The 223,632-nt window shown below is 61.5% G+C and carries 197 protein-coding genes, 4 pseudogenes and 1 riboswitch (1 of these 202 cut by a window edge); of the genes and pseudogenes, 81 read left to right on the top strand and 120 right to left on the bottom strand.

Annotated elements, in window-relative coordinates; translation table 11 throughout:
• Positions 1-293: 293 nt before the first annotated feature.
• Entirely contained in the window at positions 294-470 is a 177-nt protein-coding gene (locus tag CUJ84_RS38575) for a hypothetical protein (protein ID WP_199788903.1), read from the bottom strand.
• 855 nt (positions 471-1,325) lie between these two features.
• Entirely contained in the window at positions 1,326-2,411 is a 1,086-nt protein-coding gene (locus CUJ84_RS37800; RefSeq protein WP_105010501.1) for an ROK family protein, read from the bottom strand.
• 125 nt (positions 2,412-2,536) lie between these two features.
• Here CUJ84_RS37800 and otsB point away from each other — a divergent pair, with 125 nt between their 5' ends.
• A complete protein-coding gene (gene otsB, locus CUJ84_RS37795; protein WP_199788902.1) occupies positions 2,537-3,316 on the top strand; it encodes a trehalose-phosphatase in 780 nt (259 codons plus the stop codon).
• Positions 3,317-3,593: 277 nt separating this feature from the next.
• Positions 3,594-4,358, top strand: a complete 765-nt coding sequence (locus CUJ84_RS37790; protein ID WP_105010499.1) for an SDR family NAD(P)-dependent oxidoreductase — start codon at positions 3,594-3,596, stop codon at positions 4,356-4,358.
• 249 nt (positions 4,359-4,607) lie between these two features.
• Here the strand turns inward: CUJ84_RS37790 and CUJ84_RS37785 are convergent, their stop codons facing one another.
• Positions 4,608-5,048: a VOC family protein gene (locus CUJ84_RS37785; protein WP_105010498.1), complete on the bottom strand. Its 441-nt coding sequence runs from the start codon at positions 5,046-5,048 to the stop codon at positions 4,608-4,610.
• 95 nt (positions 5,049-5,143) lie between these two features.
• On the bottom strand, positions 5,144-5,572 hold the full coding sequence (locus CUJ84_RS37780; RefSeq protein ID WP_105010497.1) for a tautomerase family protein: 429 nt from the start codon (positions 5,570-5,572) through the stop codon (positions 5,144-5,146).
• A 120-nt stretch (positions 5,573-5,692) separates the two neighbouring features.
• On the opposite strand from CUJ84_RS37780, the gene CUJ84_RS37775 reads away from it, so the two are divergent.
• On the top strand, positions 5,693-6,292 hold the full coding sequence (locus CUJ84_RS37775) for a TetR/AcrR family transcriptional regulator (RefSeq protein ID WP_105010496.1): 600 nt from the start codon (positions 5,693-5,695) through the stop codon (positions 6,290-6,292).
• Between the two features lie 87 nt (positions 6,293-6,379).
• Here the strand turns inward: CUJ84_RS37775 and CUJ84_RS37770 are convergent, their stop codons facing one another.
• The 6 genes from CUJ84_RS37770 to rapA2 form a co-directional block, all read right to left on the bottom strand.
• Positions 6,380-7,393: a sensor histidine kinase gene (locus CUJ84_RS37770; protein WP_105010495.1), complete on the bottom strand. Its 1,014-nt coding sequence runs from the start codon at positions 7,391-7,393 to the stop codon at positions 6,380-6,382.
• On the bottom strand, positions 7,393-8,097 hold the full coding sequence (locus CUJ84_RS37765; RefSeq protein WP_018070626.1) for a response regulator: 705 nt from the start codon (positions 8,095-8,097) through the stop codon (positions 7,393-7,395). Before CUJ84_RS37765 ends, CUJ84_RS37770 begins: the two co-directional genes overlap by 1 nt.
• A 47-nt stretch (positions 8,098-8,144) precedes the next feature.
• Positions 8,145-9,635: a DUF4153 domain-containing protein gene (locus CUJ84_RS37760; RefSeq protein ID WP_105010494.1), complete on the bottom strand. Its 1,491-nt coding sequence runs from the start codon at positions 9,633-9,635 to the stop codon at positions 8,145-8,147.
• A gap of 301 nt (positions 9,636-9,936) precedes the next feature.
• Complete coding sequence (locus tag CUJ84_RS37750) at positions 9,937-11,124, bottom strand: helix-turn-helix transcriptional regulator (protein ID WP_432444944.1); 1,188 nt, start codon at positions 11,122-11,124, stop codon at positions 9,937-9,939.
• Positions 11,125-11,357: 233 nt separating this feature from the next.
• Positions 11,358-11,546 carry a hypothetical protein gene (locus CUJ84_RS37745; RefSeq protein ID WP_105010491.1) on the bottom strand — a complete coding sequence of 63 codons (189 nt, stop codon included), beginning with the start codon at positions 11,544-11,546 and terminating at the stop codon, positions 11,358-11,360.
• 165 nt (positions 11,547-11,711) lie between these two features.
• A complete protein-coding gene (gene rapA2, locus CUJ84_RS37740) occupies positions 11,712-12,425 on the bottom strand; it encodes a calcium-binding lectin RapA2 (protein ID WP_105010490.1) in 714 nt (237 codons plus the stop codon).
• A 453-nt stretch (positions 12,426-12,878) separates the two neighbouring features.
• Here rapA2 and CUJ84_RS38570 point away from each other — a divergent pair, with 453 nt between their 5' ends.
• The 4 genes and pseudogenes from CUJ84_RS38570 to CUJ84_RS39145 all read left to right on the top strand — a co-directional run.
• Entirely contained in the window at positions 12,879-13,031 is a 153-nt protein-coding gene (locus CUJ84_RS38570; protein WP_199788901.1) for a hypothetical protein, read from the top strand.
• 39 nt (positions 13,032-13,070) lie between these two features.
• A complete protein-coding gene (gene rpsU / locus CUJ84_RS37735) occupies positions 13,071-13,307 on the top strand; it encodes a 30S ribosomal protein S21 (protein ID WP_027682989.1) in 237 nt (78 codons plus the stop codon).
• Positions 13,308-13,364: 57 nt separating this feature from the next.
• Positions 13,365-13,559 (top strand): hypothetical protein, encoded by a 195-nt coding sequence (locus CUJ84_RS37730; RefSeq protein WP_003538349.1) that lies wholly within the window; start codon positions 13,365-13,367, stop codon positions 13,557-13,559.
• Positions 13,560-13,572: 13 nt separating this feature from the next.
• Positions 13,573-13,670, top strand: a pseudogene (locus CUJ84_RS39145) (pyridoxamine 5'-phosphate oxidase family protein); the annotation flags it as partial.
• 52 nt (positions 13,671-13,722) lie between these two features.
• On the opposite strand, the gene CUJ84_RS37720 reads toward CUJ84_RS39145, so the two are convergent.
• Positions 13,723-14,634, bottom strand: coding sequence for a LysR family transcriptional regulator (locus CUJ84_RS37720; RefSeq protein ID WP_105010489.1), 912 nt, complete (start codon positions 14,632-14,634; stop codon positions 13,723-13,725).
• A gap of 107 nt (positions 14,635-14,741) precedes the next feature.
• Between CUJ84_RS37720 and CUJ84_RS37715 the strand changes: the two genes are divergently transcribed.
• On the top strand, positions 14,742-15,617 hold the full coding sequence (locus tag CUJ84_RS37715; protein WP_105010488.1) for an aldo/keto reductase family oxidoreductase: 876 nt from the start codon (positions 14,742-14,744) through the stop codon (positions 15,615-15,617).
• A 126-nt stretch (positions 15,618-15,743) separates the two neighbouring features.
• Here CUJ84_RS37715 and ppk2 read toward each other — a convergent pair whose 3' ends face one another.
• The 7 genes from ppk2 to CUJ84_RS37680 all read right to left on the bottom strand — a co-directional run bounded on the left by ppk2 (position 15,744) and on the right by CUJ84_RS37680 (position 23,754).
• On the bottom strand, positions 15,744-16,658 hold the full coding sequence (gene ppk2 / locus CUJ84_RS37710; RefSeq protein WP_105010487.1) for a polyphosphate kinase 2: 915 nt from the start codon (positions 16,656-16,658) through the stop codon (positions 15,744-15,746).
• Between the two features lie 148 nt (positions 16,659-16,806).
• Positions 16,807-18,459 (bottom strand): GMC oxidoreductase, encoded by a 1,653-nt coding sequence (locus CUJ84_RS37705; RefSeq protein ID WP_105010486.1) that lies wholly within the window; start codon positions 18,457-18,459, stop codon positions 16,807-16,809.
• A gap of 83 nt (positions 18,460-18,542) precedes the next feature.
• Positions 18,543-19,628: an ABC transporter ATP-binding protein gene (locus CUJ84_RS37700; RefSeq protein WP_105010485.1), complete on the bottom strand. Its 1,086-nt coding sequence runs from the start codon at positions 19,626-19,628 to the stop codon at positions 18,543-18,545.
• Between the two features lie 7 nt (positions 19,629-19,635).
• Positions 19,636-20,520 (bottom strand): carbohydrate ABC transporter permease, encoded by an 885-nt coding sequence (locus tag CUJ84_RS37695; RefSeq protein ID WP_105010484.1) that lies wholly within the window; start codon positions 20,518-20,520, stop codon positions 19,636-19,638.
• Positions 20,520-21,407 (bottom strand): carbohydrate ABC transporter permease, encoded by an 888-nt coding sequence (locus CUJ84_RS37690; protein WP_062940451.1) that lies wholly within the window; start codon positions 21,405-21,407, stop codon positions 20,520-20,522. Before CUJ84_RS37690 ends, CUJ84_RS37695 begins: the two co-directional genes overlap by 1 nt.
• A gap of 102 nt (positions 21,408-21,509) precedes the next feature.
• Complete coding sequence (locus CUJ84_RS37685) at positions 21,510-22,742, bottom strand: ABC transporter substrate-binding protein (RefSeq protein ID WP_105010483.1); 1,233 nt, start codon at positions 22,740-22,742, stop codon at positions 21,510-21,512.
• A gap of 58 nt (positions 22,743-22,800) precedes the next feature.
• A complete protein-coding gene (locus tag CUJ84_RS37680; RefSeq protein ID WP_105010482.1) occupies positions 22,801-23,754 on the bottom strand; it encodes a sugar phosphate isomerase/epimerase family protein in 954 nt (317 codons plus the stop codon).
• A gap of 221 nt (positions 23,755-23,975) precedes the next feature.
• On the opposite strand from CUJ84_RS37680, the gene CUJ84_RS37675 reads away from it, so the two are divergent.
• The 12 genes from CUJ84_RS37675 (at position 23,976) to CUJ84_RS37620 (ending at position 35,881) form a co-directional block, all read left to right on the top strand.
• Entirely contained in the window at positions 23,976-25,046 is a 1,071-nt protein-coding gene (locus tag CUJ84_RS37675) for a LacI family DNA-binding transcriptional regulator (protein ID WP_105010481.1), read from the top strand.
• Positions 25,047-25,242: 196 nt separating this feature from the next.
• Positions 25,243-27,117: an adenylate/guanylate cyclase domain-containing protein gene (locus CUJ84_RS37670; RefSeq protein WP_105010480.1), complete on the top strand. Its 1,875-nt coding sequence runs from the start codon at positions 25,243-25,245 to the stop codon at positions 27,115-27,117.
• 117 nt (positions 27,118-27,234) lie between these two features.
• Entirely contained in the window at positions 27,235-28,566 is a 1,332-nt protein-coding gene (locus CUJ84_RS37665) for a hypothetical protein (RefSeq protein ID WP_062940446.1), read from the top strand.
• An 8-nt stretch (positions 28,567-28,574) separates the two neighbouring features.
• Positions 28,575-29,165 (top strand): hypothetical protein, encoded by a 591-nt coding sequence (locus CUJ84_RS37660; protein WP_024320328.1) that lies wholly within the window; start codon positions 28,575-28,577, stop codon positions 29,163-29,165.
• A gap of 32 nt (positions 29,166-29,197) precedes the next feature.
• A complete protein-coding gene (locus tag CUJ84_RS37655) occupies positions 29,198-29,530 on the top strand; it encodes a hypothetical protein (RefSeq protein ID WP_024320327.1) in 333 nt (110 codons plus the stop codon).
• A 341-nt stretch (positions 29,531-29,871) separates the two neighbouring features.
• Positions 29,872-30,312 (top strand): acetyl-CoA carboxylase biotin carboxyl carrier protein, encoded by a 441-nt coding sequence (locus CUJ84_RS37650; RefSeq protein WP_105010479.1) that lies wholly within the window; start codon positions 29,872-29,874, stop codon positions 30,310-30,312.
• Positions 30,312-31,697 (top strand): acetyl-CoA carboxylase biotin carboxylase subunit, encoded by a 1,386-nt coding sequence (gene accC, locus CUJ84_RS37645; protein ID WP_105010515.1) that lies wholly within the window; start codon positions 30,312-30,314, stop codon positions 31,695-31,697. The genes CUJ84_RS37650 and accC overlap by 1 nt, the downstream gene beginning before the upstream one ends.
• The gene (locus tag CUJ84_RS37640) at positions 31,694-32,116 is read left to right on the top strand and encodes an acetyl-CoA carboxylase biotin carboxyl carrier protein (protein WP_105010478.1); all 423 of its coding nucleotides are present in this window, start codon (positions 31,694-31,696) and stop codon (positions 32,114-32,116) included. The genes accC and CUJ84_RS37640 overlap by 4 nt, the downstream gene beginning before the upstream one ends.
• A complete protein-coding gene (gene pxpB, locus CUJ84_RS37635; protein ID WP_105010477.1) occupies positions 32,113-32,820 on the top strand; it encodes a 5-oxoprolinase subunit PxpB in 708 nt (235 codons plus the stop codon). Before CUJ84_RS37640 ends, pxpB begins: the two co-directional genes overlap by 4 nt.
• Complete coding sequence (locus tag CUJ84_RS37630) at positions 32,817-33,812, top strand: biotin-dependent carboxyltransferase family protein (protein ID WP_105010476.1); 996 nt, start codon at positions 32,817-32,819, stop codon at positions 33,810-33,812. The genes pxpB and CUJ84_RS37630 overlap by 4 nt, the downstream gene beginning before the upstream one ends.
• Positions 33,813-33,849: 37 nt before the next feature.
• Complete coding sequence (locus CUJ84_RS37625; RefSeq protein ID WP_105010475.1) at positions 33,850-34,617, top strand: 5-oxoprolinase subunit PxpA; 768 nt, start codon at positions 33,850-33,852, stop codon at positions 34,615-34,617.
• Between the two features lie 61 nt (positions 34,618-34,678).
• On the top strand, positions 34,679-35,881 hold the full coding sequence (locus CUJ84_RS37620) for a pyridoxal phosphate-dependent aminotransferase (RefSeq protein WP_105010514.1): 1,203 nt from the start codon (positions 34,679-34,681) through the stop codon (positions 35,879-35,881).
• Positions 35,882-35,975: 94 nt separating this feature from the next.
• Here the strand turns inward: CUJ84_RS37620 and nac are convergent, their stop codons facing one another.
• Positions 35,976-36,881, bottom strand: coding sequence for a nitrogen assimilation transcriptional regulator NAC (gene nac / locus CUJ84_RS37615; protein WP_017958243.1), 906 nt, complete (start codon positions 36,879-36,881; stop codon positions 35,976-35,978).
• Positions 36,882-37,127: 246 nt separating this feature from the next.
• Here nac and CUJ84_RS37610 point away from each other — a divergent pair, with 246 nt between their 5' ends.
• The 6 genes from CUJ84_RS37610 (at position 37,128) to CUJ84_RS37580 (ending at position 41,873) form a co-directional block, all read left to right on the top strand.
• Positions 37,128-37,907, top strand: a complete 780-nt coding sequence (locus CUJ84_RS37610) for an SDR family oxidoreductase (RefSeq protein WP_105010474.1) — start codon at positions 37,128-37,130, stop codon at positions 37,905-37,907.
• The gene (locus tag CUJ84_RS37605) at positions 37,904-38,611 is read left to right on the top strand and encodes an amino acid ABC transporter permease (RefSeq protein ID WP_105010473.1); all 708 of its coding nucleotides are present in this window, start codon (positions 37,904-37,906) and stop codon (positions 38,609-38,611) included. The genes CUJ84_RS37610 and CUJ84_RS37605 overlap by 4 nt, the downstream gene beginning before the upstream one ends.
• Complete coding sequence (locus tag CUJ84_RS37600) at positions 38,608-39,366, top strand: amino acid ABC transporter permease (protein WP_105010472.1); 759 nt, start codon at positions 38,608-38,610, stop codon at positions 39,364-39,366. The genes CUJ84_RS37605 and CUJ84_RS37600 overlap by 4 nt, the downstream gene beginning before the upstream one ends.
• A complete protein-coding gene (locus tag CUJ84_RS37595; RefSeq protein ID WP_105010471.1) occupies positions 39,363-40,127 on the top strand; it encodes an amino acid ABC transporter ATP-binding protein in 765 nt (254 codons plus the stop codon). The genes CUJ84_RS37600 and CUJ84_RS37595 overlap by 4 nt, the downstream gene beginning before the upstream one ends.
• A gap of 31 nt (positions 40,128-40,158) precedes the next feature.
• On the top strand, positions 40,159-40,995 hold the full coding sequence (locus tag CUJ84_RS37590; RefSeq protein WP_105010470.1) for an ABC transporter substrate-binding protein: 837 nt from the start codon (positions 40,159-40,161) through the stop codon (positions 40,993-40,995).
• A gap of 203 nt (positions 40,996-41,198) precedes the next feature.
• Positions 41,199-41,873 (top strand): 4-carboxy-4-hydroxy-2-oxoadipate aldolase/oxaloacetate decarboxylase, encoded by a 675-nt coding sequence (locus tag CUJ84_RS37580; protein WP_028755774.1) that lies wholly within the window; start codon positions 41,199-41,201, stop codon positions 41,871-41,873.
• Positions 41,874-41,957: 84 nt separating this feature from the next.
• Here the strand turns inward: CUJ84_RS37580 and CUJ84_RS37575 are convergent, their stop codons facing one another.
• On the bottom strand, positions 41,958-42,995 hold the full coding sequence (locus CUJ84_RS37575) for a LacI family DNA-binding transcriptional regulator (protein WP_105010513.1): 1,038 nt from the start codon (positions 42,993-42,995) through the stop codon (positions 41,958-41,960).
• Between the two features lie 163 nt (positions 42,996-43,158).
• Here CUJ84_RS37575 and CUJ84_RS37570 point away from each other — a divergent pair, with 163 nt between their 5' ends.
• From CUJ84_RS37570 to CUJ84_RS37530, 9 genes are all read left to right on the top strand, one after another.
• Complete coding sequence (locus CUJ84_RS37570) at positions 43,159-44,133, top strand: substrate-binding domain-containing protein (protein WP_105010468.1); 975 nt, start codon at positions 43,159-43,161, stop codon at positions 44,131-44,133.
• 111 nt (positions 44,134-44,244) lie between these two features.
• On the top strand, positions 44,245-45,243 hold the full coding sequence (locus CUJ84_RS37565) for an ABC transporter permease (RefSeq protein WP_024320315.1): 999 nt from the start codon (positions 44,245-44,247) through the stop codon (positions 45,241-45,243).
• 10 nt (positions 45,244-45,253) lie between these two features.
• A complete protein-coding gene (locus CUJ84_RS37560; protein ID WP_018449063.1) occupies positions 45,254-46,066 on the top strand; it encodes an ATP-binding cassette domain-containing protein in 813 nt (270 codons plus the stop codon).
• Between the two features lie 92 nt (positions 46,067-46,158).
• Positions 46,159-47,064, top strand: coding sequence for a sugar phosphate isomerase/epimerase family protein (locus CUJ84_RS37555; protein ID WP_027688643.1), 906 nt, complete (start codon positions 46,159-46,161; stop codon positions 47,062-47,064).
• 118 nt (positions 47,065-47,182) lie between these two features.
• Complete coding sequence (locus tag CUJ84_RS37550; RefSeq protein WP_105010467.1) at positions 47,183-48,355, top strand: Gfo/Idh/MocA family protein; 1,173 nt, start codon at positions 47,183-47,185, stop codon at positions 48,353-48,355.
• A 97-nt stretch (positions 48,356-48,452) separates the two neighbouring features.
• Positions 48,453-49,394, top strand: a complete 942-nt coding sequence (locus tag CUJ84_RS37545) for a sugar phosphate isomerase/epimerase family protein (protein WP_105010466.1) — start codon at positions 48,453-48,455, stop codon at positions 49,392-49,394.
• 111 nt (positions 49,395-49,505) lie between these two features.
• The gene (locus tag CUJ84_RS37540) at positions 49,506-51,419 is read left to right on the top strand and encodes a bifunctional 5-dehydro-2-deoxygluconokinase/5-dehydro-2-deoxyphosphogluconate aldolase (RefSeq protein WP_105010465.1); all 1,914 of its coding nucleotides are present in this window, start codon (positions 49,506-49,508) and stop codon (positions 51,417-51,419) included.
• Positions 51,416-53,251: a 3D-(3,5/4)-trihydroxycyclohexane-1,2-dione acylhydrolase (decyclizing) gene (gene iolD / locus CUJ84_RS37535; protein ID WP_105010464.1), complete on the top strand. Its 1,836-nt coding sequence runs from the start codon at positions 51,416-51,418 to the stop codon at positions 53,249-53,251. Before CUJ84_RS37540 ends, iolD begins: the two co-directional genes overlap by 4 nt.
• A 126-nt stretch (positions 53,252-53,377) precedes the next feature.
• Positions 53,378-54,562, top strand: coding sequence for a hypothetical protein (locus tag CUJ84_RS37530; protein ID WP_105010463.1), 1,185 nt, complete (start codon positions 53,378-53,380; stop codon positions 54,560-54,562).
• A 14-nt stretch (positions 54,563-54,576) separates the two neighbouring features.
• Here the strand turns inward: CUJ84_RS37530 and CUJ84_RS37525 are convergent, their stop codons facing one another.
• The 8 genes and pseudogenes from CUJ84_RS37525 to CUJ84_RS37490 all read right to left on the bottom strand — a co-directional run bounded on the left by CUJ84_RS37525 (position 54,577) and on the right by CUJ84_RS37490 (position 62,845).
• Complete coding sequence (locus CUJ84_RS37525) at positions 54,577-55,590, bottom strand: succinylglutamate desuccinylase/aspartoacylase family protein (protein WP_105010462.1); 1,014 nt, start codon at positions 55,588-55,590, stop codon at positions 54,577-54,579.
• A 110-nt stretch (positions 55,591-55,700) separates the two neighbouring features.
• A complete protein-coding gene (locus CUJ84_RS37520; RefSeq protein WP_105010461.1) occupies positions 55,701-56,045 on the bottom strand; it encodes a RidA family protein in 345 nt (114 codons plus the stop codon).
• Positions 56,046-56,081: 36 nt separating this feature from the next.
• Positions 56,082-57,391, bottom strand: a pseudogene (locus CUJ84_RS37515) (alanine racemase).
• Positions 57,384-58,340, bottom strand: a complete 957-nt coding sequence (locus tag CUJ84_RS37510; RefSeq protein ID WP_105010460.1) for an amidohydrolase family protein — start codon at positions 58,338-58,340, stop codon at positions 57,384-57,386. Before CUJ84_RS37510 ends, CUJ84_RS37515 begins: the two are co-directional and overlap by 8 nt.
• Positions 58,337-59,278: an ABC transporter permease gene (locus CUJ84_RS37505; RefSeq protein ID WP_105010512.1), complete on the bottom strand. Its 942-nt coding sequence runs from the start codon at positions 59,276-59,278 to the stop codon at positions 58,337-58,339. Before CUJ84_RS37505 ends, CUJ84_RS37510 begins: the two co-directional genes overlap by 4 nt.
• Positions 59,275-60,237, bottom strand: coding sequence for an ABC transporter permease (locus CUJ84_RS37500; RefSeq protein ID WP_105010459.1), 963 nt, complete (start codon positions 60,235-60,237; stop codon positions 59,275-59,277). The genes CUJ84_RS37505 and CUJ84_RS37500 overlap by 4 nt, the downstream gene beginning before the upstream one ends.
• The gene (locus CUJ84_RS37495) at positions 60,234-61,748 is read right to left on the bottom strand and encodes a sugar ABC transporter ATP-binding protein (protein WP_105010458.1); all 1,515 of its coding nucleotides are present in this window, start codon (positions 61,746-61,748) and stop codon (positions 60,234-60,236) included. Before CUJ84_RS37495 ends, CUJ84_RS37500 begins: the two co-directional genes overlap by 4 nt.
• Before the next feature lie 23 nt (positions 61,749-61,771).
• Positions 61,772-62,845, bottom strand: coding sequence for an ABC transporter substrate-binding protein (locus tag CUJ84_RS37490; RefSeq protein WP_105010511.1), 1,074 nt, complete (start codon positions 62,843-62,845; stop codon positions 61,772-61,774).
• A 219-nt stretch (positions 62,846-63,064) separates the two neighbouring features.
• Here CUJ84_RS37490 and CUJ84_RS37485 point away from each other — a divergent pair, with 219 nt between their 5' ends.
• From CUJ84_RS37485 to CUJ84_RS37465, 5 genes are all read left to right on the top strand, one after another.
• Positions 63,065-63,844 (top strand): IclR family transcriptional regulator, encoded by a 780-nt coding sequence (locus CUJ84_RS37485; RefSeq protein WP_105010457.1) that lies wholly within the window; start codon positions 63,065-63,067, stop codon positions 63,842-63,844.
• Between the two features lie 411 nt (positions 63,845-64,255).
• Positions 64,256-65,608 carry an LLM class flavin-dependent oxidoreductase gene (locus CUJ84_RS37480; RefSeq protein ID WP_105010456.1) on the top strand — a complete coding sequence of 451 codons (1,353 nt, stop codon included), beginning with the start codon at positions 64,256-64,258 and terminating at the stop codon, positions 65,606-65,608.
• Positions 65,609-65,618: 10 nt separating this feature from the next.
• A complete protein-coding gene (locus CUJ84_RS37475; RefSeq protein ID WP_105010455.1) occupies positions 65,619-66,470 on the top strand; it encodes an ABC transporter permease in 852 nt (283 codons plus the stop codon).
• A 40-nt stretch (positions 66,471-66,510) separates the two neighbouring features.
• On the top strand, positions 66,511-67,494 hold the full coding sequence (locus tag CUJ84_RS37470) for an ABC transporter substrate-binding protein (protein WP_105010454.1): 984 nt from the start codon (positions 66,511-66,513) through the stop codon (positions 67,492-67,494).
• Positions 67,495-67,503: 9 nt separating this feature from the next.
• Positions 67,504-68,274, top strand: coding sequence for an ABC transporter ATP-binding protein (locus CUJ84_RS37465; RefSeq protein WP_105010510.1), 771 nt, complete (start codon positions 67,504-67,506; stop codon positions 68,272-68,274).
• Between the two features lie 90 nt (positions 68,275-68,364).
• Here the strand turns inward: CUJ84_RS37465 and CUJ84_RS37460 are convergent, their stop codons facing one another.
• Entirely contained in the window at positions 68,365-70,179 is a 1,815-nt protein-coding gene (locus CUJ84_RS37460; protein ID WP_105010453.1) for a chloride channel protein, read from the bottom strand.
• A gap of 201 nt (positions 70,180-70,380) precedes the next feature.
• On the opposite strand from CUJ84_RS37460, the gene CUJ84_RS37450 reads away from it, so the two are divergent.
• Positions 70,381-70,815: a MarR family winged helix-turn-helix transcriptional regulator gene (locus CUJ84_RS37450; protein ID WP_105010451.1), complete on the top strand. Its 435-nt coding sequence runs from the start codon at positions 70,381-70,383 to the stop codon at positions 70,813-70,815.
• A gap of 29 nt (positions 70,816-70,844) precedes the next feature.
• Here the strand turns inward: CUJ84_RS37450 and CUJ84_RS37445 are convergent, their stop codons facing one another.
• From CUJ84_RS37445 to CUJ84_RS37425, 5 genes are all read right to left on the bottom strand, one after another.
• Positions 70,845-71,753 carry a homocysteine S-methyltransferase family protein gene (locus CUJ84_RS37445; protein WP_105010450.1) on the bottom strand — a complete coding sequence of 303 codons (909 nt, stop codon included), beginning with the start codon at positions 71,751-71,753 and terminating at the stop codon, positions 70,845-70,847.
• A 121-nt stretch (positions 71,754-71,874) separates the two neighbouring features.
• Complete coding sequence (locus tag CUJ84_RS37440; protein WP_105010449.1) at positions 71,875-72,564, bottom strand: ABC transporter permease; 690 nt, start codon at positions 72,562-72,564, stop codon at positions 71,875-71,877.
• Between the two features lie 12 nt (positions 72,565-72,576).
• Complete coding sequence (locus CUJ84_RS37435; protein ID WP_017992548.1) at positions 72,577-73,302, bottom strand: ABC transporter permease; 726 nt, start codon at positions 73,300-73,302, stop codon at positions 72,577-72,579.
• A gap of 12 nt (positions 73,303-73,314) precedes the next feature.
• Positions 73,315-74,088 carry a transporter substrate-binding domain-containing protein gene (locus CUJ84_RS37430; protein WP_105010448.1) on the bottom strand — a complete coding sequence of 258 codons (774 nt, stop codon included), beginning with the start codon at positions 74,086-74,088 and terminating at the stop codon, positions 73,315-73,317.
• Positions 74,089-74,135: 47 nt separating this feature from the next.
• On the bottom strand, positions 74,136-74,915 hold the full coding sequence (locus CUJ84_RS37425) for an ABC transporter ATP-binding protein (RefSeq protein ID WP_105010447.1): 780 nt from the start codon (positions 74,913-74,915) through the stop codon (positions 74,136-74,138).
• 163 nt (positions 74,916-75,078) lie between these two features.
• Here CUJ84_RS37425 and CUJ84_RS37420 point away from each other — a divergent pair, with 163 nt between their 5' ends.
• The 5 genes from CUJ84_RS37420 (at position 75,079) to mctP (ending at position 79,615) form a co-directional block, all read left to right on the top strand.
• On the top strand, positions 75,079-75,543 hold the full coding sequence (locus CUJ84_RS37420) for an Lrp/AsnC family transcriptional regulator (protein WP_003555489.1): 465 nt from the start codon (positions 75,079-75,081) through the stop codon (positions 75,541-75,543).
• 123 nt (positions 75,544-75,666) lie between these two features.
• Complete coding sequence (mctS, locus tag CUJ84_RS37415; protein WP_105010446.1) at positions 75,667-77,040, top strand: sensor histidine kinase MctS; 1,374 nt, start codon at positions 75,667-75,669, stop codon at positions 77,038-77,040.
• A complete protein-coding gene (gene mctR, locus CUJ84_RS37410) occupies positions 77,037-77,681 on the top strand; it encodes a two-component system response regulator MctR (protein WP_105010445.1) in 645 nt (214 codons plus the stop codon). The genes mctS and mctR overlap by 4 nt, the downstream gene beginning before the upstream one ends.
• 271 nt (positions 77,682-77,952) lie before the next feature.
• Positions 77,953-78,150, top strand: a complete 198-nt coding sequence (locus CUJ84_RS37405; RefSeq protein ID WP_105010444.1) for a DUF3311 domain-containing protein — start codon at positions 77,953-77,955, stop codon at positions 78,148-78,150.
• Entirely contained in the window at positions 78,140-79,615 is a 1,476-nt protein-coding gene (mctP, locus tag CUJ84_RS37400; RefSeq protein ID WP_105010443.1) for a sodium:solute symporter family monocarboxylate transporter, read from the top strand. The genes CUJ84_RS37405 and mctP overlap by 11 nt, the downstream gene beginning before the upstream one ends.
• Before the next feature lie 147 nt (positions 79,616-79,762).
• Here mctP and CUJ84_RS37395 read toward each other — a convergent pair whose 3' ends face one another.
• The 13 genes from CUJ84_RS37395 to CUJ84_RS37335 all read right to left on the bottom strand — a co-directional run bounded on the left by CUJ84_RS37395 (position 79,763) and on the right by CUJ84_RS37335 (position 94,293).
• The gene (locus CUJ84_RS37395) at positions 79,763-81,724 is read right to left on the bottom strand and encodes a HAMP domain-containing methyl-accepting chemotaxis protein (RefSeq protein ID WP_105010442.1); all 1,962 of its coding nucleotides are present in this window, start codon (positions 81,722-81,724) and stop codon (positions 79,763-79,765) included.
• 526 nt (positions 81,725-82,250) lie between these two features.
• The gene (locus CUJ84_RS37390; RefSeq protein WP_105010441.1) at positions 82,251-83,321 is read right to left on the bottom strand and encodes an LLM class flavin-dependent oxidoreductase; all 1,071 of its coding nucleotides are present in this window, start codon (positions 83,319-83,321) and stop codon (positions 82,251-82,253) included.
• Between the two features lie 61 nt (positions 83,322-83,382).
• The gene (locus CUJ84_RS37385) at positions 83,383-84,759 is read right to left on the bottom strand and encodes an LLM class flavin-dependent oxidoreductase (RefSeq protein WP_105010440.1); all 1,377 of its coding nucleotides are present in this window, start codon (positions 84,757-84,759) and stop codon (positions 83,383-83,385) included.
• Between the two features lie 37 nt (positions 84,760-84,796).
• The gene (locus tag CUJ84_RS37380) at positions 84,797-85,546 is read right to left on the bottom strand and encodes an ABC transporter ATP-binding protein (protein ID WP_105010439.1); all 750 of its coding nucleotides are present in this window, start codon (positions 85,544-85,546) and stop codon (positions 84,797-84,799) included.
• Positions 85,522-86,439: an ABC transporter permease gene (locus CUJ84_RS37375; protein WP_105010438.1), complete on the bottom strand. Its 918-nt coding sequence runs from the start codon at positions 86,437-86,439 to the stop codon at positions 85,522-85,524. Before CUJ84_RS37375 ends, CUJ84_RS37380 begins: the two co-directional genes overlap by 25 nt.
• 34 nt (positions 86,440-86,473) lie before the next feature.
• Positions 86,474-87,499 carry an ABC transporter substrate-binding protein gene (locus tag CUJ84_RS37370; protein WP_105010437.1) on the bottom strand — a complete coding sequence of 342 codons (1,026 nt, stop codon included), beginning with the start codon at positions 87,497-87,499 and terminating at the stop codon, positions 86,474-86,476.
• 328 nt (positions 87,500-87,827) lie between these two features.
• Complete coding sequence (locus tag CUJ84_RS37365; protein ID WP_105010436.1) at positions 87,828-88,166, bottom strand: hypothetical protein; 339 nt, start codon at positions 88,164-88,166, stop codon at positions 87,828-87,830.
• A 95-nt stretch (positions 88,167-88,261) separates the two neighbouring features.
• Positions 88,262-89,359 carry an ABC transporter substrate-binding protein gene (locus CUJ84_RS37360; protein ID WP_029873594.1) on the bottom strand — a complete coding sequence of 366 codons (1,098 nt, stop codon included), beginning with the start codon at positions 89,357-89,359 and terminating at the stop codon, positions 88,262-88,264.
• 52 nt (positions 89,360-89,411) lie between these two features.
• Positions 89,412-90,452, bottom strand: a complete 1,041-nt coding sequence (locus tag CUJ84_RS37355) for an ABC transporter permease (protein WP_029873595.1) — start codon at positions 90,450-90,452, stop codon at positions 89,412-89,414.
• Between the two features lie 18 nt (positions 90,453-90,470).
• Positions 90,471-91,967: a sugar ABC transporter ATP-binding protein gene (locus tag CUJ84_RS37350; RefSeq protein WP_105010435.1), complete on the bottom strand. Its 1,497-nt coding sequence runs from the start codon at positions 91,965-91,967 to the stop codon at positions 90,471-90,473.
• A gap of 107 nt (positions 91,968-92,074) precedes the next feature.
• Positions 92,075-92,968, bottom strand: coding sequence for an NAD(P)-dependent oxidoreductase (locus tag CUJ84_RS37345; RefSeq protein WP_105010434.1), 894 nt, complete (start codon positions 92,966-92,968; stop codon positions 92,075-92,077).
• On the bottom strand, positions 92,958-93,515 hold the full coding sequence (locus CUJ84_RS37340; protein WP_105010433.1) for a gluconokinase: 558 nt from the start codon (positions 93,513-93,515) through the stop codon (positions 92,958-92,960). The genes CUJ84_RS37345 and CUJ84_RS37340 overlap by 11 nt, the downstream gene beginning before the upstream one ends.
• Positions 93,516-93,528: 13 nt before the next feature.
• Entirely contained in the window at positions 93,529-94,293 is a 765-nt protein-coding gene (locus CUJ84_RS37335; protein WP_012760673.1) for an SDR family oxidoreductase, read from the bottom strand.
• Positions 94,294-94,428: 135 nt separating this feature from the next.
• Here CUJ84_RS37335 and CUJ84_RS37330 point away from each other — a divergent pair, with 135 nt between their 5' ends.
• The gene (locus CUJ84_RS37330; RefSeq protein ID WP_105010432.1) at positions 94,429-95,370 is read left to right on the top strand and encodes a 2-hydroxyacid dehydrogenase; all 942 of its coding nucleotides are present in this window, start codon (positions 94,429-94,431) and stop codon (positions 95,368-95,370) included.
• A 10-nt stretch (positions 95,371-95,380) separates the two neighbouring features.
• On the top strand, positions 95,381-96,412 hold the full coding sequence (locus CUJ84_RS37325) for an L-idonate 5-dehydrogenase (RefSeq protein ID WP_105010431.1): 1,032 nt from the start codon (positions 95,381-95,383) through the stop codon (positions 96,410-96,412).
• 107 nt (positions 96,413-96,519) lie between these two features.
• On the opposite strand, the gene CUJ84_RS37320 is transcribed toward CUJ84_RS37325, so the two are convergent.
• Positions 96,520-97,596, bottom strand: coding sequence for a LacI family DNA-binding transcriptional regulator (locus tag CUJ84_RS37320; protein ID WP_105010430.1), 1,077 nt, complete (start codon positions 97,594-97,596; stop codon positions 96,520-96,522).
• Positions 97,597-97,799: 203 nt separating this feature from the next.
• Here CUJ84_RS37320 and CUJ84_RS37315 point away from each other — a divergent pair, with 203 nt between their 5' ends.
• The gene (locus CUJ84_RS37315; RefSeq protein ID WP_105010429.1) at positions 97,800-98,726 is read left to right on the top strand and encodes an SMP-30/gluconolactonase/LRE family protein; all 927 of its coding nucleotides are present in this window, start codon (positions 97,800-97,802) and stop codon (positions 98,724-98,726) included.
• 64 nt (positions 98,727-98,790) lie between these two features.
• Here the strand turns inward: CUJ84_RS37315 and CUJ84_RS37310 are convergent, their stop codons facing one another.
• Both CUJ84_RS37310 and CUJ84_RS37305 read right to left on the bottom strand, forming a co-directional pair.
• Positions 98,791-100,911 carry a vWA domain-containing protein gene (locus tag CUJ84_RS37310; RefSeq protein ID WP_105010428.1) on the bottom strand — a complete coding sequence of 707 codons (2,121 nt, stop codon included), beginning with the start codon at positions 100,909-100,911 and terminating at the stop codon, positions 98,791-98,793.
• Complete coding sequence (locus tag CUJ84_RS37305; protein WP_105010427.1) at positions 100,908-101,432, bottom strand: RNA polymerase sigma factor; 525 nt, start codon at positions 101,430-101,432, stop codon at positions 100,908-100,910. The genes CUJ84_RS37310 and CUJ84_RS37305 overlap by 4 nt, the downstream gene beginning before the upstream one ends.
• A gap of 225 nt (positions 101,433-101,657) precedes the next feature.
• Here CUJ84_RS37305 and CUJ84_RS37300 point away from each other — a divergent pair, with 225 nt between their 5' ends.
• Positions 101,658-102,569, top strand: a complete 912-nt coding sequence (locus CUJ84_RS37300; RefSeq protein ID WP_105010426.1) for an alpha/beta hydrolase — start codon at positions 101,658-101,660, stop codon at positions 102,567-102,569.
• Positions 102,570-102,572: 3 nt separating this feature from the next.
• Here CUJ84_RS37300 and CUJ84_RS37295 read toward each other — a convergent pair whose 3' ends face one another.
• The 10 genes from CUJ84_RS37295 to CUJ84_RS37250 all read right to left on the bottom strand — a co-directional run bounded on the left by CUJ84_RS37295 (position 102,573) and on the right by CUJ84_RS37250 (position 116,304).
• On the bottom strand, positions 102,573-104,576 hold the full coding sequence (locus tag CUJ84_RS37295) for a CocE/NonD family hydrolase (protein WP_105010509.1): 2,004 nt from the start codon (positions 104,574-104,576) through the stop codon (positions 102,573-102,575).
• 51 nt (positions 104,577-104,627) lie between these two features.
• A complete protein-coding gene (locus CUJ84_RS37290) occupies positions 104,628-106,259 on the bottom strand; it encodes an ABC transporter ATP-binding protein (protein WP_105010425.1) in 1,632 nt (543 codons plus the stop codon).
• Positions 106,252-107,079, bottom strand: coding sequence for an ABC transporter permease (locus CUJ84_RS37285; RefSeq protein WP_018070709.1), 828 nt, complete (start codon positions 107,077-107,079; stop codon positions 106,252-106,254). The genes CUJ84_RS37290 and CUJ84_RS37285 overlap by 8 nt, the downstream gene beginning before the upstream one ends.
• Complete coding sequence (locus CUJ84_RS37280) at positions 107,076-108,080, bottom strand: ABC transporter permease (RefSeq protein WP_105010424.1); 1,005 nt, start codon at positions 108,078-108,080, stop codon at positions 107,076-107,078. Before CUJ84_RS37280 ends, CUJ84_RS37285 begins: the two co-directional genes overlap by 4 nt.
• Before the next feature lie 96 nt (positions 108,081-108,176).
• Positions 108,177-109,766 carry an ABC transporter substrate-binding protein gene (locus CUJ84_RS37275; protein ID WP_018070711.1) on the bottom strand — a complete coding sequence of 530 codons (1,590 nt, stop codon included), beginning with the start codon at positions 109,764-109,766 and terminating at the stop codon, positions 108,177-108,179.
• A gap of 118 nt (positions 109,767-109,884) precedes the next feature.
• A complete protein-coding gene (locus tag CUJ84_RS37270; RefSeq protein ID WP_105010423.1) occupies positions 109,885-110,667 on the bottom strand; it encodes a carnitinyl-CoA dehydratase in 783 nt (260 codons plus the stop codon).
• Between the two features lie 6 nt (positions 110,668-110,673).
• The gene (locus CUJ84_RS37265) at positions 110,674-112,728 is read right to left on the bottom strand and encodes an acetate--CoA ligase family protein (RefSeq protein WP_105010422.1); all 2,055 of its coding nucleotides are present in this window, start codon (positions 112,726-112,728) and stop codon (positions 110,674-110,676) included.
• A gap of 4 nt (positions 112,729-112,732) precedes the next feature.
• On the bottom strand, positions 112,733-113,893 hold the full coding sequence (locus CUJ84_RS37260) for an acyl-CoA dehydrogenase family protein (RefSeq protein WP_105010421.1): 1,161 nt from the start codon (positions 113,891-113,893) through the stop codon (positions 112,733-112,735).
• A 10-nt stretch (positions 113,894-113,903) separates the two neighbouring features.
• Positions 113,904-115,394, bottom strand: a complete 1,491-nt coding sequence (locus CUJ84_RS37255; protein WP_105010420.1) for a carnitine 3-dehydrogenase — start codon at positions 115,392-115,394, stop codon at positions 113,904-113,906.
• Between the two features lie 7 nt (positions 115,395-115,401).
• Entirely contained in the window at positions 115,402-116,304 is a 903-nt protein-coding gene (locus CUJ84_RS37250) for a 3-keto-5-aminohexanoate cleavage protein (protein WP_105010419.1), read from the bottom strand.
• Positions 116,305-116,344: 40 nt separating this feature from the next.
• Between CUJ84_RS37250 and CUJ84_RS37245 the strand changes: the two genes are divergently transcribed.
• A complete protein-coding gene (locus CUJ84_RS37245; RefSeq protein WP_105010508.1) occupies positions 116,345-117,403 on the top strand; it encodes a GlxA family transcriptional regulator in 1,059 nt (352 codons plus the stop codon).
• Here CUJ84_RS37245 and CUJ84_RS37240 read toward each other — a convergent pair.
• Positions 117,378-118,253, bottom strand: a complete 876-nt coding sequence (locus CUJ84_RS37240) for a LysR substrate-binding domain-containing protein (RefSeq protein WP_105010418.1) — start codon at positions 118,251-118,253, stop codon at positions 117,378-117,380. The genes CUJ84_RS37245 and CUJ84_RS37240 overlap by 26 nt on opposite strands.
• A 112-nt stretch (positions 118,254-118,365) precedes the next feature.
• Between CUJ84_RS37240 and CUJ84_RS37235 the strand changes: the two genes are divergently transcribed.
• Positions 118,366-119,271, top strand: coding sequence for a DMT family transporter (locus tag CUJ84_RS37235; RefSeq protein WP_105010417.1), 906 nt, complete (start codon positions 118,366-118,368; stop codon positions 119,269-119,271).
• Positions 119,272-119,547: 276 nt separating this feature from the next.
• Positions 119,548-119,747: riboswitch (cobalamin riboswitch) on the top strand.
• Between the two features lie 220 nt (positions 119,748-119,967).
• Positions 119,968-121,158: a formaldehyde dehydrogenase, glutathione-independent gene (fdhA, locus tag CUJ84_RS37225; protein WP_105010415.1), complete on the top strand. Its 1,191-nt coding sequence runs from the start codon at positions 119,968-119,970 to the stop codon at positions 121,156-121,158.
• An 88-nt stretch (positions 121,159-121,246) separates the two neighbouring features.
• Here the strand turns inward: fdhA and CUJ84_RS37220 are convergent, their stop codons facing one another.
• On the bottom strand, positions 121,247-122,053 hold the full coding sequence (locus CUJ84_RS37220) for a transporter substrate-binding domain-containing protein (protein WP_105010414.1): 807 nt from the start codon (positions 122,051-122,053) through the stop codon (positions 121,247-121,249).
• Positions 122,054-122,158: 105 nt separating this feature from the next.
• On the opposite strand from CUJ84_RS37220, the gene CUJ84_RS37215 reads away from it, so the two are divergent.
• The gene (locus CUJ84_RS37215) at positions 122,159-124,525 is read left to right on the top strand and encodes a putative bifunctional diguanylate cyclase/phosphodiesterase (protein ID WP_105010413.1); all 2,367 of its coding nucleotides are present in this window, start codon (positions 122,159-122,161) and stop codon (positions 124,523-124,525) included.
• A gap of 187 nt (positions 124,526-124,712) precedes the next feature.
• Positions 124,713-125,297 carry a cysteine hydrolase family protein gene (locus tag CUJ84_RS37210; RefSeq protein ID WP_105010412.1) on the top strand — a complete coding sequence of 195 codons (585 nt, stop codon included), beginning with the start codon at positions 124,713-124,715 and terminating at the stop codon, positions 125,295-125,297.
• A 190-nt stretch (positions 125,298-125,487) separates the two neighbouring features.
• On the opposite strand, the gene speB is transcribed toward CUJ84_RS37210, so the two are convergent.
• The gene (gene speB, locus CUJ84_RS37205) at positions 125,488-126,543 is read right to left on the bottom strand and encodes an agmatinase (protein WP_105010507.1); all 1,056 of its coding nucleotides are present in this window, start codon (positions 126,541-126,543) and stop codon (positions 125,488-125,490) included.
• A gap of 96 nt (positions 126,544-126,639) precedes the next feature.
• On the opposite strand from speB, the gene CUJ84_RS37200 reads away from it, so the two are divergent.
• The gene (locus CUJ84_RS37200) at positions 126,640-127,803 is read left to right on the top strand and encodes an aminotransferase (protein WP_105010411.1); all 1,164 of its coding nucleotides are present in this window, start codon (positions 126,640-126,642) and stop codon (positions 127,801-127,803) included.
• On the opposite strand, the gene CUJ84_RS37195 is transcribed toward CUJ84_RS37200, so the two are convergent.
• From CUJ84_RS37195 to hutC, 4 genes are all read right to left on the bottom strand, one after another.
• Positions 127,780-128,319: a flavin reductase family protein gene (locus CUJ84_RS37195; protein ID WP_105010410.1), complete on the bottom strand. Its 540-nt coding sequence runs from the start codon at positions 128,317-128,319 to the stop codon at positions 127,780-127,782. The genes CUJ84_RS37200 and CUJ84_RS37195 overlap by 24 nt on opposite strands.
• On the bottom strand, positions 128,316-129,671 hold the full coding sequence (locus CUJ84_RS37190) for an LLM class flavin-dependent oxidoreductase (protein ID WP_105010409.1): 1,356 nt from the start codon (positions 129,669-129,671) through the stop codon (positions 128,316-128,318). Before CUJ84_RS37190 ends, CUJ84_RS37195 begins: the two co-directional genes overlap by 4 nt.
• A gap of 218 nt (positions 129,672-129,889) precedes the next feature.
• Positions 129,890-130,822 carry a LysR family transcriptional regulator gene (locus tag CUJ84_RS37180; RefSeq protein WP_105010407.1) on the bottom strand — a complete coding sequence of 311 codons (933 nt, stop codon included), beginning with the start codon at positions 130,820-130,822 and terminating at the stop codon, positions 129,890-129,892.
• A 30-nt stretch (positions 130,823-130,852) separates the two neighbouring features.
• Positions 130,853-131,560, bottom strand: a complete 708-nt coding sequence (hutC, locus tag CUJ84_RS37175; protein WP_105010406.1) for a histidine utilization repressor — start codon at positions 131,558-131,560, stop codon at positions 130,853-130,855.
• Positions 131,561-131,786: 226 nt separating this feature from the next.
• Here hutC and CUJ84_RS37170 point away from each other — a divergent pair, with 226 nt between their 5' ends.
• The 4 genes from CUJ84_RS37170 (at position 131,787) to CUJ84_RS37155 (ending at position 134,807) form a co-directional block, all read left to right on the top strand.
• On the top strand, positions 131,787-132,614 hold the full coding sequence (locus tag CUJ84_RS37170) for a transporter substrate-binding domain-containing protein (protein WP_105010506.1): 828 nt from the start codon (positions 131,787-131,789) through the stop codon (positions 132,612-132,614).
• Positions 132,615-132,712: 98 nt separating this feature from the next.
• The gene (locus CUJ84_RS37165) at positions 132,713-133,354 is read left to right on the top strand and encodes an amino acid ABC transporter permease (protein WP_105010405.1); all 642 of its coding nucleotides are present in this window, start codon (positions 132,713-132,715) and stop codon (positions 133,352-133,354) included.
• A complete protein-coding gene (locus tag CUJ84_RS37160) occupies positions 133,351-134,019 on the top strand; it encodes an amino acid ABC transporter permease (RefSeq protein ID WP_027688696.1) in 669 nt (222 codons plus the stop codon). The genes CUJ84_RS37165 and CUJ84_RS37160 overlap by 4 nt, the downstream gene beginning before the upstream one ends.
• Positions 134,016-134,807 carry an amino acid ABC transporter ATP-binding protein gene (locus tag CUJ84_RS37155; RefSeq protein WP_105010404.1) on the top strand — a complete coding sequence of 264 codons (792 nt, stop codon included), beginning with the start codon at positions 134,016-134,018 and terminating at the stop codon, positions 134,805-134,807. Before CUJ84_RS37160 ends, CUJ84_RS37155 begins: the two co-directional genes overlap by 4 nt.
• 51 nt (positions 134,808-134,858) lie before the next feature.
• Here the strand turns inward: CUJ84_RS37155 and CUJ84_RS37150 are convergent, their stop codons facing one another.
• Genes CUJ84_RS37150 through CUJ84_RS37110 form a run of 9 tightly spaced genes read right to left on the bottom strand, consistent with a single transcriptional unit; the run spans position 134,859 to position 143,422 of the window.
• Entirely contained in the window at positions 134,859-135,212 is a 354-nt protein-coding gene (locus CUJ84_RS37150) for a cupin domain-containing protein (RefSeq protein WP_105010403.1), read from the bottom strand.
• Positions 135,205-135,873, bottom strand: a complete 669-nt coding sequence (locus CUJ84_RS37145) for a cysteine hydrolase family protein (RefSeq protein WP_105010402.1) — start codon at positions 135,871-135,873, stop codon at positions 135,205-135,207. The genes CUJ84_RS37150 and CUJ84_RS37145 overlap by 8 nt, the downstream gene beginning before the upstream one ends.
• Complete coding sequence (locus tag CUJ84_RS37140; RefSeq protein WP_105010401.1) at positions 135,873-137,423, bottom strand: ABC transporter ATP-binding protein; 1,551 nt, start codon at positions 137,421-137,423, stop codon at positions 135,873-135,875. The genes CUJ84_RS37145 and CUJ84_RS37140 overlap by 1 nt, the downstream gene beginning before the upstream one ends.
• A gap of 1 nt (position 137,424) precedes the next feature.
• On the bottom strand, positions 137,425-138,480 hold the full coding sequence (gene atzD / locus CUJ84_RS37135) for a cyanuric acid amidohydrolase (RefSeq protein ID WP_105010400.1): 1,056 nt from the start codon (positions 138,478-138,480) through the stop codon (positions 137,425-137,427).
• Positions 138,480-139,181, bottom strand: a complete 702-nt coding sequence (gene biuH / locus CUJ84_RS37130) for a biuret amidohydrolase (RefSeq protein ID WP_041935977.1) — start codon at positions 139,179-139,181, stop codon at positions 138,480-138,482. The genes atzD and biuH overlap by 1 nt, the downstream gene beginning before the upstream one ends.
• Positions 139,182-139,192: 11 nt before the next feature.
• Positions 139,193-140,209, bottom strand: coding sequence for a formamidase (locus CUJ84_RS37125; protein WP_105010399.1), 1,017 nt, complete (start codon positions 140,207-140,209; stop codon positions 139,193-139,195).
• Between the two features lie 12 nt (positions 140,210-140,221).
• Positions 140,222-141,148, bottom strand: coding sequence for an ABC transporter permease (locus tag CUJ84_RS37120; protein WP_017997633.1), 927 nt, complete (start codon positions 141,146-141,148; stop codon positions 140,222-140,224).
• Positions 141,148-142,275, bottom strand: a complete 1,128-nt coding sequence (locus tag CUJ84_RS37115) for an ABC transporter permease (protein ID WP_105010398.1) — start codon at positions 142,273-142,275, stop codon at positions 141,148-141,150. Before CUJ84_RS37115 ends, CUJ84_RS37120 begins: the two co-directional genes overlap by 1 nt.
• A 19-nt stretch (positions 142,276-142,294) precedes the next feature.
• Positions 142,295-143,422 carry a BMP family ABC transporter substrate-binding protein gene (locus CUJ84_RS37110; RefSeq protein WP_105010397.1) on the bottom strand — a complete coding sequence of 376 codons (1,128 nt, stop codon included), beginning with the start codon at positions 143,420-143,422 and terminating at the stop codon, positions 142,295-142,297.
• 338 nt (positions 143,423-143,760) lie between these two features.
• On the opposite strand from CUJ84_RS37110, the gene CUJ84_RS37100 reads away from it, so the two are divergent.
• Entirely contained in the window at positions 143,761-144,435 is a 675-nt protein-coding gene (locus CUJ84_RS37100) for a GntR family transcriptional regulator (RefSeq protein WP_027683086.1), read from the top strand.
• Positions 144,436-144,526: 91 nt separating this feature from the next.
• On the opposite strand, the gene CUJ84_RS37095 is transcribed toward CUJ84_RS37100, so the two are convergent.
• From CUJ84_RS37095 to CUJ84_RS37075, 5 genes are all read right to left on the bottom strand, one after another.
• Complete coding sequence (locus tag CUJ84_RS37095) at positions 144,527-145,324, bottom strand: ABC transporter ATP-binding protein (protein ID WP_105010396.1); 798 nt, start codon at positions 145,322-145,324, stop codon at positions 144,527-144,529.
• 11 nt (positions 145,325-145,335) lie between these two features.
• Positions 145,336-146,229, bottom strand: coding sequence for a nitrate ABC transporter permease (ntrB, locus tag CUJ84_RS37090; RefSeq protein ID WP_105010395.1), 894 nt, complete (start codon positions 146,227-146,229; stop codon positions 145,336-145,338).
• Between the two features lie 58 nt (positions 146,230-146,287).
• Positions 146,288-147,601 carry a CmpA/NrtA family ABC transporter substrate-binding protein gene (locus CUJ84_RS37085; RefSeq protein ID WP_105010394.1) on the bottom strand — a complete coding sequence of 438 codons (1,314 nt, stop codon included), beginning with the start codon at positions 147,599-147,601 and terminating at the stop codon, positions 146,288-146,290.
• 468 nt (positions 147,602-148,069) lie between these two features.
• Positions 148,070-149,074 (bottom strand): inorganic phosphate transporter, encoded by a 1,005-nt coding sequence (locus CUJ84_RS37080; protein WP_027683090.1) that lies wholly within the window; start codon positions 149,072-149,074, stop codon positions 148,070-148,072.
• A complete protein-coding gene (locus tag CUJ84_RS37075) occupies positions 149,074-149,718 on the bottom strand; it encodes a DUF47 domain-containing protein (protein WP_027683091.1) in 645 nt (214 codons plus the stop codon). The genes CUJ84_RS37080 and CUJ84_RS37075 overlap by 1 nt, the downstream gene beginning before the upstream one ends.
• Positions 149,719-149,814: 96 nt before the next feature.
• Here CUJ84_RS37075 and CUJ84_RS37070 point away from each other — a divergent pair, with 96 nt between their 5' ends.
• Positions 149,815-150,348: an NUDIX hydrolase gene (locus tag CUJ84_RS37070; RefSeq protein ID WP_105010393.1), complete on the top strand. Its 534-nt coding sequence runs from the start codon at positions 149,815-149,817 to the stop codon at positions 150,346-150,348.
• 67 nt (positions 150,349-150,415) lie between these two features.
• Here the strand turns inward: CUJ84_RS37070 and CUJ84_RS37065 are convergent, their stop codons facing one another.
• Genes CUJ84_RS37065 through CUJ84_RS37030 form a run of 8 tightly spaced genes read right to left on the bottom strand, consistent with a single transcriptional unit; the run spans position 150,416 to position 158,602 of the window.
• The gene (locus CUJ84_RS37065) at positions 150,416-151,327 is read right to left on the bottom strand and encodes an ABC transporter permease (RefSeq protein WP_003555568.1); all 912 of its coding nucleotides are present in this window, start codon (positions 151,325-151,327) and stop codon (positions 150,416-150,418) included.
• Positions 151,324-152,424: an ABC transporter permease gene (locus tag CUJ84_RS37060; RefSeq protein ID WP_105010392.1), complete on the bottom strand. Its 1,101-nt coding sequence runs from the start codon at positions 152,422-152,424 to the stop codon at positions 151,324-151,326. The genes CUJ84_RS37065 and CUJ84_RS37060 overlap by 4 nt, the downstream gene beginning before the upstream one ends.
• A complete protein-coding gene (locus CUJ84_RS37055) occupies positions 152,424-153,944 on the bottom strand; it encodes an ABC transporter ATP-binding protein (RefSeq protein WP_105010391.1) in 1,521 nt (506 codons plus the stop codon). Before CUJ84_RS37055 ends, CUJ84_RS37060 begins: the two co-directional genes overlap by 1 nt.
• A 3-nt stretch (positions 153,945-153,947) precedes the next feature.
• Positions 153,948-155,045, bottom strand: coding sequence for a BMP family ABC transporter substrate-binding protein (locus CUJ84_RS37050; protein ID WP_105010390.1), 1,098 nt, complete (start codon positions 155,043-155,045; stop codon positions 153,948-153,950).
• A 27-nt stretch (positions 155,046-155,072) separates the two neighbouring features.
• Positions 155,073-156,452 (bottom strand): amidohydrolase, encoded by a 1,380-nt coding sequence (locus CUJ84_RS37045; RefSeq protein ID WP_105010389.1) that lies wholly within the window; start codon positions 156,450-156,452, stop codon positions 155,073-155,075.
• Position 156,453: 1 nt separating this feature from the next.
• Positions 156,454-157,113 (bottom strand): glutathione S-transferase family protein, encoded by a 660-nt coding sequence (locus CUJ84_RS37040; RefSeq protein ID WP_105010388.1) that lies wholly within the window; start codon positions 157,111-157,113, stop codon positions 156,454-156,456.
• Positions 157,110-157,955 (bottom strand): aromatic ring-hydroxylating oxygenase subunit alpha, encoded by an 846-nt coding sequence (locus tag CUJ84_RS37035; RefSeq protein WP_105010387.1) that lies wholly within the window; start codon positions 157,953-157,955, stop codon positions 157,110-157,112. Before CUJ84_RS37035 ends, CUJ84_RS37040 begins: the two co-directional genes overlap by 4 nt.
• A complete protein-coding gene (locus CUJ84_RS37030) occupies positions 157,952-158,602 on the bottom strand; it encodes a Rieske 2Fe-2S domain-containing protein (protein WP_105010386.1) in 651 nt (216 codons plus the stop codon). The genes CUJ84_RS37035 and CUJ84_RS37030 overlap by 4 nt, the downstream gene beginning before the upstream one ends.
• A 769-nt stretch (positions 158,603-159,371) precedes the next feature.
• Here CUJ84_RS37030 and CUJ84_RS37020 point away from each other — a divergent pair.
• Entirely contained in the window at positions 159,372-159,611 is a 240-nt protein-coding gene (locus CUJ84_RS37020) for a hypothetical protein (protein ID WP_105010385.1), read from the top strand.
• Between the two features lie 28 nt (positions 159,612-159,639).
• On the opposite strand, the gene CUJ84_RS37015 is transcribed toward CUJ84_RS37020, so the two are convergent.
• Entirely contained in the window at positions 159,640-160,533 is an 894-nt protein-coding gene (locus tag CUJ84_RS37015; RefSeq protein WP_105010384.1) for a LysR family transcriptional regulator, read from the bottom strand.
• Between the two features lie 114 nt (positions 160,534-160,647).
• On the opposite strand from CUJ84_RS37015, the gene CUJ84_RS37010 reads away from it, so the two are divergent.
• Together CUJ84_RS37010 and CUJ84_RS37005 are read left to right on the top strand one after the other, a co-directional pair.
• On the top strand, positions 160,648-161,280 hold the full coding sequence (locus tag CUJ84_RS37010) for a DsbA family protein (RefSeq protein WP_105010383.1): 633 nt from the start codon (positions 160,648-160,650) through the stop codon (positions 161,278-161,280).
• A gap of 103 nt (positions 161,281-161,383) precedes the next feature.
• Positions 161,384-162,286, top strand: a complete 903-nt coding sequence (locus CUJ84_RS37005) for an MBL fold metallo-hydrolase (protein WP_199788907.1) — start codon at positions 161,384-161,386, stop codon at positions 162,284-162,286.
• Positions 162,287-162,392: 106 nt separating this feature from the next.
• Here the strand turns inward: CUJ84_RS37005 and CUJ84_RS37000 are convergent, their stop codons facing one another.
• Positions 162,393-166,919 carry an autotransporter outer membrane beta-barrel domain-containing protein gene (locus CUJ84_RS37000; RefSeq protein WP_105010381.1) on the bottom strand — a complete coding sequence of 1,509 codons (4,527 nt, stop codon included), beginning with the start codon at positions 166,917-166,919 and terminating at the stop codon, positions 162,393-162,395.
• Positions 166,920-167,229: 310 nt separating this feature from the next.
• Between CUJ84_RS37000 and CUJ84_RS38180 the strand changes: the two genes are divergently transcribed.
• Together CUJ84_RS38180 and CUJ84_RS36995 are read left to right on the top strand one after the other, a co-directional pair.
• Positions 167,230-167,637, top strand: a complete 408-nt coding sequence (locus tag CUJ84_RS38180) for a hypothetical protein (protein WP_210208134.1) — start codon at positions 167,230-167,232, stop codon at positions 167,635-167,637.
• A 456-nt stretch (positions 167,638-168,093) separates the two neighbouring features.
• Positions 168,094-168,239: pseudogene (locus CUJ84_RS36995) on the top strand (DUF1127 domain-containing protein).
• A gap of 415 nt (positions 168,240-168,654) precedes the next feature.
• On the opposite strand, the gene lpdA reads toward CUJ84_RS36995, so the two are convergent.
• From lpdA to CUJ84_RS36960, 7 genes are all read right to left on the bottom strand, one after another.
• Complete coding sequence (lpdA, locus tag CUJ84_RS36990) at positions 168,655-170,052, bottom strand: dihydrolipoyl dehydrogenase (protein ID WP_105010380.1); 1,398 nt, start codon at positions 170,050-170,052, stop codon at positions 168,655-168,657.
• 5 nt (positions 170,053-170,057) lie between these two features.
• Positions 170,058-171,287 carry a dihydrolipoamide acetyltransferase family protein gene (locus CUJ84_RS36985; protein ID WP_029873440.1) on the bottom strand — a complete coding sequence of 410 codons (1,230 nt, stop codon included), beginning with the start codon at positions 171,285-171,287 and terminating at the stop codon, positions 170,058-170,060.
• A 3-nt stretch (positions 171,288-171,290) separates the two neighbouring features.
• Positions 171,291-172,304, bottom strand: coding sequence for an alpha-ketoacid dehydrogenase subunit beta (locus tag CUJ84_RS36980; protein WP_029873441.1), 1,014 nt, complete (start codon positions 172,302-172,304; stop codon positions 171,291-171,293).
• Between the two features lies 1 nt (position 172,305).
• Positions 172,306-173,538 carry a 3-methyl-2-oxobutanoate dehydrogenase (2-methylpropanoyl-transferring) subunit alpha gene (locus CUJ84_RS36975; protein WP_027688871.1) on the bottom strand — a complete coding sequence of 411 codons (1,233 nt, stop codon included), beginning with the start codon at positions 173,536-173,538 and terminating at the stop codon, positions 172,306-172,308.
• Positions 173,539-173,604: 66 nt separating this feature from the next.
• The gene (locus CUJ84_RS36970; protein ID WP_105010379.1) at positions 173,605-174,732 is read right to left on the bottom strand and encodes an acyl-CoA dehydrogenase family protein; all 1,128 of its coding nucleotides are present in this window, start codon (positions 174,730-174,732) and stop codon (positions 173,605-173,607) included.
• A gap of 16 nt (positions 174,733-174,748) precedes the next feature.
• Positions 174,749-175,936 (bottom strand): acetyl-CoA C-acyltransferase, encoded by a 1,188-nt coding sequence (locus tag CUJ84_RS36965; protein ID WP_105010378.1) that lies wholly within the window; start codon positions 175,934-175,936, stop codon positions 174,749-174,751.
• 23 nt (positions 175,937-175,959) lie between these two features.
• Entirely contained in the window at positions 175,960-176,727 is a 768-nt protein-coding gene (locus tag CUJ84_RS36960; RefSeq protein ID WP_105010377.1) for a 3-hydroxyacyl-CoA dehydrogenase, read from the bottom strand.
• 81 nt (positions 176,728-176,808) lie between these two features.
• On the opposite strand from CUJ84_RS36960, the gene CUJ84_RS36955 reads away from it, so the two are divergent.
• The 6 genes from CUJ84_RS36955 to CUJ84_RS36930 are packed head-to-tail and all read left to right on the top strand — an operon-like array spanning position 176,809 to position 183,848.
• Entirely contained in the window at positions 176,809-177,894 is a 1,086-nt protein-coding gene (locus tag CUJ84_RS36955; RefSeq protein ID WP_105010376.1) for an AraC family transcriptional regulator, read from the top strand.
• 43 nt (positions 177,895-177,937) lie between these two features.
• Positions 177,938-179,083: an isovaleryl-CoA dehydrogenase gene (locus CUJ84_RS36950; protein WP_105010375.1), complete on the top strand. Its 1,146-nt coding sequence runs from the start codon at positions 177,938-177,940 to the stop codon at positions 179,081-179,083.
• A complete protein-coding gene (locus CUJ84_RS36945) occupies positions 179,080-180,690 on the top strand; it encodes a carboxyl transferase domain-containing protein (protein ID WP_105010374.1) in 1,611 nt (536 codons plus the stop codon). Before CUJ84_RS36950 ends, CUJ84_RS36945 begins: the two co-directional genes overlap by 4 nt.
• Positions 180,691-180,697: 7 nt before the next feature.
• Positions 180,698-182,563: an acetyl/propionyl/methylcrotonyl-CoA carboxylase subunit alpha gene (locus CUJ84_RS36940; RefSeq protein WP_105010373.1), complete on the top strand. Its 1,866-nt coding sequence runs from the start codon at positions 180,698-180,700 to the stop codon at positions 182,561-182,563.
• On the top strand, positions 182,563-183,015 hold the full coding sequence (locus CUJ84_RS36935) for a MaoC family dehydratase (RefSeq protein WP_105010372.1): 453 nt from the start codon (positions 182,563-182,565) through the stop codon (positions 183,013-183,015). Before CUJ84_RS36940 ends, CUJ84_RS36935 begins: the two co-directional genes overlap by 1 nt.
• Complete coding sequence (locus tag CUJ84_RS36930) at positions 183,012-183,848, top strand: HpcH/HpaI aldolase/citrate lyase family protein (protein WP_105010371.1); 837 nt, start codon at positions 183,012-183,014, stop codon at positions 183,846-183,848. Before CUJ84_RS36935 ends, CUJ84_RS36930 begins: the two co-directional genes overlap by 4 nt.
• A 34-nt stretch (positions 183,849-183,882) precedes the next feature.
• On the opposite strand, the gene CUJ84_RS36925 is transcribed toward CUJ84_RS36930, so the two are convergent.
• The 3 genes from CUJ84_RS36925 to CUJ84_RS36915 form a co-directional block, all read right to left on the bottom strand.
• On the bottom strand, positions 183,883-185,337 hold the full coding sequence (locus CUJ84_RS36925) for an efflux transporter outer membrane subunit (RefSeq protein WP_105010370.1): 1,455 nt from the start codon (positions 185,335-185,337) through the stop codon (positions 183,883-183,885).
• Positions 185,338-185,439: 102 nt separating this feature from the next.
• Positions 185,440-186,729, bottom strand: a complete 1,290-nt coding sequence (locus CUJ84_RS36920) for a HAMP domain-containing sensor histidine kinase (RefSeq protein WP_105010369.1) — start codon at positions 186,727-186,729, stop codon at positions 185,440-185,442.
• Positions 186,730-186,731: 2 nt separating this feature from the next.
• Positions 186,732-187,418, bottom strand: coding sequence for a response regulator (locus CUJ84_RS36915; RefSeq protein WP_105010368.1), 687 nt, complete (start codon positions 187,416-187,418; stop codon positions 186,732-186,734).
• 232 nt (positions 187,419-187,650) lie between these two features.
• Between CUJ84_RS36915 and CUJ84_RS36910 the strand changes: the two genes are divergently transcribed.
• Together CUJ84_RS36910 and CUJ84_RS36905 are read left to right on the top strand one after the other, a co-directional pair.
• A complete protein-coding gene (locus CUJ84_RS36910; protein ID WP_105010367.1) occupies positions 187,651-188,724 on the top strand; it encodes an efflux RND transporter periplasmic adaptor subunit in 1,074 nt (357 codons plus the stop codon).
• Positions 188,724-191,869: pseudogene (locus CUJ84_RS36905) on the top strand (efflux RND transporter permease subunit). The gene CUJ84_RS36910 and the pseudogene CUJ84_RS36905 overlap by 1 nt, the downstream one beginning before the upstream one ends.
• Positions 191,870-192,459: 590 nt before the next feature.
• On the opposite strand, the gene CUJ84_RS36895 reads toward CUJ84_RS36905, so the two are convergent.
• The 10 genes from CUJ84_RS36895 to CUJ84_RS36850 form a co-directional block, all read right to left on the bottom strand.
• Positions 192,460-193,881, bottom strand: a complete 1,422-nt coding sequence (locus CUJ84_RS36895; protein WP_105010366.1) for a mandelate racemase — start codon at positions 193,879-193,881, stop codon at positions 192,460-192,462.
• On the bottom strand, positions 193,878-194,894 hold the full coding sequence (locus tag CUJ84_RS36890) for a hydroxyacid dehydrogenase (RefSeq protein ID WP_105010365.1): 1,017 nt from the start codon (positions 194,892-194,894) through the stop codon (positions 193,878-193,880). Before CUJ84_RS36890 ends, CUJ84_RS36895 begins: the two co-directional genes overlap by 4 nt.
• 4 nt (positions 194,895-194,898) lie before the next feature.
• Positions 194,899-195,717: a sugar phosphate isomerase/epimerase family protein gene (locus CUJ84_RS36885; RefSeq protein ID WP_105010364.1), complete on the bottom strand. Its 819-nt coding sequence runs from the start codon at positions 195,715-195,717 to the stop codon at positions 194,899-194,901.
• Positions 195,718-195,746: 29 nt separating this feature from the next.
• Positions 195,747-197,612 carry a GH39 family glycosyl hydrolase gene (locus tag CUJ84_RS36880; RefSeq protein WP_105010363.1) on the bottom strand — a complete coding sequence of 622 codons (1,866 nt, stop codon included), beginning with the start codon at positions 197,610-197,612 and terminating at the stop codon, positions 195,747-195,749.
• 69 nt (positions 197,613-197,681) lie between these two features.
• Positions 197,682-198,515, bottom strand: a complete 834-nt coding sequence (locus CUJ84_RS36875) for a 5-deoxy-glucuronate isomerase (protein WP_105010362.1) — start codon at positions 198,513-198,515, stop codon at positions 197,682-197,684.
• Complete coding sequence (locus CUJ84_RS36870) at positions 198,515-199,573, bottom strand: ABC transporter ATP-binding protein (RefSeq protein ID WP_199788906.1); 1,059 nt, start codon at positions 199,571-199,573, stop codon at positions 198,515-198,517. The genes CUJ84_RS36875 and CUJ84_RS36870 overlap by 1 nt, the downstream gene beginning before the upstream one ends.
• Complete coding sequence (locus tag CUJ84_RS36865) at positions 199,573-200,622, bottom strand: ABC transporter ATP-binding protein (protein ID WP_105010360.1); 1,050 nt, start codon at positions 200,620-200,622, stop codon at positions 199,573-199,575. Before CUJ84_RS36865 ends, CUJ84_RS36870 begins: the two co-directional genes overlap by 1 nt.
• Complete coding sequence (locus CUJ84_RS36860; RefSeq protein ID WP_105010359.1) at positions 200,612-201,745, bottom strand: ABC transporter permease; 1,134 nt, start codon at positions 201,743-201,745, stop codon at positions 200,612-200,614. Before CUJ84_RS36860 ends, CUJ84_RS36865 begins: the two co-directional genes overlap by 11 nt.
• Before the next feature lie 12 nt (positions 201,746-201,757).
• Positions 201,758-202,744, bottom strand: coding sequence for an ABC transporter permease (locus CUJ84_RS36855; RefSeq protein WP_105010358.1), 987 nt, complete (start codon positions 202,742-202,744; stop codon positions 201,758-201,760).
• Positions 202,745-202,851: 107 nt separating this feature from the next.
• Positions 202,852-204,777, bottom strand: coding sequence for an ABC transporter substrate-binding protein (locus tag CUJ84_RS36850; RefSeq protein WP_105010357.1), 1,926 nt, complete (start codon positions 204,775-204,777; stop codon positions 202,852-202,854).
• A gap of 193 nt (positions 204,778-204,970) precedes the next feature.
• On the opposite strand from CUJ84_RS36850, the gene CUJ84_RS36845 reads away from it, so the two are divergent.
• A complete protein-coding gene (locus CUJ84_RS36845; RefSeq protein WP_105010356.1) occupies positions 204,971-205,978 on the top strand; it encodes a LacI family DNA-binding transcriptional regulator in 1,008 nt (335 codons plus the stop codon).
• Between the two features lie 89 nt (positions 205,979-206,067).
• Complete coding sequence (locus CUJ84_RS36840) at positions 206,068-207,405, top strand: alpha-L-fucosidase (RefSeq protein WP_105010355.1); 1,338 nt, start codon at positions 206,068-206,070, stop codon at positions 207,403-207,405.
• A gap of 93 nt (positions 207,406-207,498) precedes the next feature.
• Here CUJ84_RS36840 and CUJ84_RS36835 read toward each other — a convergent pair whose 3' ends face one another.
• Together CUJ84_RS36835 and CUJ84_RS36830 are read right to left on the bottom strand one after the other, a co-directional pair.
• Positions 207,499-208,239, bottom strand: a complete 741-nt coding sequence (locus tag CUJ84_RS36835; RefSeq protein WP_105010354.1) for a DUF4231 domain-containing protein — start codon at positions 208,237-208,239, stop codon at positions 207,499-207,501.
• A gap of 298 nt (positions 208,240-208,537) precedes the next feature.
• On the bottom strand, positions 208,538-209,680 hold the full coding sequence (locus tag CUJ84_RS36830; RefSeq protein ID WP_105010353.1) for a M24 family metallopeptidase: 1,143 nt from the start codon (positions 209,678-209,680) through the stop codon (positions 208,538-208,540).
• Between the two features lie 128 nt (positions 209,681-209,808).
• On the opposite strand from CUJ84_RS36830, the gene CUJ84_RS36825 reads away from it, so the two are divergent.
• Positions 209,809-211,107, top strand: a complete 1,299-nt coding sequence (locus CUJ84_RS36825; protein ID WP_105010504.1) for an alpha/beta fold hydrolase — start codon at positions 209,809-209,811, stop codon at positions 211,105-211,107.
• Between the two features lie 29 nt (positions 211,108-211,136).
• Here CUJ84_RS36825 and CUJ84_RS36820 read toward each other — a convergent pair whose 3' ends face one another.
• Positions 211,137-211,841 carry a GntR family transcriptional regulator gene (locus CUJ84_RS36820; protein WP_105010352.1) on the bottom strand — a complete coding sequence of 235 codons (705 nt, stop codon included), beginning with the start codon at positions 211,839-211,841 and terminating at the stop codon, positions 211,137-211,139.
• Between the two features lie 150 nt (positions 211,842-211,991).
• Between CUJ84_RS36820 and CUJ84_RS36815 the strand changes: the two genes are divergently transcribed.
• The gene (locus CUJ84_RS36815; RefSeq protein ID WP_105010351.1) at positions 211,992-212,903 is read left to right on the top strand and encodes a dihydrodipicolinate synthase family protein; all 912 of its coding nucleotides are present in this window, start codon (positions 211,992-211,994) and stop codon (positions 212,901-212,903) included.
• 48 nt (positions 212,904-212,951) lie between these two features.
• Here the strand turns inward: CUJ84_RS36815 and CUJ84_RS36810 are convergent, their stop codons facing one another.
• From CUJ84_RS36810 to CUJ84_RS36790, 5 genes are all read right to left on the bottom strand, one after another.
• Positions 212,952-214,052 carry an ABC transporter ATP-binding protein gene (locus CUJ84_RS36810; protein ID WP_105010350.1) on the bottom strand — a complete coding sequence of 367 codons (1,101 nt, stop codon included), beginning with the start codon at positions 214,050-214,052 and terminating at the stop codon, positions 212,952-212,954.
• Positions 214,053-214,061: 9 nt separating this feature from the next.
• Entirely contained in the window at positions 214,062-216,005 is a 1,944-nt protein-coding gene (locus tag CUJ84_RS36805; RefSeq protein ID WP_105010349.1) for a glycoside hydrolase family 127 protein, read from the bottom strand.
• A 27-nt stretch (positions 216,006-216,032) separates the two neighbouring features.
• A complete protein-coding gene (locus tag CUJ84_RS36800; RefSeq protein ID WP_105010348.1) occupies positions 216,033-216,902 on the bottom strand; it encodes a carbohydrate ABC transporter permease in 870 nt (289 codons plus the stop codon).
• Positions 216,902-217,825: a carbohydrate ABC transporter permease gene (locus tag CUJ84_RS36795; protein ID WP_105010347.1), complete on the bottom strand. Its 924-nt coding sequence runs from the start codon at positions 217,823-217,825 to the stop codon at positions 216,902-216,904. The genes CUJ84_RS36800 and CUJ84_RS36795 overlap by 1 nt, the downstream gene beginning before the upstream one ends.
• 82 nt (positions 217,826-217,907) lie before the next feature.
• Positions 217,908-219,155, bottom strand: a complete 1,248-nt coding sequence (locus tag CUJ84_RS36790; protein ID WP_105010346.1) for an ABC transporter substrate-binding protein — start codon at positions 219,153-219,155, stop codon at positions 217,908-217,910.
• A gap of 179 nt (positions 219,156-219,334) precedes the next feature.
• Between CUJ84_RS36790 and CUJ84_RS36785 the strand changes: the two genes are divergently transcribed.
• Complete coding sequence (locus tag CUJ84_RS36785; RefSeq protein WP_105010345.1) at positions 219,335-220,351, top strand: LacI family DNA-binding transcriptional regulator; 1,017 nt, start codon at positions 219,335-219,337, stop codon at positions 220,349-220,351.
• 37 nt (positions 220,352-220,388) lie between these two features.
• Here CUJ84_RS36785 and CUJ84_RS36780 read toward each other — a convergent pair whose 3' ends face one another.
• Positions 220,389-221,450, bottom strand: a complete 1,062-nt coding sequence (locus CUJ84_RS36780) for a LacI family DNA-binding transcriptional regulator (protein ID WP_105010344.1) — start codon at positions 221,448-221,450, stop codon at positions 220,389-220,391.
• Between the two features lie 140 nt (positions 221,451-221,590).
• On the opposite strand from CUJ84_RS36780, the gene CUJ84_RS36775 reads away from it, so the two are divergent.
• Positions 221,591-223,632, top strand: partial view of an alpha-L-rhamnosidase gene (locus tag CUJ84_RS36775; protein WP_105010343.1) — the 5' portion only. It continues 280 nt past the right edge of the window; 2,042 of the gene's 2,322 nt are visible here — the first part of the coding sequence; it begins with the start codon at positions 221,591-221,593; its stop codon lies off the right edge, out of view.

The following is a 223,632-nucleotide window of genomic DNA, read 5'->3' as shown; positions in this document are numbered from 1 at the left end:
TCACGCAAATCCTGATAAATCGGGTCATTTTGCGCAAATGATCGTGAGTCTGCCGATTCCGTCAAGCGATTTCTTGGTTAGCAAATGGATAACAAACCGGATTCGACGAAAAAATCATGTGGAATTCCGGAATCTTAGCTCAATTGTCAGCTGACAATGGTCGCCGTGTCCGCATCCATCAAAGCCAGCCTTAAAGTATCGCAGCACATTTCCGATGCGACTCAGCGTCGTTGCCAGCTCATCGAAGAGCACCTACCGCTGCTTCGCACCGACCGATCAGGCAATCCCGTTTCTCATTTGTAGGCGGACGAACGGTATAGATTTTCGGTTTCCAGCCCACGGACGGATTCATTGCCGGAAGGCTTATCACTTGCGTCCTGGGTTTCAGGATCGCGGCGTGACGGAGCAAGGCCGAGCATTTGTTCGAGACGACCAGCATTGAGCGGAGCGCTTATTCCCTTGAAGTTCATGATCCATCTTTCGTCTGCGCATGGCTTGCGTGAAGCCGTAGAGATAAGCGCAATTTGAAGCCGCAGAGAACGGCCCGGCGGCGTTATCACCATCTTTTCCAACGTGAGGCAGGATAGGGGAGGGGAGGCCTCCATCTTCCAAGCGCTGCCTCCAAACGCGGCAGCGACGCCAGACATCCCGGTTCGCTTCTGCGCGCAGAGATCAAAGAGGGCCTCGCAGAGACCAGCCCGACACGCGAAAGGCCGCATCTCCGCCGACACCGGCGACCGGCGCTGTCTCGGATCATGCGGCATCGCCAGAATTGCGAAATGCCGGCTGCGGGTCCTACGACAGGCGAGGATGCTGCGCGTTATCGGGGGAGGGGACGTCTAACCTGAATTCTCGCGCCGATCTAAGTCGGCTGAATGCGGGGGCAGCTGACGTTAAGGGGGTTGGAGGTTCGTTTGTCCGGAGATCCGATTAATGGCTAGGCCAGGCCGATGACACCAGTCCAATCACATCCCGGCAGTTGAGCGCGAATAGGATTGCCGACATCCCGGGGCGTCATCAACCGTGAAGATCACAACAGCGCGTGCTAGGCGAATCAGGTCTCCGCGGGTATGATCGATGTGCTGGCCAGGACCGTGCGTTGGTATCGCGGACATTTGCCGCTAACCCGATCGGCCAGTTATCATTCCATGTTCCGCAGAGCGGCAATCCCCCTAGCGGAACTTATTGGCGAGTTCGCTTCCGTCTACGGAATTCCTTCTTGTTTACCTGCTATTTACCATAATGCTCCCCGGCGCCGGCCGAACCCGCATCGCGGTCAATCCCGCTTTTCTTGGTCAGCGGGTGCCGCACGAGGCAGGATTCCACTATCGCGCCTTCGCTCCCTCGCGATTGGTAAAATGCGCGTTGCCCAACCCGGTGCCGATGGTCAGCACCGCCCATCTCGACACGTCGTTCATAAAGGGGATCTGCGACAATCCCTGCACGACGGCATCGTTGTGCATCATTACGAAAGTGCTGTCCTCGCCGATCTCAGGAACGGCCTTCATCAGCGCGGCGGGAAGGTTGAAGCTGTCGCTCTCCCAGTTTCCGCCGGGCAGGTTCTGTCCGCCGCGTTCGATGGAGCCATCGGCTTTAATGATGCCGGGGCATGCGATCCCGATGATGGGTGCCGGCCTGAGATTGGCCTTTTCGGCCTTGCCGATCAGATCTCGCAACATCGCGGCCAACTTCTCGACGGTCGCAGTGCGGCTCGGCTCGTCGTCGGCATGACGCCAGATGGCTGAATCCCAGACGCTTGCATCCGCAAAATTCGGCACGTCGTCCTTTCCGAATTTAACGACGCCGGCACGAACATTCGTGCCGCCGATATCGACGGCCAGGATCGCCTCATGGCCTTTGAACATCCAGCGCGGCATCAGGTGGACCGCACCGATCAGTCCGGCCTCATCGGGGTGGTGAACGATCGGCACGACTTCGACGTCGACGCCGGCCGCCTTGAGAATAACCATGGTTCTGGCGATCGCCAGCTCGCCAAAGCGGCTCTGCCGGAAGCCGCCGCCGACGACGATGCGTTCCGTCTTGACCCAGCGCCTGTCCTTCAGGAATTTTCCGATCACATCGGCAAAGTCCTTAGCGAAGTCCTCCACCGCCCCCATGACCAATGCCGCCGCTTCCATATCGTCGCCTTTCAGAAAGGCATCGATTTTCTTCTTGGAAAGCTTCGCCGTCGCGGTCTTGCCGATCGGGTCGTCGCCGACCTTGCGGATGCGTTTTCTCCAGTCGTCGAGCTTCTGTTGGAAAGTCTTCTTGTTGGCGTTGTCGCCAACGAAACCATCCTTGTCACGCAGTTCGTTGTTGTAGTCGTCGATCGTCACCAGTGGCAGGTTTAAAGCGCCATGTGCCAGCGGGGCATTGACCTCATCACGGGGATCGGAACTGCTTTTGGCCATCAAGGTACCTTCTACGGCGCGAGTGCTCGAACGGGGCGGCGAGATACAACGCGGACTAGCCTCAGGATGTTCCGGAGTCTGAAAAGCCACCTTGTCCTTGTCGGCCGGCGACCTAGCTTCAATGGTTGCAGAGTTTGGAGAATGCCGTGCACGACGACGACGCTACTCAGGAAATGCTTTCACTGGTCTTGGAAGAGCCCGACCACTGGGCGATGTTTCTCGATATCGACGGGACGCTGCTCAATCTTGCGCCCACACCGGATGCGATCGAGGTCCCAGAAGCGCTTCCCGGACAACTTCATCGCCTGTCGAACAAGCTCGGAGGCGCCCTGGCGCTGGTCACCGGACGATCACTTGCTTATGCAGACGAGCTGTTCAAACCCTTTGAATTTCCGACGGCAGGCCTTCACGGCGCCGAAATCAGGAACGCTGCGGGCATGCAGACGGTCGAGGCGACAGCTGAGTTTCAGGCGCTGAAGCATGCGCTGACCGCGGAAGCCGAGCACTATCCTGGAGTCTTGATCGAGGATAAGGGTGCGGCCGTTGCCGCCCATTACCGGCTCGCGCCCGAATATGAAAAGGTGCTCGAAGACCGCATGCACTACTATGCGGAGCTCGCCGGGCCGAACTGGGCATTGCAGCTCGGCAAGATGGTATTCGAACTGCGTCCGGCACGGTCGAGCAAGGGCGATGCGCTGGAACGGTTCTTCCAGTCCGACCCCTTCAAGAGCCGCTGCCCGATTACTATCGGCGATGATCTGACCGACGAGTCGATGTTTGCGATCGCCAATGCGCGTGGTGGCGTTTCCGTGCGCGTCGGCGCGATCGGCGCTCCGAGCTGCGCCACGAGCCGGCTGTCCTCTTCCGCGCTGGTCAGAAACGTGATTGCCGCCTTGGCGGCCTGAGACACGCCGTTGGACGATGTGCATGCGGATTGTTGTCGTCTTTACGCCGGCTGCGCAGCGTCAATTGTCAAAAAAGTATCGGTTTTAGCCGGGAATCGTGGTGGCGGGCGTGACACGAGCCCACTACACTCCCCTTCAACAATAAAGCCAAAAAGGGAATTTGGCTGGCGGGCCTGGAACCGTCCTCGGAGGAGGAGACAATGGAACCTGACTTGGAAGTCATTCAGATCCGGCCGGGCGAATCTTTCGCAACGAAGGCGCATGGCTATCCCCGGCCATGATCTTCGACAGATTTCGCCTGAACGGACAGGTGGCATTGGTGACCGGCGGCACGCGCGGCATCGGGCTTGCCATCGCCGAGGCGCTCGGCGAGGCGGGCGCCAAAGTGATCATCACGGGCCGAACCCGCAATGCAGCGGCGGAAGACCGGCTTTCCAAGGCCGGCGTCGATTGCGATTTCGTTGCCGCCGACCTGATGAAGGAAAGTGCTGCCGACGAACTCGTCACTGAGACCCTCTCACGGGCGGGGCGGCTCGACATCCTCGTCAACAATGCCGGTATCGCCATTCATGGCGACAGCGGCGAGTTCTCCGATGCCATCTGGCGCGAGATCATGACCGTCAATGTCGACTCCGTCTTCCGCGCCTGCCGCGCCGCACTCACACCTATGCGGCGCCAGGGCGGCGGCGTCATCCTCAATATCGGCTCGATGTCGGGGATCGTGTCCAACATTCCGCAGAACCAGGTCGCCTATAACACTTCCAAGGCGGCGGTCCACATGATGACGAAGAGCCTCGCCAGCGAGGTTGCCGCTGAAAACATCCGCGTCAACGCCATCGCCCCGGGCTATATCGAGACCGATTTGTCGCGCGGCGGTATCGACAATCCCGACTGGTTCCCGACTTGGCGCAGCATGACCCCGATGGGACGCGTCGGGCAGCCGGAGGAGGTGGCGGGTGCCGCATTGTTCCTCTGTTCGGCAGCGGCAAGTTATGTCACCGGCGAAGTGCTGGTTATCGACGGCGGTTATACGACGCGCTGAAACGCGAAGACGGGATTGGGGGGAGGGTGGCTCGCAGCCGCTTAGTTGGGGGCGAGTTTCCCCTTTGCCATCCTGCCGATTGTCCTCTGCTCACGATGTTCTGAATGATTGCGACCAGGCGCCGACTTTCGCATGTATCGGTGCGATTATCGTCTCGCACTCGTGTGTAGACAGCACATGGTTACGGTAGAACAGGATGATTTTAGGCCGGGTCGGCCTAAAATCTGAATCCTGTTCTAAATTAAAGAGTTAGAGCATGATGCCGTCCGAAAACCGCTCACACTTTTCGGCATTATGCTCTAGGCAATCGAGCATCCACTGGACACCAAAGCGATCCGTGAGCTTGCCATAATAGCTTCCCCATGGCTGGACGGCGAGTGGTGTCGTGATCTTGCCGCCCTCGGCCAGCCGTGCGAAGAGGCTGTCGGTACTGTCGCGGTCGTCCATGATCAGCATGTGGGCGGAGCCTCGCATCGGCTCGGCATCATGATTGTCCGAAGCGAAGAAAAGAACATCGGGTCCTTCGAAGCGGGCATGCAGCACCTTGCCCCGCATGACGTCGGTGGCAACGGGCATCCCGTCTGCGCCGTGGCGCTTCAATTGCGTGATCTGGCCAAGCCCGCATTCGGTGTAGAAAGCAAGCGCCTCTTCGCAACCGGTGGAAAAGAACAGATAGTTGGCAAGCTGCATGGCTTGGCTCCGTCAAGGCGCCGGACCGCGACGTCTTGGTGTCGCCGGCCCGGCGTTGCATCAAGTTTGAGATTTCCGAGCGTACGCCGCGATCGTTACGAGGCGGCAACCGCACCCCGGATGGCGCCGACGAGATCGGCATTGTTATAGCTGCGGCCGGCGATACCCCAGGCCCCTTCAGGCGCGTAGACGATGTTCGACCATATATGTTCGCGCTTGAGCCGGCCTTCGGCGGCCTGTTCGATGACATCGGCCGCTTTTTCGAAGAAGGCCTGTTTGGCCTCGGCACTCGCCAGCGCCATCTCGGGCAGCTTGAGTTCGATGAAGGCCGCGGCGATCGGCTTTCCCGCAGCAAGCACATGATCGCGCGGCAGCACGTTGATGGTGCCGATGACGTTGGCCGTCATGAAAGCGTTACCGGTCAAGCCCGCGGCATCGAGCAACGCGTCTGTCAATCCGGCAAAGGCTTGCGCCTGGGCCTCCTGTGAGAGCAGGCCTTCAGGTAGGGTGAGGGTGATGGGCATCGTATATCTCCTTGTTTGAACCGTGACCGCTTTTGATATATACCGATCGCTCTTTATGCATACACATCGACCACTCTCTTAGCAAGGCATAAAGAGTGATCACTCTCAAAAGGGACATACATGCGATACAGTGCCGAACATAAGCAGGAGACCCGAACGCGCGTCATTGCGGCGGCCGGACGGGTTTTCAGACAGGAAGGCTATGGCGGCGCAGGCATCGATGCATTGACCAAGGCGGCAGGCGTGACCAACGGTGCCTTCTACGGACATTTCAAGTCGAAGGGCGAAGCCTTTCGCACCGCCGTGCTGGCGGGCCTCGAAGAGCTGCGGCAAGGAATTGCGGCGCTAAAGGCCAGTGAACCGAAAGACTGGCTGACGACATTCGTCGGTTACTATCTCGGCTATAAAAGAACCTGCGATCTGGGCGAGAGCTGCGCTCTGCCGAGCCTTTCCCCCGACGTGATGCGCGCAGACGATGAAACACGAAGCGCCTATACGGCAGAACTCAAACGTCTCATCGAGGAAGTTGCGGTCGGCTTGCCGGAGGGTGAGATACCGGGTCAATCCGAAAGGCGCCGGGAAGATCAGGCGATCTTGCTGCTCGCCATGCTCAGTGGCGGTGTGACCCTCGCCCGCGCTGCTTCCGACCCGGCGCTGTCCAAACGCATTGCAGATGTCATCGCGCAGGCTGCATTGACGGCGATAGAGCCTGGAAACTGATCCACTCGCTTGACGACATGCCTTGCTCAGGACGGGGTAGCGCCGGGATCGCCTTACCGAGCAGTGCTCCCATCAGTCTCTGGAACGTCAGCTCGGTCCCGGGATGGTGATTTCGAACTCGGCACCGGCGCCGGTCGTCGGCAGCAGGCGGATCGTACCGCCATGGGAGCTCAGCATCGCGCGGACGATACCGAGGCCCATGCCGGTACCGCCGTGCTCGCGGCGGGTTGAGAAGAACGGCTGAAAGATGCGTTGGCGATTTGCCTCGGAAATACCGGTGCCGTCGTCACGGACAAGAATGATGGCTGTTCGGGCGCCGGCCGATACTCCAAGTTCCAACAGCGTGGCGCCGTGCTGAAGGGCGTTTTCAGCAAGGTTGGCAAAGACGATGCCGGCTGCCTCGGGAGGAAGAGCAATTGGTATTTCCGCATCTCCCCAGCCGGAAATATCCAGGGCGGGAAATCGCTCGCGCAGTGAGGATATGATGTCTGCGACGCTGCTTCTGCCTTCGGCCACCGACGATTCCGCTTGTGCAAGCTCTCTCAGCCGCTGCAGCAATGCATCGAGCCGGACGGCGTCGGCGACGATGTTGTCGAGAAAGTGCAGACGCTGCGCCTTCGTCATCGGTCTCTCGGCGTCATCGTCGCGCAAAAGTTCTGCCGCACCCCGGATGGCCGTCAGCGGCGATTTCAGTTCGTGGGAGACATGGGCGGCAAAGGAGCTGATATATTCGGTGCGATCGACCAGTTTTCCGGCAAGATCGAGGAAGCTTTGCGACAGCACCGCGATCTCGCGCGTTCCGTAGCTTTCAAGCGGCCGGATCGCCGCCTTGCCGCCGCGGGCGATCTCGTCCGTGCGGGCGATCAAGGCGTCGATCGGTCCGGTGATGGTGCGCGTCAGCACATAGGCAACGCCAAGCGTCAGCAAGAAGGCGAAAGCCAGGGCAATGATTTCCGCCGGCGCCATCCGGTGCGAGCTCGCCTCGACAGTGCGAAACCAGATGACGATCAGGACCGGCAGCGCCATGACGGCGAGAAGCACGGCATAGACGACCAGCGCCAGCGCCGGCCGCCATTTCGTCCTGACCTTCGGCGCCGGCATCAGGCCTGCCTCCCGATCTCGCTGCCGAGTTTGAAGCCGATCCCGTGAACGGTTGCGATGACCCCCTGGCCGCCGGCCGCCAGGAATTTGGCCCGGATGTTCCGGATATGACTATCGATCGTCCGGTCGGCGACATAGGTACCGGCGCCATAGGCCGCCTCCATCAGTTGTTCGCGGCTGAAGACCATATCGGGGCGCGACAATAGTGCATCCAGGATTGCGAATTCGAGCGCCGTCATGGCGATCTCGCTATCACGAAACGTCACTGTCCTGGCGCCGCGATCGAGGCTGAGCGCGCCGGCGACAAGCGTGGCGTGGCGTCTCTCAGGCTCTGCCCCATTGCCGCTACGCTTCAAAATCGCCTTGACCCGCGCGATGAGTTCGCGCGGGCTGAAAGGTTTGGTGACATAGTCGTCCCCGCCGATTTCGAGACCCAGCACCCTGTCGATCTCTTCGTCGCGCGCCGAAAGAAACAGGATCGGCAATCCCGATGTCTTGCGGATCTGGCGGCAGACGTCCAGGCCATCCATGTCGGGCATGCCAATATCGAGGATGATGAGATCGATGCTGCCGCGGCGGAAGGCGGTCATCGCCTCGGTGCCGTTGCGAACTGCCAACCATGCCAGGCCGGCGCGCTCGAGGGCGAAGCAGATCACGTCGCGGATGTGAGGTTCGTCATCGACGACGAGAATGCGTGGCGCCATCACCAGTCCTGCATTGTTTTGTCGTGCCTGTTGTTGTCGTTCTCGTTCTATCTTGCAATGGGAGCCAGAAGATAACTCTCCAGCCGCGCCGCCCGGAAGGTCCAGCTCCGCCAGTCCCGCCGGCGCATCTCAAAATTCCTGGCGAGGTAGTACCGAACTGTCACCGCTTGGCTCCTCTGGTCAATCAGGTGATCCGGCAGCTTGAGGAGGTAGAGGTCGAGCGCCGGAATGACGGAAGGACCGAGCGAGGAGAGATAATCGAGGTCGAGCGGCGGACCTTCCTGGCTGATTTCCTGGCTGTGGGCGACATTGAAGCGGGCGATCACAGCCGAAAAATCGATGAAGGCGCTGATATAGAGCGCGGCGATGAGGGAGGCGAGGTTGGCGGCGATCAGCCACTCATTGGATCGGTTGAGCAGAATGCGCAGCAGGATCAAGACAAGCCCGATGGCAACGATACCCATCCAGAGACCGGCGGCGACACGCAGTTCCGTCAGCGAATAGACCTCGACGTAAAGCCCGAGCCTCAGCATCGACGACAGGCAGAGAAGGATGTTCTGGCCGATCCAGGCGTGAACGAGGCCGCGGATCAGCGCACTATGATCACCGGGGCCGCCGCGCCGTATGGCGAGGAGGACGAAACCGGCGGCAAGAAGTGCCGTCGCAATCAGCGGATAGGCGCCGCGATGAGCATATTCGGCATGGCTCATGTGATCGGGCAAATCCGCGCCGCCCCAGAGATAGACGAGATCGAGAAGTGTCTGCACGGCAAAGACTGCGTTGAACAGGATCAGCGAGCGCAACAGCGAGGCATGGCCGAGCGGTGCGTTTCTGATGGGCACGATCATGAAGGCCCTGTCGGCTCGCGACCTTGCGGTGCGACGCTTTAGGCGCGGCAGCAACAGCGCCCAGACCACAGCGGCGATCATCATCCAGAAGCCGATCCGCCAAAGATCAAGAAACTGCAACAGAACGGCAAAACGGATACTGCGCAACGTGATCTCGATAAGCGGGTTCGCAGCCGCAAAGAGGAACACGAAGACTGCGGCGAGAACCAGCGGCATGATCCAGAGGCCGACGCCCTGCCGAACGACGGTGAAGGAGAACCGTTTGGCCGGCGTCCTAAGATATTTCCTAATATCGTCGGCAAGCCGCAAGGGGATAACAAGAGCGAAACGGAGAAACACTAGTGGCAGACCGGTGAGACTGCGAGGCATAAGTCTGGCGCCGGCGAGAGCAACCGCTATCAGCGCGCTGAAGCAAAGGCTGATGCCGGTTAATGAGGGCGCTTCCAGCAGAGGTGCCGACGCCATAACCGAAAAACCAAACAGGAGAGCAGCCATTGACGACGCCCGGATCTTCCCGGCCGAAAGGAGAATGCCGGCACAGACGGCAAGCGCAAACAGGAAAAGGTTTATCCCAGGCATCTCACCAAAGATCAGAAAATCAGCCAGCGCCACCAGCGCAAACAGTGTGGCAATCCGACCACTGCCACGCCTGATCGGCATCGGTTCTGTCAGAGTGTCGGTTGTGTCCATTGGCGCTCCTCTCGTAAATGCCACTTTTCGATCACGATGAGCATGCTTACGGAGATTTCCTCGGCACGGATTCCTCGGGGCCAGCCCGCCTCCGTCAGCCACCATCCGTCATTGCGGAGTCGATCCGGCAAAGCGGACGGTGTGGCGCGAGGGGGGATGTCGTTCTCGCTCATGGCGGAAGAATGCCGCGCCGGATTGCAGATTTTGTGCAGGGAGTGAGCAGCAATTCAGGAAAATCGACTTGGTCTGTGAGGTCGCGCAGCGGACTTTCAGATCATATCGCGTATGAACCGGCATATAATTACGATTGCCGCGAAGGGCTCTTCCCCTGCGCCCGGGACGGCGCCGCCGCCCTGTTTCCGGCGATCGGGATAGAGGCGATGAGCCTGGCGAGAGCCGCCTGGGATCGTACCCCCGTTTTGCCAAAGCATCGGCCCGTATGTGTTTTTGCCGTGTTGGACGAAATTCCAAGAACCCGGGCAATCTCGGGCAAATTCATTCCGCTGCCGATCAGCGCGGCGACCCTGGTTTCGGCTTCGGTCAGGCCAAAGATGTGTTGCAGTTGTTGCGCTTGCCGGCGCGTCTTTGCTTCCGGATCGACGATATGAATGAGGACACGCGCTCCGCTGTCAACCGCATCCCATATGGAAACCGCTGTCGGTGCAAGCGGCGTGATCATCACCAGATAAGGTGGCAAACCCGATGGCCGAGAGATCGACAACGCCCCTTCGAAAGGCGTGTCTTCACCATCGGCTATCAGCAACGCCTGGCGAATGGCGTTCACTAGACGGGTGGATGTCTCTGGAATATGGGCTGCAAGCGAGGGCCTCTCGGATCGGCTGAGGAAAATGCCGTCGGCCTGCTTGAGCAGTGCTTCGGCCGCCGCATTCAAGAGAAGGACTGCACCCCGACTATCGATCAGCACGGCCGCATCACCGATTGCATCGATCAGCCGTTGCGGCAATTCGGGTGCACGGGCGATCCGGTTTACCTGAAAGGAAAGATCGATTGCCCGCGCCATATGCGGACTTAGCAGCTTCAGCCTTTCAGCCGCTTCGACGGCGCGTTCGTCTTGCTGACGAGACAGGAAAAGAGCGACACCGCCGATACCTCCCCGCTCGTGCAGGCTGGCATGCGGCAGGAAGAGCTGATTGAAGATATGCTGAGGCGCGCAGATATCGGCATAAAACGCCGAATGCCGGACGGCCTCTGCATCGATCAATGTATTGCCGACTGCAATCTCACCCGGCTTTACCTTCTCGAATGCGCGGGCATAGGGGTTTCCCGTGTAATGCTGAAGGTAGAGCGCATTCAAATCTTCACGCATGCGGCCGGGGATCAAAAAGCTGCCGCGACCATCGGGCGCCTGATAGACAATATTTCCGGCGACAGCGCCCACGTAATCAACGATCATGCATAGGGTATCCGGCCATAATTCTGAACGGACCGCAGCCTGATAGACAGCATCAATGATGTCGACATGATCCATATCAGCGCCGCTCGTTTTCACGATGATGGTTCCGCCAATTGCAACGATCGCACCATTTCGATTGCTGCATAAATGTCTAAGTAGAGGCAAGGCAGCGAGCGTCGCCCGATCGGGTGATATCTTGCGCAGTCTCGTTCACCCAGGGACTTGCCGGCATTTATGGCAAGATCGTTGAAGAACGAGGGAAGGGGCCTCATCGGCACATCCGTCCAGGCAATGAGGTGAAGGACCTCTTATCTGAACCTTGGCGCGCGCTTGGCATTGTGGATCAGCTCGGAGGCAGTCGCGAACGGCCCGAAAAGTTTGAGCAGCAGCGCTTGTTCCTCGGTATCTATGCGGTGACGCGCGCAAAACTCGGTCACGGACCAGACTTTCGTCAGATCGTCTGTTTCCATTTGCCTGGGTTCGATGTGTTCGGTCAACGGCGTGTCCTCCGAACAACGAGACTACGCCGCCCCGGCATTTATAAGAACTAGCTAAAAAGTATTATGCCGCTTTGCAGACCGGCTGAAATTGACAAGCGGATATATGAAAACGCCCGCCGATTGCGCGGCGGGCGGTGTCTCTCACTGATTTCTCGCAAGTGATCAAGCGAGATGAGCGTCGGTGCCCGTGATGTTGAGCGTCAGAACGCCAACATCCGTGTGGCCTTCGCCATCGGAGATCTTGTAGTACTGGACGGTTTCCGTGACGTTCTGACCGGCAGTCAGGTCTTCCGTCAGCGTGTAGGTGAATTCGCCATTCGGCTTGACGTGGAAGATGCCATGGTCGCCGACGATGTCGGTAACAGCGTCGAGGCCGCTCTTGGCGCTGACGTTCGTGCCGTCGAACTGACGGAGGAAGAGCTTGCCGTTGTCGCCGGCAATGTCGTTGTCCAGAACGTTGCCGCCGATGGCGCTACCTTCGTTGAAGCTGTAGTGGTCGTCGACAGCAATCGGCTTTACCTGGGTTACGCCCTGGATGTTCAGGGTGAACAGGCCGACATCGGTATGACCGCTGCCGTCGGAAATCTTGTAAGAAACCTTCTCCTGGTAGGATTCGCCGTTGGCGAAGCCGATCTTGGCAGCGTCGCTCAGGACATAGGTGTAGCTGCCATCGGGCTTGACGAAGAAGGTGCCGTAGTCGCCCTGAATCTCGGTGACCTGGCTGTTGCCGGCCTTGGCGCCAACGCTTGCGCCATCGAAGGCGCGCAGGAACAGGTGGCCGTTGTCGGATGAATCGTTGGAAAGAAGATTTCCGGAAATAACGTCGGTTTCTTTAAATGTTGCACTATCATCAGTTGCATGAATTGGCGAAGCCATTGCACTCTCCTCAAATTGTTTATTGGCGGGTCAATTTCGACCTCAGCGAGCGGCTCCTTTAACAACCTATTAATACTACAAGTCAATGGTCTATTTAACAGAAGGTTAATTTCGATGCCGATCTCCCCGTTGCTTCCATTTCGGCGGAATAATGTCACTTTCAAGCCAAATCGAAGAAAATTCGGCAGAAACTATACCCGGCTAACTTGAATAAAATGGCGCTGAGTATATCTGAAGGCGACTAGCGATGCCGGCGCCATGCCATCCGGGCCGTCCGTTGCAATTGTGCCCGCCAATACCTATGTTGCGGAAATACCCGACCAAGCGGAAATCTAAGCCGTTGCCGGCTCATGATTGAAGCGCTTGTACATCCGTGCGCGCCGTTATGGCTGCGTGACGGGCAATCCCACAAACAATCGATGACGCCGGCCGAGATCGGCAAAGGATTTCTGTTTGAACCACATAAATACAGCCACCGCGGTTGCGGCGGCGAAACCGCGTGAGGATGACGAAGCTGTCCGCCGCGTTGCTGGGAGCTGGAAGCCGTTTCCCTGCCTTCTCACCCGCCGCGAATTGCGGGCTCTGATCGCCGAGCAGCTCGGCTGAGCGGCGATCGTCGCCCCACCCAAACAAGGAGAACTTGAAATGCAAGTACTCGTCAGAGACAATAATGTCGATCAAGCGCTCAGGGTCTTGAAAAAGAAAATGCAGCGCGAAGGACTGTTCCGTGAAATGAAGGAACGACGCGCCTATGAAAAGCCGTCCGAACGCCGCGTCAGAGAAAAGGCGCAGGCGATCAGCCGTCACCGCAAGGCCGCACGCAAGAAGATGCAGCGTGAAGGCCTGCTCGCCGGGCCGAAGCGGGTGACGACCACCCGTTAGCAGCCATTCCCAACCAGCCCCGAGCTTCGGCTGCTACATTCCGTGAAAGGACAGACAATGGACGAACTCAATAGCCTCACCGTTTCCGAAGAACGCCTCGAGGATTGCCGTGATGTCGTGGAGCCGGATCTGCAGGATCTGATCCAACGCGCTCTGACATCGGGTTTTTCCCGGGAAGAAGTTCTCATTGCCGTCAGTGAACTGGTTGCCGAAGACTTCGCAATGGTCATGAAAACCCCAAGCGTCCATTGATCGACTGCGTGGTTGGGACAGCCCAGGCACGATCATCAGCTATATCAAGATGGCCGCCGCGGTCTCGAACAGAAACCTGATATGGGCGACAATGCCGAGGTCAGGCTCTAACGCATAGAAGCACTCAACGAAGATCGGGAGGCATGTCTCTGGCCGACAAACATCAAGCCTGATTGGCTGATGCCTTGACGAAATCGATGAATGCCCGGAGCGGCGCAAGCACCAGACGCCGTCCGGGATAATAGAGGAATGGCCCGGAGAAGCGCTGCCACCACGGTTCGAGGATGGGCTCGAGCGCACCGCTGTCGAAATGCGGGCGCAGCCAGTCCTCGAAGAGGCAGACGATCCCTGTTCCTGATATCGCTGCATCGACGGCCAGGTCGGTCGCTCCGCCGACCCGCACGATCAGCGGCCCCGTTGGATCGACCCGCACGATCTCGCCATCACGCTCGAATTCCCACGGCGCCGTCATCGCACCGCTATCGAAGCGACCCAATATGCAGGCATGGCCGAGCAGTTCGCTCGGGTGTTGCAGACGCCCGCGGCGATCCAGGTAGTCGGGGGAGGCTGCGATGGCAAAGCGCTGGACGCGTGGGCCGATCGGTATTGCGATCATATCCTGCTCCAACCGCTCGTCATAGCGGATGCCGGCGTCGCAGCCGGCCGCGATCACGTCGACAAAACTCTCATCGGTTACCACCTCCAGCCGAATATCGGGATAGGCGGCGAGGAACGGTGGGACTATGGCGGGCAGTACCAGCCGCGCCGCGCTGACCGGCACATTGAGGCGCAATGCACCCGCCGGCCTGTCGCGAAAACTGTTGACGACATCGAGGGCAGACTCCACTTCGCTCAAAGCAGGGCCGAGCCGCTCCAGCAAGCCCTTGCCCGCTTCAGTCGGCACGACACTGCGTGTCGTCCGGTTGAGCAGCCTGACGCCGAGTTGGGCCTCCAGGCGACGCACTGCTTCGCTGAGAAAAGAGGCGCTGCTGCCGCTTACGCGCGCCCCTTCACGAAAACCCCCGGCGCGCGCCACGGCAACAAAGGCATTGAGGTCACCCAGATCTGCTTTCACTGTTCGCCACTCCGCACAGCCCGTGCGGATTATAGCCAATTCTCACACGTGCCAACAGTGCTTATCTTGGGCCTATCTTGGCGTCATCTCTTGAAAGGAGTTACATCATGTCCACTATCGATCAGTCCGGCAGGTTCAATCTCGGCGACCGCAGCGTGAAGCGGCTCGGCTATGGCGCCATGCAGCTCGCTGGTCCTGGTGTGTTTGGCCCGCCCAAGGATCATGGCGCGGCCCTGGCGGTGCTGCGCGAGGCGGTCGCGAGCGGCGTAAACCACATTGACACCAGCGACTTCTATGGCCCGCACGTCACCAACCAGATCATTCGTGAAGCGCTGCATCCCTATCGTGACGATCTCACTATCGTCACCAAGATCGGCGCCCGGCGCGGCACGGACGGATCATGGATGCCGGCCTTCTCGCGTGAAGAGCTGACCGCGGCAGTGCACGACAATCTCCGCAATCTCGGCCTCGATATGCTTGATGTCGTCAATCTCAGGGTCATGTTCGACGTACACGGCCCGGCCGAAGGGTCGATCGAAGCGCCGCTGACTGTGCTCGCCGATCTCCAGCGGCAAGGCCTGGTCCGGCACATCGGGCTGAGCAACGTCACATCGAAACAGATCACTGAGGCGCGCGGGATCACCGAGATCGTCTGTGTGCAGAACCAGTACAATCTGGCGCATCGGGCCGACGACAGGCTGATCGAGGACCTCGCGCGCGAAGGCACCGCCTATGTGCCGTTCTTTCCGCTCGGCGGGTTCACCCCGCTGCAGTCGTCCACCCTGTCCGGTGTCGCCGCACGCCTTGATGCCACGCCTATGCAGGTGGCGCTCGCCTGGCTGCTGCGTCGAGCGGAAAACATCCTGCTGATCCCCGGCACTTCATCCGTCGGCCATCTCAGAGAGAACCTCGCCGCAGCCGCGCTCGTGCTGCCGGACGACGTCGTCTCGGAATTGAACCGCATGGCTGATGTCGCCGCCTGACGGCATCCGATGGCTGCAAACGATCCGATCGCTACGCCACGCTCTCGCACGGCGTAGCGATCCCGAATGAGGCGCATGCAGCTCCCGCTATTTCCCCAAGTCCCGGCGTCCGTCGCGGCTATGCTTTCAATAGCGCTCCGGCACAAGCATTTCAGGCGGAACCGGCGCCCTGTTGTAATCGGCGTGACGGATGCGGTCCGGCAACTGGATCTCCGGTTTCGGAACATCCTCGTAAGGGATCTGCTCGAGAAGATGGGCGATGCAGTTCAACCGCGCCCGTTTCTTGTCTACTGCCTGCACCACCCACCAGGGTGCATCGGGGCTGTGCGTACGCTCCAGCATTTCTTCCTTGGCTTTGGTGTATTCCTCCCAATGGACACGGCTTTCCATATCCATCGGTGAGAGCTTCCATTGCTTCAGTGGATCGTGGATACGCATCTTGAAGCGGAACTCCTGCTCCTCGTCGGTGATCGAGAACCAGTATTTGATCAGCACGATACCGGAACGGACCAGCATCCGCTCGAATTCAGGCACCGAGCGGAAGAACTCCTCGAGTTCTTCCTCGGTGCAGAACCCCATGACGCGCTCGACACCGGCGCGATTGTACCAGCTTCGGTCAAAGAGCACCATTTCGCCGGCGGTCGGAAGATGCGGGACATAGCGCTGGAAATACCATTGATGACGTTCCCGCTCGGTAGGGGCGGGCAGCGCGACCGTCCGGCAGACACGCGGATTGAGCCGCTGGGTTACGCGCTTGATCGCGCCTCCCTTGCCGGCCGAATCCCGGCCTTCGAACAGCACCACCACCTTCAGCTTCTTATGCTGAACCCAATCCTGCAGCCGCACCAGTTCGTGCTGCAGCCGGAAGAGCTCGCGGAAATAGGTCTTTCGCTCGAGCGTCTGCTCCGCCGGCTCCGACATTCCTTCGGCGACCAGATCGTCCAGCCGGTCTTCCTCCATCTGCATTTCCAGCTCTTCATCGAAGCTGTCGGCGATCTCGGCCTTTATGCGGCTGAGCTGGTCCTGCGGTGTTTGAGACATGGGCTTTTCCTTCCTGCTTTTTTTGACAGGAGCATGTCACTGCGAAGTTTGTGTGACAGTTCGGCTAACCGAAAGCTGGAACAGCAACGTCCCGATCTCTTAAGCCGATGATTGCGGCGTCGAATGCGCTTCAGCCGCCGAGGCGCGCCTATAGCCGTCCCGTCCGGTACTGGTCGACAAGGTTCCGGCAGGCGCGGATCGTCAAGGCCATGACGGTGAGCGTCGTGCCGGCGATGCCGCTGCCGGGGAAGGCGCTGGCGTCGGTGACGATGAGGTTCGGGGCATCCCAAACCTGATTGTAGGGATTGAGCACAGAAGCTTGCCGGTTTTCGCCCATGCGCGCGCCGCCCGTCTCATGAATTGCCGCGCCCATGCACATGGTCTTGCGAAACCATTTGCGGAACATGAAGCGGCTGAAGGTATCGGCTTCGGGAAAGGCGCCCTTGCCCATCTCCTTGAGGCCGGTGGGCGAGCCGATGAATTCGAGGTCGCCGCCGACCTCCTTGATCATCGCAATCAGCGTTTCCTCCTGCCTTCTGAGCAGCGCCTGCTCCTCTTGTTGCATGACGCAGCGGATATGCGGCACGGGAATGTTCCAGGCATCCCTGCGCCTGACGTCGAGCGTGATGCGATTGTCGGCATAGGGCAGCATGCGGCCGAAACCGAAGAAGGCCAGACGTGCATCCCTATCCCCGGAGACTGGCGCGCGGCCGACGCTTCCCTGGTAGTCGAAATCGCCGCGGGCGGCATCGTCCTCGCCGAAGCGGGGAATGAAGATCCCGCCCGACGGATTGTAGAACGGGTCGGTCGGCGCGGACTCGTCGACCGACCAACCTTTCGCCTTGGAAAAGGAGCCGAAAGCGAGGCATGGAAGCTGATCCATGAAATAGCGGCCGAGAGCGCCCGAGCTGTTGCCAAGCCCATCAGGATGTTTCGCCGACGCCGAATTCAGCAGCAGTCGCACGCTCTCTATCGGCGAGGCCGAAAGCACCACCGTCGCGGCGCGCGCGGTCGATACTTCGCCCGTATTGCGATCGATGAACTCCGCTCCGGTGGCGTGGCCGGTCTTTTCGTCCGTGGTGATGCGGCGAACGACGGCATCGTAGCGGACGGTCAACTGACCGGTGGCCTGAGCGTCTCGCAGCGGTCGCGGCATGCGGTCGGCGTCCGGCGCGATGTAGCGCCAGGAGACCACGTGCCTTTCCGGCCAGCGGCTTTCGACCGCCTGCTTGAAGATCTGTTCGGCCGGCGTCAGGCTTGCCGGCTTCGCATAGATGCCGTCGGGCAGGGTGGCCACGTTGTCCTTGTTGCCGTAGAGCTCGAGATAGGCCTCGACCTCGTCGTAGAAAGGCGCCAGCTCGTCATAGGAGACCGGCCAGTCCACACCCTTTCCCACGCGCGATCGGATCTTGAAATCGTCATCGGTCCAGCGCAGCAGCACCCGGCCGAAACTGTGGAGGCGCCCGCCGCCCTGGCGGCCGCGGATCCAGAGGAAGGGCTCGCCCTTCGGCGTCGTATAAGGATTCTTGCGGTCGTTGACGAAGAAGTGGCTGAATCGCTCGGTAAAAAAGGCCGCGCGCGCCTGGATCGGCTGGCCCTTGAGGGTGGCCCGCGCACGCTCCCAGATATTGATGCTGCTTGCCGGCGCCTTCTTGCGCGCGGGATCGAAATCCTTCGGCCCGACGGCGGGACCGGCCTCGAGCAGCAGCACCGACAGCCCCTGTGCCGTCAGTTCTTTTACCGCGAAGGAACCCGCAGCGCCGGAGCCGATCACCAGCGCATCATAGACGATCTCAGACATGTCTTTTCAAATCCTGTCCTGGAGCAATCCTCAAAACGGCGCGAAACGCACCCGGAATTGCGGAAAAACAAAGGGATGGTGCGTCACAGCCGCGATCCGTCAGCGCCGAAGAGGGACGCCTTGGCGATATCGAGCCCGGGAGCCAGAGCATCGCCGGGCTCAAGGGTCACGTCGCCCATCAGCCGGAGCGAGAGGCTTTGGTCCGCCCAGTCGAACCAAACAACGGCGTCCGAACCCATCGGCTCGACGACGGCAACACGGCCCGGAATGGTGGGCAGGCCGCTCGTTGGCCCATCGAGCACAAGGTGTTCCGGGCGAAAGCCGAGTGTAGCAGGTCCTTCCGCCGCGACGGCACGGAAGGAATAGCTGGAGAGGTCGATGGTCAGCCCGTTACCCAGGAAGACGGGCGCCGCCCCGTCGCTGCGCTCGATCCGGCCCTCGATGAAATTCATGGCCGGAGCGCCAATGAAGCCGGCAACGAAGAGATTGGCCGGGCGGCGGTAGATTTCGGCCGGCGAGGCAAGCTGCTGGATCACGCCGTCGCGGATGATGGCGATGCGGTCGGCAAGCGTCAGGGCCTCGACCTGGTCGTGGGTGACGTAGATCATCGTATTGCCGAGGCGCTGGTGCAGCTTCTTGATCTCGACGCGCAATTCGTTGCGCAGTTTGGCGTCGAGGTTCGACAGCGGCTCGTCGAAGAGGAAGACATCCACTTCGCGCACCAGCGCCCGGCCGATGGCGACGCGCTGGCGCTGGCCGCCCGATAGTTCGGCAGGGCGCCGCTCGAGCAGCTTGTCGAGTTGGAGAAGGGCGGCGGTGCGGGCGACACGAGCCTCGATCTCGGCCTTCGGCAGGCCGGCGACGCGAAGTCCGAAGGAGAGGTTCTTGCGGACCGACATACGCGGATAGAGCGCGTAGGACTGGAAGACCATGCCGATGCCGCGGTCCTTCGGCTCCTCCCAGCTGACATTCTTGCCCGAGATCCAGACCTCGCCTGATGTAATGTCCTGTAGACCGGCAATGGCGTTCAGAAGCGTGGACTTACCGCAGCCGGAAGGGCCGAGCAGCACCAGGAACTCTCGCGGCGCGATATCGATCGACATCTTCTCGATCACCGTATGGTCGCCATAGGCGATCTTCAGGTCCTTGACGGAGACGGCAGATTGCATGGAAGCGTTACCCCTTGACTGCGCCGGCCGCGATGCCGCGCACGAACCAGCGGCCGGACAGGAAATAGATGGCAAGCGGAACGATGGCGGTGAGGATCGTCGCCGCCATGTTCACGTTGTAGGTTCGCTCGCCCATCGTGGTGTTGACGATATTGTTGAGCTGCACGGTCATTGGCAGGTTGTCGCGCCCGGCAAAGACGAGACCGAGCAGAAAGTCGTTCCAGATGCCGGTGAATTGCAGCATGGAGACCACGACGACCATCGGCACGGCAATCGGCAGCATGATCTCGAAAAAGATGCGCCAGAAACCCGCACCATCGACGCGTGCCGCCTTACAGAGCTCCTCCGGTACACTGACGAAATAGTTGCGGAAGAGCAGCGTCACCAGCGGCAGACCGAAGATGACATGCACGAGAATGATGCCGGCCAGCGAATTGTAGAGATCGATATTCGCCATCGCCCGGACCATCGGATAGAGGAAGATCTGGTAGGGGATGAGGCCACCGGCCATCAGCAGGCCGAAGAGCAGGTTTGCGCCGCGCGGCCGCCAGAGCGACAGCGCATAGCCGTTGACGGCGCCGATGAAGACCGAGAGCGCGACCGAGGGAAGGGTGATCGCCACCGAATTCCAGAAGCCGCTGCGAATGCCGACGCAGACGGTTCCCATGCAGGCGCCCGACCAGGCGGTGGCCCAGGCAGAGAAATCGAGCGTGGCCGGCAGGGCAAAGATCTGCCCGAGCCGGATTTCGTCCATGGACTTCAGCGAGGTGACGACCATGGTGTAGAGCGGCAATAGGAAGAAAAGCGCGGCGATGACAAGGAAGGCATAGAGGCCGATGCGCCCGGCGGTGATCTGTACCGGCTTCGGGCCGTTCGGATGAAGAGGGGCCATCACGCGGCCCCCTTTGCTTTGTCACGCATGTGCATGATGTAGCGGAACGGGGCGACTGCGATGATCACGCCGAGGACAAGCACCGTCGCGCCGGCTGTGGCGAGGCCGAGGTTCTGGCGCCCGAACAGATTGTCCATGATGAATTTCGCCGGCACCTCCGTCGCATTGCCGGGGCCGCCATTGGTCATGGCGACGACGATGTCATAGGTCTTGATCACGCCCATGGCGAGCAGCATGCCGGCCGCGGCCAGCGCCGGCCCGAGCTGCGGCAGGATGATCGAGACATAGATGCGCCAGACGGGAATGCCGTCGATCCGCGCCGCCTTCCATTGCTCGGCTTCGATGCCACGCATGCCGGCGAGCGCAATGACCATGACGAGCCCCGCGCCCTGCCATACGCCGGCAAGCACCAGCGCATAGATCGCCATGTCGCGATTGACCACCCAATCGAGGACGAAGCTTTCCCAGCCGAGCGAACGCACGCTCGCCTGGATGCCGAGCGTCGGATTGAGCATCCATTGCCAGATCAGTCCGGTCACCACGAAGGACATGGCGTAGGGATAGAGGAATATGGTCCTGAAGGCGCTTTCGAAACGGATCTTGCGGTCCAGCGCCGCCGCCAGCAGGAAGCCCAGCAGCAGACAGCCTGCGACGTATAGGACGCCGAAGATCAACACGTTTTGCAGCGAGGCCAGCCACTTGGCGGAAGAGAAGAGCTTCGAATATTGCGCCATACCGACATAGGTCGAGGACGGAAAAAGCGTCGAATTGGTGAAGGACAGGCGGATCGACCAAGCCATGGTGCCGATAAAGACCACGACCGCGACGAACCATGTCGGCAGCAAGGCGATGGTCGCGGAAAGGTTGGGCTTGCGTTTGATGGACATCGGCCAGCTCGTTGACGGAGTGGAAAGCAGGGCTCGGGCCGCTGCATGAGGCGGCAGCTGGCAGCCGTGGCGTCGGATCAGGCCGACGCCACGGGTACTATCCTACTCGAAGAGGGCGAAGAAGTTTTCGGCTGCGGCACCTGCATCGTTCGAGCCGCCGCTCCAGTATTCGTCGACGAAGTCATCAAGCGCGCCGACCTGCTGGGGCGTCAGCACGATCGCCTGGTCCGGTACGATCGCGCCGGCGCTCATCAGCTCGACACCCTTCTGCGCGCAGGCGTCCAGCTTCGACTTGTCGACGTCGGAGCGCATCGGAACCGAACCCTTCTTCAGGGCGAATTCGACCTGAACGGCCGGGTCCATGACGACTTCGGCGAGAAGTTTCTGCGCCTTGTCGGTCTCGGCCTTGCCGGTCTTGGGGAACCAGAGGGCGTCGGCGATGTAGACCATGCCCTTCGACTCCGGCACGATCATGCAGCCATAATCCTTGCCCGGTTCCTTGCCGGCGACGGTGAATTCGCCCTTGGCCCAGTCGCCCATGAACTGCACGCCGGCCTTGGCGGTGATCAGCATGGCGGTCGCGTCGTTCCAGTTGCGGCCGGCAGCACCGGCATCGACATAGCCACGCAGCTTCCCGAGGATTTCAAGGGTCTTCTTCACGCCTTCGACGGATGCCGGGCTCTTGTCCTTATCGACATAGATCTTCAGGAAGCCGTCGATCCCGACCTGCGAGAGCAGGATCATGTTGAACACCTTGGTTTGCTGCCAGGGCTGGCCACCCCAGGCGACCGGAACCATGCCGGCAGCCTTCAGCTTGTCGAGATCGGCAAAGAGCTCGTCCCAGGTCTTGGGCTCTTGCGCGATGCCGGCCTTCTCGAAGGCTTCCTTGGAATAGAAGAGCCAGCTTTCACCATGGGCGCCGGTCGGCGCGAGGTAGACCTTGCCGTCATAGGAGATGAGATCGTGGATCGATTTCGGCAGGGCGCCGGCCCATTTGCCCGCAGCGGCCACGTCGTCGATCGGATTGAACAGGCCCTGGTTGATGAAATCGGCGGCAGCGAGACCGATGACGCCCTGCTTGGCGCCGGGCGCGTCACCGGCGACGATACGGTTCTGGAAGGCGGCATCGGCCGCACCGAAGCCGGCGATCGAGGAATCCTTCCAGACGCCGCCGCGCTTTTCGAACTCGGTCTTGATGACGTTGAGGGCGGCTGCTTCGCCGCCCGATGTCCAGGACGACATGATCTCGATCGTCGGCTTGTCCTCGGCATGTGCCGAGGCGAAGAGACCGGCGAATGCCACGCCGGCAAGAAAAAGCTTCATCATGGTCTTCATTGTTCCACCTCTTGAAAATGCCCTCTTTGCGGGGCGTTTGTTGTCTTAGGGATGACTGTCAGCGATAGATCGGCAGGAGCGCCTGCCGGACGAGCGTGAGCCCGTTGGCGATGTCGCGGACGGGATCCGGCGCGGCATCGAGTTCGAGGATCGCCCAGCCTTCATAGGCCCGGTCGCGCAGCAGCCGGATCCAGGCCGGCCAGTCGACCCGTCCGAGGCCGAAGCTGCAGAAATAGGGCTGGTGGCGTTCATGGATGTGCTTGTCGATCGGCGTGTCGGCGGGCATCGGGCCGATTGCATCCTTCCAGTGGGCGATGATCATGCGCTCGTGATGGCGATCGACGATCTGGACGGGATCGGAGCCGGCAACGATGATATGGGCCGTGTCGGGGCACATGTGCACATAGGCCGGGTCGGTCAAAAACATCATCAGATCGACATCGCGCGCGGCGGCAAAGATCGAGTGCGCCTCAGTGTGGAGCGCAAGCCGCACGCCCCTGGCATAGAGGGTCGCGCCGAGCCGGTTCAGAAAATCGGCGATCACCTTGGCGCGGTCGAAATCATGGAACTGCACCGGCTGGGCGCCGAGCGTCTGGCGTAAGGGCGCGCCGATCACCATGATGTCGCTGCCGCAGGCTTTCAGGAAGTCGGCATATCGTTCCGCCTTGTCGATCAGCGCGCGCTGGGCCTCGGGCTCAGCGAAATCGCCGGCTGCCTCCAGTTCCGCGAAGAAGCCGCTGCACAGCGTCAGACCGCGTCTTGTCAGCTCGGCTGCGAAGGCATCGACGGAACCATAGGTCTTGATCGCGTCCTGCCAGTTGAAGGGAGAGAAGGTCAGCTCGACGCCGGTAACGCCTGAGGCCTGGACGCTGTCGAGGATCTTGTCCCAGAAGGCGCGCGGCGCGGCGCGGGCATAGCCGATGATCGCATCATGGCTGTCGACGCCCCAGAAGCCGGGATGGAAGAATGTCACAAGATCGACGCCGAAACGCAGCCTGTCGCCAGTAGCCATAGCCTATCCATTTCTCGAGGCATGACCTACCCGCGTGCAGAAGGTAATTCCGCATCCAATAAGCCATGGATTTTCAACGCATTAAGAAATGGCAATCGTTTGCCATGGCTAGATAATAGCCAAGCCGGTTTTTTAAGCAAGCAATTTTTGGCAAACGTTTGCAATAAATCGCTCCCTGCCTTAAAGTTGCAATTCGAAACATCCGGGAGAATGAAACAAACATGAACAAAAACAAGGATGTGGCTGGAGAGGAGCAAACGGGCGCGTTGATGGCCGATGTCGCGCGGCTCGCCGGCGTTGCGATCTCAACAGTCAGCCGGGCGCTCGCCAATCCCGGACGTGTCAACGAGAAGACGCGCGCCAAGATCAATGCCGCGGCCAGGCAACTGGGCTACACCCCGAACGCGATGGCGCGTGGCCTCAGGGTCGGAAAATCCAACATCATCATGATCATTCTGCCGGGATCGCTCTACTACGGCGCCTCCCAGGTCATTCCGCAGGTGCTGCAGAGTATCAATAAATCGCTGATCCAGGGCGGCTACAACCTGATGATTGCCAACCTTGATCGCGACGAGATTTCCGAACGGCATATTCTCGACCTCGCTTTCGGCGGCAGCGTGCGCGGCGCCATCATCCTGTCGTCGAAGCTTCCGGAGGTGGACGGGCGCTCGCTGGCGAGTTCCGGCCTGCCGATCGTGTCGATGCTGCTCGACATGAGCGATGCCGGCCTGCAGAGCGTCGTTACCAACGACCGCGAAGCCGTGCGCGACGTCACGGCCGAACTGATCCGATTGGGTCATCGACGGTTCTTCTATCTTGCAGGGCCTGAAGGCAACTATCACGATGTCGAGCGTTACGGCGGCGTGCTCGAGGCGCTCAAGGCGGCAGGATTGTCCGAAGACTCGGTGCATCGCTCGGGTGGTCATCTCGATTATCAGCACGGCTTCGACATTGGTGTCCAGGCGGCGGATGATTTCGCCGAGTTGACCCAGAAACCGACGGCCGTCATCGCAACCAGCGATGACATGGCCATTTCTTTTGTCAGCCGTGTCCAGCGGACGGGCTTAAGCATTCCCGGTGATCTGTCCGTCGTCTCCTTCGACGGCTCCCCGGTCTGCGAATTCTGCTCTCCGCCGCTCTCGACGATCAAGCAGCCGGTGGAAGAGATGGGGCGCGCGGCGGTGGATCTCCTGCTCGACGCCATTGACCAGAGGCAGACTACGGCGGCGGTTCGCACCGTCATCCGCAGCAGCCTTATCCCGAGGGAGAGCATCGCCGCTCCGAAGAGCTGACGGAGCCGGCTGCGGCGAATGCCGGCGGTCCCAGTAGTCAAAGGCGCCGATGCCAGATGGCCAAATCTGGAAGATATAACTGTCGGTTCGGCGACAGGTATATATTTTAGTTGTCAGTAATACAATCGTCCGGCAACATGATCGGCTAGCTTCTAGAATTGAGTAATATTGCCACCAGCACGTTGGGGAGACGGGCATGTGTGCAGAGCTTGTCGAGCGCCGATTGGCGGCTATCCTGGCTGCCGATGTGGTGGGCTACAGCCGTCTCCTGGAGGCAAACGAAGAGGAGACGCTTAGTGCCCTTCGTCAGCACCGCCGCGAGCTCTTCGATCCCGCTGTCGCGAGCCACGGCGGGCGTATAATCAAGGTGATGGGCGACGGTTTCCTGGTCGAGTTCGGCAGCGTGCTCAGTGCTGCACGATGCGCAGTCGAAATCCAGCGCGGCATGCTGGAGCGCAACATGGGGATTCCAGCGGACCGGCACTTTGCGTTTCGAATAGGCTTGAACCTGGGCGATATCATCTTCGATGCGGATGATTTTCATGGGGACGGCATTAATGTGGCAGTCCGGCTACAAGCCCTTGCAGATCCTGGCGGCATTGCCTGTTCGGCGGCTGTGCGCCACGAAGTCGGAAACAAGCTCGATCTCAATTTCGCAGACCAGGGCGCCAAGACCGTCAAGAACATTTCCCGTCCGGTCCATGTCTATTTTGCTGATTGGGGCAATGTCGCCTCCGGCGAGGAGGTGCCGCTTACCGCAAGTGGCCACACGCAGGCACCCATCAACAAGCCATCGGTTGCCATCCTGCCATTTGCCAACATCAGCAACGATCCCGCCCAGGAGTTTTTCAGCGACGGCATCACCGAGGACATTATCACTGACCTATCGAATGTTTCAGGCCTCTTTGTACTAAGCCGCAACACTGTCTTCACATGGAAAGGCCGGAGCGAGAACCTGCAGCGCATCGCCAGGGAACTTGGGGTTGCCTATGTCGTAGAGGGCAGCGTCCGCAAGGCCGGCAACCATGTGAGGATCAATGCTGAATTGATCGACGCAGCGAGCGACGGCCACATGTGGGCCGCGCGTTACGACCGCGACCTCACCGACATCTTCGAAGTGCAGGACGAGATCACCAAGGCGATCGTCGAGCAACTAAAGGTCAAGCTGCTCCCGGAGGAAAAGAAGGCAATCGAGCAGGCGCCGACAGAGAGCGTGGAAGCTTATACGCACTACCTCAGGGGGCGCGAGTACTATCATATTGCCTCGCGCTCGAACCATCTAATGGCCAGACAGAGTTTTGCCAGAGCCATCGAACTGGACCCGGGATATGCCCGCGCCTATGCCGGCGTCGCGGTTTGTGATGCGCGTCTGTTGTCCCAGTTTGGCGTTCAAATTCCGGTGGATGACGTTCTCGCGAATACAGCGAAGGCCCTCGCTATTGATCCCAATCTGGCGGAGGCACACGCGGCCAAAGGGCTTGCTTTGGCGGTCGCCGGCAATCGCGCCGAGGCGGTTTCTGCATTTCAGCAGGCGTTGTTGCTCGGCCCCAATTGCCACGAAGCCAATCGGTACTATGCCGAATTTTGCGTCACCGAAGGTCAGTTCGAGCTGGCGGCCACCTACTTTCAGCGTGCGATGGAAATCAAGCCTGGAGATTATGGCGCGCCGATCATGCTCGTACACGTCTTTCGTTCCCTAGGGCAGGCAGACAAAGCCGAGAGCTTTGCTCGAATCGGGATAAAAAAGGCTGACCAAGAAATGCGGCTACACCCGGAGAACGCCAATGTTGCCTGTCTTGGAGCGACCGTACTGGCATTTCTCGGTGAGCGCGATCAGGCACTGGAATGGTTGGCTCGCTCCCTGGCAACCGATCCCAACGACATAAACATTCAATACAATGCCGCCTGCACTTATGCGCTGCTTGGCGAGATCGACCGCGCGATTGACGTGCTTGAGGTATGGATGCCTCAGGTCGGCGGAGAAATGAGGCTCTGGTTCAAGAACGATTCCGATCTCGACTCCATTCGCAGTCACCCGCGCTATTCGAGATTGGTTGCGCTGTCCGAATAACGCCAAGTACATCTGGCAGGCTGTTTCTAATTCTATTTTATTACTTGCTAAAATTCTTGCGAGCGCCGAATGTCAACTTAAAATGGCAATCATAAAAGTCTTTTGAGGGGAGAGCGAATGGGCACCCGGTTTAGACTTTTTGTACAGCCTCCATTTGAAGATGCACGGTCTAGTCCTGAGATTGTTGAAGTATCGTCTCCGCTGGGTAGCCTGACAGCTGGTCCGGCCGACAATCGCATGTTCGTTGTGGAGCCGGTCGGCAAGACCGGTCCTTACGGTGTGAACCGCGGGCCGCTTGGAACGCCGTACATGTATCTGCCGCCCTGGACCGGCAAAATCCTGGAGCCGGCCACCCCCGACGAGTGCGGCAATTTCGACTATCTCCGACCTTCGATGGCTGGCTTCGAAGCCGCGCATATTTTTGGTTGCGTGCGATTCACCCTGGATGTGTGGGAGCGCTATCTCGGCCAGCCGCTCACCTGGCATTTTCGCGATCATTATGACCGTCTGGAAATCTCGATCCTGCCGCGATGGGACAACGCTCAGTACGGCTATGGTTTCCTCGAAGTTGGGAGCCAGTTCGAGAATGACGGGCACGTCCTTCCCTTCAGCCTGGATTTCGACGTCATCGCTCATGAGGTGGGGCACGCGATCATCTTCAGCGTACTGGGCGTGCCGCGCCCGGGAACCGAGTACCCCGAATATCTTGGCTTCCAGGAGGCCTTCTCTGACTGCGTGTCGCTGATCGCGGCCATGCATTTTCCGTCCGTGATCGACAATGTTCTCGCGGAGACGCGCGGTAACCTCTACCGCGCAAATCGCCTTGCGCGCTTTTCGGAATTTTCGCCGCATCGGCAGATACGGTCGGCAAACAACAAAAGGACGATGGCCGAGTTCGCTCGTGGGTGGAAGGACGAGCATGCGCTCTCGCAACCACTCACCGGCGCGATATTCGACATCCTCGTCGACATCTTTCATGAGAGCCTGGTAGCGCGCGGCTTGATCTCGCCTGCCGTTGAGGATCTCGCAGATATCGCCGAGTTCGATCCGGCTGCCGAGGCTCCCGTGCAGCATGCTTTCGACCGCGCTTTCGCACGCAACCCAGATGGTTTTGTCGAAGCACTGCTCGACGCACGCGATATCGTCGGGACGTATCTGGCGGAAACCCTGTGGGCTCTTGCTCCCGACTTTCTGGATTACGGCGATGTCGCGAGGACGATGCTTACGATTGATCGGAATGAAAGTGGCGGCCAATTCGCAAGAATCATCAGCAGAAACTTCGGGCAACGGGCGATCGGCGAATTGCACGCCGGCGCGCACGTTAAAGGCGGCGAGCATCGGAGCCATGTCCTCTCTGCGCGGACGTTACTGCCGATAGATTATCTAGAGCTTCCGAAGATGACCTTTCGCGAGAAAGTTCTGCTGTCGGGATTAGGCATCGGTCAATAATCAGCTAGATGGAGGGAGACGTGGCAGACGAAGAAACTTTACTCGGAGTATCAGCGGTATATCTGTTTGGGCGTGAACTCAGTGATCTGATCATTAGAGGCAGCGTTTACGGGTCTCTCAAGATACCTAAAACAGGAAAAAACAATTTTCTGAGGCGCCAGCTTGGTTCGGACGAGGCCACTCTCGCGCGAATCTATGCGTTCTCTTTCGAGGGAGTTTTCGTTGAACTGGGGCGGCCGGCAATCTTCATTGTACACGGCTCCGGCGCGGATCCCGATGGTCCCCCTCCGAGCTCCCTCAGGTATGACAGCTTGTCTCGGTCCCCTGGTTCAAGCGCCCGAACGGGTCTCGGTTCCCAAATTGGAGCTCTCGCTAGGGAGATGAGGGTCTGGATCTATGACAAGGCCGATCTCTCGATGAGACTCGATGCCGAAACGGGAACCCTTGAGCAAATCCTGCTCTCGGCCGAGGTTTCGGCCGATCCCAGAGGAACGGCGAGCGGCGGAATGTCCCGATCGGGCGGCGCCCTGTCCCGCTCCGGCGGCGTGATGTCAAGATCAGGCGGGTTCATACCTCGCAGATCGGGCGATAATGATTGATCTACTGATAGGGACGGACCAGGGAGGCCAACATGTCCGAGGATAAGGCTGAAGTAGAGGTTAAAATTGATAATTTAGACCCGGACCCTGTGGAGGCTCCGTTATTTGCAAACAAGAATTTCAAAATCGTGGGCCATGGCTTTAGCAACAAAGATCTCGATGTATATATATCAACCGACAAAGGAGGCAGTAATAAAATTTCAGAAATAAAAGTGTCGATTGATGGTCATACTACAATTACAGACGATTTTTTGATGGTAGTTGCCAAGCCAGAGCTTGGCGCTCCGATGAAGACAGTCTTGTGGGTTGCTGTAGAATTGAACGGTAAGTTTCAAGACGCCAAAAAAGGATTCAAAGTCGTCTGACTTTCGAGCGGTCACCTCGATAGAAGTTGGCGGTCTGCGACTTCGCCAGCTACCGCCTTAATGCGGAATCCGTCTGTCGGTCGCATCCGATGCGACTGGTTCCAATCCCATCGAGAGCGAGAATTGCCGAACGATCTGTTCTCGTTGGAAGATTCCGGCGGCCGCGACTGCCGACGAGGGAAATTCGTAAGCGTCCGGCGATAGTTCCCGCAGGCCCATTGCCCTCCATCAAAACTTCGTCTGACCCCATCAGTCGGCGCGTCGTGCTACGAAAAATCACAACACCGAGCGACTTGAAATGTCAGGTCCGCGCGGTGGAATTTGAAATTCCGAGCACGCATATGGACCTCTCGAAGATCAAGACGCTGATCGACTTTGTCGGACGATCGAACATTACCGAGCTGACGGTGACGGAGAAGGACGTGACGGTTCGGATCTTCCGCACGTCGCAGGGTCAGGAGGCTGCTGCCGAGCCCCAGCAAAAGGCAGGATCGACGACAAGCCTTGGCAACGATGCTGGCACCGATACGCCTTCGAGGCATGAGAAAACCTATGCGGTGAAGGCGCCGGTCTTCGGCGTTCTGCATCGGACTCCGGCGCCCGGGGAGCTACCATTCGTCACGATCGGTGACGAGGTGGAAGAGGGGCAGACGCTTTTCATCATCGAGGCGATGAAGGTCTTCAACACGATCGCTGCGCCGCGGTCGGGGCGCATCACGCATCTCACCGAAATCGACGACGGCGAGGTCGAGACCGGCGATCTGCTCGCGGAGATTGCATGATGCTGGAAACGCCTGAACAGTCTGCGGCAGGCCGCTTCGATACCGTCCTGATCGCCAATCGCGGCGAGATCGCAGTCCGGATCCAGCGCGCCTGCCGCGAGCTCGGTCTGAAGACGGTCGCCATCTGCTCCGAGGCTGACAGGGAAGCGCCCTACGGCAGCACCGCAGACAGCCTTCTCTGCATCGGCCCGTCGAGTGCCGCCAAGAGCTATCTCAATCAGGATGCCATCCTTCTGGCGGCGCGTCTGGCCGGTGCCGGCGCCATCCATCCGGGTTACGGCTTTCTATCGGAAAACGCCGCCTTCGCCGACGCCGCCGAAAAGGCGGGATTGACCTTCATCGGTCCGACCTCGTCCTCGATTGCGACCATGGGCGACAAGATCTCTGCAAAGCGGGCGATGATGGCAGCCGGCGTCCCCTGCGTTCCCGGTCCGGATACCGCGCTGCCCGATGACCCCGCCACGATCGAGCGCATAGCGCTCGAAATCGGATATCCCGTCATCATCAAGGCAGCCGGCGGCGGCGGCGGACGCGGCATGCGCGTCGTGCCAAAGGCCGACGTGCTGCATGAAGCAATTGCGCTGACGCGGGAAGAGGCCCGCAAGGCCTTCGGCTCACCTTCGCTCTACATGGAGAAATTCTTAGAGCATCCGCGCCACATCGAGATACAGGTCATTTGCGACGATCACGGCAATGCCGTGTGGCTAGGGCACCGGGATTGCTCGATGCAGCGCCGCCATCAGAAAGTGATTGAGGAGGCGCCGGCGGCGGGAATTGTGCCCGATATCATCCAGCCGGTCGGCATGGCCTGCGTGCAGGCCTGCCTTCAAATCGGCTACCGGGGTGTCGGAACCTTCGAATTCCTCTACGAGGACGGTGCTTTCTATTTCATCGAGATGAACACGCGACTTCAGGTCGAACATCCCGTCACCGAGATGACGAGCGGTGTCGATATCGTCCAGGCGCAGATAAAGGCAGCTCAGGGCCACGTTCTTGGTCTCAACCAAGGCGACGTGACATGCGAAGGCCATTCCTTCGAATGCCGCATCAACGCCGAGGACCCGGAAACCTTCCTGCCCTCGGCGGGTGTCGTCACCCACCTGGCTTTGCCGGCGGGACCAGGCATCCGCGTCGATACGCATATTCACGCCGGCTACAAGGTCTCGCCCTATTACGATTCGCTGATCGCCAAGCTGATCGTCCATGCGCCGACGCGGGCGGAAGCGATGACAAGAATGCGCGAGGCGCTTGCCAGCACTGAGGTCGAGGGGATTTCCACCAATATCCCCTTCCTGCGCGCTCTGTTCGAGGACGGCGCATTCGCGCAGGGCGAGACGGACATTCACTATCTCGAAGAATGGCTGAAGCTGCGGAGGGCGGCATGAGCGCGATCGATTTCAGCGATCCGGCGACCATCGCATTCCTCGCCGAGGCGCTGACGGTCGCCGGTGTGAACGGTCTCGAAATCTCCCGGCCGGGCGGACAGCTTCGCATCGTCGTCGCCGAAAAAGGCGGCGCCCGGATCAGCTCGACCAACGCGACGCCCCGTGCTCCCGGTTTGACATCGGCTGTCGTGAAGGCGCCAATGGCGGGCCGCCTCTGCCTCGATCATCCGGCGTCCGCCGTACCGCAAAAACTGCCGCGCTCCGTATCCGATGCAGATATCGTCGGGTTCGTCGGGGTAGGGCATATCCTGCTTCCCCTTCGCGCCGGCCGTTCCGGTGTTTTGACCAGGCTGCTCGCCGAGCCCGGAGCGCTGGTCGGCTTTGGCGATCCTCTGTTCGAAATCGAGCTCCCATCATGATCGCCACGACGAACAGACATGCATCGCAACGCGAGATCGTTCCGGCCACCAAAAGCCGGGCGCGGGTTTCCTCGATCGGCGCCAGATCCTTCCTGCTCGAGGCGCCCGGCGACTTCGATCTCGTCGCGCAGCGGCGGATCTGGGCTCTGTCCCAGAGCGTGAAAGGCTGGCCGGACCTTGCCGAAAACATTCCGGGCATGACCAACCTGCTGGTGATCTTCAAGGAGACGCCCGAAGATCCGGATGCGGTGGTCGCCCGGCTGCTGGAGGCATGGGAGAATGCGCGCAGCATCGATCTCAACGGCAAGACCATCGAGATCCCCGTCGATTATGGCGGCGAATATGCGACGGATCTGCCGGCCCTTTGCGATCTGTCGGGCTTGAGCGATCGCGAAGTCGTCCGCATCCATCATGAAGCGACCTACCGTGTCTTCGCCTTGGGCAGCGCGCCCGGCTTCGGTTATCTGCATGGTCTCGATCCGCGCATCTACATGCCCCGAAAGACCGTGCCCTCGCTGAAGATGCCGAAGGGCTGCGTGACCATCGGCGGCATGCAGACTGGTGTTGCCATGCTCACAGGTCCGAATGGCTGGAATTCCATCGGCTTCGCGGCACTTGAGATGTTCGACCCCGCCTCATCGAGACCCGCCATGATGGCGCCTGGAGATACGGTGCGGTTCCTGCCGGCGAGGATCGAGCTATGATCGAGATCTTGGAAAGCGGTCCGTTCAACACGGTGCAGGATCTTGGCCGCCCCGGCTATCGCAATATCGGCGTATCGGCCAGCGGCGCGATGGATCCGCTTGCGGTCCGCATCGGCAACATTCTCGTCGGCAATGATGAAAATGCCGCCGCGATAGAGGTGCAGACCTTCCCGTTCAGCCTGCGTTTCGAGCGACGCGTGGCCTTTGCCGTGACCGGCGCCGACGGCAATCCTCATCTCAACGGAATGGAACTGCTTGCCTGGTGCGCTTACATCGCGGAGCCCGGACAGGTTCTCGAACTGAACCAGCCTCCACGGCTGGCGCGCTCCTATATTTCGGTCGGAGGCGGGCTGGATATTCCCGTTGTCATGGGTTCGCGAAGCACGTCGCTGCGCGGCGGTTTCGGGGGCAATGCCGGCCGGCCTCTCGCGAAGGCCGATCGGATCGCGGTCGGCGAGGACGCCGAAATCGCCATGCTGCCAGCCTCGGGTCTTGCCGTCGTCGAACCGGCCGTGGCACTGCGCGATGTCTTCCCGGCTGCTGTCGACGGCACGCTGCCGATCCGCGCCCTGCCGGCCGGCGAGCACGATCTTTTCGCAGGCGATGGCGAAGCTTTCTGGAGCCGGATCTGGAGGATTTCCTCCCGAAGCGACCGGACGGGCTACCGCTTATCAGGCGAACCGATCAAGCCGACGACGTCCATCGAGATGCGCTCCCACGGCGTCGTGCCCGGCGTGATCCAGGTTCCGCCCGGCGGCGAACCGATCGTGCAGATGAGCGATGCCAACACTGCCGGCGGCTATCCGAAGATCGCCGGCGTGATCGAATGCGATCTCTGGCGGCTCGGGCAAGCCCGCATCGGCGCCCGCCTGAACTTCGTTCGCTCGACGCATGCGGAGGCACGCAAGGTGGAGCAGGCTATCGCCCGCTATGTCGAGGACGTCAGGCAGACATCCCGAATGGTCAAGCGCGCCCTGAAGGCGATGGCCTAATGCATGTCGCCCAAGAGACCGTCAAAAGGAGGAACTGATGAAGATCGATCTGAATTCCGACATGGGCGAAGGATTTGGTCCCTACCGGCTGTGCGACGACGAGGCGATGATGAAACTCGTCTCGTCGGCCAACATCGCCTGCGGTTTCCACGGCGGCGACCCGGATACGATGGGACGCATGGTCCGGCTTGCGAAGCTGAACGGCGTCGGCATCGGCGCGCATCCCGGTTTGCCTGATCGGCCGGGTTTCGGCCGGCGCGAAATAGCGTTTCCGGCAGATGAGCTTCGCCAGCAGATGCTCTATCAGCTCGGCGCACTGATGGCGATCGCCAAAGCCGAGGGTGTCACTGTCTCCCATATCAGCTTCCACGCGGCCATGGGCAATATGGTCAACCGCGATCCTGTGCTGGCCGATCTGATGATGGATGCGATCGCCACGGTCGATGCTGGTCTCGTCGTCTTCGTGACCCATGGCAGCGAGATTCAGCAGGCGGCCAGACGCGCCCGTTTGAAGACGCTGGCGCTTTTCCTTGCGGACCGGGCCTATGACGCCGGCGGAAAACTCGTCGCGCGCGGGCTCGCTGGCGCCGTCATCAAGGACGAAGCTGCGGTGCGTGCGCGTGTGCGACAATTCCTCCTTAAGGGAAGCGTCGAGACGATCGACGGAGCCGTGATCGCGATGCCGGCCCGCTCCATTCTCGTCCACAGCGACACGCCCGGCGCCCTCGAGCTTGCCGGCATCGTACGCGGCGAAATCGAAGCCACGGGTGCTGCGCTCGCGCCTGCCGCCGAACTCGCCGACTGACGCAATCCCGATCGCCCCCGGGCGGTTTCCCGTTCCCATCTCTCATCGAAGGACCATGTCGATGTCCGTCATTGCTGACCGCCTGAAAAACGTCTCCATCTCCGCATCCGCCGCCATGACCCAGCGCGCCAGGGAACTGGCCGCCAACGGCATCAAAGTTGTCAGCCTCTCGTCCGGCGAGCCGGATTTCCCCACTCCGGCGCACGCGATCGAGGCGGCCCATGCGGCCGCTCTTGCGGGCGATACGAAATATCCTCCGATGGACGGCACACCGGCGCTGAAGTCCGCCATTATCAGGAAGTTCAAACGGGACAACAATCTCGACTATGATGCCAGCCAGATCGTCGTCTCGGGCGGCGGCAAGCAGGTGATCTTCAATGCCATGCTGGCAACCTGCAATCCGGGCGACGAGGTCGTCATTCCGACACCCTCCTGGGTCAGCTACGCCGATATCGTCAAATTCGCCGGTGGCGTCCCGGTCGCCGTCCCCTGCCACGAGCAGGCCGGCTTCAAGCTGCGTCCGGAAGATCTGGAGGCAGCGATCACGCCGCGCACCAAATGGCTCTTCCTGAATTTCCCGAACAATCCCACCGGAGCCGCCTGCTCCCGGGCGGAGATGGCTGCCATCGCCGAGGTCATGCTGCGTCATCCCAATGTCTGGATCATGACCGACGATATCTATGAACACCTGGTCTATGACGACTTCCAGTTCTGCACGATCGCCGAAGTCGAGCCCCGGCTCTATGATCGCGTCCTGACGATGAACGGCGTTTCCAAGGCTTACGCGATGACAGGCTGGCGGCTCGGCTTTTGTGCCGGGCCGAAAGACTTGATCTCCGCCGTCAGCAACGTCAACGGACAGAATGGCGGCGGCATCGCGACGCTGACGCAGGCTGCGGCGACTGCGGCGCTCGACGGGCCTCAGGATCTCTTGAAGGAGCGTGCCGCGATCTACAAGGAAAGACGCGACTTCGTTCTCGACAGATTGTCTGAGGTGGAAGGGCTGCGCTGCCATAGGCCCGAAGGCGCCTTCTACATCTACCCCAATATCTCGGGGCTGATCGGCAAGACCAGCAAGGGCGGTCGAAAGATCGAGACCGACGTCGATTTCGTCATGGCGCTCGTCGACGAGCATCATGTCGCGACCGTGCAAGGGGCGGCTTACGGAATGAGCCCCTTTTTCCGGATTTCCTACGCGACGAGCATGGAAAAACTCGGCGAAGGATGCGCGCGCATAGCTCAATTTTGCAAGGATATGCGCTGATCGGCGTCGCACTTTAGATCTGAATTCAGATCTAAAGCAAAGGAAGGGAGCATGATGTCGTCCGAAAACCGCTCACACTTTTCGGCATCATGCTCTAGCTTTTCAGCCGCGCCGTCAGCTCGAGAAGGATGTCTCTGACGGCGAGGGCCGGTTCCGACAGGGGATTCTGGTCGGAAACGCACAGCGACAGGGTTTCTTCGATCCGTGGAGAGACGAGCCGGCAGATCAGCGGCTCACTCGATTCCGATACGATGCGATCGGCGATGGCTTTCGGCATGATCGTCGCGCCGAGGCCGCTGCCCACCGCGCGGGCCAGCGTCCGGACAATTTCGACTTCCGCCACGACTTTCAAATTGGTGCGCGTGCGGGTGAAGGCGGTATCGACCGCGCGGCGGACGAAATTATAGGCCGGCGGCAACAGCAGCGGTATTCCGTCGAGAGTATTGACCGGAACCGGTTTCGCATCCGCTTCGATTGCAAAGTCCCGATGCGCCACAAGGAAAAACTCTTCGCTGAGGATCGGCTCGAACCGGACACCCTTGATCGGTCCGGTTCCATGGAGAAGCGCCATCTCCAGCCGGCCGTTCATGATCATCTGGCTATAGGTCTGGCCGACGCTTTCGGTCAGGTGCAGCAGGATACCGGGATGCCGTTTGCGGGTCTCCGCCAGGAGGTCGACCGACAGCGTGGCGGCACTGCTGAACGGCACGAGACCGACGGACACACGCCCGGCAAGCGAATTACCGGCTGCGGATGCATCCGCTTGCGCCTGCTCCATTTGCCGAAGGATAATCTGCGCATGGCGGTACACCGCATGTCCCGCATCGGTCATGCTGACGCCCTGCTGGCTGCGGATCAGCAGCTTGTGGCCGAAATGCTCCTCCAGTGCTGCAAGCTGCTGACTGAGCGCCGGCTGGGCGATATGCAGAAGGTCCGCCGCTCGCGTGATGCTGCCGCTGTCGACGATCACGATGAAAGATTTGAGGCGTCTGATGTCCATGAGGATCGGGGTACCGTTCTGATCTGCGCGGCTTACATTTGCAGACACGCATTGCTTTTGCAACGCGACGCCGTCGCTACTTTCCTCAGGCCCGGACGCAGCAAGCTGATGCCCGGCATCAGCTCTTTCTCTTCTTCAGCAGCCTGCGCCGGCTCCATAACCGTTGCTTATTGCTCCAGAGATAATCGGTCTTAGGCAAGGGGTTTAAGCTTCGCTACTGTCTCAATCAACAACAAGGGAACGACAATGCCATTCTCCGACTACAAGACCGCACTGGTGACCGGCGCATCCTCCGGTATCGGCGCAGCCGTGGTTGAGCGGCTCCGCCGGGAGAACATCGAGGTCCATGCGGTTGCCCGCAGTGCCCAAGCGCTGCAGCAGCTGGCCGCACGGACGGGCTGCATCGCCCACGTCATCGACGTGACCGACCGTCAGGCCATGGCCGAGCTCACCCGTCGGGTGGAGTTCGATATTCTCGTCAACAATGCCGGTGTCGACCGGCCGAAGAAGTTCCTGGAAGCCGAGGACGGCGATATCGATCTCATCGTCGACGTCAATCTCCGGGCGGTCCTGCACATCTGCCGCATGGTCGTGCCCGGCATGGTGGCGCGCGACCGCGGGCACGTCATCAACATCTCGTCGATCGCCGGTGCCTACAATTTCGGCGGCAACTCATCCTACCACGCCACCAAGGCCGGGGTGAGCATGCTGTCCAACCAGCTGCGCATCGACGCTTTCGGCAAGCGGGTACGGGTCACGGAAATCTGCCCCGGCCGGGTCGCCACTGACATTTTCAATCACGTCCACGGCGATGACCCCAGCATCCGCGAACGGTTCATCGACGGCTTCGAACTGCCACAGGCCGCCGATATCGCCGACGCGATTGCCTTCGCCATAGCAGTCCCCGTCGCCGTCAACATCGGGCACATGGAGATCACGCCGACGCTGCAGGTCATGGGCGGCCTGCAGACGGCAAAGCCCCAGCCTGCGGCGAAGCTGGATCAATCCGAGGAGCCAAGCCCGTGAGCGGTTTCGACCTTTCGGCAATCCTGGGAAATCCGGAATATACCGCCATGCTGCTGCATGGCATCGAGATGACCTTCATCATCTATGCCGGCTCCTGGTCGATGGCGATGGCGCTGGCACTGCTGCTGCTGGCGTTGCGTTTGTCGCCCTTTCGCTTCGGCGATCCGTTAGTTGCCGCTTACGTCTCCTACCACCGGAACGTCCCCACCCTGGTTCAGCTGATGCTGTGGTACTTCGGGATTTTCACCCTGATGCCGAGCGGGGTAGCCGAATGGCTGGCCGTCCATAATGCCGAGGCCATTTTCGCGGTGATCGGGCTCGGGCTTTGCCAGGCGGCCTATTTCAGCGAAGATCTTCGGTCGGGCGTGCGCTCGGTCAGCCCCGGCCAAATGCAGGCAGCCCGCGCCCTTGGCCACGGCTATGTCTCGGCGATGCGTTTCGTCATCATGCCGCAGGGCGTGCGCAACGCGCTGCCGCCGCTCATCAATCACAGCGTTTCCCTGTTCAAGAACAGCAGTCTCGCCGTCGTCATCGGAGCCTCGGAACTGACCCATGCCGTCAAGGAAATCGACAACCTCAGCTTCCGGACCTTCGAGATCTACCTGGTCGGCACGATTCTCTACCTTTTCTTCTCGCTCGTGATCATGAGCATCGGCGCCTATCTGTCGATGCGCACCGATCCTGCCAGGAGTGCGCGCGCATGATCCACGACATGATCGCCATCGTCCAAGACTACTGGCTGCTGCTGCTGATCGGCCAATATCCCAATGGGCCGCTTGGCGGGCTCGCCAACACGCTGATCCTCTCGGCGCTCAGCATCGCTCTCGCCTTTCCGGTCAGCATCCTGTTCGCACTGGCGCGGCTCTCCAGGTCGCCGCTGCTGCGCTGGCCGGTCACGGCACTCGTCTATTTCACCAGAGGCGTGCCGCTGCTGATGCTCATCCTGTGGAGCTATTTCCTCGTTCCGCTGCTGACCGGCGCCGATGTACCGAGCTTCGTGACGATGCTGACGACACTCGTGGTCTATCAGAGCGCGTTCCTGAGCGAAGTCGTCCGTGCCGGCATCGTCGCGCTCGGACCGGGCCAGATGGATGCGGGGCGTGCGCTTGGCCACAGCTATATCGGTGCGATGCGCTTCATCATCCTGCCGCAGGCGCTCTACAACATGATCCCCAGCATCATCTCCACCTTCGTCTCGACGATCAAGGACACGACGCTCGGCTACGTGATCAACGTGCCGGACCTGACCTTTGCCGCAAGCCAGGTCAACAACCAGCTCCTGACGCAGCCTTTCCAGGTCTTCCTCATTCTGGCGATCGTATACTTCGCCATCTGCTGGACGCTCACCTACTTCGCAAATCGCCTCGAGCGGAGCATCACGCGGCGGCGTGCGGGACTTTCCAACCTTCCCTCTGCCGCCTTGGTCGCGCCATCGAAAATCATATCGGAGCAGCTATGACCATGTCAGTTTCAGCACAGGAATTGCAGACGATCCGGCTTTCGCAGGTCTGCAAGAGCTACGGCGACTACCCGGTCCTGAAGGACATCGATGCGCAGGTCTCGCGCGGAGAGGTCGTGGTCATCTGCGGGCCGTCCGGTTCGGGAAAATCGACGCTGATCCGCACGATCAATCGCCTCGAGGAGATCAACAGCGGATCGATTACGCTCGACGGGCAAAACATTCACGCCGCCATGCGGGCAAAGGAACTCAATGCACTGCGCAGCCGGATCGGCTTCGTATTTCAGAACTTCAACCTGTTTCCGCACCTTTCGGCGGTCGAAAACGTGTCGATGTCGCCGATCCGAGTGAAAGGCGTGGCGCCGGATGTTGCTGAGGACAAGGCCCTCAAGCTTCTCGATCGGGTCGGCCTTGCCGATAAGGCCCGGGCCTATCCCGGTCAACTCTCGGGCGGCCAGCAGCAGCGGGTGGCAATCGCCCGCGCCCTTGCCATGGAACCGCCGGTGATGCTGTTCGACGAGCCGACCAGCGCGCTCGATCCTGAAATGGTCGGCGAAGTGCTGGCCGTCATGAAGAGCCTGGCGTCGGAAGGCATGACCATGCTTTGCGTCACCCACGAAATGGGTTTCGCGCGCGACGTCGCGGATCGGGTCTGGTTCATCGATGCCGGCCAGATCCTCGAAATGGCGACCCCCGAGGAATTCTTCAACAATCCACGCCATCCCCGGGCGCAGCGTTTCCTCGCTGATCTCAGGCATTGATATCAACCACCAAAAACAAAGGAGAACAGCAATGAACTGGAAATACCTAACCCTCACCGTCGCATTTGCCGGCATGGCGGCCGCCGTGCCCGCAAAAGCCGATCAGCTCGACAACATCATCTCGGCGAAAACCCTGCGCTGCGCGACGTTCGCCGACGTTCCTCCCTTCGCGTCACCCGATCCGAAGACCCGCGAAATGGCCGGTTTCGACGTCGATCTCTGCGGCGCCATCGCCAAGGAATTGGGCGTCAAGGCTGAGATCAAGCCGGTTTCAGTCGAGGCGCGCGTGCCCGAGGTCAAGCTCGGCCGGGTCGACATCACCGTTGCCAACCTTGCCTATACTCTGAGCCGTGCTGAGCAGATCCAGTTCAGCGATCCCTATTATCTCGCCAAGGAAATGCTGATCGTGCCGGCGGACGATGCCGGCAAGAAGAAGGCCGATTATGCGGGCCAACGCATCGCTTCGACCAAGGGTTCGACGTCGGAAATGTCGATCAAGCTCAACAAATCCGACCCGCTGACCTTCCAGGATACAGCCTCAGCCTATCTCGCCGTCCAGCAGGGCAAGGCGCGCGGCATGGTGGCCAACACCATGACGACGACCAAGTTCGTCAATGAATCGAAGAGCAAGGGCAAGCCAATGCGGATGATCGAGGAGCCGATGCTGTATCAGCCGATCGGCATCGGCATGGCCAAGGATCAGCCGGCGCTGACCGCCAAGATCAACGAGATCCTTCGCAAGCTCGACACATCGGGCGAGATCAACAAGATCTGGGACAAGTGGCTCGGCCCGGATACCGAATACAAGATGACGCGCACCGACAAGGTCGTATCCCTCTCCGAGCTAAAGTTCGACCCGATCCCCTAAAGCATGATGCCGAAAAGTGTGAGCGGTTTTCGGACGACATCATGCTCACCTTCTTCGATTTAGACCCGGAATCCGATTTTGGCCGACCCGGCCCAAAATCATCCGGATCTGGGCCGACCGGCCTCGGCGTCATCCGATGACAATGTCCAAACGAAATCAGACGGCGGGACATGCCCGCCGTCGGCCAACGAAGGGAGGCATCCATGATCCATATTAAAGATATTGCCGAACGGCCAAGCAAAGCCGATATCGACGCCGTTTCCAAGTTTTCGCCCGCGACGATCCACGAGGCCCAAGGGCGCCGCGGAGCCCTTTCCTCCCGCCTGAAGCCCGTCGACTACCGCATGAAACTCTGCGGTCCGGCCTTTACGGTGAAATGCGCGCCGCGTGACAACATCATGCTGCAACTCGCCATCAACTACGCAAAGCCGGGCGATATCATCGTCGTATCGGCGGGCGAATACGAAGAGGCCGGATCCTTCGGCGACGTTCTCGCCAATGCCTGCCTGGCAAAGGGCATCGGCGGTCTCGTGACCGACACCGGCGTGCGCGACACGCTTCAGCTTAGGGAGCTTGGCTTTCCGGTCTTCTCGCTCAGCGTCTGCATCAAGGGAACGGTAAAGGAGACCATCGCGGCGGTGAACGACACGATCATCGTCGGCGGCGAAATCATTCATCCCGGCGACATCATCGCCGGCGATGCCGACGGCCTGGTGATCGTGCGCCGCCAGGAAGCGCAGGAAGTCGCCAGGCTGTCACAGGCCCGCGAAGATGCCGAGGCCGGCTATATCGCGGCATATAAGCAGGGCAAATCGGTCATCGAGGTCAGCAATCTCGAACCGGTGCTGAAAGCCAAGGGCCTCGTCGTCGACATCTGACGCGACAGCGCAATAGCTATCAGTCCTGCCACTTTATAGGGCGGCTGGTCTTTTCGGCCAGCCGCCTTATGCAAACCGGGCGGTTCAAACGCTTTCGGGCGTAATCGTTTCGAAGGGAACCACCCGCTGAAGGATGGTTGTGCTGTCGCGGTGTTCCAGCGCTGCGATCATCGTCGCGATCAATTCGTCCGATATCTGATCCAGCGGATGGCACAATGCCGCCATGATTAGGCCTTCCGTCAAGCCCTTGCGCGTTTCCGGGCCGATGTCGCGGCAGACGACCCTGACCTTATCTCGCTTTTCGACCGGCGCTTCGCGAAGAGCGCGCAGCACACCGGAAATTCCCCCTCCAACGATGAAGATACCTCTGAGGTCATCGAGTTCGGAAAGCAGCTGGCTGACGATCCGGTAGGCTTCCTGCGGCTCCTCATGTGTCGGCCTGCTGTCATCCACCTGAAGATGGGGCGCGTGCTCGCGCATATAGGATCGAAAGCTCGCATCGGAGACATCCTGGCACTGATAACGATGATTGCCGATGAACACGGCGATCCGGCCGGGCATCGGCGTGGTCTGAGCCAGAAACCATGCGGCGGTCCGCCCGAGTTTCCAATTGTCGGTGCCGACGAAGCCGGCACGATCCCGGGCAGACTGATCGGTTATGTATGCAACGACTGGCTTTCCCCTCTCCTTGAGGGATTGGATGGTCTGCCCGATTAACGGGTGGTCGCCCGCAATGACAGCAACTGCATCACAGCGTTTACCAAGCGCTTCGAGACGATCTGCAATATTTTGTGGCTCGAGGACATCGACGAAATCGACCACAGCCACGACCTTCTCATGCTGGCGTCTCGCGGCCGCCTCCGTGATCTTGGAGCCGAACAGCCGGTAGAGCTCACGGCTCGACTGCTGGAGAAGAAAGCCGAAACGATAGTTCGGCAGGAGCCGCTGCCTGCGGTCCTCGATCACGCCGCGGCCATAAAATCCAATCTCTTCCGCGGCATTTTGCACCCTCTCGATCGTTTCCGCACGCACTGCGCCGGTACCTCCGAGGATGCGGTTGACCGTGGCGATGCTGACGCCGGACGCCAGGGCAAGATCAGCAATGGTCGGTCTCTTCATGATATATTTCATTCCATTTTTGGATGAAATGAAATGATACATTAATTTCATTAAAACGCAATAGGCATTCCATTTTCGGCATTCGGTTGATACAAATATTCCAGCGAGTTGGGAGCCTTGCTTTGAGGAATTGTTACTCTCGACCGCCTTTTTGGGAGGAAATCACATGAGTTTTTCAATGCGCGCTGTACGCGGGCTGCTGGCTGGCGCTGTTTTCGTTCTTGGCGCTTCTTCTGTCATGGCCGCGAATATTGCTGTCGTCGGCGGCAAGACCGATGACGAATTCTGGAGCCGTATCAAGAAAGGCGTCGATGACGCCCGGCTCGTCGTCGAGAAGAATGGCGGCTCCGTCAGCTATCTGCAGCTGCAGACCTACGACAATCTCGGGCCTGACGCCGCCCAGCTCGTCCGCACGGCCATCAGCCAGGGCGTGACCGGCATCGTGGTGCCCGACTGGGTGCCCGAGGCGGAAGACGAGGCCATCAAGGCTGCCGTCGCTGCGGGCATCAAAGTCATCCTCATGAATGCCGGCAACATCGACAAAGCTCGCGAGCTTGGCGCGATCAACTATGTCGGCTCGGATGAATACACGGCCGGCAAGGCAGGCGGCGAATATTTCGCGTCCAAGGGTGCGAAAAATGTCATTTGCGTCAATACGCTCCCGGGTGCGGCAAACCAGGAGGCCCGTTGCAAGGGTGTCATCGACGGCATCACCGGAAAGGGCGGCACTGGCAAGCAGCTGCCATTGCCGGCGACCAGCTTCGGCGATCAGACGGCAATCGCCGAGGCCGTCAAGGCGACACTGCTCCAGGACGACACCATCGACGGCGTCCTCAATGTTGGGGCTTCCGACGCTGATGCGGCTGCAAGCGGGATCGCTCAGGCGAACAAAGTCGGCAAGGTCGCGCATGGCACCTTCGACCTGAATGCCTCGGGGCTTGCCCGCATCAAGGACGGTTCGCAGACCTTTGCGATCGACCAGCAGCCTTACCTGCAGTCGCTGCTGGGGGTTTCGCTTCTCGCCGCGCATATCGACTACGGCACCAACCTGCCGACCGCACCGGTGCTGACCGGCCCGGGCATCGTCGATGCGGCGAACATCGACGCCACCCTGGCCGGCGTCAAGGAAGGCGCTCGCTGATCGTTCGAAACGGACTCCGGCCCGCGGGATATCCGCGGGTCGAAGTTTATCGAGCGTGCGGACCACCGCGTCCACGCTCCTGGAGATTCACGCCCAAACTGGGGTAGGCATATGAACAATCTTTCATTCGGCAACCTATTGCGCCGTCCCGAGGCGGGTGCATTCCTCGGACTTGTCGGCGTCCTCGTGTTCTTCGTCGTATTCGGCAGCACCAAGTTCCTGGAGCCCGCCGGCGCCGCAAGCTGGCTCAACGTCGCCGCCAATCTCGGCATTATCGCTCTTCCCATCGGACTTTTGATGATCGCAGGCGATCTCGACATTTCGATTGGCGCAATGATCCCGGCCGGCTCCATGACGGTCGCGGTCCTCTCGGGCTACTACGATCTTCCCATATGGGTCGGAATGCTCGGCGCGCTTGCCTTCGGCCTCATCGTCGGGCTGGTCAACGGCTACCTCGTCGTGCACACGGCCGTGCCTTCGCTGATCGTAACGCTCGGCACCCTCTTTGCTGTACAGGGCCTGATGCTTGGCACCTCGGTTCTCGTCACCGGCACCACGAGCGTGGCGCTGACTGCCGACCCCTGGGCAAAGTTTCTTTTCGGGCAATTCCTGGCCGGGTCGTTTCAGGTGATCATCCTGTGGTGGGTGGCCATCACCGCGATCTTCATCTTCTTCATTCACTTCTCGCCTTACGGGAACTGGATTTTCGCGATGGGCGGAGACAAGGTCAGTGCCCGCAACGCCGGCATTCCGACGACCCGTCTGACGATGGTCCTCTTCGTCCTCTCGGCGATGAGCGCCTCCTTCGTCGGCATGTGTCAGGCCATCCTGTTCAATTCCGCGCAGGTTTCGGGCGGAATGACATTCATCTTCAACTCGATCATCTCGGTCGTCGTCGGAGGTGTGCTGCTGACCGGAGGGTTCGGGTCGGTGATCGGGATCTTCTTCGGCACGATCACCTTCGCCGTCGTCAACCAAGGCATCTATTTCACGACCTTCGACCGCAATTGGTCGAGCCTGATCATCGGCGTGATGCTGCTCGTGGCCGTCCTCATGAACAATACGTTCCGCCAGATGGCGCTGACCTATTCACCCAAGAAGAAGAAGTGAGAGCTGAGACATGGCTGGCCCAATTCTTGAACTTGAAAACGTCAACAAGTCCTTCGGCCCGATCGATGTGCTCTATGACATCACATTGAGCGTCCATCCCGGTGAAGTACTTTGCCTGCTGGGTGACAATGGCGCGGGAAAGTCCACCCTGATCAAGACCTTTGCCGGTGTCTACAAGCCGACAAGCGGTGCGGTGAAGTTCGAAGGCCGACCGATCGTCTTCCAGAATCCGCGCGAAGCTGCAGACCTCGGCATCGCGACCGTCCATCAGTTCGGCGGCACCTTTCCGCTGATGAGCATCGGCCGTTCGTTCTTCGTCGGGCGGGAACTGACCAAGGGCTTCGGCCCGTTTAAAATCTACGACCGCAAGGCGGCCAATGAAATCGCGGTCAAGGCCGTGCGCGAGTTCGGCATCACCCGCATCGACGATGGCGATCGCCTGATCGGCGGTCTGTCGGGCGGAGAGCGGCAATCCCTGGCAATCGCCCGAGCCGTCCACTTCGGCGCCCGGGTGCTGATCCTCGACGAGCCGACCGCCGCTCTCGGCGTCAAGGAGGCGGCGCATGTGCTGCGTATCGTCCTGGAAGCGCGCCGTCGCGGCCTGGCCGTCATTTTCATCACTCACAACGTCATTCACGCCATGACGGTGGGAGACCACTTCGCGGTGCTCATCAAGGGTGCGAAGGCGGCCGACTTCCGCAAGGGCGAAAAGACGCGCGAAGAGATTACCGACCTGATGGCAGGAGGCGAGGCCATGGCCGAACTCGAAGCCGAGATCGAGGCGTACTCGACAGCGCATAGCGGACATCCCCCGCCGGTCTGACCGACCGCCGCCGCGGATGAACTCCAGAAACTCTAAAGAGCTCGCCTACCCCGGCGGGATGGCCCAGCACAATCATCGGACGGGTAACAGCCATGAAGATTGCAATCGATCCCTTTATGCATCGCCACCTCTCACTCGAAGAATTGCCCTCGAAGGTGGCTGAACTCGGATACGAGTGGATAGAGCTCAGCCCGCGGGCCGATTTTCTCGAGTGGTTCAAGGCGCCCCGCGTGTTTCCGGCCCGCGCCAAGGCATTCAAGAAAGCGCTTGCCGATGCCAATGTCGGCATTGCCTCGATCCTGCCAATGTATCGGTGGGCCTCGAACGATGAAAATGAGCGGCAAGCTGCCGTCAAGCACTGGAAGCGCGCCATCGAGATCAGTGTCGAACTCGGCGTCGACACGATGAACTCGGAATTCGGCCGCGGGCCCCATCCGGACAAGGGTTCGTGCTACTGCTGCCATACCGGTTCCATGATCGAGGCCTGCGAAGACGCCTGGTGGCGCTCGATGGAAGAGTTGGTGCCGATCTTTGAAAAGGAAGGCATAAACCTGCACGTCGAACCGCATCCCGAGGATTGGTGCGAAACCCTGCAGCCGGCGCTCGATATCATCAGGACGGTCAACTCGAAGAACGTCAAGTTCCTCTATTGCGCGCCGCATACCTTCTATTTTGGCGATGACACCAAGGCGATGCTCCGGGAAGCAAAGGACGTGCTCGCCCATGTTCATGTCGGCGACACTTTCAATCATAAGGCCTCCTCGGGGCTCCGCTACATCCTCAATCCTCCGGGCACGCAGGCCAGGGTGCATCAGCACCTGAACATCGGTCAGGGCGAGGTTCCCTGGGAAGACTTCTTCAGCACGCTGGCGGAGATCGGGTTCGACGGCATCATGACCGCATGCGTCTTCGCCTGGGAGGACAAGGCCGACCACTCCGGCAAGTTCATGCGCGCCGAAATGCAGCGCTTCGTCGACAAATACTGGACCGCGAAATAACGCGCGATGCCCCTCTAGCGGTTCGCGATGCAGCCAGGCGATTGGCGCGAGCGACCGCGACCGGGGTTCTGCCCAGAACGCTTAAACATCACAGACATCATTCCTGGAAGGACAGAAGATGATCAACGGAGAAAGATCCATCGAGCGCCCCCTGCTTTGGGGCATGGTCGGCGGCGGCCGCACCGGGCAGGTGGGCTACAAGCATAGAACCGGCGCCCAGCGGGACGGCACCTACCGGCTTATCTGCGGAGCTTTCGATCTCGACGCCGAGCGTGGACGCGACTTCGGCACGCAGATCGGCGTTACTGCGGACAGGTGCTATGGCGACTATAAGGAACTGATCGCCAAGGAGGCCGGGCGTGAGGACGGCGTCGAGGTCGTCTCGATCGCCACGCCGAACTTCACCCACTACGAGATCACCAAGGCGTGCCTCGAAGCCGGTCTTCACGTGATTTGCGAAAAGCCGCTGTTCTTCACCGTCGCCGAATGCGACGAGGTCGCCAAGCTGGCCAAAGAGAAGGGCCTGATCGTCGGTGTCACCTACGGCTTCACCGGCCATCCGCTGGTTCACCAGATGGCGGCGATGGTCAAGAAGGGCATGCTCGGCGATATCCGCATCGTCGACATGCAATATACCCACGGCTTCAACTCGGGCGACGATGTCGGCGCCGGCGAAGCCTTGAAATGGCGCACCAATCCCAAGACGGCCGGCCCGACCTTCGTTCTCGGCGATATCGGCACGCACCTCTACCATCTCTCCGAAGTAGTGCTGCCGCATATGAAGATCGAAAAGCTGCTCTGCGACCGCAAGGCCTTCATTCCGACCCGTGCGCCACTCGAAGACCATGCGACCGTTCTCATGCATTACGACAACGGCGCCCGCGGCCGTCTCTGGGTATCCTCGGTGAATGCCGGGAATATGGGTTCGCAGCGCTACCGTTTCGTCGGCTCCAAGGCCTCCGTCGAATGGTCTGATTCCCACCCGGACCAGCTGATTTACGAAGTACAGGGTGAACCGAACCGCACTTTGCATCACGGCATGCCCTACCTCGAAGAGGAAAGCCTCGCCTACGATCGCATGGGCGCGCTGCACACCGAAGGCTTGGGCGACAGCTGGGCGAACATCTACCTCTGGATCGCCCAGGCGATCGACGCAAAACGTCGCGGCGACGAGGCATTCCTCAAAGGCCATCATTATCCCGGCATCGAAGCCGGCACCGAAGGTGTGCGCTGGCTGGAAAACTGCGTTCGCTCGGCGGACGCAGGTTCGGCCTGGGTCGAGTTCAAGTGATCGATCAGGGGGCGCGTCGGATCTCCTCCATCCTCCTCCCAGGCGCGTCCCCGACACCCCCTTTTAGCCCGGCACCCTCTTTTAGAAAGACAATGACATGAAACTATCGATCTGCACCGATGTGATGGGCGACCTTTCCTTCACTGACATGCTCGACAAATGCATCAAACTTGGTGTCGAAGGTATCGAGATGACCGGCGGCGGCTGGTCGCGCGGACCGCACTTCCGTGCCGACGAGCTGCTGGCCGACCGGGGCCTGCTCAAGACCAAGTTGAAGGAAATCGAAGCCCGCGGCCTGGAAATCGCCGCGCTGAATTGCTCGGCAAACCCGCTCGATCCGGGTGACATGGGCAAGCGCCACCGCAAGGAAATGGAAGACACCATCCGGCTCGCCGGCGAAATCGGCGTGAAGAAGATCGTCACCATGTCCGGCCTGCCGGAAGCCGCCCCCGGCGACACGGTGCCGAACTGGCTGGTCTACACCAAGAGCTGGCCGAACGAGATGCCTGAGCGCGACCGATATCAGTGGGAAGATCGGGCCTTCCCGCTCTGGCACGGCCTGGTCAAGCTCGCCGATGAAGTCGGCGTCGAAAAATACGCGCTGGAAAACTTCTCGGCCATGCTCGTATGGAACCCCGAGACCCTCTTCCGCCTGCGCAACGAAGTCGGTGCGAAGGTCGGCATGAACCTCGATCCGTCGCATCTGATGTGGATGGGCGCCGACCCGATCGCCTCCGCCCGTGCGCTGGGCAATGCCATCCATCATTGCCATGGCAAGGATACCCGCATCGAGCGGGGCCTCGCCGACGTCAACGGCTTGCTCGAGCTCAAGGACGTAACCGACGTCGCCAATCGCAGCTGGAACTATGTCGCCGTCGGCGCCGGCCATGACCTGCAATGGTGGAAGGAGTTCTTCTCCGTGGTGCGCATGGTCGGCTACAACGATTGGGTCAGCCTCGAGATGGAAGACTTCACCATGTCGACCGAGGCCGGCATCCAATCCTCCATCGATGCACTGCAGGCAACAATCAGCCGCTGATGGACAGGCGCGGGCGGTCGTTCGCCCGCGCTCCCTTTGCATTGGTCGTTTCCTGCGAAGAGGCCGGCGGATCACCATGACAGAATTCAATAGTACTGCGAGGAAACCGACATGACCAAGACATTGGACGTGATCACGATCGGGCGCGCCGGCGTCGACCTCTATGGGGCGCAGGTCGGAGGACGGCTGGAGGATATGGGATCCTTCGAAAAGTATATCGGCGGCAGTCCGACCAACATTGCCTGCGGCACGGCGCGGCTGGGCCTCAAGTCGGCACTGATCTCCCGGGTGGGCGATGAGCATATGGGCCGGTTCATCCGCGAGGAGCTTGCCCGGCATGGCGTCGACGGCAGGGGCGTCGTGACGGATCCCGAGCGGCTGACGGCACTCGTCATTCTCGGGATCCGCGACGAGGAACGTTTCCCGTTGATATTCTACCGGGAAAATTGCGCCGACATGGCGCTTTGCGAGGAGGATATCGACGAGGCTTTCGTTTCCAGCGCCCGTTCGGTGCTGGTGACGGGAACACACCTCTCCCATCCGCGCACGGAAGCGGCCGTGCTCAAGGCACTCGGCTTTGCCCGCAAGCATGACGCCAAAACGGCTCTCGACATCGACTATCGCCCAAACCTTTGGGGGGTGGCCGGCCATGGCGAGGGGGAAAGCCGCTATGTGGCAAGCGGGCAGGTGACCGAAAGACTCCAGACGACGCTTCATCTGTTCGATCTGATCGTCGGGACAGAGGAAGAATTCCACATCGCCGGCGGGACGACCGATACCGTGGCGGCCCTGCGGACCGTGCGGGCCGTGACTGCGGCGACGCTCGTCTGCAAGCGCGGCGCCAAAGGGGCGGTCGCATTCGAAGATGCGATACCGGATAATCTGGACGAGGGCATTTCGGGCGAGGGTTTCCCGGTCGAAGTCTTCAACGTTCTCGGTGCCGGAGACGGCTTTTTCGCCGGGCTGCTGAAAGGCTGGCTTGATGGCGAGGACTGGCCGACCGCGCTCAGATACGCCAATGCCTGCGGCGCTTTTGCAGTCTCCCGTCACGGCTGCACGCCGGCATATCCGTCACTTCAGGAGCTGAATTTCTTCCTCGAGCGCGGCATGACGCGCCCCGATCTGCGCAATGATCCCGAGCTGGAGCAGATACACTGGTCGACCAACCGGCATGGCGACTGGTCTGAGATGCGAGTCTTCGCCTTCGATCACCGGATGCAGCTCGAAAGCATGGCGGGCTACACGGCGTCGAAGGGCGGCGCTTTCAAGGAGCTTTGCCTTGAAGCGGCACTCAAGGTGCAGAACGGGCGTTCCGGCTACGGAATCCTCTGCGACGACCGAATTGGCCGGCGCGCACTACACGCCGCCTCCGGGACCGGCCTTTGGATCGGCAGACCCTGCGAGTGGCCGGGGTCGCGGCCGCTTAGCCTGGAGCCGTCACTCGGTCCCGATTGCGGGGGGCTTTCGGAATGGGCACGCGAGAACGTCGTCAAGGTGCTCTGCTTCTGCCACCCCGATGATGACGATGCGACCTGGGGCCGGCAACTGGCGGAAGTGCGGCGGCTTTACGTGGCCTCGCGCCGCAACAGACTGGAATTCCTGCTCGAGGTCATCCCTTCCAAGGTCGCAAGCATCACCACGGACACAACCGCGACACTGATCCTCCGCTTCTATGCCGAAGGCATTTTTCCTGACTGGTGGAAGCTCGAACCGATGGACGAGCCCGAAGCCTGGGCGAGGGTCTGTGCCGCCATCGAGGAAAACGATCGTCATACAAGAGGGATCGTGGTCCTCGGCCTGGATGCGCCGGAGGACGTGTTGAAGGCGAGCTTTGAAGTTGCCGCGAGCTTCCCACTCGTCAAGGGATTTGCCGTCGGCCGGACGATCTTCGGCTCCGTCGCCCGCGGCTGGTTCGAGGGCTCGATCAGTGATGAAGAGGCTGTCGAAGAGATGGCGAAACGATATTCCCGGCTTTGCACGGTCTGGGACCGTGCGCGGGCGCACGTGCAGGAGGCAGCAGAATGACAACGATACGACTGACCGCCGCGCAGGCCATGATGAAATGGCTCTCGGTCCAGATGACCGAGGATGGCGAACGCTTCATCGAAGGCGTCTGGGCGATCTTCGGTCACGGCAATGTCGCCGGCATCGGAGAGGCGCTGCATGGGATTGGCGACGCCCTTCCCACATGGCGCGGCCAGAATGAACAGACCATGGCGCATGCGGCGATTGCTTATGCGAAGACGCTGAAGCGCCGGCGCGCCCAGGCCGTGACATCCTCGATCGGCCCGGGTGCCACCAATATGGTCACGGCTTGTGCGCTTGCCCATGTCAACAGATTGCCCGTGCTTTTCATACCCGGAGATGTGTTCGCCAATCGCCGCCCCGAGCCGGTGTTGCAGCAGATCGAGGATATGAACGACGGAACCGTCAGCGCCAATGACTGCTTCCGGCCGGTCTCGGCTTATTTCGACCGGATCGCCCGTCCCGAGCATCTCCTGACTTGCCTGTCGCGCGCCTTGTCCGTCATGACCGATCCCGGTCATTGCGGCCCTGTCACGCTGGCATTCTACCAAGATGTGCAAGCAGAGCTCTACGACTACCCCCAAGCCTTTTTCGAACCGAAGGTGTGGCGCATCCGTCGTCCCGAACCGGATCCGCGGGAGGTCGCAGATCTCGCCGATGCCATCCGGGCTGCGCGCAGGCCGGTGATCATTTCCGGCGGCGGCGTCATCTATTCGCAGGCCGAGGCCGAACTCGCCGCATTCGCGGAGAAGCATCATATCCCGTTTGTCGAAACACAAGCCGGGAAGGGCGCCAACAGCTGGGAGCACCCGCTGAATTTCGGATCGCCTGGTGTGACCGGCTCGGCGTCGGCCAATGCGCTTTGCGCCGAGGCGGACCTCGTGATCGGCATCGGCACGCGCTTCCAGGATTTCACCACAGGCAGCTGGGCGCTTTTCCGCAATCCCTCGCGCCGACTCGCTTCGATCAACCTTGCCGGATATGACGCGACCAAGCATTCGGCATTGCCCTGTGTCGGCGATGCCAAGGTCACGCTGGCGCGCCTGTCCGCCGCGCTCGAAGCGTATCGCGGGCCTGGCGTCGATGCCGGGAGCAGGACCGATTGGCACAAAACGGTCGAACGCGTGACGGCGGCGCCGGAGGCGGACGGACCTGGACCCCTGCCCACCGATGCGCAAGTCATCGGCGCCGTGCAGCGGGTGGCGACGGAAAACTCCGTGGTCATGTGCGCAGCCGGCACCATGCCGGGCGCACTGCAGGTGCTGTGGCAATCTGCCAAGGGCGGATACCACATGGAATATGGTTTCTCTTGCATGGGATACGAAGTGGCGGGCGCCATGGGCATCAAGCTCGCCCGCCCCGACAAGGACGTCATCTGCTTCGTCGGCGACGGCTCCTACATGATGGCCAATTCGGAACTCGCAACCGCCGTCATGCGGCGGGTGCCGTTCACCGTCGTGTTGACCGACAACCGCGGTTACGGCTGCATCAACCGCCTCCAGATCGAGTGCGGCGGCGCCGAATTCAACAACATGTACAAGGACTGCAATGTCGACATACAGCCCGAGATCGATTTTGTCGCGCATGCCGCCTCGATGGGCGCCCATGCCGAAAAGATAGGGTCCATCGCCGAGCTTGAGACACGCATCGTGGCGGCGCGGGAACGGAACATTCCGAGCGTTCTGGTGATCGACACCGATGCGGTCCCCGGGACCGACGCAGGCGGCCACTGGTGGGACGTTGCCGTTCCGCAGGTCGGTGGCCCCGAGCGGCTCGAGCAGGCCCGCGCGCGTTACAACGAGAATGCCGCCAATCAACGTGCGTTTGATTGAAGGACAGGAACTTGGCTCTCAGGCTGGCGCTCCCGCCACATGGCGGACGCCCGTGCTCAAAGATCGGTCTGGACACTATTATGGACACATGTTCTATAAAATGGACAGATTCGACGGGAGCACGCCATGCATCTTTCCATGTGGACTTATCCCTGGGACATCCAGGACCAGGGGCTTGCAGCACTCGCCGCCGACCTTCGCGGCCGCGCGGGCCTGAACACGGTCAGCCTGGCGACCTCCTATCATGCCGGCCGGTTCCTGCAGCCGCGCAGCCCGCGGCAGAAGGCCTACTTCCCCGAGGACGGGACCGTCTACTTCCGGCCGGATGAAAGTCTGTGGCTGGACAAGGTGATCCGGCCGCTGATGGCTGGGAATGTCACTAAGCGCGGCGACATGCTGGAAGCGCTCGTCAAGGGACGCGACACGACGGGGCTTAAGGTCTCCTGCTGGACGGTCTGCCTGCACAATACCCGTCTCGGCATGCTGCATCCCGATCATGTGACGCGGAACGCCTTCGGCAATCCCAACTATTACAATCTCTGCCCCTCCAGCCCGGCGGCGCGGGACTATGCCATCACCCTTGTTCGCGACATCACGACCAACTACCGGCCCGATATGGTGGAACTCGAGAGCCCGAACTTCATGGGATTCGCGCATGAATACCATCACGAGAAGGACGGCGTGGGCCTGAATGCCGAAGACGATTTCCTGCTGTCGCTCTGCTTCTGCGACCATTGCACGGCGCGCGCCATAAAGTCCGGCGTGCCGGTCGAAGGCGCGCGCGGAACGGTCGCGCGCTTCATCGCGGAACTCTGCGAACGAGCTGTCCCGAAACAACAATTCCCGGACTTTCCGGCGGCCAGTATCGATGCCTTTTGCGACCATCCTGATCTGCATGCCTATCTCGCTTGGCGGAGCGAACCGGTGACCAGCCTGATCGGAGAGATCAAGGCGGCCGCCGATCCGGCGACACGCATCGTGCTCATCGACCTGAAGGACGGATGGCTCGGCGGCGTCGATCTCGCCGCCACCGGCAAGCTCTGCGACGGGGCAATCCTCTGCTGCTACGACATGGAACCGGATGCGGTCACTGATGTCATCCGAACCGGCCGGGCGGCAATCGGACCGGGCAAGTTCCTCGGGGTGGGCCTGCGCGTCTTCTATCCCGAGGTCAGCGGGCCGGCGGTGCTCGCCGCACGCGCCAAGGCCGCCGTCGATGCCGGCGCCGACGGCGTGAACTTCTACAATTACGGCCTCATACCAGCAAAGCGTCTCGATTGGGTCCAAGCAGCGGTCGGCGCAATCACTTAAGCAGATCAGCGCCCTCAGGATGCGATAGGTTCGGCGACCTGGATCAGGCAGTCGCCGGCCTGGCTGTCGCAGTGCAACCGGTGGGAAATGACTATGCCGCTCTCGGCAAAGCGCAGCTCTTCCTCGGGCTGCTCCAGACGCTCCAGATCATGATACCATCCGGCAAGCTCACCGGCGGCAACGGTGGCGCCGAGGGCTGCGGCCGGCTCGAACCAGCCTCTGCGGTTCGCATAGATGCCCTGGCTGTGCCGGGATAGCGAAAGCAGTTGCAACGGTCCGGGCTCGGCGAACGGCATGCGTGACAGGACCGGACGCTTCACGATGCTGAGTGTGACGAGCAGCCGGTCGATCGCGGCCGCCGCGAAACCCATTGTCTCAGGCGTCACGGTACCGCCGCCGCCGAACTCACCGGAAAGACCGATGGTTCCGGCCCTTGCCGCAGCCCCCATCGATGTCGGCGCTGTCGGCCCGTTATCGGCGATGAAGGCATGCGACGCACCCATGGCGCGCATCAGCGAAACGGACCGCTCGAAGCGGGCGGCATCGGCCTGCCGCTCGATCAGCGTACAGGGCAGGTGGGCCATGGAGGTGCCGCCCGAATGCAGATCGAGCACGACGTCATGGCGCGGAAAAAGTTCATGTTCAAGGAAATGCGCCATCCGCACCGTCGGTGATCCGGTGGGATCGCCGGGAAACGCCCGATTGAGATTGCCGCCGTCGAAGGGCGAGCAGCGCTTGGCCGCCATCACCGCCGGCAGGTTCGCCATCGGCAGGATGGTGACGGCGCCGCGGATTTCGGCGACATCCAGCAGCCGCATCAGCCGGCCGAGCTGGAGTTCGCCCTCATATTCGTCGCCATGGTTGCCGGCCATCAGCAGCAAAGACGGCCCCTCGCCATTCCTCAGGCGAAGGACCGGAATGCGGATCTGATAATAGGGCGAACGGTCGATCGAATAGGGAATGGCGAGGTGGCCTGCCTGTCGGCCCTCGCGCAAAAAGTCGATCGGATTGACGAGACCGCTATGCATGATGTCTCCAGTGCGGGCGGTTGCGATGCCGTTACAGCGCCGCGCGTCTTTTTGAGACGCGCAAAGGACGCTGTAACACTTTCAACTTAGGCATCGTGCTGTCCGATGCGCTAGAGCGCGGCGATCGCGGTCATTTCGACGCGCAGATCGGGATCGGCGAGACGAGCCTCGGTACAGGCGCGGGCCGGCGGATTTTCGATGTCGATCCAGTCATCATAGACGCTGTTCATCGCCTCGAAATCGACGATCGCCGGCAGGAAGACATTGACGGCGATGAGGCGCGAGCGATCGATACCGGCTTCTTGCAAAAGGGCGTCGATCTTGCCGAGCACGTCGCGGGTCTGATCCTCGATGCCAGCCTTGCGATTTTCCGCGACCTGGCCGGCAATATAGACGAGACCGCCGTAGCTGACGGCTTGGCTCATACGCGAACCTTTCTGATAACGCTGGATCATGGCGGGTTTTCCTTTTCTTGCTTTTGGAGGGAAAGTTCAGCCGAAGCTGGTCAGATAGGCCGCCGTCACCGAATGGTCCGGGTCGAGGCCGTAGAGGATGGCATGCCGGTCAAGGCAGGTGCAGGGATGCGAGATGCCGCACTCGATAACGTCGCCGACCGCAACGTCGCTGCCCTCGGCAAGGGCCACGAAGGCGTGTTGATCGTTGAGGCGGAAAACGTCGGCGCCCACGAGATCGGCGAGATACGCGCCATTGCGATAGAGCGCCAACGGCCGTGGCAGGCCTTGGTCCATGGCCACGTCGCGCATGCCCATGCCTGAGATCGCCAGCCGCGGCTCCGGCCGGGAGAGGACCTCGGCCCAGACCCGCAGCGCCGGACGGAAACCCGCGGCCGCCGAGACCGTCTCGCCGCCGATGCGGAAGCCGCCGCGTGCATCGAGGCCGGCAAGGCCGCGCTCGTAGATGCCGTGATCGTGGAAGAAGATCGCGCCGCTGCGCAGCACCAGCCGGCAGGCGGGATCGGCCGCAACGGCGGCTGAAAGCCTGGCAATCACGAGGTCGAAAAACACCGAGCCGCCGGCCGTGACGAGGAGCGACCGCTCGTCGCCGATGCGGGCGCGCAGCTTCGGCAGGAAATCGGATGTCACCGCCATCAGCGCGTCGATGCGACGCATCGTCTCTTCCGCATCGGCGGTCGCGGCCGCACCTTCATAGGCGGCGATGCCGGTCAGCCGGAAGGCCGGCGTCTCCGCGGCAAGGATCGCCTCCAGGTTGCCTCGGCGGCGGCGACGCCGCGGGCACCGGCGCGACCGGCACCGAACTCCACCAGCAGACCGAGGGGCGGCAGATCGACACGCTCCTGCCAGGCGGAGCGAAGAGCCTCGGCGAGCGCCGTCGAATCCACGAAGATATGAAGTTCCGCATCGGGATAATGGGCAAGCAGGGCCGCGAGCCGGCGGGCAGCGGCGGCCCCGCCGATCTCGTTGGCGAGGATCAGCCGGCGCTGTCCCGCCTTGAGCAGGACGGCGGCCTGGCGGATATCGGCGACCGTCGTGCCCCAGGCGCCTGCCGCCAGAAGTGCCTCCGCCAGCGCCATCGACATCGGTGTCTTGGCGTGCGGAGCGATATCGGCGCCGTGGCTCTTCACATAGGCCATCATCAGTTCGACATTTCCGGTGAAGGCCTGCCGGTCGAGCGAGATCAGCGGCAGGGCCATCCTGCCGTCATAGGGCTTCCATCCCTGCTTGCCGATTGCATCCAGCGGAAGCGGCGGATTGCCCGGCGGAAAGCCGCGCACCTGCTCGTCGATCAGCACGTTTTCCGTCGCGGTATGGAGGTCAGACATGGCAGCCACTCCTGATCTCGGCCGGGTCGGCGATGCCGAGGCGATAGGTGTCATTGGCGGTGGCAAAGAACAGGGCGCGCTGCTCGTCGTAAGAGAGCTGCGAGGCGACCGTGCGGAAAACCTGGTAGACCTCATCGAAAGAGGCATGCAGGCCCGCAACCGGAAAGTCGCTCGCGAACATGGCGCGCGCCGGACCGAAACAATCAAGGCAATGCTCGATCACCGGCCGCAGGCTTTCGAGCGTCCACTTATTGTCATAGGCGACGAGGTCGGAAATCTTCAGGCGCAGATTCGGCTCGTTGCCAAGCGCCCGCAGACCACGGCGCCAGAGCGCCATGCCGTCCTCCGTCCGGTCAGCCGGGCTGCCGCCGTGGTTGAGCACGAAAAGCGTTTGCGGAAAAGCACGCACCAGTTCGAGCGCCTCATTCATCTGCCAGGGATAAAGCATAAGGTCGAAGACCAGTCCGAGCCGCGTGGCATGGGCAAGTCCCGCCCGCCAGGCGGGATCGTCCATGCGGTTCGGGCGCGAAGCAAAACTCTTCGCCGCGTCCGGATGCCAGCTCAAAATATCACGGATGCCGACGACATTCGGGTTTGCCGCTTCCGCCTCGAGCAGGCGCATAGCGTCCGGCCCGTCGAGGGGCACGCGCGCGATATAACGGCGTGCCACGCCGGAGCTGCGGTCGAGACCATCCAGCCAGCGGCTCTCTTCGAGCGGGTAGGCAACGGACCAGCCGGCCTCCACATGCACGGTTGCAACGACGTTCTGGCGAGCAGCATCGGCGCGATAATCGTCGATAGCATAGTCGCGTAGGATCGGTGCGAGGCTTCCGAAAACCATCTCCTCGCCGGATGTGCGCGCCTTCTGCAGCCAGGGATGGCGTTGCAGGCTGAGGTCCCAGAGATGGTGATGCGGGTCGATCACCGGCCCGTCGTAGAGCTCCGTCATCGGCGCGCCTCCCGGCCGGAAACCAGCAGAAGAGCGAGGATCAAGGTGCCGAACATGATCGAGCGCCAGCCGGGGGAGGCATTGACGACGGTGATCAGCGCCGTCGTCGTGACGAGCAGGATCGCCCCCGGGATGGTCCCGGCATAGGTGCCGCGGCCGCCGAGGATGGAGGTGCCGCCGAGCACGACGGCGGCGATCGAGGTCAGCAGATAGGGGTCGCCAATGCCGACATAACCTTGCCGGTTCATGCCGAGCACGAGAATGCCCGCAAGCCCTGCGAAAAAGCCCGACAGAGTGTGGACGATCAGCGTGTTGCGCGTCACGCTGACGCCGGAAAGCCGGGCCGCCAGCGGGTTCGCCCCAAGCGCCAGGAACCGTGCGCCGATCGGCATGCGGTGGACGAGCAGCAGGACGACGATCGAGACGACGAGCCACAGAATGATGCCTGAGGGAATGCCGAGCGGCCGCGCCTGCCCGAGCAGAATGACCGCTGGGTTGCTGACGGTGACCGCGCTGCCGCCGGCGACGATGACGAGCAGGCCCTGCAGGAAGGTCGCCATGGCAAGCGTCATGATGATCGGCGGCACGCGAAGATAGGCAGCACCGGCGCCGTTCATCAGGCCGATGCCGGTGGCGATGGCAAGGGCCGCCGCGATGCCGGCGAGGCCGGTCGGGTCCCAGGCGGGCGAGATCAGGGGTAGCAGGATCGCCGTGACGGTGATGACCGCGCCGACGGAGAGATCGATGCCGCCCATCAGAATGACGAGCGTCTGCCCGGCGGCGGCAATGCCGATCACCGCGGCGAGTTCTACCAGGTAGCGCAGATGGCCATAGGCGCCGAAACCACGCAGCGAGACGCTTGCGACGATCCAGACGAGCGCGACCAGAAGAAAGGTCAGGAGCGGCGGATTGCGGAACACGGACCTGATCATGTTCATCGCCTTGCCCTCCATTGCCCGAGAAGTTCCGGAACGGCGACTGCGCCAACGATGATCAACCCTTGAGCGACATATTGGGCGACCGGCGGAAAGCCCAGGAAGAACATGACGTTGATCATCACCGAGAGCAGTAGGCTGCCGCAGATCGCGCCGCGCATCGTGCCCTTGCCGCCGAGGAAACCCACGCCGCCGAGCACGGCAGCGGCGATCGAGTTCAGCGTGAAGGGCGTGCCGATGACGGGATCACCCGAGCCGGTCTGGGCGGCGACGAAGAGACCGGTCAGGGCGGCGAGAAGGCCGGACAGGGCGAAGGCTGCGACCTTCACCCGTTCGACCGGGACGCCCGAGCGGAACGCGCCGACCGGATTGTCGCCGGCCGCGTAGATGCCGAGGCCGAGCGGCGTTGCAAGAAAGGCCTTCCAGAGCGCCAGGATCACAATGAGCAGCAGGAAGGCGACGGGCGTGTGGCCGGCCAGCACCGTCGACAGCCAATCGGGAATGAACCCACCCGGCCGCGGCAGCAGAATGAGTGCGACCCCGCCGATGATGAAGGAGCCGGCAAGCGTAACGATGATTGCAGGCAGCCTCAGATAGGTAACAATGGCGCCGATGACGGCACCGATCGAAAGACCGGCAAGCGAGACAGCAAGAATGCCTCCCGGGACGCCAAGCGCCCCTTCCATCGTCGTCGCGGCGATCACCGCTCCAAGACTGACGAGCGGGCCGATCGCCAGCGTAATGCCGCCGTTCAGCATGAGCAGTGCCTGCGCCATGGTGACGAGCGCGAGCGGGAACCAGTTCTGCGTGAACTTGGAGAAGCCGCCGATCGAAAGGATGCCGGGAAAGAGCAGCGCATAGAGGATGAGAAAGGCGGCGACGACCAGATAGAGGCCGGCAAGGCCGCGGTTGCGGCGGAGCTGGATCGAGCCGTAGAGCCGGGATGACGACCTCGTGCTCATGCCGCCTCTCCCTGCTTCGTGGTGGTGATGCCCATGGCCGCGCCGACGATCGCCCCTTCGCTGATTTCATCCTGCGACAGCGACGCAGCGACGCGCCCCTCGCGCAGAACCACGACACGGTCGCAGAGATGCACGAGTTCCGGCGTATCGGAACTGGCCAAAATGACCAGCCGCCCCTCAGCGGCGAAGGCGCGGAGCATGAGATAGATTTCCCGCTTGGTCTCGATGTCGACGCCGCGCGTCGGATCGTTGAGCAGCAGAACGGAGGGATCGAGCGGCAGCCATTTGGCGAGCGCCACCTTTTGCTGGTTGCCGCCGGAAAGCGCCTGCACCGGGCGGGCCGTGTCGCCCTTGATCGTCAGCCGGCGCGCGAGATCGGCGACCAGACCGTTTTCCGCCGGTCGGTCGCGTAAGCCCTTGCCGGCGAGCCGTCCAAGCGAGGGCAGGATGAGATTGGATGCGATGGAGTGCGGCAGCACCAGCCCCTCATGCTTGCGGTCGGCCGGGACATAAACGATGCCGGCGGCATTCGCCTCGCCGACATGGCCGGGCAGGGCGGGTTTGCCGGATACCTCCGCCCGACCGGCCGAGGCTGGAATCGCGCCGTAAAGGCCAAGCAGCAAGTCTTCCTGCCCTTGTCCCACGAGCCCGCCGATGCCGACGATCTCGCCGGCGCGGGCGGAGAAGCCGATGTCACGCACCATGCCTGCGGAAAAACCTTCGACGCTGATGCGCATCGCCCCGGGTGCAGTGACGGAGCGCGGCGGGAACAGGTCGCCGGTCTCGCGGCCGACCATCAGGCGCACCAGCCCTTCGCCGTCGATGCCGGACAGCGACTGGTCGGCGGTGACCAAGCCGTCCTTCAGCACTGTGACATGCGAGCAGAGCGCCTGCACCTCGTTGAGGCGGTGGGAAATATAGAGAAGTGCGGTGCCGCGGTCTCTCAGCGTCTCGATCAGGCGGGCAAGGATGCCGGCTTCATGTGCGGAAAGCGATGAGGTCGGCTCGTCCAGAATGAGCACACGCGGCTTGCGAAACAGCGCCTTGGCGATCTCCACCATCTGACGGCGGCCAAGCGCGAGGTCGGCGACCGGCATGTCGAGCGGCTCGGTGAGCCCCACCATATCGCAGACGTCTGACACGCCGCGATGAAGCGCTCTGTAATCGATGAGACCGAACCGGCGCGGAAAGGCGCCGAGCCCGATGTTTTCGGCAATCGAGAGACTGGCCGTGAGGCTCAGTTCCTGCTGAACGACGGCAATACCCGCACCGCGCGCAGCCGCCGGGCTGAAGCGCTCGACCGGCTTGCCGTCGACGAGGATGGAACCGCCGTCCGGCTGGAGAGCGCCGGACAGGAGGTTGATCAGCGTGGACTTGCCGGCGCCGTTTTCGCCGAGCAGGGCGTGAACCCTGCCCGGCAGAAGGGCGATATCGACGCCCTTCAAAACGGGATTGCCGAAAAATCCCCTGAACACCTGCCGGGCTTCCAGCAGGGGTCTTTCTTCCATCATGACGGCTTTCCTCAACGCGGGGATTACTTGGCGGCAAGCAGCTTGTCGAAGAGCGCCTTGTCGTAGTCCGAGTAGATATAGCCGTCAGCCGGGAACTTGTCGGCCCGGGCGAGGTAGCTGCCGATCGTGCTGTCGTCGATGACAGGCAGCGGCACCTTGACGAAGGCCGGAACGTCCTTGCCTTCCAGCGCCTGCACGGCGGTGTAAACGGAAAGCGCGCCGAGCCAGTTGGGCTGCATGGTGGCCCAGCCCTTCAGTCCCTTCTCCTTCCAGAGCTCCAGGAACTGCCTGGCGTTTTCGCCTGTTGTCGGCACCTGGTCGCGGCCCTGACGCTCGAAGGCCAGGACGGAGCCGGCCGACAGCGCGCCGCCGAGCGACAGCACGCCGTCGATTTCGGGATTGGCGAAGAGCAGGCTGGTCATCGCTTCCTGTGCCGGGGCGACGTTATACTCCGTGTTCGTCTCGGTGATCACCTGGAGACCGGGATTGGCGTCGAGGACCGGCTGGGCGCCCTTGCGGCGGTCGTCGCTCACCGAAATGCCGGCCGGGCCGTTCATGATGATGATCTTGCCCTTGCCGCCGAGCTGGCTGACCATCCACTTGGCAGCGGTCGCGCCCCATTCGTTGGAATCGGTGTTGATCTTCGCCGTCACCTTGTCGGTGTTGACAAGGCTGTCGAAATTCACGACGGCGATGCCCTTGTCGCAGGCATCTGATATGACGCGGTCGAGCGCGTTGGAGGAACCGGCGATCACCACGATGGCATCGACATTGGCGTCGATCATCGACTGGATATGCTGGATCTGCGTCTGGGCGTTGCCCTGCGCGTCCGTGATCATCAGGTCCTTCACAAGGCCCGCCTTCTTCAGCTCCTCCACTTCAGCCGTGATGGTGCCTTCGGTCTGCTTCATCCAGGTCGGCACCGAGTAGATGTTCGCCCAGCCGATCGTATAGGGCGCCCTTCTGTCACCCTTGATGCAATTGGCGGCGGCCGAGGCTGTGCCGGCCGAAAAGACGAGGAGTGCCGCAGCGGCGGCAGCACCCGCAAGAAGGCGGCGGCGCAGCGAAGCGGAAATGCCGTTTTCAAAATTCTTCATGTCGATCCCCTTTTTTGTGTGCGGCAGCGTTGACCGCTTGCCATCTATGTCCAATATAATGTACATGTGATCTATATACCGGACGAGGCGATCTTATGCCGATTTTTTTACCTCGCAAGAGGGGTGCAAAAATTTCATTCGCTGGGAATGACGGGATCGATTGACAGATGCGGCAGACGGCTTGAAAAGCTTGGCCGGGCAAAAAAGGGATCGACAGCAATGGATGCAGTTCAGGACGAAGCAGCCGGCAAGCGCGCCCGAGGGCTCGACCGCGCCTTCGAGATCCTCGATTTCCTGCGCCAGAAGCGGCAGGCCCTGAAGCCGAACGAAATCGCCGCACAGATCGGCGCACCGCGCTCGTCGGTCTACGAGCTCGTCAACCTGCTGCTGCAGAACGGCATTCTGGAATTCACCGGCGGCGAGGGGCGTGTCTATCTCGGCCGCAAGCTGTATTTCCTCGGCGCAGCCTATGAGAACCATTTCGACTTCACCCGCGAATGCGAGGCGGCGCTGGAACAGCTTGCCGGCGAGACGCGGGAAACGGCGCAGTTCTGCATGCTGGATGGAAACAGATACACGGTCGTCCGCATGCGCGAAGGCGCGCGCCCCTTCCGCATTTCGACGGATGTCGGGCAATCGGTGCCGATCCCGTGGACGGCGTCGGGCCGCCTGCTCGTCGCGCATCTGTCGGATCAGGACATCCTGAACTTCATTCCGCCGCAGGATTTTCGCCTGCCGAACGGCGAATGGCTCGAGCCGCAAACCTTCATCGCCGAGGTACGCCAAGCCGAGCGTGAAGGTCTTTTCACCTTCAACAGCATCGTCGACAGCTTCACCCACTGTTTTGCCGTACCGGTGCGGGGCGAGGAAGGTCATGCAGCCGCAACGCTCTGCCTCGTCACACCGCGCGACGATGGCATCGCCAACCGCGACCGCTACCTCGACTGCCTGAAGAAGGCCGCCGCCGGCCTCGACCATGCCCCGACCCGGCCAAAATGAGGCTGATGCCCTGAGCACATCAAGGCATTGATGTCCGATGGCACGGACGCTTGTGCGTAAGCCGGCATTCCGTTGCATGCTCGTCAAATCGGCTCATGCTCGCTCCGGCGGTGCTGCGGCGAGCCTAGGACACTAAGGAGACCAATCCCTATTGTCGTCTCAGCCGGGCTCTTCGCCACGCCTGCAGATCCCGCTTGCCGGCCCGCGCTCGCATATCCCGAAGTAGCCGCCCCGATCGTTGATTTCCGATTTTACGCCAATCCGGGAAATCTATTCACTCTTCCTCCGAAACTATGAAATTAAGTTTCTCTATAAAATTAATAGAGAACGTATTTTAGCAGTCCAACAGCCAATTTTATACTTGGCCTTGGGGAAGGCCGAGCTGTTGACGGCAAACGGAGAGGACACCAAATGACACGGAAAATCAGACTTGGGGCATTTCTTCCCGGCGGCGGACAGCATGTTGCCTCATGGCGGCATCCCGACCAGCCGGCCGACGGCGCGACCAGTTTCGAGTTTCACAAACGTCTCGCTTTGACGGCAGAGCGCGGGCTCTTCGATGCCTATTTCCTGGCCGACGGACTGGCTGTCGGTTTCGGCGGAGCACGCGAAGGTGGGAACGCCCGCGTCGCCGGCTTCGAACCCGTGACGCTGTTCTCCGCTCTTGCGCCTTTCACCACCCATCTCGGCTTTATCGCCACGTCTTCGACCACCTACGAGGAGCCTTACACCACCGCCCGCAAATTCGCCTCGCTGGATCTGATCTCGGAGGGCCGCGCCGGCTGGAATGTCGTGACCACCACGGGCGACCTGACGGCGCAGAACTTCAACCGCGATACCCAGCTTCCGCATGCAGACCGATATCGCCGCGCTGCCGAGCATGTCGACGTTGTCCGCAAACTCTGGGAAAGCTTCGAAGACGACGCATTCATCCGGGACAAGGACTCCGGCGTCTTCTTCGACCCGTCGAAGCTGCACGACACCGACCACCGCGGCGAGCACTTCAACGTGCGCGGTCCGCTCAACGTGTCGCGATCGCCGCAGGGGCATCCCGTCATCGTCCAGGCCGGCCAATCCGACGACGGACGCGGGCTTGCCGCAGCAACGGCCGAGGTCATCTTCACCGCCCATCAGCATATCGAAACCGCCCAGGAGTTCTACCGGGATATCAAGGCACGCGCCCGTGGTCTCGGCCGAAACCCCGATCACATCCTCGTCATGCCCGGCGTATCCGCTTTCGTCGGCAGGACAGAGGCGGAGGCGCGCGAGAAATACGACCGTCTGACCTCGCTCATCGTCGAAGAAGACGGGATCGGCCTGCTCAATGGCCTGACCGGCGGCACGCTCGATCTGCACGGTTATGACCTCGACGGGCCTCTTCCGCCTGCGCCGCCGACGGAAGGCATGAAGAGCCGCCAGGCCCTCATCCGCCAGATCGCCGATGAAAACAACTTCACCATTCGCCAGCTTTATCAGTGGATCGCCTCCGCCCGCGGTCACTACACCATTGTCGGAACACCCGAACAGATCGCCGATACGCTGCAGAAATGGTTCGAGAACGAAGCCGCCGACGGCTTCAACATTCTGCCGCCCTGGCTGCCGACGGCGCTCGACGACTTCGTCGATCTGGTCATCCCGGAACTGCAGCGCCGCGGCCTGTTCCGCACGGCTTATGAGGGCAAGACGCTTCGCGAAAACCTCGGCCTGCCTTTCCCCATCAATCGGTTGGCTGCAAGACGTGCAGCTCTCCAGGCAGCAGAGTGAGGAGCGGTCCATGTCTTATGAGATCAACCAGACTCTTCCGAGAAGCTTCGGCCGCCTGAAGAGCAGCGAAAGCAATATTTCCACTCTCGCCTCCCATGTGCGCGGCGTGCTCGCATCGCTTTTGCCGCGCTACGGCCTTCTCATCGGCTTCCTCGTGTTCTGGCAGGTTTCGAGCACCAGGGGCTGGGTCAATCCCGCTATCTTCCCGCCCCTGGACGTGATCCTGTCCGCTCTTTGGACCAATCTGGCCAACGGCGCGCTGCTCGATGATATCGCCATCAGCCTGCAGCGATCCGGAACTGCCTTCGCCTTTGCCGTGGTGATCGGCATTCCGCTTGGGCTGTTCATGGGCCAGGTTCGTGCGGTCGAACAGGCGCTCGATCCGATCCTGCAGCTCTTCCGCCAGACCTCGGCGCTGGCGCTCTACCCGGTCTTCATCCTGCTGCTTGGCCTCGGCGAGACATCGAAGATCTTCGTGATCTTCTGGGCGACACTGTTTCCGGTGCTGCTCGCCACGATCGGCGGCGTCAAGGAAGTGGACAAGAAGCTCATCGAGATGGCGCGGACCTATGGCGCCGGACCGCTGACCATCTTCCGCCGCGTCATCCTGCCGGCGTCGGTACCGGCGATCTTCGTCGGCCTGCGTCTTTCGGCGACGACTGCGCTTCTGCTGCTGATTGCCGCCGAGATGATCGGCGCCAACAAGGGCATCGGCTTCCAGGTGATGAACGCACAGTACAATTTCCAGATCCCGCTGATGTTTGCGGCGATCCTTCTCCTCGCCCTCCTCGGGCTTGCCGCCAATGCCTTGCTCGTTTTGCTGCAGCGCCGTCTCTGCCGCTGGTCTCAGCCGAGCCGCTGAACTGCTTTCCCGATTTTACTCTTCCGAAAGGTCCCACCACATGACATTCCACCCCCGCCACCTTCTCCTGCCGGCAGTGATCGCTCTCGGCCTAACCTCACCCGCCGCGGCCGCCGATACGGTGAAGCTGCGCTATCTCGCCAGCCAGGGTGGTCTTGCCGCCCATGAACTCGCCGCCGAACTCGGCTATTTCGACGGAACGGGCATCACGCTCGAAAATGTCGGCTACGCCCAGGGCGGCCCGGCCTCCCTGATCGCCCTGGCATCGGGTGATGTCGAGATCGGCAGCGCCGCAACTTCCGCCGTCCTGAATTCGATCATCGGCGGCAATGATTTCGTCGCCGCCTATCCCTCGAACGGCATCAATAACGAGGTGCAGTCGACCTTCTACGTGCTGGAAGACAGCCCGATCAAGAGTATCAAGGACATTGCCGGCAAGAGCATCGCGGTCAATACGCTCGGCGCGCATCTCGACTATACCATCCGCGAAGCCCTGCATTCCGTCGGCCTGCCGGCGGACGCAGCCAATCAGCTTGTCGTTCCCGGGCCGCAGCTCGAGCAGGTGCTGCGCTCCAAGCAGGTCGATATTGCCGCCTTCGGCTACTGGCAGACGACCTTCGAAGGTGCGGCCCTCAAGAGTGGCGGTCTACGTGCAATTTTTGACGATACCGACGTGCTTGGAGACATTGCCGGGGGCTTCGTGGTACTGCGCCGCGATTTCATTCGTCAGCATCCGGAGGCCTCGAAGATTTTCGTCGAGCAGTCGGCCCGTGCCCTCGACTATGCCCGCGAACATCCTGAGGAAACCAAGAAGATCCTGGCCAAGGCCCTCACTGAGCGCGGCGAGAACGCTGATATCGCGCAATACTTCCGCGGCTATGGCGTGCGGGCCGGCGGTCTGCCGGTCGAGCACGACATCCAGTTCTGGATCGACGTCCTGGTTCGCGAAGGCAAGCTGAAGCAAGGCCAACTGGCCGCCAAGGACATCCTCTTGACCGTCGACGCCAAGCCGGCAAGCAACTGAGGAATGATGATGAGCATCGCTGAGGACACGCGCCGCGGAGAGGTGACGATCCGTCACCTCTCCAAATCCTACAGGTTGAATGGGACACCTCTGCAGGTTCTCAGGGATATCAACCTCCACGTCCGTTCCGGCGAAAGCCTCGCCATCGTCGGCGCCAGCGGCTCGGGCAAGACGACCCTGCTCAGAGTTCTGGCAGGTCTTGAGGATTCCGACACGGGAGAGGTTCTCGTCGATGGCAAGGCGGTGCGAGGCGTCGGCGCAGAGCGCGCCGTCATCTTTCAGGAACCGCGCCTTCTGCCCTGGCTGACCGTGCTCGACAATGTCTCCTTCGGGCTAGAAACTAGCGGCCTGTCGCGTGAGCAGGCGAGGGGACGGGCGCGCCACTATGTCAAGCTCGTCGGCCTGCAGCAGTTCGAGGCTGCCTATCCCCGGCAGCTCTCCGGCGGCATGGCCCAGCGCGTCGGCATCGCCAGGGCTCTGGCCGTCCAGCCCGAGATCCTGCTGCTCGACGAACCGCTCGGCGCGCTCGACGCGATGACCAAGATCGGCATGCAGCAGGAACTCGCACGGATCTGGCGCGATGAGGATGTGACGACCATCCTCGTCACCCATGATCTCGAGGAGGCGATCTACCTGGCCGACCGAATCCTCATCCTCCCACGGGAAAAGGGCGGCGAGCCGCGTCTGATCGAAATCGATCTGCCCCGTCCTCGCGACCGCAGCGCACCGGAATTCGTTCGACACCGCGAAGAGTTGCTGAACCTGTTCGGACTGCACTGAAGTCTTCAAGCGTCAGCGCGCGCCGCATGAGACCTGATCCATGCGGCGCGCGGCAGTAGCAGTAGCGATGCGGAGGACGCCCGCGGACCGCTACCGCGACTTGCTCTTCGAGCCGCCGGTGAGATACGGGCGCCGATCCAGTTCCGCCGACCTGTAGGAACTGCGCAGCCGCAGCAGATCCTTGCGGGCGATCAGGCCGCACAATTTCCCTGAGGTCGGATCGACGATCGGAATGCGTCCGTCGCCGGTCGATAGCATCAGATCGGCGATGAATGCGACCGTATCATCTGGATGCCCCACCGGAACGGAATCATCCGTCACGTTTTCCGCGAGCGTCTGACTGGCAAGGTCCGGATTCCCCTGCCAGAGCAGAGCGTCGGCTCTCGATACGACGCCGGCCAGCCTGCCTGTCGCATCGACCACCGGATAGATCCGGTGCGTCTTCTGCTGCGAGGCGAAGAAATCGCACGCCTCTCCCACCGTCATGGCGACGGGAAGTGTGTCGACATCGCTGATCATAATCTCCCTTGCGCGCGACAGTTCGAACGGGTCGACGCCATATTCGCGGGTGATGTGCTGACCGCGGCGGGCGATCTTCTCGGTGAGGATCGAGCGGCGCAGCAGCAGGACGGTGACGGCATAGGCCACCACGGTTGCGGCAAGCAGCGGAACGATCGTGCTGACGTCGCCGGTGATCTCCATCGCAAAGAAAGTGCCCGTCAGCGGTGCACGCATGGTCCCACCCATCATCGCCGCCATTCCGAGCAGCGCCCAGAAGCCGGGATCATTGCCCGGCATGACAAGGCCGACCAGCCATCCGAGAGCCCCGCCGAAGATGAGAAGTGGCGCGAGGACGCCACCGGAGGTGCCCGACGACAGAGCAAACAGCCAGATGATGGTCTTCACCAGCAGGATCGACATGACAGCCGGGGCGAGCAGCCGGTTGTTGAGCAGGCCATCGATGATGTCGTAGCCGACGCCCATTGCCCGCGGTTCGATCAGGCCGCCGAGACCGATGACGAGACCGCCGAGCGCCGGCCACCACATCCAGTGGATCGGCAAGGCTTCGAACAGGTCCTCGATCCGGTAGAGCAGCGTCGTCAGCAATCCCGATTGCAGGCCGGAGATGATGCCCATCGCCGCACAGGCGAAAATACCCCACCAGGGCAAGGCCACCTGGAAGTGGGTCGGGAACAGCGGGCCGACGCCGAACAGCAGCGGGCGCCAGCAGATCGACACGCAGGCGGCAACGGCGACGGGAATGAAGCTGCGCGGCTTCCATTCGAACAACAGCAGTTCGACCGCCAGCATGACAGCGGCGATCGGCGAACCGAAGATGGCCGTCATGCCTGCGGCCGCGCCCGCGACGAGCAGCGTTTTCCGCTCTGCAGCGCTCATGTGAAAGAATTGCGCGAACAGCGATCCGATCGCACCGCCGGTCATGATGATCGGCCCCTCGGCGCCGAACGGGCCGCCGGTTCCGATGGAGATTGCCGACGACAGCGGCTTCAGGACCGCGACCTTCGGCGACATCCGGCTACCGCCGATCAGGATCGCCTCGATCGCCTCGGGAATGCCGTGGCCGCGGATCTTCTCCGACCCGAAACGGGCCATCAATCCGATGACAAGTCCACCCAGCGGCGGAACCAGCACCACCCACAGCGAGCGCGGCACCGCAGCCAGAGAGGCGGGCTGGATACCAATCTGCCCGAACCAGATGACATTCGTCACCAGCGCGATGAGGCTGACGAGACACCAGGCGGCAAACGCGCCGGCGGTGCCGACAATGATGGACATGCCGACCAGGAGGAGGACCCGCCTGTCGGTGGTGAAATCGCCGGCCTCGCGCCGGGAAAGACCGCCGGTGAAATCGTGCGGCCGGTTGTTTGGTGGATGCTGCGCCATGGAAGCCTCTGCTACGCCGGAATGGATACGCTTGAGGCGCGTCAATATATCGTGATACGATATAAATCAATGGGTGAAAGCATGAAGACGAAAATGTCCCACGAAGATGCCTCACTTGACCGGCTGGCGACTGCCCATCTATTCGATGATGGCGGCATGGGCTGCCGATTTTGGCAGCCGTAGCGGCAGAGGAGAACTGCTTTGAAGAAGACCGCGCCGCCGCTGAGACAGGAGGATTACGAAGCTCTCGCCGACCTCCGATTTGCGCTTCGCCAGTTCATGGACTTCAGCGCCTCGGCCGCCCAGTCGGAGGGATTGCCCCCGCAGCAGCATCAGGCCCTTTTGGCGATCAAGGGACAACGCGGCGAAGCCATGACCGTCGGCATGCTGGCCGAGCGGCTGATCATCGCGCCGCATACGGCGACCGAGCTTGTCGGGCGGTTGTCGGATGCCGGACTGGTCGAACGTCATGCCGATCCGGCCGACAGGCGCCGCCAGACGGTTCTTCTGACGGATAAGGCGGACGCGCTTCTGACGCGACTGAGCGCCGTCCACCTTTCGGAAATCAGGGAGATGGCCCCGAAGTTGATCGAGCTTCTGCTCGAGCTCCAGAAGACGGCGGCGAAGGCTGGATAGCATTGCTGCGGCGTAGCCGCCTTGCCGCCTCAACCCAAAAGCGTCTTCTTGAGCCGATGGATATGGGCAGCGCCGATACCGCAGCAGCCGCCGATGATGGTCGCGCCGGCTTCGGCCCAGGAGCAGGCATAGCGCGAATAGGCATCGTCATTCAGATCGCTGCGGGTCTCGTGCAGGCCTTCATTGGCGGCTGCCTCGCCTTGCTCCCCTTCGAAGGCATTGGCATAGACGCCGATTTCGATGCGCGCGTCCATTTTCCGGAACACGCGCGCCGCGGTCTCCACCGCCGCCTGCATGACCTCAGGCTTGCTGCAATTGAACAAGAGGGCTTCGGCGCCCGATGAAACCGCCCAGGATGCCGCGTCCTCGACCCTTTCTTCGGAGCGCAGCTTCGGTTCGCCGCCCCTTATGGCTACCTCGTTGTCTGCCAGGGTGAACGAAATCCAGAACGGCTTGCCTGACGTCGCCACCGCCTTGCGGACAGCCTCTGCCTCGGCAATCAGGCTCAACGTCTCGCCGAGCCATATATCGACGAAGGGAGAAAGGTTTTCGACAAGCACATCGAGATAATCCTGCACCCGTGAAGGCTGAAAGTTCTGCGGCTCGTATGAGCCGAAGATCGGCGGCAGCGAGCCGGCGACCAGCACCTTCCGATCCGTGACGGAATCAGCCGCCTCGCGCGCCAAGCGGCCGGCGAGACGGATCAGCGCTGGTCCTTCCTTCCAGAACCGATCCTCGCCGATGTGAAAGGGCACGAGCGCATAGCTGTTTGTCGTAACGACCTCAGAGCCGGCGGCGATGAATTCCTGGTGAACCTTACGGACGATATCCGGCGCATTGATCAGCGCCAATGCCGACCATTCCGGTTGTTTCAGCTCGGCGCCCAGCCGCAACAGTTCGCGGCTCATGCCGCCATCGAGAATTCGCATCGTGCTCATGAAGAGGTCTCCATTCAGGCTGTCGCGCCGTCAGCGGCGGCGGGCTTTTGCATAACAAGGTGGGCGAGATGTACGTGGTTCGTGCGTGAGGGAACTCATGACCAGTTTCTTTGCCGTCGGCCTAGCGGCGAACCGGCACCTGCTCTTCGAGACTTCGGAAGACGCGGGCGATTACGGCGGTCAGCGCGAGATAGAAGAGGGTGACGACTAGCAGCGGTTCATAGACGAGCAGCGTGTCCTGCCGAACCTTGTTTGCCACGGCATAGAGATCCATCACCGTCACCGTAAAGGCGAGCGGCGTCGCCTTGAGCTGCATGACGATCTCTCCCGCAATCGTCGGCAGGGCGATTCGAATCGCACGCGGCAGCCAGATGCGGCGGATCAGCATCCAGGGCGACAGGCCGAAGGCCCGGCCCGCTTCGAGCTCGCCCTTGGGAACGGCAAGCAGCGCGCCGCGCAACACCTCTGCCTCATAGGCTGCGTAGTTCAGGGTAAAACTGACGGCGGCGAAGAAGAAGCCCTCGCGCAGGATCGGCCAGAACAGGCTCTGGCGGATGCCGGGGACCATGGGCAGCAGCGAGCCCACCCCGTAGTAGAGAAGCCATAGCTGTATCAGCAACGGCGTGCCGCGAAAGAAGGTGCAGTAACTGCGCACCAGGAGCCGGGTCAGCCTGCCGCCGCTGACCTGCGCAAACGCGAGGCCTATGGCGATGGCGAAGCCGAACACCACGGAGATCACCAGCAGGCAAACGGTCTGCCAGGCGCCGGTCAGAAGCAGCGGCCAATAGGAAGAGATCCAGGTGAAATTCATGGGGCGCTTTCTTCAGGCAAGGCGCGGCTGCCCCCGCCGTACCCGTCCCTCGATCAGTTTGAAGACGACGTTGGAAACAAGCGTGATGGCGAGATAGAGAAGGGCCGAAGCAAGGAAAAAGACGAAGTAATGCTTGGTGCTTGCCCCGGCAAGACGGGTGGCGAGCGCCAGTTCCTGGTAGCCGACGACCGCCACCAGCGCGCTGTCCTTGGTGACCGACATCCACAGATTGGCAAGACCCGGCAGCGCGTTTGGCAGGAGCGCCGGCAGCAGGACCCGGCGGAACCTCAGTACCGGTCCCATGCCGAAGGCCTTGGCGGCCTCGATCTGGCCGACGGGAATGGCGAGGATCGCGCCGCGCAGCACCTCCGTCATGTAGGCACCCTGGACGAAACCCAGCACGGCGACGGCCGCCACGAACCCATTCACATTGACCGGCGGCAGCTCCAACGCGGCGAGCAGCCGGTTGAGGCCATCGGTGCCGGCATAATAGAGCCCGACGATCAGGATCAGCTCGGGGACGGCGCGGATCAGCGTGGTATAGAGATCGAGCAGGAGGCGGAGCATGCGGTTGCCCGAAAGCTTTCCAAGCGCGCCGCCCGTGCCGAGCAGCAGGCCGATCGCGAAGGCGCAAGCGGAGATGGCGACCGTGGAGACCGCACCTGCCAGAAGGACACCGCCCCATCCCGGAGGATAGGGAGACAGCAGGTCCAGAATACCTTGTTGCGTGGTCGCCATCGTTCCGGCTGCTTACTTTGCGCCGTAGATGTCGAAATCGAAGTATTTCTTGTTGATGGCGTCATACTGGCCACTGGCGCGGACGGCAGCGATCGCCGTGTTCAGCTTGGCCTTCAGCTCAGTGTCTTCCTTGCGCAGGCCGCCCGAAACGCCGGCGCCGAGAGTCTCCTTGTCGTCGGCAACGTCGCCCATCTTGGCGCAGCAATCCTTGCCGCCATCGCTTTTGAGGAAAGCGTCAAGCGCCAGTGAATCGCCGAAGACATAGTCGATACGGCCGGAGGCGAGATCCTGGAACGCTTCGTCGAGCGTTTGGTAGGTCTTTTCCTCGGCAGCCTCGGCGAAATACTTCTTGTAATATTCCGACTGGATCGTCGACACCTGGATGCCGATGGTCTTGCCTTTCACGTCCTCGGCAGTGGCGCCCGGCTTCTGGTCCTTGGGGCCGATCAAGGTGCTCGGCGTGTTGTAATATTTATCGGTGAAGTCGATCACCTTCGAGCGTTCCGCGGTGTTCGACATCGACGACCAGATCACGTCGAACTTCTTGCTCTGGAGAGCCGGAATGAGACCATCCCAGGAAATTTCGACGATCGAGCATTTCTCCTTCATCTCCTCGCACACAGCGTTCATCAGGTCGATCTCCCATCCCTGCCATTGGCCGGAGGCGTCCTTGGCGAAGAAGGGCGGATAGGATTCGTTCATGACACCGAAGCGGACTTCGGCCTGTGCGGTGACGGCGGAAAGCACGAGTGCCGCGCCGGCGAACAGTGTGGGGAGCAGTTTCATTCGCAGGATTCTCCTGGTTTGTGTTGTCGATGATAGATCGATGCGCATCAGTGGGCGCTGAGGCCAGTGAACTCCCGGCAGCGGGCGCTGACCGGCGCCCCGAATATCTGCTCCGGCGGGCCTTCTTCCTCGATCCGTCCCTGATGCAGGAACAGAACGCGGCTCGAGACATCGCGGGCGAAGCGCATTTCATGCGTGACGATCAGCATGGTTCGGCCTTCTTCCGCGAGATCGCGGATGACCTTCAGGACCTCGCCGACCAGCTCCGGATCGAGCGCCGATGTCGGTTCGTCGAACAGCATGACAGCAGGGTCGACGCAGAGGGCTCTCGCAATCGCCGCGCGTTGCTGCTGGCCGCCGGAGAGGAAAGCGGGGTAGGCGTCGCGTTTATCGAAGAGCCCGACCTTGTGGAGCAGGGCCTCGGCCTTTTCGATGGCGTCGCGCCGCGAAATGCCCATGACGTGCACCGGCGCCTCGATGACGTTTTCCAGCACCGTACGATGAGCCCAGAGATTGAAACTCTGGAAGACCATCCCCAGTCCGGTCCGTATCCGTTCGATCTGCCGCCAACTGCGCGGCTGCAACCGGCCGCCCCGCCCCATCTTCAGCGCGATCTCCTCGCCGTTTACGGCAATGCGGCCACGATCCGGCATTTCCAGGAAATTGATGCACCTGAGAAAGGTGCTCTTGCCGGAGCCCGACGAACCGATGATCGAAATCACATCGGACTTTTCGGCCTGCGTCGAGATACCCTTAAGAACCTCTTGCGAGCCGAAGCTTTTATGGAGATCTTCGACGCGAAGAGCAGGAAAGGGTTGATCTGGCATGCATGGTTCCGGCTGAATTGAATTTGCGAAGGATAATGATAAAATAACGCGGTTTTTTCGCGCAGTTTTCATCTATTCTGCATATTTTATGCAAAATAATCTTCTTCGTGCGGCAAGTACGGCAGAATGCGCGAGTTGCTGCGGCGAGAATTAGGATTGGACAATGGAACAGCTGGATCGTTTTGACCGTGACATTCTCGATATCGTTCAGCGCGACTGCCAGCTGAAAGCTGAAACGATTGCCGAACGGATCGGACTGTCGGTCTCGGCCGTGCAGAGGCGGTTGAAGCGGCTACGCGAGGAAGGGATCATCAAGGCGGAGGTGGCCGTCGTCGACCGCAAGGCGACGGGCACAGCGATGGTGTTCATCGTCGGAATGGAGATCGAGCGGGACAATTACGACGCGTTGGCGAAGTTCCGCCTCTGGGCGGAAAAGCAGGATCACATACAGCAGGTCTATTATGTCACCGGCGCAGTCGATCTGATCGCAATCGTCACCGCCCGCGACGTCGAGCATTACGACGACATCGCTGCCTTGATCATGGCTGACAATCCGCAGATCCGCCGGATGCACACGAATGTCGTGTTGCGGGACGTCAAGCTCGGCCTGTTCGTGCCCCTGGACTAGCGCGCACGCGATGCCCCGCCGGCATTGGTTCCGGCTGCCACGGATCGGGACGCCGACAAGCCGCTGGACTCGCATATGACAAAGGGCATAATTCCCGGCGCAAATTCTCGGGAGGAATGATCGTTGACGTTACGACACCAGATCATCGCATTGGCGATCGTTCCGCTCGTCATTTCGATCCTTGCGATCACCACCTTCATCACCTGGCAATCGGCAAACCTCGCCAAGAACAGCATCGATACGTTCGAGCAGAACATGCTGAAGACCAAGGAAGCCGAAATCCTCAATCTGACCAACCTTGCCCTGTCCGCCATCCAGACGATCTATGACAATGCCGGTGCCGACGACGAGGCGGCCAAGCAGCAGGTGGCGGCGATCCTGACTTCGCTCGACTACGGCAAGGACGGATATTTCTTCGTCTACGACTATGACGGCAACAACATCGTCCATCCGCGCCAGAGTTTCCGGCATGGGCACAATTGGCTCGACCTCACCGATCCGGATGGCGACAAGGTCATTGCCGAACTGATCGCTACGGCAAGAGCGGGCGGGGGCCTGCATCAGTACAAATGGCAGAAACCATCGACCGGACAGATCGCCGACAAGCTCTCCTTCGTCGTCAGTCTCGACAAATGGCACTGGGTCGTCGGCACCGGCGTTTACCTGGACGACGTCTTTGCCCAAAGTGCCGCCGCCAACGCCGGGATGCGCGCCAACATAAGACGGACCTTCGTCATCGTCGCGCTGATCGCCGTGCCTTCGGTACTTGTCGTTTTCACCACCTGCATGCTGCTGACGTTCCATGAGCGCCGCATGGCCGACAGCCGGCTCAAGGCGCTGACACAGCGGGTCATCGATACCCAGGAAGAAGAGCGCGCGCGGCTGGCTCGCGAGTTGCACGACGGCATTTCCCAAAATCTCGTCGGCGTGCGTTATGCGATGGATCTTGCCGGCCGCAAGGTCAGGACCAATGTCGACGATGCGGCTGTCACCATCGACCGCGGTGTGGAAGCGCTGAACGGCGCCATCAAGGAAATCAGGCGGCTTTCGCACGATCTGCGCCCGCGTGTGCTCGATGACCTCGGCCTGACGGCTGCTCTCGAGGCACTCTGTTATCATTTTGCCGAGCGGACGGGGATCGAGACGAAGATCGATGCCTCAGGCTTCACCGACACGCTGAAGGCCGAAGCCAATACCGCGCTTTATCGCGTCGCCCAGGAAGCGTTCAACAATGTCGAGCGGCACTCGGGCGCCTCCCGGCTTGCGGTCAAGCTATGGAGCGATAACGGCCGCGCCCGCATGACCGTCACCGACAACGGCAGTGGCTTCGACGGCATCTCCGGCAGATCGGGTCTCGGCCTGCGCAACATGCAGGAGCGAATGGCCCACTTCCGCGGCCTGCTGCTGATCAACAGCAGCGAGGCCGGCACGACGCTGACGGCGATGCTGCCGAAATCGGCCAATCTCCCCGCCGGCAAGCAGGCAGAAGCTGCATGACGGAACGCCCGAAAATCAGGGTGCTCTTGATCGACAACCATCCGCTGGTACTGGACGGGTTGAAGGCCGTGCTCGAAACATTCGACCATATCGAAGTTGCCGGTACGGCCGGGCTCGCCCAAACGGGGCTCGAGATCGGCCGGCAAGTCCTGCCGCAGGTCGTGCTGATGGACATCAACATGCCGAAGCTGAGCGGCATCGATGCGATCGAATTGTTCAGGAACGAACTTCCCCAGGCGCGGGTCGTGATGCTCTCCATGCATGACAGCCGCGAGTATATTTCCTCCTCGGTCATGCATGGCGCTGCCGGCTACATCCTGAAGGACGTTTCGACGGATGAGATCGTCTCGGCCATCGAGACCGTGGCGGGCGGGGGGACATATTTCTCGTCCGGCGTGTTCGACGCGCTGATGGGCGAACGCGCCGAGGAGGGTAGCGACCCCCTGACCCCGCGCGAACACGACATTCTCGGGCTGATCGTTGCGGGCAGAAGCAACAAGGAGATCGCCGAAACGCTCGGGATCACCTCCGCCACGACGGAAACCCATCGCAAGAACCTCAAGAAGAAGCTCGGTATCGCCACCACAGCGGGCCTCATCCGCTATGCGCTCGATCAGGGCATCGTCTCGAAAGCCGGGTAAATCGCGTCTACCCACTTCTGGGTAGGCCCCGGCATTTCACCGCCGCGCCTATCTTGTGAGGACAAAACCAACGCCATAGGACTCCATCCGCGGCTGGCCAAGTGCGAGCCGTTGGGAGGAATTCACATGCGTTACATCAGCTTCCGATCGGTCGGAAAACCTCAAGCGACCCGAGCCGGGCCTGCCGCGGCCGCCGGCTGACAGACCTGCCTTCCACGCCGACAACTGGAACATGGCGACCGCGGACGCGGCGCCTGAAAGGTATCCCGACATGGAAAAACCACACAGCAAGGCAGCGCTCTGGCTGCTCGTCATTCCCTATCTAGGTCTGCTCTGGCCGCCATTTTACAATGTCCGCGAGCCGTCTCTTTTCGGCTTTCCGTTCTTCTACTGGTATCAGCTTCTCTGGGTGCCGATCACCGCAGCGCTGACCTGGATCGCCTATCGGAGCACCCGCCATGACGACTGACATCAACGGCACGGCGCTTGCCGTCTTCCTGTTCTTCTTCGTTCTCGTCACCGTCATGGGCTTCGTCGCCAGCCGCTGGCGCAAGCCCGAGACACTGGCCCATATCGATGAATGGGGTCTGGGCGGACGCAACTTCGGCACCTGGATCACCTGGTTCCTCGTCGGCGGAGATTTCTATACCGCCTACACCGTGATCGCCGTCCCGGCGCTGGTCTATACGGTGGGAGCCTACGGCTTCTTTGCGCTGCCCTACACCATCGTCGTCTATCCCTTCGTCTTCATGGTCATGCCGGTTCTGTGGAAACGCGCCAAGGATTTCGGCTATGTGACGGCTGGCGACGTCGTCCACGGTCAATATGGATCGCGCGGCCTCGAACTCGCTGTGGCGGCAACAGGCGTCATCGCCACCATGCCCTATATTGCCCTCCAGCTCGTCGGCATGACGGCGGTCCTCAAGGCGCTCGGGCTGCATGGCGAATTGCCGCTGGCGATCGCCTTCATCGTGCTGGCGCTCTACACCTATTCCGCGGGTTTGCGCGCGCCGGCGCTGATCGCCTTCGTCAAGGACATCATGATCTATATCGTCGTGATCGCCGCTGTCGCACTGATCCCGTCGAAACTCGGAGGCTACGCCAACGTCTTTGCCTCGGCCGATGCGGCCTTCCAGGCCAAGGGTTCGGGCAGCCTGCTGCTCGGCGGCAATCAGTATGTTGCCTATGCCACGCTCGCCCTGGGTTCGGCGCTGGCGGCCTTCATGTATCCGCATACGCTGACGGGCATCTTTGCCTCCAACAGCGGCAAGACGATCCGCAAGAATGCGATCATGTTGCCCGCCTATACGCTGCTGCTCGGCCTTCTGGCGCTGCTCGGCTATATGGGGCATGCCGCCAACCTGAAGCTCGACAGCGCCAATGACGTTGTTCCCACGCTGTTCAAGACGCTGTTTTCAGGCTGGTTCTCCGGCTTCGCCTTTGCGGCGATCGCCATCGGCGCGCTAGTACCGGCAGCGGTGATGAGCATCGGCGCCGCCAACCTCTTCACCCGCAATTTCTGGAAAGCCTATGTCGATCCTGACGTCAGCGATGCGGGCGAGGCGAAGGTTGCAAAGATCACCTCGCTGGTGGTGAAGATCGGTGCGCTTCTCGTCATCATCTTCCTGCCGACGCAATTTGCACTCGACCTGCAGCTGCTCGGCGGCATCTGGATCCTGCAGACGCTTCCGGCACTGGTCTTCGGTCTCTACACCAACTGGTTCCGTGCACCCGGTCTGCTTGCCGGCTGGTTCGTCGGCTTCGGCGGCGGTACTTTCCTCGTCTGGGATGCCGGTTGGAAGCCACTGCATTTGATCAGCCTCGGCGGTGAACCCTTCACCGTCTACACGGGACTGCTGGCGCTTGCGGCCAACATCGCCGTTGCCCTCGTAGTCAACGCCCTGCTTCCGGCCAAGGCTCCGGTCCGGGCCTAGAGCATGATGCCGAAAAGTGTGAGCGGTTTTCGGACAATATCATGCTCACCTTCTTGATCCAAAAATGCGAAGGGCAGCAAACGCTGCCCTTCGCAAAATTATCCCGCTTTGGCGTTCCAGCTTAAGCTGGAGAGAGATCAGGGCGACTTAAAACTCTTCCCAGTCGCCGGCCAATGCTGAATTCCCATTCGTCTGGAACGACTTGCCTACTTTGGCAATCATCTGGCGCGCAGGCGAGGGCGCCGGTTGAGCACGGGGCGCCGCGGCAGCGGGCTGCGCTACGCGCTTCGGTGCCAGCGTTCCGCCAATGTTGAACTGGCCCAGCAGCTGGAACAGCGCGTCGGCTTCCTTGGCGAGGTTGTGGGCGGCCGCTGTGGCTTCTTCCACCATGGCGGCGTTCTGCTGCGTCCCCTGATCCATCTTGTTGACGGCGGTATTGATCTCTTTCAGCCCCGTCGCCTGCTCTTGCGAAGCGCCGACGATGGCCCCCACATTGCCGTCGACCTGCTGTACCTGCTCCGCAATCTCCTTCAGCGCCTTTCCGGTCTCGCCAACCAGGGCCACACCGCTTTTGACGTGGCCATTCGAAGCGTTGATCAGTTCCTTGATTTCTTTTGCCGCCTTGGCGGAACGTTGCGCCAATTCACGCACTTCCTGAGCCACGACCGCAAAGCCCTTGCCCGCTTCGCCTGCACGGGCAGCTTCAACGCCGGCATTCAGCGCCAGCAGATTGGTCTGGAATGCGATTTCATCGATGACGCCGATGATGCTGCCGATTTCGGTGGCGGAGGATTCGATCTTGCCCATGGCGTCGACCGCATCCCGAACGACGCTGCCCGAGCGCTCCGCACTCTCCTTCGTTTTGCGAACGAGCTGGCCGGCTTCCTGAGCCTTGTTGCTCGAGTCGGCAACGGTGGTCGTAATCTCTTCCAGGGCAGCGGCAGTTTCCTCGACGGAGGCTGCCTGCTGTTCGGTCCGCTTGGCGAGATCGTCCGAGGCGGAGCGGATCTCCTGTGCACCGCCCGCGATGGCGCTGGCGTTCTGGGCAACCTTCTGCATGGCGGCACGCAGCTTTTCGACTGCAGAATTGAAGTCGGCTCTGAGCTTTTCCAGAGACGGAATGAACGGAGTACCGATCTGCTGTGTGAGGTCGCCGTCAGCCAGCGCCTGCAGCGCATCGCCAAGCTGACCGACAGCCTTGTCCGTCTGCTCGGCAAGGGTGCGGCGTTCATCGGCATCCTGCTCAAGCCGATGCCGCTCCGACACGGCTCGCTTCGCCTCGGCGTCGGCCTCCCGTTCAGCCTTTGCCGAAATTGCGTCGCGCAGCCCGGCCACGGCCCGTGCGAGCTTGCCGATCTCGTCGCCGCGCGCTTCGAGGCGGCGATCGCCGTTAAGATTGCCGTCCGCCATCGCTTTCAGCGAAAGCTGAAGTTTAGCCAGCGGGCCGACGATCGTGCGTGCGGTCACAGCGGCGGCAACGAGCGAAAGAACAGCCGCAATGCCAAGCGCGGTCAGGGCCAACGGCTTGAAGCCGCTTGCCGTGCTGCGAACCTCGCCGCCAATCGATTTGTTCAGCGCTTCCTGATAGTCGATGAATTTGTTGATGGCGCCAAGCCAGGCAACGAAGGCCGGCCGCGCCTGTTCGAGCAGGATCTTGCGAGCGGCCTCGCCATCGCCCTTCTCCTGCAGTGCAATAATCTGGGCGACCAGAGGATTGGTCTTCGCCTGGATGTCTGCAATCTCACCGAGAATGGTCTTTTCCTGTTCCGTCGCACCGGCCGAAGAGGCAACCATATCCGCCATGCGCTTTTCATTCTCGGCGTAGGAGGCGGCCAGCTTCTCGATCAATGCCTCGGCGGTCTTCCGTTCATCGGCAGACGTCACCAGAGTGACGTCGCGGATGGCGATTGCCCGATCATGCACGCTGCCGCGATAGTTGATGGCAAACCGCTGCTTCACGCTGTTGACGTCGTTGATGGTTCCAAGCTTATCATTGATCTGCGCAACTTTTTCCGTCGAATAGATGGTCAGGCCGACCATCAGCAAAAGGAGAACGCTGAAGCCAAGCGCCAGGCGCGCCACAACCCCGAAACTCATGATATTCTTCATATGCACTCTCCCCTCGCGGTGAGGTTTGTTGGAAGGATGTCTCGGCAGCCAGGATTGCTTGTCATATCTCGTTCGAATGCAGAGCCTCGGTGTCTCCGAGTGCATCCGACAGGCACCCTGTGCCCGGAATCGCGCTTGAGATACGGGACATCCGTCAAAGCAATAAAAGCCGATTTCATGCAAAATTCGGGTGCCTGAGCCGCCATCATGGCGGAGGTGACGAACCTAAAGAACGTCGTCCCGATATCTAAAAAAAATTAGAGGAATATATTTTAGAGAGTGTAAACGGAGCCGACGGAGCATGCTATATCGCCATATTTGGATAGCATTTGCGCTTTTCGGATGGACGATTTAAGGAGCGCTCTCCCGGTGGTTGCGAAATCTTCGGACTCCCCTGCGCAACAAGGCTTTGCGGCTTGTCTGCGACGACGCGACGCCGTCCTGGCATCGGATAGTGATTTGCCGAAAGGTCTCGGCAATCGGCATGAATTGCAGCTGCGGTGCCGGAGCGCTCGCGCTTCCGGCTTCAGCCACGTAGCAGCGGAAGCAGCTGATCGCCCTGCCGCTTGATCTCGGAGAGATACGGCGTGTCGGACAGCACGAAGTGGGTGATGCCGAGATCCTGATATTTGCGCAGCGAGCGGGCGACGTCTTCCGCCGAACCGACCAGCCAGGTGGTGCCGGCGCCGCCGCCGCCGAACTTGCCCGGGGCGGTATAGAGGTTGTCATCGAGGACGTCGCCGCGCTCATGCAGATCGAGCAGCCGCTGCTGGCCGACGGCGAGCGCCCGTTGGTGATCGTGCCAGCCGCTGCCCTTGCTTCTGGCCATCTCCGCGACCTTCGCCTCGGCGTCGGTCCAGGCCTGTTCGGTGGTATCGCGGACCAGCGTCGTTATCCGCAGGCCGAATTCCAGCGGCGGGAGGTCGCGGTCCAGTTCCCGGCTCAGCGCCTTGAGCCGCGCGATCCGTTCGCGGACACCGTCGAGCGGCTCGCCCCAGAAGAGCTGGACATCGGCCTCGGTAGCCGCCACCCGTTCGGCCGCCTCCGAAGCGCCGCCAAAATAGAATTTGGGGTGCCGACGGTCGCCGCGGACCTGGATGCGCGGCACCACGGTGGAGTCGGCGACCCGGAAGTGCTCGCCGGCGGAGGTGACGTTGTCTTCGGTCCACAGTCTGCGGACCAGCCGCATGAACTCCCTGGTGCGTGCATAGCGATGGGCCTGATCGCCCTCGCTGTCGCCGTAGGCAGCCAGGTTGTCCTTGCCCGACACGATGTTGATCCGCACCCTGCCGCCCGTCAGGTGATCCAGCGTCGCCGCCGCGGAAGCGAAGTTTGCCGGTCGCCAATAGCCTGGACGGATCGCAATCAGCGGTTCAAAGGTGGTCGTCCGGGCGGCGAGCGAGGCCGCGACGGTAAAGGTGTCGGGGCGGCCCCAACCGGTGCCGATGAGCGCCCCCTTCCAGCCATGTTCCTCCAGCGCCCTTGCTTGGCTGGTCAGCGTATCCAGGCTGTTGTGGTTCTCGACGGCGGAATCGCCGCGATGACCGGCTTTGATGTCGTTAGGAATATACCAGAGAAATTCGGAATTATTGCTCATGCGATGCTGCAGTTCTGTGTGATTGGAACAAGGAAACCAGGGGGAAATCCCCCCTGGAAGTTCATACGGCCGCCTGCACCTTCTGCTGCTGCCCTGCCTGAACCACAAAGCCATTCGGCGGGCGCTGAAGGCCCAAATTCTCCCGCAGCGTCGTGCCTTCATATTCGTGCCGGAACAGGCCGCGCTTGCGCAGGATCGGGACGACCTGATCGACGAAATCGGTCAGAGCGGTGGGCAGGATCGGCGGCATGATGTTGAAGGCGTCGGCAGCGCCGTTCTCGAACCAGCTCTGCATCGCATCGGCGATCTGCTCGGGTGTTCCCACAACCGTCCGATGGCCGCGAGCGGTGGCCACCGCCAGATAGAACTGGCGCAGCGTCAGATTGTTGCGCGATACCAGATCGGAAACCAGCTTAAGACGGCTTTTGTTGAGTTCGGTATTATCAGGCAGGGGAGGGGCGGGATCATCCAGCGAGTAGCCGGAAAGGTCGATGCCCTTGTAGTGGCGGGCAAGGATATTCCAGGCGATGGAGGGATGAACGAGCGATTGGATATGGTCGTAGTTTGCCTGGGCTTCCGCTTCCGTCCCGCCGAGAACCGGGAATATGCCGGGACTGATCAGCAGTTCGTCCGGCCGGCGTCCGTAGCGGCCGAGCCGCCCTTTGACGTCCGAATAGAATTCCTGCGCATCCTCGAAGGTCTGGTTGGCGGTAAAGATGATCTCGGCCGTGCGGGCAGCAAGTTCGCGCCCGGGTTCGGATGCGCCGGCCTGCACGATGACAGGATAGCCCTGAACCGGACGCCCGACGTTGAGCGGGCCGGCCACCGAGAAGAACTTGCCCTTGTGATCGACGAGATGCACCTTGTCGGGATCGAGATAGACCCCGCTTTCCTTGTCGCGGATGAAGGCATCGTCCTCGTAGGAATCCCACAAGCCCTTCACCAGGTCGACGAATTCCTCGGCCCGCTCATAACGATCGGCATGGGCGGGATGGCCTGCGATTGAAAAATTCTTCGAAACATCCGCACCTGTCGTGACGACGTTCCATGCCGCACGACCCTTGGAGATATAGTCCAGCGACGCGAACCTGCGGGCCAGCAGGTAAGGGTCCTCATAAGTCGTCGATGCCGTGGCGACGAAGCCGATATGTTTGGTTACCTGCGAGAGGGCAGCCCAGAGGGTCAGCGGCTCGAAATGCGCGCCCTGGGCGGTGCGGCGAAGCGCTTCCGGGTCCTTGGCGCGGTCCCATCCCGCCGGGCTGTCGGCGACGAAGACGAGATCGAATTTGCCGCGTTCGGCGGTCTCCGCGAGCTCCCGGTAGTGATCGATATTGAGGCCGGCATCGGCCTGCGCCTCCGGATGGCGCCAGGCGGCGATATGATGGCCCGTCGCCATGATGAACGCGCCAAGCCGCATTTGCCGTTTCGATGTGCTCATTGGCTTATCTCCAGATCAAACTGAACTGTTGCTGATGTCAGGCGGCCTTGCGGCCCGGAAGCTCGACCCCGAGCCGGCTGAGGAGGTGGATTCGGAACTGCGCAAAGCGCGGATCGCCGTGATCCCGCGGCGTCGGCAGATCGATCTTGAGATCCTCGATGAGGCGGCCTTCGTCGAGAACCAGGATGCGGTCGGCCAGCGAAATCGCCTCGTCGACGTCGTGGGTAACGAGCAGCACGGCAGGACAGTGTCTTGCACACAACTCCCGCAGCAGATCGTGCATTTTCAGCCGTGTCAGCGCGTCGAGCGCACCGAACGGCTCATCGGCGAGAAGCAGGGCCGGTTCGCGCACCAGCGAACGGGCAAGAGCGACCCTCTGCTGCTCGCCACCCGAAAGTTGGTTCGGCCATGCCGATTCCCGGCCGGCAAGTCCTACCTCCGCCAAAGCCTTCCGTCCGGCTTCCTGGCCGGAGGCGCCGGTCAAGCCAAGCGTAACGTTCTGGATGACGGTGCGCCAGGGCAGCAGGCGAGCATCCTGGAAAACCACCGAAAGGCTCTCCGGCGTCTCGAGGGTGCCGGTTCCCTCGACACCATGATCGAGACCGGCAAGAGCCCTGAGGAACGTGCTTTTGCCGGAGCCACTGCGGCCAAGCAGGGCAACGAACTCGCCTTCCTCGATATCGAGATCGACGCCGTCGAGGATCGTCTTCGTCGCAAACCGCCGTGCGAGGTTTCGCACGTGGACGGCCTTGCTTGCGGGCTTCAGTTTGCCAGGGTGCGGCGCCATGAGAGGACCCTCCGTTCAAGCAGGCGGACGAGACCGTCCGAAACGAGACCGAGCAGCACATAGACCACCAGGCCGACGAGAATGACGTCGGTCTGCCCGTAATTGCGGGCAAGATCGATCATATAACCGAGGCCGCTGGTGGCGTTGATCTGCTCGACCACGACGAGAGAGACCCAGCAGAGGGTGACGGCAAACCGCAGGCCCAGCAAGAAACCCGGCAGGGCGCCGGGCAGCACCACTTGAAGGATGAAGTCCTTCTGGCTCATCCGCAGGGTCTCGGCCAATTCGACATAACGGCTGTCGATGCTGCGGAGCGCATTGTGGGTGTGGATGTAGATCGGCACGATCACGGCCAGCGCGATGGTCGTGACCTTCATGCTCTCGCCGATGCCGAACCACAGGATCAGCAAGGGGATCAGGGCCAGCGTCGGTATCGCGCGCTTGATCTGGACCGGCCCGTCGATCAGGGCTTCGCCGATCCGGGAAAGGCCGGCGATCACCGCCAGGATCGTGCCGATCAGCAATCCGATGCTAAGACCGAGCAGGGCGCGTGTCGCCGACGTCACGAAATTGTCCTGCAGGCGACCCTGCTCTATCAGCCTTACGAAAGCCTCGACCACCGTCCACGGCGCCGACAGGATACGCGGGTCGATCCATCCGAGCGCAGAACCGACGACCCAGGTCAAGACGAGCAATACCGGCCCGATCTGCAACCCGAAAGGGATCGCGGGTCCGGGACCCAGCCTGCGCCGGGCGCGGGGGCCGGCCAAGCCAGCAGAGCCAGCAAAGCTAGCCGGGACAACCGGCCTTGTCGCGCGTGAACCTGCATGCGCAATTCTACCGCCGGACGACCGCGACAGTTTCGCCTCATCTGCATCCCAAGTGGTTGCCATGCTTCAAATCTCCTCTCCGAAGGGGTGTCGAGCGTTACTGGCTCTTGGCCAAAGCCGCGGCGCCGAGCTTTTCGAAGCGATTGTCGAAAATCTGCTCCACATTGAGGGGCTTGTAGCCGAGCTCGTCTGCCAGCAGGTCGATGGTTTCCTGGTGGCGCTTCTTCACTTCGCTCCAATCGCTGGGAACGACCTGTTCGCCGGTCAGCTTGACGAGATATTCCCCGTCCTCCTGGCTCAACCCCTGCTGACCAACGTAATATTCCTTGATCCAGAGATCCGGGTTCCGGTTCACCCATTCGGTGGCGCGTGCCCATAGACCGACATATTCGGCGAGAGCTGCCGCCTTGGCGGGATCATCGAGAACCCATTGCGGCGCATAAAGATGGCTCGGATCGTCGCGCAGGCCATGCTCGACGAGGGTCGCGCCATCAGGCCCGTATTGGGTGATGTAGCGCCTGATGTAGACGCCGCCGAGCGGTGCGATGTCGACCTGCTTGCTCGCCAATGCCTTCGGATAGACGTCGCTGGTGCTTGGCAGTTCCACCAGGGTGACGTCGCTGCTCTTCAGACCTGCCGCGTGCAGCGCGCGCAGGACGAGCGTGCCCTGGGCCTGGCCCGGGCTGAAAGCGATGCGTTTGCCGCGGAAATCTGCCAGCGTCTTGACGGCCGCGCCCGGTGCGATGCCGAAGCGGTAGATGGGATTGGCAATCGGGTCGCGGCGTTCGCGATAGGCGATGTTGCGGACAGGCAGATTGTTCCAGTTGGCGAAGATCGAAGGGATCTCGGCCACCGATCCGACATCGAGCGCATGGGCGCGGAAAGCTTCCGAAGTCTGCGGCCCGCCGCTGATATTGGCCCATTTGACTTCAAAACTGAGCTCTTTGTCGAGACCGGACACTTCGAGAGCTTTCTGAGTGACCGGATCACCGATCGTCAGCACCGTGCCTGGCGGCACTTTAGAAAGCAGGGGGGCGTCTGCCTGAGCTGCCGCCGGACCGTGGATGGCACTGAGACCAAGCAGACTGAACAACGCAATTTTGAATGTCTTTGCCAATGTCATCGTCGATCTTCCCGTTTCGGATTGTCGTTTGCAGGAGCGATGCACGGTAAGATGGAATATAATCTACTAAATCGATAGACTATTTAGTTTAATGAAAGTGGCGCTGAGGGAAAATTGTCCTCAAAAGTCGGGCAACCGGAACGATCGCATCCGGCGCGTCCGAAGGATGCTCGGCGCGTCCCGACATGAAAAAAGCGCCTGGGACGTTCGTCCGCGGGCGCTTTCCCGGTCTTTGTTCAAACCCTTACTTTTGTTTAAGGCCGGGCAGCGGACCGCAGCGACCGCCCTTCAGACGCCAAGCCGTCGCGGACGTCGGGATCGCCTTATGTCAGGCAATATGCGGTGCATATTCGTTGGCCGCGAATACGTGATGGTGCACCTTGCCGGTAAAGAGCTGCAGGAGTTCGCCGGTGACCTCGCGGCTCTGCGACCGCACATCGGAGAGAAGTGCCGCGTTCACCGCATCCATATCGGGATAACGAATGGCCAAGGCCATAGCATAGATCGGGGCGCCTTCGTCGCGCTCCATTCCATCCAGCACCCGGATTTCCTCGGCGCCCGGAAATTTCGTCCAGAGAGGGACGAGCCGCTGCCGCACGAATTCGCGGAATTCGACTTCTCTGCCGGGATGGATTTCGCCTTCAAACAAAGCATAACGAATGATCATAGGGTCTCTTTTCCAAAACTCGCCGGAGCTGGATCGATGTTGGTGGGCTGTCGTAAGATCAGGGCGTATCGGTCGATACGCCCTGATTGGGAAGGTTATTTGCCCCAGATTTTCTTGTATTGATCGCGATAGCCGTTATCGGGATCGAAGCTGTTCTTCGGTCCGCCGTCGAACTCGACGTTCTGGCTGGTCACCACATGCAGCGGCGACACGTAGCCGGACCATGGAGCTTTCGCAAAGGCGCGGTTCAATTCGTCGACGAGCTGCCAGCCCTGGAGGTTGAGCGGCTCGGCGACCGTGACGGCCTGGAACTGCTTGGCGCGGATACGCTGATAGGCGCTCTCCGAACCGTCGCCGGCTGCGACGTTCACCGGTTTTCCGTCGCCTGCAATGCCGGCCGAGGCGAGCGAAGGTCCCATGAAGTCGTAATAGAGGTCGTTGATCGCCAGCGAATGCGTCCACTTCGCGCCATACTTCTGCAGAAGCGATGTGGTCAGCTGCGGCATGCGCTGAGAGGTTTCGGCAATCGGCGTGTCGACATATTCGAGCACCGTGCCGCCGAGATCCTCGATCTCCTTCTTCATGCGGTCGGCCTTGGCGATCGCGATCGCATAGGTGGAATCGGTGAAGATGATGACGCCCGGCTTGCCGCCGGCATCGGCAAAGGCCCAGTCCGCCGCCGACTTCGACACTTCCATCGCGTCGGTGGTCACGTTTGCGAAGACACCGACTTCGGGAACCGGACCGACGGCCGAGGCGGCGTGCCAGGAAACCATCGGAATGCCGGCAGCCTTGGCTGCTTCCATCGCCGGCTTCTGTTCGACCGCGTCAAAGCCGTTGATGATGATGCCATCCGGCTTCAGCGCCATGGCCTGGCCGAACGCCGCGGTCCGCCCGCCGATCGAGCCGGCGCCGTCAAGCGCCTTCACCGTCCAGCCCAGCGCGCCTGCCGCTTCCTGAACGCCATTGACCACGCCGAGGATGCCGCCGTTCTTCATATCGCCGGCAAGAATGACGATGTTCTTTCCGGCAGCGCCCTTGGGGCCGCTCGTCGGGCCATCCCAGGCGCTCACCTTGGAAGCATACTTTTCGACGACGGCCTTGGCGTCAGCCATCGAATCGGCCAATGCCGGCATGCTGAGCATAACGGCGACGGTTGCGACCGTTGCCTGCAATAATGTTCTGCGCTTCATGTTCACTCCTCCATTTTGTTTGTTGTGAAATGCCGGGGGTAAACCGGCATCCTCATTTGGATGCGGGTGTGATCCTCCTCACAGCTCCGCGCTTGCGCTGGGCGTAGCCTGCTATGCCAATGGCAATCAGCAGGGTGACGCCGTTGAACAGCGGTTCGACGAAGAACGATCCGCCGAATTGCTGAATTCCTGATATTCCGACCGCCAGGATAATGACGCCGATCAAGGTGCCCCAGACGTTCACCCGTCCGGGCTTGATCGTCGTCGATCCGAGGAACGCGCCGACAAGCGCCGGCAGGAGATATTCGAGGCCGACGCTCGCCTGGCCGATGCGCAGCTTCGAGGCGAGCAGGACCCCGGTCAGGGCCGCAAGCAGCCCCGAGGTGACGAAGGCGCCGATCACGAATTTGCGGACCGGAATGCCATTGAGGGCCGCCGCCTTCGGATTGGCGCCGATGGCGTAGAGGTAACGGCCGATCGGCAGGTATTCGAGCACGATCCACATGCAGATGGCGATCAGGAGCACGTAGAAGCCGGTGATCGGCAGGCCGAACAGCATGGTGCCGTTCAGCGCATAGAAACCATCAGGCAGGACGCCGACCACCTGCCGGCCGCCGGTGTGCCAAAGCGCAAGCGCGTATAGAACCGTTCCGGTGCCGAGCGTCGCGATGAAGCTGTCGATCTTCGCAACCTCGACCAGCAGACCGTTGATGCAGCCGGTCAGAACGCCGAGCGCGAGCACGATGACGACCGCGACCGGCCAGGGCAGGCCGTAGGCGGTCTGCAGGCTGATGGCGAGAATGTGCCAGAGCACGATGCCATAGCCGACGGTCAGATCGATGCGACCCGATGCCATCGGGATCATCGCAGCCAACGACAGAAGCGCAATGATGGCCTTGTCGGACACGATCGAGCGGACGTTCAACAGGGTCGGGAAGGTATCGGGCAGAAGGATCGAGAAGATCACGATCAGGCCGACGGTCAGGATCACCAGCCCGTAGACCGGGATCAGGCGTCCGATCTTCTGTCCTGTGGACAGACCTGCCATTTCGCTCTTGGTCGGCTCCAGCGCCGTGGATTCAATGGATTGCATGGCTGTTCTCCCGGTGGCTCAAGCGGCTTCCGATGCGGATGCGGCCGTGATGACCGCCTCCGTTGTCAGAGCGCTTCCAGTCAGTTCGCTGACGATTTTGCCGCGCGAGAAAACCAGCGCGCGGTGGCAGATATGGGCGATTTCCTCGAAGTCGGTCGACACCACGACGACCGCGAGACCGGCCTCGAGCGCCTGGGTGATCAGACGGTAGATCTCCGCACGCGCGCCGATATCGACGCCGGCGGTCGGATCTTCGGCGATCAGCAGCTTGCGGCCGGTCGCCAGCCAGCGGCCGACGACCACTTTCTGCTGATTGCCGCCCGACAGGGCCTCCACAGGCAGATCCGGGTCGTTCGGCCGCAGGCCGACGGAATGGCCGATCTTATGGGCAAGATCGGCTTCGCCGCGCGGCGACAGGAAGGACAAAAGCCCACGCCCGACGGCTCCCGGATTAAGGTAGGTATTTTCCCGAATGGACAGCGAGAGCGCCACGGATTCCTCCGTCCGGTCACGGGCAATCAAGCCGATGCCCGACGCCATTGCCCCTCGTGGGCTGGAAAGGTCGGGGGCCTCGTCATGCAGCAGAACCGAGCCGTTGAAGGGCTCGCAACCGAACAGGGCGCGGCCGATCCGTTCCTGACCGGCGCCACGCAATCCAGCCAGGCCCAGAAGCTCACCCTCGCGGATATCGAACGATATCGGGCCTGTGCCGGCGCAAACGAGATCGCGAACCTCCACGATCGCCTTGCCGGGCGTGATCGCGGTCTTGGAAAAGAGGCTGTCGCCGCTGCGGCCGATGATCATCGTCACCAGTTCCTCGGGGGTGGTCTCGCTGACGGGCTTCTGTCCCACCATGCAGCCGTCGCGCAGAACGGCGACCCGATCGGCAATCCGGAAAATCTCATCGAGCCTGTGGGAAACGTAAATCATGCCGACGCCGCGATCCTTTAAGGGGCGGATCGCATTGAAAAGCCGATCGACTTCATCGGCGGGAAGGCTCGCCGTCGGCTCGTCGAGCACCAGAACGTCGGCTTCGACGGCAAGCGCACGGGCAATGGCGACAAGCGATTTCTCGGTACGCGACAGCGCCGAGACGCGCGTCGTAGGATCAAAGTCGCAGCCGACCAGTTTCAAGGCTTCCTTGGCACGCGCCTGCGTCCTGTTCCAATCGATCAGGCCGCGACGCATCGAGAAGCCCTGCGACAGGCCCATGTTCTCGCCGACCGTCATCCACTCGATCAAACCGAGATCCTGGTGGATGAAGGCAACCGGCTGCCGTTCGTTCGGCTTCGGGGGACGATGATGGTAGCTCTGGCCGCGAAACAGGATGTCGCCGGTATCGGGCTTGTAGATACCCGCAAGCGTCTTGATGAGCGTCGATTTGCCGGCGCCGTTTTCCCCGAGCAGCGCGAGAATTTCGCCCTCGCGCAGATCGATCGAGACGTCACGCAGCGCTTGCGTGCCGCCGAAACTCTTGGTGATCGACTGGAACTCCAGCAGTCTCTTGGCTTCCACTGTGGCTCCTCCCAAAGCTGCGGTTGTCATGGATGTATGTTATCGATAACATTTATGGATGGTCAAGCGGAAAGATGACGATCTCGAATTTCTCGGAGGGATTGACGTCAGTCGGCCTGAAATCCATCGAGAAGGCGCATCATCTCGGCCGAGTCCTTCGGTCCAAGCCCGGCAGCGCAGAGCAGGCGGTGAATCTCGACCACCGAGCCGGTCATCGGCAATGGCGTCTTCGTCTTCAGCGCAAAGGCCTGAAGCGAATCCAGATCCTTCAACATATTGTCGATTCTGCCTGTCGGCGAGAAATCCCGAGCGGCGAATTTCGCCATGAATTCCTGCAATATGCGGCTGTCCGCCCTGCCGCCGGCAAGGGCGGCCGGAATGGCGGCCGGGTCGACGCCGCCTGCTTCAGCGAGCTTGACCGCCTCCGCGACGGCCTGAAACAGCACGGCGCAAAACAATTGATTGATCAGCTTCGTGGTCTGCCCCGCGCCGGATACACCCATCAGCGTGTAATTGGCGGCAAGATGCCGCATCACCACGCGTGCCCGTTCGAAATCCTCAGCACTGCCACCGGCCATAATCGTCAGGCGTCCGCTCAGCGCACCTGGCACGCCGCCGGAAAGCGGGCAATCCACCCATGCCATGCCGGTTTCTCGACGCAGCCGCGTCGCCATGTCGGCCGTGTCAGCCGGGTCGATCGAGGACATATCGATCAGCACCTTGTCGGCATTCGCCGCCGCCGCAACGCCCTTTTCGCCGAAGACGACAGCGCGGACGATGTTTGCGTGATTGAGGCTGAGCACGCAAAACGCCGACCGTGAGACCGCTTCCTCCACGGAGCCGGCCGGACGCGCACCCTTGGCCTGCAAAGCCGCAACTTTTTCGGTATCCAGGTCGAAGACCGATACCTTATGCCCGGTTTCGATCAATCGGGTGACGATCGCCGTTCCCATGATGCCTGCACCGATGACGGCGACATCTGCTCTGTAGTCATCCTGCATGATAATTTCCTCCCTTGACGGCCATGCCGCTCAGTCCCTTGCAAGCCAGTGCCACAATATCATCCAAGGCATTATCGATCGCCACCGTCACAACACCAGCTTCACCGGTCGGCGGCTCCAGCGTCTGCAACTGGCTGTCGAGCAGCGTCGCGGGCATGAAATGGCCCTGACGGGCCTGCATCCGCGACAGCAACAGATCACGGGATCCTTCCAGGAAAACAAAGGCGAGATGCCCGTCCGCCGCCTGCCTCAACCTGTCCCGATAGCTTCTCTTCAGCGCCGAACAGGAAATCACCAGCCCTTGCGATGCTTCTTGCGCGGTCCTTATTTCCTCGCCGATCCGGTCGAGCCAGGGCAGCCGGTCGTCGTCGGTCAGCGGCATGCCCTGCGCCATCTTCTCGACATTGCCAGCGGGGTGGACTTGGTCACCTTCCAGAAACGGCACGCCATTTCGAGCGGCGAGATGCTCTCCAACCGAGGATTTGCCGCAGCCACTGACGCCCATGACAACGACGGCCAGAGGTGGCGCCTTTTTCTCGAAATCCATGGTGTGGTCTCTATCAGAGGCAGGTCGTGATGCCACCGTCGACATAAAGCGTATGCCCGTTGATGAAGGACGAGCCGCGGCCCGACAGGAAAACGGCGGCCCCCACCAGTTCGTCGACATTGCCCCAGCGTCCGGCCGGCGTCCGCTTCTCGAGCCAGGACGAGAACTCGGGATTGTCGACGAGCGCCTGATTGAGCGGCGTCTTGAAATAGCCCGGCGCAATCGCGTTGATCTGCAGGCCGTACTTGGCCCAGTCGGCGCACATGCCGCGGGTCAGATTGCGCACCGCGCCCTTGGTCGCCGTATAGGGAGCAATGCCGGGGCGAGCCAGTTCGCTTTGCACGGAGGCGATGTTGATGATCTTGCCCTGTCCGCGGGCGATCATGGGTTTGGCCGCCGCTTGACCGACATAAAATACGCTCGAAATATTGGTGGTCAGCAGCAGCTCCCATTTGTCCGCCGGGAAATCTTCCAGCGGCGTACGAAACTGCATGCCGGCATTGTTGATCAGGATGTCGAGCGGACCGATATCGGCTTCGATTGCGTCGATACCCGCTTTGGCAGCGTCCTTGCTGGTCACGTCGAAGATCGCCGCATGGGCAGACAGGCCTTGATCCTTCAGGCTCTCGACCGCGCGGTTGACGCTTTCGGGCGTGCGGCCGTTGATGATGACTTGGGCGCCATACTGCGCCAGGCCTTCGGCCAGCGCGTAGCCGATCCCCTGGCTCGAGCCGGTGATCAGGGCACGCCGTCCGGTAAGATCAAACAAGTTCTTCATGCAAATAACTCCTCCGGTTTCGCCGCGGGTGACGGCTTCAACTGCCGCTGACGGTGAAACTCACTTGACATCCCTTTTCCGAATTATATGTTATCGATAACATAATCAACAGTCAAAATGCGGGATGGAAACGGAATGCCTAAGGTAGAAATCTTGATGGCCGGAGCTTATCCGGAATGGGACATGGTGGATCTGGAGGCGAACTACCGCATCCATCGCCTCTGGGAAGCGGCAGACCGGCAGGAGCTGATTTCCAGGGTCGGCAAGGATATCCGCGCCATAGCGACCCGTGGCGAACTCGGAGCCTCCGCAGAGCTGATGGCGCAATTGCCGAAACTGGAAATTGTCTCCTGTTACGGCGTCGGCACCGATGCAATCGACTTGTCCTATGCCCGCGCCAACGGCATTCGCGTCACGAATACCCCCGATGTGCTGACCGAAGATGTCGCCGATATCGCCCTCGGACTGCTGCTTGCCACGGCAAGGCAGATCCCGCAGGCCGATGTTTTGGTCCGCTCCGGCCAGTGGGGCAGCGTCGCCATGCCGCTGGTGACGCGCGTCTCGGGCAAGAAGGTGGGGATCGCCGGCATGGGGCGGATCGGCAAGGCAATCGCCAAGAGGGCTGCCGCTTTCGGCTGCGACATCTCCTATTTCGCTCGCCATGATCACCAGGATGTTGCCTACACCTACGAGCCCGACCTGATCGCGCTTGCCGCTTGGGCCGATTTTCTGATCGTCATCGTCCCCGGTGGGGAGGCGACCATGAAGATCATCAACGCTGAGGTGCTTGAAGCACTCGGTCCGAACGGCATCTTGATCAATGTCTCGCGCGGAACGACGGTAGACGAAGAGGCGCTGATCGCAGCCCTTCAAAACCGCACTATTCAGGCTGCGGGCCTTGATGTCTTCCTGAACGAACCGAGGATCGATGCACGTTTCCTGACGCTTCAAAACGTCGTGTTGCAGCCTCATCACGGCTCTGGCACTGTCGAGACCCGCAAGGCCATGGGCCAACTGGTCAGAGACAATCTCGCTGCGCATTTTGCAGGTAGCCCGCTTCCAACTCCCGTCGTGTGAGGGTCCCGATATGAAAGCCATCGTCATTCATGCCGCCAAGGATCTGAGGATCGAAGAGCGCGAGCCGGAGGTTGCCGGTGCCGGGCAGGTGGAGATTGCCATCGAAGCCGGCGGCATCTGCGGTTCCGACTTGCATTATTACAATCACGGCGGTTTCGGCACCGTTCGCCTGCGCGAACCGATGATCCTTGGCCATGAGATCGCCGGAACGATCAAGGCACTGGGCTCCGGCGTCGCCGATCTTGCCGTTGGAGACCGTGTCGCGGTTTCTCCGAGCCGGCCGTGCAACCATTGCCAATATTGCCTGAAGGGACAGCAAAACCATTGCCTCAACATGCGGTTTTACGGCAGCGCCATGCCGATGCCGCACATTCAGGGTGGCTTTCGCCAACGGCTGGTGGCGGAGCGTTGGCAGTGCCACAAGGTCGCGGACGGCATTTCCATTCACGAGGCTGCCTTTGCCGAACCCTTTGCGGTGACGCTGCATGCGGCAAACCGCGCCGGATCGCTGCTCGGCAAACGCGTGCTGGTCACCGGTTGCGGCCCCATTGGGATGTTGGCGATCGTTGCGGCGCGCGTCCTCGGCGCCCGTGAGATCGTCGCGACCGACGTGACCGACAGCGTTCTGGCGATTGCCCGCACCAGCGGCGCCGACCGAACGATCAATGTTGCCACGCATGCTTCCGACCTTGCAGCTTACAGCGCTGACAAGGGATACTTCGATGTCATGTTCGAGGCGTCGGGCAATGAGAAAGCCGTGCGCGCCGGCCTGGAGACGCTCAAGCCTCGCGCTGTTCTCGTGCAGCTCGGCCTTGGCGGCGATGTTTCCATTCCGCAGAACATGATCGTTGCGAAGGAAATCGAGATGCGCGGGACATTCCGTTTTCACGAGGAATTTGCGCTCGCCGTCGAACTGATCAATGCGCGTCGCGTCGATCTGAAGCCGCTGCTGACGGGTGTTTTCGGGATCGAAGAGGCCGTCGCCGCCTTTGAATTGGCGGGCGACCGCAGCAAGTCCATGAAAGTCCAGATCGCCTTTTGACCGACTGCGTAGTTCTTTAAATCGGAATCGATGTAAGGCTAAAATTGTATATTAATTCAAAGTGTTACAGCGCCACGCATCTGAAAGGACGCGCGGCGCTGTGGTATTCAGGCGGTCGGCGCGCCGTTGCGATCCGTGCTTTCGCGCAAGACAACCTTATAACCGGTCAATGTGATCTCATCGCCAGTCGCCTCGCCACTTTGCAGGGCATGCAGCAGACGGGCGGCCGCCTGGCGACCAATGCCATAACAATCGACATTGATGGTGGTGATGCGCGGATGACAGATGGACGAGATCTCGTAATCGCCGAAACCGGCAATGGCGATGTCCCGCGGAACCTTCATTCCCCGACGCGTGCATTCCATGATGGCGCCAAAGGCGGAAAGGTCGGAGACGCAGAGAACCACTTCCGTGTCCGGCCAGCGCTCCAGCAGACTGACGATTGCCTGGCCACCCTGTTCCATCGTGATAGGCGGGACGCCGAAGGAAATCATCCGTCCCGGTCCGAGGCCGAGTTCTTCGACAGTTTTCTGGAAACCACTGCGCCGCTGGCTGCCGCGCGTATCGCGCGCCGTCGTTCCGCCGATATAGCCGAACTTCCGATATCCCTGGCCGGCAAGTGTCCGCACCAGCAAGGCCATCGCCTCGCTGTTGGAAAAGCCGACGACCTGATTGATCGGATCTTCCGGAAGTTCCCAGGTCTCGACAACGGGAATGCCGGCTTTTGCGAGCATGCGCCGCGCGCGCGCCGTGTGCGAACCACCGGTCAGGATGATGCCTTCAGGGCGGCGGCGCAGCATCGCCTCGATCAGTTCTTCCTCTTTCTCCGCCGAATAGTCGGTATAGCCGAGAAGGAGTTGAAGGCCGGTATTCTGCAGCGCATCGGTAATGCCCCGCGCGGTGTCGGAAAAATTCGAATTGTTGATCGAGGGCACCAGGGCGGCGATGAAGCCGCTCCGCCGCGACGAAAGACTGCCGGCCGACAGATCGAGCACATAGCCGAGCGCATCGACGGCTTCCATGATACGCTTCCGGGTCTCCTCGGAAACGCTCGCATCCTGGCGAAAGGCACGCGAAACGGTCATGGCAGATACGCCGACATATTTGGCGACCTCCGCCATCGTCAGCTTTTGAGCGTCTCCCGGCTTGAGACGCTTGTCTTTCGGCTCATCCTCGTTTTTCACTGGTCTCCGCTTTCACAAAGCTTCCGAGTTGGGCAATTCAACACACGATAAAGTTATCGCTATCATCGCACAATCGATTTTATTGCAGGGATGTACCATTCCGAAGTCGAAAAACCAAGATTCTCGGCGTATGAATGCCTGTACGACGGCCTCAAAACACGACTATATGATATCGATAACAATTGATGATACGGAGGAGCATCATGTTCGGGCAAATTGACGGTACAGGGTTTGAGGTTCTCGACTCGCGCTTTGAAAGCTGCTTCGTGGGTCACGCTCGCGTCGAGCGGCTTTGGACGGGTGGGCGCTGGCTGGAGGGGCCGGCCTGGTTTGCCGCCGGGCGGTATCTGGTTTTCTCGGATATCCCCAACAACCGGATGATGCGTTACGACGATACCAGCGGGCATACATCGGTATTCCGCGCACCCAGCAACAACTCGAACGGCAACACTGTCGATAATCAGGGACGGCTCATCACCTGCGAGCATCTGACGCGCCGTGTCACACGAACCGAATTCGACGGCACGATCACCGTTCTGACCGATCGAATTGCAGGCAAGCGGCTCAATTCTCCAAATGACGTCACCGTCAAGTCCGATGGAACCGTCTGGTTTACCGACCCGAGCTACGGCATCCTCCACGACTACGAGGGCGACTACGGCGAGGCGGAAATCGGCGGATGCCATGTCTACCGGCATGATCCGGCAACAGGCACGACCGATCAGGTGACGTCCGATTTCGTCAAGCCGAACGGACTGGCCTTTTCCCCGGATGAGACGCTGCTCTACGTTGCCGACACGGGGGCAACGCATCTGCCCGGCGGTCCGCGTCATATCAGAAAGCTCGCAGTCTCGAATGAGGGGAGGCTGACCGATCTCGGCGTTTTCGCGGAATGTACCGCAGGTCTGTTCGATGGTTTTCGTGTGGACCGGAAAGGCAGGATATGGACGAGCGCCGGCGACGGTGTGCACGCCTATGATCCGGATGGTACTTTGATCGGCAAGATCCATATTCCTGAGGGCGTCTCCAACGTTGCTTTCGGCGGCGAGAAACTGAACCGTCTCTTCATCACTGCAAGCACGTCTCTCTACGCTGTTTATCTCACCGCCAACGGATCGAGACCGGGATGATCATTCAGCAGAGGCCGCCCTTTTGGGACGGCCTCTTGTTTGGTACAGTTTTGTGCCTCTTGCCTCATCGTTGACTGAGGCCGTCCGCCAGCCGAACCAGACCGAGGAAATCCGACCTGTAACCGAAGGCATCCGCCCCTCGCGATGTGGCAGCGAGATCGGCGATCGCCTGATAGGAATAGGCGTCGACGGCTGCCACATGGCTGAGTTTCTGGCCAAAGGCTGCGACGGCTACCGAGAAGCGGACATCCTGCGGCGCGGCATCGACGGTGGCGACCGCGTTGCCCTCGCTGACAGGCGTGGTGATGAGGGCGCTCTTGTCCTCGCCCAGCCGCTTGTAGCGCATCTTGACGAAGGCAAGCTCGCCTTGTTGGGCGCTGTCGGAGGCCTCGGCCGGCACCTGATCCGCTGCGCCGTACCGCAGGTCGTCATTCATCACCGCGGGACTTCCCTTGGGCGTAATTTCGTAAATCGCCGTGACGCTATGGCCGGAGCCGATATCGCCGGCATCGACACGGTCATTGTTGAAATCCTCGCGCTTCAGCGCCCGCGTCTCGTAACCGATCAGCCGGTATTCGGCGATCCGTTCCGGGTTGAACTCGACCTGGAATTTGACGTCGCTGGCGATCGGAAACAGCGTCGATCCGGCCTCTTCGACCAGCGTCTTCTGCGCCTCGGCCAAGGTGTCGATATAGGCGGCGCTGCCATTGCCGTTCTGGGCGAGCGTCTGCATCAGGGAATCGTTGAGATTGCCCCGTCCGAAACCGAGAACGGTGAGGAAGATGCCGTCCTTGCGCCTTTCCTCGATGATGCGCTTCAAATCCTCGTCGCTCGACGGGCCGACATTGAAGTCGCCGTCCGTCGCCAGCATCACCCGGTTGACGCCGTCCTTGACGAAGCCCTGCTTGGCAAGATCGTAGGCCGCCTCGATGCCTTCGGCGCCGCCGGTCGAGCCGCCGGGCTCCAGCCTGTCGATCGCCGACAGGATCTTCGATTTCTCCGCCACGCGTGTCGGCGCCAGAACGGTGCCGGCATTGCCGGCATAAGTGACGATCGAGACGGTATCGTCGGGTTTCAGCTTGTTGACCAGCAGCCGAAAGGCGCTCTTCAGCAGCGGCAGTTTGTCCGGCTCGTCCATCGAGCCCGACACGTCGATCAGGAAGACCAGATTGGCATGCGGCGTAGTCGCCGGCGCGATGTCATAGCCCTTGATCGCCACATGCATCAATTCCGTGTCGTGGTTCCAGGGCGTCGGTATCACCGTCACAGTCGCCTTGAAAGGCTGGTCGGCCTTATCAGGACCCGGCCAATCATAGGGAAAATAATTGATCATCTCCTCGACGCGAACCGATTGCGGATCGGGCATTGCCCCGCCCGTCAAAGAGCGGCGAACGAAGGAATAGGACGCGCTGTCGACGTCGGCGGAGAAGGTCGAAACCGGATCCGTCGCGACGCTCTTGATCGGATTTGCAGCGGCACTGGCAAACCGCTCGCGACTGGGATCGAGCTGCATCTGGACGCGCGCCTCCGCAGGTGGCGCAGGCGAGGGGGCGATGGCGGCCATCGGTTCGGTCAACTGCTGCTGGGGGACGATGCCGGGAGCGGCCGGCGCAGCGCGTTTGGCCGCCCCGAGTGCCGCGGCAGAACCCTCCGGCTTGTTCGTGAGGGCGGCGCTGGCATCGAATTCGGATGTCTGCGACGCATCGGGTTTCGCGAGGGCCGGTGCCTCCTTGTCCTGCAGCGCTTGCGCGACAGCAACAGATTGCTCAGCCAGGCTGTCGTTCCCGGCCGGTATTTGCGGCGAGACCGCAACCGGCTGACCGGCGGTTGCAGCCGGTTGTTTCGACGCCTCACTTTTCGAAAGATTGCCGGCGATCTCAGTCTGGTCGACGATCGGCAATCCGTTGCGGGTCAGCTCGATCGCGAGATAACCGGCGGCGGGAATGACGAGCAGCGTCGCAAGGGCTGAACCGGCGAGGAATTTCTTGTTCATGGCAGGGCTCCATATCCAGTTGATGATGGAGCTTTGACGCCCGCCTTTTGCATTTCCTTGGGGCGCCGGCGCATTATTTTCCGCGGTGTCGAAGGCCTGCATCGCGGCAGTAAGCGCCTGCGCGCGGGCCTCCGGCGTCGATGCCGGCGGTGTCAGGCGGGAGAGCTTTTCGAGTTCCTTGTCCACGGTCATACCTCTTCCTTGCCGAGCACGGCCTTCAGCCTCTTGCGCGCCTCATGGACCTGCCAGGACACGGTCGCCTCCGAGCAGCCCATGATATCAGCGGCCGCCGAATGGCTGAGACCTTCGCCGTAAACGAGCAGCACGGCGTCGCATTGCCTTTCCGGCAAGGCGCGCACGGCTGCCCATAATTCGCTCGATAGCTCGTCGTCACTTCCGGCCGGCGCATCGGGCTGCGGTTCGGCGGCGTAGGCGCGGAATGTCTGCTCCTCTCGTGCAAGCTTGCGTCTATGGTCGCGGGCGGCGTTGAGCGTCAGCGTATAGAGCCATGTCCTGAAGCGGCTGGCGCCGCGAAAGCTGCGGATCGCCGCGCCGAGCTTGACGCAGACCTCCTGGGCGATGTCGTCGGCATCCGTGGAACTGCCAGACCACCGCCACGCCGTCGCATGGACGAAATCATAATGGCGCGAGACCAGTTGCCCAAAGGCCTCCCGGTCACCGCCCTGCGCTCGTTCTATGAGCTCCGCGTCCAATTCCGCACCTACCCCATGCTACCAAGCAAGATGCTATTTCCAGATTGAGACGTTTCTCGGATGGCTTTCCTTGGGTCGATGGCGAAAAAATTATCGGGAATTTTGAGTTGGCGCGACATTCACGGGTCGCGACCAGACAGGTCGTCCCCGTAACGAAGGCGCATGATGAGGACAAAGTCGGCCAGGGACATGATCTGTCATGTCCCAAATCGCGAAAGGACCTCCATGTCCGCTCAACCGCCTGCCCCCACTGAAAGGGGCATCCTGCAGTTTCTGGCGATTTGCGATTCCTTCTATCCGCCAGACGCCGTTCGAGCATCGATCGAACAGCAGCGACATTGGTACGACGCTCTTTGCGCGCGCTTTGACCGCCCGCTGCCCCCGGAGATGATCTTTGCGGACGGCATGCTTCAGCGCATACCGATCCGGCGCTACCGTCCGCGGAAAATTAGCACGCGCACCATTCTGCTCTATCTTCATGGCGGCGGCTTCGTTGTCGGTTCGCTCGAGAGCCATCATGCCATCTGCGCCGAGATTGCCGATTTTGCCGGCGCGGAACTCGTTTCGGTCGATTACCGGCTGGCCCCTGAATATCGCTGGCCGGCGCAGACGGATGACGGCTTTACCGTGTTGAAGCATCTGCTTTCCGCCAACAGCAAGGTCGTGCTCATCGGCGACAGCGCCGGGGCCAATCTTGCGGCGGGCCTTGCATTGCGGGCGCGCGACGAAGGTCTGTCCGGCGTCGTCGGCCAAGTCCTGATCTATCCGGCGCTGGGCGGTGACCTTGCCGCAGGCTCTTACGTCGAAATGGCCGCGGCGCCGGGCCTGACGACGGCGGATGTCGCCTATTACCGCGAGATCCTGCAGGCACCGGCAGGCAATGAGATCGCCGAGCCGCTGCATGCAGCTTCACTTGCCGGACTGCCGCCGGCCTTCATCACGGTCGCGCATTTCGATCCGCTTCGGGACGAGGGCCGGCACTATGCCGCCCGGCTCACCGCGGAGGGCGTCGACGTCTGGTTCCGGGAGGAGCCGCAGATGGTGCATGCCTGGCTGCGCGCCCGTCACATGAGCGATGGCGCACGCGACGGCTTCCGCGCCGTCTGCGAAGCCATAAAGCGTTTTGTGGCGGCCTGACGATCACATCAGGTCGCGCGCGATCCGTTTTTCCGCGAAGACCTTTTCGAAGATCTGCACGTCGTCCTCGAAAGCGGTGACGACAGCGCTGATGATCCAGTCGCTCCGGGTGCAGGCAATGCGCGCGGTCGCCACCGTGCGGATGAACCAGCCGGGGCGGCGCATGTCGCAGGTCCAGGTCGATGCCCCGGTCATCGACAGCGGATTATCGGGTGAAATCGACCAGACCTCCTCCCGCAATTGCCGGGTCGAGAGACCTGTCTCAGGGTGTTCGGCGAGCCCGGTATCCTCGTGGATGTGATACTCCGTCCGGTTGGCCGAGAGGTCGCGGACGACCTGCCGCTTCGTCGCGGCCGCCGCATGCTCGATGTATTTCGGCAGCGGATCGGGATTGGCCGGTTCCTTGATGTCGATCCGCTGGTGCTCGCCGAGCATCGGCAGTCCCAGGCCGAGTGCCGCGATATCGACCTCGATGCCTTCGTCATCAGGCGGCGGCAGGATCATCGGCCAATATGCGGTAGAAAGCGAAAGGCGGATGCGATGCCCCTTGCGGAAGCGATAACCGCAGGCATCGAGCACGAGCCGGATCGACACCTTCTCGCCTGGTGTCAGCGGCTTGGGATCTGCATTGCCGTCCCGGTGAGTGAGATTGACGACGCCGAAGGCGACACGTGTTGCCGTGCCATCCGGATGGGCATCGATGAGCCGGGCGCAGAGATTTCCGCCCGCCGCCCGAGAGCGCAGCGCAAGCGTGAGCACGGGCCGGCCGAGATAGTCGTAATCGCCAGCAAGCGGCATCGTATCGAAGACCAGCGAGCCGGCATCGTCCGAGCGCTGATCGATCGCCATTTCGGCGTCGGGCTTCAGCGTGAAATATTCACCGGATGCCGTCCCGGTGTCGAGCGGAGAGCGGAGATAGACGGAATGTTCGGGCGCGTGCGGGATCGGCATGCCTTCCGTCAGCTTGCCGAACTGCTCGACATAGAAGCACTGCATCTGTGGCGGCGACCAGACGTCCTTGGCGACCCAGAAGCCCGGATCGCTGTCACGTCGCGGGGCAGGGCGGACGGCATCGAGAATATAGGCGCGAGCCTGCGGCAAGCCGTCGATGCCGTTATCCTCGCCCCGTAGCCATTTGTTCCACCAGGCGATCGCCTCGCCATGAAAATCGGTGCGCGGCTTCGGCCAGGCGAAGTGCGGATATTTGTGGACCCAGGGGCCGATCAGCGCCTTGGCCTTGTCGCCCAGGCCTTCGACCGCCATCAACGGCGTGTTGCGGTAGCCGTCGGCCCAGCCGGCAATCACCAGCGTCGGGATCTCCACGCTCGAAAAATCCTCTGAGATCGAGCCATGACGCCAGAAGTCATCGCGCCGCTGATGGGCCAGCCACTCCTCCATGAAGAAGGGTTCGCCTGCCAGGCGTTCCAGCCACATTTCCTTCCAGCGTTCGCCGATGAGTGCGGGGTCGGGCGGGCGCGACTGGTAACCGAGCATCGTTGCGGCCCATGAGAGCTGGGCGGAGAGATGGCAGCCGTTCTTGTAGTGGATGTCGTCATTGTAGCGGTCGACGGTCGAGGCGATCGATATGACGGCCTTCAGCGCCGGCGGGCGCAATGCTGCGACCTGCAGGCTGTTGAAGCCGCCCCAGGAGATGCCCATCATGCCAACCGCGCCGTTCGACCATGGCTGCGCGGCAATCCAGGCGATCAGCTCGCAGGCATTGGCAAGCTCGCATTCGGTATATTCGCCGTCGATGACGCCGTCGGATTCTCCGGATCCGCGGATGTCGACGCGCACGCCGGCAATGCCTGCGGCCGCGAATACCGGGTAGGTCGACTCATCCCTGAGGCTGGTTCCATCCCGCTTGCGATAGGGCAGGAATTCGAAGACGGCGGGAACGGGATCTTTCTCCGCACCATCCGGCATCCAGATGCGCGCGGCAAGCCGCGTCCCATCCTTCAGTATAATCCATTCATTCTCGATGGTGGTGAAGCCGCGCGAGGTCATGCTCATTCCTTGATGCATATTCCATGAGACGAGGGTTCGGCCCTCGTCAAGTCAGTTACCGGCGCTCTCCATGCGCCGCGTGGCAAGCACCCGTTCCAGCCAGCCGATTTCCATTTCCGGCACGGATTTCAACAGCAGATCGGTGTAGTCGTCAAAGGGCGGCGATAGCGCAGTCGATTTCGGACCGAACCGCACCAGCTTGCCGCGATGCATCACCGCCACGCTGTCGGCAATCGCCCGGACGATGGCGATGTCGTGCGTGATGAAGACATAGGACAGCTGTTCTTCCTCCTGCAGGCGCAGAAGCAGCTTGAGGATACCCTCCGCCACCAGCGGGTCGAGCGCCGAGGTCGGCTCGTCGCAGAGGATGAGTTCGGGCTTGGCGGCAAGCGCTCTTGCGATCGCCACCCGCTGCTTCTGGCCGCCGGAAAGTTCGGCCGGGTAGCGATCGACGAAGCCCTTGCCCATCTCGATCTGGTCGAGCAACTCCTTCACCCTTGCCGTCTTCTCAGCACCCCTCAGGCCATAATAGAAGGTGAGCGGCCGGCCGATGATGTCGCGGACCGTCTGGCGCGGGTTCATCGCGGTATCGGCCATCTGGTAGATCAGCTGGATGCGCCTCAGATCGTCGTTCGGCCGGCTCTTCAGACCCGGCATCAGCGGTTTGCCGTCAAAGACGACGCGCCCGCTGCTCGGCGGCAGGAGGCCGGTAATGACGCGCGCTAGCGTCGATTTGCCCGAACCGGATTCACCGACGACCGCAAGCGTCTGCCCCTTCGGCACGTGCAGCGTGACATCGTGCAGCACCTTGAAACCGTTGGAATATTCGGCACTGACATTTTCCACCTTGAGAAGTGCTGCAGACTGGTCGGCGGCTTCCTCGCGATAGGCCTGCCTGACATTGACGAGGGCGCGCGTATAATCCTCCCGCGGCGCCTCGATGATCTGCTGGACGCTGCCATATTCGACCTGCTTGCCATAACGCAGAACCATGATGTCGTCCGAGATCTGGGCGACGACGGCAAGGTCGTGGGTGATGTAGAGGGCGGCCGTGTGCGTTTCCTCGATGGCATGCTTGATCGCCGCCAGCACGTCGATCTGCGTGGTGACGTCGAGCGCCGTTGTCGGCTCGTCGAAAACGATGAGTTCGGGGTTGGAGCAGAGCGCCATCGCCGTCATCGCCCGCTGCAGCTGGCCACCGGAGACCTGGTGGGGAAAACGCTCGCCGAAGGTTTCGGGATTGGGCAGGCCGAGAACCCCGAACAGATAAAGCGCTCGCGCACGCGCCTTGTCCTTGGTCATCAATCCATGTTTGACCGAAGCTTCGATCACCTGATCGCCGAGCCGATGCGCCGGATTGAAGGCAGCGGCTGCCGACTGCGCGACATAGCAGACCCGCGCGCCGCGGATCTGGCGGATGCCGTTCTTGCCGAGCGCGAGGATATTGTCGCCGTCGAGCAAGACCTCGCCGCCGGTGATTTCGGCGCCGCCCCGGCCATAGGCGAGTGCGGAGAGACCGATCGTCGATTTGCCGGCGCCCGATTCCCCGATCAGGCCGAGAACCTTGCCCTTCTTGAGGTCGAAGGAAACGCCGTCGACGATCGTCACCCGCTTGGGCGGTTCGCCCGGCGGATAGCTCGTTGCTTCGATCTTCAGATTGCGAACGGAAAGAAGCTCAGGCATCGCCGCGCCCTCCCTTGAGGCTGGATGTGCGTTTCAGAAGCCAGTCGACGACGAGGTTGACGCAGACGGCCAGCACGGCAATCGCCGTGCCCGGCACCAGCGCTGCCGAGATGCCGAAGATGATGCCGTCCTTGTTGTCCTTGACCATGCCGCCCCAATCGGCCGCCGGCGGCTGAATGCCGAGGCCGAGGAAGGAGAGCGTCGACAGGAACAGGATCGAGAAGGCGAAGCGCAGCCCGAACTCTGCCAGCAGCGGCGACAGCGTGTTCGGCAGGATCTCGCGGAAGATGATCCAGAGCTTGCCTTCGCCGCGCAGCGTCGCCGCCTCGACGAATTCCATCACGGCGACATCAAGCGCCACCGCACGGCCGAGACGATAGACGCGAGTGGAGTCGAGGATCGCCATGACAAGGATCAGCACGACGATGTTTTGCGGCAGCACCGCAAGAACGACGAGCGCGAAGATCAGCGTCGGGATCGACATCATCAGATCATTGAAGCGTGACAGGACGGTGTCGATAACGCCGCGCGAGACAGCGGCGGTGAAGCTGAGGATGATGCCGAGCGAGAAGGAGATGATGGTGGCCGCGGATGCGACCGTCAGCGTCGTGCGCGCGCCGTAGATCAGGCGCGAGAAGATATCGCGACCGAGATTGTCGAGACCGAAGATATATTGATTATCCGGCAGCTGCCAGACGTCGCCGACGACCTGCGTCTCGCCATAGGGGGCGAGCCAGGGTGCGAAGATTGCGAAGATGAAGGCGATGGCGATACCGGCCATGCCGATCCAGGCGGTGATGGGGATGTCTCTCAATCTCATCGCGGATGCCTCAGCCGGGGATTGGCGATAATCGCGAGGATATCCGCCGTCATATTGAGGAAGATGTAGACGGCGGCGAAGATCAGGCCGCAGGCCTGCACGACCGGCATGTCGCGCACGGTGACCGCATCGACCATATATTGCCCCATGCCGGGATAGACAAAGACCACTTCGACAACGACGACGCCGACCACGAGATAGGCAAGGTTCAGCGCGATGACATTGATGATCGGCGCCAGCGCATTGGGTGCGGCATGCTTGACGATCGCGCGGAAGGCGCTGAGGCCCTTCAGCTCTGCGGTCTCCATGTAAGCGGAGGACATGACGGAGAGGATTGCCGCCCGCGTCATGCGCATCATATGCGCGAGGACGACGAGCACGAGGGTCGCCGTCGGCAGCGCGATCGCCTTCAACCGCTCGACGAAACCCATGCTGTCATAGACGGTCGCCGGAAAGGTGGCCATGCCAAGGTTCACCGCGAAGAAGAGGATCAGCAGGTAGCCGATGAAGAATTCCGGCAGCGAGATCGCCGCAAGCGAAATCACGTTGATGATCTTATCCGGCAGGCGGTTACGGAAATGCACCGACAGCATGCCGAGGCCGACCGCGAGCGGCACGGATATCACCGCTGCGAAACCCGCCAGGAACAGCGAATTGCCGAGGCGCTTGCCGATCTGTTCGCTCACCGAATTCTTGCTGGCCCAGGACGTGCCGAAGTCACCCTGGACGGCGTTGCCGAGCCACTCGACGTAGCGCGTGATGATCGGGCGGTTCAGCCCGAGATCCTCTCGAATATTGGCGACGGCCTGCGGCGTCGCCGACTGGCCGAGATAGGTTGTGGCAAAATCGCCGGGCAAAGCTTCCAGGCCGCCGAAGATCAGGATGGAGACGGCAAAAAGCAGGACGAGGCTGAGCACGAAGCGCTCGAGGATGAGGGCAAGCAGCGGAAAACGCTGCCGGAACCTGAGGCCGGGCAAGATGCTTGGGGCAGGATTGGTCATGGCGAGGACCTCGCGCTAAAACGTCGGGAGGACCGCGGGTTTTCATCCCACGGTCCCGGCTTCGTTAGAGATCGGAGGGGCATACGCCCCTTGCCATCAGGCGTCCAGCCAGACGCGGGTCGCGACGTAGCCGTTCGACATGTCGTTGCCGATGTCGTGGACATAACCCTTCACCTGCTTGGTGGAGGCGTTCACGAAGTCGTTGAACATCGGCAGGATCACCCCACCCTCGTCGCGCACCGTCATCGCCATGGTGCGATACATGTCCTTGCGCTTGGCTTCATCAAGCTCGGAGCGGGCCTGCAGCAGCAGCTTGTCGAAGTCAGGGCGCTTAAACTTGGTGTCGTTCCAGTCCGCCGTCGAGAGATAGGCGGTGGAATACATCTGGTCCTGCGTCGGGCGACCACCCCAGTAGGAGGTCGAGAAGGGCTGGACGTTCCAGACGTTGGTCCAGTAGCCGTCGCCCGGTTCGCGCTTGACCTCGATCTCGATCCCGGCCTTCTTGCAGCTTTCCTGATAGAGGACGGCCGCATCGACGGCGCCGGGGAAGGCGACTTCGGAAGTGCGCAGGAGGACCGAGCCGCTATGGCCCGATTTCTTGAAGTGGAAGGCAGCCTTGTCGGGATCGTAGGTGCGCTGCTCGATGCCTTCGGGGAACAGTGCATAGGTGTTGTTGATCGGGAAATCGTTGCCGACCTTGCCGTAGCCGCCCAGGATCTTCTGCACCATGGTCTCGCGGTCCATGGCGTATTTGAGGGCCAGGCGCAGGTCGTTATTGTCGAACGGCGCCTTGTCGCAGTGCATGATGAAGACATAGTGGCCGCGACCGGCAGTCGAGAGAATCTCGACGTTCGGGGCACGCTTCAAGAGGCTGACGGTCTTCGGGTCAACGCGGTTGATGTAGTGCACCTGGCCGGACGAAAGTGCGGCGATGCGAGCGGTCGCATCATTCATGCCGATGATTTCGATCGAATCGACATAACCTCGGTCGGTGCGCCAGTCGTCCTTGTTTCTTTCAAAGGTGGCGCGGACGCCGGGCTCGAAGCTCGTCATCTTGTAGGGGCCGGTGCCGATCGACGCCAGCGGATCATCGACGCCGCCGTTCGGCTGGATGACCAGATGGTAGTCCGACAGCAGCAGCGGCATGTCGGCATTGCCTTCGCTGAGCGTCAAGACGAGATTGCCGCCGTCGGCCTTGATCTCCTTGATCGAGCCGAGAACACCGAGCGCGCCGGATTCCGACTTCGCATCGGTATGACGCTTCAGCGTCGCAACAACGTCGTCGATCGTCAGTTCCTTGCCATTGTGGAACTTGACGCCCTTGCGGATCTTGAAGGTCCAGGTCGCCGCGTCCTTCGAGGGCTCCCAGGATTCGGCGAGCGCCGGCACGGCAGCACCCGTCAGCGGATCGGACTCGACCAGCATGTCCCCCCAGCAGCGGCCGATGCAGAACATGACCTGCGACAGGAATTTTGCCGGATCGTTGGAATCGGTGGCCGCACCACCTTCGAGGCCGAGCTTCAGGTGGCCGCCGCGCTTCGGTTCGGCAGCTTGCGCACTTTCGGTAAAGAGCTTGTCGGCGACGGCAAGTGTGATGCCCGCCGCCATGGCGCGTCCCATGAATTCGCGGCGGCTGAGCCCGCCGGCGGTGACGCGGCTTGTGAGATATTTCGTATAGTCGTTCATTCCCCAGTTCCTTCTTTATGGTGCGTTGACAGAACTTCCGGGCAGGTCCGCAGGCGGTTTCCTCTCCACCTCCGGTGCCCGCATCATGCGGGAAAACAGTGCGGTTGCTGCCGCCTGGTTATTTTCCTTTCCAAATGGGGCTTCGCTTCTCGGCGAAGGCCCGTGCGCCTTCCAATTGGTCCTCGCTCGAATAGAGCCTGTCGACCGTCGCAAACTGCCGCTTGGTGACCTTGTTCATGGCAGTCTGGAACGTCGAACCCTCCGTTTCGCGCACGATTTCCTTGATGGCCGCATAGACGAGCGGCGGCCCGCTCTCGAGCAGCCGGGCAAGCTCCCATGCTCTCTCCATCAGCCGCTCGGCCGGCAGGACCTCGTTGACGAAACCCCAGCGATGCGCCTCGTGAACGTCGAGCCAGCGCCCGGTCAAAAGCATGTCCATGGCGATGTGGTAGGGGATGCGTTTCGGCAACTTGATGGAAGCCGCATCGGCGACCGTCCCCGAGCGGATTTCCGGCAGGGCAAAGGTCGCATGTTCGGCGGCGAGGATCAGGTCGGTCGACAGCGCGATCTCCAGACCGCCGCCGCAACAGATACCGTTGATCGCTGAGATGACCGGCTTGTTGAGGTCGCGCAGTTCCTGCAGCCCACCGAAGCCGCCGACGCCGTAATCTCCGTCGACCGCATCACCTGATGCGGCCGCCTTGAGATCCCAGCCGGCACAGAAAAATTTCTCGCCGGCGCCCGAGACGATGGCGACACGCAATGCCGGATCGTCGCGGAAATCTCGGAATATCAACCCCAGGGCGCGGCTGGTCGCAAGGTCGATGGCATTCGCCTTCGGCCGGTGGATGACGACTTCGAGTACTCCGCCGTCATGTCGTGTGCGAATGTGGTCGCTCAACCTATGCTACCTCCTCCGCCGTATCAGAGCATCGACTGCGGCAACGCCAAGCCCTTCGGGAAGAACCATCAACGGATTAATGTCCAGTTCCTCCAGGCATGCCGCGTTCCTTACGACATAATCTGCCGCTGCTGAGACAGCACCGACAGCGGCTTCGAGGTCGCCTTTTGGCCGCCCGCGATAGCCATAGATCAATTTTGCAAGCTTGAGACGCGAAATCGCTGCGTGAATGTCAGTTTTCGTCGCCGGAAGGGGCAGGATGATGGAATCTTCAAGCAATTCAACGAAGATTCCGCCGGCTCCAAGCGTGAGCGACAATCCGAAGACAGGGTCGCGGATGGCGCCGACAATGAGCTCGGCAACCGGCGGATCAACCATTTTCTCGACGAGATAACCGGCATTCGGCGGCATTGCCGCCGCCGCATTCGACACCGCCTGAGTATCCTTTAGGTTGAGTGCGACGGCCCCGGCCTCGGTCTTGTGTGCGATGCCGAGCGCTTTCAGCACGACGGGAAAGCCGAGCCGCTCAGCCTGCTCGGCCGCTTGACCGGGAGAGGAGGCCAACAGGCCCTGGGGAGTCGGAAGGCCGAAGGCGGCAAGCTCAGCCTTCGCATCGGCTTCCGTCAACGTCTCGATCTCGCCATCCATAAAGGACACATCGAGCAGCGCCAGGGGAGGCGGGCGATCCCACGCCTGGCCGATGCCGGCGGCAACTTCCGCTGCCGTGATGGTCTCGTCGATACCGCAGAAGGCAATGATGCCATTTGCCATCAGCCGATCGGCGATGGGCTCCGGCATGTTTTCCGGAAGGGTTGCCAGAAGGCCGGCCAACGCACCGGTTGCTGCAGCGGCCGTCATGACCGCGTCTGCCGTCATCGCCCATTCGGACGGATCGCAGCGGTCACCGCGGGGGAAGTCGAGGACGACGAGATTGAGGGCATAGCCGCCCTCGAACATGGCGCTGAAGGCTTCGGTCTGGCGTGCAAGATCACCCCACGCGAATGTGTGGTAATCGAGCGGATTGGACAGCGTCACCATCTCGCCGAGGACCCGCCGCAGACGGGGTAATTGTTGTGGCTGCAGCGCGGGGAATTCCACGTTGCGACCGACGGCGGCATCCGCCATCAGCGAGGCTTCGCCACCGGAACAGCTCATCGACGAGATCGAATGGCTTGCGAGCGGGCCGGCGACATGCAGCAGCTTCAAGGTTTCGAGCAGCGCCGGCAAGGTCTGGACACGGCCAAGGCCGAGGCGGGCGAGCACGGCGTCTGCGACTGCATCGCTGCCGGCGAGCGAGGCGGTATGCGAAACCGCCGCGCGTTTTGCCTGCTCGGATCTGCCGACCTTCAGCACGACGACGGGCTTCCTCGTCCGCCGGGCCATGGCGGCCAGGCGTTCGAGTGCAGAGAGATCGCCGAAGCCTTCGACATGAAGGCCGACCGCCGTGACGCGCGGGTCATCGATCAGTGCGCAGGCGACATCGGCAAGCGATGTCTGGGCCTGGTTGCCGGCCGTCAACACATAGGCGATCGGCACGCCGCGGGTCTGCATGGTCAGGTTGATGGCGATATTCGAAGATTGCGTGAGGATCGCAACGCCACGTTCGATACGCTGCATGCCATGCTGATCGGGCCAGAGCAGCGCACCGTCGAGACCGTTGATCAGCCCGTAGCAATTCGGCCCCAGGATCGGCATGTCGCCGGCTGCGTCCAGCAGGGCCTGCTGCAGCTCGGCGCCGTCGCCGAGTTCCGCCGTCGCCTCGCTGAAACCCGACGCGTAACAGACCGCCCCGCCGGCACCGGCCTCAGAAAGGCTGCGGACAATCTCGACGGTCAGCATCCTGTTGACGCCGACGAAGGCGGCATCCGGCGCCGAAGGCAGATCGGATACGGAGCGATAGCAGGGCCGCCCGAGCACTTCGTCGAGTTTCGGATGGACGGGCCAGATCTCGCCGGCGAAACCCATGCGGTCGCATTGCTCGATCACCCTGCGCGCCTCGCGGCCACCGAAGACGGCGATCGTTTGCGGTCTGAGCAGGCGGTCGAGTGGGCGAGGCGTCATCGGCTCACGCTCCCAAGGGTCGAAGCAGGTCGCGGCTGATGATATGCCGCTGGATTTCGGAGGTGCCGTCCCAGATGCGCTCGACGCGCGCATCGCGCCAGAAGCGGGCGAGCGGCAGGTCGTCCATCAGGCCCATGCCGCCGAAGATCTGGATCGCTTCATCGGTGACCCGGGCCAGCATTTCGGAGGAATAAAGCTTGGCCGAGGCGATCTGCCGGTCTGCGGGAAGGCCGGCATCGAGCCGCCACGCGGCGGCAAGGGTCAGCCAGTCGGCGGCGTCGATTTCGGTAATCATATCGGCGAGCTTGAACGACACGCCCTGATTGGCGCCGATCGGCTTGCCGAACTGCTTGCGCTCGGCGGCATAGGGCAGCGTCATGTCGAAGACGCGCCGCGCCCGGCCGACGCAGGTGGCGGCAACCGTCAGCCGCGTGCCGTAGAGCCATTGATTGGCAATATCGAAGCCGCGATGCACCTCGCCCAGCACTTGGGCTTCGGGAATCCGGCAATCCTCGAAGCTGAGCGTTGAGTTGTGGTAGCCGCGATGCGAAACGGAATCGTAGCCCTTGAGGATCTCGAAACCCGGCGTGCCACGATCCACCAGGAAGGCGGTGATCTTCTTCTTGATACCTTTCGGCGTTTCCTCCTCGCCCGTCGCGGCAAAGACAATGACGAAATCGGCGACATCGGCATGGGAGATGAAATGTTTGGTGCCGTTGAGGACGAAATCGCTGCCGTCGCGGCGGGCGGCGCATTTCATGCCGCGCATATCAGAACCGGCGTCCGGCTCGGTGATGGCGAGCGCATCGATCTTCTCGCCGCGCACCGCAGGCAGGAGATAGCGCTCACGCTGCTCGCCCTCGCAGGCCATCAGGATGCCGGATGGCCGGCCGAAGAAAACCGTCAGCCCGAGGGAACCGCGTCCAAGCTCCCGTTCGACCAGCGTGAAGGTGACATGGTCGAGGCCGGCGCCGCCGACTTCTTCCGGGAAATTGCAGGCGTAGAAGCCAAGATCGATGCTTTTGCGCCGGATCTCGTCTCCGAGCTCCGGCGGGACGATGCCGCTGCGCTCGACCTCGTTTTCATGCGGATAGATTTCGGTTTCGACGAAGGCGCGGACCGTCTCGACGATCATTTCCTGTTCTTCGCTCAGTCCGAAATTCATGCCGATCCTCCTACCGTTTCTGGCCGACGTGACGGCCGACGCCTTCAGGCGCGGCCAAATTCGCATGCGCTTCGGCAATCGCCTTGACCTTGTCGAGAATGACGGCCGGCGCCGGCGTGGCCTTGCCGGCCTTGCTGTCGACATGCAGCAACATGTGCTCGGCGGTTGCCAGAGCTTCCCCCGTCGCCGTGTCATACAGGGTGTGGAAGACATGCAGCCGCTTGTCGTCGACACCAAGGATCTGGCAGGTCGAATGGATCGCCTGGCCGAGCTTTGCCTCGCCGAGATGGCGGATGTGGGTTTCCACCGTGTAATAGCTCCGCCCCGCCTCGACATAGGCGAGATCGACGCCGATGAGGCGCAGCAATGCGTCTGATGTATCGCCGAAAACCTGCAGGTAGCGGTGCTCGGTCATATGGCCGTTATAGTCGACCCAGGCGGGGCCGACCTTCGTCTCGACGAGCTTCAGCGGCTTCGACGGATCGAAAGACGTGGCCGCCCTGCCGCCTTGCGCCCAGAGCGATTGTTCGAAGTCCTTCAGCAGCTTGCCGGCGCCCCAGCCCTTGCCGCCATCGCCGCCCTTGAGGGCCTGCAGGATGCCAACGAGGTTTTCGTCGCGGATGCGTTCAAGCTCGCGGATCGACAGGCCGGCCGCCTGTTCGTCAGATTGCTGGCCGATCTTTTCGATCAGCGCATCGTCGAGATCGACGACATCGGTGAGCTTGGTCCAGGGCCAGGCGAGGCATGGACCGAACTGGGCAAGGAAGTGACGCATGCCGGCCTCGCCGCCGGCAATGCGGTAGGTCTGGAACAGGCCCATCTGCGCCCAGCGCAGGCCGAAGGAGTAGCGGATGACGTCATCAAGCGTCTCGACGGTGCAAATATCGTCGTGGATGAGCCACAAGGCCTCGCGCCAGAGCGCTTCGAGCAGCCGGTCGCCGACAAAGGCCTCGATCTCCTTGGCGATGTGGACGCCCTTCATGCCGATCGGCGCCAGTCTTTCCATCGCCGCCCGGATGGTCGCCGCCGAGGTTTTTTCGCCACCGACGATTTCGACGAGCGGCAAGAGATAGACGGGATTATAGGGGTGGGCGACGAAGAGGCGTTCGGGATGCGTCATGTCGCGCTGCAGATCGGTCGGCAGCAGGCCTGAGGTGGAAGAGCCGATCAGGGCGTCCGGGCGCGCCACAGCATCGATCTCAGTCAGGACGCGGCGCTTGAGGTCGAGCCTTTCCGGCACGCTTTCCTGAATCCAGTCGGCGCCGGCGACAGCCTCTTCCAGCGTCTTGCAGAAAGTCAGCCTGCCGCGCGGCGGCAGGGGCGCACCTGTCAGCATGGCATAGGCTTTTTCGGCATTGGCGAGCACTTCGCCGACGATACGGCCCGCCTCCGGATGCGGATCGAACACATCAACGTCGATGCCGGCCAGCAGAAAACGCGCGATCCATCCCCCGCCAATGACGCCGCCGCCGATACAAGCCGCCTTGTTGATCCCTGTCATGCCGTCCTCAGCGCTTCGTCAGTTTGAGTTTCTTGCGAACGTCTTCCGGGCCGATGATCCGGGCACCCATGCCCTCGACCACCTGCACGGCCTTTTCGACGAGCTGCGCATTGGTGGCGAGCTGGCCCTTGCCGACAAAGAGATTGTCCTCCAGGCCGACGCGCACGTTGCCACCGGCCAGAACGGCTGCCGCCGGATAGGCCATGGCGTTACGGCCGATCGAAAAGGCCGAGAAGGTCCAGCTCTCAGGCACGTTGTTGACCATCGCCATGAAGGTGTTGAGATCATCGGGCGCACCCCACGGAATGCCCATGCAGAGCTGGATCAGCACCGGGTCTTCGATCAGGCCTTCCGCGGCAAGCTGCTTGGCAAACCAGAGGTGGCCGGTGTCGAAGGCCTCGATCTCGGGGCGGACGCCGAGATCGGTCATCTTCTTTGCCATGGCCCGCAGCATGGCCGGCGTGTTGGTCATGACATAGTCGCCGAGGTTGAAGTTCATCGTGCCGCAGTCGAGCGTGCAGATCTCAGGCAGGCACTCGGCGACATGGCTGACGCGCTCGGTGGCGCCCGCCATATCCGTGCCCTTGGGGTTGAGGGGAAGAGGACTTTCGACGTCCCCGAAGATCAGGTCCCCGCCCATGCCGGCGGTGAGATTGAGGACGACGTCGACATCGGCCGAGCGGATGCGGTCGGTGACTTCCCTGTAGAGATCGTTGCGGCGGCTGGCGGCACCCGTTTCCGGATCGCGGACATGGCAGTGAACGACCGCCGCACCGGCCTTTGCCGCGTCGATGGCGGAATCGGCAATCTGCTTGGGAGTGATCGGCACGTGGCTGGATTTGGAAACCGTATCGCCGGCGCCGGTGACGGCGCAGGTGATGAAAACATCGCGGTTCATCGCAAGAGGCATGCTTTTGTTCTCCCTCGTCTTGTCAGCATTACGCGACAGGATGGATGGCGATGCGTTGCAATTTCGGAAGCAATCGATACATTATTGGAACTCAAGGGAGGTGGCTTTGCTGCAGCGATCGACGGAACGGCTCGATATCGACCTTCTCGTCCTGCCGGACGCGAACCTGATCCTGATCGCCTCGGTTATCGAGCCGCTGCGTGGTGCCAACCGCATTTCCGGCAGCGAACTCTATCGTTGGCGGCTGCTCACGCCGGACGGAGCACCGGTCCCGACCACCAGCAATATCGCCGTGCCTGCGCAAGGCGCTTTCAAGGCGACGACCGAGGATACGCCGCTGTTCGTGCTTGCCAGCTACAACTGGCGCCGAAGTGCTACGCCGGCGCTCAAGATGCAGCTCTCCCAGGCCGCCCGCTATCGCACGATGATTGCCGGCATCGAGTCCGGCACCTGGCTGCTGGCGGAGGCAAGCCTGCTCGACGGACTGCCGGCGACCGTCCACTGGGAGGATTACGAGGATTTTGCGCTGGCCTATCCTGAGGTGCGGGCCGTCAAGGATCGTTTCGTCATCGACGGCAAGAGGCTGACGACCTCCGGTTCGCTTCCGACCGTCGATCTGATGCTGGAGGTGATCCGGCAACGGCAGGGTTATTCGCTGGCGCTCGAGGTCAGCCGGCTGTTTCGTTACGAGCAGCCTTCATTCCACGCCGAGGAGTCGCTTTCCGCAGCCTCAGCTGGCCTGCGCATGCACGATCCCCGCGTGGCGCAGGCGGTGCGACTGATGGAGGAGCATATCGAGCAGCCTCTGATTCTCACGCGCCTCGCCCGCAGGGTGGGCATCAGCGCCCGGCATCTGCAGGATCTCTTCCAGCAGAGCATCGGCGCACCGCCGCATGTGCATTATCTCGCTCTGCGGCTGAATGCGGCGCGCCGCAGGGTAATCGAGACGACCGCCTCTTTCGCCGACATAGCGGCCGCGACCGGCTTCAATTCGGCCTCTGCCTTTGCGAGAAGCTACCGGGCGAGTTTTTCCGAGAGCCCGTCGGAGACCCGGCGCCGTTTGCGCCGCCGCATCACACCATCGGGGGCGCCGACATAGGCTGGAACGCGTCCCGCACCATGTCGGCAAGTTCGCGCACGGCCTCGCTGGAACGATAGGTGCTCCGGCGGAGCACGACCTTCGAGGAATCGACCGGCGGAAAACCGTCTTCGGCGGTGAGCTCCCGGCAGCCGGGCGGGATGTTGCTGCGGGACAGCGTAGTGACGGCAAGACCTGCGGTCACGGCGTTCTTCAGCCCCGAGCCCGTATCGGCGATGAATGCGATCCGATAGTTGCGGCCGATCTGCTCCAGCGACCGGAGCGCATAATCGCGGCACCAGGTGGAGTTGCGATAGGTCGCAATAGGCAGGGGATCGATGTCGTGCAGCCGGTGGACCATCGAGGTGACCCAGACTGTGGGATCAATGCACAGGACCTCGCCTTTCGCCTGGTCGCTCCAGTCGAAAACCACGGCCAGATCGAGCTCGCCCCGTTCGAGGGCGGCCATGTTGCGGACGGTATAGTCGCAGGACACCGTGACTTCGACGGCGGGGTGCCGTACGGCAAAAGCCGCTAGGGCTGCCGGCAGCACCGTCTGGCTGTATTCCTCGGGAATTCCGATGTGCACCGGCCCATCCAGCGGCTTGCTGCGGATCGTCGCGGCAGCCTCGCTTAAGAGATCGATGACCCTGCGGGCATAGGGCACGAGCTGTATGCCCGGGCGCGTGAGCAGCACGCCGCGGGCGCCCCGTTCGAAGAGAGTTTCGCCGATCGTCTCCTCGAGCCTCTTGATCTGGCTGCTGACGGCCGATTGCGTCCGCCCGATGCGCTGGGCAGCCGTGGAGAAATTGGAGGTCTCGGTAACGACCAGGAAGGTTCTCAGCAGGTCGCTCTCAATCGGCTCGTGCATGGGATAGCCATAGAAAAAATCGATGACAGCTATCTCTACTATTCGTTTGTCTGATGTCAATTCTTGGCGCAGAAAAGAGCGGCGTTCGACTTCCTTCTTTGAGAATATCTGCGTGACCATTGAAAATCCGGCCAGACGCCTCGCAGGCAGCGAGCACGAGAAGGGTGTGTTTCTCATCGTTGCCGCGACACTTGCCTGGAGCGCGAGTGGCGTCTATTCGCGGCTCCTGACGACCGACGTATGGACGGCGATCGCCTGGCGGTCGTTGTTCGGCGGCCTGTTTCTGCTGATCCCCTGCCTTTTCCTCGAAGGGGGCATCTCACGGCAGCAATGGCGATCCGTCTTCCATCCCACAGGTCTTGCCATGATCGCATGCCAGACCTTCAGTCAGGTATGCTTCATCGGGGCGCTATACATGACCACCGTCGCCAATGTGACGATGATCTATGCGACCGCGCCTTTCATCGCAGCGTTGCTCGGCTGGTTCATCCTCAGGGAGAGGGTCTCCAGGCGGACGCTGATTGCCGGCGGCATCTCGCTCTTCGGCGTTGCGGTCATCGTCGCCTCGTCGATCGGCGGCGGCACTGGTTGGGGCGATCTGATGGCGCTCGGCATGACCGCGTCCTTCGCGCTCGTCATCATCATTCCGCGCATCAATCCCGGCGTGCCGAGCCTGCCGCCGACCGTGGTCAGCGCCTTCCTGACGCTTGCCATCTTTGCCCCGTTCGGTTCAGTCGGCTCGCTCGACCTGCATAACTGGATCGTTCTCGCCGCCTTCGGTGCGACCAATTTCTCCCTGGCGCTCGTGCTCTTCCTTGCCGGGGCGAAACGAATGCCGCCGGCGGAAGCGGCGCTGATCGGCACGATGGAAATCGTGCTCACGCCCTTCTGGGTCTGGTTGTTGTTTTCCGAGCAGCCGCCCGTCGCCACTTTTTTCGGCGGTGCGATCATCCTTGGCGCCGTGCTCTGGCACACGGCCATCGACGTCAACCGCAGCCGCCGGCCGCATCGCACCTAAAGCGCGTCGCGATCTTTCAGATTCGCTGATCGCGCTTTAGGTCTTTGTTGTTACGCATGTCGTTGTCGCAAAACCGCTGCACAGTTTTGCACGACATGCTTTAGGCTTGCCATCTCGAGGCAGCGGCAATCAAATCTTCCCCCGACGATCCGGAAAACCGCCGTATTCGCGGGATCATTATTTCTCCCACGTAGCGAGCCATTGCGACTTTGCCGACTGTCGTCTTTGAGTTGCGCCCATGTCGTTTTCTTGATCGCTGTTTTACGTCAGGCATGGTTTGCTTGTGGTGTTCAAGGCGCTATCTCGCAAACTGGCGAAATGGACCATTGGGACGCTGGCCTGACGCCGGCGCTGCCCCGCAGCGGTAGAAGAACTGAAATCCTCAAGGAAATCGCCGGATAGACATCCGGAAAGATATCGAGATGGATCGAAAGGAGATTCTGGAGCCGGAAACCAGCTCTTGGCACAGCAAATCGACGGATTGCGGCAGACGGTCACGAGCGGAACGACAGGCGAAAACCATGGCGTTCACTCATCTTCTCATCCAATCTGTCCGTTTTGAAAATTCGAATATCGCCCGGTGCGGCGGTATCCTGTGTTGTGGACACCGGACTGCAGAGGAGGCAGGCCGGAGGGAAGCCTGCCATCGACTGCATCGGTTGCAGATCGAGGCATTCAAACAAGTGGGAGGAATTCATGAGCAACAATAGAGGCGTCGTCTATCTCCGGCCGGGCAAGGTCGAAGTTCGCGACATCGACGACCCGAAGCTGGAAGCGCCCGACGGCCGCCGCATCGAACACGGCGTGATTTTGAAGGTGATATCGACCAATATCTGCGGCTCCGATCAGCACATGGTCCGCGGCCGCACGACGGCGATGCCGGGCCTGGTCCTCGGTCATGAAATCACCGGCGAGATCATCGAGAAAGGCATCGACGTCGAGATGCTCGACATCGGCGATATCGTCTCGGTGCCCTTCAATGTCGCCTGCGGCCGTTGCCGCTGCTGCAAGTCTCAGGATACCGGTGTCTGCCTGACGGTAAACCCGGCCCGCGCCGGCGGTGCTTACGGTTATGTCGACATGGGCGGCTGGATCGGCGGACAGGCGCGCTACGTCACCATTCCCTACGCAGATTTCAACCTGCTGAAAATCCCTGATCGGGACAAGGCAATGGCGAAGATCCGGGATCTCACCATGCTCTCCGACATTCTGCCCACCGGCTTCCATGGCGCAGTGCGTGCAGGTGTTGGCGTCGGCTCGACCGTCTACGTGGCAGGCGCCGGCCCTGTCGGCCTTGCCGCTGCGGCTTCGGCTCGCATTCTCGGCGCTGCTGTCGTGATGGTCGGTGATTTCAACAAGGACCGTCTGGCGCATGCGGCGAAAGTCGGTTTTGAACCGATCGACCTGTCGAAGAGTGACCGTCTCGGCGACATGATCGCGCAGGTCGTCGGCAGCAACGAGGTGGACAGCGCCATCGATGCGGTCGGCTTCGAGGCACGCGGCCATTCGGGTGGGGAACAGCCGGCGATCGTCCTCAACCAGATGATGGAGATTACCCGTGCCGCGGGTTCGATCGGCATTCCCGGCCTCTATGTTACCGAGGATCCGGGTGCCGTCGACAATGCCGCCAAGCACGGCAATCTGTCGCTCCGCTTCGGCCTCGGATGGGCCAAGGCGCAGTCCTTCCACACCGGCCAGACTCCGGTGATCAAATATAATCGCCAGCTCATGCAGGCGATCCTCCACGACCGGCTGCCGATTGCCGATATCGTCAACGCCAAGGTCATCCCACTCGACGATGCCGCCGCTGGATATGAGAGTTTCGACCATGGAGCGGCGACGAAATATGTCCTCGATCCGCACGGAGAGGTCGCGAAGGCCGCGTAGCGACTACGACCGAGGACCTTACCTGATAGGAATGGCCGGCGGAAAGCCGGCCATTCCGCATTCACCACATGACAATTTGAGTGACGAATTACTGGATGCTGAACGGGAAATATTTTGCGTTGATCATGTCGTAGGTCCCGTCCGCCTTGATGCTCTTCAACGCTTCGTTCAAGCGTGTCAGACGCTCCTTGTCATCCAGGCGCAGCGCGATGCCGGCACCCTCACCAAAATATGTGATGTCGACCAGATCCGGCCCCTTGAACTCGCAGCAGCTTCCGGCCTTGGTGTTGGCAATCCAGTCGTAGATGGCGAGTTTATCCTCGAGGATAATGTCGACGCTCCCATCCGCCAGCCCCTTGTACAATTCGGGCGAAGACCGGAAAATCGTCTTCTTCATTTCCGGATAAAGATGGTTGGCATAGGATTCCTGCGCTGTCGACGACGTCACTCCAAGAACTTTGCCGCTGAGGGCGGCGGGGCTGACGTCACTGATCGACGAATCCTTCCGGGCGATGAACACCGACGGGCTGTTGTAGTATTTTTCAGTGAAGGCAACCTTCTGACGCCGCTCAAGGCTCATCGACATGGATGAGATGATCGCGTCGTATTTGTCGGCAACGAGATCAGGGATGATGTCGTCCCACTTCTCGATGATAAATTGGCATTCGAACTTGCCAACCTCGCACAGCGCATTGGCAATATCGATATCGAAGCCCTGAAGCTTGTTATTCGCATCGAGATAGTTGAAGGGCGGAAATGCACCTTCGACAGCAATTCTCATCGGCATGCGATCCTGCGCAGCCACCTGGAGCGGCAAGGTCGCAGCCAGCAAGGCACCCATCCCGCCCGCCATCAGGGCTCCGCGCACTATAGTCTGAATGGATCTGCGCAACATCGTCGGGAGCTCCTTGGGGCGTATTCGATCTCGCCCCATACTGCGCCGCAGCTTTTAATTCTACGTGAACGCTTCTTTGTTAACGTCGGCCAATGCGCCCGTGTCGTGGTGTTCAGGGGTCTAGGCTTGCAGATCGTTCTTCCTTCCAGCTCCAAGACGTTTCAGCAATCCTGGATTGCTTCGGGAAGAATTCTGTTTCTGATTGCCGTCAGCGGGCTTGGAGCGATCGGACTTGTTGTACTCTCGGCGCTCTGGGCAGGAACCGAAAGCGATGCTGCCGCCCTTGATCGACAGCGCCAGCTTGTGAATGCCCGCCTGCGGGAACAGGTCGATCAAGTCGCCCATGTCATCGGCCAGTTCGGCAACGGCTATCTCACACGTGTTTATCCGGCTGCCCGGTCAAGCGGAGGTTCCTCCAGCCTCGATGCGGTTCTGACGGCGGCGGCCGGGAGTGCGATCAGCCAGACCGCAATGTCCGCCTTCGGCTACGATCAGGCTTTTGTCGTCGACGAGAAGGCGCAACTGCTCATGCTGGCGGACGCCCAAACGGAAAAGCGTTACCGCTGGATGAGGCCTCTCTTTCTGCCTCTGCTTCAGGATGCCCGCCTTGGGGTGAGACAAGGCACGGTTTCCAACGAACGAACGCCGTCCTCGATGGAAAGCCGCCTTGCGAGCCCAGGACGTTCCAACACTGCGCTCGCCAATCTGATGCGGCTGGAAGGTCGGCCGACGATCGTCGGCGTCGTCGCCATCAACGAACCCGATGAGGGGCAACGGCAGACGATGCGGCAATTCCTGATCGTCGTGCGTTTTATCGATGGTGCGGCGCTGGACGAATTGAGCCGGCAACAGGGCCTCAACGGCGCCCGCTTCGCGCGCACGGCCGATGCAGACGAAAACGAGGTTGCGTTCCAGATTGACGCCACGGCAAATGGCGAACCGATCGGCTTCATCGTATGGCGGCCCGATCTTCCAGGCTCGAGAGTGATCGGCCGATTGATGCCGGCGCTTTCGATAGCCGCCTTGGTGATCGCGATCCTGTTCTCGGTCCTGTTGGTGCGCCTGCGAAGCAGTCTCGGCGAGTTGAGGAAAAGCGAGCTGCATGCAAGACAGCTTGCCTTGCATGACGTGCTCACGAGCCTTCCCAACCGCGCTTTGTTCGCGATGAGGTTCGACGAGTGCCTGGCCGAGACGAAGAATTCGGCCGAGCGCTCGGCAGTCGCGCTTCTCGATCTCGACCGCTTCAAGGCTGTGAACGACACGTTCGGCCATGCCGCCGGCGATGAACTCATCAGGATGGCTGCGGAGCGGATCCATTCCCTGCTTCGTCCGGGCGACACGCTTGCCCGGCTTGGAGGAGACGAATTTGCCCTGCTTCTCCGGGACATCAAAGATCATGATCACGTTCTGCCGGCAATATGCGACGCGATCGTTGCCGAACTTGGCAAGCCCTTCCCGCTTTTGAGGGGCGAGGCGATCGCACGGGTCGGCGGCTCGATCGGCGTGACCGTCGTGCCGGACGCCGGACGGAATGCCGATGACATCATGCGTTACGCCGACGTCGCGCTGTATGAGGCAAAGATGGGCGGGAGAGGGCAGTGGCGCGTCTATTCACCGTCGATGGACGGCGGCCGGAATGCGCGCGACATTCTCAAGAACGAATTGCGGGAGGTTCTGGCCAAAGGCACGGCCTCAGCCGCTGACGGTCCACAATCCGATCCGATTGCGAACAGGCCGGACTTCGGATCGCTCGAAGTCTATTACCAAACGGTGCATCGCGCCGAGGGCGGCGGATACCCGGCGTCGGGCGCGGAGGCTCTCGTGCGTTGGCGTCACAGTCAGCGCGGACTATTGACGCCTGCCAGCTTCATCCCTGTCGCCGAGGAGGGCGGCCTCATCGACGCTCTCGGTTTCTGGGTGTTGCGCGAAGCCTGCAGAGCCGCCTGCAAATGGCCGGAAGACACATTTGTTGCGGTCAACGTGTCTCCTGCCCAGTTGAGAAGACCAAATTTTGCCGACGAAGTCTTCGCCGTGCTGCAGGAGAGCGGCCTGCCGCCGTCCCGGCTCGAGCTCGAGCTCACGGAGTCCTCGCTGATCGAGGATAATTCGGACGTCTATACGGTGCTGAAGTCGCTGCGCAGCCGGGGTGTTCAGATTTCGCTGGATGATTTCGGAACCGGCTTTTCATGCCTCAGCCATCTCCTGCGCTTCGATATCGACCGCATCAAGATCGATCGTTCGTTCGTCTCACAGCTCGGCACAAAAGCCAACGGGGCGGCCATCATTGGCGCCATTGTCGCGCTCAGCCGCAACCTCGGTATCTCGACAACGGCGGAAGGGGTCGAAACCGAATATCAACGCGACTTTCTGGCCGCCCTCGGCTGCACCGACCTCCAGGGCTACTACTTCTCCAAACCGGTTCCTCTTCGCGAACTTGATTGTTTCCGGACAGCTGAGAGCGCTGTCGCCTGAGAGGCTTTTGATCTTCCGCTAGAGCATGATGCCGAAAAGTGTGAGCGGTTTTCGGACGACATCATGCTCTAACTATATAATGTAGAACAGGATTCGGATTTTAGGCCGACCCGGCCTAAAATCATCCTGTTCTAGGAACTTTCGCCGCGCGCGGCGGTTGACGCCCGAAGACCGAGTGGAGGATGTGATGGGCGAAGTCGGGGAGTGGCGGCACCTTTGCGTCGACATGCAGCGGATGTTTGCCGAAGACACGCCGTGGCACGTTCCCTGGATGGCACGGATCTCTCCCCAGATCGAAGAGCTGGCCGGGCGACATCCCTCCCGAACGATCTTTACCCGCTTCCTGCCACCCGAGCATGCCGACGACATGCCGGGGAAATGGCGGGATTATTACCGGAAATGGTGGATGATGACGGGCGAACATCTTCCGCGCGGCTTCATCGATCTCGCCCCATCGCTGGCGTCGTTGGTTCCGCCGGCAAGGCACTTCGACAAAAGCACCTATTCGCCTTGGATCGACGGCCGCCTTCATCCGACCCTTCAGTCGGAGCGGGTCGATACGCTTGTGATAACGGGCGGTGAAACGGATGTCTGCGTGCTTGCCACGACGCTCGGCGCAATCGATCTCGGCTATCGTGTCATCGTGCTGAATGACGCCGTCTGCAGCGGCGCCGACGATACGCATGACGCGTCACTGGAACTTCTGCACGATCGGTTTTCCGTGCAGCTCGAACTCATGGACACCGAAGAGTTTTTGAGGTGCGTTGGCTAGAACGCTTGGCGTGACGATGAAGGCTTCGCCGCAATACTGCTCATTGCCCCACCGACAGTGGCTGCATGACGGGAGGCGTCGGTGGCGACGACCATGGGCGCGATATTCCCTGCCTCCATCATTGCTAGGCTACGAATGATATGATCTTGGCCCATCGGGCCAATTGCCACAGATGACCGAGAGGTCGGCTCTAGCGCTTGCCGATCGATGGACTAAACACCATGAGGCTCAGGACCTCAAAGAGCACCTGTGCTGCGGCGTGCGCCGTGTTGGTCGTTGTGTCATATTGCGGAGCCACTTCGACGACGTCCCCACCCACCAGGTTGATCCCTTTCAGCCCACGGATCAGTTCAAGGACTTCACGTGTGGTCAATCCACCGACCTCGGGCGTGCCCGTGCCGGGCGCAAAGCTCGGATCGAGGCTGTCGACGTCGAAGGAAAGATAGGTCGGGCCGTCGCCGACGATGGATTTTGCCTTGGCAACGACGGCAGGAATCCCCATTCCGCTGATGTCCTCTGCGTGGATCACGGTCATTCCCGACGCATAGGAGAATTCCCACAAATATTCCGCCGAACCACGGATGCCAATCTGGATCGTCCTTGTCGGATCGAGCACGCCGTCCAGCACCGCATTGCGGAACGGCCCACCGTGATGAAACTTCGTCTGATCGAAAGCGCCGCTTGTATCGCAATGGGCATCAATATGAATGAGGCCTACCGGTTGCTGCCGACCGACGGCCTTCAATATCGGGTGGCTGATGGAATGATCGCCTCCGACGGAAAGCGGGGCCACGCCGGCATCGACGATCTGGCCGATGCGCCTTTCGATGTCGTCATGGCTGAGTTCCAGCCGGTAACGGCTTTGGAACGATATGTCGCCGATATCGGCGACCCGAAGATCGAAGACCGGCGCCGTGGCGAGAACGTGATTGTACGGGCCGATCCTTTCAATGGCGCGAAGTGCCCTCGGTCCGAAACGCGAGCCTGGGCGATTGGTGACGCCAAGATCCATGGGGATTCCGGTAATCGCAACCTGGAGATTGCCGAAATCCGGATCATCGGCCGCGACCTGCATGTAGGGTGCGCTGAGGAAGGTCGGCACTCCGGCATAGGGCGCCAGTCTCGTGCCGCTCTTGGAGATGATCTTCTCCGCTACTTTGCGAAACTTCTCATCGAATATCTCGCCGCCATTGGCGTCTGCAAATTCTGCGCGCAGCTGTTCCAGCCGCGTTTTGTCCCACACCATGCGCATGTGTCTCCGCTTCAGGTCCGTCTCGTCAGACAAAGAGGTTGAGAAAACAATTGGTATCGTTGTAGCAATCGGTATCAAAGAGAAATCGATATGATCGCTGCAAAACCCAATTCCCTCGTTGCCCGCCTCTCTGCCCCGCCCATCCCTTCCGTCGTCGCCTGGAGCCGCGAATACAAAGGAGAAAAAGGGCCGCTCATCGATTTGTCGCAAGCCGTGCCCGGCTATCCCGCGCATCCGGAGATGCTTCGGCTTCTTGCCGAGGCAGCCGGACAACAGGCGATGACGGGATACGGGCCGATCGAGGGCGAACCTCTGTTGCGCAAGACCTACGCGGCTCACGTTGCCGGGCTTTACGGCACCGACCTTTCCGCCGGCAATATCCATATCACCGCCGGCTGCAATCAGGCGTTCATGTGCGTAGCGATCGCGCTTGCGGGCGCCGGCGATACCGTAGCGCTCACCAATCCCTTCTATTTCAATCACGACACGACGCTGTCGATGCTGGGAATCGGGCGTCGATTGGTCGATTGCGACGCTGCCGGCGGCTTTCTTCCCGGTCTGAGTTCAGCCGAGGCTGCACTTGCAGCCGGCGCGAAGATGCTTGCCGTCGTCACACCCAACAATCCCACCGGGGCCGTGTATCCGCCGAGCCTGCTGCATGAGCTTTTTGTGCTCTGCCGGAAATATGGCGCCTGGCTGATCCTCGATGAAACCTATCGCGATTTCCTCGGCGAGGATTACGGACGGCCGCACTCACTCCTCTCAGAGCCGGGCTGGGAAGACACGCTCGTTCTTCTCTACAGCTTCTCGAAATCCTTCTGCATTCCCGGTCACAGGCTGGGTGCAATCACGGCAGGGCCAAAACTCATCGCCGAGATCGCCAAGGTGATGGACAATATGCAGATCTGCGCACCGCGCTCGCCTCAGATCGCCGTTGCATCGGCGATCCCGGCGCTCGCCGAGTGGCGAGCCGGCAACCAGTTGGAGATCGCCCGCCGGGCTCACGCGTTGAGGCAGGCCTTTTCCGGGTTGCCGGATTGGGAGATAGGAGCGATCGGCGCCTATTTCGCCTTTATCCGCCATCCCGACGCCGATCGATCGTCTTCAGAGGTTGCCGAAAAACTCGCCAAAGAATCCGGCGTCGTCTGTTTGCCCGGCGCCTATTTCGGCGAAGGCCAGGAGCGTTACCTCAGACTTGCATTTGCCAATGCGGATGTCGCCTCGATAGGGCTATTGTCTGAGCGCCTTCGTTAGGCCGCTGCGATCAACCTCCGCCGGAAGTTCACGATAGCCGCCGCGCCAGTAAAGCAGCGGCCCTATGTCCTGCCGGATTTCGATCGCGCAGATATGCCCGACCAAAATGGCGTGGGAATGATAGTGGAATGCGGTTTCGAGTTTGCAGTCCAGCACCGTCAGGGCCTTTTCAAGGGCGGCCGCGCCGGTCTTGAGGCGATACCATCCTGCATCGCCATAGCGCTCAGCGCCCTTTTGCCCGTCAAGACCGGCAAAGGATTGCGCCACCTGCTGCTGGTCGGCGGCGAGCACGTTGACGCAGAAGCAGCCGTACCGCTGCAGCGCCGGCCATGAGGAAGACGCCCGGTTGACGCTGACGATGATGGACGGCAACTCGGCCGAAAGCGAGGAGACCGACGTTGCCGTGAAGCCGGTGCGCTCTTGCCCGTCGCCGACCGTAATCACGCTGACGGCACCCGCCAGATGACGCATCGAAAGCTTGAAGTCCGCCTCGCTGATCAAAGCCTCGACACTCATCGGGCTGGCTCATTCGTTTTGGCAAAGCGATTGACAGGCATTGAAAGACCGAGGTTTTCACGCAAAGTCTTGCCCTCGTATTCCTCGCGGAACAATCCGCGGCGGCGAAGCTCGGGCAGGACAAGCCGCACGAAATCGTCGAGGCTGGACGGCAAGGTCGGGAACATCAGGATGAAGCCGTCGGCGGCGCGCGTCTCGAACCATTCTTCCATGAAGTCGGCGATCTGGGCCGGCGTGCCTGTCATGCCATTTCCGGTATGCTTCTCGGCATAATGCCGGATGAGTTCGCCGACGGTGCGGCCGCTTCTGACGAAATCGACCAGTTCGTCGAACAAGGCGCGTGATCCCTTTGGCGCTGCCGGCAGCCGATCCATGGGGAAAGGCTTGTCGAGCGCCACGTCGCGCAGGTCCGCTTCCAGAAATTCGGAGAGCATCAGCCGGCCGACATCCGGATGCATCTTGTCGATCAGATAGTCGACCTTCGCCTTTGCCTCGGCTTCAGTTTCACCGACGTTGATCACGATACCCGGCATGATTTTCAGATCGTCCGGATCGCGCCCATGGGCCGGCATCCGGCTCTTGACGTTTTCGTAGAAGGTCCGGTTTCGGTCGATATTCGATGCCAGGCTGAAGACGATCTCCGCCGTGCGTGCCGCCATGTCCATTCCGGGTTCCGAACCGCCCGCCTGGGCGATGACAGGACGGCCCTGGGGCGTTCGCGCGATGTTGAGGGGTCCGCGAACCTGGAAGTGCTTGCCTTTGTGATTGAGCGTGTGATGTTTGTCCTTGTCGTAGTAGACACCGTTTTCACGATCGAGAAGCAGTGCGCCATCCTCGAAGCTGTCCCAAAGACCGAACACGACATCGACGAATTCGTTGCCGCGCTCGTAGCGCAGCGTATGCGGATCGAGCCCCTCGCGGTTGAAGTTGTAGCCGGTTTCGTCGTGATCGGAGGTGACGACATTCCAGCAGACGCGCCCCTTGCTCAGATGGTCAATCGAGGCGAACAGACGCGCGACATTGTATGGCTCGTAATAACTCGTCGACACCGTCGCCACCAGACCGAGATCGTTGGTGGTGACCGCCAGAGCCGAGAGCAGCGAGAGGGGTTCGAAACGGTTCATCTTTGTGGGAATGCGGGCAAGCGCTTTTGGGTCGCCGACGGCGGCGGCAGGAGAATCCGCCATAAACATGAAATCGAACTTGGCCGCCTCGGATCGTTTGGCGACATCGAGCAGATGAGCGAAGTCGTTGGCACCGTTGACGTCACTTGCCGGATGCAGCCAGGAGGCAGGATGAAAGCCGAACGTATAGACGAAAGTCCCGAGTTTCATCTTGTCGGTCCGCGCCATTGGGCTCTCCTGCCATTGTCAGCCATGCCGCCCCTTTGAAGACGACTGCGCAAATTATCGCCAGGCGAAAATTTTCATCAATATCGCGTAGCTGAGTTCCGTTTTAGTTTTTCTAAAGTGTTGACTTACAGCGCCGCGCGTCTTTTCTGACGCGCAAAGGACGCTGTAACATTTCTGAATCGATGCATAATTTCTCAAATCGATTCCGATTTGAGAAATTAGGCAGCAGGAGCCGATGCCGAAGCCTGCTGACGGGAAATGGTAATGAGCCAATCGCGGAATTCGCGCCCGTGGGGTTTCTGCAAGGCAGCACGGTCCCAGGCGAGAAAATAGCTTTCACGCAGTGCAATGCGCATGTCGACCGGAATGACGAGCGTTTGCGCCTCAAGCTCATCTGATATCATCGACATTTGTGCGAGCACGACGCCGCGCTTGTTGACGGCTGCGTCAATTGCACTGCTCGACAGGGTGAAGGAAAGGCCCGGCGTCGACGCATCGAAGGAGACACCGGCCTTGGCGGCAAATTCCGCCCAGCTGGGGTAGGGCGTGAAGTGCCGTTCCCACTCGACGTGGAGGAGCGGCTGTTCGAAAAGATCGCGAGCTGCATGCGCGCCATCCTGCATCAGCGCCGGCGAACAGGCAGGCACCACCCAATCGCGAAACAGTTCGGTATAATGTTCATGCTGGAGGACGTCCGACCCGTAGCTGACGCGAAAATCGACATCGTCGAAGCCGATGCGGGGCTCTTTGTCGCGTCCGATAATCCTCACTGGAACTTCGGGATGAAGCGCCTGCCAGTCGAAGATGCGCCTGCCGATCCATTTGTTGACGACGGAGGAAAGCGCACTGAGCACCAACGCCGTCTCGTTGCGCGCCTTTTCCAACAGTCGCTGGGCGAGCGCAAATTGCTCGAACCCCTTCGATATCTCCTGATGGTAGAGCCGGCCCCAGGCGGTCAGCTCGACGGTTCGTCCGCTGCGCTCCAGAAGCGAAACTCCAAGAAAGCTTTCGATCTTGCGAATCTGCTGGCTGATGGCCCCCGGCGAAACCTTTAGCTCCAATGCCGCGGCCGTCACGCCGCCGCAGCGCCCCACCGCCTCGAACGCCTGCAAACTTTTCAGCGGGATCGCCTTGAGGCGCTCATCGGTCACTTGCAGAACCTCTCGTGATTTGCGTCGAACTCAATTTGCTGCCGGATGAAACGTCCCCGCAAACTGGAACCGGTCGCCTGGATGGGTAAACTCGACATAGGTCACCGTGCGGCCGTTCTGCCAGGTCTGGCGGATGAGGCTAAGGCAGGCCTCGCCGCGTTCCGTCTGTAGGATCCGCGCCGTCGTGGTGTCGGCCGAGACAGCGCGAATGACATGTTTGGCCTTGGACCAGGGAACCTCGTCAAGCAGCCATTTGCCGGGCGGAATTGAAGCAAAGCTCTCCTCTCTCGCCCGTGGGACAGCATCGAGCATGATGATCCGCCGCTCGATGGCATTCGGTCTGCCATCGACGATATGCAGGCATTGAAGCCTGAGGACTTCTGCATCGGCAGGCTCCGACAGCTGCTGCGCCTCCGCCTCTCCAAGGCGCTCGATCTTGCGGGCGAGGATTTCGAAGCGGTGTTCGTGCCCGGCCAGTTCCGCTTCGGTGCTGATATCCTGGATATCCATCACCGTGCGGTCGATCTGGGGCGATGCGACAAACGAACCTGTCTTGCGCCGTCTGACGATCATGCCGCGCTCGGCCAGCGCCGACAGCGCCTTGCTGACTGTCATCCGCGAGCATCGATATTCCGCCGCGAGTTCGTGTTCGACGGGAATACGGTCGCCGGGCCGCCAATCGCCGCTGATGATCTTCGTCTCGACATCGGTGAAAATACGTTGATAAATCGACACCAAGCCCGCACCTCATCCGGCGTCAACGACATAAATTCCGGAACGGTCATGCCAGCGAGATCGACGCCACCCGGCACAAATTTTGCGTTCCTCGTCTTTTACATTGACACTCTAGGCCAGCCTATATCTATTTGTATAGTCAAAAGCGGAGCATAGAAATCCGCGCAGAGGAAATCGAAGTCGGGAACCAAAACTCCTCCGCCGGGGGAACAAAACTGGAGAGATGATCATGAAAGCAAATTCACTGCTGAAGGGTCTGGTCGGCGCTGCGTTCCTGCTCGGAGCAGCCGTTTCCGCCCATGCAGCCGACACGCTGGCCGCCGTCAAGGCAGCCGGCACCCTCAAGGTTGGCACCGAAACGGCTTTCGCACCGTTCGACTATATCGATGCCGGTGAACATACCGGCTTGAACGTCGACCTCTTTGCCGAGATCGGCAAGGAACTCGGCGTCAAGATCGAGTGGGTGGCCCTTCCTTGGGATGGCGTCTTCCCCGCGCTCGAGGCCGGCAAGTTCGATGTCGTTGCAGGTCCTGCAACGATCACCAAGAAGCGCTTGGAGCGCTATCGCTTCACGCCGCCGATCGCCGAAGCGACGATTGCCATTCTGAAGAAGGCTGGCGACACGACGATCAGCAAGCCGGAAGATATTGCCGGCAAGACGATCGGCGTCGGCAAAGCAACTGCCCAGCTCGACCAGCTGAAGGAATTCTCCGGCACGCTGCCGACCAAAGTCGACGTGCGCGAATATCCAGCCTTTACCGAATCCTACGCCGATCTCGCCGCCGGCCGTATTGCCGGCGTTGCCAACTCGCTGCCGAATATCGCCTTCGTCGCCAGCCAGCGAAAAGGCACGTTCGAAGTCGTTCTGCCGCCATTCGGCAAGAAGTCCTATTTTGGCTTCATCGGCCTCAAGGATGCCGATCATGCGCCCCTGATGGATGCAATCGATGCCGCGATGCTCAAGATCAAGGCAGACGGGCGTATGGCGGAGCTGCAAAAGAAGTGGTTCGGTGCGTCTTTCGATACGCCTGATGCTGTCAAGGATCCGGCATTCTGATTAGCCGCCGGTGAAACGAACGCGCCCCGCCATCAATCGGGGCGCAATCCGCCGTGGGATCAGAGTTCACGGCCGCAGCGCCCAGGCAAGCACCGCCCATGTCCATCAAGCTATTCGAACTGCTTCTGCAAGCCTCGATCTACACGGTGACGATCAGCGTGGTTTCCATCCTGATCGGCTTTGCGATCGCGATCGTCATTTCAGCCATGCTGCTCTCACGGCAACGGCTTTTCGTGCTGCCGGCGCAGATTTTCATCAGTTTCTTTCGTGGTGCACCGCTGCTGGTCCAGCTGTTGCTGATCTACAATCTGCTGCCGGTGATCGGCATCAACGTGCCGAGCATCGTTGCCGCCGTCGTTGGCCTGTCCTTGTGTACTGCAGCCTATCAGGCTGAAAATCTGCGCGGTGGTTTTGCCAGCGTTCCCGTGGGCCTGGTCGAATCTGCCGAAATGGTCGGCATGACTCCCATTCAGATCTTCCGCCGTATCAGGGCGCCGATCGCCCTGCGCCTGACTTTCCCGGCGCTCGTCAACGAAGCGATCCTTATTCTGAAGGCGTCTTCGCTGGTCTCCGTCGTCGGAATCGTCGAGCTGACACGCATGGCTCAGGACCTTGCCGGCAGCACCTTCCTGCCGCTCGAGATTTTCGCGTCCGCGGGCCTGATCTATCTCATCATCAATTGGATCGTTGCCCTTGCGGGCGGCCTGATCGAACGCTCCCTGCCAGGAGTGCCGCGATGACCTTCGATACCAATGTGATTTTCAGCAACTTGCCGGAGATCCTCAACGGTGCGTGGGTCACCATCCTCATCTGGATCGTCACCACTCTTGCCGCTGCAGTATTGGGTTTCCTTGTCGCTGTCGCGCGACGTTTTGGAGGCGTGCTGCTGGACAGGGCGTTCGGCGTTGTCATCGCAGTGCTGCGCGGCACGCCTTTCCTGATTCAGATATTCCTCGTCTATTATGGCGGCCCCTTCGTCGGATTGTCGCTCGATCCGATCCCGGCCGGCATCGTCGGCCTTTCCATCTACGGCGCGGCTTATTTCAGTGAGATATTCCGCTCGGGCTTTGCCGCCGTCCCCAAGGGACATATCGAGGCCGGCCTGTGCGTCGGCCTGACACAAGGGCAGATCATCCGGCGCATATTGCTGCCGGAGATGACCATGCTGGTGTTGCCGCCTTCGGTCAACATGACGATCATCCTCATGAAGGAGACGGCCGTTCTGTCCATCATCACCGTGCCGGAGTTGACGGCGACACTCAGCGCCATCGGCTCTCAGCAATATGCTTTCGTCGAGGCGCTCTTCGTCCTTGCGCTATTTTATTGGGTACTGGTCGAAATCACCGGCTGGCTCGGCCATCTCGCCGAAACGAAACTCACCAGATTCAGGTTTTTCAACATATGAGCGTTCCTGCGATCGCAGTCAAAAATCTCGTCAAGACGTTCGGCGGTTCCACCGTGCTGCACGGCATCGACCTCGAAATCGAGCAGGGACAAGTTTCCTGCGTCATCGGGCCCTCGGGATCCGGCAAGAGTACGCTGTTGCGCTGCATGGCGTTTCTGGAGGAATCGACGAAGGGTACGATTGCCGTCAACGGCGAGGTGCTTGGCTTTGCGGAAAATGCCAAGGGTGTCCGTGAGCGGGTGCCGGCGGCGGTGAACCGGCAGATTCGATCGCAGATCGGGATGGTCTTTCAGCAGTTCAATCTCTGGCCGCATATGACGGCGCTCGGCAATGTCAGCGAGGCGCTGAAGACGGTTCACAAGATGAGCCGCAAGGATGCGGAAGAGCGGGCCATGGCCCAGCTCGTCAAGGTCGGCCTGGAGGGCAGGGCCGGGCACTATCCGTCGCAGCTCTCGGGAGGGCAGCAGCAGCGCGTTGCCATCGCCCGCGCCCTTGCTCTGAGCCCGAAGATCATGCTGTTTGACGAGCCGACCTCGTCACTCGATCCCGAGCTGACCGGCGAAGTGCTCAATGTCATGCGCGATCTCGCCGCCGAGGGCATGACGATGGTCGTCGTCTCCCACGAGATCGGATTTGCCGCGACGGTCGGCCAGCAGATCATCTTTCTCGATCACGGCAAGGTGCTGTTCACCGGCCCGCCGCAGGACGTCTTCAAACGACCGAGAAACCCCCGCCTCGAACAATTCCTGGACACCTATATCGATCGCGGGGCCTCGATGCTGCTGTGAAATTCATGTCCTTCCAGATCGTCGGGCATACCTCCAAGGCCGACGTCGGGTTCACGCAATTTCATCTTCGAGTATTTTCACGGGCCGGTCCCACTGGATGAGCACGACACAGCCGGTATCACTCCAGACCGAGTGTTCGCTGCCCGGCGCATTGACGATATAACTGCCGCTGATGTAATCGCCCGTCTCGTCGGATTGTACGCCGTCGAGCACCAGGATGGTCTCGAGCCCCTCGTGGCGATGACGGGGAACGGAGGCGCCAGGCTCATATTTCAGCAGCGCCGCACCCGGCTGATCGCCCTCGAAGGGGCGGATCCAGTGAATGGTGACGGCATCGCGGAAAGGGCCGAATTCCAGCTCCTTCCAGCCGCCTGACGTCAGGCGTTCGCGGGTCGTTTCAGGCATGGGCGATACTTTCCAGAATGTCGTCGACATGCGCGGTCCAGCCGACGATCGCGCCCTGGGCGCGGATCATGGCGATGGCTGCGGCTTTGAATTCGGGGAAATAGCTTTCCGTCGCCTCCTCGGCGAGAAGGCATTCATAGCCGCGGTCGTTTGCTTCGCGCATCGTCGTCTGCACGCAGACTTCGGTGGTGACACCGGCAAAGACGAGCTGCTTGATGCCCTTCTCTTGCAGCACGGCGCCGAGTTCGGTGGCGTAGAAAGCGCCCTTGCCGGGTTTTTCGATGACGACTTCACCCTTCACAGGAGCGAGTTCCGGCAGGATTGCCGTGCCGGGTTCGCCGGAGATCAGGATGCGGCCCATCGGGCCTTCGTCGCCGATCCTGAGCGACGGATTGCCACGGTCGCGTTTGGCCGGCGGCAGATCGGAAAGGTCCGGCCGGTGGCACTCCATCGTATGGATCACAGGCAGGCCGGCATTGCGGAAGCCCTGGATCAGGCGTTTGACATCGGGCACGATCCTGGTAATGCGGCTGACATCATTGCCAAGGCTTGCACCGAAGCCGCCGGGCTCGGCGAAATCACGCTGCATGTCGATGACGATGAGGGCGAGCTCATCGTGCTTCACCGGAAAGGCGAAAGGTTCGGCTTTGATCTTCGCCATCAATGATGCCCCGCCATGTGGGCGCCGATCACACCAATATCGGCCGAGCGCGCCGGTGTCTCGTAGACCAGCTTGCCTTCCGAAATGACCATGATGCGGTCGGACATCTCGAGCAATTCGTCGAGGTCTTCGGAAAGCAGCAGTACGGCGGCACCCAAATTGCGTGCTTTCATGATGCGGGCGCGGATTTCGGCAACGGCCGAAAAATCGAGACCGAAACAGGGGTTCGAGACGATCAGCAGATCGACATCGCCGGTCAGTTCGCGGGCGAGCACCGCCCGCTGCACGTTGCCGCCCGAAAGCGCTGCGATCGGCGAGGAGGAAGAGGCCGTCTTGACCTTGAAGTCGGAGATCAGCGCCGAGGCACGCTTCTTCATGCTGCCCTTGTTCAGCCAGATCGCGTCCTTGCCGTCCGACTTCAAGTCGAAGGTGCGAAACGCAAGGTTCTCACTCACGGTCATTTTCGGCGCGCAGGCATTCTGCAACGGTTCTTCGGGGATGAAACGCACCCTGTTCTTGCGGGTTTCATCGCGGGTGGCGCCGTAAGCCTCGCCATTGACCGTGACCTGGCCGCTATCCGTCGGGCGCTGGCCGGCGAGAATTTCGGTCAGCTCCTTCTGGCCGTTGCCCGATATGCCGGCAATGCCGACGATCTCGCCGGAGCGGACCGTCAGCGTGTCGATCTCGATCGTCTTCAGGCCGGAGCGATCCGGGGCCTTCACCTGGCTGACGGTCAGCACGGGTCTTGCCGCTTCCGCCACCGGCAGACGGCTGTCGAGCTCGGCGAGTTTGACGTCGCCGATCATCATCGCCGCCATCTCGGCGGTGGAGAGCTCGCCAACCTTGCCGGTGCCGACCAGCTTGCCGCGCCGCAGGATCGAGACGGCATCAGCGAACTTCGTCACCTCGTGGAACTTGTGGGAAATCATCAGTACCGTGAGCTCGCCGCGCCCGGTCATTCCGCGCACGATGCCGAGCATCTCATCGGCTTCGGCGGGCGTCAGCACCGAGGTCGGCTCGTCGAGGACGAGGAAGGAACGGCCGAGATAGAGCTGCTTGACGATTTCGAGCTTCTGCTTTTCGCCGGCCGCGAGCTCGCTCACCGGCCTGTCAAGCGGGATCTTGAACGGCATGCGCTCCATGAAATCCGCCAGATCCTTGCGTTCCCTGGCCCAGTTGATCACCGCAGGCACTTCGGTGCGGCTGATAACCAGGTTTTCCGCACCGGTCAGAGAGGGAACCAGTGTGAAATGCTGGTAGACCATGCCGAGCCCATAGGCCGCGGCATCCTTGGGTGAGGCGACCGCCACCTCGCGGCCGTCGACCGACAGCGAGCCTGACGTTGCGTGATAGAAGCCCATGATGCATTTGACGAGTGTCGACTTGCCGGCGCCGTTTTCGCCGAGAAGCGCGTGAAAAGACCCGGCCGGAACGGCGATCGAGACGTTGTCGAGCGCGGTGAAGCTGCCGAAACGCATGGTCATATCGAGCGTCTCGATGCCGACGGCCTTGCCGGCTTGCGGAAGGGGCGTGTCGCGGACTGTGCTCACTTCATTGCTCCTTTTCGACGATGATGGCGACGGGACCGCCGCCGGGCGGACCCTGGTGTTCGGCGCCGCCGGACACATAGAGATCGGTAATGCCGAAGATGCCGGCGAGAACGCCGCCGACGAAGGCACGGGCATGGCGGGTGCCTGCAATATCCGAGTCATCGAGCATCGTGTGGCGCCTGCCGTCGATCCTGCCGGACGGGTCCGGCTCGGCCTTGGCGAGAACCGCCGCCAGCCGGCTGTTTTCCGGCAGGCGTTCGCGGGCTTTCCTGACGGAATGCGCGTCGATCGCATCCCGCATGACCGCGTGGTCGATCGACAGCGGACCGGACCATTTTGCGCTCATGCCGAGGACGATGATTTCGTGATCGGTGAGTTCGACCCCGGACGAGGTTGAGGCGCAGCGGGAAAAGAGATCGAAACGTGTGCAGATGTCGGCATCGTCGATCGATGTCGCATCTATCTCGCCGAGTGCCACGGCGACGCCGAGAGCCGAAGCGCCGCGCGAGAGGCCCATGGATTTCAGCGTGTCGTGGGTTGCGACCGTCCTGCCTGCTGCCTCGGCCTCGGCAATCCGGCGCGAGGTGAGCAGCGGACACTTGATCTGCACGAAATGGACATCGGCGGGATCATCGATGCCGGCATCCCTCATCGCGGACTTCACGCCTTCGGCAACGAGCAGGATCTGTTCCCGGCGCCCGAGATGTTCGGGGGGCAGCGCGGGGGTACGCGACACACCAATGGCCAGCGCCCGTTCGCCCGGGGTTTCTACGGTTTCACGCGCAAAAACCGTCCAATGCGGCGAGAGCGCCCCCTCGGTGCCGCCGGACATGATGATCGAGACGCCGTCGACGCCATATCTACTGAACAATGTCTCGAAGCTGCGGGTGGCATAACCGCGGGTAAAATCATTAACGCAGCCGTTGCCTTCCGTCTTGCCGAGAACGGCGACGACGTTGTTCGCCTGAAGGCCGCTGGCAAAGAGCGCCTCGACGCCGGCAACGTCATCGGGGCCGTCGGCTGGCACGCGAAAGACATGGGCACGCAATGACGGCATCAGGGCAGCGCCTCGACTAGAGCCGCGGAATTGGAGACCGAGCCGAAGACGCCGCCCTGCATCTTCACCATCTTGATCGCGGCGAGGTGGTTTCCGTAGTCGGTCGCACCGCAGCAGTCCTCCAGAAGCAGGCATTCGTAGCCGCGGTCGTTTGCCTCGCGCATCGTCGTCGAAACGCAGACATCGGTGGTGATCCCCGTGAGGATAATGTTCTCGATGCGCTTCTGGTTGAGGATGAGTTCGAGGTCGGTGGCGCAGAACGAACCCTTGCCGGGCTTGTCGATGATCGTCTCGCCTTCGATCGGGTAGAGTTCGGGGATGATGTCCCAGCCGGGTTCGCCACGCGTCAGGATGCGGCCGCAGGGGCCGGCATCACCGATGCCGGCGCCGATCCGCTGCGAGCGCCAGCGTTTGTTGGCCGGCAGATCGGCGAGGTCGGGGCGGTGGCCCTCGCGGGTGTGGATGATGTGGTAGCCCTTGGCCCGCATGGCGGCAAGCACGCGTTTGATGGGTTCGATCGGCGCCTGCACCAGCGACAGGTCGTAACCCATGTGGTCGACATAGCCGCCCTTGCCGCAGAAATCCGTCTGCATGTCGATGATGATGAGGGCAGTGTTATCAGGCCTCAGGGCGCCGTTATAGGGCCACGGATACGGATCGGCGTCGATAAAATGCCCGTTGGTTTCGACCATTGCGTCCATCATTCTCTCTCCTATTCCGCGGCAGGTTTGAGGGGTTCGCCGTAACGGCGCATCGGCTTGTCAAATCCGCAGGACGTACCGTCCTTGACCTTTATCTCGTCTTCCCATGGCAGGCGGTATTTGCCGGCGACAAGGTCGTGCATGTAGGTGTAGGGCGCATCCTGCGCGCCGCCGGCAACGGCGACATAGCCGCGATGACCGAACTGGTAGATATTGTTCTCCACGCCCCAGCCGAGCCGGGCCTCGCGCACCAGGTCAGGACGCACCTCGGCTGTGATGATCTCGTTGACGCGGCCGGAGGTGCCGTGGGCGATGATCGTGCCGTCGAAATTGCAGATCATGCCTTCACCCATGGAATCGAACGTTCCGTCCGAACCGCACATGCAGACATTCGCGGTGATCATCAGGTTGCAGAAGGCGTTGGCCTGGTTGGTGAAGCGCCAGGCATCGCGGATCGGCGCCGTGTAGCCGGCTGTGCGGATCATGATTTCGGCGCCCTTATAAGCGCATTCGCGCGCCATCTCCGGGAACATGCCGTCATGACAGATGATCAGCGCGAGCTTGGCGCCCCGCGGGCCCTCGATGACAGGGATGCCAAGATCGCCGGGCTCCCACGGCTCGACGGGGATCCAGGGATGCATCTTGCGGTAATAGAGCTTCAACTCGCCCTGATCGTCGATGACGATGCCGGAATTGTAGGGCATGCCGCCAGGGTTCAGCTCCATGATCGAGAAGCAGCCCCAGATCCGGTTGTCCCTGCAGGCCTGCCTGAAGGCCGCGACCTCCGGCCCGTCGAGCGTGCACATGATCTCCGGATTGATGTCCATGGAAAGGCCATGCAGCGCGTATTCGGGAAAGACGACGAGGTCCATGCCCGGCTGGTTGCGCCGCGCTTTGGCCACCAGATCGACGATCACCTGCGTCTGTTTTGCCAAGTCCGCTTTGGTGACGGTCACCGGCAGCTGGAGCTGCACCAGGCCGATACCGATGCCGTGTTCGGATTTGTTGAGACCGCCAAGGCCGTTCATCGGAAGGCTCCGTTATTTCGTGAGCGATAGCGCACCCGGCGCACCGGCGAGCGAGCGGGTGGGCGAGGAGGTGGCGATCAGGATGATGAGGGTGAGCACGTAAGGCGCGGCGTAAAAAAGGTAGTAGCCTTGCGTGACGCCGACCGATTGCAGCGCCGGGCCGAGCGCGCCAGCACCGCCGAAAAGCAGGGCAGCGAGAAAGCAGCCGATCGGATTCCAGCGAGCGAAGATGACGAGAGCCACCGCCATCAGGCCTTGACCCGACGAGATGCCTTCGTTCCAGGAGCCCGGATAGTAGAGCGAGAGATAGGCGCCGCCGATTGCCGCCAGCGAACCGCCCACTGCCGTTGCCAGCAAGCGAACCCGGTCCGGATGGATGCCCATGGCCCGGGCCGCGTCGGTGCTGTCGCCGACGACGCGCAGGATCAGGCCGATGCGGGTGTTCTTGAAGGCCCAGAACAGGAAGAGGGCAAGTGCCGCGCCGATGAAGAACAGCACGTTGATATTGAGCGCCGCCTGGACCTGCGGAGTGCTCGACCAGCCGCCGAGCGGGATCGAGGGCAGTTTCGGGGCCACCGGCTGGATGAAGGATTTGCCGAGGAAAAACGCCATGCCGAGACCGAACTGCATCATGGCAATGCCGATGGCGATGTCGTTGACCTTGGGGAATTTGCAGATCCAGCCGTGAATGAGGCCGAAGGTCGCGCCCGCCACCATTGCGGCCAGCACGCCGAGGGTCGGGGAACCAGTCATGACGGCCACCGCATAGGCCGTCATGGCGCCGAAGACGAGCGTGCCTTCGAGGCCAAGATTGATGCGGCCGGAGCGTTCGGTGATCGTCTCGCCGAGGCTGACGAAGATGAAGGGGGTGGAAACGCGGATGGCGCCGGCGAAGATCGCCAGCGGCACGCCCCAGATGCCGATGCCTGTCTCTTCCATCAGAGGCTCCTTTTCCAGAGGTCGGGATTGAAGATCTTGAAGCGGCCGTAGAAGGTCTCGCAGAAGAGAATGACGATGAAGAGCGTCCCCTGCAGCACCAGAACGGTCGCATCCGGCAGGCCCATGCGCCGCTGGATGAGGCCGCCCGAGGCGTCGATGCCACCGAGCAGGATCGCGACCGGAATGATCGCCAGCGGATTGTGCCTGGCGAGGAAGGCGACGAGGATACCGGTATAACCGTAGCCGGCGGCAAGCGAGGCGTTGGCACTTCCCTGCACCGCCGCCACTTCGATCATGCCCGCCAGACCGGCAAAGCTGCCGGCAAGCGCCGTAAATCCGGCAATCAGCTTGCCGACCGGCAGTCCCTGGATCTGCGCGGCGCGCACGTTGCCGCCGGCGATGCGGGCGGCAAAACCATAGCTCGTCGCCTCGATCACGATCCAGGAGATCATGCAGGCGAGGATGCCGATGACGAGGCCCCAATGTACGTCCATGCCGGGAATATTGCCGAGCATGTAGTCCGCCGGCAGCGGCCTGGTCGACGGCTTGTTGAGGCTTGCAGGATCGCGCAGCACCCCTTCGACGAACTGGTTCATCAGGGCGATGGCGATATAGGAGAGCAGCAGCGATGAAATGGTTTCATTGACGCCGCGATAGTGCCGCAGGAAACCGGCAAGGCCGATCCAGATGCCGCCGACCACCATGGCAGCGATTGCCATCAGAATGAGAGTGAGGAAAACAGGCGCGGTGCCGGCGAGCGGCAGAGCCATGGCTGCGGCGGCAACGCCGCCCAGCACGACCGCTCCTTCCCCGCCGATGATGACGAGGCCGAGACGGGCGGGCAGGGCGACGCAGAGTGCCGTCAGGAGAAGGGGTGCGGCACGACTTAAGCTGTTCTGCACCGAAAACCAGCTGCCGAAGCCGCCGGTATACATCAGTTGGAAGAGGGTGGCCGGCGACTTGCCGACCGCCACGATGAAGAGGGAGAAGAGCGCAAGACCGATCAGGATGGCCGCGAGGCCGATGACAACAGGCTCGGCTCGCCTCGCGATCCATTCGAGGACGGGGCGCAGCGAAGCCGGTTTTTCCACGATGGCTATTGCGGGATCATTGGCCTCTATGGTCATGGCGCTTCTCCCTTCGCGTTTACGCTGTGGACCCGACGACGCCCTCGACCAGATAATTCATGCTCTCGAGCTCGATCGCGTCTTCGGCGTAGCTCTTGTCGGCAGCCACGACAGTGTCGCCCTTATTGTCCTTCAACGGACCCTTGAAGACCGAGAAGCCGCCCTTCATCATCTCCGCCTGCGTGGTTTCGAAGGTCTTGCGGCCCTCCGCGGACACGGCGGGGCCGAGCGCGCTCATCTTCACGAAGCCGTCCTTCAGGCCGCCGCGCACGAAGTTGCCGAGCTTTTCGCCGGCCTGCGCCTTCTTGACGAAATCGCTATAGACGTTGCCCCAGGCCCACTCGGCGCCGGTGAGGTACTTTTCAGGAGCAAGCGGGCTCTGGTTGGCGTGATAGCCGCAGACGAAGGCACCGCGGCCGGCAGCCGTCTCGACGACCACTTTGGGGCTGTCGACGTGGCAGGTGATGACGTCGGCGCCCTGGTCGACCAGGGCATTGGTGGCTTCGGCCTCCTTGACGGCAAGCGACCATTCGCCGGTGAAGATCACCTGGCAGGTGATACCAGGATCGACCGTGCGCGCGCCGAGCAGGAAGGCGTTGATATTCTGCAGAACCTGCGGGATCGGCTTGGCGGCGACGAAGCCGATCTTCTTGCTCTTCGTCGCATGGCCGGCGGCGATGCCGTTCAGATACTGGCCCTGGAAGATATAGCCGAAATAGGAGCCCGTATTGGCCGGGTTCTTGCTTTCCTGCCAGAGACCGCCGCAGTGCCGGAACTGGATGTCGGGATGTTTAGCAGCCACGGCCAGCATGTGTGGGTCGAAGTAGCCGAAGGAGGTCGGAAAGAGCAGGGTCGCGCCGTCCAGGTTGATCATGGATTCCATCGTCTTCTGGACGTCGACGGTTTCCGGCACATTCTCCTCTTCGACCAGCGTCACGCCCGGTAGCGCCTTGATAACGGCCGCACCTTCCGCATGCGCCTGGTTGTAGCCGTAGTCGTCCTTGGGGCCGACATAGATGAAGCCGACGGTCAGCGCGGTTTGGGCTGCGGCGGAGGAGCCGATCAGGCCGGGCATGGCGCCGGCGAGTGCACCGGCAGCGGAAGCATGGAGAAAATTGCGGCGGTTCATGGAAAGGAGTTTGGTCATCGGAATGCTCCTTGCGGCGCTGGGCCGGTTGTGAACAGGTACAGAAAAGTGCATGCAATGCATGTGCCAGAAATTAATCTATTGTTTTTTATAGTTTATCTGTCACGATAAGATTTGCGTATTGCAAAGTGCATGCAGATTGATCGAATCTTTGCGCAAAAAATAATCAATAGATATTTATTGTTCATTGTGACTGCGTGATTGGCATAAAGTCGGATTGCCTGAGGTTCTCGTGCATCAGAAAGCGAAAATTTAACAATATCTTCGCCACCAGATTTGACTTATCGAGTCTCGAACCGCATCTGTATGCAGAATGTTGACGTGAGCAGATTCGTATCGTGAAGCAGACTAGGCGCAGAGAAGTGATCCGTACCGGAACCACCGTCGAACAGATGGTGCGAGCGATTGCCGACATGATCGTCACGGGTGAAATCCTGCCCGGCGCGAAGTTGGACGAGGTGTCGCTCGCGGTTCGTTTCGACGTTTCGCGCACGCCGGTACGCGAGGCTCTGCGTGAGCTGGGCGCCATGGGATTGATTGCGCGCGAGCCAAACCGCAGTGCCGTCGTTACCAATGTCACCGAGGCTTATCTGCATTCGATGTTCGAAGCGATGGCCGAACTCGAAGCGATCTGCGCCAGGCTCTCGGCCGAGCGTATGACGGTCGACGAACGGCGCGCGCTGGAACTGGAGCATCGGGCATCGGTGAGGCTCGTGCATGCCGGCGCGGAAGAGGAATATTCGGCTCACAATACCGAATTTCACACCCGGCTTTATCGTGGCGCGCACAATGATCATGTCTTCGAGATGGTGACGCAGACGCGGGCGCGGCTCGCGCCCTTTCGGCGGGCGCAGTTCCGTCTGCCTGGACGTCTGGCAAAATCCTATGAGGAGCACGGCCGGATCGTGACCGCGATCATGCGCGCGGACGCCGCGGCCGCGGGGCAGGCGGCATATTCCCATGTGGAAATTGTCAGCGATGCCAGCGCGGTATTTGCGACGCCCGGGGAGTAAAGAGGGCGCAACGCCTAAAATCAGGCGCTGCCGGACCCGCCACGAAGACTAAAAATCACGGCCGGCAAATGCCGAGATTATTTCCCGGTTTCTACTCCGCCGCTTCGATGAAGCGGTGACGTTCATAGAGGAACTTCAACACGGCTTCACGGCATTTGAGATATGTCCGATCAGAGGCGAGTTCGATGCGATTGCGGGGACGGGACATGGTCACATCGAGCACTTCGCCGATGCGGGCCGCCGGGCCGTTGGTCATCATGACGATGCGATCGGACAGCAGCACCGCTTCGTCGACGTCATGGGTGATCATCACCATCGTATTGCCAAGCCGGGCGTGGATTTCCATTACCGCGTCCTGAAGATGGGCGCGGGTCAGCGCATCGAGCGCACCGAAGGGCTCGTCGAGCAGCAGGATCTTCGGCTCCATTGCAAGCGCGCGGGCAATGCCGACGCGCTGTTTCATGCCGCCTGAAATTTCCGAAGGCCGCTTATCCCTGGCATGCGCCATCTGCACGAGGTCGAGGTTGGCCATGACCCAGTCGTGCCGCTCGGCCTTGGTCTTCGTTCGGTTGAAGAGCTTGGAGACGGCGAGATTGACGTTCTCGTAGACCGTCAGCCAGGGCAGCAGCGAGTGGTTCTGGAAGACGACGGCGCGCTCCGGCCCCGGTCCGTTGACCTCACGGTTTTCAAGGAGCACGGCGCCCGCCGAAACCGGCGTCAGGCCGGCGATGAGGTTGAGGAGAGTGGACTTGCCGCAGCCCGAATGGCCGATGATCGAGACGAATTCGCCCTCGGAAATCGTCAGGTTGATATCCTTCAGGACCTCGGCGCGGACGCCGCCCCGATCGAAATGTTTGTCGATATGATCGAGCTTAAGATAGGCGTTCATAAATACCTTCCTCAGTTGGCCATGGCGCCGCGGGTGATGAGTTTGCCGAGCGCAGCCACCAGCTTGTCGAGAGCGAAGCCGACGATGCCGATATAGGCGAGCGCGACGATGATGTCCGAAAGGCGCGACGAGTTCCACGCGTCCCAGATGAAGAAGCCGATGCCGACGCCACCCGTCAGCATTTCGGCCGCGACGATGGCAAGCCAGGAGAGGCCGACGCCGATCCTGAGGCCGGTGAAGATGTAGGGCGCTGCCGAAGGCAGCATGATCTTCCAGAAAAACTCGAACTGGTTGAGGCGCAGCACCTCGGCGACATTGCGGTAATCCTGCGGGATATTGCGGACGCCGACGGCGGTGTTGATAATCACCGGCCAGATCGACGTGATGAAGATAACGAAGATCGCTGAGGGGTTGGAATCCTGGAATGCCGCGAGCGACAGCGGCAACCAGGCGAGCGGCGGAACCGTCCGCAGCACCTGGAAGATCGGATCGAGACCACGCATCGCCCAGACCGACTGGCCGATGATCGCGCCGACGATGACGCCGGCGACCGCGGCAAGGCCAAAGCCATAAACGACGCGCTGCAACGAAACGAGCACGCGCCAGCCGAGCCCGATATCCTGGGAGCCGTAGTTGAAAAACGGATAAGCGATCAGGTCAAAGCTATCCTGCCATACCCGATGCGGCGAGGGCAAAGACGCATCCGCCGATGAACAGAGCACCTGCCAGACGAGCAGGATAAGTGCCAGCACGACGACCGGCGGGACGACATTGCGAAGTGCGGTCAGTGCCGCTCGACGAAAATCGATCCGCGATCCGTGCTTGCCGGAAAATGGCAGAACCTTTGCCGCCGGCTTGGCAGAGGCGGTCATGGAGGGATTTTCTTTATTTGCCAGGGCGGACATCAACGCGCTCCTCACGTGAATGAAAGACCGGCGCGCCCGTCGCGCGCCGGCGGCGGGGTCAGGAGACAGCCTTGATCGAAAGGCTGTCGAGATAGGCGGAAGGATTTTCCGGGTCGAAGACCTTGCCGTCGAAGAAAGTCTCCTTGCCGCGAGAAGACGATGCGGGAATATCGGCCGCCGCGACGCCGAGATCCTTGGCGGCCTCGCGCCAGACGTCTTCGCGGTTTACCTGGTTGACCAGCGCCTTGATGTCGGTACTCGCCGGCAGATTCCCCCAGCGGATGTTCTCCGTCATGAACCAGGTATCGTGGCTCTTGAACGGGTAGGAGGCGCCGTCCTTCCAGAACTTCATATAGAGGTCGGTGGCCTTGACCTCGCGGCCGTTGCCATAATTGATGTCGCCCTTGAGGCGGCCGAGTACGTCCTTCGTCGGGACGTTGAACCATTGGCGCTTGCCGAGAATGTCAGCCATCTCCGCCTTGTTGTCCATGCTCTCGCACCACTGCTGAGCCTCCATGACAGCCATCAGCAGGGCCTTGGCAGCATTGGGATTCTTTTCGATCCATTCGGCGCGCAGTCCGAGCGCCTTTTCAGGATGACCCTTCCAGAGCTCACCGGTGGTGGCTGCGGTAAAGCCGATGCCCTGGTTGACGAGCTGCTCATTCCACGGTTCGCCCACACAGAAGACGTCCATGTTGCCGACCTTCATGTTGGCAACCATCTGCGGCGGCGGCACGACGATGGTCGAAACGTCCTTGTTCGGATCGATGCCGCCGGCGGCGAGCCAGTAGCGGATCCAGAGGTCATGGGTGCCGCCCGGGAAGGTCATGGCGGCCTTGATCTCCTTGCCCTCCGCCTTCTTTTTCTCGAATGCCGCCTTCAGCTTGGAGGAATCGAGCTGCACGCCGGTTTCGGCATATTCCTTGGCGACGGAAATGCCCTGACTGTCGAGGTTGAGGCGGGCGAGGATTGCCATCGGCACCGGCTTATTGTTCTGCGTGACCTTGCCGGTATGCATGAGATAGGGGAGCGGCGACAGGATATGGGCACCGTCGATTCCGTTTGCCGCGCCGCCCAGCACGAGATTGTCGCGGGTCGCACCCCAGGATGCCTGTTTGGCCACATCCGTTTCCGGAAGGCCATGCTTGTCGAAGAAGCCCTTTTCCTTGGCGATGATCAGCGGTGCGGAATCCGTGAGCGCGATAAAGCCGAGCTTGACACCTGTCACCTCAGGTCCTGCCCCAGCTGCGAAGGCGCCGGACGGAAAGGCGGTCTTGACGGCGCCGATGAGGGCAGCCGCTGCGGTCGTCTTGAGCATGCTGCGGCGGGTCATGCCGGTTGTTGAAATCCCAGTCTGCAAATTCTTTGTCATGCGCAGGTTCCCTCTGCTGGCTGAATTCGGACACAAAAAAACGCCGCCGGAATTTGCGTCCAGGGGATGAGAGAATCCCGGATTGCAAAGACCTTGCGACGTCGGTGTCTAATGTAGGCGCTTATGCCGCGCCTATCCGCACCAGTCGCCGTTGACCGATGCGTCTCAGAACCTGCAAGCAGCGTGCCAATTTCGAGAGGAATTGGTAACAGCATGAAGTAAAAGGAGAAATGGTAAGAATTAACGAATGCCTATTTCTTAGGCTTTTTATTTTCTGCTTCCGTTTTGTGCGATTGCTAACGTAGTCGCAGTCATGGGAGCGCTCTATTTGTGCAGTGCACGCAATATCGAAGCTGCGATGACGCAGAGGCCAGAATGGATTCTGCCCGCTTTATTCGTCGGTATTTGCCAGCGGCAAAGCTCAAAAGGGAAGGGCAAGTGTGGCGATTGCCTGGCCATCACCTCATTTCATCGCAGCAAAGATACGAGGCCGTAGAACGCGGCGGATATTGCTGCAGCCGCCGGCATCGTTACGATCCAGGCTATCACGATGTTGCCGGCCAATCCCCAGCGCACGGCTGAGACACGACGCGCCGCGCCCACTCCGACGATTGCTCCGGTGATGGTATGCGTCGTCGAAACGGGAATACCGAGCCACGTCGCTCCGAATAGTGTCAAGGCTCCGCCCGTCTCTGCGCAGAAACCTTGCATGGGGTTGAGCCGGGTGATCTTCGACCCCATGGTATGAACGATCCGCCATCCGCCAAAGAGCGTACCGAGAGCCATTGCCGACTGGCAGGAAATGACCACCCAGAAAGGCACGTAGAATGTCGGGCCGAGATATCCCTGGCTGAACAAGAGCACCGCGATGATGCCCATCGTCTTCTGCGCATCGTTTCCGCCGTGGCCAAGCGAATAAAGCGAAGCAGACACGAACTGCATGATGCGAAATGTGCGATCCACCGCAAACGGCGTTTGCCGGACGAATAGCCAGGAGACGGCGAGCACCAGCACCAGGGCAAGCAGGAAGCCGATGGCTGGCGAAAGAAAAATAGCACCGACGGTCTTTAGAAGGCCGTTCCAGACGATCGAGTTGAAGCCCACCTTTGCGAGACCGGCCCCCACCAGCCCGCCGACAAGCGCATGCGACGAGCTCGATGGAATCCCGAAAATCCAGGTGAGGATATTCCAAATGATGGCACCCATCAGTGCGGCGAAGATCACTTGAGGCGAAACGATCGCAGGATCGATGATGCCGGTCCCCAGCGTTTCGGCCACGTGCAGGCCGAAGAACAGGAATGCGATGAAATTGAAGAATGCCGCCCAGGCGACCGCATATTGCGGCCGCAGGACGCGGGTCGATACGATCGTGGCGATCGAATTGGCCGCATCATGCAGACCGTTGAGGAAGTCGAAGAACAGTGCGACAACGACCAGGCCGACCAGCAGCGGCAGAGCGAGGGAGGCATCCATCAGACGTTCTCGATGAGAATGCCGCTGATTTCGTTCGCGACATCCTCGAAGCGGTCGACGACTTTCTCCAGCTCTCCGTAGATCTCGCTTCCGATCATGTAGGCCATCGCATTGCCGGCGGCGCCATGACGCAGAAACAGGTCCTTCAAACCCTGGTCGTGGAGATCGTCGGAACGTCCCTCCACTCGGGTGACCTCCTCCGCGATGGCCGCGAGACGCTGCGCATTGGCTCCCAATCTGTCGAGGAGGGGTATCGCTTCCGCGACAAGGTTTGCCGCCTTGACGATTTCACTGCCCATCTCCTGCATGAGCGGATCGAAGCTGGATTGCTCGAACAAGCGGATCGTCTTGACTGTCTTGTGCATCATGTCGATCGCATCATCCATCGACTGAATGAGGTCCTTGATGTCACCTCGGTCGAAGGGCGTGATGAAGCTTCGTCGAACGGCAAGAAGAACGTCACGCGTGACGTCGTCCGCCTCGTTTTCCAATGCGACGATTCGTTCGCAGTTTTTCTCAACGTCATTGCCCTTCAGGAGTTGATCGAGGGCGTGCGCCGCGGCAACGACGGTCTTCGAGTGCTTGGAAAACATTTCAAAGAATCTGTCTTCCCGTGGCATCAGCTTGCGAAAAATGCTCATCATGCCTGGGAACCTTCCTCGTGCGGCCGATTGTCATAAATCTGTCATAAACACGCTCAGGCAATTGAAGCAACAAGCAAATTCGGCAACTCAATCGATATGACACCCAGCAAAAAAGGCAGCAAGCCTCGACCGGACAAGTCCCAGCCACTGCTGCGGCAGCTCGCTGCTGTTCCTGAAGTGCTGTTCGCTGGTGCATTCCGTCAACAATACGGCGCTATTTGCTTCCGTCACGGCACTGCCGGATCCGAGCTCGAAATCCTGGTGATCACGTCTCGCGAGAGCGCACGCTGGGTCATCCCGAAAGGATGGCCGATGAAAGGGAAAAAGCCTTTCGAAGCAGCAGCAATCGAGGCCTGGGAGGAGGCCGGCGTGCGCGGGGTGGTGAAGAAGAAGCCGGTTGGGCGCTATACTTATCTGAAAGAATTCGACAATGGCGATGTGGCGCCCTGTATCGTCGATATGTTTCAGATTGAAGTCACGGAAATCAGCGGCGATTTCAAGGAGCGGGGTCAGCGTATTCTCGAATGGGTCAGCCCGGACGAAGCGGCACGACGCGTTCGCGAGATCGAACTCAAGTCGCTACTCGTCCAATTTGAGGCGCGCGGTCGCAAGAAACGCGATCGCGGCTGACCGCGGGCTTTTTCGCCGGCGCGTTACGTAGGCGTTTGATCCCGAAAACCGCTTTCCGCACTACGCTCTATCGCTCAAATGGTTCGCCGAGCGAAGCGACACCGTTCAGTTTCAGCAGGCGACGGTCGGCGGAAATAATGCCGAGCACGATGATCGTGACGAGATATGGCAGGCTCGAGAGCAGTTGCGAAGGCACGTCCAGTCCGGTTGCCTGGGCTGCAAGCCCCATCAGCGAGACCGCGCCGAAGAGGCAGGCGCCGAGGAAGATACGGCCGGTGAGCCAAGTCCCAAAGACGACGAGGGCGATGGCAATCCAGCCGCGCCCAGCAATCATTCCATCGGCCCAGAGTGGTGTATAGACCACCGACGCATAGGCGCCGGCGAAACCGGCCATCGCGCCGCCGAAGGCGATGGCGAGGACGCGGACTGAGACTACCGAGTAACCGATGGCATGGGCGGCCTTCGGGTTCTCGCCAACGGCGCGGACGATGAGGCCAAGCTTGGTGTAGGCAAATATGGCCCAGAGAGCGAGAGTCGCGACGAGCGAAATCCACACGACGATGTCCTGGACGAAAAGGCCGCCGACAACCGGCAATTCCGAAAGCCCGGGAAGGGCAAGCTTCGGAAGTCCCCTGACCGTGAGGCTTTCATAGGTCTTGCCGAAAAGCGCGGAGAGGCCTTGGCCGAGAATGCCGATGGCAAGGCCCGCTGCCACCTGGTTTGCCCGGAATCCCAACGTGACGAAGGCAAAGAGCAGCGAAAGGACAGCGCTGCCGAGCCCGGCTGCGACGAAGCCCAGGAGATGTCCACCGCCCTGGTAGACGATGATGAAGGCGAGCACGGCACCGAAGGCCATCAATCCCTCGACCCCGAGGTTGAGAACGCCGGCGCGCTCGGCCACCAGTTCGCCGAGTGCTGCCAGAAGAAACGGTGTCGCAGCCGCAAGCATGCCGGCAAGAATGAACTCGATGGCGTTCATGACGGGCTCCAATGGGCGGCGCGTCGCCATTCAAGGCGGTAGCGCACGAAAGCGACGGCGATCAGGTAAGCGAGCAGCAGACTGCCCTGGAAGACACGGACAGCGGCGATCGGCAGGTTGGCCGAGACCATGGCATTGTCGCCACCGATGTAGATGACCGCCATGACCAGCGCCGAGATCACGATGCCGATCGGATGCAGGCCGCCGAGATAGGCGACGATGATGGCCGCATAGCCGTAGCCGCTCGCGACCGAACGCTGCAGCTGGCCGAGCGGGCCTGCGACTTCGGCCGCACCCGCAAGACCGGCTGCAAAACCGCCGATCAGCAGCGAAAGCCAGATCGCCCAACCTTCCTTGAAGCCGGCGTAGCCGGCAGCCCGCGGCGCCAGACCGCCGACCTGCAGCTTGTAGCCGATGAAGCTTTTCTGCATGAAGACCCAGGCCGCAACAGACAAAGCGAGCGTGATGAGGAATGAAACATTGACGCGGGTACCGGCGATCAGGGTCGGTACCATCGCATCATACTGGAACATCACGGACTGGGGGAAGTTGAAGCCGTTCGGATCCTTCCAGGGGCCGAGCAGCAGGTAGTTCAGCAGCTGCGCCGCAACGAGGCTCAGCATCAGTGAAACGAGGATCTCGTTGGCGTTGAGGCGCACGCGCCAGAAGGCGGTGAGAGAAGCCCAAAATGCGCCGCCGATTGCGCCGAGCAGCAGCATTGCCGGCCAGATCCACTGACCCGTCGCCTGCGGAAACCAGACCGGAATGGCAGAGGCGAAGATCGCGCCGAGAATGAACTGGCCTTCGGCGCCGATGTTGAAGACCTTGGCACGAAAGCCGATTGCCAGCCCCTGAGCGATCAGAAGGAGAGGGCCTGCTTTTAAAAGCACTTCCGAAAAGGACGCCCAGGAGAGGAAAGGCTCGAAAAGCATCGCATAGATGACCGCGACAGGGTCGCGGCCCATCAAGATGTAAAGGCCGAGGTTGAGCGCGATCGCTATGACAAGTGCTATGACGGGCGCGATCAAGGTCGCGGCAAGCGAAGCGCGCTCCCGACGGACCAGGGTGGGAACGAAAGCAAGGAACCAAGCACTCATCACTGGACTTTCTCGGGCGAGGCTTGTGCCCCGATCATGTATCGGCCGATCTCCTCGGGCTTCGTGTCCCGCGTTGCGAGCGGCGGGCTGAGCCGGCCGTGATGCAGCACCTGGATGGAATCGCAGAGCTCGAACAGTTCTTCCAGCTCCTCGGAAATGACGAGGATCGCCATGCCCTGATTGCGCAAGGCGACCAGACGGCTGCGGATGGCGGATGCGGCGCCGATATCCACGCCCCAGGTCGGCTGCGCCAGGAAAAGCAATTTGGGAGACAGCATGATTTCGCGGCCAACGATGAATTTCTGCAGATTGCCGCCCGATAGAGTGCCGGCTTCCGCATCCGGGCCGGGTGTGCGCACATCATACTGACGGATGCAATCCTCGGTGAACGCCAACGCCCGCGCCCTGTCGACAAGACCGTGCCGCAAAAGCTTGAGCGGATGGGCCGTCAGTAGGCTGTTGAGGGCGAGCGACATCTCGGGGACTGCGCCACGTCCGAGCCGGTCTTCCGGAACGAAGGCAAATCCGAGCGTCCGCCGTGCAGCGGCATCGAGCCTGCCCACGTCGATCCCCATCATGTAGATCCGGTCGCGTTGGTCGCGCCCCAGCACCGTCTCACCTGAAATCAATGCGGCAAGCTCGCTTTGGCCGTTGCCCGAAATACCGGCGATCCCGAGGATTTCGCCGGCACGCACTTCGAGGCTGATGCCGGAGAGCGGCACCGCGAAGGGATCGTCGGGCTGATAATCCAACCCGATGATCTCCAGCCGCTTTTCCCCGCCAGACAGCGGCAGCGCCGAGATGGGGGCGGGCATGTCGCGGCCGATCATCATGCGGGCAAGGTCATGGGCATCATGTTCGCGCGGGTCGACATCCCCGGTCACCCGTCCGCCGCGCAGGATCGTCGCCCGGTCACAGATCGCCCGGATTTCCTCGAGCTTGTGGGAGATCAACAGGATGGAAACGCCGCCGTCGCGCAGCCGGCGCAGCGTGTCGAACAGCTTTTCCACCAATTGCGGCGGCAGGACGGAGGTGGGCTCGTCGAGGATCAGCAGCTTCGGATTGGTCATCAGGCTTCGGATGATCTCCACCCGTTGCCGCTCGCCGACGGACAGCGCATGCACATGGGCGAGCGGATCGACTTCGAGGCCGAACTCCCGTCCAAGCGTCCGAATGCGTTCCTTGAGCTCAGCCTTGCGGCCCGGCACGACCAGCCGAATATTCTCCAGGACGGTCAGGGTCTCGAACAGCGAAAAGTGCTGGAAGACCATCCCGATGCCGTTGCGCCTCGCCTCGGCAGGGGAGGCGAGGCGCAACGGTTTTCCTTCCCAGACGACATCCCCGTCGTCCGGTTGCTCGACGCCGTAGATCAGCTTCATCAGCGTCGATTTTCCCGCCCCGTTTTCGCCGAGGATCGCATGGATCGATTGCGGCGCCACGTCCAGATCGATCGCCTGATTGGCGTGGATCTGGCCGTAACTCTTCGAAATGCCGCGCAGCGACAGGAGCGGGGTCGTCATGACTTATTTCGGCAGCGGCGTGGACACGCCCTTGACGTGCCAATTCATGGCGATGATCTCGGCGTCGGCCATGGTTGCGCCAGATGCGACACCTTCGCTGCCGTCGGCCTTGGTGATCGGCCCGGTGAAGGGCGAGAAGCTGCCGTCGGCGATCTTTGCCTCGATCTCCTTGATCTTGGTCATCACGTCAGCCGGAACATCCGGATTCCAGTCCACCACTTCGACGACCTTGTCGGCGACGCCGAGGAACGCATTGGCGCCCTTGAACGTGCCGGCGAGATGGGCGTCGACCGATGCCTTGAAGAACGGTGACCAGTCCGTCGAGATGCATCCGAGATAGGTTTTCGGTGCGTATTTCTTCATCGAGGAGTTGAGGTTGAAGGCGTAGACGCCGGCTTCCTCGCAGGCCGAGATGACGGACGGCGTGTCCTGGGCGTTGGAGAAGATCACGTCGCACTTCTGCGCGATCAGGGCTTTGGCGGCCTCCTGCTCCTTGGCCGGGTCGAACCAGGAGTTCACCCAGACGACCGAGACCTCGATATCGGGCTTGACGGCCTGGGCGCCGAGGGTGAAGGCGTTGATGGAAGTGATCAGTTCGGGAATGGCGAAGGCCGACACAGAGCCGAGCTTGCCGGTCTTGGAAAGTGCTGCGGCAGCCATGCCGAGCAGATAGGTGCCCTGGAAATACTTGGCCGCGAACGGCGAGAAGTTCGCAGCGACCTGAAAGCCGGAGGCGTGCAGAACCGTGACGCTCGGATCGCGGCGGGCGATCTGCAGGGCGCCGTTCTGATAGCCGAAAGAGCCGGCGACCAGGAACTTGTTTCCGTCGGCGACGGTCTTGTTCATGATGCGGTCGGCGTCAGGGCCTTCCGCGATATTCTCAAGCACGGTGACCTTCACCTTGTCGCCGTAAGCGGCCTTGATCGGCTCGAGACCGGCGGCAAGTGCATGCCCCCAGCCGACGTCGCCGATCGGCGACGGGACGACGAGCGTGATGCCGAGCGGTTCGTCGGCGGCCAAAGCAAGGCGGCTGCCGAGCACGCCGGCAAGGCCGGTGGCGGCAGCGGCCGTCATCAGGTTTCTGCGGGTCAGTTTGGTCATGTTCTCAGTTCCCTCTTTTGGTTTTTTTTAAAATTCCACGGCGGATAGTGCAGCCTCGGCATCGGCTGACAGCTTGGCCTCGTCGAGACCGGGGAATTCGCCCTTCTGCCAGACGATGCGGCCATTGATCATGGTCATGTCGGTCGCCATGCCGATGCCGACGCGGGCAATCAGGCTCAGCGGATCGTGCCGCGTACCGACATAATCCATGCGGCGGGTGTCGATCGCAAACAGGTCAGCGGCCATGCCGGGCGCCAGCCGGCCGATATCACGCCGGCCGAGCAGGCTGGCTCCCCCTGACGTGCCGTAGCCGAGGAAATCGACCGGCGGCGGCACGGGATGGGTGCGGCCGGAGGCGACGAGGCACTGCAGCATGTAGGCGGAGTGCAGGCAGTGCATCAGGTTGGAATTGTCGTTGGAGGCAGCGCCGTCGCAGCCGAGGCCGATGCGCAGGCCGAAGGCGGCCATCGCGGGAATGTCGGTGACCTCAGCGCCGACCAGATAGACCGGTTCCGGGCAATGCGCGACGCCGGTGCCGCTGGCGGCCATCTTCCTGAGTTCGTCGTGGGTGAGTTCCCAGCAATGGGCATAGAAGGCGTCGGGTCCGGCAAAGCCAAGTTCTTCCAGATAGTCGACCGTACGCATGCCATGGCGAGCCTGAATGACCGGGCTTTCGCCTTCGCCGACATGAGTATGCATCATGACGCCGTGATCGCGCGCCAATGCCACCGATTCCACGAAGGTCTCGCGATAGCAATTGACCGGCTGGCAGGGCGCGACCACCACCTGGCACATGCTGAAGGGGCTGGTATCGTGGTAGGTCTCGATCAGCCGGGCGCAGTCGGCGATGAACTCGTCGGTCGTTTCCAGCATCTCGTCGGGGATGGTCGAGCCTTCCGACTTCGGCAGGGTGTTGCCGCCGCGGCCGGCATGGAAACGCATGCCGAGCAGATCGGCCGCCTCGAATTGACGGTCGATCAGCCGCTTCCCGGCGTGCCGGGGGAAATTGTACTGGTGGTCGAAGGCCGTGGTGCAGCCGTGCTTGATCATCTCGGCCATCGCCGTGACGGAGGAGTGGTAGAAGCACTCCTCGTTGAGCTGCGAAAAGATCGGGTAGATGCGGTCCAGCCACTCGATCACCGAGAGCTTCGTCCAGTCGAGATCGGCACGGTTGCGTACGAAGCACTGGAAGAAGTGATGATGGGTGTTGACGAGACCCGGATAGACGAACCAGCCGGCAGCATCCTGAACGGTCGTGCCGGCAGGCAGTGCGTCCACCCCCAGATTTTCGCCGATCGCCAGGATCGCCGGACCGCTGGTCAGGAGATCGACATTGCGATGGACGGCCGGTCCCTTGCCCTCGTCGACAATCACGGCTGCGCAGTTCTTCAGGAGATAACCAGCCATCTCACGCCTCGCCCGGTTCGATATGAGGTTCGGGCTTCAGCTCGTGCAGCCGGTGAATACCTGGCATCTCGATAAACTTGTCGAGGGCGCGCAGCGCCCGGGACCAGAGCCGGATCGCAGGATAAGCATCCAGCGTGATGCCGCCATCGGGCGCCAGCGCCACATAGGGAAAGCAGGCGATGTCGGCAATTGTCGGCCGATCGGCGGCGAGGAAGCGCATGCCGCGAAGGCCCTGCTCGACAAGCCCGGCTTCAAGCTCGCGAAGGGCGGCGATGCCCTGGGCCTGCAGCGCGCCGATATTGCCCGGCCGCAACAGCATTTCATGGAGCCGTGCTGCCCCGAGGCTTGCCGTCAGCCGGCCGGAGAAGGACAGCCATTGCTGCACCCGCGCCGCTTCCTCGGCCTTACCGCTGCCGAGCCATTCGGGTGCTGCCTTGGCGGCGAGATAGACGAGGATCGCCGACGATTCCGTCAGGATCAGATCGCCATCCTCCAGGATCGGAATGGAGCCTGCCGGGTTGAGCGCAAGCAACTCGGGGCCGCGATGCTCGGCGCCGGGATGGAAATCCACCGGGCGCAGATCAAGCTTCACGCCGATCAGCGCCGCCATCAGGCGCACCTTGTAGCAACTGGGCGAGAGAATGTAGTCGTAGAGCTTCATTGCGCCACCAGCTGTGCGCCGTAGGTATAATTGTGGCGCTTCAGCCAGCGCCGGTAGGCGATCGATGTCAGATCGGCCCGCGTCGGGATTTCCATGCCGGGGTCGAGCGGCAACAGCCGCGGTATCTGGTTTTCGAGGATCGACCGGTCCTGCAGAAAGATCGTCTGCTGGAAATGGATGAGGTCGGTCATCGCGGTTTCGTCGTCGAAGAGCGCCATCCATGGCCAGACGTCGCAGAGGTCCTCAGCCAGCGGCTGCACGAAGAGCGTGATGACATCCCATTCGCTCGGACGCGGCGGGCAGGTCTTGTAAAGCACGGAGCAGGTGGGTGCCGGCACGCGGTACATGTATTCCGTCGTGATCCCGCCGCTTGCCGACTTGGCGGCCTGCGGCTGGTAGAATTTCACCTGCGTTGCCCAGACCTCGTCTTCTTCCTCTCGGATCTCGACCTTGTAGTTCTGGACCTCGGTGTGCGGCTCCGCGCCGAGAATGTCGGTGTGGACGAAGGGGAAATGGGCGATGTCGAGGAAGTTCTCGACGGCGCGCAGGGGCGAGCAGCGCACCCGCACCACGCCGACATCGACGAAGCGACGGCCGGGCTGGTCAGCCTCGGGAATGGGGAAAAGCTCCTTCTTCGGCTCGCCGAGGGAGGACCAGACATGACCGTAACGCACACGCACCGGCAAAACGCGGCCATCGCCGCTCGTCACCTTCGCATTGCCATCGGCATCGCGCGCCACTTCGATCGGCTCGCCCATCAACGCCGTCGTGCGACCTGCGCTGTCGAGCTGGCTGAAAAGCCCGACAGGATACCATTCGTCGATCATCGCCTGCATGGTCATTGCGCGATATCCCTCTGAAGACCCTCAGCCCGGCGGCGCAGGCTCTCGGCGGCCCGTGAGGCGCCGATGCCCGCCGCGGGGCCGGTGTCACCCTTCAGCAGCACATGGATCAACGTCTGTCCGTCTTCCCAAGCGGATAATAGCAGACAGACGGCCCCGGTGGATGCGTCGATTTCGACAAGACCGTCAGGGCTCGTCTTCGCACCGGCCGCCGCCTCGATCGCCGCGATGCCGGCGAACGCCGTCAGCGAACGCAAGGGAGCGAGACCATCAAGCCTCGGCGGCTTCGAAGCAGGCGTACCCACAGCCACCCAGATCACGTTATCTGTTTCCTCGACGTCATGGGTGGCGACGCGAATGGTTTCCGGTGGCGTCAGCCCCGGATGGGCCGGAATGCGGAGACAGTTTCCGGCCTGGCCGTAGCTCCAACCATGATAGATGCAGGAGAGCGTCTCGCCGCGCACGAAGCCGTGAGACAGGCGCATGCCACGATGCGGACAGCGATCCGCCGATGCCGATATGCGCCCCGAAGCGCTACGCCACAGGGCAATCGATCCGGCTGCCGTCCGTGCCGGTATGACGGTTCTGGCCGGCAAATCCCGGGACAGGGCGACTGGCGTCCAAAAGCCGGTCGTGGCGGATGGCATGACGAGAGTTCCCAAACAAAATCATATGCTTGCCGAGCACGTCCCACCTCGGCATCGAGGCAATTCCGCTCAACCTTATCAGGTTTGCATAATTATTTCGCAATGGCAACAATGAGTAAATAATATGCACGGGGGAAATGTGCCACAGCCCGGCACTAGGTCCTTTCGCCGCTGATCGCCGTGCGATCTATCCTCTCGACCCATACGTCGATGGGCCCGAGAGAGCATCCCATCTCCATCATATCGATGAGTTCCTCTGGCCCAGCAACCTCAAGTTCAATCCGCATCGAACTCATATGAGATATGGTGTGCGATAGGCCAAGCTTAGCGGCATGGCGCCGGATCCATGGGACAAAGGAGGCGACCTCGAGATCACCAACAATCGTCATCCGCTGCAGGAGGTGGCTCTTATCTTGTCCCATGCTCGCCCTTGCTTTCCGACACCATAGCGCCTGAAGGAATTTGGGGAAGGGGTCATCGTCAAGGCGAGAATATGGCGTCGGAGTTTGCTTTGCAAAGCCCTGCATAGCCTGACAGTTCGCTTCAACGTCAGCTGGCGTTTGCTGCCCAAGATGAGTCGATTCAGATCTGGCCATCAAGATCGGCCATATGATGGTCTTTAAGGGGGCGCGCATAAACACGCCTCAACACGCCGCCTGGTCCTGCACTGGAGATATCTTTCTCCGTATCGCCTTGCCCGTTGGCAGCAGCGCTTTCGGCTTCGACATCTGGGTGCTACACGGCGACGTTTGTATTTAAAGGAAATATCATGAAAAGACTGGTTCGCCTGCTGCTGACGATCGCCCTTGCCGTTGTCGTTCTTACGGGTTTCCGCTGGTATCGCTATGTGACCAACAGCGACAGCCCCTATGATGAAATCGGCATTACGCTCAACAATTCCATGCCCGGCCCAATCAACAGCTGGGGCTGCGCCAAGCTCAAAAACACCTTTGCCAATTCCTTGCCGCCCTACGGCTGTGCCGCCGGCGACGCGACGCAGTGGAAGTAACAACTGCAGGGCTGCGCCATGGCGCAGCCTAGTCGCGCGAGCGGCCCCCTGTCAGCATTGCGACAAAAGCCGTGACTTTGGGTGTGCGGAACCGAGCTGCCGGATAGACGACATAGATTCCTCCGGCCGGCAGGCTCCAGTCCGGCAACAATCTTGTCAGTCGGCCAGCGTCTATATGCTCTTCAGCCAGAAAATCCGGCAGCACGGATATGCCCGCCCCCGCAAGCGTGGCCGCGAGAACAGCAGGCGTCGAATTGCTCATGAGGCTCTGTTGCATCCGCACGGTGCGCCGATCGAAATCGCCCTGGATAAACCTCCAGGTCACCGGCTCCTTGAGGGCCAGGTTGGCGATAAACGGCTGGCCCGCCACATCCTCCGGGCTGTTCAAGCTGAGCGTGGCGGAGAAACTGGGAGACGCAACAAGAAACTGCCGGAACGAACCGATCCGTCTCGCTTGATGACTGGAGTCATCGAGCCAACCAACGCGGATCGACAGATCGATCTGATTGGCGAGCAGATCCATCTTCGTATCGGCGAGCAGAAGCTCGACCCTGCAAGCGGGATACTTCCGGATAAAGGCCGCAGCAATCGGAGCGATCGTGCTCGCACCATAATCATTGGGCGCAGCAATGCGTAGCATGCCTGTCGGCTCGGCATTTGCGCGGGTGATTTCATCGACCGCGTCTCCTGCTTCGCGGAAAATCAAGACGCAGCGCGCGTAGAGAAGTTTGCCGGCCTCAGTCGGCTCGACGCGTCGTGTTGTTCGGAGGAGCAAGCTGGTTTTCAACTCAGCTTCCAGCCGCGCAACCTGCTGGCTGACGACCGTCTTCGTGATTGCGAGGCGCTCGGCAGCTTTCGTGAACGAGCCGGTATCGACGACGGCTGCGAAATAGGCCAGCCGATTGAGGTTGACAGCCTCCATAACCTTCTTCCATTTAATTGTAAGTTTTTGACATACATTCTGTCACATTTAACAATATTTATCACTCAATAGAAGTGCACTATCTGTTGTCCATCGCGTCAAGGATGGTCCGATATGCATCTTACCTATCTCTACGATCCGCTTTGCGGCTGGTGCTATGGTGCGACGCCCGCGCTCGACAAAATGGCCAAGCTCGACAATCTCACCGTCGAGCTTGCACCCACCGGGCTCTTCGCGGGCGAAGGCGCCCGTCCGCTGGATGAACGTTTCGCAGCCTATGCCTGGCATAATGACCAGCGGATCAACCGGCTCACGGGACAGGTCTTCAGCCAGCTCTATCGCGATCAGGTTCTCGGGGGCACAGACAGTATGTTCGACTCCGCCCCTGCGACGCTCGGGATCATTGCGGTCGGGCTTACGCAACTCGACAGAGAGTGCGAAGCTCTGAAGGCACTTCAAATCGCCCGTTATGTTGACGGCCGCAACACCTCGGAGATCGCTGTCGTGGTCGACGTTCTCGATCAGGCCGGGTTTTCCGATGCCGTCGCTCGTGTCCGGGCTCCGGACGAGGCCCTGCTCGATATCTATCGCAACAGGATCGGGAAGTCCCGTCAACTCATGGCTGCATTCCGGATGGATGGTGTCCCCGCGCTTTTGGTCAACGACGGCGATAAGCGCCGCGTGCTGCGCAGCGATGCCTTGTTCGGCGGCTTTGACCGACTTGCTGCCGAGCTTCAGGCGGCGTGATCGTTCATCTTCAGCAGACCGTTCCATGAACTACCGACAAACCCTGCCGGGGGCAACACTCACGGCAGCAGAAAATCGAAACTGGCGATCATCGGAGACAACCATGTATTCAAGGAGAGAAATCATGAAAGCCACCCTCGCAGCCGGCGCCGTTGCCGCTTTTGCGCCTGCCGGTCTCGGCAACGCGGCCGGATCAAAGCTGGCCTGGAAGCACTTCCCCGCCGGTCAGAATGGCTTCTTTCGCGCGCCGGTGATGCTGACCGGCCCCAGCGAAGCGTTGCTGATCGATGGCGGGTTCAGCTATCCCGACGGCCGTGCGCTGGCGGAGGCCATCAAGGCCACCGGCAAGACACTGACCGCGATTTATGTCAGCCAGTCCGATCCGGACTATTACTTCAGCCTCAAGCCGGTCCTCGAAGCCTTTCCCGGCGCAAAAGTGCTGGCCGCTTCCGATACGATTGCAGCGATCAAGGGCAACGTCGAGAAAAAGCTTGCCGTTTGGGGGCCGCAGCTCAAGGAGAACGGCCCGCAGACCATTGCAGACATCGTCATGCCGGAAGCCTTCGACGCTCCAAGCCTCACAGTCGATGGTGAAACCGTCGAGATTGTCGCGGCCGAAGCAGGGTTAAGCAATCGCCGGTACCTGTTCGTGCCATCGCTGAACGCCGTTTTCGGGGGCGTCATGATTTTCTCCGGCGTCCACGTGTGGACGGCCGACACCCAGGCTCCGGAACAGCGTGCCGCATGGGTGGCCACCCTTGACAAGATCAGCGCCCGCAAGCCGACGATTGTCGTTCCCGGCCACATGATGCCGGAAGCGGCAGCCGATCTATCCGCCGTCGAGCACACGAAGAGTTATCTGCTCGCTTTCGAGGAAGAACTCGCCAAGGCCGCCGATTCCGCGGCGCTGAAGGCCGCCATGGAAGCCCGCTTCCCCGGTCTCGGCATGGGCGTTGCGCTCGACATCGGCTCCAAGGTTGCCAAGGGAGAAATGAAGTGGGGCTGAACCGCCGATCTTCAAACTGATATGAAGGGCCTGGGAGGGCCCGGTGAAATTCAGTCCTCACCGGGCGCAATTCTTGAAAGGCACATTTCTGGGATGGATCAGGCGCTCAGAACCTGACCCTGAACCCCGCCGTGCCAGTCACATGATAGCTGTCGCCAAAATTGCCCAGGCTGGTATTGACTGTCATTTCGGTGTGGAGTGCGTATTTGTCGTCGGCCCAGCTATAGCTGCCGCCGACGCCGACGCCGCCCCAAAGCGGCTCTTCCTCGCTGGTGAGTTTTACCCCGGCGAGATCCGTCTGCGCGCCGGAGAGGAACTCATAGTGGATATTGGCGATGCCATAGGCATGTAGGCGGCTGGTTTGACCGGAGGCGTCGGTCAAGGCGGTCTGGTAGTCGGCGGAGATACCCAATCGCCCCTTAAGGCTATCGCCGTCTAGCAGCGACACGGAGGCTCCGAAGGCATCGGTGAAATCGTCATAGTCGACTGCCGAATGGACCAATTGCACCTGGGGAGTGATCGACCAATTGGCCCCGAGCGCGATCTCCTGGCCCATTTCCAATCCCAATGCATAGCCAAAGCCATCTATGCCCGAGGCGAGGCTCGTGGCCGCGGTCGTCGAGGACAGGTCGCTGTCGTACCAAGTCAGATTGGCCTGCGCATCGAGATAGAAGCCAGTTTCGGCCTGCCATGTCAGCGTCGCACCCACACCATAGCTGGTCGCACCAATGCTGCCGGCCCCATACGGGGAGGTGATGTCGGCCGCAAGCGTGCCATAACGCGCCCAAACGCCGCCGGTCAGTTGGCCGGCCGTCCCGTCATCGAGCAGCCCATCGGCTCCTGCCTGGAGCTGCCAGATGTCGACATCATAGGTCGCGTCGGTCGTCGACGTTTTGGGGTCGATGCGTAGATGGCTACCAGTAATCCGGCCCCAGATGCCGCTTCCTGACGCGGCCGCGTCAGGCAGGGTGCCGGTATCGACGACGTCACTCGTCCAGGACCGGTTGCCGACGCGCTGGCGCATTGTCTCGAGGCTATTGAAACTCTGCAATACATTGGCATAGGCCTCGTAGACGGGGGCGCCTGGCTGGTAAAGCGGCACAGTTGGGACGCCCGGGATCGAGGGATCAAGCAGCGCCGAACGCAGATACCAGTCGCCATCGGCCGGCGTGCTGACGCCATCCTTGTAGAGTCGATAGCCATAGGCACCAGCCACGACGGCCTGTTCGCCCTCGAATACATAGCTGCCTAAAAGCGCGAAGGTGCCATTCGATGCTCCGCCGATATCAACGATCTTGATGCCTTCAATGGTCGGGGCGCCGATGCCGCCAAGGTTGATGACGTCGACGCTGGTAACACCGGCCGTATCGCCGGTGACGATCAGCCTGTCGGCCGGTGAACTGTCGCCGCCCAGCACGGCTTCGATTTCCAGATTGCCACCTGTGCCGATGTAGTTGCCGTTGATGGTCAGCGTACCGATAGAATTGCCCGGGGCGATCAAGCCGCCGGCTTCATTGTTTGTCGTGCCGACCGGGCCGTTTCCCATCAGGGTGCCGCCACTGGCAACGGTCAATGTGCCGCCCAATTGACCATTCACGGACAATATGCCCGCAGAGATGCGGGTCTGTCCTACGAATGACGAACTGTTCGCCGTCAGCGTGGTCATGCCGGTCCCCAGCTGACGGATTTGGCCAATGCCGGAGATGACGCCATTGAAACTCATGGCGTCCGACCGGCCAAAGGCGAGAATGCCGGCATTGCTGACATTGCCGGCCAGGCTGCCCGACGTGCCGCCATTGCCGATCTGCAAAGCACCAGAGTTGATGATGCTGCCGCCCGTAACGGTATTGGCTCCAGTCAGAACTGTGGTGCCCAAGCCGCGTTGCACCAGGCTGCCGACACCGCTTGTGGCGCCGGCAAAGATCGAATCGTCCGAGCGATCGAAGGCGAGAACGCCGGCATTGGCGACATTGCCTGCCAGGCTGCCGGTTGTGCCGCCATTGCCGACCTGCACGGTGCCGGCGTTGATCGTCGTACCGCCCGTATGGGAGGCGGCGGCGGCAATGATCAGCGTGCCGCTCCCAGCTTTGTCGAAACTGCCGGCGCCCGAAACGGTACCGTTTAAAGTCAGCGTCGTGCCGGCATCGGTCAGCAATCCGCCGGTGCTGGACATGGCGAGCGTGCGGGCTGTGGCGATATCGGCAGTCGTGCGCAACGTGCCTCCGTCAAGCACAAGGTTACCGGAGGCAGCGCCGAGATTGAGGTCGTCCGCGATGGCCAGGGTGCCGCCCTCGATCGCCGTTCCCCCCGTATAGCTGTTGGTGCCGCCCAAGACCAAGGTGCCGAGATCGGTCTTGACCAGTTGCGACGCGCCGGTGAGTTCGGAGTCGATGGTTGCACTGATGGCTGCGCCGCCAACTGTGCCGTCGCCGACGCGAATGATGGACGAGGGGGAGCCCGACAGGGTGATCACCCCGCCAACGAGCTGATAGCCATCAGTGGCGAACTGCATGCCAGAACTATCGACGGATCCAAGGCTGTTGTCGACCGTGACTGTGCCTGGCGTGCCGGCGAAGATCGCGAAGCTTGCATCCTGGTAAGATCCGTTGAGCGCGCCAGTGCCCTCCGTCCAGTTGTCATTGCCCGCGGAGGACTGCCAAGTGCCGGTCCCGCCGTCCACCACGCCGTTGTTCCTGGGTATGGTAGTGCCGTCCCAATAACTCAGCGTCAGGCCTTGCGTGTTGACTAAGTTGACCTGATTGGCAATCGAGGTCTGCACGTAGGAGCCAGGCGCTGGGATCGTGCCGATCGTCAGGCCGTTATCGGTGAACGTGCCGGTATAACTGATAAGCCGGTAGATGCCGGGATCGAATGTGCCCCCCGCCGATGCTGTCACATTAAGCGTGCCGTCGAGCGTGAGATCACCGCCAACTGTGACCAGGTCGTTGAAAGCACCGCCGACCGTATAGGCCTGGCCCAGATCGTAATCGAGTATCGACCCGCTGGAGACGAAGAGATCTCCCAGGATCGCGAGGGTGCCTGGCTCCGTGTCGAGAGCGCCCGGCGATAGCGTCGCGCCATCCCCGATCAGGACATTGCCGCCAATCATGCCGTTGCCGCCCAGCGTCGCAGTGGCATCGACAGAGATTTCACTTGTAGCAGCGCCAAACGTGCCGACGGTATTGTTGACGAGGAGCCCGCCGGCGGTGACCGTAAGGTCGCCGGTAAAGGTGGAACTATCGCCGCTGACGGTCAGGTCAGCCGCACCATTCTTGATAAAACCGCCAGTTCCGGTGAATACACCGGCATAGGTCTGGGCAAGCGATTGGGCGATAGTCAGATCGGCGTCCAGATTAATGGTTCCGCCAGTCCCCGATAAGTTTGCCTTGGCCTGTGCGACGTCGATATCCAGAGTGCCGCCATTGACGACGAGCACCCCGGTCGAGGCACCAAGCGCGCCGACTGATGCTGCGCGCATTTGGCCCGAATTGACGGTGGTCGTGCCGCCATAGGTGTTTGCGCCGGTGAGCGTGATCAGGGCCGAGCCCGTCTTGGTGATCGAACCGCTTCCCAAGATAGTGTTGGCCACGGTTGTATTGACGATCGACTGATCGAAATCCAGACCGCCCGTGACCGAGAGGGCGCCGATCAAACCGGAGGTCGCATTGGCAAAGGTGAGGCTATTGGCTCCGCCGGTAAAGGTGATCGCATTGGCGCCGGCACCGGCTGTGACCAGACCGGCCCCACCCATGATAATCGCAAGGTTCTGGCCGACGATGCCGGCTCCACTGGCGCCCGCGGCTCCCAAAGAAAAGCCTAGGCCACCGGCGCCGCCGATGCCTCCGGTTATGCCCGCCCCGATGGTCAATGTCGTGGTGCCTCCACCACTGACCAGCAAGCCAATGCCGCCATCTCCGCCTGCCCCGCCAACGATGCCCGCGCCACCAGCGCCCCCGGCTCCGCCCGTGATGCCAGCGTTGATGATAAAAGACTGGGCGGTGCCGCCGATGAGAGAAAGACCGACGCCGCCATCGCCCGCGCCCCCGCCGAAAGCGTTCACAGACGCGCCGCCCACACCACCCGCGCCACCGGTAACCCCGACGCCGAGCGTTCCAACGGCTCCCGTGTTGACCGCTCCAAAGCCGCCCGCGCCGCCGCCACCGCCACCGCCGCTTCCTGGAGCCGCCCCACCGGCTCCTCCGACGCCGCCCGTTGCTCCTATTATGGGCAATGCCGCGTCGACAAAACCATGCGCGCCGCCACCACCGCCGCCACCACCGCCGTTGACAGCACCGACTGTGCCGACCGCCCCAACCGCTCCCGCGCTGGCGGCGCCTGCGCCGCCCAAACCGCCCGAGCTTGGAGTTGAGTCGCCACCAGTGCCACCCGTGCCCCCACTGGTTCCGGCGCCGCCCCCGCCGCCGCCAGCACCACCGAAGCTGTTGTCGGTGCCATCGCCTCCGAGGCCGCCTGCTGTGCCATTGTTGCTCGCGCCGGCCGTTCCACCCGGACCACCGGCGTTCCCGCCTGCACCAGCTTCGGCCCACACGGCCGTTGCCGTCAGAGCGCCGACCAGCGCTATCGACGAGACCGTCATCAGCAGCTTGGTGGTCAGCGATTTCACCAGAGCCATAGATGTCGTAATCCCAGCCGAGTGGTCAGGAACAACCTTCCCAGCATGCGCTGGAAATTTGGGAATCCGACCGACTTCAGGCCGGAATGGGCGTGACGTGGCGATCGCAAGACCTCCGCACGCCGTGACATCGGCAGCGTTTCGATTGGCACAGTTGATATATTTGTCGATGGCGGCTGACTCCTTAAATGGGAAGGTCGAGCCTCGATTGTGGATGTGTGATTGTCAGACCCGTACGAACTAGCCGCGAGAACCGCCAGCATATCTTGGTGACCTGAATCCCAAAAAATGCAGAAAGTTCAGGAGGGACATGAATCCACGAAGCGAGCGAGATGTAGTCATGTGGTCATCTAGTCAGGTAGATCGTCGGCAGAAATGCGTAAGCCGAACCATCCATCTGAACGAAGCGGTCAAATCGACTTTCGGTATCTCCCTGGACCGGCGACGTTCCGGTCTTGCCATCCCGGCCGAAGAGACCGATCTCGACTGTCGAACCGCCTTCTTTGCTTGCCACAACCGATCCGAGGCCCGCCTCGAGAAAATGGACGAAGCCGATTTGGTGATGCGCCGTCTCAAGCTGGTGAAGTCTGAGCTGAGTTCTCTCCAGATTTGGTGCAAGCAGGCGCCGATCTCAGGAGCGAGAGCAGATAACAAATGTTTGTTGGACAAACTCAGATTCTGGCAGGTCATCGCGCTCACAGGGGCGAAAGCACGATGATCTTCCAAACGTCAGCGCCCTTACGTGGCTGCCGCCGCATATGACGATGCGCTTATAAATTGCGCCTGGCAACAACTTTTGTGAGAAATATTGAACGTCTACGACTTATCGTTGTCGCCTGACTTTCATGTTCTGGTACTGGGCCGCCCAGCACGGCGAAGTGATTGACCTGCTGTCACCGTTGGCAACCAAAGTTGTGCTTTTTTCGAATTTCGAGCCGGCGAACCTCATCCTGGACGCACAGCGCGGAGTTCGCTTCTGAAATGCCGATGCCAAAGATCGGCCACGGCTTGTGATCGCTTGGGCCTTAAAAAAGAGCCTTTGCCGCGAAATCGAAAGATCATATGCGTGCTGTGCATAGGTGGGATGAGGGGTTGTCGCTGTTTTATCGTCGAAACGACGCCGGAACCAGGAAAGGTTGCTGACGTCAGACAGCCCTCAGGAAAGGGGTTTATCATGAACGTAGCACGCTCTTTCAACAACTGCGCAAGTTCCTTCAGACCGTTACCGAACTCGGCCGCATGTCCAGCCGTGAGCTGCAGGACCTCGGTATCGACCGCGCGGAAATCCGCAGCGTTGCCCGCGCATCGATCGCGCGCTAACCGCACAGCATTTGATCTAAAGACTGCTCGACGCCGGCAGATGACCGTGGGTGTTATCTTGCCCTGCAACCGCGGCCTCAATTGCGCGCGATGTGTGGCTGAACCTGATCCCTCTGAACAGAGAAAGCTCTCCACCAAAAAAGATCGCAACAGAGCTGGAGCGGGAGATCGACGGTGGTGCCGCCGCAGCGGCGGTCGCACAACGCCACGCTCGAATCGCCTTTCTGCAGGCGACGCCCAGCGAATAGTTCCATAATGTTGATTATGCAAGATTTACACGTATAAAGAGTAAATTATACGTGTAGCAACCGTTAGAGAGGCGCCTTGTCGCTTGGTCGACATGGATGAATCCAACAAGACCCTCCGCCCGAGCACGACGCCTTCCCGGATCTTCAGTGTCCGGACCCGGGCGTACTCAGATATGCAGGGCGCTTCCCAAAGCTTTTAGCGCCGCCTCCAGGACCGCTTCGCTGCGGGTCGGATGCGCGTGGATGGTGCCGGCGATGTCTTCCAGGCGTGCACCCATCTCGATGGCCAGCGCAAAAGCTGCCGAGAGCTCGGAGACCCCGGCTCCCACCGCCTGCAGGCCGAGCACGAGATTGGTGTCGGCGCGGGCCACGACGCGCACGAAGCCTTCTTCGGACAGCATCGTCATCGCCCGCCCGTTGGCGCTGAACGGAAACTGGCCAGTGCGAATTTCATAGCCTTGCGCCTTCGCGTCTGCGGGCGACAGGCCGGCGCTGACGATCTCCGGATCGGTGAAGCAGATGGCGGGAATGCATCTTTTGTCCCAGGCCCGCTTCTTTCCGGCGATGATTTCCGCCACCATCTCCCCTTGCGCCATGGCCCGATGGGCAAGCATCGGCTCGCCGGTCACATCGCCGATCGCATAGATGCCGCGCATGGACGTGCGGCAACGATCGTCGATCCTCAGATAAGGGCCGGCACGATCGAGATCGAGCTCTTCGAGACCGGATCCTGCGGTTCTTGGCCGGCGGCCGACGGTGACGAGGATGCGGTCCGCAGGCAGGGTCTGCTGCCGGCCATCAGCCGTTTCGACGATCAGAGCCTCGCCATTGTCGGCAAGGCCGATCGCCTTGGCACCCGTCAACACCCGGATACCGCCTTCGGTCAGCTTGCGCATGACGGGCCGCACCAGCTCGACATCATATTGCGGCAGCACCTGTGGCGTCGCCTCGACGATCGTTACATCGGACCCCATTTTGGAAAAAGCCGTCCCGAGCTCCAGCCCGATATAACCGCCACCGACCACAACGAGCTTTTTCGGCAGCTCCGTCAGCGACAGCGCCTCTGTCGAGGACATGACGCGGCCGCCGAAAGGCAGATTCGTAAGCTCCACCGGATCCGAACCGGTGGCGATCACCACCGTCTCGGCGCGGATGATCTGCTGGCCGATTTCGGTCTCCACCTCCACCGTCTTGCCGTCGCGGAACCGGGCGCGGCCGTGGACGATCTTGACTCGTGCCTTCTGCAGCAGCCCCGAAACACCGCCTGTGAGCCGGCCGACGATCCCGTCCTTCCAGGCAATCGTCCTGCCGAGATCGATCGAGGCGCCTTCGACGCGGATGCCCATCGGGTTCTTGCCGGCAAGCATCTTTTGCGTCGCGTCGAATTCCTCCGCCGCATGGATCAACGCCTTGGAGGGAATGCAGCCGACCGTCAGGCAGGTGCCGCCCGGTTTGCCGGCCTCGACGATAACCGTATCGATGCCGAGCTGCCCGGCGCGAATGGCGCAGACATAACCGCCCGGACCGGCGCCGATGACGAGGAGCTTGCAGACGATCTCTTTCATGGATCTCAGCTTTCGATAAAAATGAGCGCCGGCGTTTCGAGCAGCGTGCGGATGCGCTGCACGAAGTTTGCCGCATCCCAGCCGTCGATGATGCGATGATCGAAGCTGGAGGAGAGGTTCATCATCTTGCGCGGCACGAACTGCGTGCCGTCCCAGACCGGTCGTGTGGCGATCTTATTGACGCCGACGATCGCCACTTCAGGATGATTGATGATGGGTGTCGAGACGATGCCGCCAAGCGCTCCGAGCGAGCTGATGGTGATGGTGGAGCCGGAAAGCTCATCACGTGTCGCAGTACCCGAGCGCGTCGCTTCCGCCAGCCGGTTCATCTCCGCGGCGCAATCCCAGATGCCGCGGGCTTCCGCGTGCCGCACCACCGGCACGGTCAGACCGGCCGGCGTCTGCGTGGCGATGCCGATATGCACGGCACCATAGCGCGTGATGATGCCGGCATCGTCGTCGAAAGTGGCGTTGACCTCAGGCTGCTCGGAAATAGCCTTGACCAGCGCCCGCATCAGGAAGGGCAGAACCGTCAGCTTCGGATGATCAGGCCTGCGATCGCCGTTCATCGTGGCGCGCAACTCCTCGAGCGCGGACATATCCACTTCCTCCACATAGGTGATGTGGGGGATGCGCGAGGCGGAAAGCACCATCTTCTCGGCGATGCGGCGGCGCAGGCCGGTCAGCTTGATCTCCTCGGTCGCTGTCTTCTTGGCAAAACCGTTCTTGACCGCCGCGGGAGCGGTTCCAGGGGTCAGGAATTGCTCGATATCCTCGCGCAGGATACGCCCGGCCGGCCCTGTCCCCTGCACCTGCCTGAGATCGACACCGCTTTCCCTGGCGAAGAGCCGCACGGAGGGAGCGGCAAGCGGCTTTTCCGCCGGCGCCGCCGCAGGGGCTGGCGCTGCCGGAGCAGATTTTGCAATCTCGGTCCTGGGCGTTTCGGCAATCGGCGGCTGCGAGATCCCAATGGGCGGAGCCTCGCCGATCTCCCCCGCCGTCTCGATCCGCACCAGCGGGGCCTTGACCGCGATACGGTCTCCGACCTCACCCGCAAGCCAGGTGACGATGCCGTTGACGGGAGACGGAATTTCCACGGTGGCCTTGTCGGTCATGACGGCAGCGATCACCATGTCCTCGCGGACGGGATCTCCCGTCTTCACGTGCCATTCTACGATCTCGGCCTCGGCGACCCCTTCCCCGACGTCAGGCATCTTGATGATGAATTCGCCCACAGCTCAGGCCTCCATGACTTCGGCAAGCGCCCGCCCGACTCGGCCGGGACCGGGGAAATAGTCCCACTCCTGCGCATGCGGATAGGGCGTGTCCCAGCCGGCAACGCGCACGACCGGCGCTTCGAGATGATAAAAGCAATGTTCCTGCACCAGTGCTGCGACCTCGGCGCCGAAGCCGGAGGTCAGGGTTGCCTCATGCACGACGACGCAACGACCGGTCTTCGAGACCGATTTGACGATCGTATCGAGATCGAGCGGCAGCAGGCTTCTGAGATCGATCACCTCGGCATCGATGCCGGCATCCTCGGCGGCGGCAAGCGCCACATGCACCATGGTGCCGTAGGCAACCACGGTCACCGCCGATCCCACGCGCCGCACCTCGGCCTTGCCGATCGGGATGGTATAGTGGCCGTCAGGCACCTCTCCGAGGTCGTGTTTCGACCAGGGCGTCACCGGCCGCTCGTGATGGCCGTCGAAGGGGCCGTTATAGAGGCGCTTCGGCTCCAGGAACATGACCGGGTCGGGATCCTCGATCGCCGCGATCAGCAGGCCTTTGGCGTCATAGGGATTGGAAGGCACGATCACTTTCAGCCCGCAGACATGGGTAAAAAGCGCCTCCGGACTCTGGCTGTGCGTCTGGCCGCCGAAAATGCCGCCGCCGGTCGGCATGCGCACGACGATCGGGCAGGTGAAATCGCCGTTGGAACGGTAGCGGATGCGGGCCGCCTCCTGTGTCAGCTGGTCATAGGCCGGATACATGTAATCGGCGAACTGGATTTCGACGCAGGGCTTCAACCCGTAAGCCGCCATGCCGATTGCCGTGCCGACGATGCCGGATTCGCTGATCGGCGTATCGAAGCAGCGCGTTCTGCCGTATTTTGCCTGCAGGCCCTGTGTGCTGCGAAAGACACCACCGAAATAGCCGACATCCTCGCCGAAAACGACGACATTGTCGTCGCGTGCCATCGATACGTCCATGGCGCTGCGCACGGCCTCGATCATCGTCATCCTGGCCATGTCAGTACCCCGCCTTCTGCCGCTGGCGGCGGATATGCGGCGGCATCTCGGCATAGACGCCCTCGAAAATGTCGCGCACCGAAGGCCTGCCGCCGGCATGCAGCGTGCCATGCGCTTCTGCCTGGCGCTGCGCCTCGATCACCTCGTCCATGATTTCGGCTTCGGCCTGCACATGCCGCTCCTCCGACCAAGCGCCCTTGACGATCAGATGTTTCTTCAGCCGTAGCACGGGGTCGCCGAGCGGCCAGGCCTCCGATTCCGTCTTGGGCCGATAGGCGCTCGGATCGTCGGAGGTCGAATGGGCGCCGACGCGATAGGTCACATATTCGATCAGCGTCGGGCCGAGATTGCGCCGCGCGCGCTCGGCCGCCCAGCGGGCGACGGCATGGACGGCGAGATAGTCGTTTCCGTCGACACGCAGCGCCGGAATGCCGAAGCCAAGGCCCCGCGCCGCGAAAGTGCCGGAGCCGCCGCGGGCGATGCCCTGAAAAGTGGAGATCGCCCACTGATTGTTGACGATGTTGAGAATAACCGGCGCCTTGTAGGTCGAGGCGAAAACGAGCGCCGAGTGGAAATCCGATTCCGCCGTCGATCCGTCGCCGATCCACGCCGCGGCAATGCGGCTGTCGTTCTTGATCGCCGAGGCCATCGCCCAGCCGACGGCCTGCACATATTGGGTGGCGAGATTACCCGAGATGGTGAAGAAGCCGTGTTCCTTGGAGGAATACATGATCGGCAATTGCCGGCCGCGCAGGGGATCGCTCTCGTTCGAGTAGATCTGGTTCATCATCTCGACCATCGGATAGTCGTCGGCAATCAGCAGGCCTGCCTGGCGATAGGTCGGGAAATTCATGTCTCCCTTCTCGAGCGCCTTGCGAAAGGCGCAGCTGACGGCCTCTTCGCCGAGATGCTGCATGTAGAAGGAGGTCTTGCCCTGCCGCTGCGCCATCAGCATGCGAGCATCGAAGGCGCGCAGCTTCATCATGTTGCGAAGCCCGGTCAGCAACTCCTCATTGGAGAGCGACCCTGCCCAGGGACCGACCGCCTCGCCCTCGCGATTCAAAACACGGATGATGGAATAGGCGAGGTCGCGGATATCTTCTGATGCGACATCCACCTCCGGCCGCGGCACGGAGCCGGCCTTGGCAATCTTGACGTTGGAAAAATCGGGCTGACCGCCGGGGCGAACGGCGGGTTCGGGAACATGCAGGCTCAACCGAGCGGAATCCACCATGCTTTTTCTTTCCTCCCTTTGCCCGGCCTTGCTCCCCTCCTCCGGAAGCAGGGCCGGATGTGGTTCCTATAGATTGCGGGCGATCACCATGCGCTGCACGTCGCTTGTTCCTTCATAGATCTGGCAGATGCGCACATCGCGATAGATGCGCTCGACCGGATAGTCAGCCATGTAGCCATAACCGCCATGGATCTGGATCGCGTCGGAGCAGACGCGCTCGGCCATCTCGGAGGCAAAGAGCTTCGCCATCGAAGCTTCCGACAGGCAGGGCAGTCCGGCTTCCCTGAGGGACGCGGCATGAAATACAAGCTGCCGCGCCGCCTCGATCCGCACCGCCATATCGGCAAGGCGGAAGGCAACGGCCTGATGCTCGAAGATCGGCTTGCCGAAGGCCGTGCGCTCCCTGGCGTAGTCGCGCGCCGCCTCGAAGGCCGCCCGCGCCATGCCGACGGCCTGCGCCGCGATGCCGATCCGTCCGCCCTCGAGATTGGCGAGCGCGATGCGATAGCCCTCGCCTTCCGCGCCGAGCCTGAGTTCTGCCGGAATGCGCATGCTGTTGAAGGCGATCTGGCAGGTATCGGAGGAATGCAGCCCAAGTTTTTCCTCGACGCGGATCACCTCGTAGCCCGGCGTATCCGTCTGCACGATGAAGGCGGTGATGCCCTTCTTTCCGACATCGGGATCGGTAACGGCAAAGACGATGATGACATTGCCGTTCTTGCCCGAGGTGATGAATTGCTTGGAGCCGTCGATCACGTAGTGGTCGCCATCACGCCGCGCCCGGGTCTTCAGGTTCGAGGCATCGGAACCGGCCTGCGGCTCGGTCAGCGCAAAGCCGCCAATCCATTCGCCGCTGGCCAGTTTCGGCAGGAAGCGCTGCCGCTGCTCCTCGGTGCCGAATTTCAGGATCGGCACACAGCCAACGGAGCTATGCACGCTCATGATCGTCGAACAGGTTCCGTCGCCCGCGGCAATCTCCTCCAGCGCCGCGGCATAGGCGACCACGCCGGTATCCGATCCCCCATAGGCTTCCGGCACCAGCATGCCGAGCAGGCCGAGTTCACCCATTTCCTTCAATTCCTCGCGTGGGAAGAGATGCTCCCGGTCGCGTTTGGCTGCCCCCGGCGCTAGCCGGTCGCGGGCAAAGTCACGGGCGAGATCTGAGATTTGCTGCTGGAGGTCGGAAAGGATCATCTGTTCTCTCCCTCTCCTATTGCCGTTCGATGGCAACGGCGGTCGCCTCGCCGCCACCGATGCAGAGCGCGGCCATGCCGCGCTTCAGGTCGTATCGCTCCAGTGCTGCAAGCAGCGTCACCAGGATGCGAGCCCCCGAGGCGCCGATCGGATGGCCGAGCGCGCAGGCGCCGCCATGCACGTTCACTTTTTCATGCGGCAGGTTGAGATCGCGCATCGCCGCCATGGCGACGACGGCGAAAGCCTCGTTGATTTCGAACAGACCAACCTCCGACAGCGGCACGCCGGTGCGATCGGACAGCTTCTGCAGCGCGCCGATCGGTGCGGTGGCAAAAAGATTGGGCGCCTGTGAATGCGTGGCATGGCCGAGGATGGTGGCAAGCGGCTTCAGGCCGCGATGCTCCGCCTCGGAGCGGCGCATCAGCACCAGGGCTGCCGCGCCATCGGAGATCGAGCTGGAATTGGCGGCGGTCACCGTGCCGCCCTCGCGGAAGGCGGGCTTCAGCGTCGGGATCTTGTCGAGCTTCGCCTTGCCGGGCTGTTCGTCGCGGCTCGCCACTTGCTCGGCTTTACCCGATTTTACGGTGACCGGCACGATCTCGCTTTCGAAACAGCCTTCGGCAATCGCCTTCTGCGCCCGCGTCAGCGAGGCGATGGCGTAATTGTCCTGCGCCTCGCGTGTGAACTGATAGGCCTCGGCGCAATCCTCCGCGAAGGTGCCCATCAAGCGCCCCTTGTCATACGCATCCTCCAGCCCGTCGAGGAACATGTGATCCACGACACGCCCATGGCCGAGCCTGTAGCCGCCACGGGCCTTGTCAAGGAGATAGGGCGCATTCGTCATGCTTTCCATGCCACCTGCAACCGCCGCCGAAGCGCTGCCGGCGGCGATCAGGTCATGCGCGATCATCACGGCCTTCATGCCTGAGCCGCACATCTTGTTGACGGTGCTGGCCGCGGTGGCAAAGGGCAGGCCGGCATGGATCGCCGCCTGGCGCGCCGGCGCCTGCCCCTGCCCCGCCGGCAGCACGCAGCCGAAGACGACCTCCTCGATCGCCTCGGCCTCGACGCGGCTCCGCTGCAGCGCCGCGCGGATCGCCGTTGCTCCCAGTTCCGGCGCTGTCGCCTCCTTCAGCTCTCCCTGAAAGCTGCCGATCGGGGTGCGCGCCGCACCGACGATGACGATGGGATCCTGCAAAACCATCTTTCCTCCTTCGGGCGAAGCGCTCACCGCGCGCCCATCCGCAATGCGCCGTCGAGGCGGATGACCTCGCCGTTCAGCATGTTGTTTTCCAAGATATGGCGTACCAGCCCGGCAAATTCCGCCGGCCGACCGAGCCGTGGTGGAAAGGGCACGCTCTTGCCGAGTGCTGCCTGAACCTCGGCCGGCATATCAGCCATCATCGGTGTCTCGAAAATGCCGGGTGCGATCGACACGACGCGAATGCCGTGACGCGCTAGCTCGCGAGCGATCGGCAAAGTCATCGCCGCCACCCCGCCCTTGGAGGCGGCATAAGCTGCCTGGCCGATCTGGCCGTCGAAAGCGGCGACCGAGGCCGTATTGACGATGACGCCGCGTTCGCCTTCCGCATCCGGCTCGGTAGTCTGGATCGCTGCCGCTGCCAGCCGGACCATATTGAATGTGCCGATGAGATTGATGCTCACCGTGCGGGCAAAACTCTCCAGCCGGTGCGGCCCGTCGCGGCCGATCACCTTTTCGGCCGGTGCGACGCCTGCGCAATTTACCAATCCGCGCAAGCCGCCGAAGGCTTCGATGGCAGCGGCAACCGCCGCCGCCCCCTCCTCGCCATCGGTCACGTCGGCCCTGAGGAAACGGGCATCGCTTCCGAATTCCCGGACGATTTCCTGACCGGCTTCGGCGTTGAGATCGGCGATTGTCACCCGTCCGCCCGCCTCCACAAGCATGCGCGCTGTTGCCGCGCCGAGGCCGGAGCCGCCGCCGGTCACGATGAAACTTGCACCTCGGATCAGCATGGGCCTGTTCCTCCTGCCGGCCGCGCCTCCTCCAGGCTCAGCCGAATGAGAGGATTCTATTCCGTCGGCCTATTGCAAGCGATGACAGAATTGCTCCATTATTTCGGACAGTTTTGCCATATAGAGGGCGCGATGGCCGAAATCGAGCGACGCATGATTGCACCGGCCTTTGTCGAGGAGGCCCTCGACAGCCTGCGGCGGCTGGATAAGCCGACAGAGCCTATTCTTGCGCGTGTGGGACTGCCGCCGCTGGTCGATCAACCGGTGTCGGCCGAGACCTATGGCGCGCTCTGGCTGGCAATCGCCGCCGAGCTCAACGACGAATTCTTCGGCATGGGTGGCCGACCGATGCGCGGCGGCAGCTTCACGCTGCTCTGCCACTCTGTGCTGCATGCGCCGACGCTGGGTCACGCCCTGCGCCGGGCGCTACGCTTCCTTGATGTCGTGCTCGACGATCCCAGAGGACGGCTCGTCATCCGCGACGGTCTGGCCGAGGTCGAGCTCACGGATGCCGGCGGCCCGCGTTCAGCCTTCGCCTATCGCACCTATTGGATCATCCTGCACGGCATCACCTGCTGGCTGGTCGGCCGGCGCATTCCGATCCGGCTCGTCGATTTCCGCTGCGCGGAGCCCAAACAAGGCGCCGACTATCGGCTCTTCTTCGGCGCGCCAGTGCGTTTCTCGCAACCCATCAGCCGGCTCGGCTTCGATAGCGCCTTGCTCGACCTGCCGGTGGCGCGCAGCGAACAGGCGCTCAAACAGTTCCTGCGCGGCGCGCCCGCCAATATTCTGGTGCGCTATCGCTATGATGCCGGCATCGCCGCCGCGGTCCGACGCCGCCTGAATCTGGCCACGCCGGCTGCCTGGTCGCGCTTTACCGAGCTTGCCGCCGATATGCGTATGCCGCCCTCCACGCTCCGCCACCGCCTGCACGACGAGGGACAAAGCTATGCCGCCATCAAGGACGACATCCGCCGGGATCTCGCCGTCGAACTGCTGCTGAACACGCCGATGACCATCGGTGAGATTGCCGTGCAGCTCGGCTATTCCGAGCCGAGCGCCTTCTTCCGGGCCTTCCGGAAATGGATGGACAAGAGTCCCGAAGCCTTTCGCCGGGAGGAAGCTCTCTCGCAATTGGATGAGCCATCCCAATCAAGGGCACTTTGACCCGGCCGCAACCCGCGCTACATATTTCAGCGGGAGGAGTGCCATGTTTGATTTTTCGCTCGGCGACACCGCGGACGCGATCCGTGAAACGACGGCGCGGTTTGCCGCCGATCATATTGCTCCGCTGGCTGCGGAGATCGACGAAAGCAACACATTTCCACGCCAGCTCTGGCCTGAGATGGGCGCGCTCGGCCTGCACGGAATCACCGTCGAAGAAGAATTCGGCGGCGCCGGTCTTGGTTATCTCGACCATGTCGTCGCCATGGAAGAGGTTTCGCGCGCCTCGGCCTCCGTGGGGCTCAGTTACGGCGCCCATTCCAATCTCTGCGTCAACCAGATCCGCCGCTGGGCCTCGCCGGAACAAAAGCGCCGTCACCTGCCGAAGCTGATCTCCGGCGAACATGTCGGTTCGCTCGCCATGTCGGAGGTCGGCGCCGGTTCCGATGTCGTCTCCATGCGGTTGCGTGCCGAGAAAAAGGGCGACCGCTATATTCTGAACGGCACCAAGTTCTGGATCACCAACGCGCCGCATGCCGATGTGCTTGTTGTCTATGCCAAGACCGATCCCGCAGCCGGCCCGAAGGGCATTTCCGCCTTCATCATCGAAAAGGGCCCGCCCGGTTTCAGCGTCTCCAAGAAGCTCTCCAAGCTCGGCATGCGCGGCAGCGACACGGCCGAACTGGTCTTCGAGGATTGCGCGGTACCGGCCGAGACGCTGATGGGCCGGGAGGGAGAAGGCGTGAAGATCCTGATGTCCGGCCTCGACTACGAGCGCGCCGTGCTTGCCGCCGGACCGCTCGGCATCATGCAGGCCTGCCTTGACGTCGTGCTGCCCTATGTGCGCGATCGCAAACAGTTCGGCAAAGCGATCGGTGATTTCCAGCTGATGCAGGGCAAGATCGCCGATATGTATGTCGCGCTGAATTCGGCGCGTGCCTATGTCTATTCCGTCGCCCGCGCCTGCGACGCCGGCCGGGCGACGCGCACGGATGCAGCTGCTGCGATCCTCTTTGCCAGCGAAAATGCCGTGAAGGTCTCGCTGGAAGCGATCCAGGCGCTCGGCGGCGCCGGCTATACCAAGGAATGGCCGGTCGAACGCTATTTGCGCGACGCCAAGCTTTACGATATCGGCGCCGGCACCAATGAGATCCGCCGCTACCTGATCGGCCGGGAGCTCATTGCGTCATGACGGTGATTTCGACTGCGATCGACCGCGACAGCGAGAGCTTCAAGGCCAATGCCAGCAAGAACAAGGCGCTTATCGACGAGCTCCACGGCCGTTCGGCGAAAGCACGCGAGGGTGGATCGCAGACAGCGCGCGAGCGCCATACCGGCAAGGGCAAGCTGCTGCCGCGCGACCGCATCCAGCTTTTGCTCGATGCCGGCAGTCCGTTCCTGGAGATCGGCACGCTGGCGGCCAACGGCATGTATGATGACGAGGCGCCGGGCGCCGGCATCATCGCCGGCATCGGCCGTGTTGCCGGCCGCGAGGTGATGATCGTCGCCAATGACGCGACGGTGAAGGGCGGTGCCTATTTCCCGATGACGGTGAAGAAACATCTGCGGGCGCAGGAGATCGCCATGCAGAACCGGCTGCCCTGCCTCTATCTGGTCGATAGCGGCGGCGCCAATCTTCCGCATCAGGCTGAAGTCTTTCCCGACCGCGACCATTTCGGCGCGATCTTCTACAACCAGGCCCAGATGTCGGCCGAAGGCATTCCGCAGATCGCCTGCGTCATGGGAAGCTGCACTGCAGGCGGCGCCTATGTGCCCGCCATGTCCGACGAAACGGTCATCGTGCGCAATCAGGGCACGATCTTCCTCGCCGGTCCGCCGCTGGTGAAGGCCGCGACCGGCGAGATCATCTCGGCCGAAGAGCTAGGCGGTGCCGAAACCCATGGCCGCCGCTCCGGCGTCGTCGATCATGTCGCCGAGAATGATGAACATGCACTGCTGCTCGTTCGCGATATCGCAGCCACCCTCAACAGTGTGAAATCAGTCGATATCGACCTCAAGCAGCCACAGCCGCCGAAACTCGATGCCGAGGATCTCTGCGGCCTCATCCCGGATGATGTGCGCTCGCCCTATGATGTGCGCGAGGTCATCGGCCGGATCGTCGATGGCTCGGAACTGCATGAGTTCAAGCCGCTCTACGGCACCACGCTGGTCTGCGGCTTCGCCCGCATCTGGGGCATGCCAGTCGCCGTCATCGCCAATAACGGCGTTCTCTTCTCCGAAAGCGCGCTGAAGGGCGCGCATTTCATCGAGCTCGCCTGCCAGCGCCGCATACCCTTGCTGTTTCTGCAGAACATTTCCGGTTTCATGGTCGGCGGCCGCTATGAGGCCGGCGGTATCGCCAAGGATGGGGCAAAGCTGGTGACGGCAGTTGCAACCGCTACCGTGCCGAAGGTCACCGTCATCATCGGCGGCAGCTTCGGCGCCGGCAATTACGGCATGTGCGGCCGCGCCTATCGCCCGCGCTTCCTCTTCACCTGGCCGAACAGCCGCATCAGCGTGATGGGCGGCGAACAGGCGGCCTCGGTGCTCGCCACGATCCGCCGAGACTCCATGGAGGCGCGCGGTGAGAATTGGCCTATTGATGAGGAGGAGGCTTTCAAGGCGCCGATCCGCGCCGGCTACGAGGCCGAGGGCAATCCCTATTATGCCACGGCTCGTCTCTGGGACGACGGCATCATTGATCCGCGCCAGACCCGTGATGTGCTGGGCCTTGCCTTTTCCGCCTGCCTGAATGCGCCGATCCCGAAAGGGCCGCGCTTCGGCCTGTTCAGGATGTGAGGCGCCGATGATGGAAAGCCTTCTCATTGCCAACAGGGGCGAAATCGCCCGCCGCATCATCCGCTCGGCCAAGATGCTCGGCATCCGCACCATTGCCGTCTATTCCGAGGCCGATGCCGGCCTACCCTTCGTAAGCGAGGCGGACGAGGCGATCGCCATCGGCCCCTCGCCGGCCCGCGAAAGCTATCTCTCGCAGGAACGCATCCTGGAGGCCGCCCGGCAAACCGGCGCTGCGGCGATCCACCCCGGTTACGGTTTCCTTTCAGAAAATGCCGAGTTTGCCGAAGCGGTGGAAAAGGCCGGCATCATCTGGGTCGGCGCGCCCCCGGCTGCAATCCGGGCGATGGGTCTCAAGGATGCTGCCAAGGAATTGATGCAGGCGGCCGGAGTGCCCGTGACCCCCGGTTATCTCGGGCCGGACCAGAGCGAAGAGAGGTTGGCGGTCGAGGCGGACACCATCGGTTATCCCGTGCTCATCAAGGCCGTTGCCGGCGGCGGCGGCAAGGGCATGCGCCGCGTTGAGCGCGCGCAAGATTTCGCCGAACTTCTCGTCTCCTGCCGCCGTGAAGCGGCCGCCTCCTTCGGCGACGACCGTGTTCTGCTCGAACGTTATATCGCCAATCCGCGCCATATCGAAGTGCAGGTCTTCGCCGACATGTTCGGCAATTGCGTTCATCTCTTCGAACGCGATTGTTCGCTGCAGCGCCGTCACCAGAAGGTGATCGAAGAAGCCCCTGCCCCGGGCCTCGATGCCGCCACCCGCGCGACGATCTGCGATGCGGCGGTGAAAGCCGCAAGAGCGGTGAATTATGTCGGCGCCGGCACCATCGAATTCATCGCCGATGCCTCGGAAGGCCTTCGCGAAGATCGCATCTGGTTCATGGAAATGAATACGCGGCTGCAGGTGGAACACCCGGTGACCGAGGCGATTACTGGCGAGGATCTGGTGCTCTGGCAGCTGAAAGTCGCTTGCGGCGAGCCCTTGCCGAAAATGCAGGATGAGATCGCCATGAACGGCTGGGCCTTCGAAGCCCGGCTCTATGCCGAAAATCCTGCCGCCGGCTATCTGCCCTCGACCGGCCGGCTTGAACATCTCAGCCTGCCGGGGTCCGTCCGTGTCGATAGCGGTGTCGAGCAGGGGGATGACATCACCGCCTTCTATGACCCGATGATCGCCAAGGTCATTGCCCATGGGCCGAACCGCGAAGCCGCACTTTCGAAGCTCGCAGCCGCCTGCGCATGTATCGAGGTCTGGCCGGTCAAATCCAATGCCGGCCTGCTTGCCCGCATCGCTGTCGATCCAGATTTTTGCGCAGCTCGGATCGATACCGGCTTTCTCGACCGCCATGGCGATAGCCTGGTGGCGACGGAGCCGAGCGAAATCGCGATCGACACCGCGGCCACTGTGCTTTCAAGAAATACGGATGGTGATCCCTGGTCCGCGCTTGCCGGGTTCCGCATCGCCGGCGCGGATGACAAGAGGGTGCGCATCCGTATCGGCGAGCACCTCGTTTGGGGGAAAGCACGTCGAGGGCTTGCGGCAAATACCGTCACGATCGGTGAAACGACGGTGCTTTTCGACGCCGGCAATGCCTGGCCGATCAGCCTGCCCGTCGCAAGTGAAGTCGAGGCAAGTCAGGGTGCCGGCGATGGCGCGATCCTGTCACCCATGCCCGGCCTCGTCATTTCGGTTGATGTCGCCGAGGGCGATCGTGTCGCCAAGGGGGACCGCCTGCTGACAGTCGAAGCGATGAAAATGGAACATTCGCTGCGCGCACCTTTCGACGGAATCGTCGAAAAACTGCAGGTTTCCTCGGGTCTCAGGGTCTCGGAAAACCAACTCGTCGTCAGCGTTGTGAAGGAGCAGGATTGATGGCCGGCCGCTATTTCGACGAGTGGACGGTCGGCGACCGCATCGCCCACGACATCCGTCGCACGGTCACCGAGACCGACAATCTGCTGTTCACGACGCTCTCCCACAATCCGCAGCCGCTGCATCTCGATGCCGACTATGCCGCCGGCACCGAGTTCGGCCGTATCGTCGTCAACGGCACCTTTACCTTTGCCCTCACCGTCGGCCTTTCGGTCGGCGACACCACGCTCGGCACGCTCGTCGCCAATCTCGGCTATGACAAGGTGACGATGCCGAAGCCGGTCTTCATCGGCGATACGCTGCGGGTGGAAACGGAGGTGATGGAGCTGCGTCGCTCGAACTCCCGCGCCGATGCCGGCATCGTCACCTTCCGGCATATCACGCTTAACCAGCGCGGCGAGATCGTCTGCCAATGCCTGCGCACGGCAATGCTGAAGGTGAAGCCGTCATGAGGCTGCGCTCGCTGCTCTTCGTACCCGGCGACCGGCCGGAGCGTTTCGAAAAAGCGCTCGCCTCAGGCGCCGATGCCGTCATTCTCGACCTGGAAGATTCGGTTGCGCCCTTAAACAAGCCGAAAGCGCGCGAGAGCGTGCACGAGTTCGTCTTGCATCATGCCGGCGAGACCCCTCTCCTGATCCGCAGCAATCCCCTCGCCTCGCAAGAATTCGAAGGCGACCTTGCCGCTTTGAGCGGCCTTCATCCTTTCGCGATCGTGCTGCCAAAGGCCGAGGGTGCTGCTTCGGTGCTGAAGCTCGCAGGCTCTCTTGCATCTGCAATTCCCATCCTGCCGATCGCAACCGAAACACCATCCGCGATCTTCGAGATCGGCAGCTACCGGGATGTCGCGAGCAGCCTCTGCGGCCTGACCTGGGGTGCTGAGGATCTGCCTGCCGCGATGGGGGCTACGACCGCGCGCAGGACGGATGGCCGCTACACGCCGCCTTACGAGCTTGCCCGCTCGCTCACGCTGTTCGCGGCCCATGCCGCCGCCGTTCCGGCAATCGACACCGTCTATCCCGATTTCCACGATCTCAACGGTCTCAAGGCCTATGTCGGCCGAGCCCGGCGCGACGGCTTTTCCGGCATGATGGCCATCCATCCGAGCCAGGTCGAAACGATCAATCACGCCTTCACGCCGGATGCATCCGAGATCGCCTGGGCGGAGAAAGTCGCCGCCGCCTTTGCCGCCAGGCCCGACGCGGGCGTCATCCAGCTTGACGGACGCATGCTGGATTTGCCGCACCTCAAGCTTGCCCTCCGCATCCTGGAAACAGCAGGCCGATAGCCAGCGAGCCGCTCGCTTGACTGTCTTCGGCTAACTAGTCTGACTTCGCCATTCGCTCGGGAGCATTCTGCCCTAGTTGTGTCAGGTAGCCGGCGCCAATGGCGACGTAGAGATCCACATAGTCCTTTGCAACCTCCTGCACAGTGGCTGCAAGGCTTGCCTGGGCATCGGAGACCGAACGTTGAGCGTCCAGGACGTCAAGCAGCGACGAGGCGCCGCCTTTATAGCTCGTCGTTGAAAGCGCGAGTGATTCCTCCGCCGTCTGCACCTGCCTGCGCAGCGGCGCCAGTGTCTGCGTGTCATGGCGAACTGCCGACAGGGCGTTTCCCACTTCTTCGACTCCGTTCAGCACCGCCTCTTTCCAGGCGAGATACTGGGTCTTGGCATCGGATTTTTCGATATCGACATTCGCACGCAATTTGCCGCCATCGAAGATCGGCAGGTTGAGCGTCGGTCCGAACGACCAGCTGGTCAAGGTTCCGCCGCTGGCGCCCGATGATTTGACCCAGCTCGGCGAGATCGAACCGGAGAGCGAGATCGATGGATAAAGCTGGGCTTCGGCAGCACCGATATCGGCGACGGCCGCCGCCAGGTCGCGTTCTGCCTTGCGGATATCGGGACGGTTGCGGATGAGGTCGGCCGGAATGCCGGCGCGAATGTCGCCGCGGAAAACCGGCTGACCGGCGCTTTTCTGCAGTTCGCCCATCAGCGAGGCCGCCGGCATCCCGAGCAGAGTGGCAATATGATGTGCCGATTCGGTGAAGCTCTGTTGGAGGCCAGGAATGTCGGACTTTGTCGACTGTACCAGGCCCTCGGCCTGAACGACGTCGAGGCGGGAGGCCGCACCTGCCTTGAGCTGCAGCTGCGTGAGTTCGTAAGTCTGTTGGCGGGATTTCAAGCTCGCCTGTGAAAGCGCGATGCGCTCCTGGTAATAGCGGGCGTCGATATAGCTCTCGACCAGGTCTTTCAGGAAGGTGAGCTTTGCATTGTCGGCCGTTGCATAGGCGGCCCCCAGCGAGGCAATCGCACTCTCCTTCGAGCGACGGTACTGGCCGAAGAAGTCGAGCAGCCAGGAAAGGCTGGCCTCGCCGCCTGTCGTGTTCGTGGTGCCGATGGTCGTACGCTGCGAACCCTTCTCACCGGACACGGTGTGCGATGCGCCGACATCGAGGCTCGGCAGGCCACCGGCACCCGCAACCGTGACATTGGCGGAAGCCGAATTGATGCGCTCGAGCGCCTGCAGGACATCAAGGTTCTCGCTGAGACCATGAGCAACCAGGCCGTCGAGCTGCTTGTCACGATAGGCCGTCCACCACTGCGCCGTCACGACATCGCCGTTGCTCTTGGTCCCGCCCTCTTGGAACTTAGCAGGAAGCGGCATCTGTGGGGGAACGTGATCCGGGCCGCTGACGCAGCCCGCCAGCAGAAGCGTGAATGCCGATGCGGCGTAGCGGAGGGATGATATTTTCGTGCAGAGCGACGGACTCACGGGCGAGCTTTCTGAACCGGGATCGTAGGTTCAGGCTTAGCGGCGCCAACGTTAATGGCGGTAAAGACACTGTAAAGTTAGGTAAAATCGCAGGGAGCCGGATCAGGCTCGGTCGTCAACCGAACCATAGGGCGTCGGCTTTCTGGGAAGCTCCAGGGTGATTGCCAGACCTCCGGCATCCGGCAACGACGCATGCACACGCCCGCCATGGCGCTCGATGGCCTGCCTGGTGATTGCAAGACCCAGGCCATATCCGCCTCTCGGTACAGCCTCGTTTCCGCGTGAGAACGGCTGGAAGATCCGTTCGAGTTCGTCCCGCCTGACACCTGGCCCTTGATCGGTGACACAGATTTTGAGGCGCTCGTCCGTCGTCTCGCAAGATACTGATATGCGCGAATGCTCGGCCGTGTACTTGACGGCGTTGCGGACGACGTTTTCGAGCGCCCTGTAGATCAGTTCGCCTTCGACTTCGGCGCGGAAGACGCCCTCGACACTGGTTGTGATTGAGACCTCCCGTGCTTGGGCTTCGAATGCCGCGTCGCCGAGAATTTCGTTCAGGAGCTCGATGACATCAAGAGTGTGCGTTTTCAGCGGCCGGCTGGATCCCGCAGTCAACCTGGCAAGCGTCAGAACTTCGCCGACCAGTGCATCGAGCCGTTCGACCTCCCGGTCCATGCGGTCCAGCATGGCGCCGAGTTTCGCCGGGCTCTGCCGCAGGACGCCGACAGCGGCTTGCAGGCGGGACAAAGGCGAACGCAGTTCGTGGGAGACATCATGGAACAACCGCTGCTGCGCATCCTGAAGCTCCTGAAGCCGGGCGGCGCTGGAATCGAAGTCATGAGCAAGCGCGGTAACCTCGTCCTTTCGGCCGGCCATCTTGTCACCGATGCGGAAGTCGAAGCGGCCATGGGCGAGCGCGCTCAGGCCATCACGCAGATGCACGACGGGACGAATGAGGTATCGGGCAAGTGCGCCTGCCGATATCGTGCTCGAAATCAGGATTGCGAGCCACGGTATGAACGGACCAAGGTTGTCGAAGGTGAAAGTGGCCTGAACCGGCAGGGAAATCTGATAGCAAATCCCGTCCTTGAGGACGGATCTTGTATCGACGGTCTTTGGAACCGCACAGGCATCGGCTTTCGCGGTTTTGGAAATCGTCAGGCCAGGCGGTAGCGTCTCTTCGCTTGTGCGCACGAAATACGTGGCGGCATCTTCGCCATCTCTTGAGAGCACGTTTGCGGTCAGGTTCAGGGTGATCGCTCGCCGCTCTTCCTCCAGTTCGCGCGCGAAAGGAACCCCCTGGAGAAAATTGACGAGCAGGAAGATCACGCCGACTGTCGCCGCCATCGTCAGCCAGATCGTCGTGAAGAATTTCCAGAAAAGCCGGGGCATAGTCAATCCACGAGAAGTTGATAGCCCTGGCCGCGAACGGACTGGATCCAGGATTGTCCGTCCTCCCTCAGTCCGAGCTTCTGACGAACGCTGCTGATATGGACGTCGATACGGCGATCGAACGGGGTCAGCGGCTTGCCGAAGGCCCGCTTCGAAATGTCCTGCTTCGACACGAGCTGGCCGGCGCTGCGGGCGAGGACCTCGAGCAGGCTGAATTCCGTGCCCGTCAGTTCCAAGCTTTCGCCGCGCCATTCGGCGATCCTGCTGCTCGGATGAATCACGAGTTTTCCCGCCCTTATCGTGTCGGTCGTCGCGCCGGCCGCCGGCTGACCTGCCCGACGGAGGATGGCGCGCAACCTTGCCGCAAGTTCGCCCGGCGAGCATGGCTTCGGCACATAGTCGTCGGCGCCGAGATTGAGACCCGATATCCTGTCGACGTCATCGCCCCTTGCGGTCAGCATCAGGACCGGGACCTGGCTGAGCTTCCTGATCCTCTGCAGAACCTCGATCCCGTTCATCCGAGGCATCATGATGTCGAGCACGATAATATCGACCGTATTGCCGGCAGCAGCGGCAATCGCGGCGCGACCGTCCGTATCGGTGACGACCTCATATCCTTCTTCGACGAGATATTCCTGCAGAAGCGTCGTCAGCTCGGCATCGTCGTCGATGAGGAGAACCTTGTTCATTCACTTCGTCCGTCATTAATCCCAAGAAGCCATACAGCACAAACACAGTCGCGCGACCGAGTTTTACCTAACTTAACACTAACTTGACCGCACTTAACGTTCACCCCGTTACTTATCCTGCCATGACATAGACGCGCGCCGAGGCCGGTTGCTGCGCATGAGCGGCAATCATCCGTCGAGTTGGCGCGGATCGGGAAAAGGCAGCGATGCCTTGACCACAAGGAGTGCATCGTTGAGAAAACCGCCCAGAATATTCGCTGCCGCTCTTGCTGCGACAGCGCTCCTGCTTCCCCTGCGCAATGCCATGGCGGATCAATCCGCCGCACCCGCCCTTACCGTCTCGCTGGTGACGCCGGCTGAGCGGGACTGGCCGGAAACCGTTCCCGCAAGCGGCTGGCTGAAGCCCTGGCAGGAAGCCATCATCGCTTCCGAGACGAGCGGTCTGCGCGTAACCGAAATCCTGGCCGACGTCGGCTCCGTGGTTAAGAAGGGGCAGACCCTCGTCCGGCTGTCGCAGGACAGCGTGCAGGCCGACCTTCGCAAGCAGGAGGCGGCCGTCGTGACCGCCAAGGCAAATCTGACAAAGGCAAAGGCCAATGCCGATCGCGCTCGCCAGCTCCAACCCTCCGGTGCCCTCTCGGATGAAAAGATCGTCGAATATTTCGCCGACGAACAGACGGCGACGGCAAGTCTTGCGTCTGAAGAGGCGGCGCTGGACAGCCAGAAGATCAAGCTCGACCAGACAACCGTCACGGCCGTCGACGACGGCCTAATAACCTCGCGATCGGCCGAACTCGGCGCGGTCGTCTCGTCGGGCACCGAACTGTTTCGCCTGGTCCGCCAGCAGCGGGTCGAATGGCAGGCCGAGGTTTCCGCTCGTTACCTCTCACGCATCTCGGAAGGATTGAGCGTCGACATCGACGGGCCGGACGGGCGTCCCATTCAAGGCAAGGTAAGGCTCGTCGGACCTTCGATCGACACCAATACAAGCCGGGCGATCGTCTATGTCGCGCTTCCCCAGGATGTTCAGCCGCGCACCGGCCTTTATGTCACCGGCACCATCGAACTGAGGACCACACCGGCACTGACGGTTCCGGAGACAGCGATCGTGTTCCGTGACGGCATAAACTACGTCTTCACCGCCGGGGAGGACAAGCGGGTAAGGCGGGTGCGGGTGGAGACCGGCCGCCGCAACGACGGCGAAGTCGAGATCGTCTCCGGTCTAGATAAGTCGGCGAGAGTGGTGACGTCGGGCGGAGCGTTTCTGTCGGACAACGATCTCGTGAAGACTGCGGGACAAGGTTGATGAACTTTTCCGCATTTTCGATCCGCAATCCCGTACCGGCAATCCTGCTCTTTGCGATGCTTGCCGTCGGCGGTTTGCTGGCCTTCAAGCATCTGCCGGTCCAGAACTTCCCCGATATGGACCTCCCGACCATTAAAGTGACAGCGAAACTCGATGGCGCAGCACCTGCGCAGCTCGAAACGGAGGTCGCCCGCACGATCGAGGACAATCTTGCCTCGCTGAGCTATCTCGACCACGTCACGACGACGATCACCGACGGCACGGTGTCGATCAGCGTGTCCTTCAAACTGGAGAAGGACAGCGAAACGGCCCTGAACGAGGTCCGCAACGCCGTCGACAGCGCACAGGCCGATCTGCCGGCGCAGATGCAAACGCCAAGCGTCACCAAAGTCACCGTGCAGAGTTCGGCGCTGGTCACCTATGCCATCCAGTCTACCGCCCTTAATGAAACCGAGCTCTCCTGGTTCATCGACAACGATCTGACCAAGGCGCTCCTATCGGTATCGGGCGTCGGACAGGTCAACCGCATCGGCGGTGTCGACCGCGAGGTTCACGTCGACCTCGATCCGACGACGATGGCCGCATTCGGTGTGACGGCGACCACTGTGTCGGCGCAATTGAAGTCGGTTCAGGCCGATACGTCAGGTGGCCTTGGCGAGATTGGCGGCACCCGTCAGACATTGCGCACGCTCGGCGCCGTGGCGTCGATCGATGCTCTGAAGGAGCTTAGAATTCCCCTCGCTAACGGGCAGCAGGTTCGCCTCGACGATGTCGCATCCGTTACGGACAGCTTCGCGGAGCGGTCCTCGATGGCCTATCTCGACGGCAAACCGGTGGTCGCGGTCGAGATCAAGCGCTCGAACGGGTTTTCGGACAGCGGTGTCGCGGCCGACGTCGACAAGGCGATGAAACAGTTCGCAGCCAAGCATTCCAACGTCCAGATCGAGGAGGCCTACAGCACGCTCGGACCGATCATCGACAACTACGATGGTTCGATGCACATGCTGTACGAGGGGGCGATCTGGCGATCATCGTCGTCTGGCTCTTCCTTCGGGACTGGCGTGCAACGATCCTGTCGGCCGTGGCGCTGCCGCTGTCGGTCATACCGACCTTCCTTGTGATGTACCTGGCCGGCTTCAGCCTGAATATCGTCACCTTGCTGGCGCTGTCGCTCGTGGTCGGCATTCTCGTCGATGATGCCATCGTCGAGGTCGAGAACATCGCCCGCCACCTGCAGATGGGCAAGCGGCCGATCGACGCCGCTCTGGAGGCGGCCAACGAGATCGGGCTCGCCGTCATCGCAACCACCTTCACGCTGGTCGCGGTCTTCCTGCCGACGGCCTTCATGAGCGGCATACCGGGCCTTATATTCCGCCAGTTCGGTATCACCGCCGCAGTGGCGGTCCTCGTCTCGCTCGTCGTCGCACGCCTGCTGACGCCGATGATGGCCGCCTATTTCATGAAGGCCCATCCGACCGAGGAAAAGGACGGCCGCGTCATGCGCGCCTATCTGGTAATCGTGAAAGCCGCCATGAACCGCAGGAAGACCACGGTGGCAGTGACTGCCGTCGTCGTCGCACTTTCGTTTGCCACCATCCCACTCCTGAAATCCGGCTTCCTGCCCGCTTCCGACGATGCGCGAGCTCAGATCACGCTCACCATGCAGCCAGGTGCTACTATCGAGCAGACGGACGCCACGACCACGAAGGCCGCCGATATCGTCGGCAAGCTCCAGGACGTGACACATGTCTTTTCTTCGGTCGGTTCCGCATCCTCGGGCGGCGGCCCCGACTCCAGCACCACGAGCAGCGTCGGATCCGCCACGCTCGTCGCTGTGCTGTCGCCCATCGGCGAGCGCGATCGCAAACAGTCGGAAATCGAAAACGACATCCGGCAGGCTCTCTCGGTCCTTCCCGGTGTGCGGGTCGCGGTCGGCGGCGGCGGCAACGGCACGAAGCTGGAGATCACCCTTGCCAGTGACGATGCCAACGCGCTTGACAGTGCAAGCACGGCGCTCGAAGAGCAGCTCCGCACGCTGCAGGGCATCGGCGCGGTGACATCGACCGCAGCCAGGCAGGCGCCGGAGATCCAGATCACACCCGACTTCGCCCGCGCAGCAGCGCTCGGGGTGACGTCGAGCGCCGTCGCAGAGGCCGTGCGCGTGGCGACGAATGGGGAATACTCCGCCGATCTGCCAAAGCTCAACCTGCCGCAGCGCCAGGTTCCGATCGTTGTCCGCTTCAGCCCCGAGACACGCACGAAGCTCGACGACATCAAGAATATGCGGGTGGCTGGAACGAACGGCAACGTCGATCTCGGATCGATCGCCGATATCCGGATCGGCGGCAGCCCGTCGGAGATCGACCGTATCGACCGGATGCGCAATGTCACTCTTTCCGTCGAACTCAACGGCCGCATCCTGGGCGACGTCAACCGCGAGGCGCAGGCTCTGCCGGCACTCCGGCGCCTGCCGCCGGGGGTCACTCTCGTCGAACAGGGCGAACTTCAGCGCAGTTCGGAGCTGTTCCAGAGCTTTGGCCTTGCAATGGCGATCGGCGTGTTCTGCATCTACGCAGTCCTCGTCCTGCTCTTCCACGACTTCCTGCAGCCACTCACCCTTCTGATGGCTCTGCCGCTCTCGCTCGGCGGTGCGCTGGTGCCGCTGGTGGTGACCGGAACCAGCTTCTCGATGTCGGCCGTCATCGGACTGCTTATGCTCATGGGCGTGGTGACGAAGAACTCCATCCTTCTCATCGAATACGCGATCATGTCGCGCCGCCAGGGCATGTCGCGGTTCGATGCCCTTGTGGATGCCTGCCACAAGCGCGCGCGACCGATCATCATGACCACCATCGCCATGGCATTCGGCATGCTTCCGGTCGCTCTCAGCCTGACGGGCGGCGATTCCAGCTTCCGGCAGCCAATGGCGATCGTGGTGATCGGCGGTGTCATGATGTCGACGCTGCTCAGCCTCATCGTCATCCCTGTCATCTTCACCTTCGTCGACGACCTCAACGAGGCGCTCAAGCGCCTTGTGCACCGGACCGGGCCTGATACCGCCGGCTCGGAACCGCAGGCATCCAACGATCGCGCCGCGATCACCTTCAAGCCCGAGCTTTCGAAGCGAGGGCAAGGTCAGAGATGACCATCTGCGCCATTGGGCCAGATGGTCCCGTACCCGATATGGGCCGCACCGGCGGCTTTCATGGCAACCTCTTCGGTCGAATTCCCTCCCCCGGAACGAGACCGCGGGACGTGTTCCCCCGCAGGCGGCCTCGCGCCGCCTGCGCGTCCTGCATCTTCTCTGCCAACAGCGTACCTCGCCCGCGTCGCAGAAAGACCTTTACCAAACTTTACACTTCCTTAACCGCGCTTAACATCCACACAGCTATTAGAGTTCGACCTCAGTTCAATCCGGAGTGTCGTGTGTCCAAGGCACATCGAAATATTCTGCATTGCCGCTTCGCGGAGCGGAAAGTCATATTTGCCGAGATTTGGCGGTGGTTGCTGACGCTTGATTCAGAGAATTATATCTCAATTGCTGCTTGCTTAAGTCCCGGGATCCAATCAGGCCGCGCAGAAAACGCTCGAATAGAGCGTCATGCTCTCCTGGAAGACATTTCAATTGGAGGAACGGGGTGATTGATGCTCCGGGTGATCAGGGCATGTTTGCCGGACAGATCGAACAGTTCAACAGGGCAGCACGCCCTATCTCATGCTGAACATTGCCGGGCGTCATGACATTGGCGTCATGGCTTCGAAATCGGGCAAGGCGCCGCTCGCGTAGCCGACCGCCCCGAGCGAAGCGATGGCGATCCGTCCGTCGCGGATCGACAGCAGCGGTCCGTCGCCACCCTGCTCGTAGAGATCGGGATGGGCCGCGGCAAAGCGCGCCTTCTCCGCCTGCGGCGCCCCCTGCATGCCGGCCACATAGTGATGGCCGTTGCGCTCGACATGCGAGAGGCCGAGCAGCGAGACCAGCGCCAGATCCTGTTGCACGGCAAGCCCCGCCTGGCAGGTCAGATCCTCGCCCGAAAGGAACAGTCCCGGCACGGTTCCGGTTCTGATGCGGATCGCCTTCATGAGCGAACGGTAGATGCCCTTGCAGGTTTTCGAGGAGACGCCGGTATAACCGAGCCGCTTGGCGGCGGCGAAGGCCCCGTCGCCGTCGTCGCTCTCATCGATCAGGAAGGGCAATTGCGCCGCCAGGTCCCCCAGCGGCGTGTCCATGGTGATCGCGCGCGAGAACGGCTGTTCGACAAAGGCAATGGCCGCACGCAACCTCGCCAGCCGAGGCGTCGCCTCGATTTGCGCCAGCAAGGCGGCAAGCTGTTCGGGGGCGGCAAACTGTTCGTTGCCATCGACCGTCACCCGATAGTCGGACAGGCGATCCAGCACGGCGGCGATCCGCGTCAGGCGGTCGATATCGGCATCGAGCGCGCCCGAAAGCTTGATCTTGAACCAGCGGTTGCCATAGCGCGCGATCACCGCCTCGAGGCTTTCCGGCAGGCCGTCATCGACGGGATGGACGACATCGCCCTCGCTGATCGGATCGACAAGCCCGATCGTATGCCGGGCCAAGATCGAGCCGGCAGGACGAAGATCGGCAAGCACCGCCAACGCTGCATCCACGTCGATATCGTCGGGCAGCATGGGGCCGCCAATGCCGATGAGATTGCTCCGCACCGCCTCGAAGAAGGAAATGCCGGCAAGGCGGCAATAGGCATCGAGCGCGGCGCGGGCGATGAGCGACGGACCAAAACCGGCGGCCAACGGATTTCCAGGCAAACGCCGCACGGTTTCCATCTCGTTCAGGCGCGCGGCGCCAAACAATGTCGTCGGCGCCGACGGCTCGAGCGAAGCGGCCGCAGCAGTGCGGATCGAGGTGCGCAACTGATCGACATTTTGCGCCGGCGTCAGCGCCGGGTTCTTGTCGAACCATTTCGGCACCATCATCTCGACGGCGGCGCCAAGGGCGGTTCGCCCCTCTTCATCCTCGACGCGGACCCTCAGAAAGGCTTGCGGCGCCTTTTCGAGAGTTGACGCGCCAAAACGGAACGGCAGGCGCAGGCTGATGTCGCGCTCGAAAGCGTCGATCTCGATGATTCTGATGCGCGGCGCCGTCACGGAACCTCCAATGCTTCTGTCCATGGTCATGCCATGCGGTCGAGCATGGCGCGGGACACTTCGTGGTGGAGCGGTTCGCGGCGAAGCAGCCGGCCGATTTCATTCACCATCGCCTGCCCTTGGGCAAGATGTGCCTCTTCGGTGTGGCCGGCAGCATGGGGTGATATGGTGACATTGGCCAGTGCGGGATCGCGGAACGGACTATCTGCAGGCAGCGGCTCGTCGTCAAAGACATCAAGAGCCGCCTCGATACGGCCGGAACGGATCTCGGCGAGCAGAGCCGCCTCGTCGACCAGCTGCGAGCGCGCCGTATTGATGAACAGCGCGCCGGGGCGCAGCAGCGCCAGTTCGCGGGCGCCGATCATGCGGCGCGTTTCGGGCAGGACAGGCGCATGCAGCGAGATCACGTCGCTCTGAGCCAGCATATCGTTCAACCCGGCATTGAAAACGCCGAGCGCAGCAGCCTCGCTATCATGGAGAAAGGGATCGACGACCAGCACGCGGCAGCCGAATGGAACGAGCAGCCGCATGACCGCCCGCCCGACATATCCGGCGCCGACGATGCCGACCGTTCTGGCGCCCAGCAATTTTTGCGGTACGGCTGCGCGGACCTCGAGCCATTCGCCGCCGTTGCGCAATTGATGATGCAGCCGATGAATGCCGCGCATCGCCAAAAGCGCTTCGGCGACCACGAACTCCGCAACCGAGGCGGCAATTTTCGAGGCGGCATGGGTGACGCGAATGCCATCGTCGAACAGACGGGCGGGAACGAGTGTGCGGACGCTGCCTGCTGAATGAGCGACAAGGGCGAGTTGCGGATGGCGCTGGCGCGCGGCGGGATCGAAGGGCGGCGTGCCCCATCCGGTGAGGCACGCGACAGCGCCCTGCAGCAGCTTGTCGACATCGGTGGCGTCGATTGTGGCGCCGGTCGGCCAACGCACCTCGCCGAGGGCGTTCAACTGGGCAATCGCCACGTCGTCCAGCATCATCCGGCGGGTCTTTTCGGTCAGCAGTACGGCGATAACGGGAGCCTGTTCGTTCATGGTTCTACTCTTTCGCTGCGGCGACCAGGCGCCTGAGATGGGCAAGATCGGCGCGGACCTTGTCGAGCGCCTGTTCCCGGGGAACGCGGTATTGGGAATGCATCGAGACCACGCCGGTAAAGCCTGTGGCCACCAGATGCGGGACGATTTCGTTCCAAGGCACCATGCCTTCGTCGAGCCCGTACCAGTCCGAATGCCATGCGCGTTGGCCATGAGCTCCGTAAGCGCCGGGGAACCAACCGCTGTTCTTGACGCCCATGCAGCAGAACCACGGTTCGAGAATATCGAGGGTCAGACGCCAGTCCTCGCTCCCCTCGCGAATGATCTGATTGGCCGGATCGGGATAGGCGCCAATTCTGATGGGATCACGCCCGGCCAGCAATCGCATCGCCAGCGCGCCCGAGCTGTGCAGGGTGCCGCCGTGAAGCTGGATCGTCAGCTTGATGCCGAAGCGTTCGGCCAGGCGCTCGAAGCCGTCGAGATCGCGCCGCGCCTCATCAAGCTGGGCCTGCCAGCGCCGCGACGGGTCGTAGCGCCAAAAGCCAAGCCGGACCTGCCCGATGCCAGCCTCGCCGCAACAACCGAGAAGCCGGGAGGCGGCATCGTCGGGCCGGGTGGAATCGATGGTCGCCATCGGGGTGCGCAGGCCGGCTGCGGCAAAGAGCTTTACCGCATTGACGATTTCCTCCGGCCTGTCAGGGGAAACGGCGTGACCATCGCGAATGAGAAGATCAGCGCAATCGAACCCCAAACCGGCCGTAATCCCGGCCGCCTTCTCGAGCGACAGGCCCTCCAGGGTCTTGGTGAAATAGGCGATATCCATCGATCAGATCCCAGGCAGAAAGGCATCGTTCATGAGCGGGAGACACAAAGCTCGCTGCGGCGGCCAAATGCATCGCGGGCGCACACCGCATAACGCACGCCCTCCGGCGGCGACATGTGAAGGAATGCCGTCGAGATCAGCGGGGCAGAACTGACCTTTTCGAAAGTCCCGCCATCGGTGCTGACCAGGACATCGTAGAAGATGGCCGGGCTGATATCGCCGGCAGCCCAGAACAGCATGCGCTCCTCCCGGCCGCCAAGACCAAGGTAGCGTTCGACGGCAAGGCCGGTCGGTGCCGCCGGGGGGGCGCCGATATCGGGAACGACAAGCACCTGCGTCAGCGACGGCAATGGCACATCCAGGTCGACGCTGATCCGGCCTTCTTCGCACGCAACGACGCTGATCGGATGCAGCAGTGCCGGCTCCTGCGCCCGGCGCAGCTCGGCAAACTGCGCTTCATCAGGTGCGGGCGGTGCGCCGACCGGCTCGAAGGGGCCACGCGGATTGCTTTCGTCGCGCTGGGCTTCCCAGACCTCCATCGGATTGGTGAATTCCTCGTCGATGCGCAGCAGGCAAAGCGCGTGGCGGCCAGGAACCAAGCCGCTCACCTCGAGACGGACCGCGGTCCGGCCCGAACGGTTGATGGCATCGACGCTATGGATGAGGCTGATGGAAACACCGCCGCCCGGCAGCCGTGTCGGCAGGATCGCCAGGCCATCCTGATCGGGAGCAAGCGGCGGTTCGGCCGTCACCTTGCAAACGGTATCGCCGAGCGTTGCCAGCAGCTCCATCGATGTGAGGCCGGGCTTTTTGATGATGTCGAAGGGCGGCGCCCTGTCGACATCCGTCACCAGCACATCCAGATTGGTCTTGTGCTCCCACTGCGCCTTGGTGAAATTGCGCGAACCGAAATAGGCAAAGATCGTGCGCTGGCTCCAGCCGCCGATAAAGGCGTGGTCATTGCTGAGGAAGGCGAAATTCGCTGCTTTCGGGGCGATGATGCGCCGGTCGTGCTGTTCGATGATGCGGGCGATGATGCCGGCGTAATAGGCTTTGCCGTGCCAGCTATGATGATCGCTCCAGCCGAGCTGCGGATCGCATTCATCATTGATGATGGGAAGGCCTGCCAGGCGCGGGTGATGCTCCTTGAGATAGTCGACGACGAGAAGCGTGCGGTCGACGATGGCGCTGGTTTTCGGGGTCAGGTCTTCCTTGCTGCCGTTGACGCCCTTTTCGTGGATCGAGATGTAATCGATGCGCGGCGGGCCACCGCCGGTCAGGCAGTTCGTGCCGCTGTCGCAATGAGCCATGAGGGCGCGAAAGATCGGCGAGAGCGTGCGGGCGGTGCCAGGCCCGCCCATCGACAGGCTCGGATCGATGGCGTCGAGCCCGGCGACGCAGGCGTCGTAGTAGTTGGTGTAACCCTTGATCCCGTAGGTCCACCAGCCGGAGTCGGCCTCGTTCGTCGTTTCGAAATACCATGTGCGCAATTCGTCCATGCCGTAACGCGCGCCATAACGGTCGACTGTTGCCGTCACGAGATCCCGCCAGCGCCTGACCTGATCCATGTCCTCATAGTCGGTGAACAGGCCCGACGGGTTGCCCATCAGCTCGAAGAACGGCTTCAGCCGGTGTTCGATCATCACGTCGAGCGCGCGATCGAGCAGGGACCAGTCATAGCCGGCCCCGCCCTTTGCGCTCAGCAGATTGTAGAGATAATGCACCCGCAGGAACTTGATGCCCTCATTCGGCAGGCCGCCGATATAGGCGAGCATCTGGTGCATCTCGGGCTCGAGCAGCAGCTCGGCCGGCGAAAAGCCGGTGCCGCGCCAGAACCGGTTGAACGGGCGCACCGCTTCACTGGCATCAACGTTTATTCGCGTACGTTCACGCATGGGTCGTCTCTCCTTGGGCGAAAGTTTGGCGACGCGCCGCAATGCCGGCGCACGAAGCCACCAGCCGGATTATTTGAACTTGTCGCGCATCGCATCGATGCCGGGGATGGTTTTGGTCAGATGCTGATGGGCGGGATCGAAGCGCTGGATCAGCCCCCGGCGATGCTTGCCGACGAGAATGGTAAAGATATAGCCTCGGTGCCCCGGCGAGGTGACTGTCGGGTGGTAACCCCGGTCGACCAGGACAGTGTCGCCGTTGCGGGTCATGAGGATCTTGACCGGACCGTCTTCGTCATAGGTGATCTGGCTGCCGAAGCCGGTCTCTGGCTGGAAGCGGTAGTGATAGAGTTCTTCGTGCCGGGTCTCGACATCGCCGTCTTCGGTATCGTGCTTGTGAGGGGGATAGCCGGACCAGCAGCCCTCGCCGGCATAGAGTTCGCTCACCAGCAGGTTGCCGCAGCGTCCGTTCTGCCGTTGTCCGAGCAGGTGGACGATCCGCCGCTGGCTGTGCGTGTCCGACGAGCCGACATTGACCGCGTCGACCTCATCCGGTGTGATGCGAAACGGGGCGTAACGCGTGTCGCAGAGGCCGCCGGCGATGGCCACTTCCGCTGCCGCGCCACGAGCCGATATCCGGACATTGGCGCCGACGGGCGCGTAAACCGAGTCCGCATCGCCTCCCCAGATATCGGCTCGCCGGCCCACCGCTTCGAACATGATGTCATTCACCTCGATATCCACCTGCCCCGACAGCACGACGTAGAGGCTTTCGTGCATGGGCAGCCGCCGCGTGTCCTGGCCATCGGCCGAAAGCGTGACGAGGTCGAAGTAGATGAGATCGAGCGTCGTGGAGGAGGTATCCACAATGGGACGCTGCTCGGAGCGTGGAATGAATTCGGGCATCAATTGAACTCCGGAACGGTACGGTCGGCGAAGGGATTAAGCGACAAGGATTCGGCGTAGTGACAGGCCACTGCGTGCCCATCGGCGGTAACGGTGCGTAAGCCCGGCACCTCCTGCTTGCAAAGCTCGGTGGCGTAGCGGCAGCGCGGATGAAATGCGCAGCCGGGAGGCGGATGAGCGGGATCGGCGACCTCGCCCGCCAGCCGAATGCGCTGGCCATGGCGGCGCATCCTCGGATCGGCAATCGGCACCGCCGAGAGCAGCGCTTCGGTGTAGGGGTGGAGGGGTCGCGAGAAGATCTGTTCGGTCGGCGCCTTTTCGACCACCCGACCGACATACATGACGGCGATATTGTCTGAGATGTGCCGGACGACCGAGAGGTCGTGGGCGACGAAGAGATAGGTCAGACCGAACTGTTCCTGCAGGTCCTGCAAGAGGTTGATGGTTTGTGCCTGCACGCTGACATCGAGCGCCGAAACGGCCTCATCGGCGATCACCAGCCGCGGATTGGAGGCCAGCGCCCGGGCTATGCCGATGCGCTGGCGCTCGCCGCCGGAAAACGCGTGGGGATAGCGGTGCATGTATTCGGGCCGCAGGCCGACGCTCTGCATCAGGTCGGCGACCCGGTGCTCCAGCTCCCGGCCCTTGGCGAGGCCGTTGACGCTTAGCACCTCGCCGATGATGTCGATGACAGGAAGGCGCGGATTGAGCGAAGATTGCGGGTCCTGAAACACGATGCGCAGGTCGCGATGGACTTCGTCGAGGGCAGAACCCGACAACGCCGCGAGATCGACCGTGCCGCCACTGCGGCTGCGATAGCGGATTTCGCCACTCGTCGGCTGATAGATGCGCAGGACGGTGCGGGCAAGCGTGGACTTGCCGCAACCGGACTCCCCGACAATGCCGAGTGTTTCGCCATCCTGGACGCGAAGCGAAACGCCGTCGACCGCCTTGACGTGTCCGACCACGCGCCGGAATGCGCCCTTGCGAATGGGGAAATGCATCCTGAGGTCGTTCAGTTCGAGCAAAGGGCTTGGTTGGGTCATGGGATCGGCCATCATTGTCTTCCTTCGTAAAGCAGACAGCTGGCGACATGCCCGTCGCCGATGGCGACGGGTTGCGGATCCTTTTGCTCGCACAGGCCGGCCCTTGCCTCTTTGCACCGGGGATGAAAGCTGCAGCCCGGGGGCCGGTTGAACCGCGACGGCACCATGCCATCGATGATCGCCAGCCGTTCGGCGGGTTGCCCATGCATGCGCGGCACCGATTGCAGCAGCGCCTTGGTGTAGGGATGCGCCGGTGCGTGGAAGATCGTGTCGACATTGCCTGCCTCCACGACCCGGCCGACATACATGACGACGACTTCGTCGGCGATTTCGGCCACCACACCGAGATCATGGGTCACGAACAGCACCGAGAGCCCGAATTCGGCCTGCAGCGAGGCCAGGAGATCGAGGATATTGGCCTGGGTGGTCACATCGAGCGCCGTGGTCGGCTCGTCGGCGATCAGCAGCTTGGGGCGGCAGGCGAGCGCGAGCGCGATGCAGACGCGCTGGCGCATGCCGCCGGAAAACTGGAAGGCATAACTTTCCATGCGCTCGGCAGGCCGCGGAATGCCGACCAGAGCCAATGTCTCGATGGCATGTTCGCGCGCCTCCTTCTTTCCCATCTTCAGATGCAGGCGGATCACCTCGACCATCTGGTTGCCGATCGTATGAACGGGGGAAAGTGCGGCCATCGGCTCCTGGCTGATCAGGCCGATCTGGGCACCGCGGATCGCCCGCATGTCATGGCCGCGTGGATCGAGCGCCGCCAGGTCGACGAAGGGTGCTGCCGGATCCGGCCGGTAGCGGATTGCGCCCGAGACGATCCGCCCTCCCCGCGGAACCTGGTTGAGGATCGAGCGGCCGGTGATGCTCTTGCCCGAACCGGACTCGCCGACAACGCAGACCGTCTTGCCGCGCGGGATGGAAAAGGAGACGCCGTCGACCGCCTTGATCGTGCCCGCACCACCGAAGAAATGCGTCCTGAGATCATCGACCTCAATCAGCAGGTCACGAGCCGCTTGCCGGCCGCCGGCTGCGGCAAAATTGGGATCAGTATTCATAGGGATCTGCAGCATCGCGTAATCCATCACCGAGGAAATTGAGGGCGAGCACGGTGACAATCACCGCGAGACCGGGAAGAAACAGCCAGGGTGCGCTCGAGACGGCGAGAATATTCTGTGCCTCCTGAAGCAGCACGCCCCAGCTCACCACCGGCGGGCGCAGGCCGATGCCGAGGAAGGAGAGCGCGGTTTCGGCAAGGATCATCGTCGGGATGGCGAGCGTCACCGAGGCGATGATGTGGCTCATGAAGGACGGGACCATGTGCCGCCAGATGATGCGCATCTGCGAACAGCCGTCGAGACGGGCGGCGATCACGAAGTCTTCCGTCTTGAGCGACAGGAAGCGGCCGCGCACCACCCGCGCCAGGTCGGTCCAGCCGATCAGCGACAGAATGATGGTGATCCAGAGATAGACCAGGAGCGGATCGGCGCTGATCGGAACGGCAGCCGCAAGGCCCATCCACAGCGGGATGGTCGGGATAGAGTTGATGAGCTCGATGGAGCGCTGGATCACGTCGTCCACCCAGCCGCCGTAGAGCCCCGAAATACCGCCCAGGATGATGCCGAGGATGAGGCTGATTGCGACCCCAATCAGTCCGACGGACATCGAAACGCGCGTGCCGTGGACCGTCCGGCTGAAGACGTCGCGACCGAGGCGATCGGCGCCGAACAGGTAGAATGGTTTGCCCATCTCGATCGGGCCGATCAGGTGCCGGTCGAAATTAAACAGCCCCCAGAGCCGGTAGGGTTCGCCCTTGACGAAGAAGCCGAGGGGGATGACGACGGCCGGATCGGCCACGTAATTGCGGCTGAGCGCGATCGGGTCAACCTTCATCGAATAACCGTTGACGTAGAGCGGATGAAACTGCCCGGCCGCGTCGTAGCCGGCGAACTTGATCTGCTGCGGCGGCGCATAGGTGTAGCGGGAATCGTAGGTCTGCGACGAAACCGGGGCAAGAACCTCGGCAAACAGGGCGACCAGGTAGATCAAAAAGATGACGACGCCGGCCGCCAGCGCCAGCCGATGGCGACGGAAGCGCCGCCAGATGAGCTTCCACTGCCCGGCGACCGCGTCGGAATTCTGGATCAGTTCAGGCTGTAGCGCGATGGCTTGATCGGTCATTGGTCTCGTCCTTCAGTCGTTGCGAATGCGTGGATCGAGCCAGGCGAGCAGCAGATCCGAAATCAGTGTGCCGATCAGCGTCAGCATGCTCATCAGCAGAATGAACGTGCCGGCCAGATACATGTCCTGGGCAAAAAGGGCGTTGAGCAGCAGCGGTCCGGTGATCGGCAGGCTGAGGACGATGGAGACCACCACCGAGCCGGAGACGAGGTGCGGCAGCACCCAGCCGACAGTCGAGACGAACGGGTTGAGCGCCACCCGCACCGGATATTTCAACAGCAGCCGGATTTCGCTCAAGCCCCGGGCGCGGGCCATGTCGACATAGGGCTTGTTGAGCTCGTCGAGGAGGTTGGCGCGCATGATGCGGATCAGCGCTGCCGTGGCGCCGGTGCCGAGAACGACGACCGGGATCCACATATGCGACATGAGATCGCCGAGCTTGGCCCAGCTCCAGACGGCATTGATATAGGCGGGCGAAAACAGCCCGCCGGTACTTTGGCCGAAATATTGGGCCGAAACATACATCAGCACCAGCGCCAGCAGGAAGTTCGGGATGGCAAGGCCGAGAAAGCCAAAGAAGGTGGCGAAGTAATCTCCCACCGAATATTGCCGCACGGCCGAATAGATGCCGATCGGAAAGGCCACCGCCCAGACGAAGAGCAGCGTAGTGACCGAGACCACCATCGTCAGGCCCATGCGAGCCCAGATCAGCTCGCTGACCGGCTTGTTCCAATCGAGGGACTGGCCGAAATCGCCGCGCAGCAGGATGCCACTGATCCATTTCCAGTATTGGACCGCCCAGGGCTGATCGAGGCCATAGCGTTCACGCAGGCCGGCAATGACGCCGGGATCGATCGTTTCGTTCTGGGAGGCCAGACGCGCGGTCATCGCGGTCAGGAAGTCGCCGGGCGGCAGCTGGATGATGATGAAGGTAACGACGGAGATCGCGAACATCATCGGGATCATGTAAAGCAGACGTCTGATAATGAAGCCGGCCATGTTCAAGCTCCTTCAATCGGCGACCGCCGATCCGATTGGATGATTGGGACTGGGCTGGTGTTGATAGGGTGGCGCCCGTAAACGCCATCCCTGTCGGTCGCGTGCCGTTACTGCTGGTAGTAGAAGGTCTCCGGTTTGGCCGGTCCCGGTGTCATGTAGAACGATGTGCTGGGAATGACCTTCGGGACATTGCGCATATTGGTCTTGACGATTCCGACGCGGTCCGGCTCCAGGTTGGTGCCGATGACGTAGAATTCGTCACGGGTAATCGCCAGCAGCTCCTTCATCGCGGCCAACTGCTTTTCGAGCGTCGGCGCTTCCTGCACCTGCCGGTACAGATCCATCTGCTTCTTGGCAGCGGGGCTCGGTTCTTGCGCGTTCGGATCCTTGGGGTTCTGGTAATAGAGGCCCCAGGCCGTGGCGAAGCTCGACTCGTATTCGTGCGGGAAATACCATTTGGGATCGAGCAGGCCGAGGAAGTCGTAGCCACCGCCGCCAACCCATCCAAGGCCGTCATTCTCATTGTTCTGCAGGCGGGAGAAGATCAGCGAACGTTCGGCCGGGCGGGGCTGCATGTCGATGCCGACGGCCCGCCAGTAGCGTTGGATCATCTCGAGGGCGTCCACCTGGATCGGGCTTCCGGTCAAGGCGTCGATCGCAAAGGTAATCCGCTTGCCGTCCTGGCCGAGGCGATAGCCTTCGGAGTCATGTTTGGTAAGGCCGGCCTTATCGAGATACTGATTGGCGAGATCGACATTATACTCCAGATACTGTGTCGCCATCTTCTCGTCGTAGAGCGCAGTGCCTTCACGCGGTGCTGCCTGATAAGGCTTGGCCTGTCCGGCATAGATTAGCTGGTTGAGCTCTTCGCGGTTGATGGCGTAGCTGAGGCCGATGCGGAAATCCTTGTTGGAAAAGACAGCGCGCAAGGCCGGATTCTTGTGGGTCTGGTTGAGGGTGATCAGCAGGGCGTTCGACCACGCCGGCCGGGCGATGAACAGGTCGTAACCGCCTTTCTCCTGGTTCTGCACGATCACCGTACGGGCGTCCGTCGTCTCGATGAAGCGGTTCTGCATGTCGATTTCGCCGCTGATCGCCTTCAGGATGATTGCCTGGGTATCCTGCATCACATCGATGGTGATCCGATCGAAGTAAGGCAGCTGGTTTCCTGCGGTATCCACCTTGGCATAGTATGGACTACGTTCGGCGACGACCTGGGTGGTGCCGTTATAGGGCGCGGTCAACACCCAGGCATCGAGCGTTGGACGGCCGAGATCGCGCCAGCGGCCGGGAAACCCGATCTTGTTGTTGAAGAGCTGGACCCAGTCGGTTGCGCCGGCGGCCTTCACCAGGGCATCGACGCCGTCGGGATTGAAATCCTTGTGGAATTGCTTGAGGTAGTGGGCCGGAGCGGCGGCCAGAATATCGGAGCCGCGCACAGTGGCCATGTTCATCAGGAACAGGCCGTTCGGCGCGGCAAATTTGAAGACGACCTTGTCGTCGGCGAGCTTTTCGACCTTGACGGTCTCTCCGCCTGCGGTCAGCCAGTCGGGTGCGGCAGGCGTGATCTTGGTGTTGCGCAGCACGTTCTCGTTCCACCACACCAGATCGTCCGCGGTAAAGGGCTCACCGTCCGACCAGCGTGTGCCTTCCCGCAAGGTGAAGGTATATTCGGTGGCATTGTCATTGACCTCGACGCTCTTGGCGAGATCGGGGATCACCTCGGTCCATTCCGGATTCCAGCGGACCAGTCTCGTATATCCGATCGAACGCTCGATCTCGCTGTCGCCACCGCCAAAGGTGGCCGTGCGCCAGGTACCGCCATAGGTACCGACCGATTCAAGTGGAGTGAGCACCAGCGGCTCCTTGGGCAAGCGCTTTTCGACCGGCGGCAGCTTGCCGGCATCGACCAGCGCCTTCAGTTCCGGCGACTCCTCAAAGCCGAATGCGGCACCGGCCCAGCCGGCACCCATGAGGATCGCCGCGGCAACGGTCGAGACAACCTGCCGTCTTAAGATTCTGACGTGTTGCATTCCTTCCTCCCAATATTCCGCTCTAGGTTATCGTTAACGTATTCTCCTCTTTCTCTAACGTTATCGTTACCGTTAAATCTTGTCAAAGAGATTCTCGGCGCCTTATACTGTGGCTGGCCAGCCTTGGCTTTCTTGAAAATTATGCTAGTTATCGTTATCGTATCTTCCTGCCCCTCCTAAAGAGACGATCCAGTTGAGCCGCCCCAAAGAGCCAGAATCCAAAATAACCATCGCCGATGTCGCCCGCGCCGCAGGGGTGTCGCCAATGACGGTATCGCGCGTGCTCAATGATCGGGGCGGAGCCAGTGCGGAGACCAGTCAACGGATTATTTTAGCGGCGAGCGAACTCAACTACCGGCCCAATCCCTTTGCACGCGGATTGCGGTCCGATCGATCGAAGGCCATCGGCCTTCTCGTTCCCGACATCACCAATCCGTTCTTTCCCGAAGTCATCAGGGGAGCCGAGGATGCCGCAAGCGCTGCCGGCTACAACCTGCTTCTGTCGAATGTCGTCGAAAACAGCAAGCGGGAGGAAGAGCTCATCGAAACGCTGCTGCGGCACCGGGTCGACGGGATCATCGTCTGCAGCCCGCGGCTGCCCGATGCCGCGCTTCATAAGGCGCTTGCGCCCCACCGCGCCGTGGTGCTCATCAACCGCGAGGCGCCCAACGAGGTCGCCGGGACGATTGTCACCGACTACGAGACGGGAGCGTCGCGTGCCATCGACCATCTGGTCGAGCGCGGGCGCCGCAAGATAGCGATCATCGCCGGGCCACGCAGTTCGTTTGGTGGCAAGAGCCGTCTTGTCGGCTTTCGCAAGACCCTGGCGGTCCACGGGCTCAAGGCACAGGGCACCGTTTATTGCGATCCGACCGCAGCGGGCGGCCAGACGGCGGCCACGCAATTGCTGGCGGAGGCGCCCGGCGTCGATGCCCTTGTCTGCTACAACGACCTCAATGCGATCGGCGCGATGAAGGCCTGCCGGGCCGCCGGCATTTCGATCCCCGGGCAAATCGCCCTGATCGGTTTCGACGATATTCCGACTGCCGAACTGCTGTCTCCGGCGCTCACCACCTTGCGGGTGCAAAAACGCGAAATGGGGGAGGAAGCCGTGCGTCTGCTGCTCAGCCGCATCGCCACCAGAAACCGTCAGCACGGCATCGTCATCGTGCCCGAGCTCATCATCCGCGAAACAACCTGAACGCCCGGAGCATGATGCCGAAAAGTGTGAGCGGTTTTCGGACGACATCATGCTCCAACTCTTAAAGTTTGGAACAGGAGGAATATCCGATGGATATCAACAATCTGCAGTCACTGGCCCTGCCTGAGGAGAAGAAGGCCTGGTTCGTTCACGACCGGTTCGGCATGTTCGTGCACTGGGGGCTTTATGCCCTGCCGGCACGCCATGAATGGGTCAAGAGCCGCGAAGAACTGAACGACGCCGACTACCAGAAATATTTCGACCATTTCGATCCCGATCTCTACGACCCCAGTGAATGGGCCAGACGCGCAAAGGCTGCCGGCATGAAATATGTCGTGCTGACCACCAAGCACCATGAAGGCTTCTGCCTCTGGGATACCAAGGCGACCGACTTCAAAGTGACCAACACGCCTTATGGGCGAGATCTCCTGGGTCCGTTCGTCGACGCCTTCCGCGCAGAGGGCCTGAGGATCGGGTTCTACTATTCGCTCATCGACTGGCATCATCCCGACTTCACCGTCGATCCGCGCCATCCGCAGCGCAATCATCCCGATGCGCTGAAAATCAACGAAGGCCGGGACATGCAGCGCTATGCCGCCTTCATGCGCGAGCAGGTCCGCGAGTTGCTGACTGAGTTCGGCCAGATCGACATCATGTGGTTCGATTTCAGCTATCCGCAATGGAAGCTCGGGGAGCTGGTTGGAAAGGGCCATCAGGATTGGGAAAGCGAGAAACTCGTGCGTCTGGTGCGCGAACTCGCCCCCGATATCATCATCAACAACCGGCTCGATCTCGCCGGGTTGCAGCCCGACATCGTCACGCCGGAGCAATATATGCCGCGCGCCCGGCCGCTTCGCGATGGCAGGCGCGTCGTCTGGGAAGCGTGCCACACGCTCAGCGGTTCCTGGGGCTACCACCGCGACGAGGACACCTGGAAAAGTACGGAACAACTGGTGCAGATGCTGGTCGGCACCGTTGCCATGGGCGGCAATCTGCTGATGAATGTCGGGCCGACGGCGCGCGGCACGCTCGACCACCGCGCGATTGCAGCCCTTGCCGCTTATGAGGAGTGGATGGCACTGCACGAGCGCAGCATCGTCGGCTGCACCCAGTCCGACTTCACCGCTCCGCCCGACTGCCGCCTGACCCAGAATGGCGATCGTCTCTATATCCACCTCTTCAACTGGCCCTATCGCCATCTGCATTTCGATGCGCTGGCGGGCAAGATCGAATATGCGCAATTCCTGCATGATGGCAGCGAGGTCACTTGGTTGCACCCATCCGCCAATACATTGTGGGCGAACACGCAGTTCCCCGTCGGCGAAGATCAACTGACATTCGTCCTGCCGGTGCGTCGACCTCAGATCGTGGTTCCGGTCATCGAGGTCAAGCTCAAGCCAGGGAGCGCCTCTGGCATTCAGGACTAGCGCGGGTGAACTGGCTTACCTGAGCGGGCGGGAGATGGCGCCCGCTCAGGAGAACGGCTCGGTCGGTCTCGCCGCCGGATGCCGACAAAGGGCTCAGGGATTGGCTCCGGTGGTCCCTACAAAAAACTGGTTGAGTTGCTTCATCTCCAGCGCATGAGCGCGCTTTCTAAGAGCGACTGCCTGTTTGAGCGTCGCCAGCTCATCCGTTATGTCAATGAGATGAGCCTCGGCGACGAGCATCTCCGTTTCGATCCTTCCCTGCTCTCTCAATTGCCAGACGTCCCGGATGCGGAATTGAACGATTATCGTGCCGAAAAGCGCCACGAGCGCGGAGGTCGCCATTGGGAGCCATTGGGGGATAACCGTGCCATAAGCCGAAAATAATGAAGAGAGGCCGCTCAGAACGATGATCCCCAATGTGAGAAAATTCCAGAGATACTGGTTCACCCTGGAAGATCGCGCATACCAGTTTCGATGCGTCCGCAGGTCACGCAAAGCCTGCCTTTTGATCTCGACCATATCCGATGGAAGCATCTTTGCTGCCCTCTCTTGATCGATCTCCCGTCTTGCCGCCAAAATTACGTTGATGACAGCGATAGTTATCCCGAAGGTAATCATGAACCAGGCGATGTAGTGCAAAGGGACGTCATCGAGAATGACGTTTGGAAAAAACTCAGGTTGAAAAAATTCAATTAAAGCGCCAAGCGATATCAAGAATACAGAAAAGACAACCACTGTTATCGAAAGCATCGCTGCCATATTTCTATATCTGCCATTCAGTGTCATTTTCTGCAATTGCGCGGAGTCATCCTCATCCTTTCTGAACAAGTCCATCATCCTATCCTCGACACTGCAGGTTTAACCACAGTCAACCTTGTACTACGCCAGAAAGCAAGTAACGTTTGCGAAGAAATACTTGGTGGATCGAATTGCGGGCAGCCCTCGGTCCGGTCGATATGTCCGATGCCGCGAAACGGCCCGCCATATCGCCAACGTTCAGGCTTGGGATAGCCTGCCTCCGCCTCTTGAATCCTGTCGCTTCAGGATAGGCTGATCGCCAGCTGTCGGTCGAGATCGCGGGCAATATATTCCTGGATCTGCCGGACGAGAGCGGGCAGGAGATGGGGCCTGCTCAGGAGAATGGCTCGGTCGGTCCCGCCGCCGGATTGGTCAGCCAGCGTGGTCCCTCGGCGGTCATGTACATATGGTCTTCCAGCCGGATCCCGAATTTCCCAGGGAAGACGATCATCGGTTCGTTGGAAAAACACATGCCGGCGGCAAGCGGTGCGTCGTTGCCGCGAACGATGTAGGGTTCCTCGTGGATCTCGAGTCCGAGGCCATGACCGGCGCGATGCGGCAAACCTGGCAGGCGATAGTCGGGGCCGAGGGAGTGTTTGGCAAGCACCTTGCGGGCCGCATCGTCGAGGCTCGAGCAGGCGGCACCGATCCGGGCCGCGTCGAAGACGGCCTGTTGCGCCTCGCGCTCGATCCACCAGGCCCGTTCGAATGCGCTTTCGCCGCCCTCCAGCATATAGGTCCTGGTGATATCGGAATGATAACCGTCGATCCGGCAGCCGGTATCGATGAGAATGACGTCGTCGCGACCAAGGACCTGGTCGCCGTCGGCGCCATGCGGAAGCGAGGTCGCCGCGCCGAAGGAGACGATGCAGAATGTCGAGCCGGCATCGGCGCCGGCCTGGCGATGCTGCCGGTCGATGAAATCGACCACCTCGGATGATTTGATGCCCGGCTTCAAAAGCCCATGCACTTGCCTGTGGACGTCAAGCGTCAGGTCCATCGCATACTGAATGAGGGCAATCTCCGCGGCCGATTTGATGCAACGCAGGCCGCGGATCAGCCGCCCGCCATCGGCAAGCCCCGCCGCGCCCATCTCCGCTGCCAATGCATGATAGAAGAAAAGCGGCAAACCATCGTCGAGGGCAAGTCTGCCGCCCTGGGCAACAAGGCGGGCGATGAGAGCGGCGCTGCTCTCCTCCTCTTCCCAGACCAGGATTTCCCCCGGCAGATGCGGCAGCGTTTCGACACGGCTGCGCTCGAACCCCGGAACGATGTAGGAAATGGTCGCGGGCGTGACGAGCGCGCCGAGGAACCTCTCGCTCGGATGCCAGACCAGCCCCGTGAAGTAATGCAGGCTTTCGGTCGGCCCAAGAAGCACGGCAGCCAATCCTTCGGCTTCGATCACTTTGCGAAGCCTGGCGAGGCGGTTCTGCCGTTCATCCTCAGTTATGCGGGGTACCCTATGCTGCCACGACATGTTGTTTTCCTGCTTTTCCTGCGCTTCCAGATCGATGAAGCCCTCGCCTTGCAGCGGGGATCTTGAACCGACACTAATGCCGCTGTAGGCAATATGTCGACATGAAAGATGAGGAGATGGCGATGGCGATGGCAGTCGAATACACCATACCGGGCATGCTGATACGCGATCATATGGTCGACGTTCCCCTGGATTGGTCGAAGCCGGAGGGGGAGACGATCCGGGTTTTCGCACGCGAAGTATGCGATCCCGCCCGCCGTCGCGAAACACTGCCGTTGCTGGCTTTCCTTCAAGGCGGCCCTGGCGGAAAATCGCCGCGGCCGAGCAACGGCGGGCCGCCATGGCTTGCCGAAGCCCTAAAGACGCACCGCGTTATCCTGATCGACCAGCGCGGCACCGGGCGCAGCAGCCGGATCGAAAGTGCGACGATGGAGCGTTTTGCGGACGGCAGGGCCGCAGCCGACTATCTCACTCTCTTTCGCGCCGACAGCATCGTTGCCGATTGCGAACATCTGAGGAAAACCGTCTTCGGCGGCGGGCGCTGGCAGACGCTTGGCCAGAGCTATGGCGGCTTCCTGACACTTACCTATCTCTCGAAGGCGCCGGAGGGACTTTCCGCCTGTTATGTCACCGGCGGCCTTGCCGGCCTTGGGGCGACGGCCGATGATGTCTATCGGCGCACCTACCCGCGCGTCACCGAAAAGAACGCTGCCTATTACCGCCGCTACCCCGGGGATGCCGAGCGCATCGGCCGGATCGCCGACTATATCGAGACCAACGAGGTGCGGTTGCCCGATGGCGATCGCCTCTCCGTTCGCCGCTTTCAGACCATCGGCATCGATTTCGGCATGGCGCCGGGTTACGAGAACATCCATTGGCTGGTCGACGAGGCCTTCTCCGGTCCCAATGAAGACCGTCTCTCCGATCGCTTCCTCGCGTCGGTGATGTCGCTGACCTCCTATGACGACAATCCGCTCTTTGCCGTTCTGCAGGAAAGCATCTATGGCCAGGCCGGGACGCCGACTGCCTGGGCGGCCGAACGCATCCGCGCCGAGCATCCGGCCTTTGCCGGCGACCGGCGGCCGCTGCTGTTGACGGGGGAGATGATGTATCCCTGGATGTTCGAGGAAATTCGCTCGCTCAGGGCCTTCAGGGCAGGTGTCGAGGCGCTGGCCACGCATGAGCGCTACGCCCCGCTCTATGCTTCGGCACGTCTCGCGGCAAACGAGGTGCCGGTCGCCGCCGTTATCTATCATGACGACATGTATGTCGATGCCGGGCTTTCGCTCGAAACAGCGCGCCACGTCGCCAACCTGCAGGCGTGGGTGACCAACGAATTCGAGCATGACGGTGTTCGCCAATCGGCGGCTGTCCTGCGCAGACTGATGACCCTGGTCAGGGAGCAAGGCGGCCCCCTCACCTCCTGAGGCTCGAACGGTTCATTGCTCTCGTCGCATCAGGACAGGCTGATCGCCACCGGCCGATCCAGGTCGCGGGCGATATATTCCTGGATCTGGCGGACGATCTGCCCGGCGTGGGCGATCGCCAGCCGGTCGGCCCGCTCGACGTCGCCGGCCTCGATCGCGGCGATGATCTCCTCGTGTTCGTCGACATACTGGCGCGGCAGACGGTCGTCGAATGTCGAGTAGTAAAGGCGCAGGATGCGGCGGCCTTCGTCGAGCAGCCTGGCGAAGAAGGCCGTGTAATAGGAATTGCCGGCAAGTTCGGCGATCGCGACGTGAAATTCGCGGTTCGCCTCGATCATCGCATAGGCATCGCGCGCGGCAACGGCATCGGCGAAGTCCTTCTGATGCCGGCGGACGGTCTTCATGATCTCGCCGTTGCGCCGTTGCGCCGCGCCGCGGGTCGTCACCCGGTACATCAGCGTCAGCGCTTCGAAATAGGTGGGCAGGCTGGCGAAATCGATCGTCGCAACGATCGTGTTCCTGTTCGGCAGCGTCGTGACGAGCCCGTCGGCGGCGAGCCGCAACAGCGCCTCGCGAATGGGAGTCCGCGACATCCGGAAACGTTCCGACAGCCGCACCTCGTCGAGCGGACTGCCGGGTTCCAGCGCCATCGACAGGATTTCCCGCCTGAGCGTCACATAGACGCTCTGCGTGCCAGAGCCGCGCACCCGCACATTTTCCGCGTCGTTCCGCATTCGTCCGCCCTCTTTCGTTAGAGCCTTGTATTTCGTTTCGGCCGATTCTCGCAATGTCGGTCTTCGAGGGTCTCAAATTTGTAAACTCACATCATTGAATCTTGTCGACAGTTTGTATATAAGGCAACCAGTTTCAACGAGGCTCGATCAATGACCACAGGATGGAAGGGCGTATTTCCCGCCGTAACGACGCAGTTCAACGAAGATCTTTCCGTTGATTTGCCCTCGACCCAGCGTGTCCAGGACGCGCTTGTAAACGATGGCGTCAACGGACTGATCGTCATGGGCACATGTGGCGAGAACAATTCGCTGGACCCCGAGGAGAAGCGCACGATCCTGAAAGCGGCCGTCGAGGTCGTCAACGGCCGCGTTCCCGTGGTCACCGGCGTTTCCGAATTCGACACGCGCCGTGCCGTCGCCTATGCTCGCGACGCCGAAAAACTCGGCGCCGACGGCCTGATGCTGCTGCCGGCCATGGTTTATGTGCCGAAGCCCGAAGAGCTGATTGCACATTTCCGCACCGTCGCCGAAGCGACCTCGCTGCCGATCATGCTGTACAACAACCCGCCGGCGTACCGCGTCAATATCGGCGCCGATGTGCTGAAGGTGCTTGCCGACGTGCCCAACATCAAGGCGGTCAAGGAAAGTGCGCCGGATCCACGCCGTTTCACCGATCTCATCAATGAATTCGGCGATCGTTTCGATATCTTCGCAGGTCTCGACGACGTGGCGCTTGAAGGCCTGATGCTCGGCGCCAAGGGCTGGGTCTCGGGCTTGACCAGCGCCTTCCCGGAGGAATCCGTGCAGCTCGTCGCCGCCGCCGAACGCGGCGACTGGGAAGAGGCTCGCAAGATCTATCGCTGGTTCATGCCGCTTCTGCATCTCGATGCCGAACACGATCTCGTGCAGTCGATCAAGCTCGCCGAGCAGATCATGGGCCGCGGCTCAGAACGCGTTCGCATGCCGCGCCTGCCGCTTTCGGGCGCCCGCCGCGCCGAAGTCACCGCCATGGTCGAGAAGGCCGCTGCCACGCGTCCTTCGAAGATCCGCCAGGCTGCCTGATCAACGAGGCCGGCGACCCCCGGTTGCCGGCCTTTCCGTGTTTGCGGTTCAGGCAAGCACCAGCGACCGGCCGGTCGCCGGATCGAACAGATGCATCTGGTTCATGTTGAACGAGAGCGGCATCGTCGACATCGGCCTGGGCCCGCTCTCGGGATCGATGCAGGCGCAAAGACTTGCCTCGCCGATGCCGAAATAGACCATGGTCTCCGGCCCGAGTGGCTCCACAAGATCGATCTTCGCTTCGATGTCGGCATAACCAGGACGGGCCTGGCGGTCGGTGATCGATTCCGGCCTGATCCCGAACACGACTGATTTACCGGCATGGCCGGCATAGTCGCCGGCGCGCGCCGTCGGCACCGGAAGCTCGCTACCATCAGTCAGTTTGACGACGAGACCCTTCTCTGCTGATAGCAGCGTCACGGACAGGAAGTTCATCGACGGTGAGCCGATGAAGCCGGCGACGAACTGGCTGACGGGCCGATGATAGAGCGCCTGCGGCGGTCCCGCCTGTTCGATGATGCCACCATTCATCACCACGACACGATCCGCCATGGTCATCGCCTCGACCTGGTCGTGCGTGACGTAAACGGTCGTCGTCGGCAACAGCTGGTGCAGCCGCTTGATCTCCGTGCGCATCTGCACGCGAAGCTTGGCATCGAGGTTGGACAACGGCTCGTCGAAGAGAAAGACTTTCGGGTTCCGCACGATCGCGCGCCCCATCGCGACGCGCTGGCGCTGGCCGCCCGAAAGCTGGCCCGGGCGCCGGCCGAGCAGCTCGCTGATATGCAGGGTTTCCGCCGCCCTGATGATACGCGCGTCGATCTCGCTCCTGGCGAGCTTCTGCTGCTCCAGGCAGAACGAAATATTCTCCCGCACCGTCATGTGCGGATAGAGCGCGTAGTTCTGAAAGACCATAGCGATATCGCGTTTGCCCGGGCCGAGCCGGTTGACGACCTGGTCGCCGATCACGATCTCACCGCCGGTAATGTGTTCGAGACCCGCAATCATGCGCAATGTCGTCGATTTTCCGCATCCCGACGGGCCCACGAAAACGACGAATTCATTGTCTTCGATGTCAAGGCTGATGCCGCGCACGGCCTCGTAGATGCCATAGGATTTGACGATGCTCTTGAGTTCCAGCCGTGCCATGGTTTTCTCCTAGACCTCCTGCAACCAGATCGCCATCGCTCCGGGCTCTCGATTGGCCCAGAGGTGATAGGGGATCGCCGTGAAGGGCCGCTCCTTCAGCGAGGGAGGCGCGGTGCGATAGAGCGCATTCTGCCAATCGGCTATATCGGCTTCGAGCGCGGTGCCTTCGAGGACGGTCGCTCCGCCGAGAAGCGCGGCATCGTAACGGGCAGAAATTTCCTCAGATGCCGGCAGGCGGAGCCGCTGCGGCTCGCCGCCGAGATCCGTCTCCTCGATGCAATAGACGACAGGCCCGCGCCGCAGCGCGACGCGTCCGCCGTCTTCGGAGACGGCAGGATGCGCGTAGATGCGCTCGACCGGCATAGAGAAGCCGATGCGGACCTCGTCACCATTGCGCCATTCCCTTGATATTGCGGCATAACCCTTCGTCACGCATTGATCGAGATCGACGGCAGCACCGTTGACCGAGATCTGCGCCTGCCTGCACCATCCGGGGATGCGAAGACGAAGCTGAAACCGGCTTGGCCGCTCGACGGCGAACCGCACGCTGATGTCGCCATCCCAGGGATATTGCGTCTCCTGTACCAGGCGCACGAAGCTGTCGCCGACTGTGAGATCTGCGCAATTGGTGCCGTAGAGATGGATGGCGAGCTCATGGTCACCCGTGGAATAGAAATATTGGCCGAGCGACGTGATGAAACGGGCAATGTTGGTCGGGCAGCAGGGGCAGTAATGCCATTTCCACCGGCGGTGCTGCCCGTGGCTTTCAAGGACGTTCTCATAGAAATAATGTTCGCCGTCGCGCGAGATGCCGGAAAGCGCGCCGTTGTAGAGCACCGTTTCCAGCCTGTCCGTGAACTTGCTGTCGAGATCGACCTGCGCCATGCGATGGCTCCAGAAGCCGAGCGCGACGGCTGCGCATGTCTCGGCATAGGCCGTCTCGTTCGGCAGGTCGAATTCCCGGGTGAACCCTTCATTGGATGCCGATGGCCCGAGGCCGCCGGTCACGTAGAGCTGGCGGCTGACCAGATTGTCGAAAAGCCGGTCGCAGGCCTCCTTCAATGTCGGATCGTCGTTCTCATGGGAGAGATCCGCCATCGCAGAAAACAGGTACATGGCGCGAACCGCGTGTCCGACGACCTGGTGCTGGTCGCGCACCGGCATATGGGCCTGGCTATAGGCATATGTCTTGTAGACGTAATCATCGGGCCTCTCGCCGCGCTTGCGAGCCTCGTCGTCGTAATATGAGGGCATCCGGCCACGTTCGTCGACGAAATAGGTTGCAAGCTTCAAATGCCGCGGATCGCGCGTCACGCGATAGAGCTTGACCAGCGCCAGCTCGATTTCCTCATGGGCATCGTAACCCCTGAGCTTTCCGGGCTCGGCACCGAAGGTGGCGATGATATGGTCGACTGCGCGGATCATCACATCGAGGAAGCGACGCTTTCCCGTCGCCTCATAGTAGGCGACGGCCCCTTCCAGCAAGTGGCCCATCGAATACATCTCGTGCAGGTCGCGCAGATTGGTCCAGCGCCTGTCCGGCTCGCGGCGAATAAACCAACTGTTGAGGTAGCCATCCGCCATCTGCCCTTTTTCGAGCTTTTCGACGATAGCATCGATCTTCGTTTCGAGCGCAGCATTCGGCTGAGCCTTCAGCGTGTAACTTGCGGCCTCGATCCATTTGCCGAAATCGGAATCGAAGAAATGCTGCATCGACAGTCCGCTCGGTTGGATCGGGCGCACCAGCGGCCCGGCCGGCTTGTCAAAATCGAGCACCTCGAGGAAGCCCTCCTCTTCCAGCCGCTTGTGCTGCGTCGGGATGGTGACGTTGCGGACCGTCTCCGCCCAGCTCTGCCAGAAACCGCCATCGAATACGACACCGGAATGGTCGGCAGGCCTGTATCGCTGCCGTCTCGCAGCGCGTGCCGGTTGAAAGCGAGGTGAGCTGGTCATGAGGACTCCTGAGCGGGATAAGCGCTGTTACTTCACGGCGCCGGCCGTCAGGCCGCGCACGTAATATCGTTGCAAGAGAAGGAAAAGCAGGATGCAGGGGACCATAGTCACGGCTATGCCGGCCTGCAGCGCGCCCCAGTCGATGATGCCATAGATGCCCGACGAAACATTCACCAGCATGATCGGCAGCGTGAACTTGTTCTGATCGGACAGAAAGATGAGGGCAGCGAGGAATTCGTTCCACGAATTCAGGAAGGCGAACATCGCAACGGTGGCGACACCTGGAAGCGCGATCGGCAGCATGATCCGGCGCAGGATCGTCGCCTGCGACGCACCATCTATCCGCGCCGCTTCGATCAGCGCCTTCGGCACCGCGTCGAAGGCGTTGCGCATCATGAAAACGGAAAAAGGAAGCTGGAAGGTCACGTAGATCAGCACCAGGCCGAGAAGGCTGTTCTGCAGCCGGAAGGCTTTCAGGATCAGGAAAAGCGGCGTCAGGATCGACTGGAACGGGATCATCATCGTCGCCATGATCAGCACGAAGAGCAGCGACTGGCCGGCGAAGCGGAATTTCGAAAAGCCGTATCCCGCCGGCACCGCGACGAGCACCGTCAGGAGCACCGTTCCGGCGGCGATCAGCACCGAATTGCCGGCATAGACGTACCAGCCGGCGCCGACATGTTCGAGACGGCGGTAATTTTCAAGCGAGAAGGCTTTCGAGAAGAGCGCTGCCGGATCGGCAAGTGCTGCGGCCGCGGGCTTGAAGGAATTGGCGAAGGACCAGACGATCGGCATCACGAAGAAGACGGCAAAGACGCATGCCGTCAGAACGAAGGCGAGATAACCGAGCCGCTCGCTCACCGGCTTCGCTGCGAGATTGTGGTTGAGCCGTTCCATCAACCCTCCTCCGGCCGCTGGCGCAGCAGGACGAACTGGATCGCGCTGATCGCCACCAGGACGACGAGCAGGGCAAAGGAGATCGCCGAGCCATAACCGAGACGGTAGGATGAGAACGAGGCGAGATAGATCGAGAAGACCGCGGAGATCGTGCGGTTCTCAGGGCCGCCCTGGGTAATGATGAAGAACTGGTCGAAGGCCAGCATCGACGAGGTGACGTTGAGGACGAGCGCCAGCACCACCGAGTTCCTCATCAAAGGCAGCGTGATCCGGCGAAACCGGCTCCAGACGCTGGCGCCGTCGATCCTGGCGGCTTCGATGACGTCGTTGGATATGCTCTGAAGGCCGGTCAGGAGGATGATCATCGTGAAGCCCGCTGTTTTCCAGACGACCATCAGGATGACGACGCCGAGTGCTGGCCAGAAACTTTCGAGCGGCCTCGGCGCGCTGTCGATGATGCCCGCTCCGCGCAGCAGCTGCGCAAAGACGCCGCTATCGGGATTGAGCAGCCACATCCACAATGTCGAGGCCGCCCCGAAGCCGATGACGACGGGCATGAAATAGATCGTGCGGAAAAAGCCGGCGATGCGCAGCGGCCGGTCGACGAGCAGCGCCAAAGGAAAGGCCACCAGGAAGATCGCAGCCGTGACGAGCACCGTGTAGAGCAGCGTGAAAGCCAGGGAATGCCAGAGCTGAGTATCGCCGATCAGCTCGGCATAGTTGGAAAGGCCGATGAACTTCGTCCGGCCGAGAAGCGGCCAGTTGTATAAGCTCATCCAGACCGTCATGACAAGCGGCACGAGGAAAAGCACGACGATGAACAGCAAGCCCGGCAGGATGAAGGCAAGACCAAGCCAACCCTTTGGCTCGGCTTCTCCGGTCGCGATTGCGCGCCTCCGGCTGCGAAGTGTCGAGGATACCACCGCAACTCCTCCTTCCGATTGAATGTCGAGATGTGAAATGGACGTCAGGGCATCCACGGATACCCTGACGAAACGCGTTGGCTTAGTTCGGATTGGTACGTTCAAGGATACGGGTGAAGTCGGCCTGCGTCTTGGCGATCGTTCCGTCGACATCGTCACCGAAGATCGTGCCCTGGATCAGATTGAGGAAGGGTCCGGTGCGGCTGACGAAGAGTTCGTCGGACGAAAATGTGTAGGGCGTGCGCGCCTTGGCGAGGATATTGTAGGCGACGAGATTGCGCTGGTCGAACTTCGCATAGGCTTCCGCTGCGAGGTCCGTGCGCGAAGGCATCCCCGATTCCTGGGTGATATAGACCTGCTGCTCGGGCTGCATGTAGAAATTGACGAAATCGAGCGCGACTTTCTTCTTCTCGTCGCTGATGCCCTTTATCAGGGAAAGCGTATCGCCGCCGGCAAAGCTCGATTCACCGCCCTTCGGCCCCGGGATCGGTGCGACGGCGAATTTCACGTCGGGATATTTGCTGGTCAGCAGATTGACGATGTAGGAGCCGGTCATCAGGATGCCGACCTTGCCCGAGGCGAAGGCCTCGACGGCATTGTTGCCGTTGCCGGAACGCGAGGTCGGATGGATCGCACCGGCCTTCCACATATCGCGATAGGCAGCGATGGTCTCGCGCAGCGCCGGCGTATCGACCGTGGCGCTGCGGCCGTCATCGCTCAGCACATCGGCATTGGCGGCCCAGAGATGCGGCAGGAAATCGTAGATCAGCCAGCTTCCCGAATTAGCGACAAAATAGAAGCCATAGGTCTCGTTGCCGAGCGCGGCGATCTTCTTGGCGTCGGTGGCAATCTCCTCCATCGACGCCGGCGCCTTGTTCGGATCGAGGCCGGCCTTGGTGAACAGATCGGTATTATAAGCAATGATCGAGGCATCCGGCAGGGCCGGCACGCCGTAGATCTTGCCGTCATAGGTGGCAAGGCGGATGTGGGACGGGCTCATGGCCGCGGAATAAGGCAGGCCCTTCACGAAGTCGGATATATCCTCGAGACCATCCGCGGCGGCAAAGGTCGGGAGATAGATCAGGTCGAGCACGGCACCGTCAGGAGCCGCGCTGCCGGCAATCGCCGCACCCAGCTTCGGCACCATCTGCTCCGCCGTGATCTGGGTGACATTGACCTTGTCGGAGTGAGAGGCGTTGTATTTGTCGGCCAGTCCCTGAAGGACGGCGCCGGACGACGTGCGCACCCATAGGGTGATTTCTTCGGCGCCGGCGAGAGAAGAGCTTGCCAGCAGTGCAAGAGCGGTGATCGTCGTTTTCAGTCGAAGCATGCTTGTTCCCCTTTTTCTCGTTCAGGCCTCAGGCCATCGGACAAAATGGACGTTAGATCAGAAATTTTTTGGTATCGACAGTCTGTGTGCAAAAATCTGACGCGCGTGTGATAAAACCTTTTAACAGCACATTTTTTTCTGCTAAAAGCTTTTAGCATGAATCGACTGCGAGGCGGCACTTGAAGAATACGGGCGATCGAAGACGGACGATTTATGACGTGGCTAAGGCTGCAGGCGTCAGCATTTCGACGGCGTCAAACGCACTGAACGACACCGGCCGGACGAATGCCGAAACACGCGGGCGGGTCCGGCGCGTGGCGGAGGAGATCGGATTTCGGCCCAATGCACTCGCCCGTGGGTTGCTGAGCAAGCGAAGCCATGCGATCGGCATGCTGACGAACGACACCTATGGCAGACTGACGCTGCCGATGGCGGCCGGGGTATCGGAGGTGCTGGTCGATCACGGCGTATCCGTCTTCCTCTGCGCCACGAACAATGATCCAAGGCTCGCCCAGCTGCACCTGGAGGCGCTTCTCGACCGGCAGGTCGACGGCATCATATTCACCGCGACCCGCCTTGACCTCACGCCGCCGGTCCAGCTGTCCCGCTTGCCGATACCCGTCGTCTACGTCTTTGCCGAGGGGCCGGCTGACAGCGTCACCTTCTTTCCGGATGACGAACAGGGCGCCCGCCTCGCCGTCGATCACCTGAAAGAGCTCGGTCGATCGAGGATCCTCCACATCACCGGGCCACGGGATTACCTCGCCGCTCGCATCCGCGCCCAATCCTATCTTGACGCCTGCGGCGACGGTGCCGAAGCGATGTTCGGCGACTGGTCGGAGGAATGGGGTCACGAGGCCGTTCAGACGGTGTTTGCCCGGCCCGGCGCAAAGCCCGACGCCATCTTCTGCGGCAGCGACGAGATCGCCCGCGGTGTCATCGATGCGCTGCGCGACCTCAATGTGGAGATTCCCACGGATGTCGCCGTGGTCGGCTTCGACAATTGGGAGGTCGTCGCACGGCAAACGCGCCCGCCGCTGACCACCATCGACATGGAGCTGAAGGAACTGGGCCATCGCGCCGGCCTGGCAATCCTCAGCCTCTCCAAGGGTGAACCGGTCCCTGCCGGCATCACCAAATTGCCGTGTCGCCTGGTCGTGCGGCAGTCTTGCGGCAGCCCCCTTCGATCCGAGTGAAAACGACGGCAACGAACAGAGACACAGCGGCGCCGCGCTATTGTCTATCCGTGGAATTGCCGGAACGGGTCAGGCTGTTGCGGCTGACCAGTGACGGTATCTGGAAAATATGCTCGGAAGCGGTGCGGCCTTCTATTCTGGAAATGAGGGCCCGGGTGGCGACCTGACCGAGTTCCCTGCCCGACTGATCGATGCTTGCGAGATTGACGAGGCCGAGTGCTGCGGTCGGCGAATTGTCGTATCCGATGACGGCGAGATCTTCGGGGACGCGCACGCCCATCTCCATAGCCAGGCTCAGAAGGGTGATCGCGTCGAGGTCGCTCCAGCAGAATACGGCGCGCGGCCTGTCCTTCCTCGATAGAAATTTTCGCATCGCCTCTTCCCGCTTTGGCGAAGCAATGGGAATTTTGCTGATCGCTGGCGAGGAGCCGAGCCCGCCACGCTGCATCGCCCGGCGAAACCCGATCTCACGCTGTCGGACGACGGAGACCGCGTGCCCCTGGCGCTCGCCAAGGCTCAGCATTTCGATGTCGCGATAGCCACAGGCCAGAAGCGCTTCCACGGCGATCTCCGCGCCGCGCTGATCGTCTGCGTTGACGGTATCGAAGGCCGTGGCACTGGCATCGTGGTAACCGACCGCGACGATCGGTATCTGGACTGCGAACTTTGCGAGGATCTCCGAGGGCAACCGCGGCGCAACAAGGATAAGGCCGTCCATCTTGTAGTCGATCATCGACTCGATCAACGACGTCTCCAGCTGTACACGCGCATCGCTGACGCCGATCATCGCTTGGTAGTGCGAAGGCGCCAGCACCCCGTTCACGCCGGCAATCACCTCCGGAAGGAAAGGATTGCGGATATCGATCAGGAGCACGCCGATGGTGAAACTCCGGCCACGCAGCCCTCGTGCCGCCCGCGAGGGGCGATATGCGAGGGCCTCGATGGCATCAGTCACCCTTGCGCGCAGCGCATCACTGACGCCATAGGCATTTCGCATCACCTTGGAAACCGCTGCGACCGATACGCCTGCGTGAGTTGCCACCGTCCGGATCGTCACGCGATCGTTTCGTTGCGGCTTTTGTTTTTCTTCGATTGACATGAAATCTCTGGCTTGCTGCGGATCGTCAACATCGCCCGCAGAACCACCATGGCAGACTGGCAACGAAAATTCTATTGCGCTTCCGAAGAAAATGTAGAACGTTATATGGAGAACGTTCTACAACTCGTCGGGAGGACTTGATGAACTTTCAGCCGGCAGCCATCAGCGGCAACCTCGTTTCGCGTGCCTGGTCCGGGGATATGATCGCGCCACTATCGGATGGCGGTCAGGGAACGGCCGCAAGCTTCGTCTGCAAGACTTTCGAACATGATGGCGCCAAGCTTCCCGTCGAGCTCTTCATCTCCGCACTTGGCCTCTACCGCTGCTTCGTCAACGGCGTTCGTGTCGGCAACGACCTGTTGACTCCAGGTTGGACGAACTACGACGATCGCCTTGCCTATCAGCGATACGACGTCTCAAACCTGCTCAAGCCGGGCCTCAACCGCATCGAGATCTGGCTTGCCGACGGATGGTATCGGTCGCCTTTGATGTGGGGCGCCCAGGCGATCCCGAATTGCTGGGGCGACAGGATCGGCGCCATTGCGGATCTGATCGGACCGGATGGCACCGTTCTTTCCACCGACACCACATGGCGAAGCGGCCTTCTGCCGATCCTGAAGTCCGGAATCTACTTCGGCGAAATCTATGATGCCCGGCAGGAAAGCTGCGTCGAGACCCACGGCACCGAGAAGCTGGCCTTCGACACGGCGCTGCTTGTCGCGCATGAAACTTCTGCGGTGCGCGAGTTGCGGCCACTCGCCCCTGTGGAAAGCTGGACCGACGATGAGGGCAGGACCGTCTACGATTTCGGCCAGAATGCCGGCGGCTATGTCAGATATACGGTCCGCGGAACCACCGGTGCCGAAGTCCGGGTGGAGCATTCGGAGGTACTCGGCCCTGATCGTCATTTCGACAATCGCAACTATCGCTCGGCCGCCGCGCACACCGTCTACACGCTGCAGGGGGACGGCGACGAGACCTACGCACCGCATTTCACCTTCCACGGCTTCCGTTATGCCAGGGTGACGATCAAGGGCGATGCGAAGATCCTCGCAATCGCGTCCATCCCGATCTCGTCGGTGCCCGAGCCTGCCGGCGGTTTCACCTCGGGCAATGCGCTGGTCAATCGCCTCGTCGAGAATACCATCTGGTCGCAGCGCGCCAATTTCGTCGAAGTGCCGACCGATTGCCCGCAGCGCGACGAGCGCCTCGGCTGGACGGGCGACGCCCAGGTGTTTGCCGCAACCGCATGCTGGCTGAGCGACAGCCAATCGTTTCTGAGGAAGTATCTGCGGGATGTGATGGCTGATCAGCGCGAGGACGGCGCAGTCTCGCACTTTTCACCGGATCCGACGCGCTTGCATCCGGCCAATTTCCCGGGCTATGCCGGCTCGACCGGCTGGGGCGACGCGATCGTCGTCATCCCCTGGGTACTCTATACCCATTACGGCGACCGGGCCGTCCTGTCGGAGTGCCTGGATTCCATGGTGCGCTGGGTCGATTTCGTCTGGTCGATCTCGGATGGTCCGCTCGTGCGTCCGCCGTCGCGCTGGGGCGACCGCGGCTTCACCTTCGGCGACTGGCTGCAGCCGGTCGGCGACAATCGAAAGCCTCGTCCGACGATCGCAGACGACTGCGCGGCCACGCTCTACCACTTCATCTCGACCGATCTTCTGGCAAGGATCGCAGCCACTCTCGGCGAGCATGCGCTTGAAGAAAAGATGAAACAGCGCGCAAACGAGATCCAGCGGGCATTCACCAACGAGTTCATCACGCCAGCGGGACGGCTCGCACACAACGACCAGACGTCCTACGCGCTTGCCTTCCTCCACGACCTGATCCCGGCGGAGCACATGCAAGCCGCACAGCAGCATTTCCGGCAGGTGATCATCGATGCCGACTACAAGATCGGCACCGGCTTCATCGGCACGCCCGCCCTGCTGCCGGCGCTGACGAAGCTCGGCATGGACGATCTGGCCGAAAAGGTCTTCCTGCAGGAGGATGTACCGGGCTGGCTCTACCAGGTCTCGAAGGGAGCGACGACGATCTGGGAGCGCTGGGATTCCATGGCGCCTGACGGCACCATCTACGAACCTGATATGAACAGCTACAACCACTATGCCTATGGCGCTGTCTGCCAGTGGCTGTTCGAAAGCATCGCCGGAATTTCGCCGAGCCCGAG

The organism is Rhizobium leguminosarum, assembly GCF_002953715.1.
GTDB lineage: Bacteria > Pseudomonadota > Alphaproteobacteria > Rhizobiales > Rhizobiaceae > Rhizobium > Rhizobium leguminosarum_V.
This window is presented reverse-complemented; position numbering and strand designations above follow the sequence as displayed.

Bases quoted from the DNA above. Each gene is read 5' to 3' on its own strand.
- CUJ84_RS38575 (WP_199788903.1), bottom strand. From the start codon at position 470: ATGAACTTCAAGGGAATAAGCGCTCCGCTCAATGCTGGTCGTCTCGAA.
- CUJ84_RS37800 (WP_105010501.1), bottom strand. From the start codon at position 2,411: ATGGCCAAAAGCAGTTCCGATCCCCGTGATGAGGTCAATGCCCCGCTG.
- CUJ84_RS37790 (WP_105010499.1), top strand. From the start codon at position 3,594: ATGATCTTCGACAGATTTCGCCTGAACGGACAGGTGGCATTGGTGACC.
- CUJ84_RS37785 (WP_105010498.1), bottom strand. From the start codon at position 5,048: ATGCAGCTTGCCAACTATCTGTTCTTTTCCACCGGTTGCGAAGAGGCG.
- CUJ84_RS37780 (WP_105010497.1), bottom strand. From the start codon at position 5,572: ATGCCCATCACCCTCACCCTACCTGAAGGCCTGCTCTCACAGGAGGCC.
- CUJ84_RS37775 (WP_105010496.1), top strand. From the start codon at position 5,693: ATGCGATACAGTGCCGAACATAAGCAGGAGACCCGAACGCGCGTCATT.
- CUJ84_RS37770 (WP_105010495.1), bottom strand. From the start codon at position 7,393: ATGCCGGCGCCGAAGGTCAGGACGAAATGGCGGCCGGCGCTGGCGCTG.
- CUJ84_RS37765 (WP_018070626.1), bottom strand. From the start codon at position 8,097: ATGGCGCCACGCATTCTCGTCGTCGATGACGAACCTCACATCCGCGAC.
- CUJ84_RS37760 (WP_105010494.1), bottom strand. From the start codon at position 9,635: ATGGACACAACCGACACTCTGACAGAACCGATGCCGATCAGGCGTGGC.
- CUJ84_RS37750 (WP_432444944.1), bottom strand. From the start codon at position 11,124: ATGGATCATGTCGACATCATTGATGCTGTCTATCAGGCTGCGGTCCGT.
- rapA2 (WP_105010490.1), bottom strand. From the start codon at position 12,425: ATGGCTTCGCCAATTCATGCAACTGATGATAGTGCAACATTTAAAGAA.
- rpsU (WP_027682989.1), top strand. From the start codon at position 13,071: ATGCAAGTACTCGTCAGAGACAATAATGTCGATCAAGCGCTCAGGGTC.
- CUJ84_RS37730 (WP_003538349.1), top strand. From the start codon at position 13,365: ATGGACGAACTCAATAGCCTCACCGTTTCCGAAGAACGCCTCGAGGAT.
- CUJ84_RS37715 (WP_105010488.1), top strand. From the start codon at position 14,742: ATGTCCACTATCGATCAGTCCGGCAGGTTCAATCTCGGCGACCGCAGC.
- ppk2 (WP_105010487.1), bottom strand. From the start codon at position 16,658: ATGTCTCAAACACCGCAGGACCAGCTCAGCCGCATAAAGGCCGAGATC.
- CUJ84_RS37705 (WP_105010486.1), bottom strand. From the start codon at position 18,459: ATGTCTGAGATCGTCTATGATGCGCTGGTGATCGGCTCCGGCGCTGCG.
- CUJ84_RS37700 (WP_105010485.1), bottom strand. From the start codon at position 19,628: ATGCAATCTGCCGTCTCCGTCAAGGACCTGAAGATCGCCTATGGCGAC.
- CUJ84_RS37695 (WP_105010484.1), bottom strand. From the start codon at position 20,520: ATGGCCCCTCTTCATCCGAACGGCCCGAAGCCGGTACAGATCACCGCC.
- CUJ84_RS37690 (WP_062940451.1), bottom strand. From the start codon at position 21,407: ATGTCCATCAAACGCAAGCCCAACCTTTCCGCGACCATCGCCTTGCTG.
- CUJ84_RS37685 (WP_105010483.1), bottom strand. From the start codon at position 22,742: ATGAAGACCATGATGAAGCTTTTTCTTGCCGGCGTGGCATTCGCCGGT.
- CUJ84_RS37680 (WP_105010482.1), bottom strand. From the start codon at position 23,754: ATGGCTACTGGCGACAGGCTGCGTTTCGGCGTCGATCTTGTGACATTC.
- CUJ84_RS37675 (WP_105010481.1), top strand. From the start codon at position 23,976: ATGAACAAAAACAAGGATGTGGCTGGAGAGGAGCAAACGGGCGCGTTG.
- CUJ84_RS37670 (WP_105010480.1), top strand. From the start codon at position 25,243: ATGTGTGCAGAGCTTGTCGAGCGCCGATTGGCGGCTATCCTGGCTGCC.
- CUJ84_RS37665 (WP_062940446.1), top strand. From the start codon at position 27,235: ATGGGCACCCGGTTTAGACTTTTTGTACAGCCTCCATTTGAAGATGCA.
- CUJ84_RS37660 (WP_024320328.1), top strand. From the start codon at position 28,575: ATGGAGGGAGACGTGGCAGACGAAGAAACTTTACTCGGAGTATCAGCG.
- CUJ84_RS37655 (WP_024320327.1), top strand. From the start codon at position 29,198: ATGTCCGAGGATAAGGCTGAAGTAGAGGTTAAAATTGATAATTTAGAC.
- CUJ84_RS37650 (WP_105010479.1), top strand. From the start codon at position 29,872: ATGGACCTCTCGAAGATCAAGACGCTGATCGACTTTGTCGGACGATCG.
- accC (WP_105010515.1), top strand. From the start codon at position 30,312: ATGCTGGAAACGCCTGAACAGTCTGCGGCAGGCCGCTTCGATACCGTC.
- CUJ84_RS37640 (WP_105010478.1), top strand. From the start codon at position 31,694: ATGAGCGCGATCGATTTCAGCGATCCGGCGACCATCGCATTCCTCGCC.
- pxpB (WP_105010477.1), top strand. From the start codon at position 32,113: ATGATCGCCACGACGAACAGACATGCATCGCAACGCGAGATCGTTCCG.
- CUJ84_RS37630 (WP_105010476.1), top strand. From the start codon at position 32,817: ATGATCGAGATCTTGGAAAGCGGTCCGTTCAACACGGTGCAGGATCTT.
- CUJ84_RS37625 (WP_105010475.1), top strand. From the start codon at position 33,850: ATGAAGATCGATCTGAATTCCGACATGGGCGAAGGATTTGGTCCCTAC.
- CUJ84_RS37620 (WP_105010514.1), top strand. From the start codon at position 34,679: ATGTCCGTCATTGCTGACCGCCTGAAAAACGTCTCCATCTCCGCATCC.
- nac (WP_017958243.1), bottom strand. From the start codon at position 36,881: ATGGACATCAGACGCCTCAAATCTTTCATCGTGATCGTCGACAGCGGC.
- CUJ84_RS37610 (WP_105010474.1), top strand. From the start codon at position 37,128: ATGCCATTCTCCGACTACAAGACCGCACTGGTGACCGGCGCATCCTCC.
- CUJ84_RS37600 (WP_105010472.1), top strand. From the start codon at position 38,608: ATGATCCACGACATGATCGCCATCGTCCAAGACTACTGGCTGCTGCTG.
- CUJ84_RS37595 (WP_105010471.1), top strand. From the start codon at position 39,363: ATGACCATGTCAGTTTCAGCACAGGAATTGCAGACGATCCGGCTTTCG.
- CUJ84_RS37590 (WP_105010470.1), top strand. From the start codon at position 40,159: ATGAACTGGAAATACCTAACCCTCACCGTCGCATTTGCCGGCATGGCG.
- CUJ84_RS37580 (WP_028755774.1), top strand. From the start codon at position 41,199: ATGATCCATATTAAAGATATTGCCGAACGGCCAAGCAAAGCCGATATC.
- CUJ84_RS37570 (WP_105010468.1), top strand. From the start codon at position 43,159: ATGAGTTTTTCAATGCGCGCTGTACGCGGGCTGCTGGCTGGCGCTGTT.
- CUJ84_RS37565 (WP_024320315.1), top strand. From the start codon at position 44,245: ATGAACAATCTTTCATTCGGCAACCTATTGCGCCGTCCCGAGGCGGGT.
- CUJ84_RS37560 (WP_018449063.1), top strand. From the start codon at position 45,254: ATGGCTGGCCCAATTCTTGAACTTGAAAACGTCAACAAGTCCTTCGGC.
- CUJ84_RS37555 (WP_027688643.1), top strand. From the start codon at position 46,159: ATGAAGATTGCAATCGATCCCTTTATGCATCGCCACCTCTCACTCGAA.
- CUJ84_RS37550 (WP_105010467.1), top strand. From the start codon at position 47,183: ATGATCAACGGAGAAAGATCCATCGAGCGCCCCCTGCTTTGGGGCATG.
- CUJ84_RS37545 (WP_105010466.1), top strand. From the start codon at position 48,453: ATGAAACTATCGATCTGCACCGATGTGATGGGCGACCTTTCCTTCACT.
- CUJ84_RS37540 (WP_105010465.1), top strand. From the start codon at position 49,506: ATGACCAAGACATTGGACGTGATCACGATCGGGCGCGCCGGCGTCGAC.
- iolD (WP_105010464.1), top strand. From the start codon at position 51,416: ATGACAACGATACGACTGACCGCCGCGCAGGCCATGATGAAATGGCTC.
- CUJ84_RS37530 (WP_105010463.1), top strand. From the start codon at position 53,378: ATGCATCTTTCCATGTGGACTTATCCCTGGGACATCCAGGACCAGGGG.
- CUJ84_RS37525 (WP_105010462.1), bottom strand. From the start codon at position 55,590: ATGCATAGCGGTCTCGTCAATCCGATCGACTTTTTGCGCGAGGGCCGA.
- CUJ84_RS37520 (WP_105010461.1), bottom strand. From the start codon at position 56,045: ATGATCCAGCGTTATCAGAAAGGTTCGCGTATGAGCCAAGCCGTCAGC.
- CUJ84_RS37510 (WP_105010460.1), bottom strand. From the start codon at position 58,340: ATGACGGAGCTCTACGACGGGCCGGTGATCGACCCGCATCACCATCTC.
- CUJ84_RS37505 (WP_105010512.1), bottom strand. From the start codon at position 59,278: ATGAACATGATCAGGTCCGTGTTCCGCAATCCGCCGCTCCTGACCTTT.
- CUJ84_RS37500 (WP_105010459.1), bottom strand. From the start codon at position 60,237: ATGAGCACGAGGTCGTCATCCCGGCTCTACGGCTCGATCCAGCTCCGC.
- CUJ84_RS37495 (WP_105010458.1), bottom strand. From the start codon at position 61,748: ATGATGGAAGAAAGACCCCTGCTGGAAGCCCGGCAGGTGTTCAGGGGA.
- CUJ84_RS37490 (WP_105010511.1), bottom strand. From the start codon at position 62,845: ATGAAGAATTTTGAAAACGGCATTTCCGCTTCGCTGCGCCGCCGCCTT.
- CUJ84_RS37485 (WP_105010457.1), top strand. From the start codon at position 63,065: ATGGATGCAGTTCAGGACGAAGCAGCCGGCAAGCGCGCCCGAGGGCTC.
- CUJ84_RS37480 (WP_105010456.1), top strand. From the start codon at position 64,256: ATGACACGGAAAATCAGACTTGGGGCATTTCTTCCCGGCGGCGGACAG.
- CUJ84_RS37475 (WP_105010455.1), top strand. From the start codon at position 65,619: ATGTCTTATGAGATCAACCAGACTCTTCCGAGAAGCTTCGGCCGCCTG.
- CUJ84_RS37470 (WP_105010454.1), top strand. From the start codon at position 66,511: ATGACATTCCACCCCCGCCACCTTCTCCTGCCGGCAGTGATCGCTCTC.
- CUJ84_RS37465 (WP_105010510.1), top strand. From the start codon at position 67,504: ATGAGCATCGCTGAGGACACGCGCCGCGGAGAGGTGACGATCCGTCAC.
- CUJ84_RS37460 (WP_105010453.1), bottom strand. From the start codon at position 70,179: ATGGCGCAGCATCCACCAAACAACCGGCCGCACGATTTCACCGGCGGT.
- CUJ84_RS37445 (WP_105010450.1), bottom strand. From the start codon at position 71,753: ATGAGCACGATGCGAATTCTCGATGGCGGCATGAGCCGCGAACTGTTG.
- CUJ84_RS37440 (WP_105010449.1), bottom strand. From the start codon at position 72,564: ATGAATTTCACCTGGATCTCTTCCTATTGGCCGCTGCTTCTGACCGGC.
- CUJ84_RS37435 (WP_017992548.1), bottom strand. From the start codon at position 73,302: ATGGCGACCACGCAACAAGGTATTCTGGACCTGCTGTCTCCCTATCCT.
- CUJ84_RS37430 (WP_105010448.1), bottom strand. From the start codon at position 74,088: ATGAAACTGCTCCCCACACTGTTCGCCGGCGCGGCACTCGTGCTTTCC.
- CUJ84_RS37425 (WP_105010447.1), bottom strand. From the start codon at position 74,915: ATGCCAGATCAACCCTTTCCTGCTCTTCGCGTCGAAGATCTCCATAAA.
- CUJ84_RS37420 (WP_003555489.1), top strand. From the start codon at position 75,079: ATGGAACAGCTGGATCGTTTTGACCGTGACATTCTCGATATCGTTCAG.
- mctR (WP_105010445.1), top strand. From the start codon at position 77,037: ATGACGGAACGCCCGAAAATCAGGGTGCTCTTGATCGACAACCATCCG.
- CUJ84_RS37405 (WP_105010444.1), top strand. From the start codon at position 77,953: ATGGAAAAACCACACAGCAAGGCAGCGCTCTGGCTGCTCGTCATTCCC.
- mctP (WP_105010443.1), top strand. From the start codon at position 78,140: ATGACGACTGACATCAACGGCACGGCGCTTGCCGTCTTCCTGTTCTTC.
- CUJ84_RS37395 (WP_105010442.1), bottom strand. From the start codon at position 81,724: ATGAAGAATATCATGAGTTTCGGGGTTGTGGCGCGCCTGGCGCTTGGC.
- CUJ84_RS37390 (WP_105010441.1), bottom strand. From the start codon at position 83,321: ATGAGCAATAATTCCGAATTTCTCTGGTATATTCCTAACGACATCAAA.
- CUJ84_RS37385 (WP_105010440.1), bottom strand. From the start codon at position 84,759: ATGAGCACATCGAAACGGCAAATGCGGCTTGGCGCGTTCATCATGGCG.
- CUJ84_RS37380 (WP_105010439.1), bottom strand. From the start codon at position 85,546: ATGGCGCCGCACCCTGGCAAACTGAAGCCCGCAAGCAAGGCCGTCCAC.
- CUJ84_RS37375 (WP_105010438.1), bottom strand. From the start codon at position 86,439: ATGGCAACCACTTGGGATGCAGATGAGGCGAAACTGTCGCGGTCGTCC.
- CUJ84_RS37370 (WP_105010437.1), bottom strand. From the start codon at position 87,499: ATGACATTGGCAAAGACATTCAAAATTGCGTTGTTCAGTCTGCTTGGT.
- CUJ84_RS37365 (WP_105010436.1), bottom strand. From the start codon at position 88,166: ATGATCATTCGTTATGCTTTGTTTGAAGGCGAAATCCATCCCGGCAGA.
- CUJ84_RS37360 (WP_029873594.1), bottom strand. From the start codon at position 89,359: ATGAAGCGCAGAACATTATTGCAGGCAACGGTCGCAACCGTCGCCGTT.
- CUJ84_RS37355 (WP_029873595.1), bottom strand. From the start codon at position 90,452: ATGCAATCCATTGAATCCACGGCGCTGGAGCCGACCAAGAGCGAAATG.
- CUJ84_RS37345 (WP_105010434.1), bottom strand. From the start codon at position 92,968: ATGCAGGATGACTACAGAGCAGATGTCGCCGTCATCGGTGCAGGCATC.
- CUJ84_RS37340 (WP_105010433.1), bottom strand. From the start codon at position 93,515: ATGGATTTCGAGAAAAAGGCGCCACCTCTGGCCGTCGTTGTCATGGGC.
- CUJ84_RS37335 (WP_012760673.1), bottom strand. From the start codon at position 94,293: ATGAAGAACTTGTTTGATCTTACCGGACGGCGTGCCCTGATCACCGGC.
- CUJ84_RS37330 (WP_105010432.1), top strand. From the start codon at position 94,429: ATGCCTAAGGTAGAAATCTTGATGGCCGGAGCTTATCCGGAATGGGAC.
- CUJ84_RS37325 (WP_105010431.1), top strand. From the start codon at position 95,381: ATGAAAGCCATCGTCATTCATGCCGCCAAGGATCTGAGGATCGAAGAG.
- CUJ84_RS37315 (WP_105010429.1), top strand. From the start codon at position 97,800: ATGTTCGGGCAAATTGACGGTACAGGGTTTGAGGTTCTCGACTCGCGC.
- CUJ84_RS37310 (WP_105010428.1), bottom strand. From the start codon at position 100,911: ATGACCGTGGACAAGGAACTCGAAAAGCTCTCCCGCCTGACACCGCCG.
- CUJ84_RS37300 (WP_105010426.1), top strand. From the start codon at position 101,658: ATGTCCGCTCAACCGCCTGCCCCCACTGAAAGGGGCATCCTGCAGTTT.
- CUJ84_RS37295 (WP_105010509.1), bottom strand. From the start codon at position 104,576: ATGACCTCGCGCGGCTTCACCACCATCGAGAATGAATGGATTATACTG.
- CUJ84_RS37290 (WP_105010425.1), bottom strand. From the start codon at position 106,259: ATGCCTGAGCTTCTTTCCGTTCGCAATCTGAAGATCGAAGCAACGAGC.
- CUJ84_RS37285 (WP_018070709.1), bottom strand. From the start codon at position 107,079: ATGAGATTGAGAGACATCCCCATCACCGCCTGGATCGGCATGGCCGGT.
- CUJ84_RS37280 (WP_105010424.1), bottom strand. From the start codon at position 108,080: ATGACCAATCCTGCCCCAAGCATCTTGCCCGGCCTCAGGTTCCGGCAG.
- CUJ84_RS37275 (WP_018070711.1), bottom strand. From the start codon at position 109,766: ATGAACGACTATACGAAATATCTCACAAGCCGCGTCACCGCCGGCGGG.
- CUJ84_RS37265 (WP_105010422.1), bottom strand. From the start codon at position 112,728: ATGACGCCTCGCCCACTCGACCGCCTGCTCAGACCGCAAACGATCGCC.
- CUJ84_RS37260 (WP_105010421.1), bottom strand. From the start codon at position 113,893: ATGAATTTCGGACTGAGCGAAGAACAGGAAATGATCGTCGAGACGGTC.
- CUJ84_RS37255 (WP_105010420.1), bottom strand. From the start codon at position 115,394: ATGACAGGGATCAACAAGGCGGCTTGTATCGGCGGCGGCGTCATTGGC.
- CUJ84_RS37250 (WP_105010419.1), bottom strand. From the start codon at position 116,304: ATGCCTCTTGCGATGAACCGCGATGTTTTCATCACCTGCGCCGTCACC.
- CUJ84_RS37245 (WP_105010508.1), top strand. From the start codon at position 116,345: ATGGATGGCGATGCGTTGCAATTTCGGAAGCAATCGATACATTATTGG.
- CUJ84_RS37240 (WP_105010418.1), bottom strand. From the start codon at position 118,253: ATGCACGAGCCGATTGAGAGCGACCTGCTGAGAACCTTCCTGGTCGTT.
- fdhA (WP_105010415.1), top strand. From the start codon at position 119,968: ATGAGCAACAATAGAGGCGTCGTCTATCTCCGGCCGGGCAAGGTCGAA.
- CUJ84_RS37220 (WP_105010414.1), bottom strand. From the start codon at position 122,053: ATGTTGCGCAGATCCATTCAGACTATAGTGCGCGGAGCCCTGATGGCG.
- CUJ84_RS37210 (WP_105010412.1), top strand. From the start codon at position 124,713: ATGGGCGAAGTCGGGGAGTGGCGGCACCTTTGCGTCGACATGCAGCGG.
- speB (WP_105010507.1), bottom strand. From the start codon at position 126,543: ATGGTGTGGGACAAAACGCGGCTGGAACAGCTGCGCGCAGAATTTGCA.
- CUJ84_RS37200 (WP_105010411.1), top strand. From the start codon at position 126,640: ATGATCGCTGCAAAACCCAATTCCCTCGTTGCCCGCCTCTCTGCCCCG.
- CUJ84_RS37195 (WP_105010410.1), bottom strand. From the start codon at position 128,319: ATGAGTGTCGAGGCTTTGATCAGCGAGGCGGACTTCAAGCTTTCGATG.
- CUJ84_RS37190 (WP_105010409.1), bottom strand. From the start codon at position 129,671: ATGGCGCGGACCGACAAGATGAAACTCGGGACTTTCGTCTATACGTTC.
- CUJ84_RS37170 (WP_105010506.1), top strand. From the start codon at position 131,787: ATGAAAGCAAATTCACTGCTGAAGGGTCTGGTCGGCGCTGCGTTCCTG.
- CUJ84_RS37165 (WP_105010405.1), top strand. From the start codon at position 132,713: ATGTCCATCAAGCTATTCGAACTGCTTCTGCAAGCCTCGATCTACACG.
- CUJ84_RS37160 (WP_027688696.1), top strand. From the start codon at position 133,351: ATGACCTTCGATACCAATGTGATTTTCAGCAACTTGCCGGAGATCCTC.
- CUJ84_RS37155 (WP_105010404.1), top strand. From the start codon at position 134,016: ATGAGCGTTCCTGCGATCGCAGTCAAAAATCTCGTCAAGACGTTCGGC.
- CUJ84_RS37150 (WP_105010403.1), bottom strand. From the start codon at position 135,212: ATGCCTGAAACGACCCGCGAACGCCTGACGTCAGGCGGCTGGAAGGAG.
- CUJ84_RS37145 (WP_105010402.1), bottom strand. From the start codon at position 135,873: ATGGCGAAGATCAAAGCCGAACCTTTCGCCTTTCCGGTGAAGCACGAT.
- atzD (WP_105010400.1), bottom strand. From the start codon at position 138,480: ATGCCGTCATTGCGTGCCCATGTCTTTCGCGTGCCAGCCGACGGCCCC.
- biuH (WP_041935977.1), bottom strand. From the start codon at position 139,181: ATGGACGCAATGGTCGAAACCAACGGGCATTTTATCGACGCCGATCCG.
- CUJ84_RS37125 (WP_105010399.1), bottom strand. From the start codon at position 140,209: ATGAACGGCCTTGGCGGTCTCAACAAATCCGAACACGGCATCGGTATC.
- CUJ84_RS37120 (WP_017997633.1), bottom strand. From the start codon at position 141,148: ATGGAAGAGACAGGCATCGGCATCTGGGGCGTGCCGCTGGCGATCTTC.
- CUJ84_RS37115 (WP_105010398.1), bottom strand. From the start codon at position 142,275: ATGACCATAGAGGCCAATGATCCCGCAATAGCCATCGTGGAAAAACCG.
- CUJ84_RS37110 (WP_105010397.1), bottom strand. From the start codon at position 143,422: ATGACCAAACTCCTTTCCATGAACCGCCGCAATTTTCTCCATGCTTCC.
- CUJ84_RS37095 (WP_105010396.1), bottom strand. From the start codon at position 145,324: ATGAACGCCTATCTTAAGCTCGATCATATCGACAAACATTTCGATCGG.
- ntrB (WP_105010395.1), bottom strand. From the start codon at position 146,229: ATGTCCGCCCTGGCAAATAAAGAAAATCCCTCCATGACCGCCTCTGCC.
- CUJ84_RS37085 (WP_105010394.1), bottom strand. From the start codon at position 147,601: ATGACAAAGAATTTGCAGACTGGGATTTCAACAACCGGCATGACCCGC.
- CUJ84_RS37080 (WP_027683090.1), bottom strand. From the start codon at position 149,074: ATGGATGCCTCCCTCGCTCTGCCGCTGCTGGTCGGCCTGGTCGTTGTC.
- CUJ84_RS37075 (WP_027683091.1), bottom strand. From the start codon at position 149,718: ATGATGAGCATTTTTCGCAAGCTGATGCCACGGGAAGACAGATTCTTT.
- CUJ84_RS37070 (WP_105010393.1), top strand. From the start codon at position 149,815: ATGACACCCAGCAAAAAAGGCAGCAAGCCTCGACCGGACAAGTCCCAG.
- CUJ84_RS37065 (WP_003555568.1), bottom strand. From the start codon at position 151,327: ATGAACGCCATCGAGTTCATTCTTGCCGGCATGCTTGCGGCTGCGACA.
- CUJ84_RS37060 (WP_105010392.1), bottom strand. From the start codon at position 152,424: ATGAGTGCTTGGTTCCTTGCTTTCGTTCCCACCCTGGTCCGTCGGGAG.
- CUJ84_RS37055 (WP_105010391.1), bottom strand. From the start codon at position 153,944: ATGACGACCCCGCTCCTGTCGCTGCGCGGCATTTCGAAGAGTTACGGC.
- CUJ84_RS37050 (WP_105010390.1), bottom strand. From the start codon at position 155,045: ATGACCAAACTGACCCGCAGAAACCTGATGACGGCCGCTGCCGCCACC.
- CUJ84_RS37045 (WP_105010389.1), bottom strand. From the start codon at position 156,452: ATGGCTGGTTATCTCCTGAAGAACTGCGCAGCCGTGATTGTCGACGAG.
- CUJ84_RS37040 (WP_105010388.1), bottom strand. From the start codon at position 157,113: ATGAAGCTCTACGACTACATTCTCTCGCCCAGTTGCTACAAGGTGCGC.
- CUJ84_RS37035 (WP_105010387.1), bottom strand. From the start codon at position 157,955: ATGACCATGCAGGCGATGATCGACGAATGGTATCCTGTCGGGCTTTTC.
- CUJ84_RS37030 (WP_105010386.1), bottom strand. From the start codon at position 158,602: ATGCCATCCGCCACGACCGGCTTTTGGACGCCAGTCGCCCTGTCCCGG.
- CUJ84_RS37020 (WP_105010385.1), top strand. From the start codon at position 159,372: ATGAAAAGACTGGTTCGCCTGCTGCTGACGATCGCCCTTGCCGTTGTC.
- CUJ84_RS37015 (WP_105010384.1), bottom strand. From the start codon at position 160,533: ATGGAGGCTGTCAACCTCAATCGGCTGGCCTATTTCGCAGCCGTCGTC.
- CUJ84_RS37010 (WP_105010383.1), top strand. From the start codon at position 160,648: ATGCATCTTACCTATCTCTACGATCCGCTTTGCGGCTGGTGCTATGGT.
- CUJ84_RS37005 (WP_199788907.1), top strand. From the start codon at position 161,384: ATGTATTCAAGGAGAGAAATCATGAAAGCCACCCTCGCAGCCGGCGCC.
- CUJ84_RS37000 (WP_105010381.1), bottom strand. From the start codon at position 166,919: ATGGCTCTGGTGAAATCGCTGACCACCAAGCTGCTGATGACGGTCTCG.
- CUJ84_RS38180 (WP_210208134.1), top strand. From the start codon at position 167,230: ATGAATCCACGAAGCGAGCGAGATGTAGTCATGTGGTCATCTAGTCAG.
- lpdA (WP_105010380.1), bottom strand. From the start codon at position 170,052: ATGAAAGAGATCGTCTGCAAGCTCCTCGTCATCGGCGCCGGTCCGGGC.
- CUJ84_RS36980 (WP_029873441.1), bottom strand. From the start codon at position 172,304: ATGGCCAGGATGACGATGATCGAGGCCGTGCGCAGCGCCATGGACGTA.
- CUJ84_RS36975 (WP_027688871.1), bottom strand. From the start codon at position 173,538: ATGGTGGATTCCGCTCGGTTGAGCCTGCATGTTCCCGAACCCGCCGTT.
- CUJ84_RS36970 (WP_105010379.1), bottom strand. From the start codon at position 174,732: ATGATCCTTTCCGACCTCCAGCAGCAAATCTCAGATCTCGCCCGTGAC.
- CUJ84_RS36965 (WP_105010378.1), bottom strand. From the start codon at position 175,936: ATGGTTTTGCAGGATCCCATCGTCATCGTCGGTGCGGCGCGCACCCCG.
- CUJ84_RS36960 (WP_105010377.1), bottom strand. From the start codon at position 176,727: ATGCTGATCCGAGGTGCAAGTTTCATCGTGACCGGCGGCGGCTCCGGC.
- CUJ84_RS36955 (WP_105010376.1), top strand. From the start codon at position 176,809: ATGACAGAATTGCTCCATTATTTCGGACAGTTTTGCCATATAGAGGGC.
- CUJ84_RS36950 (WP_105010375.1), top strand. From the start codon at position 177,938: ATGTTTGATTTTTCGCTCGGCGACACCGCGGACGCGATCCGTGAAACG.
- CUJ84_RS36945 (WP_105010374.1), top strand. From the start codon at position 179,080: ATGACGGTGATTTCGACTGCGATCGACCGCGACAGCGAGAGCTTCAAG.
- CUJ84_RS36940 (WP_105010373.1), top strand. From the start codon at position 180,698: ATGATGGAAAGCCTTCTCATTGCCAACAGGGGCGAAATCGCCCGCCGC.
- CUJ84_RS36935 (WP_105010372.1), top strand. From the start codon at position 182,563: ATGGCCGGCCGCTATTTCGACGAGTGGACGGTCGGCGACCGCATCGCC.
- CUJ84_RS36930 (WP_105010371.1), top strand. From the start codon at position 183,012: ATGAGGCTGCGCTCGCTGCTCTTCGTACCCGGCGACCGGCCGGAGCGT.
- CUJ84_RS36920 (WP_105010369.1), bottom strand. From the start codon at position 186,729: ATGCCCCGGCTTTTCTGGAAATTCTTCACGACGATCTGGCTGACGATG.
- CUJ84_RS36915 (WP_105010368.1), bottom strand. From the start codon at position 187,418: ATGAACAAGGTTCTCCTCATCGACGACGATGCCGAGCTGACGACGCTT.
- CUJ84_RS36895 (WP_105010366.1), bottom strand. From the start codon at position 193,881: ATGACCATGGACAGAAGCATTGGAGGTTCCGTGACGGCGCCGCGCATC.
- CUJ84_RS36890 (WP_105010365.1), bottom strand. From the start codon at position 194,894: ATGAACGAACAGGCTCCCGTTATCGCCGTACTGCTGACCGAAAAGACC.
- CUJ84_RS36885 (WP_105010364.1), bottom strand. From the start codon at position 195,717: ATGGATATCGCCTATTTCACCAAGACCCTGGAGGGCCTGTCGCTCGAG.
- CUJ84_RS36880 (WP_105010363.1), bottom strand. From the start codon at position 197,612: ATGCGTGAACGTACGCGAATAAACGTTGATGCCAGTGAAGCGGTGCGC.
- CUJ84_RS36875 (WP_105010362.1), bottom strand. From the start codon at position 198,515: ATGCCCGAATTCATTCCACGCTCCGAGCAGCGTCCCATTGTGGATACC.
- CUJ84_RS36870 (WP_199788906.1), bottom strand. From the start codon at position 199,573: ATGGCCGATCCCATGACCCAACCAAGCCCTTTGCTCGAACTGAACGAC.
- CUJ84_RS36865 (WP_105010360.1), bottom strand. From the start codon at position 200,622: ATGAATACTGATCCCAATTTTGCCGCAGCCGGCGGCCGGCAAGCGGCT.
- CUJ84_RS36860 (WP_105010359.1), bottom strand. From the start codon at position 201,745: ATGACCGATCAAGCCATCGCGCTACAGCCTGAACTGATCCAGAATTCC.
- CUJ84_RS36855 (WP_105010358.1), bottom strand. From the start codon at position 202,744: ATGGCCGGCTTCATTATCAGACGTCTGCTTTACATGATCCCGATGATG.
- CUJ84_RS36850 (WP_105010357.1), bottom strand. From the start codon at position 204,777: ATGCAACACGTCAGAATCTTAAGACGGCAGGTTGTCTCGACCGTTGCC.
- CUJ84_RS36840 (WP_105010355.1), top strand. From the start codon at position 206,068: ATGGATATCAACAATCTGCAGTCACTGGCCCTGCCTGAGGAGAAGAAG.
- CUJ84_RS36835 (WP_105010354.1), bottom strand. From the start codon at position 208,239: ATGGACTTGTTCAGAAAGGATGAGGATGACTCCGCGCAATTGCAGAAA.
- CUJ84_RS36830 (WP_105010353.1), bottom strand. From the start codon at position 209,680: ATGTCGTGGCAGCATAGGGTACCCCGCATAACTGAGGATGAACGGCAG.
- CUJ84_RS36825 (WP_105010504.1), top strand. From the start codon at position 209,809: ATGGCAGTCGAATACACCATACCGGGCATGCTGATACGCGATCATATG.
- CUJ84_RS36820 (WP_105010352.1), bottom strand. From the start codon at position 211,841: ATGCGGAACGACGCGGAAAATGTGCGGGTGCGCGGCTCTGGCACGCAG.
- CUJ84_RS36815 (WP_105010351.1), top strand. From the start codon at position 211,992: ATGACCACAGGATGGAAGGGCGTATTTCCCGCCGTAACGACGCAGTTC.
- CUJ84_RS36810 (WP_105010350.1), bottom strand. From the start codon at position 214,052: ATGGCACGGCTGGAACTCAAGAGCATCGTCAAATCCTATGGCATCTAC.
- CUJ84_RS36805 (WP_105010349.1), bottom strand. From the start codon at position 216,005: ATGACCAGCTCACCTCGCTTTCAACCGGCACGCGCTGCGAGACGGCAG.
- CUJ84_RS36800 (WP_105010348.1), bottom strand. From the start codon at position 216,902: ATGGAACGGCTCAACCACAATCTCGCAGCGAAGCCGGTGAGCGAGCGG.
- CUJ84_RS36790 (WP_105010346.1), bottom strand. From the start codon at position 219,155: ATGCTTCGACTGAAAACGACGATCACCGCTCTTGCACTGCTGGCAAGC.
- CUJ84_RS36780 (WP_105010344.1), bottom strand. From the start codon at position 221,450: ATGTCAATCGAAGAAAAACAAAAGCCGCAACGAAACGATCGCGTGACG.